General features: G+C 67.3%; 206 protein-coding genes, 1 tRNA gene, 1 pseudogene and 2 riboswitches. Of the genes and pseudogenes, 91 read left to right on the top strand and 117 right to left on the bottom strand.

Going from position 1 to position 213,893, the window contains the following annotated elements:
- Positions 1-426: 426 nt before the first annotated feature.
- Positions 427-1,638, bottom strand: a complete 1,212-nt coding sequence (gene tyrS, locus AC5P7I_RS16990) for a tyrosine--tRNA ligase (protein ID WP_014035711.1) — start codon at positions 1,636-1,638, stop codon at positions 427-429.
- A gap of 167 nt (positions 1,639-1,805) precedes the next feature.
- On the opposite strand from tyrS, the gene AC5P7I_RS16995 reads away from it, so the two are divergent.
- A complete protein-coding gene (locus AC5P7I_RS16995) occupies positions 1,806-3,278 on the top strand; it encodes a M23 family metallopeptidase (RefSeq protein ID WP_032961400.1) in 1,473 nt (490 codons plus the stop codon).
- Positions 3,279-3,344: 66 nt separating this feature from the next.
- Positions 3,345-4,472, top strand: a complete 1,128-nt coding sequence (locus AC5P7I_RS17000) for an anhydro-N-acetylmuramic acid kinase (RefSeq protein ID WP_262087972.1) — start codon at positions 3,345-3,347, stop codon at positions 4,470-4,472.
- 116 nt (positions 4,473-4,588) lie between these two features.
- Here the strand turns inward: AC5P7I_RS17000 and AC5P7I_RS17005 are convergent, their stop codons facing one another.
- The 3 genes from AC5P7I_RS17005 to AC5P7I_RS17015 all read right to left on the bottom strand — a co-directional run bounded on the left by AC5P7I_RS17005 (position 4,589) and on the right by AC5P7I_RS17015 (position 7,068).
- Positions 4,589-4,819: a hypothetical protein gene (locus tag AC5P7I_RS17005; RefSeq protein WP_014645678.1), complete on the bottom strand. Its 231-nt coding sequence runs from the start codon at positions 4,817-4,819 to the stop codon at positions 4,589-4,591.
- A 78-nt stretch (positions 4,820-4,897) separates the two neighbouring features.
- Complete coding sequence (locus AC5P7I_RS17010) at positions 4,898-6,271, bottom strand: AmpG family muropeptide MFS transporter (RefSeq protein ID WP_180835369.1); 1,374 nt, start codon at positions 6,269-6,271, stop codon at positions 4,898-4,900.
- A complete protein-coding gene (locus AC5P7I_RS17015) occupies positions 6,268-7,068 on the bottom strand; it encodes an exodeoxyribonuclease III (protein WP_049405785.1) in 801 nt (266 codons plus the stop codon). The genes AC5P7I_RS17010 and AC5P7I_RS17015 overlap by 4 nt, the downstream gene beginning before the upstream one ends.
- Positions 7,069-7,227: 159 nt before the next feature.
- Between AC5P7I_RS17015 and pyrE the strand changes: the two genes are divergently transcribed.
- From pyrE to AC5P7I_RS17055, 8 genes are all read left to right on the top strand, one after another.
- Positions 7,228-7,887 carry an orotate phosphoribosyltransferase gene (gene pyrE / locus AC5P7I_RS17020; RefSeq protein WP_014645675.1) on the top strand — a complete coding sequence of 220 codons (660 nt, stop codon included), beginning with the start codon at positions 7,228-7,230 and terminating at the stop codon, positions 7,885-7,887.
- 18 nt (positions 7,888-7,905) lie between these two features.
- Positions 7,906-8,568: a hypothetical protein gene (locus AC5P7I_RS17025; protein WP_262087971.1), complete on the top strand. Its 663-nt coding sequence runs from the start codon at positions 7,906-7,908 to the stop codon at positions 8,566-8,568.
- A 221-nt stretch (positions 8,569-8,789) separates the two neighbouring features.
- Positions 8,790-8,882 carry a potassium-transporting ATPase subunit F gene (locus AC5P7I_RS17030; RefSeq protein ID WP_005407770.1) on the top strand — a complete coding sequence of 31 codons (93 nt, stop codon included), beginning with the start codon at positions 8,790-8,792 and terminating at the stop codon, positions 8,880-8,882.
- 11 nt (positions 8,883-8,893) lie between these two features.
- Complete coding sequence (gene kdpA, locus AC5P7I_RS17035) at positions 8,894-10,603, top strand: potassium-transporting ATPase subunit KdpA (protein WP_014645673.1); 1,710 nt, start codon at positions 8,894-8,896, stop codon at positions 10,601-10,603.
- A gap of 10 nt (positions 10,604-10,613) precedes the next feature.
- A complete protein-coding gene (kdpB, locus tag AC5P7I_RS17040) occupies positions 10,614-12,671 on the top strand; it encodes a potassium-transporting ATPase subunit KdpB (RefSeq protein ID WP_014645672.1) in 2,058 nt (685 codons plus the stop codon).
- Positions 12,668-13,318, top strand: a complete 651-nt coding sequence (kdpC, locus tag AC5P7I_RS17045) for a potassium-transporting ATPase subunit KdpC (protein ID WP_014645671.1) — start codon at positions 12,668-12,670, stop codon at positions 13,316-13,318. The genes kdpB and kdpC overlap by 4 nt, the downstream gene beginning before the upstream one ends.
- 51 nt (positions 13,319-13,369) lie before the next feature.
- The gene (locus tag AC5P7I_RS17050; protein ID WP_262087970.1) at positions 13,370-16,030 is read left to right on the top strand and encodes a sensor histidine kinase KdpD; all 2,661 of its coding nucleotides are present in this window, start codon (positions 13,370-13,372) and stop codon (positions 16,028-16,030) included.
- Positions 16,011-16,724 (top strand): response regulator transcription factor, encoded by a 714-nt coding sequence (locus AC5P7I_RS17055; protein WP_032961423.1) that lies wholly within the window; start codon positions 16,011-16,013, stop codon positions 16,722-16,724. Before AC5P7I_RS17050 ends, AC5P7I_RS17055 begins: the two co-directional genes overlap by 20 nt.
- Positions 16,725-17,198: 474 nt before the next feature.
- On the opposite strand, the gene AC5P7I_RS17060 is transcribed toward AC5P7I_RS17055, so the two are convergent.
- From AC5P7I_RS17060 to coaBC, 3 genes are read right to left on the bottom strand one after another with little or no spacing between them, the layout of a single operon-like run.
- A complete protein-coding gene (locus tag AC5P7I_RS17060; protein WP_262087969.1) occupies positions 17,199-19,547 on the bottom strand; it encodes a phosphomannomutase/phosphoglucomutase in 2,349 nt (782 codons plus the stop codon).
- Between the two features lie 12 nt (positions 19,548-19,559).
- The gene (dut, locus tag AC5P7I_RS17065; RefSeq protein WP_014035700.1) at positions 19,560-20,033 is read right to left on the bottom strand and encodes a dUTP diphosphatase; all 474 of its coding nucleotides are present in this window, start codon (positions 20,031-20,033) and stop codon (positions 19,560-19,562) included.
- Positions 20,030-21,319 carry a bifunctional phosphopantothenoylcysteine decarboxylase/phosphopantothenate--cysteine ligase CoaBC gene (gene coaBC, locus AC5P7I_RS17070; RefSeq protein WP_014645667.1) on the bottom strand — a complete coding sequence of 430 codons (1,290 nt, stop codon included), beginning with the start codon at positions 21,317-21,319 and terminating at the stop codon, positions 20,030-20,032. Before coaBC ends, dut begins: the two co-directional genes overlap by 4 nt.
- A gap of 199 nt (positions 21,320-21,518) precedes the next feature.
- Between coaBC and AC5P7I_RS17075 the strand changes: the two genes are divergently transcribed.
- The 4 genes from AC5P7I_RS17075 to AC5P7I_RS17090 all read left to right on the top strand — a co-directional run bounded on the left by AC5P7I_RS17075 (position 21,519) and on the right by AC5P7I_RS17090 (position 25,639).
- The gene (locus AC5P7I_RS17075; protein ID WP_014645666.1) at positions 21,519-22,145 is read left to right on the top strand and encodes a response regulator; all 627 of its coding nucleotides are present in this window, start codon (positions 21,519-21,521) and stop codon (positions 22,143-22,145) included.
- Positions 22,146-22,215: 70 nt separating this feature from the next.
- Positions 22,216-22,920, top strand: coding sequence for a RadC family protein (gene radC / locus AC5P7I_RS17080; protein ID WP_014035697.1), 705 nt, complete (start codon positions 22,216-22,218; stop codon positions 22,918-22,920).
- 112 nt (positions 22,921-23,032) lie between these two features.
- Complete coding sequence (gene argS / locus AC5P7I_RS17085; protein WP_262087968.1) at positions 23,033-24,721, top strand: arginine--tRNA ligase; 1,689 nt, start codon at positions 23,033-23,035, stop codon at positions 24,719-24,721.
- Positions 24,722-24,742: 21 nt separating this feature from the next.
- Positions 24,743-25,639 carry an SPOR domain-containing protein gene (locus AC5P7I_RS17090; RefSeq protein ID WP_032961433.1) on the top strand — a complete coding sequence of 299 codons (897 nt, stop codon included), beginning with the start codon at positions 24,743-24,745 and terminating at the stop codon, positions 25,637-25,639.
- An 88-nt stretch (positions 25,640-25,727) separates the two neighbouring features.
- Here the strand turns inward: AC5P7I_RS17090 and AC5P7I_RS17095 are convergent, their stop codons facing one another.
- Positions 25,728-26,480, bottom strand: coding sequence for an SDR family NAD(P)-dependent oxidoreductase (locus tag AC5P7I_RS17095; RefSeq protein ID WP_014035694.1), 753 nt, complete (start codon positions 26,478-26,480; stop codon positions 25,728-25,730).
- A 160-nt stretch (positions 26,481-26,640) separates the two neighbouring features.
- Between AC5P7I_RS17095 and AC5P7I_RS17100 the strand changes: the two genes are divergently transcribed.
- A complete protein-coding gene (locus tag AC5P7I_RS17100; RefSeq protein ID WP_014645662.1) occupies positions 26,641-27,108 on the top strand; it encodes a YehS family protein in 468 nt (155 codons plus the stop codon).
- On the opposite strand, the gene AC5P7I_RS17105 is transcribed toward AC5P7I_RS17100, so the two are convergent.
- The gene (locus tag AC5P7I_RS17105) at positions 27,077-27,964 is read right to left on the bottom strand and encodes a LysR family transcriptional regulator (protein ID WP_014645661.1); all 888 of its coding nucleotides are present in this window, start codon (positions 27,962-27,964) and stop codon (positions 27,077-27,079) included. The two genes, AC5P7I_RS17100 and AC5P7I_RS17105, sit on opposite strands and share 32 nt — an antisense overlap.
- Positions 27,965-28,107: 143 nt before the next feature.
- Between AC5P7I_RS17105 and AC5P7I_RS17110 the strand changes: the two genes are divergently transcribed.
- Entirely contained in the window at positions 28,108-29,256 is a 1,149-nt protein-coding gene (locus tag AC5P7I_RS17110; RefSeq protein ID WP_329768298.1) for an MFS transporter, read from the top strand.
- Here AC5P7I_RS17110 and AC5P7I_RS17115 read toward each other — a convergent pair.
- On the bottom strand, positions 29,253-29,957 hold the full coding sequence (locus tag AC5P7I_RS17115) for a TorF family putative porin (protein WP_262087967.1): 705 nt from the start codon (positions 29,955-29,957) through the stop codon (positions 29,253-29,255). The genes AC5P7I_RS17110 and AC5P7I_RS17115 overlap by 4 nt on opposite strands.
- A 178-nt stretch (positions 29,958-30,135) precedes the next feature.
- Between AC5P7I_RS17115 and AC5P7I_RS17120 the strand changes: the two genes are divergently transcribed.
- On the top strand, positions 30,136-30,525 hold the full coding sequence (locus tag AC5P7I_RS17120) for a DUF6165 family protein (RefSeq protein WP_164077655.1): 390 nt from the start codon (positions 30,136-30,138) through the stop codon (positions 30,523-30,525).
- 6 nt (positions 30,526-30,531) lie between these two features.
- Here AC5P7I_RS17120 and AC5P7I_RS17125 read toward each other — a convergent pair whose 3' ends face one another.
- Positions 30,532-31,215: a response regulator transcription factor gene (locus AC5P7I_RS17125; protein ID WP_032961444.1), complete on the bottom strand. Its 684-nt coding sequence runs from the start codon at positions 31,213-31,215 to the stop codon at positions 30,532-30,534.
- 198 nt (positions 31,216-31,413) lie between these two features.
- Positions 31,414-31,986, bottom strand: a complete 573-nt coding sequence (locus tag AC5P7I_RS17130) for an OmpO family porin (protein ID WP_014645657.1) — start codon at positions 31,984-31,986, stop codon at positions 31,414-31,416.
- A 210-nt stretch (positions 31,987-32,196) separates the two neighbouring features.
- On the opposite strand from AC5P7I_RS17130, the gene AC5P7I_RS17135 reads away from it, so the two are divergent.
- Both AC5P7I_RS17135 and AC5P7I_RS17140 read left to right on the top strand, forming a co-directional pair.
- Positions 32,197-34,596, top strand: coding sequence for a S9 family peptidase (locus AC5P7I_RS17135; protein ID WP_262087966.1), 2,400 nt, complete (start codon positions 32,197-32,199; stop codon positions 34,594-34,596).
- A gap of 91 nt (positions 34,597-34,687) precedes the next feature.
- Positions 34,688-35,047 carry a DUF1428 domain-containing protein gene (locus tag AC5P7I_RS17140; protein WP_014645655.1) on the top strand — a complete coding sequence of 120 codons (360 nt, stop codon included), beginning with the start codon at positions 34,688-34,690 and terminating at the stop codon, positions 35,045-35,047.
- 15 nt (positions 35,048-35,062) lie between these two features.
- On the opposite strand, the gene AC5P7I_RS17145 is transcribed toward AC5P7I_RS17140, so the two are convergent.
- The gene (locus AC5P7I_RS17145; protein ID WP_014645654.1) at positions 35,063-35,749 is read right to left on the bottom strand and encodes a hypothetical protein; all 687 of its coding nucleotides are present in this window, start codon (positions 35,747-35,749) and stop codon (positions 35,063-35,065) included.
- Between the two features lie 107 nt (positions 35,750-35,856).
- Entirely contained in the window at positions 35,857-36,723 is an 867-nt protein-coding gene (locus AC5P7I_RS17150) for a histone (RefSeq protein ID WP_262087965.1), read from the bottom strand.
- Between the two features lie 490 nt (positions 36,724-37,213).
- Between AC5P7I_RS17150 and AC5P7I_RS17155 the strand changes: the two genes are divergently transcribed.
- The 10 genes from AC5P7I_RS17155 to AC5P7I_RS17200 all read left to right on the top strand — a co-directional run bounded on the left by AC5P7I_RS17155 (position 37,214) and on the right by AC5P7I_RS17200 (position 45,719).
- The gene (locus AC5P7I_RS17155) at positions 37,214-38,647 is read left to right on the top strand and encodes a Do family serine endopeptidase (protein ID WP_014645652.1); all 1,434 of its coding nucleotides are present in this window, start codon (positions 37,214-37,216) and stop codon (positions 38,645-38,647) included.
- Between the two features lie 101 nt (positions 38,648-38,748).
- Positions 38,749-39,114 (top strand): hypothetical protein, encoded by a 366-nt coding sequence (locus tag AC5P7I_RS17160; protein WP_004153835.1) that lies wholly within the window; start codon positions 38,749-38,751, stop codon positions 39,112-39,114.
- 8 nt (positions 39,115-39,122) lie between these two features.
- On the top strand, positions 39,123-39,593 hold the full coding sequence (locus AC5P7I_RS17165; protein ID WP_014645651.1) for a phage holin family protein: 471 nt from the start codon (positions 39,123-39,125) through the stop codon (positions 39,591-39,593).
- Positions 39,590-40,045: a protein sip-5 gene (locus AC5P7I_RS17170; protein WP_262087964.1), complete on the top strand. Its 456-nt coding sequence runs from the start codon at positions 39,590-39,592 to the stop codon at positions 40,043-40,045. Before AC5P7I_RS17165 ends, AC5P7I_RS17170 begins: the two co-directional genes overlap by 4 nt.
- Before the next feature lie 67 nt (positions 40,046-40,112).
- Positions 40,113-41,222, top strand: coding sequence for an AI-2E family transporter (locus tag AC5P7I_RS17175; protein WP_425604942.1), 1,110 nt, complete (start codon positions 40,113-40,115; stop codon positions 41,220-41,222).
- A gap of 91 nt (positions 41,223-41,313) precedes the next feature.
- Positions 41,314-41,781, top strand: coding sequence for a hypothetical protein (locus AC5P7I_RS17180; RefSeq protein ID WP_032961458.1), 468 nt, complete (start codon positions 41,314-41,316; stop codon positions 41,779-41,781).
- 74 nt (positions 41,782-41,855) lie between these two features.
- Complete coding sequence (locus AC5P7I_RS17185) at positions 41,856-42,575, top strand: HAD family hydrolase (protein WP_049441851.1); 720 nt, start codon at positions 41,856-41,858, stop codon at positions 42,573-42,575.
- A 3-nt stretch (positions 42,576-42,578) separates the two neighbouring features.
- Positions 42,579-43,946 (top strand): leucyl aminopeptidase family protein, encoded by a 1,368-nt coding sequence (locus AC5P7I_RS17190; RefSeq protein WP_142235566.1) that lies wholly within the window; start codon positions 42,579-42,581, stop codon positions 43,944-43,946.
- Between the two features lie 136 nt (positions 43,947-44,082).
- Positions 44,083-45,186: a catalase family peroxidase gene (locus AC5P7I_RS17195; RefSeq protein WP_262087963.1), complete on the top strand. Its 1,104-nt coding sequence runs from the start codon at positions 44,083-44,085 to the stop codon at positions 45,184-45,186.
- A complete protein-coding gene (locus AC5P7I_RS17200) occupies positions 45,183-45,719 on the top strand; it encodes a cytochrome b (protein ID WP_049441850.1) in 537 nt (178 codons plus the stop codon). The genes AC5P7I_RS17195 and AC5P7I_RS17200 overlap by 4 nt, the downstream gene beginning before the upstream one ends.
- Positions 45,720-46,252: 533 nt before the next feature.
- Here the strand turns inward: AC5P7I_RS17200 and AC5P7I_RS17205 are convergent.
- Genes AC5P7I_RS17205 through AC5P7I_RS17215 form a run of 3 tightly spaced genes read right to left on the bottom strand, consistent with a single transcriptional unit; the run spans position 46,253 to position 48,200 of the window.
- Entirely contained in the window at positions 46,253-46,855 is a 603-nt protein-coding gene (locus AC5P7I_RS17205; protein ID WP_014645643.1) for a response regulator transcription factor, read from the bottom strand.
- Positions 46,852-48,075, bottom strand: coding sequence for a histidine kinase (locus AC5P7I_RS17210; protein WP_164077834.1), 1,224 nt, complete (start codon positions 48,073-48,075; stop codon positions 46,852-46,854). Before AC5P7I_RS17210 ends, AC5P7I_RS17205 begins: the two co-directional genes overlap by 4 nt.
- A complete protein-coding gene (locus AC5P7I_RS17215) occupies positions 48,072-48,200 on the bottom strand; it encodes a hypothetical protein (RefSeq protein WP_257473236.1) in 129 nt (42 codons plus the stop codon). Before AC5P7I_RS17215 ends, AC5P7I_RS17210 begins: the two co-directional genes overlap by 4 nt.
- Before the next feature lie 202 nt (positions 48,201-48,402).
- Between AC5P7I_RS17215 and AC5P7I_RS17220 the strand changes: the two genes are divergently transcribed.
- From AC5P7I_RS17220 to AC5P7I_RS17235, 4 genes are all read left to right on the top strand, one after another.
- Entirely contained in the window at positions 48,403-49,650 is a 1,248-nt protein-coding gene (locus AC5P7I_RS17220; RefSeq protein ID WP_164077833.1) for an efflux RND transporter periplasmic adaptor subunit, read from the top strand.
- 102 nt (positions 49,651-49,752) lie between these two features.
- Complete coding sequence (locus tag AC5P7I_RS17225; protein ID WP_004137569.1) at positions 49,753-50,442, top strand: ABC transporter ATP-binding protein; 690 nt, start codon at positions 49,753-49,755, stop codon at positions 50,440-50,442.
- A 14-nt stretch (positions 50,443-50,456) separates the two neighbouring features.
- Positions 50,457-51,614 (top strand): ABC transporter permease, encoded by a 1,158-nt coding sequence (locus tag AC5P7I_RS17230; protein WP_014035671.1) that lies wholly within the window; start codon positions 50,457-50,459, stop codon positions 51,612-51,614.
- Between the two features lie 13 nt (positions 51,615-51,627).
- Positions 51,628-52,950 (top strand): ABC transporter permease, encoded by a 1,323-nt coding sequence (locus AC5P7I_RS17235; protein ID WP_032956233.1) that lies wholly within the window; start codon positions 51,628-51,630, stop codon positions 52,948-52,950.
- A gap of 96 nt (positions 52,951-53,046) precedes the next feature.
- On the opposite strand, the gene AC5P7I_RS17240 is transcribed toward AC5P7I_RS17235, so the two are convergent.
- Positions 53,047-53,325 carry a YrhB domain-containing protein gene (locus AC5P7I_RS17240; protein WP_019661820.1) on the bottom strand — a complete coding sequence of 93 codons (279 nt, stop codon included), beginning with the start codon at positions 53,323-53,325 and terminating at the stop codon, positions 53,047-53,049.
- Between the two features lie 358 nt (positions 53,326-53,683).
- Between AC5P7I_RS17240 and AC5P7I_RS17245 the strand changes: the two genes are divergently transcribed.
- A complete protein-coding gene (locus tag AC5P7I_RS17245; protein WP_262087962.1) occupies positions 53,684-56,509 on the top strand; it encodes a TonB-dependent receptor in 2,826 nt (941 codons plus the stop codon).
- Between the two features lie 207 nt (positions 56,510-56,716).
- Here AC5P7I_RS17245 and rarD read toward each other — a convergent pair whose 3' ends face one another.
- Both rarD and yedA read right to left on the bottom strand, forming a co-directional pair.
- A complete protein-coding gene (gene rarD, locus AC5P7I_RS17250; RefSeq protein ID WP_014645638.1) occupies positions 56,717-57,613 on the bottom strand; it encodes an EamA family transporter RarD in 897 nt (298 codons plus the stop codon).
- Positions 57,610-58,515, bottom strand: a complete 906-nt coding sequence (gene yedA / locus AC5P7I_RS17255) for a drug/metabolite exporter YedA (RefSeq protein WP_262087961.1) — start codon at positions 58,513-58,515, stop codon at positions 57,610-57,612. Before yedA ends, rarD begins: the two co-directional genes overlap by 4 nt.
- A 223-nt stretch (positions 58,516-58,738) precedes the next feature.
- On the opposite strand from yedA, the gene AC5P7I_RS17260 reads away from it, so the two are divergent.
- Together AC5P7I_RS17260 and AC5P7I_RS17265 are read left to right on the top strand one after the other, a co-directional pair.
- Positions 58,739-60,073, top strand: coding sequence for an MFS transporter (locus AC5P7I_RS17260; RefSeq protein ID WP_262087960.1), 1,335 nt, complete (start codon positions 58,739-58,741; stop codon positions 60,071-60,073).
- 67 nt (positions 60,074-60,140) lie between these two features.
- Positions 60,141-60,437: a hypothetical protein gene (locus AC5P7I_RS17265; RefSeq protein WP_014645635.1), complete on the top strand. Its 297-nt coding sequence runs from the start codon at positions 60,141-60,143 to the stop codon at positions 60,435-60,437.
- Between the two features lie 166 nt (positions 60,438-60,603).
- Here AC5P7I_RS17265 and AC5P7I_RS17270 read toward each other — a convergent pair whose 3' ends face one another.
- From AC5P7I_RS17270 to AC5P7I_RS17285, 4 genes are all read right to left on the bottom strand, one after another.
- A complete protein-coding gene (locus AC5P7I_RS17270) occupies positions 60,604-62,256 on the bottom strand; it encodes a M28 family metallopeptidase (RefSeq protein ID WP_262087974.1) in 1,653 nt (550 codons plus the stop codon).
- A 105-nt stretch (positions 62,257-62,361) separates the two neighbouring features.
- Entirely contained in the window at positions 62,362-63,294 is a 933-nt protein-coding gene (locus tag AC5P7I_RS17275; RefSeq protein WP_164077831.1) for an MBL fold metallo-hydrolase, read from the bottom strand.
- Between the two features lie 204 nt (positions 63,295-63,498).
- Complete coding sequence (locus tag AC5P7I_RS17280; protein ID WP_032956243.1) at positions 63,499-63,795, bottom strand: hypothetical protein; 297 nt, start codon at positions 63,793-63,795, stop codon at positions 63,499-63,501.
- A gap of 203 nt (positions 63,796-63,998) precedes the next feature.
- Positions 63,999-65,294 carry a tryptophan--tRNA ligase gene (locus AC5P7I_RS17285; protein ID WP_014645631.1) on the bottom strand — a complete coding sequence of 432 codons (1,296 nt, stop codon included), beginning with the start codon at positions 65,292-65,294 and terminating at the stop codon, positions 63,999-64,001.
- Between the two features lie 108 nt (positions 65,295-65,402).
- Between AC5P7I_RS17285 and AC5P7I_RS17290 the strand changes: the two genes are divergently transcribed.
- On the top strand, positions 65,403-66,209 hold the full coding sequence (locus AC5P7I_RS17290) for a hypothetical protein (RefSeq protein WP_262087959.1): 807 nt from the start codon (positions 65,403-65,405) through the stop codon (positions 66,207-66,209).
- A gap of 73 nt (positions 66,210-66,282) precedes the next feature.
- Here the strand turns inward: AC5P7I_RS17290 and AC5P7I_RS17295 are convergent, their stop codons facing one another.
- From AC5P7I_RS17295 to rocF, 3 genes are all read right to left on the bottom strand, one after another.
- The gene (locus AC5P7I_RS17295; RefSeq protein ID WP_004153772.1) at positions 66,283-66,504 is read right to left on the bottom strand and encodes a CsbD family protein; all 222 of its coding nucleotides are present in this window, start codon (positions 66,502-66,504) and stop codon (positions 66,283-66,285) included.
- Positions 66,505-66,707: 203 nt separating this feature from the next.
- Positions 66,708-66,845: an entericidin A/B family lipoprotein gene (locus AC5P7I_RS17300; RefSeq protein WP_014035659.1), complete on the bottom strand. Its 138-nt coding sequence runs from the start codon at positions 66,843-66,845 to the stop codon at positions 66,708-66,710.
- A gap of 160 nt (positions 66,846-67,005) precedes the next feature.
- Positions 67,006-67,926 (bottom strand): arginase, encoded by a 921-nt coding sequence (gene rocF, locus AC5P7I_RS17305; RefSeq protein ID WP_032956249.1) that lies wholly within the window; start codon positions 67,924-67,926, stop codon positions 67,006-67,008.
- 274 nt (positions 67,927-68,200) lie between these two features.
- Between rocF and AC5P7I_RS17310 the strand changes: the two genes are divergently transcribed.
- A complete protein-coding gene (locus tag AC5P7I_RS17310) occupies positions 68,201-68,650 on the top strand; it encodes a hypothetical protein (protein WP_046428110.1) in 450 nt (149 codons plus the stop codon).
- A 122-nt stretch (positions 68,651-68,772) separates the two neighbouring features.
- Here the strand turns inward: AC5P7I_RS17310 and AC5P7I_RS17315 are convergent, their stop codons facing one another.
- A complete protein-coding gene (locus tag AC5P7I_RS17315; protein ID WP_134808434.1) occupies positions 68,773-69,717 on the bottom strand; it encodes an ankyrin repeat domain-containing protein in 945 nt (314 codons plus the stop codon).
- Between the two features lie 58 nt (positions 69,718-69,775).
- Positions 69,776-70,138, bottom strand: coding sequence for a DUF3011 domain-containing protein (locus AC5P7I_RS17320; protein WP_080342703.1), 363 nt, complete (start codon positions 70,136-70,138; stop codon positions 69,776-69,778).
- On the opposite strand from AC5P7I_RS17320, the gene AC5P7I_RS17325 reads away from it, so the two are divergent.
- The gene (locus tag AC5P7I_RS17325) at positions 70,083-70,796 is read left to right on the top strand and encodes a DUF5677 domain-containing protein (protein ID WP_262087958.1); all 714 of its coding nucleotides are present in this window, start codon (positions 70,083-70,085) and stop codon (positions 70,794-70,796) included. The genes AC5P7I_RS17320 and AC5P7I_RS17325 overlap by 56 nt on opposite strands.
- Positions 70,797-70,901: 105 nt before the next feature.
- Here the strand turns inward: AC5P7I_RS17325 and AC5P7I_RS17330 are convergent, their stop codons facing one another.
- The 6 genes from AC5P7I_RS17330 to birA all read right to left on the bottom strand — a co-directional run bounded on the left by AC5P7I_RS17330 (position 70,902) and on the right by birA (position 74,706).
- Positions 70,902-71,216: a HigA family addiction module antitoxin gene (locus AC5P7I_RS17330; RefSeq protein WP_046428102.1), complete on the bottom strand. Its 315-nt coding sequence runs from the start codon at positions 71,214-71,216 to the stop codon at positions 70,902-70,904.
- A 176-nt stretch (positions 71,217-71,392) separates the two neighbouring features.
- Positions 71,393-71,671, bottom strand: a complete 279-nt coding sequence (locus tag AC5P7I_RS17335; RefSeq protein WP_046428099.1) for a type II toxin-antitoxin system RelE/ParE family toxin — start codon at positions 71,669-71,671, stop codon at positions 71,393-71,395.
- A 361-nt stretch (positions 71,672-72,032) separates the two neighbouring features.
- Positions 72,033-72,108 (bottom strand) — tRNA-Thr (locus tag AC5P7I_RS17340).
- Between the two features lie 40 nt (positions 72,109-72,148).
- The gene (locus AC5P7I_RS17345) at positions 72,149-73,003 is read right to left on the bottom strand and encodes an SPOR domain-containing protein (RefSeq protein WP_262087957.1); all 855 of its coding nucleotides are present in this window, start codon (positions 73,001-73,003) and stop codon (positions 72,149-72,151) included.
- Positions 73,004-73,012: 9 nt separating this feature from the next.
- On the bottom strand, positions 73,013-73,744 hold the full coding sequence (locus AC5P7I_RS17350; protein WP_032956260.1) for a type III pantothenate kinase: 732 nt from the start codon (positions 73,742-73,744) through the stop codon (positions 73,013-73,015).
- Positions 73,741-74,706 (bottom strand): bifunctional biotin--[acetyl-CoA-carboxylase] ligase/biotin operon repressor BirA, encoded by a 966-nt coding sequence (gene birA, locus AC5P7I_RS17355; protein WP_032956289.1) that lies wholly within the window; start codon positions 74,704-74,706, stop codon positions 73,741-73,743. Before birA ends, AC5P7I_RS17350 begins: the two co-directional genes overlap by 4 nt.
- Before the next feature lie 144 nt (positions 74,707-74,850).
- Between birA and AC5P7I_RS17360 the strand changes: the two genes are divergently transcribed.
- Positions 74,851-75,135 carry a hypothetical protein gene (locus AC5P7I_RS17360; protein ID WP_046428091.1) on the top strand — a complete coding sequence of 95 codons (285 nt, stop codon included), beginning with the start codon at positions 74,851-74,853 and terminating at the stop codon, positions 75,133-75,135.
- Positions 75,102-75,893 (top strand): M90 family metallopeptidase, encoded by a 792-nt coding sequence (locus AC5P7I_RS17365; RefSeq protein ID WP_262087956.1) that lies wholly within the window; start codon positions 75,102-75,104, stop codon positions 75,891-75,893. Before AC5P7I_RS17360 ends, AC5P7I_RS17365 begins: the two co-directional genes overlap by 34 nt.
- Positions 75,894-75,978: 85 nt before the next feature.
- Here AC5P7I_RS17365 and AC5P7I_RS17370 read toward each other — a convergent pair whose 3' ends face one another.
- From AC5P7I_RS17370 to AC5P7I_RS17505, 28 genes and pseudogenes are all read right to left on the bottom strand, one after another.
- The gene (locus AC5P7I_RS17370; protein WP_014645620.1) at positions 75,979-77,403 is read right to left on the bottom strand and encodes an ATP-binding protein; all 1,425 of its coding nucleotides are present in this window, start codon (positions 77,401-77,403) and stop codon (positions 75,979-75,981) included.
- Between the two features lie 25 nt (positions 77,404-77,428).
- The gene (locus tag AC5P7I_RS17375) at positions 77,429-78,112 is read right to left on the bottom strand and encodes a response regulator transcription factor (protein WP_004136763.1); all 684 of its coding nucleotides are present in this window, start codon (positions 78,110-78,112) and stop codon (positions 77,429-77,431) included.
- 73 nt (positions 78,113-78,185) lie between these two features.
- Complete coding sequence (locus AC5P7I_RS17380; RefSeq protein ID WP_014645619.1) at positions 78,186-78,560, bottom strand: hypothetical protein; 375 nt, start codon at positions 78,558-78,560, stop codon at positions 78,186-78,188.
- Between the two features lie 213 nt (positions 78,561-78,773).
- Positions 78,774-79,805 (bottom strand): tRNA dihydrouridine(20/20a) synthase DusA, encoded by a 1,032-nt coding sequence (gene dusA, locus AC5P7I_RS17385; protein WP_075076393.1) that lies wholly within the window; start codon positions 79,803-79,805, stop codon positions 78,774-78,776.
- Positions 79,806-79,899: 94 nt separating this feature from the next.
- On the bottom strand, positions 79,900-82,314 hold the full coding sequence (locus AC5P7I_RS17390) for a peptidoglycan-binding protein (protein WP_262087955.1): 2,415 nt from the start codon (positions 82,312-82,314) through the stop codon (positions 79,900-79,902).
- A gap of 25 nt (positions 82,315-82,339) precedes the next feature.
- Positions 82,340-82,951: a lysozyme inhibitor LprI family protein gene (locus tag AC5P7I_RS17395; RefSeq protein ID WP_262087954.1), complete on the bottom strand. Its 612-nt coding sequence runs from the start codon at positions 82,949-82,951 to the stop codon at positions 82,340-82,342.
- A gap of 349 nt (positions 82,952-83,300) precedes the next feature.
- Entirely contained in the window at positions 83,301-84,176 is an 876-nt protein-coding gene (locus tag AC5P7I_RS17400) for a lysozyme inhibitor LprI family protein (protein ID WP_262087953.1), read from the bottom strand.
- Positions 84,177-84,332: 156 nt separating this feature from the next.
- Positions 84,333-85,112: pseudogene (locus AC5P7I_RS17405) on the bottom strand (SulP family inorganic anion transporter); the annotation flags it as partial.
- Between the two features lie 129 nt (positions 85,113-85,241).
- Complete coding sequence (locus AC5P7I_RS17410; RefSeq protein ID WP_262087951.1) at positions 85,242-85,952, bottom strand: hypothetical protein; 711 nt, start codon at positions 85,950-85,952, stop codon at positions 85,242-85,244.
- Positions 85,952-86,269: a hypothetical protein gene (locus AC5P7I_RS17415; RefSeq protein WP_041862969.1), complete on the bottom strand. Its 318-nt coding sequence runs from the start codon at positions 86,267-86,269 to the stop codon at positions 85,952-85,954. Before AC5P7I_RS17415 ends, AC5P7I_RS17410 begins: the two co-directional genes overlap by 1 nt.
- Positions 86,269-89,757 carry a TipJ family phage tail tip protein gene (locus AC5P7I_RS17420; RefSeq protein ID WP_262087950.1) on the bottom strand — a complete coding sequence of 1,163 codons (3,489 nt, stop codon included), beginning with the start codon at positions 89,755-89,757 and terminating at the stop codon, positions 86,269-86,271. The genes AC5P7I_RS17415 and AC5P7I_RS17420 overlap by 1 nt, the downstream gene beginning before the upstream one ends.
- Positions 89,754-90,356 carry a tail assembly protein gene (locus AC5P7I_RS17425; protein ID WP_049441827.1) on the bottom strand — a complete coding sequence of 201 codons (603 nt, stop codon included), beginning with the start codon at positions 90,354-90,356 and terminating at the stop codon, positions 89,754-89,756. Before AC5P7I_RS17425 ends, AC5P7I_RS17420 begins: the two co-directional genes overlap by 4 nt.
- Positions 90,349-91,089 carry a C40 family peptidase gene (locus AC5P7I_RS17430; protein WP_262087949.1) on the bottom strand — a complete coding sequence of 247 codons (741 nt, stop codon included), beginning with the start codon at positions 91,087-91,089 and terminating at the stop codon, positions 90,349-90,351. Before AC5P7I_RS17430 ends, AC5P7I_RS17425 begins: the two co-directional genes overlap by 8 nt.
- 62 nt (positions 91,090-91,151) lie before the next feature.
- Positions 91,152-91,847 carry a phage minor tail protein L gene (locus tag AC5P7I_RS17435; RefSeq protein WP_014645608.1) on the bottom strand — a complete coding sequence of 232 codons (696 nt, stop codon included), beginning with the start codon at positions 91,845-91,847 and terminating at the stop codon, positions 91,152-91,154.
- 152 nt (positions 91,848-91,999) lie between these two features.
- Positions 92,000-93,136, bottom strand: a complete 1,137-nt coding sequence (locus AC5P7I_RS17440) for a hypothetical protein (protein ID WP_262087948.1) — start codon at positions 93,134-93,136, stop codon at positions 92,000-92,002.
- A gap of 40 nt (positions 93,137-93,176) precedes the next feature.
- Entirely contained in the window at positions 93,177-94,316 is a 1,140-nt protein-coding gene (locus tag AC5P7I_RS17445; protein WP_046428063.1) for a hypothetical protein, read from the bottom strand.
- 12 nt (positions 94,317-94,328) lie between these two features.
- The gene (locus AC5P7I_RS17450) at positions 94,329-94,781 is read right to left on the bottom strand and encodes a hypothetical protein (protein ID WP_262087947.1); all 453 of its coding nucleotides are present in this window, start codon (positions 94,779-94,781) and stop codon (positions 94,329-94,331) included.
- A gap of 1 nt (position 94,782) precedes the next feature.
- The gene (locus AC5P7I_RS17455; RefSeq protein WP_262087946.1) at positions 94,783-95,904 is read right to left on the bottom strand and encodes a hypothetical protein; all 1,122 of its coding nucleotides are present in this window, start codon (positions 95,902-95,904) and stop codon (positions 94,783-94,785) included.
- Positions 95,905-95,935: 31 nt separating this feature from the next.
- A complete protein-coding gene (locus AC5P7I_RS17460; protein ID WP_262087945.1) occupies positions 95,936-97,087 on the bottom strand; it encodes a hypothetical protein in 1,152 nt (383 codons plus the stop codon).
- Between the two features lie 117 nt (positions 97,088-97,204).
- Positions 97,205-98,377 (bottom strand): hypothetical protein, encoded by a 1,173-nt coding sequence (locus tag AC5P7I_RS17465; RefSeq protein ID WP_262087944.1) that lies wholly within the window; start codon positions 98,375-98,377, stop codon positions 97,205-97,207.
- Positions 98,378-98,379: 2 nt separating this feature from the next.
- The gene (locus AC5P7I_RS17470) at positions 98,380-98,709 is read right to left on the bottom strand and encodes a phage tail protein (protein WP_049441818.1); all 330 of its coding nucleotides are present in this window, start codon (positions 98,707-98,709) and stop codon (positions 98,380-98,382) included.
- Positions 98,706-99,983: a phage tail tape measure protein gene (locus AC5P7I_RS17475; protein WP_262219483.1), complete on the bottom strand. Its 1,278-nt coding sequence runs from the start codon at positions 99,981-99,983 to the stop codon at positions 98,706-98,708. The genes AC5P7I_RS17470 and AC5P7I_RS17475 overlap by 4 nt, the downstream gene beginning before the upstream one ends.
- Positions 99,984-100,145: 162 nt before the next feature.
- Complete coding sequence (locus tag AC5P7I_RS17480) at positions 100,146-100,445, bottom strand: DUF1799 domain-containing protein (RefSeq protein WP_227863846.1); 300 nt, start codon at positions 100,443-100,445, stop codon at positions 100,146-100,148.
- Positions 100,446-100,453: 8 nt separating this feature from the next.
- The gene (locus tag AC5P7I_RS17485) at positions 100,454-100,762 is read right to left on the bottom strand and encodes a phage tail assembly chaperone (protein WP_014645599.1); all 309 of its coding nucleotides are present in this window, start codon (positions 100,760-100,762) and stop codon (positions 100,454-100,456) included.
- Positions 100,762-101,421, bottom strand: coding sequence for a phage tail protein (locus AC5P7I_RS17490; protein WP_014645598.1), 660 nt, complete (start codon positions 101,419-101,421; stop codon positions 100,762-100,764). Before AC5P7I_RS17490 ends, AC5P7I_RS17485 begins: the two co-directional genes overlap by 1 nt.
- A gap of 71 nt (positions 101,422-101,492) precedes the next feature.
- On the bottom strand, positions 101,493-101,849 hold the full coding sequence (gene gp17, locus AC5P7I_RS17495) for a DUF3168 domain-containing protein (protein ID WP_262087943.1): 357 nt from the start codon (positions 101,847-101,849) through the stop codon (positions 101,493-101,495).
- Positions 101,850-101,872: 23 nt separating this feature from the next.
- Positions 101,873-102,223 carry a head-tail adaptor protein gene (locus AC5P7I_RS17500; RefSeq protein ID WP_049441813.1) on the bottom strand — a complete coding sequence of 117 codons (351 nt, stop codon included), beginning with the start codon at positions 102,221-102,223 and terminating at the stop codon, positions 101,873-101,875.
- Positions 102,220-102,732, bottom strand: coding sequence for a head-tail connector protein (locus AC5P7I_RS17505; protein ID WP_495222170.1), 513 nt, complete (start codon positions 102,730-102,732; stop codon positions 102,220-102,222). Before AC5P7I_RS17505 ends, AC5P7I_RS17500 begins: the two co-directional genes overlap by 4 nt.
- Before the next feature lie 378 nt (positions 102,733-103,110).
- On the opposite strand from AC5P7I_RS17505, the gene AC5P7I_RS17510 reads away from it, so the two are divergent.
- Entirely contained in the window at positions 103,111-104,067 is a 957-nt protein-coding gene (locus AC5P7I_RS17510; protein WP_014645594.1) for a cation diffusion facilitator family transporter, read from the top strand.
- Positions 104,068-104,178: 111 nt separating this feature from the next.
- Positions 104,179-104,604, top strand: a complete 426-nt coding sequence (locus tag AC5P7I_RS17515; protein WP_004153735.1) for an organic hydroperoxide resistance protein — start codon at positions 104,179-104,181, stop codon at positions 104,602-104,604.
- Positions 104,605-104,823: 219 nt separating this feature from the next.
- Here AC5P7I_RS17515 and mmsB read toward each other — a convergent pair whose 3' ends face one another.
- The 5 genes from mmsB to AC5P7I_RS17540 are packed head-to-tail and all read right to left on the bottom strand — an operon-like array spanning position 104,824 to position 110,363.
- Positions 104,824-105,714, bottom strand: a complete 891-nt coding sequence (gene mmsB, locus AC5P7I_RS17520; RefSeq protein ID WP_164077532.1) for a 3-hydroxyisobutyrate dehydrogenase — start codon at positions 105,712-105,714, stop codon at positions 104,824-104,826.
- Positions 105,711-106,886 (bottom strand): enoyl-CoA hydratase/isomerase family protein, encoded by a 1,176-nt coding sequence (locus tag AC5P7I_RS17525; protein ID WP_164077533.1) that lies wholly within the window; start codon positions 106,884-106,886, stop codon positions 105,711-105,713. The genes mmsB and AC5P7I_RS17525 overlap by 4 nt, the downstream gene beginning before the upstream one ends.
- A complete protein-coding gene (locus AC5P7I_RS17530) occupies positions 106,883-107,680 on the bottom strand; it encodes an enoyl-CoA hydratase (RefSeq protein ID WP_262087941.1) in 798 nt (265 codons plus the stop codon). The genes AC5P7I_RS17525 and AC5P7I_RS17530 overlap by 4 nt, the downstream gene beginning before the upstream one ends.
- Positions 107,677-108,843 (bottom strand): acyl-CoA dehydrogenase family protein, encoded by a 1,167-nt coding sequence (locus AC5P7I_RS17535; protein WP_164077535.1) that lies wholly within the window; start codon positions 108,841-108,843, stop codon positions 107,677-107,679. The genes AC5P7I_RS17530 and AC5P7I_RS17535 overlap by 4 nt, the downstream gene beginning before the upstream one ends.
- 14 nt (positions 108,844-108,857) lie before the next feature.
- The gene (locus AC5P7I_RS17540) at positions 108,858-110,363 is read right to left on the bottom strand and encodes a CoA-acylating methylmalonate-semialdehyde dehydrogenase (RefSeq protein ID WP_014645591.1); all 1,506 of its coding nucleotides are present in this window, start codon (positions 110,361-110,363) and stop codon (positions 108,858-108,860) included.
- Positions 110,364-110,478: 115 nt separating this feature from the next.
- Between AC5P7I_RS17540 and AC5P7I_RS17545 the strand changes: the two genes are divergently transcribed.
- On the top strand, positions 110,479-111,846 hold the full coding sequence (locus AC5P7I_RS17545) for a helix-turn-helix domain-containing protein (protein WP_014645590.1): 1,368 nt from the start codon (positions 110,479-110,481) through the stop codon (positions 111,844-111,846).
- Positions 111,847-111,980: 134 nt separating this feature from the next.
- Here the strand turns inward: AC5P7I_RS17545 and AC5P7I_RS17550 are convergent, their stop codons facing one another.
- A complete protein-coding gene (locus AC5P7I_RS17550; RefSeq protein ID WP_262087940.1) occupies positions 111,981-113,873 on the bottom strand; it encodes a patatin-like phospholipase family protein in 1,893 nt (630 codons plus the stop codon).
- A 193-nt stretch (positions 113,874-114,066) separates the two neighbouring features.
- Here AC5P7I_RS17550 and AC5P7I_RS17555 point away from each other — a divergent pair, with 193 nt between their 5' ends.
- From AC5P7I_RS17555 to pncA, 4 genes are all read left to right on the top strand, one after another.
- On the top strand, positions 114,067-115,116 hold the full coding sequence (locus AC5P7I_RS17555; protein ID WP_014645588.1) for a bifunctional nicotinamide-nucleotide adenylyltransferase/Nudix hydroxylase: 1,050 nt from the start codon (positions 114,067-114,069) through the stop codon (positions 115,114-115,116).
- Positions 115,117-115,180: 64 nt separating this feature from the next.
- On the top strand, positions 115,181-116,590 hold the full coding sequence (locus AC5P7I_RS17560) for a nicotinate phosphoribosyltransferase (RefSeq protein ID WP_262087939.1): 1,410 nt from the start codon (positions 115,181-115,183) through the stop codon (positions 116,588-116,590).
- A gap of 133 nt (positions 116,591-116,723) precedes the next feature.
- Positions 116,724-116,953: riboswitch (cobalamin riboswitch) on the top strand.
- A gap of 161 nt (positions 116,954-117,114) precedes the next feature.
- A complete protein-coding gene (locus AC5P7I_RS17565; protein ID WP_425604943.1) occupies positions 117,115-117,801 on the top strand; it encodes an epoxyqueuosine reductase QueH in 687 nt (228 codons plus the stop codon).
- 55 nt (positions 117,802-117,856) lie between these two features.
- Entirely contained in the window at positions 117,857-118,483 is a 627-nt protein-coding gene (gene pncA, locus AC5P7I_RS17570) for a bifunctional nicotinamidase/pyrazinamidase (RefSeq protein WP_014645585.1), read from the top strand.
- Between the two features lie 132 nt (positions 118,484-118,615).
- On the opposite strand, the gene purU is transcribed toward pncA, so the two are convergent.
- Positions 118,616-119,467: a formyltetrahydrofolate deformylase gene (gene purU, locus AC5P7I_RS17575; protein WP_134808417.1), complete on the bottom strand. Its 852-nt coding sequence runs from the start codon at positions 119,465-119,467 to the stop codon at positions 118,616-118,618.
- 114 nt (positions 119,468-119,581) lie between these two features.
- Here purU and AC5P7I_RS17580 point away from each other — a divergent pair, with 114 nt between their 5' ends.
- Entirely contained in the window at positions 119,582-120,493 is a 912-nt protein-coding gene (locus AC5P7I_RS17580) for a LysR family transcriptional regulator (RefSeq protein ID WP_262087938.1), read from the top strand.
- Positions 120,494-120,496: 3 nt separating this feature from the next.
- Here the strand turns inward: AC5P7I_RS17580 and AC5P7I_RS17585 are convergent, their stop codons facing one another.
- The 3 genes from AC5P7I_RS17585 to AC5P7I_RS17595 form a co-directional block, all read right to left on the bottom strand.
- A complete protein-coding gene (locus AC5P7I_RS17585) occupies positions 120,497-121,597 on the bottom strand; it encodes an NADH:flavin oxidoreductase/NADH oxidase (RefSeq protein ID WP_014645582.1) in 1,101 nt (366 codons plus the stop codon).
- 140 nt (positions 121,598-121,737) lie between these two features.
- Positions 121,738-122,544 carry an NAD-dependent protein deacetylase gene (locus AC5P7I_RS17590; RefSeq protein WP_262087937.1) on the bottom strand — a complete coding sequence of 269 codons (807 nt, stop codon included), beginning with the start codon at positions 122,542-122,544 and terminating at the stop codon, positions 121,738-121,740.
- Positions 122,545-122,600: 56 nt separating this feature from the next.
- The gene (locus AC5P7I_RS17595) at positions 122,601-123,002 is read right to left on the bottom strand and encodes an acyl-CoA thioesterase (RefSeq protein ID WP_004153688.1); all 402 of its coding nucleotides are present in this window, start codon (positions 123,000-123,002) and stop codon (positions 122,601-122,603) included.
- Between the two features lie 152 nt (positions 123,003-123,154).
- Between AC5P7I_RS17595 and AC5P7I_RS17600 the strand changes: the two genes are divergently transcribed.
- Positions 123,155-123,790, top strand: a complete 636-nt coding sequence (locus AC5P7I_RS17600) for a LysE family translocator (RefSeq protein WP_032956621.1) — start codon at positions 123,155-123,157, stop codon at positions 123,788-123,790.
- A 123-nt stretch (positions 123,791-123,913) separates the two neighbouring features.
- Here the strand turns inward: AC5P7I_RS17600 and AC5P7I_RS17605 are convergent, their stop codons facing one another.
- Positions 123,914-124,933 carry a ribonucleotide-diphosphate reductase subunit beta gene (locus tag AC5P7I_RS17605; RefSeq protein WP_005420683.1) on the bottom strand — a complete coding sequence of 340 codons (1,020 nt, stop codon included), beginning with the start codon at positions 124,931-124,933 and terminating at the stop codon, positions 123,914-123,916.
- 144 nt (positions 124,934-125,077) lie between these two features.
- On the bottom strand, positions 125,078-127,480 hold the full coding sequence (locus AC5P7I_RS17610) for a ribonucleoside-diphosphate reductase subunit alpha (protein ID WP_032956619.1): 2,403 nt from the start codon (positions 127,478-127,480) through the stop codon (positions 125,078-125,080).
- A gap of 554 nt (positions 127,481-128,034) precedes the next feature.
- Between AC5P7I_RS17610 and AC5P7I_RS17615 the strand changes: the two genes are divergently transcribed.
- The gene (locus AC5P7I_RS17615; RefSeq protein WP_032956617.1) at positions 128,035-128,871 is read left to right on the top strand and encodes a DUF2884 family protein; all 837 of its coding nucleotides are present in this window, start codon (positions 128,035-128,037) and stop codon (positions 128,869-128,871) included.
- Between the two features lie 100 nt (positions 128,872-128,971).
- Here the strand turns inward: AC5P7I_RS17615 and zapE are convergent, their stop codons facing one another.
- Both zapE and AC5P7I_RS17625 read right to left on the bottom strand, forming a co-directional pair.
- Positions 128,972-130,072 (bottom strand): cell division protein ZapE, encoded by a 1,101-nt coding sequence (gene zapE, locus AC5P7I_RS17620; protein WP_197606770.1) that lies wholly within the window; start codon positions 130,070-130,072, stop codon positions 128,972-128,974.
- Positions 130,069-130,740 (bottom strand): alpha/beta hydrolase, encoded by a 672-nt coding sequence (locus AC5P7I_RS17625; RefSeq protein ID WP_014645576.1) that lies wholly within the window; start codon positions 130,738-130,740, stop codon positions 130,069-130,071. Before AC5P7I_RS17625 ends, zapE begins: the two co-directional genes overlap by 4 nt.
- A gap of 43 nt (positions 130,741-130,783) precedes the next feature.
- On the opposite strand from AC5P7I_RS17625, the gene AC5P7I_RS17630 reads away from it, so the two are divergent.
- Positions 130,784-131,641, top strand: a complete 858-nt coding sequence (locus AC5P7I_RS17630; protein ID WP_046428023.1) for a membrane protein — start codon at positions 130,784-130,786, stop codon at positions 131,639-131,641.
- 122 nt (positions 131,642-131,763) lie between these two features.
- Here the strand turns inward: AC5P7I_RS17630 and AC5P7I_RS17635 are convergent, their stop codons facing one another.
- The 3 genes from AC5P7I_RS17635 to AC5P7I_RS17645 all read right to left on the bottom strand — a co-directional run bounded on the left by AC5P7I_RS17635 (position 131,764) and on the right by AC5P7I_RS17645 (position 134,762).
- Positions 131,764-133,209 (bottom strand): ExeM/NucH family extracellular endonuclease, encoded by a 1,446-nt coding sequence (locus AC5P7I_RS17635; RefSeq protein WP_049441793.1) that lies wholly within the window; start codon positions 133,207-133,209, stop codon positions 131,764-131,766.
- Between the two features lie 208 nt (positions 133,210-133,417).
- Positions 133,418-133,936 (bottom strand): c-type cytochrome, encoded by a 519-nt coding sequence (locus AC5P7I_RS17640; RefSeq protein WP_014035592.1) that lies wholly within the window; start codon positions 133,934-133,936, stop codon positions 133,418-133,420.
- 208 nt (positions 133,937-134,144) lie between these two features.
- Positions 134,145-134,762, bottom strand: a complete 618-nt coding sequence (locus AC5P7I_RS17645; RefSeq protein ID WP_014645572.1) for a TetR/AcrR family transcriptional regulator — start codon at positions 134,760-134,762, stop codon at positions 134,145-134,147.
- Between the two features lie 159 nt (positions 134,763-134,921).
- Between AC5P7I_RS17645 and AC5P7I_RS17650 the strand changes: the two genes are divergently transcribed.
- From AC5P7I_RS17650 to AC5P7I_RS17660, 3 genes are read left to right on the top strand one after another with little or no spacing between them, the layout of a single operon-like run.
- On the top strand, positions 134,922-136,085 hold the full coding sequence (locus AC5P7I_RS17650; protein ID WP_014645571.1) for an isovaleryl-CoA dehydrogenase: 1,164 nt from the start codon (positions 134,922-134,924) through the stop codon (positions 136,083-136,085).
- Between the two features lie 10 nt (positions 136,086-136,095).
- A complete protein-coding gene (locus AC5P7I_RS17655; RefSeq protein ID WP_262087936.1) occupies positions 136,096-137,706 on the top strand; it encodes a carboxyl transferase domain-containing protein in 1,611 nt (536 codons plus the stop codon).
- Positions 137,707-137,714: 8 nt separating this feature from the next.
- The gene (locus AC5P7I_RS17660; RefSeq protein WP_425604812.1) at positions 137,715-139,730 is read left to right on the top strand and encodes an acetyl/propionyl/methylcrotonyl-CoA carboxylase subunit alpha; all 2,016 of its coding nucleotides are present in this window, start codon (positions 137,715-137,717) and stop codon (positions 139,728-139,730) included.
- 19 nt (positions 139,731-139,749) lie between these two features.
- Here the strand turns inward: AC5P7I_RS17660 and AC5P7I_RS17665 are convergent, their stop codons facing one another.
- Positions 139,750-140,916, bottom strand: coding sequence for a putative peptide maturation dehydrogenase (locus tag AC5P7I_RS17665; RefSeq protein WP_262087935.1), 1,167 nt, complete (start codon positions 140,914-140,916; stop codon positions 139,750-139,752).
- 138 nt (positions 140,917-141,054) lie between these two features.
- Between AC5P7I_RS17665 and AC5P7I_RS17670 the strand changes: the two genes are divergently transcribed.
- Entirely contained in the window at positions 141,055-141,348 is a 294-nt protein-coding gene (locus AC5P7I_RS17670) for an NHLP-related RiPP peptide (protein WP_014645567.1), read from the top strand.
- 7 nt (positions 141,349-141,355) lie between these two features.
- On the opposite strand, the gene AC5P7I_RS17675 is transcribed toward AC5P7I_RS17670, so the two are convergent.
- The 4 genes from AC5P7I_RS17675 to aceB all read right to left on the bottom strand — a co-directional run bounded on the left by AC5P7I_RS17675 (position 141,356) and on the right by aceB (position 148,320).
- Positions 141,356-143,845 (bottom strand): putative peptide modification system cyclase, encoded by a 2,490-nt coding sequence (locus AC5P7I_RS17675; protein ID WP_495222171.1) that lies wholly within the window; start codon positions 143,843-143,845, stop codon positions 141,356-141,358.
- 13 nt (positions 143,846-143,858) lie between these two features.
- Positions 143,859-144,899 (bottom strand): GGDEF domain-containing protein, encoded by a 1,041-nt coding sequence (locus AC5P7I_RS17680; protein WP_041862962.1) that lies wholly within the window; start codon positions 144,897-144,899, stop codon positions 143,859-143,861.
- Positions 144,900-145,331: 432 nt separating this feature from the next.
- A complete protein-coding gene (gene aceA, locus AC5P7I_RS17685; RefSeq protein WP_019337654.1) occupies positions 145,332-146,633 on the bottom strand; it encodes an isocitrate lyase in 1,302 nt (433 codons plus the stop codon).
- Positions 146,634-146,697: 64 nt separating this feature from the next.
- Positions 146,698-148,320: a malate synthase A gene (gene aceB / locus AC5P7I_RS17690; protein WP_075076692.1), complete on the bottom strand. Its 1,623-nt coding sequence runs from the start codon at positions 148,318-148,320 to the stop codon at positions 146,698-146,700.
- 110 nt (positions 148,321-148,430) lie between these two features.
- Here aceB and AC5P7I_RS17695 point away from each other — a divergent pair, with 110 nt between their 5' ends.
- Together AC5P7I_RS17695 and AC5P7I_RS17700 are read left to right on the top strand one after the other, a co-directional pair.
- Entirely contained in the window at positions 148,431-149,399 is a 969-nt protein-coding gene (locus AC5P7I_RS17695) for a LysR family transcriptional regulator (RefSeq protein WP_046427979.1), read from the top strand.
- Between the two features lie 155 nt (positions 149,400-149,554).
- Positions 149,555-150,463, top strand: coding sequence for a LysR family transcriptional regulator (locus tag AC5P7I_RS17700; RefSeq protein WP_014645561.1), 909 nt, complete (start codon positions 149,555-149,557; stop codon positions 150,461-150,463).
- A gap of 118 nt (positions 150,464-150,581) precedes the next feature.
- On the opposite strand, the gene AC5P7I_RS17705 is transcribed toward AC5P7I_RS17700, so the two are convergent.
- Positions 150,582-151,838, bottom strand: coding sequence for an MFS transporter (locus AC5P7I_RS17705; RefSeq protein WP_262087933.1), 1,257 nt, complete (start codon positions 151,836-151,838; stop codon positions 150,582-150,584).
- Positions 151,839-151,961: 123 nt separating this feature from the next.
- Positions 151,962-152,588, bottom strand: a complete 627-nt coding sequence (gene lepB, locus AC5P7I_RS17710; protein ID WP_014645559.1) for a signal peptidase I — start codon at positions 152,586-152,588, stop codon at positions 151,962-151,964.
- Between the two features lie 275 nt (positions 152,589-152,863).
- Between lepB and AC5P7I_RS17715 the strand changes: the two genes are divergently transcribed.
- Positions 152,864-153,265 carry a hypothetical protein gene (locus AC5P7I_RS17715; protein WP_262087932.1) on the top strand — a complete coding sequence of 134 codons (402 nt, stop codon included), beginning with the start codon at positions 152,864-152,866 and terminating at the stop codon, positions 153,263-153,265.
- A gap of 3 nt (positions 153,266-153,268) precedes the next feature.
- Positions 153,269-153,715, top strand: a complete 447-nt coding sequence (locus AC5P7I_RS17720) for a 3-dehydroquinate dehydratase (protein WP_100450891.1) — start codon at positions 153,269-153,271, stop codon at positions 153,713-153,715.
- A 146-nt stretch (positions 153,716-153,861) separates the two neighbouring features.
- Here the strand turns inward: AC5P7I_RS17720 and dcp are convergent, their stop codons facing one another.
- The 3 genes from dcp to arfB all read right to left on the bottom strand — a co-directional run bounded on the left by dcp (position 153,862) and on the right by arfB (position 157,167).
- Positions 153,862-156,018, bottom strand: coding sequence for a peptidyl-dipeptidase Dcp (dcp, locus tag AC5P7I_RS17725; RefSeq protein WP_049405170.1), 2,157 nt, complete (start codon positions 156,016-156,018; stop codon positions 153,862-153,864).
- 110 nt (positions 156,019-156,128) lie between these two features.
- Positions 156,129-156,731, bottom strand: a complete 603-nt coding sequence (locus tag AC5P7I_RS17730; RefSeq protein ID WP_014645556.1) for a lysophospholipid acyltransferase family protein — start codon at positions 156,729-156,731, stop codon at positions 156,129-156,131.
- Between the two features lie 4 nt (positions 156,732-156,735).
- On the bottom strand, positions 156,736-157,167 hold the full coding sequence (arfB, locus tag AC5P7I_RS17735) for an alternative ribosome rescue aminoacyl-tRNA hydrolase ArfB (RefSeq protein ID WP_005420755.1): 432 nt from the start codon (positions 157,165-157,167) through the stop codon (positions 156,736-156,738).
- A 113-nt stretch (positions 157,168-157,280) separates the two neighbouring features.
- Here arfB and AC5P7I_RS17740 point away from each other — a divergent pair, with 113 nt between their 5' ends.
- Complete coding sequence (locus AC5P7I_RS17740) at positions 157,281-157,829, top strand: DUF2059 domain-containing protein (protein ID WP_401730180.1); 549 nt, start codon at positions 157,281-157,283, stop codon at positions 157,827-157,829.
- A gap of 70 nt (positions 157,830-157,899) precedes the next feature.
- On the opposite strand, the gene AC5P7I_RS17745 is transcribed toward AC5P7I_RS17740, so the two are convergent.
- The gene (locus tag AC5P7I_RS17745) at positions 157,900-158,643 is read right to left on the bottom strand and encodes a pseudouridine synthase (protein WP_014645554.1); all 744 of its coding nucleotides are present in this window, start codon (positions 158,641-158,643) and stop codon (positions 157,900-157,902) included.
- An 85-nt stretch (positions 158,644-158,728) separates the two neighbouring features.
- A complete protein-coding gene (locus AC5P7I_RS17750) occupies positions 158,729-159,316 on the bottom strand; it encodes an O-methyltransferase (protein ID WP_262087931.1) in 588 nt (195 codons plus the stop codon).
- A gap of 166 nt (positions 159,317-159,482) precedes the next feature.
- On the opposite strand from AC5P7I_RS17750, the gene AC5P7I_RS17755 reads away from it, so the two are divergent.
- From AC5P7I_RS17755 to AC5P7I_RS17770, 4 genes are read left to right on the top strand one after another with little or no spacing between them, the layout of a single operon-like run.
- Positions 159,483-160,094, top strand: coding sequence for a PIG-L deacetylase family protein (locus AC5P7I_RS17755; protein ID WP_014645552.1), 612 nt, complete (start codon positions 159,483-159,485; stop codon positions 160,092-160,094).
- Positions 160,094-161,233 carry a glycosyltransferase family 2 protein gene (locus AC5P7I_RS17760; protein WP_014645551.1) on the top strand — a complete coding sequence of 380 codons (1,140 nt, stop codon included), beginning with the start codon at positions 160,094-160,096 and terminating at the stop codon, positions 161,231-161,233. Before AC5P7I_RS17755 ends, AC5P7I_RS17760 begins: the two co-directional genes overlap by 1 nt.
- The gene (locus AC5P7I_RS17765) at positions 161,220-161,825 is read left to right on the top strand and encodes an LbetaH domain-containing protein (protein WP_032962223.1); all 606 of its coding nucleotides are present in this window, start codon (positions 161,220-161,222) and stop codon (positions 161,823-161,825) included. Before AC5P7I_RS17760 ends, AC5P7I_RS17765 begins: the two co-directional genes overlap by 14 nt.
- Positions 161,826-161,829: 4 nt before the next feature.
- On the top strand, positions 161,830-162,615 hold the full coding sequence (locus AC5P7I_RS17770) for a YaiO family outer membrane beta-barrel protein (RefSeq protein WP_262087930.1): 786 nt from the start codon (positions 161,830-161,832) through the stop codon (positions 162,613-162,615).
- A 52-nt stretch (positions 162,616-162,667) separates the two neighbouring features.
- Here the strand turns inward: AC5P7I_RS17770 and ubiB are convergent, their stop codons facing one another.
- Both ubiB and AC5P7I_RS17780 read right to left on the bottom strand, forming a co-directional pair.
- A complete protein-coding gene (gene ubiB / locus AC5P7I_RS17775; RefSeq protein ID WP_014645548.1) occupies positions 162,668-164,323 on the bottom strand; it encodes a ubiquinone biosynthesis regulatory protein kinase UbiB in 1,656 nt (551 codons plus the stop codon).
- On the bottom strand, positions 164,320-164,955 hold the full coding sequence (locus AC5P7I_RS17780) for a ubiquinone biosynthesis accessory factor UbiJ (protein ID WP_005420772.1): 636 nt from the start codon (positions 164,953-164,955) through the stop codon (positions 164,320-164,322). The genes ubiB and AC5P7I_RS17780 overlap by 4 nt, the downstream gene beginning before the upstream one ends.
- 336 nt (positions 164,956-165,291) lie before the next feature.
- On the opposite strand from AC5P7I_RS17780, the gene ddlA reads away from it, so the two are divergent.
- Complete coding sequence (gene ddlA, locus AC5P7I_RS17785) at positions 165,292-166,386, top strand: D-alanine--D-alanine ligase (protein WP_262087929.1); 1,095 nt, start codon at positions 165,292-165,294, stop codon at positions 166,384-166,386.
- A gap of 76 nt (positions 166,387-166,462) precedes the next feature.
- On the opposite strand, the gene AC5P7I_RS17790 is transcribed toward ddlA, so the two are convergent.
- The 3 genes from AC5P7I_RS17790 to oleC all read right to left on the bottom strand — a co-directional run bounded on the left by AC5P7I_RS17790 (position 166,463) and on the right by oleC (position 169,347).
- Positions 166,463-166,618 carry a DUF1328 domain-containing protein gene (locus tag AC5P7I_RS17790; RefSeq protein WP_005407633.1) on the bottom strand — a complete coding sequence of 52 codons (156 nt, stop codon included), beginning with the start codon at positions 166,616-166,618 and terminating at the stop codon, positions 166,463-166,465.
- 81 nt (positions 166,619-166,699) lie between these two features.
- Positions 166,700-167,692 carry a 2-alkyl-3-oxoalkanoate reductase gene (gene oleD, locus AC5P7I_RS17795; protein ID WP_014645546.1) on the bottom strand — a complete coding sequence of 331 codons (993 nt, stop codon included), beginning with the start codon at positions 167,690-167,692 and terminating at the stop codon, positions 166,700-166,702.
- Positions 167,689-169,347, bottom strand: coding sequence for an olefin beta-lactone synthetase (gene oleC / locus AC5P7I_RS17800; RefSeq protein ID WP_262087928.1), 1,659 nt, complete (start codon positions 169,345-169,347; stop codon positions 167,689-167,691). The genes oleD and oleC overlap by 4 nt, the downstream gene beginning before the upstream one ends.
- Before the next feature lie 104 nt (positions 169,348-169,451).
- On the opposite strand from oleC, the gene AC5P7I_RS17805 reads away from it, so the two are divergent.
- Positions 169,452-169,883, top strand: a complete 432-nt coding sequence (locus AC5P7I_RS17805) for a YkgJ family cysteine cluster protein (RefSeq protein ID WP_029380125.1) — start codon at positions 169,452-169,454, stop codon at positions 169,881-169,883.
- A 68-nt stretch (positions 169,884-169,951) separates the two neighbouring features.
- On the opposite strand, the gene AC5P7I_RS17810 is transcribed toward AC5P7I_RS17805, so the two are convergent.
- The 4 genes from AC5P7I_RS17810 to AC5P7I_RS17825 form a co-directional block, all read right to left on the bottom strand.
- Complete coding sequence (locus AC5P7I_RS17810) at positions 169,952-170,842, bottom strand: alpha/beta fold hydrolase (protein ID WP_014645544.1); 891 nt, start codon at positions 170,840-170,842, stop codon at positions 169,952-169,954.
- Between the two features lie 140 nt (positions 170,843-170,982).
- Positions 170,983-171,999, bottom strand: a complete 1,017-nt coding sequence (locus AC5P7I_RS17815) for a 3-oxoacyl-ACP synthase III (protein ID WP_014035559.1) — start codon at positions 171,997-171,999, stop codon at positions 170,983-170,985.
- 103 nt (positions 172,000-172,102) lie between these two features.
- Positions 172,103-172,420: a DUF4156 domain-containing protein gene (locus AC5P7I_RS17820; RefSeq protein ID WP_005407628.1), complete on the bottom strand. Its 318-nt coding sequence runs from the start codon at positions 172,418-172,420 to the stop codon at positions 172,103-172,105.
- Positions 172,421-172,634: 214 nt separating this feature from the next.
- A complete protein-coding gene (locus tag AC5P7I_RS17825; RefSeq protein ID WP_262087927.1) occupies positions 172,635-175,484 on the bottom strand; it encodes a M16 family metallopeptidase in 2,850 nt (949 codons plus the stop codon).
- 416 nt (positions 175,485-175,900) lie between these two features.
- On the opposite strand from AC5P7I_RS17825, the gene AC5P7I_RS17830 reads away from it, so the two are divergent.
- Complete coding sequence (locus AC5P7I_RS17830; RefSeq protein ID WP_005407626.1) at positions 175,901-176,377, top strand: XAC0231 family protein; 477 nt, start codon at positions 175,901-175,903, stop codon at positions 176,375-176,377.
- A 69-nt stretch (positions 176,378-176,446) separates the two neighbouring features.
- Positions 176,447-176,926 (top strand): tRNA (cytidine(34)-2'-O)-methyltransferase, encoded by a 480-nt coding sequence (locus AC5P7I_RS17835; RefSeq protein WP_049441773.1) that lies wholly within the window; start codon positions 176,447-176,449, stop codon positions 176,924-176,926.
- A gap of 202 nt (positions 176,927-177,128) precedes the next feature.
- On the opposite strand, the gene AC5P7I_RS17840 is transcribed toward AC5P7I_RS17835, so the two are convergent.
- Positions 177,129-178,292, bottom strand: a complete 1,164-nt coding sequence (locus tag AC5P7I_RS17840; RefSeq protein ID WP_032962241.1) for an acyl-CoA dehydrogenase family protein — start codon at positions 178,290-178,292, stop codon at positions 177,129-177,131.
- A 257-nt stretch (positions 178,293-178,549) separates the two neighbouring features.
- On the opposite strand from AC5P7I_RS17840, the gene AC5P7I_RS17845 reads away from it, so the two are divergent.
- Both AC5P7I_RS17845 and AC5P7I_RS17850 read left to right on the top strand, forming a co-directional pair.
- Complete coding sequence (locus AC5P7I_RS17845; RefSeq protein ID WP_262087926.1) at positions 178,550-180,226, top strand: electron transfer flavoprotein-ubiquinone oxidoreductase; 1,677 nt, start codon at positions 178,550-178,552, stop codon at positions 180,224-180,226.
- A gap of 65 nt (positions 180,227-180,291) precedes the next feature.
- Entirely contained in the window at positions 180,292-180,693 is a 402-nt protein-coding gene (locus AC5P7I_RS17850; RefSeq protein ID WP_014645538.1) for a c-type cytochrome, read from the top strand.
- On the opposite strand, the gene AC5P7I_RS17855 is transcribed toward AC5P7I_RS17850, so the two are convergent.
- A complete protein-coding gene (locus AC5P7I_RS17855) occupies positions 180,687-184,286 on the bottom strand; it encodes an ATP-binding protein (protein ID WP_262087925.1) in 3,600 nt (1,199 codons plus the stop codon). The genes AC5P7I_RS17850 and AC5P7I_RS17855 overlap by 7 nt on opposite strands.
- A gap of 75 nt (positions 184,287-184,361) precedes the next feature.
- Here AC5P7I_RS17855 and AC5P7I_RS17860 point away from each other — a divergent pair, with 75 nt between their 5' ends.
- The 7 genes from AC5P7I_RS17860 (at position 184,362) to pnuC (ending at position 193,181) form a co-directional block, all read left to right on the top strand.
- Positions 184,362-185,000, top strand: coding sequence for a response regulator (locus AC5P7I_RS17860; protein WP_014035550.1), 639 nt, complete (start codon positions 184,362-184,364; stop codon positions 184,998-185,000).
- Positions 185,001-185,376: 376 nt separating this feature from the next.
- Positions 185,377-186,147, top strand: a complete 771-nt coding sequence (locus AC5P7I_RS17865) for a hypothetical protein (protein WP_262087924.1) — start codon at positions 185,377-185,379, stop codon at positions 186,145-186,147.
- 112 nt (positions 186,148-186,259) lie between these two features.
- Positions 186,260-188,248 (top strand): peptidoglycan-binding protein, encoded by a 1,989-nt coding sequence (locus AC5P7I_RS17870; RefSeq protein ID WP_032959398.1) that lies wholly within the window; start codon positions 186,260-186,262, stop codon positions 188,246-188,248.
- A 247-nt stretch (positions 188,249-188,495) separates the two neighbouring features.
- Positions 188,496-188,903 (top strand): glycine zipper 2TM domain-containing protein, encoded by a 408-nt coding sequence (locus AC5P7I_RS17875; protein ID WP_014645533.1) that lies wholly within the window; start codon positions 188,496-188,498, stop codon positions 188,901-188,903.
- A gap of 121 nt (positions 188,904-189,024) precedes the next feature.
- A complete protein-coding gene (locus tag AC5P7I_RS17880) occupies positions 189,025-190,149 on the top strand; it encodes a phosphotransferase enzyme family protein (RefSeq protein WP_262087923.1) in 1,125 nt (374 codons plus the stop codon).
- A gap of 98 nt (positions 190,150-190,247) precedes the next feature.
- Positions 190,248-190,343: riboswitch (TPP riboswitch) on the top strand.
- A 70-nt stretch (positions 190,344-190,413) separates the two neighbouring features.
- Entirely contained in the window at positions 190,414-192,603 is a 2,190-nt protein-coding gene (locus AC5P7I_RS17885; RefSeq protein ID WP_262087922.1) for a TonB-dependent receptor, read from the top strand.
- An 8-nt stretch (positions 192,604-192,611) separates the two neighbouring features.
- Positions 192,612-193,181: a nicotinamide riboside transporter PnuC gene (gene pnuC, locus AC5P7I_RS17890; RefSeq protein WP_046427881.1), complete on the top strand. Its 570-nt coding sequence runs from the start codon at positions 192,612-192,614 to the stop codon at positions 193,179-193,181.
- Positions 193,182-193,285: 104 nt separating this feature from the next.
- Here the strand turns inward: pnuC and AC5P7I_RS17895 are convergent, their stop codons facing one another.
- From AC5P7I_RS17895 to AC5P7I_RS17915, 5 genes are all read right to left on the bottom strand, one after another.
- Complete coding sequence (locus tag AC5P7I_RS17895) at positions 193,286-193,702, bottom strand: hypothetical protein (protein ID WP_262087921.1); 417 nt, start codon at positions 193,700-193,702, stop codon at positions 193,286-193,288.
- 86 nt (positions 193,703-193,788) lie between these two features.
- Entirely contained in the window at positions 193,789-194,763 is a 975-nt protein-coding gene (locus AC5P7I_RS17900) for a Dyp-type peroxidase (RefSeq protein WP_262087920.1), read from the bottom strand.
- Positions 194,764-194,886: 123 nt separating this feature from the next.
- Positions 194,887-195,255 (bottom strand): VOC family protein, encoded by a 369-nt coding sequence (locus AC5P7I_RS17905; protein ID WP_032959386.1) that lies wholly within the window; start codon positions 195,253-195,255, stop codon positions 194,887-194,889.
- 68 nt (positions 195,256-195,323) lie between these two features.
- Positions 195,324-196,091, bottom strand: coding sequence for a helix-turn-helix transcriptional regulator (locus AC5P7I_RS17910; RefSeq protein ID WP_142235518.1), 768 nt, complete (start codon positions 196,089-196,091; stop codon positions 195,324-195,326).
- Positions 196,092-196,214: 123 nt separating this feature from the next.
- Positions 196,215-196,790: an OmpO family porin gene (locus AC5P7I_RS17915; protein WP_005411880.1), complete on the bottom strand. Its 576-nt coding sequence runs from the start codon at positions 196,788-196,790 to the stop codon at positions 196,215-196,217.
- 161 nt (positions 196,791-196,951) lie between these two features.
- Between AC5P7I_RS17915 and AC5P7I_RS17920 the strand changes: the two genes are divergently transcribed.
- The 4 genes from AC5P7I_RS17920 to AC5P7I_RS17935 all read left to right on the top strand — a co-directional run bounded on the left by AC5P7I_RS17920 (position 196,952) and on the right by AC5P7I_RS17935 (position 199,824).
- The gene (locus AC5P7I_RS17920; protein ID WP_075076526.1) at positions 196,952-197,956 is read left to right on the top strand and encodes a DUF2268 domain-containing putative Zn-dependent protease; all 1,005 of its coding nucleotides are present in this window, start codon (positions 196,952-196,954) and stop codon (positions 197,954-197,956) included.
- Positions 197,957-198,167: 211 nt separating this feature from the next.
- Positions 198,168-198,440, top strand: a complete 273-nt coding sequence (locus tag AC5P7I_RS17925; RefSeq protein ID WP_010487149.1) for a hypothetical protein — start codon at positions 198,168-198,170, stop codon at positions 198,438-198,440.
- 167 nt (positions 198,441-198,607) lie between these two features.
- The gene (locus AC5P7I_RS17930; RefSeq protein WP_014645514.1) at positions 198,608-199,294 is read left to right on the top strand and encodes a L,D-transpeptidase; all 687 of its coding nucleotides are present in this window, start codon (positions 198,608-198,610) and stop codon (positions 199,292-199,294) included.
- Positions 199,295-199,491: 197 nt separating this feature from the next.
- Positions 199,492-199,824 (top strand): hypothetical protein, encoded by a 333-nt coding sequence (locus AC5P7I_RS17935; protein WP_227864434.1) that lies wholly within the window; start codon positions 199,492-199,494, stop codon positions 199,822-199,824.
- Here the strand turns inward: AC5P7I_RS17935 and arsH are convergent.
- Positions 199,798-200,580 carry an arsenical resistance protein ArsH gene (gene arsH / locus AC5P7I_RS17940; protein ID WP_262087919.1) on the bottom strand — a complete coding sequence of 261 codons (783 nt, stop codon included), beginning with the start codon at positions 200,578-200,580 and terminating at the stop codon, positions 199,798-199,800. The two genes, AC5P7I_RS17935 and arsH, sit on opposite strands and share 27 nt — an antisense overlap.
- Positions 200,581-200,597: 17 nt before the next feature.
- Here arsH and AC5P7I_RS17945 point away from each other — a divergent pair, with 17 nt between their 5' ends.
- The 4 genes from AC5P7I_RS17945 to AC5P7I_RS17960 all read left to right on the top strand — a co-directional run bounded on the left by AC5P7I_RS17945 (position 200,598) and on the right by AC5P7I_RS17960 (position 203,374).
- The gene (locus AC5P7I_RS17945; RefSeq protein ID WP_014645511.1) at positions 200,598-200,927 is read left to right on the top strand and encodes an ArsR/SmtB family transcription factor; all 330 of its coding nucleotides are present in this window, start codon (positions 200,598-200,600) and stop codon (positions 200,925-200,927) included.
- Between the two features lie 37 nt (positions 200,928-200,964).
- Positions 200,965-201,468 carry an arsenate reductase ArsC gene (locus AC5P7I_RS17950; RefSeq protein WP_075076524.1) on the top strand — a complete coding sequence of 168 codons (504 nt, stop codon included), beginning with the start codon at positions 200,965-200,967 and terminating at the stop codon, positions 201,466-201,468.
- 13 nt (positions 201,469-201,481) lie between these two features.
- A complete protein-coding gene (arsB, locus tag AC5P7I_RS17955; protein ID WP_046427852.1) occupies positions 201,482-202,513 on the top strand; it encodes an ACR3 family arsenite efflux transporter in 1,032 nt (343 codons plus the stop codon).
- A 486-nt stretch (positions 202,514-202,999) separates the two neighbouring features.
- Complete coding sequence (locus AC5P7I_RS17960) at positions 203,000-203,374, top strand: hypothetical protein (RefSeq protein WP_049441737.1); 375 nt, start codon at positions 203,000-203,002, stop codon at positions 203,372-203,374.
- Between the two features lie 13 nt (positions 203,375-203,387).
- Here AC5P7I_RS17960 and AC5P7I_RS17965 read toward each other — a convergent pair whose 3' ends face one another.
- Positions 203,388-204,053 carry an inhibitor of vertebrate lysozyme family protein gene (locus AC5P7I_RS17965; protein WP_262087918.1) on the bottom strand — a complete coding sequence of 222 codons (666 nt, stop codon included), beginning with the start codon at positions 204,051-204,053 and terminating at the stop codon, positions 203,388-203,390.
- A 114-nt stretch (positions 204,054-204,167) separates the two neighbouring features.
- Here AC5P7I_RS17965 and AC5P7I_RS17970 point away from each other — a divergent pair, with 114 nt between their 5' ends.
- Positions 204,168-204,644, top strand: coding sequence for a DUF4440 domain-containing protein (locus tag AC5P7I_RS17970; RefSeq protein WP_262087917.1), 477 nt, complete (start codon positions 204,168-204,170; stop codon positions 204,642-204,644).
- A gap of 125 nt (positions 204,645-204,769) precedes the next feature.
- On the opposite strand, the gene AC5P7I_RS17975 is transcribed toward AC5P7I_RS17970, so the two are convergent.
- From AC5P7I_RS17975 to AC5P7I_RS17995, 5 genes are all read right to left on the bottom strand, one after another.
- A complete protein-coding gene (locus tag AC5P7I_RS17975) occupies positions 204,770-205,795 on the bottom strand; it encodes an NAD(P)H-dependent glycerol-3-phosphate dehydrogenase (RefSeq protein ID WP_032959354.1) in 1,026 nt (341 codons plus the stop codon).
- A 20-nt stretch (positions 205,796-205,815) separates the two neighbouring features.
- A complete protein-coding gene (gene secB / locus AC5P7I_RS17980) occupies positions 205,816-206,334 on the bottom strand; it encodes a protein-export chaperone SecB (RefSeq protein WP_005407596.1) in 519 nt (172 codons plus the stop codon).
- Positions 206,335-206,433: 99 nt separating this feature from the next.
- Positions 206,434-206,871: a rhodanese-like domain-containing protein gene (locus tag AC5P7I_RS17985; protein WP_014645505.1), complete on the bottom strand. Its 438-nt coding sequence runs from the start codon at positions 206,869-206,871 to the stop codon at positions 206,434-206,436.
- A 57-nt stretch (positions 206,872-206,928) separates the two neighbouring features.
- Entirely contained in the window at positions 206,929-207,354 is a 426-nt protein-coding gene (locus AC5P7I_RS17990; RefSeq protein ID WP_014035526.1) for a hypothetical protein, read from the bottom strand.
- A gap of 32 nt (positions 207,355-207,386) precedes the next feature.
- Positions 207,387-207,854 (bottom strand): YiiD C-terminal domain-containing protein, encoded by a 468-nt coding sequence (locus AC5P7I_RS17995; RefSeq protein WP_005407593.1) that lies wholly within the window; start codon positions 207,852-207,854, stop codon positions 207,387-207,389.
- Between the two features lie 35 nt (positions 207,855-207,889).
- On the opposite strand from AC5P7I_RS17995, the gene AC5P7I_RS18000 reads away from it, so the two are divergent.
- The 3 genes from AC5P7I_RS18000 (at position 207,890) to AC5P7I_RS18010 (ending at position 211,083) form a co-directional block, all read left to right on the top strand.
- Positions 207,890-208,699, top strand: coding sequence for a uroporphyrinogen-III synthase (locus AC5P7I_RS18000; protein WP_262087916.1), 810 nt, complete (start codon positions 207,890-207,892; stop codon positions 208,697-208,699).
- Between the two features lie 104 nt (positions 208,700-208,803).
- Positions 208,804-209,781, top strand: coding sequence for a uroporphyrinogen-III C-methyltransferase (locus AC5P7I_RS18005; RefSeq protein WP_032959352.1), 978 nt, complete (start codon positions 208,804-208,806; stop codon positions 209,779-209,781).
- 6 nt (positions 209,782-209,787) lie between these two features.
- Entirely contained in the window at positions 209,788-211,083 is a 1,296-nt protein-coding gene (locus AC5P7I_RS18010) for a heme biosynthesis HemY N-terminal domain-containing protein (RefSeq protein WP_262087915.1), read from the top strand.
- 226 nt (positions 211,084-211,309) lie between these two features.
- On the opposite strand, the gene AC5P7I_RS18015 is transcribed toward AC5P7I_RS18010, so the two are convergent.
- Entirely contained in the window at positions 211,310-212,605 is a 1,296-nt protein-coding gene (locus tag AC5P7I_RS18015) for an acetyl-CoA C-acetyltransferase (RefSeq protein ID WP_087786464.1), read from the bottom strand.
- A gap of 93 nt (positions 212,606-212,698) precedes the next feature.
- Here AC5P7I_RS18015 and AC5P7I_RS18020 point away from each other — a divergent pair, with 93 nt between their 5' ends.
- A complete protein-coding gene (locus tag AC5P7I_RS18020) occupies positions 212,699-213,586 on the top strand; it encodes a hypothetical protein (protein WP_041862938.1) in 888 nt (295 codons plus the stop codon).
- A gap of 65 nt (positions 213,587-213,651) precedes the next feature.
- Here AC5P7I_RS18020 and AC5P7I_RS18025 read toward each other — a convergent pair.
- Positions 213,652-213,893: hypothetical protein (locus tag AC5P7I_RS18025; protein WP_495222172.1), on the bottom strand; the 242-nt coding region annotated here is incomplete at its 5' end.

Here is a 213,893-nt window from a genome sequence, read left to right on the forward strand (position 1 = left end):
AAACGTCTGCAAGATGGACAATCATCCTTCCTGCAGGCGCCTTCACAAGATACCTGCGCATACTTTCAAAGATCCGGGGAAGTGGCCTCAGCGCCGTTCCCGTGTGCTGCGAAGTTTCCTTCGTAGCGAGCCGCCCATTATGCCAGACTTTTTCAGTCCGTCAACACCTTCGTTCGATCATCTCGTTCGGCGGTGGCGGGCACCCTGATGTCGCTGAAGCCCCTTGGTGGCGACCCCTGCGACGGGGGAGGAGAAGTATGGCCCCATCCACATCATTTGTGAAGGGGGTGTGGCGATTTTTTTCACCGGATGTTGCATCTGTTCATCCGTCGCGCTGCGGTAGAAACCCGCGAAGCGCAGCCAAGCGTAGGCTTGGCTCTACAAGAGCATAAGGAAGGGCCGGCTGGCGCCGGCCCTTCCCTGCTGTCAGGCAGTGACCAGGCGCACGCGGGCGAAAGTACGCTTGCCGACCTGCAGCAGGCCTTCGAAGCCCGGCTGCAGCACCTGCTGGCCATCTTCGACCACTTCACCGTCGACCTTGACCGCGCGCTCCTTGAGCTTGCGATTGGCTTCAGAGTTGCTCGGGGTCAGGCCGGCCGCCGTCAGCAGCGCAGCGATACGCAGTCCTTCGGCCGGAATCGCCACGTCCTGCAGCGGCAGCTGGGTAATGTCACCCTGCCCGGTCACCGCTGCTTCCCAGCCTGCAATGGCCTGCTCGGCCGCGGCGGCGTCGTGGAAACGGGTCGCCAGTTCACGCGCCAGGCGCAGCTTGACCACACGCGGGTTCAAGCCGCCATTGGCCACCTGCTCGCGCAGCTGCACGGCTTCGGCCTGGCTGATGTCGAAGGACAGCAGTTCGATCCAGCGCCACATCAGGGTGTCGTCCACCTTCATGGTCTTGGTGACGATGTCGATGGCCGGCTCGCTGATACCAATGTAGTTGCCCAGCGACTTGGACATCTTGTTGACGCCGTCCAGGCCTTCCAGCAGCGGCATGGTCAGCACCACCTGCGGCTTCTGGCCGTGGTGTTCCTGCAGGCCACGGCCCATCAGCAGGTTGAACTTCTGGTCGGTACCGCCCAGTTCGACGTCGGCCTCCAGGGCCACCGAATCGTAGCCCTGCACCAGCGGGTACAGGAACTCGTGGATGGCGATGGACTGCTGGGCGGCATAGCGCTTGGCGAAGTCGTCGCGCTCGAGCATGCGCGCCACGGTGTGCTGGCCGGCCAGGCGGATCATGTCGGCCGCGCCCATCTTGCCGAACCACTCCGAGTTGAAGCGGACTTCGGTACGGCTGCGGTCGAGCACCTTGAACACCTGTTCCTCGTAGGTACGGGCGTTGGCGAGCACGTCATCGCGGCTGAGCGGTTTGCGGGTCAGGCTCTTGCCGGACGGGTCGCCGATCATGCCGGTGAAGTCGCCGATCAGGAAAATGACCTGGTGGCCCAGGTCCTGGAACTGGCGCATCTTGTTCAGCAGCACCGTATGGCCCAGGTGCAGGTCGGGCGCGGTGGGGTCGAAGCCGGCCTTGATCCGCAGCGGACGGCCTTCCTGCAGGCGCGCACGCAGATCCTCGAGCTTGAGGATCTCGTCGGCACCACGGCCGATCAGGGCAAGGGCTTCTTCAATCGAGGACACGTGACTACTCCCGGCAACGCCGATTCTTGTGTGGGGTGTTAAAGCGAAGTTAACCCGATTGGCTTCACAAAAGCCAATGGGCACAAGGGTTTGACGCGGTTTTCTGAGGTGTCTATGGTAACCGGCGATCAGGCCCGCACTCCCAGGCCGCCAGGAAAAAACTGCCGATGCACAATTCCGAACAAGGGCGCGCACGCAAGCAGCGCTTCCAGGAACGCCTCCACGTCCTGCACGACAACACCCTGCATCGGAAGCTCAGGCAACATCTTCCCGCCGCCTTCAATGAGCGCTGGACCCGCCGCCATTGGATGCATGCCAGCCTGTTTGCGACCATCGGCGCCCTGGTGGCGACGATCGTCCCCGGTTTCTCGCACACCATCGATGCCCCCTACGCCGACAGCCACACCAGCCTGGCGCTGCCGTTGCCGCCGCTGACCATGGCCCGCCAGCAGCAGGTGCCGGGTGACAGCTGGCAGGTGCTGCGCGTGCAGCGTGGCCAGACCCTGAGCGACCTGTTCGACAAGGCTGGCATTCCGGCCACCACCCTGCACCGGGTGCTGGACCACCCCGGCGCGCGTGAGGCGTTGACCAAGCTGCGCCCGGGTGCCGAGATCGCCTTCGACATGCCGCTGTCCGGCGACCTGCGCAGCATCCGTTTCGACCGCGATGCCGACAACCGCGTGGAACTGAGCCTGGCCGGCGATGACATCAAGGAGAAAGTGACCAAGCGCGAGTCCTCCACGCGCACCGTGGTCACCAGCGGCGAGATCACCAGTTCGCTGTATGCCGCGGCCCGACGGGCCGGGCTGTCGCCGTCGGCAATCGCGACGATGACCGACGACATCTTCAAGTACGACATCGACTTCTCCAAGGACCTGCAGCCGGGCGACCGCTTCAGCGTGGTGATGGATGAAACCTGGCGCGAAGGCGAGAAGGTGGACACCAGCAAGATCCTGGCGGCGACCTTCACCACCGGTGGCAAGACCTATTCCGGCTTCCGCTTCGACCGCAACGGCAAGTCCGAGTACTACGACATCAACGGCCGTTCGCTGAAGAAGAGCTTCATCCGCATGCCGATCCCGTTCGCGCGGCTGAGTTCGACCTTCGGCGCGCGCAAGCACCCGGTGCTGGGCAAGATGCGCATGCACAAGGGCGTGGACTACGCCGCGCGCACCGGCACTCCGATCATGGCCGCGGGCGATGCCCGCGTGCAGTTCGCCGGCGTGCAGCGCGGCTACGGCAACGTGGTGATCCTCGACCATGGCCGCGGCCACACCACCCTGTACGGCCACATGTCGCGCTTTGCGAACATCAGGACCGGCCAGCGCGTGGCCCAGGGCACGGTGATCGGCTATGTCGGCTCGACCGGCCTGGCGACCGGCCCGCACCTGCACTACGAATTCCGCGTCAACGGCGAGCACCGCAACCCGCTGACCGTGACCATGCCGCCGCCGGAACCGCTGAAGGGCGCCGAGCTGGTCGCCTTCCGCGCGCAGACCGCGCCGGCGATGGCGCGCATCCAGGGCATGGAGAAGCTGATCTACGCCGACGCCAGCCCGGCACCGACCAGCCGCGACGAGGCTGCGCCCGAGGTGGCCAGCGCCAAGGACAAGCAGGCGACCGGCCGCAAGCGCGGCTGAGCGTCTTGCGTTGACGAAGAAGGACGCGGCAGCCCAAGCTTGCCGCGTCCTTTTTTTATGCCTGCCATGAACACGACTGCCGACGCTGACGCCCCCCTGTACCTTGGCCTGATGTCGGGCACCAGCGCCGATGGCATCGATGCCGCGCTGGTGCAGTTCCCCGCCGGCGATGGCTGCCGCTTCGTGCACGGCCTGACCGCCCGCTGGGAGCCGGTGCTGCGCGCGCGGCTGGTGGCGCTGGGCGAAGGTGGCCCGCTGGAGTCGCTGGAGGAACTGGGCGAACTGGACGCGCGGATCGCGATCAACTTCGCCGGGGCCGCCAATCAACTGCTGGCCGAGGCCGGCGTGGACCGCAGCCAGGTGCGCGCGATCGGCTCGCACGGCCAGACCGTGCGCCACCGCCCGCTGGCCGACCCGGCGTTCACCGTGCAGCTGGGCGACGGCAACCGCATTGCCGAACTGACCGGGATCACGACGGTATCCGACTTCCGCCGCCGCGACGTGGCGGCCGGGGGCCACGGTGCGCCGCTGATGCCGGCCTTCCACCTGGGCATGCTGGGCACCGCCGACGAAGACCGCGCGGTGCTCAACCTGGGCGGCATCGCCAACCTGACCCTGATCCCGCGCGAAGGCGCGGTGCGTGGCTTCGATACCGGCCCGGCCAATGCGCTGATGGACGCCTGGTGCCAGCGCCATACCGGCCGCACCTTCGATGCCGATGGCGCTTACGCTGCCAGTGGCACGTTGGACGAGGGCCTGCTGGCCGGCTGGCGCTCGGACCCGTGGTTCGCGCTGCCGCCGCCGAAGAGCACCGGGCGCGAACAGTTTCACCTGTCCTGGGCCGAAGCCCACATGGGGGAAGGCGAGTACGCCGCTGCCGATGTGCAGGCCACCCTGCTGGAGCTGACCGTGGCGACCGTGGCCGATGCGTTGCTGGCGCAGCAGCCGCAGACCCGGCGCCTGCTGGTCTGTGGCGGCGGTGTGCGCAACCGGCAGCTGATGAAGCGGCTGGCGGCGCGGCTGCCGGAGGTGCAGGTTGAGTCCAGCGCGGTGCATGGGCTGGACCCGGAGTACGTGGAGGCGATGGGTTTCGCCTGGCTGGCGCAGCGGACGATGGACGGGCTGGCGGGCAACCTGCCGAGCGTGACCGGGGCAACGGGCCCGCGGATCCTGGGGGCGATCCACCTGGCGTGAGGTGGGCCGTCCGCGCAGGTGAGGCGCCGTTGTAGAGCCGAGCCCTGCTCGGCTTAGCGCGGGCCGGGCCGGGCCGGGCCAAGAGCAGCCGAGCATGGCTCGGCTCTACAAAGGCGCTAATCGAAGCCCTGCCCTGCCGGCAGGGCCTGCAGGGCGGCAATCGCGGCGGAGAGGGCGTCCACTTCGGGATCGCCGAAGCCGGAGCGGACCTCCAGTTCACTGCTGAACAGCCCCTGCTCCAGCAAGGCGGCGCAGGTCTGTTCGTGGGTCCAGCCGCGGGCGACCGCGACCCGTCGGATGCGTTCCAGCAGCAGCGGGTCCAGGTCCCGCAGCACAACGTCGGCCATGCTCACTTCCCCGTTCGCAAGGCACCGCCCCCTCGGCGCGTCGGGGGCGATGATCCCGCAGTCCGGGCGGGCAGGCAATCAGGTCGAGCTGGCGGCCTGGCGACGACGCTGCTGCAGGATCAGCAGGGCGCACAGGATCACCACCGGGATCGCCACCAGCGCGGTACCGACGAAGAACAGCGCGTAGCCTTCCAGCAGCGTCCGGCCTTGTGCGAGCGCCTGTACCGACCACCCTGAGAGCCCCTTGAGCGCCTTGCCGGGCATCGCGTAGAACGAGCTCAGCAGCGCGTACTGGGTTGCCGTGTATCCGATGCTGGTCAGGCTCGACATATAGGCGATCAGCGCCGTACCGGCGAAACCGCTGGCGAAGTTGTCGATGGCCATGGCCACGGCGAAATGGGTTGTGTCCGGGCCGGAATAGGCCAGCCAGGCAAACGCCAGGTTGGAGGCCGGCCCCAGCACGGCGCCCACCATCAGCGCCGCCAGCACGCCCCAGCGCACCGAAACCAGGCCCGCCGCAGCAATGCCGACGAAGGTCGCGACCAGGCCCACCGAGCCACGCACGGCGCCCACGGTGTCCTCGTCCAGGCCGAGATCGACATAGAAGGGGTTGGCCATCGGCCCCATGACGAAGTCGGCCATGCGATAGATGCTGATGGCCACCAGGATCAGGATCGCGCCGCTGCGGTGTTCGCGGACGAAGGCGATGAACGGCCCGGCCACGGCGTCGAACAGACCGCGTGGCGTCCACAGCGAGGTCGCCTGTGCCTGCACGGCAGCCACTTCCCGCGCGGGTTCGCGGGCCATGAGCACGGCCACCACGCCAAGCGCCATCAGCACGGCCATGATCTCGTAGGAGACCTGCCAGCCGACACGGGCCGCGATGATCAGGATCAGCGCATCGGTGACCAGCAAGGCAGTGCGGTAGCCCAGCGCCGAGGATGAGGTCAGCAGGCCGAGCTGCTCGCTGTTGTCAGCGCTTTCGATGCGCCAGGCATCGATGACGATGTCCTGGGTGGCCGAAGCAAACGCCACGATCACGGCCATCACGCCGAATACGACGATGTGCTGCCAGTCGACACCCAGGAACTGGATCTGGCCGCCCTTGGGCTGGACCAGTGCCATGCCGACCAGCCCCACCACCACGACCAGCTGCGACAGCAGCATCCAGCCGCGGCGGCGGCCGAAACGACCGAACAGAGGCACGTCGGTCTTGTCGACGATCGGCGCCCACAGGAACTTCATGGTGTAGGCCAGCCCGACCCATGACAAGAAACCGATCGTGCTCAGCTCGATGCCTTCCTTGCGCATCCAGAAGCCAAGCGTGTTGCCCACCAGATAGATGGGCAGGCCCGAACTGAAACCGAGCAGCAGCATCGCCAGCACCTTGCGCTGGCTCAGGTTGGACAACACCTGCTGCCACGGTCGGCGCGGCGTGGCGGCCTCGGTCACAGGTCGTAGTCCACGGTGAACGGGGCGTGGTCGGAGAAGCGCTCGTCGCGGTAGATCGAGCAGCTGCGCAGTCGGTCACGCAGGCCCGGGGTGATGAACTGGTAGTCGATGCGCCAACCGACATTGTTGGCACGGGCCGCGCCACGGTTGCTCCACCAGGTGTAGTCCTCGCCGGTGGGGTTGAGCAGGCGATAGGCGTCGGCCCAACCACGGCCGGCGGCGACATCGGTGGCCTGGCCGTGGTCGGCGCACAGCGCGTTGAGCCAGTCGCGCTCCTCCGGCAGGCAGCCGGAGTTCTTCTGGTTGGACTTCCAATTCTTGATGTCCAGCGCCGAACGCACGATGTTCCAGTCACCGCACAGCACGTAGTCGCGGCCGCTGCGCGCCCACGCTTCGAGGATCGGCCGCAGCCATTCCATCACTTCGAACTTGAAGCCCTGGCGCAGGTCGCCCGAGCTGCCCGACGGGATATAGAAGGAGACCACGCTGAGATTGCCGTAGCGCGCCTCGATGTAGCGGCCTTCGTCGTCGAACGGCGCCCAGCCCAGCGAGGTGATGACCTGGTCCGGTTCGCGCTTGCTGTAGATCGCCACGCCGCTGTAGCCCTTCTTGGTGATGGCATCGCGATAGAAGCAGTGGTGGCCGTCCGGACGGAACATCGGGTCGGTCAGCTGGTCTTCCTGGGCCTTGGTTTCCTGGATGCACAGGACGTCGGCGTCCTGGGCACGGAACCAGTCGAGGAAGCCCTTGGTCGCGGCGGAACGGATGCCATTGGCGTTGAAACTGATGATGCGCATGCGGGGGACCTGCGGCGGGAAACCGGGCAAGCATACCGGTTGCCCGCAGGGCTGCGCAGTCCGCCAGGCCGGGCCTGGACGGCTTCATGGCGCTGGACGAGCGCGAAACGCCCAGCTGGATTAGGATTTGTGCTCCAAATGAAGATGAATCGAGTTTTGATGAGCGACCACCGCCACCGTTTCCTGCAGCTGGCCCTGACTGCCGACGCCCTGCGCTTCGGCCAGTTCACCCTCAAGTCCGGCCGGCTGAGCCCCTATTTCTTCAACGCCGGTCGTTTCGACTCCGGTTCGCTGCTGTCGCAGCTCGGCGCCTGCTACGCCGATGCCATCGATGCCACCGGGATCAAGTACGACGTGGTGTTCGGCCCGGCCTACAAGGGCATTCCGCTGGCCACCGCGATGGCCTGCGAGCTGGCCCAGCGTGGCCGCGACCTGCCGCTGTCGTTCAACCGCAAGGAAGCCAAGGACCATGGTGAAGGCGGCCAGCTGATCGGCGCCGACATGAATGGCAAGCGCGTGCTGATCGTCGATGACGTGATCACCGCCGGTACCGCGATCCGCGAAGCGCTGGGCATCATCCGCGCTGCCGGCGGCACCCCGGCCGGCATCGTGGTGGCACTGGACCGCCAGGAGATCGCCTCGGAAGCCGACCGTCGCTCGGCGGCACAGTCGGTGGCCGAAGAAGCCGGCATTCCGGTGATCGCCGTGGCATCGCTGGCCGATCTGCTTGATTTCGCCTCCGGCAACCCGGAACTTGTCGGTTACCGGCAGCCGCTGGAAGCCTACCGGGCCCAGTACGGCGTCCGTTCGATCCGCTGACCGACCAGGGGAAAGGTCATGTCCCGAGTTCCTGCTGTTCTCTTTGCCGGCCTGCTGCTGGCCGTGCTGTTCACCGTGCCGGCGCAGTCGCGCGACGGCGGCAAGGTGGAAAAGAAGCTGTACTGCTGGAACGAGGGCAAGGAGCGGATCTGCAGTGATTCGCTGCCGGCCGATGCGGTCAATCACGCCCGCGAGGAGTTCAACGCGAAGAGCGGCCTGCGCAATGCGCAGGTCCAGCGCGCGTTGACCGACGAGGAGCGCGCCGCAGCCAGCACCGTGGCACAGCAGCAGCAGCTGGACCTGATGGCCGAGCAGACCCGCCAGCGCACCGAACAGGCGATGCTGTCCACCTATGGCAGCGAGGACGACCTGCGCCGGGTGTTCGCCGAACGCCAGGAAGTGCTGGACAACAACCTGAAGACCGCCGAGTACAACGTCACCAGCCTGCGCGAATCGCTGGTGGCGCTGCTGTCGGCCGCCGGTGACCGCGAACTGGCCGGTGGCAAGGTGGCCGACAAGCAGGCCGAGGCGATCCGCCAGCGGCACGTGCAACTGCAGTCGCAGCAACGCCTGCAGGCCGGATTCCTGCAGCAGCAGCAGGCGCTGAAGGCCGAGATCGACAGCACGCTGCAGCGCTATCGCGAGCTGAAGGGCGTGGCGCAGGCGAGCCAGGCGCCGTGATTCGCCTGTAGCGTCGGGCCCACGCTCGACTCCGCGTGACCTTGGGAAAGGGCAGCCGAGCATGGGCTCGGCTCTACAGCAGGCGGCGCGTGGTTACGGGTTGGCCCACGGAATTTATGCACTCTTTACGCGTCGGCCCGGTCCGGCGCGTAGTGCGTTTATGGGCGGCAGGACGACGATGACGGCCTGAGGTGGAGGGGTTCCACCAGGTCGCTATTGAAATGTCCCCCTGGCTGTCTTTGTTGTGTGGCGTGCTGGTGCTGGTCGCCGCCGCCTATCTTCTCTATGTCGTGCTGCGGCCCGAATCGTTCTAACGGAGCCGGCCATGACTGAGATGCTTGTCATTCTTGCCGCCAGCCTGCTGCTGGCGTGGCCGCTGGGCCTGTACCTGGCCCGCGTGATGCGCGGCACGCCGATGAAGGTCGACGTGCTGTTCAACTGGATCGAAAAGCCGTTGTACAAGGTGTTCGGCGTCGATCCCTCGCGCGCGATGTCCTGGCGCGGCTACGTGCTGGCCTTCGTGCTGAGCAACGTGGTGGTCGCTGTGTTGACCCAGGCGGTGTTCATGACCCAGGCCTGGTTGCCACTGAACCCGGACCAGATCCCGAACATGCGCTGGGACACCGCGCTGCACACGATGATCTCGTTCCTGACCAACACCAACCAGCAGCACTATTCGGGCCAGGCGCAGCTGTCCTACCTCTCGCAGATGACCGGCATCACCGGCCTGCAGGTGGTGACGCCGATGATGGGCCTGGCGCTGGCGGTGGCGACGCTGCGCGCGTTGTTCTCGCGTGCGCCGCAGGCTGCGGCGGCCACCGGTGCCGGCGATGACCGCCAGGTGGCGGTAGGCAACTACTACGTGGACGTGGTGCGCCTGTGCGTGCGTTTCCTGTTGCCGCTGTGCCTGGTGTGGACCCTGCTGCTGACCAGCCAGGGTGTGCCGTCGACGATGGCCGGTGGCCCGCAGGCCACGCCGATCGATGCCAGCGCCGGCATGACCGGACAGAAGCTGCCGCTGGGCCCGGTGGCGGCGATGGTCGCGGCCAAGCAGCTTGGCGCCAACGGTGGCGGCTGGTACGGCCCGAACAGCAGCTTCCCGCTGGAGAACCCGACCCCGCTGTCGAACGCGCTGGAAATCGTCGGCATCCTGCTGGTGCCGATGGCGGTGATCTTCATGATCGGCGCGTTCACCGGCCGGCGTCGCTTCGGCGCCCTGGTGTTCAGCTGCATGCTGGGCATGTCGCTGCTTTCCACCGGCGCGATGATGTGGAGCGAAGGGCATAGCGCCAGCGCCGCCACCCCGCTGCTGATGGAAGGCAAGGAGGTGCGCTTCGGCGCCGACGGCACGGCGCTGTGGGCGGCGGTGACTACCCAGGTCTCCAATGGCTCGGTGAACGGCATGCACGATTCGCTGGCGCCGCTGAGCGGTGGCATCGCGATGGTCAACATGCTGGTCAGCGCGATCTGGGGCGGCATCGGCTGTGGCCTGCAGCAGTTCATCGTCTATCTGCTGCTGGGTGTGTTCCTGGCCGGGTTGATGACCGGGCGCACGCCGGAACTGTTCGGCCGCAAGCTGGAGACGCCCCAGGTGCGCCTGCTGGCCCTGCTGGTGCTGCTGCAGCCGATCACCCTGCTGGTGTTCACTGCGATCACCCTGGCCGTGCCCGGCCTGGCCGGCACCTCCAACCCCGGCTTCCATGGCATCAGCCAGGTGTTCTACGAGTATGTCTCGGCCTACGCCAACAACGGTTCGGGCTTCGAAGGACTGGGTGACGCCACGCTGTGGTGGAACCTGAGCTGCTCGCTGGTACTGCTGCTGGGCCGCTTCCCGCTGCTGATCATTCCGCTGGTGGTGGCCGCACAGCTGGCCGCCAAGCGCCAGGCGCCGGAGTCTGCCGGCAGCCTGCAGATCGAAACCCCGACCTTCGCCCTGACCCTGGTCTCGGTGATCGTCATCCTGACCGTGCTGCAGTTCATGCCGGCGCTGGTACTCGGCCCGATCGCCGATCACCTGAGCCTGGGACTGCGCTGAGGACACCCTGATGAGTACCCAAGCAAGTTCAACCCGTAGTACCCATGCACCGCGCCCTGCCCTGCTTGATGGCGCCGGCCTGCGCCGTGCGCTGGTCGAAGCGGTGCGCAAGCTGGCGCCGATGCATCTGGTGCGCAGCCCGGTGATGGCGGTGGTGATGGCCGGCACGATTGTCGCCGCGATCGTCACCCTGACCGGCAATGCACCGCTGGGCTTCGGCCTGGCGGTAACCGCCATCCTGCTGGTGACCGTGCTGTTCGGCAATTTCGCCGAGGCAGTGGCCGAAGCGCGTGGCCGTGGCCAGGCCGCCTCGCTGCGCCGTGCCCGCCAGGACCTGGTGGCGCGCCGGCTGGCGGCGCCGCAGCCGGGCGCAGCCGAAGCCCAGGTGCCGGCCGCCGAGCTGCGCCCGGGCGACCATGTGATCGTCAGTGCCGGTGAGCTGGTGCCGGCCGATGGCGAGATCGTGCAGGGCCTGGCCACCATCAACGAAGCGGCAGTGACCGGCGAATCGGCACCGGTGCTGCGCGAGGCTGGTACCGACCGTTCCGGTGTGATCGGTGGCACCAAGGTGCTGTCCGACCAGATCATCGTGCGGGTGACCGCCGAGCCGGGCCACAGCTTCCTGGACCGCATGATCGCGCTGGTGGAAGGTGCCAATCGCCAGAAGACCCCCAACGAGATCGCGCTGACCCTGCTGCTGGCGGCGATGACGCTGACCTTCCTGGTGGTGGTGGCCACGTTGCCGGCGATCGGCGCGGCCGTGGGCGTGCAGGTCGATCCACTGCTGCTGATCGCACTGCTGGTGTGCCTGATCCCGACCACCATCGGCGGCCTGCTGCCGGCCATCGGCATCGCCGGCATGAACCGTGCGCTGGCTGCCAACGTGCTGGCCAAGTCGGGCAAGGCGGTGGAAGTGGCCGGCGACGTCGACGTGCTGCTGCTGGACAAGACCGGCACCATCACCTACGGCGACCGCCAGGCCAGCCACTTCCATCCGCTGGCCGGCATCGACGCCAGCCAGCTGCGCGAGGCGGCACTGCTGTCCTCGCTGGCCGACCCGACCCCGGAAGGCAAGTCGATCGTGCGCCTGGCGCGCGAACAGGGCTGCGCCACCGCCGAGCCGGACCGTGCCGACTACCTGGCGTTCAGTGCCCAGACCCGGATGTCCGGCGTCGATCTGGAGCATGGGCGGCAGATCCGCAAGGGCGCTGCCGATGCGATCCGCACCCACGTGCAGGCGCTCGGCGGCAGCGTGCCGGCTGAACTGGCCGGCCGCGTCGAGCAGGTCGCGCGCAATGGCGCCACCCCGCTGGTGGTGGCCGAGGGCCGCCACGTGCTGGGCGTGATCGAGCTGTCGGACGTGGTCAAGCACGGCATGCGCGAGAAGTTCGCACAGCTGCGGGCGATGGGCATCCGCACGGTGATGATCACCGGCGACAACCCGCTGACCGCTGCCGCCATCGCCGCCGAAGCGGGCGTTGATGACTACATCGCCGAGGCCCGTCCGGAAGACAAGCTGGCACGCATCCGCCAGGAACAGGCCGGTGGCCGCCTGGTGGCGATGGTGGGCGATGGCACCAACGATGCTCCCGCGCTGGCCCAGGCCGACATCGGCCTGGCGATGAACTCCGGCACGCAGGCGGCGAAGGAGGCCGGCAACATGGTCGACCTCGATTCAGACCCGGCCAAGCTGCTGGCGGTCGTGGAAGTGGGCAAGCAGCAGCTGATCACCCGCGGTGCGCTGACCACCTTCTCGCTGGCCAACGACGTGTCCAAGTACTTCGCGATCCTGCCGGCGCTGTTTGCCGCTGCGGTTCCGGCCATGGCCGCACTGAACGTGATGCAGCTGTCGAGCCCACGCAACGCGGTGCTGGCGGCGCTGATCTTCAACGCGCTGGTGATTCCCGCGCTGATCCCGCTCGCCCTGCGTGGCGTGCGCTTCCGTCCGGCCACGGCCACCGCGCTGCTGCGCCGGAACATGCTGGTGTACGGCCTCGGCGGCGTGCTGTTGCCGTTCGCGGCGATCAAGCTGATCGACCTCTTCCTTGTCCTGGTATTCGGCGCATGAACCGTTCTGCTTCCACCTCCACCACCCTGCCCCGCGAACCGAAGGCCGAAGCCCGCGTGGCCAGCCTGCAGGACGGCGCCGGCTGGCGCCCGGCGATCGGCCTGGGCCTGGCTACCCTGCTGCTGGCCGGCGCAGTCTACGCCGGCATCGCCACCGGTTTCGCCGGCCTGGCCTACCCCACCCAGGCCGAGGGCAGCCTGCTGCGCGATGGCAACGGCCAGGTGCGCGGCTCGGCCTGGCTGTCGCAGCCGTTCACCGGTGATGGCTACTTCCAGGCACGGCCGTCGGCGGCCAACTACGACCCGATGGCCGCGGCCGGTTCCAACCTGGCGCGCAGCAACCCGGCGCTGGCCGAGCGTGTTGCCGCCAGCACGGCGGCGGTGGCCGCGCGCGAAGGTGTCGCCCCGGCGCAGGTGCCGGCCGACCTGGTCACCCAGTCCGGCGGCGGGCTGGATCCGCAGCTGTCGCCGGCGGCGGCGCAGCTGCAGGTGGCACGCGTGGCACGTGCCCGCGGCCTGCCGGTGGAGCGCGTGCAGGCCTTGGTGCAGGCACATACTGAAGGGCGCCAGTGGGGCGTGTTCGGCCAGCCGCGGGTGAACGTGGTGACGCTGAACTTCGCGCTGGACCATGCGGCCAAGGCGCCGTGATGCCGGCCTGCATCGGCTGCGCGCACAATGGCGGCCATGACAGCGGCCCCCATGACTGATGCGCGTACCCGCCAGGCCGATGCCCTGGTGGAAGGCCTGCAACGCGAAGCCGGTGGCAAGCTGACCGTGTTCCTCGGCGCTGCGCCGGGTGTGGGCAAGACCTACACCATGCTGACCCGTGCCCAGGAGCAGCTGCGCCGCGGCGTGGACCTGGTGGTCGGGCTGGTGGAAACCCATGGCCGCGCCGAAACCCAGGCCCTGCTGGAAGGTCTGCCGCAGCTGCCGTTGAAGGACGTGGCCTATCACGGCCACGCGCTGCAGGAGATGGACCTGGATGCCGTGCTGGCACGGCATCCAGCGCTGGTGCTGGTGGACGAACTGGCCCATCGCAATGCGCCCGGCAGCCGCCATGAGCGGCGCTGGCAGGATGTGATGGAGCTGCTCGACGCCGGCATCGACGTCTGGACCACGGTCAACATCCAGCATCTGGAAAGCCTCAACGACGTGGTGATGCGCATCACCGGCGTGCGGGTCAGCGAGACCGTGCCCGATGGCGTGCTCGATCGCCTGCACGACATCGTGCTGGTCGATCTGCCGCCGCGCGAACTGATCGCGCGCCTGCAGCAGGGCAAGGTCTATGTGCCCGAACAGGCCGCGCAGGCGCTGCAGGCGTTCTTCTCGCCGGCCAACCTGACCGCCCTGCGTGAGCTGGCGATGCAGGAAGCCGCCGACCGCGTCGACAGCAGCCTGCGTGAAACCCGCGCCGCACGGGGCGAAGGCAACCTGCCGCTGCGGCGCGGCGTGCTGGTGGCCATCGATGGCGGCGGCCAGAGCGAGTACCTGGTGCGGGTGGCGCGCCGCATCGCCGAGCGCCGCGACGCACCGTGGACGGTGGTGACCGTGCAGGGCCGGCGCCAGGACGAGGCCACGCGGCGCGAGATCGATGCGGCCTTCGCCCTGGCACGGCGCCTGGGTGGCGACGCCGAACTGCTGCACGGATCGAGCATCGCCGATACCCTGCTGGACCATGCAGCGCACAACGGCGTATCGACCCTGGTGCTGGGGCGCACCCGTGAGCGCCCGCTGGCGCGGATGTTCAACCGAACCCTGACCCAGCAGCTGATCCAGCGCGGGGCGCACTACGAGATCACCATCATCAGCACGCCGCAGGCCCGGGCGCGCTCGCGCCGCGAGGGTCTGCTGCCACCGATGCGCGGCATCAGCTACGAGCCGGTACAGGCACTGATCGCCACCGCGCTGGCCTGTGCGGTGGCTTGGCTGGCCGAACGCTGGGTCGGCATGGCCGACCTGTCGATGGTATTCATCGTGGCAGTGGTGCTGGTGGCGGCGCGCACGCGTGCCAGCGTGGCGGTGATGGCGGCGATCCTGTGCTTCCTGGCCTACAACTTCCTGTTCATCGCGCCCCGCTTCACCTTCGCCATCGGTGCGCGCCAGGGCGTGATCACCGTGTTCCTGTTCCTGGCCGCCGCCTTGGTGGCCGGACGGCTGGCCTCGCGCCTGCGCATGCAGGTCATTGCGCTGCGTGCGGCCAATCGCCATGCACGTGCACGCCAGCAGCTGGGCCGTCAGCTGGCCAGCGCCGCTGGCAACGGCGAGGTGGCACAGGCAGGTCGGCATGCCTTGGAGCAGGCGATGGATGTGCCGGCGTGGCTGCGGATCGGCGCGGACACTGCCGCCGGTGGCCGCAGCCAACCCGGCGATACCGACCTGGCTGCCGCCGACTGGGCGCTGCGCCACGGCCAGCCCAGCGGCCGCTTCACCGACACCCTGGCCGGTGCGCAGTGGTGGTTCCTGCCATTGCTGGATGGCGAAGATCGCGCGATCGGCGTGGCCGGCCTGTACCTGCCCGGCGCACAGGCACGCCTGCTGCCCGAACAGCGGCAGCTTGCCGAAGCGATGGTCGATGACATCGCGCAGGCCGCACTGCGTACCCGGCTGGTGGCCGAACTGGAACAGGCGCATGTCAGCAACGAGACCGAGCGGTTGCGCTCGGCCCTGCTCTCTTCGGTGTCGCACGACCTGCGCTCTCCACTGGCGGCGATGATCGGTTCGGCCGACAGCCTGGCCAGTTACGGCGCGGCGATGGACACGGCCGATCGCCGTGCCCTGCTGGACACCATCCTGGTCGAAGGCGAGCGGCTGGACCGCTACATCCAGAACCTGCTGGACATGACCCGCCTTGGCCACGAAGGTCTGAAGATCAACCGTGACTGGATCGGCGTGGACGAACTGATCGGCTCGGCCGCACGGCGCCTGCAGCGCTACCAGCCCAAGGTGCGGCTGGAGCTGGACATTCCGTCCACGCTGGCGCCGATCTGGGTACACCCGGCGCTGGTCGAACAGGCCGTGTTCAACGTGATGGAGAACGCGGCCAAGTTCTCGCCGCCCGACGCCGCCGTGCAGGTGCAGGCGCGCGAACTGGACGGCCAGCTGCGCATCGACGTGATCGATGCCGGCCCCGGCATTCCCGACGACGAGCGCGCGCGCATCTTCGACATGTTCTACAGCGTCGAGCGCGGCGACCGCGGCCGCCACGGCACCGGCCTGGGCCTGACCATCTGCCAGGGCATGATCGGCGCACATGGCGGCAGCGTGCAGGCGCTGCCCGGACGCGACGGTCGCGGTACCCTGATCCGCATCACCCTGCCCCTGCTCAAGCCAGCCTCCCACGATGAGCCCGACCCCGATTGATGCCAGCGTGCCGGCCGCGCGCGTGCTGGTGATCGATGATGAAACCCAGATCCGCCGGTTCCTGGACATCAGCCTGCGCGCGCAGGGCTACCAGGTGCGACAGGCCGCCACCGGCCAGGAAGGCCTGCAGCTGGCCGCCAGCGAGGACATGGACCTGGTGATCCTGGATATCGGCCTGCCGGACATGGAAGGCCACGAGGTACTTGAACAGCTGCGGCAGTGGAGCCAGGTGCCGGTGATCATGCTGACCGTGCGCGCCGGCGAAGCCGAGAAGGTGCGCGCACTGGATACCGGCGCCAACGACTACGTGACCAAGCCGTTCGGCACGCAGGAACTGATGGCACGGGTGCGGGCGCTGCTGCGCACGCGCAGCGTACCCAGTGATGGCACGCCACCGGTGTTCGACGACGGCCACCTGCGCGTGGACCTGGTGCGCCGCGAAGTCGCCCTGCAGGGTGAACCGGTGGCGTTGACCCGCAAGGAATACGCGTTGCTGTCGCTGCTGCTGCGCAATGCCGGGCGGGTGGTGACACAGCCGCAGATCCTGCAGGAGATCTGGGGGCCGACCCACCAGCACGATACCCATTACCTGCGCATCCTGGTCGGCAAGCTGCGGCACAAGCTGGGCGATTCGGCGCTGGATTCACGCTACCTGTTCACCGAACCGGGCGTGGGCTTGCGATTCAAGGGGTGAGGGTGTGCCGAACAACGGTCGGCACCCACCAAAGCAAATTCGGAAGAGCATCCACGCATGGCGTGGATCTCTGCTGTGTCGACCAAGGTCGACACCTACCAGGAGCAGTTCATGCGGTTCGGACAGATCGCGGAAATCTGTCGAAGGCGGGGTGGGTCCGGTTGCGGGGGCGTGAGCCGCATGGGCCCGAGGTATGCCTCGGGCGGGTTGGGCAGGACGCCCAACCCCGGTCTTGCCATGTGCGCACGACTGCGCACACGAGCAAGCGGCGACCGAGCTTACATGGGTGAGGGCGCTTTGCTTGCGAAGCACTGCTTCGCAAGCGCCCGAACGCCCAGCCGCCACCGGCTGGGCCGGGCCCCGGAGGGGGACTTGCAGCGTCCCCCGTAACCGGACCCACCCCGCATCCCACGGATAGCCGGCCTTTGACGTTGACGTTGATTCGGCGGGTGCCGGGCGCCGCCCGGCCCCACCTCAGAACCCCAGCGGGGTGTCGCCCAGCACCGGCTGCAGCTGGCTGCGGAACAAGACCTTGATGCGCTCGAGTGCGGCCTCGTCGTTGCCTTCGAACCGCAGCACCAGCACCGGCGTGGTGTTGGAGGCGCGCACCAGGCCCCAGCCATCGGCGAAGTCCACGCGCAGGCCATCGATGGTCGACAGGCGGCCCCCCACATACGGGTTGTCCGGCGACTGCGCCGCCGCCACCAGCATCGCCACCAACGCATGCGGCGTCCCGTCGGCCACCGCTACCTTCAGCTCCGGCGTGGCGACCATCTCCGGCAGTTCGCCCAGTACTTCGTCCGGGGTTTCCTCGCGCTGGGCCAGGATCTCCAGCAGGCGCGCAGCGGCGTACAGGCCGTCGTCGAAACCGAACCAGCGTTCCTTGAAGAAGAAGTGGCCGCTCATCTCACCAGCCAGCTCGGCATCGGTCTCGCGCATCTTCGCCTTCATCAGCGAATGCCCGGTCTTCCACATCAGCGGGCTGCCACCGTTGCGCAGCACATGGTCGGACAGCTTGCCGGTGCACTTGACGTCGTAGATCACCATCGCGCCCGGATTGCGCATCAGCACGTCGGCAGCGAACAGCATCAGCAGGCGGTCGGCATAGATGATCCTGCCTTCGCCGGTGACCACGCCCAACCGGTCGCCGTCGCCATCGAAGGCTACGCCGAGGTCGGCGCCGAAGCGCTTGACCGTCTGCACCAGGTCTTCCAGGTTGGCCGGCTCGCTCGGGTCGGGATGATGGTTGGGGAAGGTGCCATCGACATCGCAGTACAGCGGAATGACGTCGGCGCCGATTGCTTCCAGCAGCTGCGGGGCCAGTGCGCCGGCCACGCCATTGCCGGCATCGGCCACGACCTTCAGCGGACGGTCCAGCTGCACGTCATCGGCGATGCGCTGGATGTAGTCGGCACTGACATCGCGCTGCTGGTAGTCACCCGGCTCGGCGGACTGCACCAGGCGGCCCTCGACGATGCGCTGGTAGAGGTCGGTGATCGCATCGCCGGACAGCGTCTCGCCGCCGATCACCACCTTGAAGCCGTTGTACTCGGGCGGGTTGTGGCTGCCGGTGACCGCCACGCAGGTGCCGGTACGCAGATGGAAGGCGGCGTAGTACACGAGCGGGGTCGGCGCCAGGCCGATATCGATCACCGCGCAGCCGGCACGGCGCAGGCCCTCGGCCAGCCCGGCCGTCAGCTCGGGTCCGGACAGGCGGCCATCGCGCCCGATCACCACCTCGCGCAGGCCCTGCTCCAGTGCCACGGTGCCGATGGCCTGGCCGATCAGCGCCGCGGTCTTGGGTGTCAGTTCGCTGCCCACCACGCCGCGGATGTCATAGGCGCGGAAGATGCCGGCGGCCAGCTCTTCGGCAGGCACCGGCGGTGGCGGCGGTGGCGTGGCATCGCCACTGCCGGTCACGGCGGCCACCGGTGGCGGCGCCTGCTGCAGGCTCTCGCTCAGGGTCGGGCCATGGTCGGCCTCGGACGCGGCGGCGCGGCGCGGCAACGGCAGCGACTTCGGCAGCCGGTCGCGCCCCACCACCAGCAGCACGGCAATGAACGCCAGCAGCAACGCCACAATGGCGCTGGCCAGCGCGCCCAGGCCGAGCGGACCGGCCTCGACATTCGGCACCGACGCGACCAGCCGCAACGGCGTGCCTGCAACCGGGCGCGCCAGCGCTTCCGCACTTTCGGCCAGGCTCGGGTCGCCCTGGGTGACCAGATCGAATGCTCCCTGGCGCAGGCCGAGGAAACCGGCGGACGGCGCGCTGACCTGGTCGAGCGGCGACGTCAGCCGCAGCAGCGGTTGGCGGACATAGATGACGGCCGGCCCCAGGCTGCCCAGCTGCACCGGCGCGGCCAGGCCCAGGCGGTTGCCGCCGCCGTCGCGGACCACGCGCAGGCTTGGCCTGGCCTCGGCCAGCGCCGCTTCCAGCAGCGCCAGGCGGGAATACCCGAAGGTGGCCGGATCAGCATAGGCGTTGGCCAGATCGGCCGCCAGCACCTCGACCTGCTCGACTCCGGTCCAGCTCTCGCGAACGGCCAGCGCCGCCGCAGCGGCGTCGCCGGCCTGCAGCGCCTGCTGCACGCGATCGTTCTTCAACTGCTGCTGCAGCTGCTGCAACTGGCCCGCAGCAGCCTGCTGCAGGCCCTGCACGGCCTGGTCACGCGCCTCTTCCAGCGCCTGCCCGTTGGCCTCCTGCCGCCATTGCTGCACCGCGCTCCATCCGAACCAGCCGGCCAACAGGATCAACAGCACCCCCAGTAGAGGTGCACTGCGACCCAACGACCGTCCCCGCTGTCCTTCCCCGATGCCGCTCATCGATGTCCCCTGTCAACGCACCCCGGTATGGCCGAATCCACCCGCGCCCCGCACGCTGTCGGTGAAAGTATCCACTACCTGCAGGCTGACGCGGGCGATCGGAACCACCACCAGCTGCGCGATGCGATCGCCCGGCTCGATGGTGAAGGCCTCGCGGCCACGGTTCCAGACGCTGATCAGCAGCGGCCCCTGGTAGTCGGCATCGATCAGGCCGGTGCCGTTGCCCAGCACGATGCCATGCCGATGGCCCAGCCCGGAACGCGGCAGGATCACCGCGCACAGGTTCGGGTCGGCAATATGGATGGCCAGGCCGCTGGGCACCAGCGCGGTGTCGCCCGGCTGCAGGGTCAGCGCGGTATCCAGCGCCGCGCGCAGGTCCATGCCGGCACTGGCCTCGGTGGCATAGGCCGGCAGCGGCCAGCTGTCGCCGAAGCGCGGATCGAGCAGCTTGACCTGCAGCGGGTGGGAAGTGGATGCCTGGGTCATGCCTGGAGTCTCCGCGCGATCAGCGCCAGCAGTTGTTCGGCCAGCTCGCGCTTGGAAGTGGCCGGGAATACCTGTTCGCCGTCCTGCCAGAAGGCCGTGGCGGCATTGTTGTCGCTCTCGAAACCGCCGCCACTGATGCCGACCTGGTTGGCGATCACCAGGTCCAGGCGCTTGTCGACCAGTTTGCCGCGCGCGTATTTCTCCACGTCGTGGGTCTCGGCGGCGAAGCCGACCACCAGCTTCAGCGACTGCGTCTGTGCAGCGACTTCGGCGAGGATGTCCGGCGTGCGCACCAGTTCGATCACCAGCGACTGGCTGTCGGCGGTCTTCTTCAGCTTCTGCGCGGCGACCTGGCGCGGCGTGTAGTCGGACACCGCGGCGGCACCGATATAGATGTCGGCGGGCAGCGACTTCAGTACGGCATCGCGCATCTGCGCGGCCGAGCGCACGTCGATACGCTGCACGCCCGGCGGCGTCGGCAGCTGTACCGGACCGCTGACCAGCACCACCTGCGCGCCCAGCGCGGCAGCAGCGGCGGCCAGGGCAAAGCCCATCTTGCCGCTGCTGCGGTTGCCGACGTAACGCACCGGATCGATGTCTTCGTAGGTCGGGCCGGCACTGATCAGCAGGCGCAGCCCCTGCAGGGCACGGGTTTCCGGCGCGGCAACCGTCGCAGCGGCGCCGCCATTGGCGGCCAGCGCGGCCACGATGTCGCCGGGTTCGGCCAGCCGGCCGGGACCGGATTCACCTTCGGCCAGCGGGCCATCGACCGGGCCGATCACCTGCGCACCACGCTGGCGCAGCAGGGCGATGTTGGCCTGGGTGGCCGGATGCAGCCACATGCGATGGTTCATCGCCGGGCAGATCGTCAGCGGTGCGGTGCTGGCCAGGCACAGGGTGCTGACCAGGTCATCGGCATGGCCCTGGGCCAGCCGGGCCAGCAGATCGGCGGTTCCCGGCGCGACCACGATGCGGTCCGCCCAGCGGGCCAGCTCGATGTGGCCCATGGCCTGTTCGGCGGCGCTGTCCCACAGCGTGGTGCGGGTCGGCTGCCCGGACAGGGCCTGGAAACTGAGGGGGGTGACGAACTGCTGGGCGCCGGCGGTCATCGCCACCTGCACCTGGGCGCCCGCATCACGCAGGCGTCGCACCAGTTCCAGGGCCTTGTAGGCCGCGATCCCGCCTCCGACGCACAACAGCAGTTTCTGGCCTTCCAGCGCGCGGCCGGGCGCGGGGGAAGCGTTGGGGGAGTCAGCCACCTGGAATTCCTGTGCAAACGAGGGCATTAGCTTACCCGATGGTCGGTAATGTCCCGGTGCACAGCGCACATAGCGGGCAGCTATCAGCAGATGGGACTTGCACCACAGCGCTTCCGGGGTTCACGACACTGCGATTCGGAACTTTCCTATACCTGTAGGCCGGCCACGTTTGCAGAATCGTCAGTGGCCGCCGCAGGTGTGCCGCTTCGCTTTTCGAGGATTCCGCGTGCACCCGCGCATCATCATCGCCGACGACCATCCCGTCGTCCTGCACGGCATCCGCATCGTGCTGCAGACCCACCTGATGGAGGTCGTCGGCAGCGCGCGTGACGGCGCCGAGCTGCTGCAGCTGGTCGAGCACCACGGCTGCGACGCGGTGCTGACCGACCTCTCCATGCCGGGCACCGGCCCGGATGGCCCGGAACTGATCGCTGAACTGCGCGCACGCCACCCGCGCATGCCCGTGGTGGTGCTTACCGGCGCCCGCCACCCCGGCCTGCTCGATGGCCTGCTGCGTGAGGGTGTCAGCGGCCTGGTCGACAAGTGCGCCGATTTCGGCGAGTTGCCGCAGGCCCTGAACGCGGCCATGGCAGGGCAGGTGTTCGTCTCGCAGCAGCTGCGCCACCACCTGCAGGCGCGCGACCTGATGTTCGCGCGCGAACCGGCGGCGCTGTCCGCCCGCGAACAGGAAGTGCTGGACCTGTTGGCCGCCGGGCTGAAAGTGAACGCCATCGCCGTCCACTGCGGCCGCAGCCCCAAGACGATCAGCCGGCAGAAGGCCGAGGCCAAGCGCAAGCTGGGGCTGCAGAACAACCAGGAGCTGTTCGCCTACCTGCAGTCGCGACGCGACTGAGGCAACGGCCGACCCGGGCATGCGTCCTGCCCTGATGGGCCGCATCGCCCCCACTGGCGATGATGCAGGCATGCCCATCCACGACTGGCCCGAACAGGAACGTCCCCGCGAGAAGCTGATCGCACGCGGCCCCGCCACGCTGTCCGACGCAGAACTGCTGGCACTGTTCCTCGGCTCCGGCTTCGGTGGACGCGATGCGGTGCAGACCGCGCGCGACCTGCTGCAGGCGCACGGTCCCCTGCGTGTGCTGCTGGACCGCCCGGCCCGCGAGCTGGCCCGGTTGCCGGGGCTGGGCCCTGCTCGAAGCTGTGCACTGGCCGCCGGGCTGGAACTGGCCCACCGCTATCTGGCGGCCGAACTTCAGCAGGGCGAGGCCGTCGGCAACAACCCCGCTGCGGTCGGCCGCTATCTGCAGCACCGCCTGCGCGGCCAGGCCCGCGAGATCTTCATGGCGCTGTTCCTGGACAACCGCCACCGCCTGATCGCCTGCGAAGAACTGTTCCAGGGCACCATCAATGCCGCCCCGGTCTATCCCCGCGAGGTGGTGCGTCGAGCCCTGCTGCACAATGCGGCAGCGGTGATCCTCAGCCACAATCACCCTTCCGGCGACCCCGAGCCCTCCGGCGCCGATACCCGCATCACCGATGAACTGCAGCAGGCGCTGGCACTGGTGGACGTGCGCCTGCTCGACCACTTCGTGGTCGGCGAGGGCCGCCCCGTTTCATTTGCTGAACGGGGCCTGCTGTCCCCGCCCCAGCCGCGCCTGTTCGGCTGAACGGCCCTGGTCAGGGCCGGGCGGGCGCCCCGCAGGCATGTCCTGGTCAGCGTGGGCGCGGGCATCTGCGCTAAAATGGGCGATTCCGCCGCTCATTCTCACAGCAGGCCTCGTGAAAAATCTCCTCCGCGCCCTGATCAGCCAAGGCATCGAAGCCTTGCGCGCCAATGGCACCCTGCCCGCCGACTCCCTGCCGCCGGACTTCGTGGTCGAGCGCCCGAAGACCCGTGACCACGGCGACTTCGCCACCAACGCCGCGATGCTGCTGGCCAAGGCCGCGCGCAGCAATCCGCGCGCACTGGCACAGGCACTGGTCGAGGCGCTGCCGCGCAGCGAGGACGTCAGCAAGGTCGAGATCGCCGGCCCCGGCTTCATCAACTTCCATCTGGCCCCGGCCGCGTACCAGCGCGAAACCGCCTCAGTCATCAAGGAAGCCCACGACTACGGCCGCAACCTGTCCGGCAATGGCCGCACGGTGGGCGTGGAGTATGTGTCGGCCAACCCGACCGGCCCGCTGCATGTCGGCCATGGCCGCGCAGCGGCGATCGGCGACTGCGTGGCCCGCGTGCTCGATGCCAACGGCTGGAACGCCAAGCGCGAGTTCTACTACAACGACGCTGGCGTGCAGATCGAGAACCTGGCGCTGTCCACCCAGGCGCGGATCAAGGGCATCGCACCCGATCAGGACGGCTGGCCGGAAGGCGGCTACCGCGGTGAGTACATCGCCGATGTCGCCCGCGCCTACATGGCCGGTGCCAGCGTCGACCTGGAAGGCAGCACCGTGGTCGGCGCCAAGGACCCGGACGACATGCAGGCAATCCGCCGCTTCGCCGTGGCCTACCTGCGCAACGAGCAGAACCTGGACCTGGCCGCGTTCGGTGTCGACTTCGACATCTACTTCCTGGAAAGCTCGCTGTACGCCGACGGCAAGGTTGCCGAAGCGGTGGCCAAGCTGCAGGCGTCCGGCCACACCTATGAGGAAGGCGGCGCGCTGTGGCTGCGCAGCACCGACTTCGGTGACGACAAGGACCGCGTGATGCGCAAGTCCGACGGCACCTTCACCTACTTCGTGCCGGACGTGGCCTACCACCTGTCCAAGTGGCAGCGCGGCTACGAGCGCGCGATCACCGAACTGGGCGCCGACCATCACGGCTCGCTGGCGCGCGTGCGCGCCGGCCTGCAGGCGATGGAAGTGGGCATCCCGCAGGGCTGGCCGGAATACGTGCTGCACCAGATGGTCACGGTCATGCGCGGCGGCGAGGAAGTGAAGCTGTCCAAGCGTGCCGGCAGCTACTTCACCCTGCGCGACCTGATCGAAGAAGCCGGCCGCGATGCCACCCGTTGGTTCCTGATCGCGCGCAAGCCCGATTCGCAGCTGACCTTCGACATCGACCTGGCGCGCCAGCAGAGCAACGACAATCCGGTGTTCTACGTGCAGTACGCGCACGCCCGTGTCTGCAGCCTGCTGCGCCAGGCGCAGGAAAAGGGCCTGGTGTACGAGCAGGGCCATGGCCTGGCCAACCTTGGCCATCTGGCCGACGATGCCTCGCTGCTGTTGATGAACGAGATCTCGCGCTATCCGGAAGTGGTGGAAGCGGCCGGCGTGGCGCTGGAGCCGCACCTGGTGGCGCAGTACCTGCGTGAATTGGCGCATGCCTTCCACACGTGGTATCACGGGACGCCGGTGCTGGTGGAAGACGCCGCCGATCGCAACGCCAAGCTGACCCTGGCCTGCGCGGCGCGCCAGGTGCTGGCCAACGGCCTTGAACTCCTGGGCGTGAGCGCCCCGGAAAAAATGTAAGCATCAGGAGACGCAGTACACATGGCAGCACGACGCGGCAAAACCCAGGCACGACGCAACAGCAGCAGCCAGGGCACACCCGGATGGGTGTGGCTGGTGGCCGGTGTGGCGATCGCCGCCGTGGTGTTCCTGGCGGCGCCGAACCTGTTCAAGGGCGAAGGCGACGGCTTCCTGCGCGCCGGTCCGCAGCCGAACCCGAACGCGCAGCCGGCCCCGGTTGCTGATGCAGACAGCGATGTCGGCAGCCAGCCAGCCGCGCAGCCGGCCACGCCGAAGCCGGCCGAACCGGAGAAGCCCGCGGCGACGCAGTACGACTTCTACACCCTGCTGCCGGGCAAGGAAGTGGAAATGTCCGACGCCGAACTGGCCGCCAGCGCGCGTGCCGAGGACCAGCGCCGGGCCAAGGCCGAAGCGTCGCGCGCGCAGGCCGCGCTGGAGGGCAAGCCGGTGCCGCCGGCGAGCACGGCCACGCCGGCACCGACCGCAACGGCCAGCGTCGCCAGCACCGCACCGGTGACCGCGAGCAACCGTCCGCTGCCGGCACCGCTGAGCGAGCGCCCGGCCGCGGCAACGCCGCCGGCCAGCACCGCACCGGCGTCGACCAGCACGGCCGCCGCCCCCGCGCCGCGCGCGGAAGCCGCGCCCACCGCGCCGGCGACCACTGCCGCACCGGCGCCCGCCGACAACGCCCGCTACATCCTGCAGGCAGGTGCCTTCGGTGCGTCCGGCGACGCCGAAGCCACCAAGGCCAAGCTGGCCATGATGGGCCTGGCGGCACGCGTGGAGTCGGCGCAGATCAACGGCAAGACCGTGTATCGCGTGCGCATGGGGCCGTACGGCAGCGCCGGCGAACTGTCTGAAGCGAAGCAGAAGCTGGATGGCACCGGCCTGCAGGCGATGGCCATCAAGGCGCAGTGACGTTCTGCGGGACTGCATCGAAAGCCGGGCATTGCCCGGCTTTTTTTGTTTCTGCCGAGTCGAGCATGGCTCGACTCCACACACGGCGTCAGCCCTCGCGGGCGACCTGGAACCCGGCGAAGGACTGGCTGACCGGCATCAGCTCCAGGCGATTGATGTTCAGGTGCGGTGGCAGCGTGGCCACCCAGAAGATCTGTTCGGCGATGTCTTCGGCGGTCATCGGATTGGCACCGCTGTACAGCTTGTCCGATGCATTCTGGTCGCCATGGGTGCGGACCACGGTGAACTCGGTCTCGGCCATGCCCGGCTCGATCGTGGTCACGCGCACGCCGGTGCCGTGCAGGTCCGAACGCAGGCCCAGCGAGAACTGGCTGACGAAGGCCTTGGTGCCACCGTAGGCGTTGCCACCCGGGTACGGGTAGACGCCGGCCACCGACGAGATGTTGATGATCGCACCCTTGCGCTCCACCAGCTGCGGCAACAGGCGGTGGGTCAGGGTGACCAGCGCGGTGATGTTGGTGTCGATCATCGTGGTCCAGTCCGACAGCCTGGCGCTCTGTGCCGGTGCGGTGCCCTGCGCCAGACCGGCGTTGTTGACCAGCAGGTCGATCTCGCCGAAGGCCGGCGGCAGCGCCAGCAGGGCCGCCTCCATCGCCACCGGATCGCGGATGTCGAAGGCGGCGGCGTGCACCACGTCCTTGCCATAGCGCTCGACCAGCGGTTGCAGGCGTTCGCCGCGGCGGCCGGTGGCGATCACTTTCCAGCCGGCCTGGGCGAAGCGGTGGACGGCGGCGGCGCCGAAGCCGGACGTGGCGCCGGTAATCAGGACAGTGCGGGTCATCAGGCAACTCCAGGGGGAAAACCAGATCTCCATTCTGGCACCGTCCGGCAGCACCCGTGTTGCCGGATCGGCCGGATCCGGGGTCAGATCCCTTTGCGGAGCAAAGGGATCTGACCCCGGCGGCGACCCCACGTGCCGGGGTGACCGGTACAATTGCGCCATGATCAACAATGATGTCCTGCGCAGCGTGCGCTACTCCCTGGACCTGGGTGACCAGCACGTGGTCACCCTGTGCCAGATGGCCGACCCGGCCTTCGCCGTGGATACCGAGCAGGTGAAGGCCTGGCTGCGCCGCGAGGACGAAGCCGGTTTCGAGGCGATGAACGACAGCGCACTGGCGCACTTCCTCGATGGCCTGATCGTGCACCTGCGCGGTCGCGACGAGAGCCAGCCGCAGCGTGCGGTGGAAACGCGCATCGACAACAACCTGGTGCTGAAGAAGCTGCGCGTGGCCTTCCAGCTGCGCGACGTGGACCTGATGGAGATCTTCGCCAGCGCCGGCTTCAACGTGTCCAAGTCGGAAGTCGGTGCGTTGTTCCGCCAGCCCGGGCACACCAACTACCGGCGCTGCCTGGACCAGATGCTGCGCAACTTCCTCAAGGGCCTGAGCCTGCGCCTGCGCGGCTGAGCACGGCCTCGACGAAGGCGCGCGCGGCCGGCGTCGGCAGCCGCTGCCAGACCAGGTGTACGCGCCGGGTCGGGGTCGGCTGCAGTGGAATCTGAACCACGCCCTGGAAACCTTCGGCGATCAACGCCGGCACGATGCCGACCGCCAATCCGTGGCGGACGAAGCGCTCGACCAGTTCCATCAGGTTGACCTCGAAACGCACCGTGTGCGGCAGGCCAGCGGCGGCGAAGGCATCGTCGGTCTGCCGGCGCGCACCGGTACCGCGCGGGAAGTCGACCAGCGCTTCATCCTGCAGTGCGGTCAATGGCAGCCGCGTGCGCCCGGCGAGCCGGTGCGACGGCGCCAGTACCGCTACCAGATCCTCCTCCTGCAGCACCTGGTGGCAGACGCCATCCAGCGCTGCCGACGGCGCCAGGCCGACCAGTGCCACATCCAGCGCGCGCGACTGCACCTGTGCGATCAGGTCTTCGCTCTTGTCCACGCGCAGCTGGAACTCCACCTGTGGGTGCACCCGCTGGAAGGCCGCCAGCATCGCCACGACGTCGATGTCGGTCAGCGAAGAAATCTGCCCGATGGCCAGCAGGCCACGCACTTCGCCACTGACGGCGGCCACGTCGGCGCGCAGGTGGCGCAGGCTGGCCAGCACCTGGCGTGCGTGCACCAGCAACGCCTCGCCGGCGGCGGTAGCCCGCACCTGGCGTGGCAGGCGCTCGAACAGCGTGGCACCCAGTTCCTGTTCCAGGTGGGCGATCTGGTGGCTGAGCGCGGACTGCACCACGTGGCAGCGCTCGGCGGCACGGGTGAAATTGCCCTCCTCGGCCAGGGCGACGGCAAACTCGAGCTGCTTGAGGTTCATCCAGCTATCTTGTTTTCAGATGACAAGGATGATGATGATTCATTTCCATCATGACCGCAGCAGGCGGACACTGTGCACCCCGCTTCCTGGAACACCGCGTGAGCCCGTCCCTTCCCCCTCTGCACCGCTGGCAGGTGCTGCTGATGTCGGTCGCCACCGGCGTGGCCGTGGCCAGCAACTACTATGCGCAACCGCTGCTGCACACCATCGCAGATGCCTTCGGCGTGCCGTTCGGCCAGGTCGGCATGGTGGTTACCGCAGCACAGCTGAGCTATGCCGCCGGACTGATCCTGCTGGTGCCACTGGGTGACCTGTTCGAGCGCCGCCGCTTGATCGTGGTGATGAGCCTGCTGTCGGCCGGTGGCCTGGTGATCAGTGCCTGCGCGCCGTCGCTGGCCTGGCTGCTGGTCGGGACCGCGATCACCGGTCTGTTTTCGGTGGTGGCACAGGTGCTGGTGCCGTTCGCGGCCACGCTGGCCGCGCCGGAACATCGTGGCCGCGTGGTCGGCACGCTGATGAGTGGCCTGCTGCTGGGCATCCTGCTGGCGCGTACCGTGGCCGGCCTGCTGTCCAGCCTGGGTGACTGGCGCCTGGTGTATGCCATCGCTGCCGGCACCCTGGTGCTGACCGCACTGGCATTGCAGCGCGGCCTGCCGCGATTCCACCACAGCGCCGGCCTGGGCTATTTCGCCTTGCTGCGCTCGATCGGCGTGCTGTTCGTGCAGGAGCCGGTGCTGCGCCAGCGCACCCTGCTGGGTGCCTGCAGCTTTGCCATGTTCGCGATTTTCTGGACCCCGCTCGCGTTCCTGCTGGCGCAGCCACCGTACGCCTACAGCGATGCCACCATCGGCCTGTTCGGGCTGGTCGGTGCAGCCGGCACGCTGGCGGCCGGCCTGGCCGGGCGCATGTCCGACCGCGGCCAGACCGGACGCGCCACTGCCATCGCGCTGGTGCTGTTGCTGCTGTCGTGGCTGCCACTGGGGCTGTCGGCCCACTCGCTGCTGGCGCTGCTGATCGGCGTGGTGGTGCTGGACCTGGCCGCACAGCTGCTGCACGTCAGCAACCAGAACCTGATCTATGCGCTGCAGCCCGCGGCGCGCAACCGCCTCAATGCCGGCTACATGACCGGCTACTTCATCGGCGGCTCGCTGGGTTCGCTGCTGTCGGCGCAGGTCTACCAGCGCTACGGTTGGACCGGCGTCTGCGTGGCCGGTGCCGCCGTGGCCGTGCTGGCCCTGCTGCTGTGGCTGCCCGGCGCGCTGCGCGCGCGCCAGGCGGCATCGTCGAACTAGAAGCTGCCCTGCAGCGCCAGCTCCCAGCGTCCACCGGCATTGCCCGGGAACAGTCGCTTGGCCGCGCTGTCGGTGTCATGCACGGTGGCGCGCAGCTCCCATGCCGGAGTCAGCGTGGCAATGGCACTGAGCTGGCCATGCAGGTAATCCGGGCCCTGCGCGGTGGCCAGCCAGTACTGGCCCACCGCTGCTTCCAGGCGGACGCGTTCGTGCAGCGGCACACGCACGCCCAGCTGGGCATAGGTTCCGCGATGGCCACCGGCCAACGCATCGTTGGAATGCGCGACCTGCAGCCAGGCGCGCTGCTTCCAGGTCACGGTGGTGTTGAGTTCGGTCCAGTCCAGCGCACGACCGGTACCCGGATACACATAGCGGGTCAGGTTCGCATCCAGCGTCCAGTCCGGTGCCAGCGCGCCGGACCAGCCCGCCACCAGGTCGAACTCGCTGCGCGCGCCATTGTCCGGCTTGAACGAGACGTTGGACCCCCACACGCTGGCGTACCAGCCCGATGGGATCGAGATCTTCGCGCCGGCTTGCACCGCCGGGTCACCATCGCTCTGCGAGCTGCCGCGCCACACGTAGTCACTGGTCAAGGCCGCACTGCCACTGACCTGCACCTGCACCTGTGCCTGCGCGCTGCCCATGCCAAGCAGCCCTGCCAGGGCGGCCACCACCGCCGCCATCATCCCCTTGCTGTTCACTGCACTGTGTTCCTCGTCGAAGGCGGTCACGCCGCCGGGACGGCAGTGTCCAGCGCGTGGCCGTAACGGATCGAGGGTGCGGCCCGGGCCGCGGCGCAAATTCGGCGTAAATCCCGTGGATCGGGGCCATGCGCCAGCGGCGCGGTATCATGGCGCCCTGTTTCCAGGAACCAACCGCGTGGACGCCATCCTGACCCCGGTATCGATCGGCGAGCTGATCGACAAGATCACCATTCTCCAGATCAAGGCCGAGCGCATCGACGATGCCGCCAAGCTGACCAACGTGCGCACCGAGCTGGACGGCCTGCTGCCCCTGTTGCAGCAGCAGCTGCAGGCACAGCCGGCCCTGGCCGCGCTGCAGCAGCAGTTGAAGGCGATCAACGAGCGTATGTGGGACATCCAGGACCAGCTGCGCGACAAGGAAGCGGCCCAGGTGTTCGATGATGCATTCATCCAGCTGGCACGCGGTGTCTATGGCACCAATGGCGAGCGCGTGCAGGTGAAGAACGAGATCAACCGCGTGGCCGGTTCTGCACTGGTGGAAGAGAAGCAGTACCAGGGCGAGTAACGCCGCTCATCCGCATTCCAGCAGGTGGCGGAAGCGGAACAGGTCACCGTCCCCGCGGATGCCGAGCTTGCGGTAGGCCGAGGTTTTCTGCGAGCTGATCGTGCTGGCTGAACGCCCCGATCGCAGGGCCATTTCGCTGGTGCTGACCCCTTTCAGCACCAGCCCGAGCACTTCCCGTTCGCGCTGGCTCAACGGCACCAGTGCCGGGGCCGGCATTCTGCGTGCACGCGTGCCCGGCAGGTTCAGTTCCGCGCGCAGCTCCGGTGGCACGAAGCGCCCTCCCCGGGCGACCACATCAATGGCACGCAGCAACACGTCCGGTGGCGTCGACTTGGACAGGAAGCCGCGCGCACCGGCACGCATCGCGGTGGCCACCGTGCTGGCATTGCAGTGTGCCGAGAGCACCAGCACCGGCAGTGCCGGCCAGCGCTGCGACAGCACGTGCAACAGGGCCAACCCATCGCCCAGGTCGCCCATGGGCAACGCATCGATCAGCAGCAGGTCGACACACGTCGGGCTGCGCTCCAGCAGGTGCAGCAGGTGCGCCTCGCTGGACAGGCTCACCCGTACCTGCACACCCGCGTGCTGGCGCAGCAGCACTTCCACGCCCAACCGCAGTACCGGGTGCGGGTCCAGCAGCGCCAGGCGTCGTGGCCGATCAGGCAGCAGAGGCGGGAGGGTCAGCGGCATTGCGGCATGTCCAGGCAACATGGGACATCCAACGTAGGTCGGTGCCCGCAGCGGCGGAATCCAATTCCTTGCAATGGCTGGCCCGCGCATTCCGCCAGTCAGACAGCATTCCGGTTTGCCACGGCGCAAACGCAACAGGCCCGGCAAATGCCGGGCCTGTTGGGGCGTCTCCAGCGCGCAATCGCGCCGAGGCAGCAATTACCAGCTGAAGCGCGGGCCGACGGTGTATTCCTTGTCGCCGTGGCGGTTCATCTTCAGCTCGCCGTTCAGGCCCCAGTTCTGGTTCAGCTTGACCTGACCACCCAGGCGGCCGTACCACTGGCCATCCGGATTGACGCCGTGCTTCTTGGCGTAGTCTTCGTAACCGACCATGCCGTAGACCTCGGCGTGGGCGCCGAAGGCAGTGCGGATACCGGCTTCAGCGCTGTAGCCGTTGAAGTCCAGACCGTGCTTGCGGTCGAACTTCTGGTAGGCAACGCGGGCAACGAAGTCGGTGCTCGGAGCGATTTCAACGTTGTAGCCGGCACCGACCTTCCACTGGTCAACCTTCAGGTTGGTGTGGTCGATTTCCTGGCGGCTGTATTCGCCGAAGGCGTGGAAGTTCGGCAGGAAGCCGTAGGAACCCTTCACGCCCCAGCCGTCGGCCTTGATGCCTTCAACGTCGGTCTTGGCGTAGTCGGCTTCGGCGTAGTTGTAGGACAGGTTCTCAGCAGCCGAAGCGGTGAACGGCAGGGCAGCGGCCAGGGCCAGAGCAATCAGCGAATTCTTCATGGGGGTACACCTTTACATTCTTATGGTGTGCAGCAGCGCCAGGGCGCCATCGCATCGGGAATGTAAATTCTCCGTTATTCGCCACAACGCTCCCTGAAAACAGCGGTCTTCGCATTGCTGAATTTTTTGGCTTGATTCAGGCTGCGTCTGGCATACGCGCGCGGCGCGCGTGCATTCGAATTCCGCTGACCCTTGCAACAGGAGGTTGCCTTGCACGTACCTGCCCCGCTGCGGTTCCGGTTCTGCGCCGCCGTCCTCGCCTTCATCGGCGTGCTTTCCACAGCATCGGCTCGGCCGTTGCAGCCCTCCGATTACCAGCGCGCCGAGCGCGTGCACGACAGCCACCTGCGCGGTGCGCTGCGCAATGCCTCGCTCCTGCCGAACTGGCTGGCCGATGGCCGCTTCTGGTACGAACGCGAAGACGGCCAGGGCCGGCGCGAGGGCGTGCTGGTCGATCCGGCGCAGGCCTCCCGGCAGATCCTGTTCGATCGCGCTGCGCTGGACAGCGCTGCGGGGGCCCTGGGGGTGAACGGGCAACGGTTGCGGTTGGTCAATGTGCAGGTGCTGGCCGATGGCCTGCGCCTGCGCTTCAGCGGTGAAGCCGGCATCGACTGCCAGTGGCCACGTTGGCAGTGCCTGCGGACGCAGGGCGCCATGCCTGCTGCCGATGCACTGCCCGCACCCGACGGCGAGGCCTGGCTGCAGGTGCGCGACCACAATCTATGGCTGCAGCAACGCCGACAGGCACCGCGGGCGCTGACCACCGGCGGTGTCGCCGGCCATGGCTATGGTGTATTGCCCGATTTCACCCTGCGCGGTATTCCACGCAGCCAGGGCCGGATGCCGGCGCGGCCGTTCGCCGTCGGCTGGTCGCCCGATGGACGCTATGTTGCCGGCGTCCGCTACGACGAACGTGCGCTGCGGGACTACCCCTATCTGGAAAGCACCCCGGCCGGCGGCGCGCGGCCCCGCGTGCACACGGTGAAACTGGGATTGCTGGGCGATGCACAGCAGGTGCGTGACAGCCTGTACATCGTCGATGTGCGCAGCGGCCGGCAGCAGGACATCACCCTGCCCGAGGGCTGGAACACCCTCAGCGAGGCCGGCGTGCTGGGCTGGGACGGCCACCGGCTGTATGCCGCGATCGCGCACTTCGGCGCGCCGCGACGACTGCGCCTGGTGGAGATCGATGCCGGCAGCGGTGCGCTGCGCACCGTGCTGGAAGAAGCCGGCGACGCGCGCCTGCAGCTCAGCCTGTATTCCTACAACCGTGCCTCGGTTGCGATCCTGCCCGGCCAGGACACCGCCGTGTGGTTCTCGCAGCGTGATGGCTGGGGCCATCTGTACCGGGTGCGCCTGTCCGACGGCAAGGTGATGCGCCAGCTCACCCGCGGCCGGTGGGCGGTGCGTGACCTGCTCGGGGTGGACAGCGCAGGCGCTTGGGCATACTTCAGTGCTGGAGGTGTCGAGGGCGGCGATCCCTACGTACGTGGCCTGTACCGGGTAGCACTGCACGGTGGGCCGGTGCAGCGCCTGGCCGCCGATGGCAGCGACCACCTGGCCGATGCGGGCACCGGCATGCTGTTCGGCGGACGCGCGCCGCAGGCGCTGTCGCCCGGCGGCAGCTATCTGGTGGATACCGTGTCCAGCCTCGCGCAGCCGCCGCGCACGGTGCTGCGCGCCAGCGATGGCAGCGAAGTGATGGTGCTGGAGGCTGCGGATGCGCAGGCGATCATCGCTGCTGGCTGGCGGCCGCCGCGGCGCGAACGGCTGCTGGCCGCCGACGGGCGCACGCCGATCTTCGCCACCGTCTACCTGCCCCGCGACTATCGCGATGACGGCAGCTTCCCGGTGATCGACGCGATGTACGGCGGTGCCTTCATCAGCAATGCGCCGGTGACCTATGCCGAAGCGGTTTCGGCGCAGAACCCGGTATCGCGCGCCAGCCTGGCCGAGCTCGGCTTCGTGGTGGTCAGCATCGATGCCCGCGGCACCGGCGGCCGCGACAAGGCATTCCATGACAGCAGCTTCCTGCACGGCGCCGATGTGCAGCTCGATGACCATGTGGCCGCGCTGCGCCAGCTGGGCGAACGCTACCGGGGCATCGACCTGCAGCGGGTCGGCATCTACGGGCATTCGTTCGGTGGTTACAGCGCGGCGCGTGCACTGCTGCGCCACCCGGCGTTCTACAAGGTGGCTGTGGCCTCGGCCGGCAGCCACAATTTCCAGGGCATGTACGGCGGCGCCCTGCACGGCATGGACCGGCTGTTCGGTGGCGTGGTGCCAGCTACAGCCATGGCCGATGGCGTGCCGGCCCCCTTTGCCGGGCTCGACAATGCGGCACTGGCCGGCAACCTGCGCGGGCATCTGCTGCTGGTCTATGGCGAACTGGACGAGAACGCGCCACCGGCGCTGACCCTGCAGCTGGCCGCGGCCCTGAACAAGGCCCAGCGTAGTTACGACCTGCTGTACCTGGCCCGGCAGGACCACGAACTGTTCCGCAACGACGCCACCTACACGCACCGCATGTGGGACTACTTCGTGCGCCACCTGGCCGGCCAGCAGCCACCGGATACGGTGCTGGCCCCGCTCCCGGGTGGCCCGGGCTGAACAGGCGCACGCGGGATGTCGATTCCCTACGCGCTGGTTCGTCGTGTACCTGAAGGCCGTGCATGTGGCACGGTCCACCCGGAGGCAGGCAATGAGCTACATCGACGGTTTCGTCCTGGCGGTGCCCACCGCCAACAAGGAGAAGTTCCTCGCCCATGCACGCACAGGGGATCCCGTTTTCATCGAGTACGGCGCGCTGCGCGTGGTCGAGTGCTGGGGCGATGACGTGCCGCACGGCAAGACCACCGACTTCTTCGGCGCGGTGAAAGCCACGCCGGATGAGACGGTGGTGTTTTCCTGGATCGAATGGCCGGACAAGCCGACCCGCGACGCCGGCATGAAGAAGATGATGGAGGACCCGCGGTTTGATCCAACGAAGAATCCGATGCCGTTCGACGGCGCGCGGATGATCTACGGCGGCTTCGTGCCGCTCTACGAGCTGACGCGCTGAACCCGGCGGACGTGCTCAGCGCGCGTCCGTTTCATCGCTGGCAGCAGCATGGCCGGCGCCCAGTGCGGCGCCGGCACCGAGGCCCATGCCGCCCATGCCGGCGCCCATTCCACCACCACCGCCACCGCCTGCACGGCCGCCCTTGGCATCGCCGTCGTTACGGCCCTTGCCGCCACCACTGGCAACGGGCCGGGTCGGCCCCTGCGGTGGAATCTGCAGATCGGCCGGAATCGGGGCCAGATCCAGCGCTTCGCGCACGAAGTCGCGCAGCGAGACCACCAGTTCGTGGGTATGCACCGGCCGCCCCTGTGCCAGTTCGTTGGCGGCACGCGTGGCCAGCCGCACCTGTTCGTCGGTGCCCAGCAGCAGGATGTCCGACAGCGCGGCCTCGACCGCATCGCGGATGCGCCGCGCACGGTCCGAGCGCGGCTCGGCGATGCCGTCGGCATCTTCGCGCTGGCGCAGGTCGCGACGATGGCTGGGATCCACGCCCAGCTCGCCGGTGAACGAACCGCCCAGGGTCTTGTAGGCGGCCATCAGCGTGCGCAGCCGTTCGTTGATCTGCCGGTTCTCGCGCTCGCGGCGCTGCTGCAGGGTCTGCATCACCAGCAGGCGGATGCCGACGCCGAGCAGGGTGATCAGGACCAGGCCGGCCAACGTGGACAGCACGCCCTGCCAGGAACTGAAGTCGATACCGCGCATGGTCGGGGCTCCGGCGGGAAGAACCTGCATCTTGCCCCAGGTAGCGCCCCAGAAACGCGAAAGGCCCTACCACCCGGTGGGTGGCAGGGCCTTCGGTCACGGCGCGATTACTTGCGCTTGGCGACCTTGCGCACGGCCTTCTTGGCCGGAGCCTTCTTGGCGGCGACCTTCTTCAGCGGCGCAGCCTTCCTGGCGACCGTCTTGCGGGTGGCGGCAACCTTCCTGCCCACCGCCTTCTTGGCGACGGCGGTCTTCTTGGCGACGGCGGCCTTCTTGCCAACAGCCTTCTTGGCGACGGCAGCCTTCTTGCCGACAACCTTCTTGGCGGCCGCGGTCTTCTTGGTGGCGACCTTCTTGGTGGCGGCAACCTTCTTGCCGACAACCTTCTTCGCAGCCACGGCCTTCTTGCCGGCGACCTTCTTGGCGGCGACGGTCTTCTTGGCCACAGCCTTCTTGGCGGTGGCGACCTTCTTGCCGACCACCTTCTTGGCGGCCGCGGTCTTCTTGGCAACGGTCTTCTTCGCGACGGCGGCCTTCTTGGTGGCGGCCTTCTTCACGGTGGCGACCTTCTTGCCGGCAGCCTTGGTGGTCTTCTTGGCGGCAGCGGCCTTCTTGGTCACAGCCTTGCCTGCAGCGGCCTTCTTCTTGGCCACTTCCTTCTTCAGGGCAGCGGCTTCGGCCTTGGCGTTCTTCTTGGCCGCTTCCAGCTTCTTCTTGGCATTGGCAACGGTCTTGCCGACCGACTTGGCGGCCTTGTCGGCCTTCTTGGCAACGGTCTTCTCGACCTTGGCCACGGCCTTCTTGGCCTTGGCAACGCGGGTACCGGCCGCCTTGGTGGCGCGCTTGACGGTCTTCTTGACCGACTTCACGGCGTCTTCGGCGGCGTGGGCGATGGTCTCGCCAACGTTGGTGGCGGCTTCTTTGACGTTCTCGACGGCGTCGGTCACGACCGACACACCATTACCGTTGCTCATGTTGCCCTCCTGGGGGCCTTAAGTATCAAAACGGGGCGATGCTATACCGACATTGACGATCGTGGAACGGGGCACGCGCCCGCAATCGCATCTGATGCGACGGCCATGGTGTAGCCCACCACTGCCGCAGAAGCGGCGGGTTCACAGGAAACCCCTTTTTTTAAGGACTACGCCACAGCAAGCGCGTGGTCGAAGATGGCCGTTGCGTGCCGTTGCACGGACGCGGCATCCGATGCGTGCTGTGGCGCATTGCGGCACCCGGTTGCGCGGAACTGCGCAGGTATCGGTCTGTGTCGGCGCCCCCGGCGATCGTCTTCGGTGGTGCAGGCGTCGCCTGTGCGGTGTCGCCACAGCCATGCTTTCAGCCTCCTCACTCGCCTTTCGCGGCCTGCGGTTTTCATGGCGCATTTATCCAGATCGCGACACACTCATTCAGCTTGTTTTACCGTAGGGCCGAACCGCCCCCACCCACGCCAGCGAACCGACAACCATGCGACCGCTTCCCACCCTGCTTACGCTCGCAATCGCCGCCGCCTTCGGTGGCTTCGTTGCCACCGGCATCAATGCCCACCTGGACAACCGTGCCGATGCAGCACCGCTGCCAGCGGTGCTGCCGACCACCGCCGCGTTGCCGGCCGCGGTGGCCGGACAGGCGGTGCCTTCGCTGGCGCCGATGCTGGAAAAGGCGATGCCGGCCGTGGTCAGCGTCAACACCAAGCAGGTGGTGCGCGTGCGCAACCCGTTCTTCAACGACCCGTTCTTCCGCCGCCTATTCCCGGATATCCCGCAGGAGCGCATCAACGAATCGCTGGGCTCGGGCGTGATCATCGACGCCAAGGAAGGCCTGGTGCTGACCAACCACCATGTCATCGACAACGCCGATGACGTGCAGGTGACACTGGCCGACGGGCGCACGGTGAAGGCCGAGTTCCTCGGTTCGGACCGCGATACCGACATCGCGCTGATCCGCATCCCGGCGCAGAACCTGACCGACATCAAGCTCGGCAACAGCGACCAGCTGCGGGTCGGTGACTTCGTGGTGGCCATCGGCAACCCGTTCGGCTTCAGCCAGACGGTCACCTCGGGCATCGTCTCGGCGGTGGGCCGCAGCGGCATCCGTGGCCTGGGCTACCAGAACTTCATCCAGACCGATGCGTCGATCAACCCGGGCAATTCCGGTGGCGCCCTGGTCGACCTGCAGGGCCAGCTGGTCGGCATCAATACCGCCAGCTTCAACCCGCAGGGCAGCATGGCCGGCAACATCGGCCTGGGCCTGGCGATTCCGTCCAACCTGGCGCGCAGCGTGGTCGACCAGCTGGTCAAGCACGGCGTGGTGGTACGCGGCACGCTGGGCGTGGAGAGCCAGAACCTGACCGCGCAGATCGCCCAGGGGCTGGGCCTGGGCGAAACGCGCGGTGCGCTGATCACCCGCGTGCTGGCCGGTTCGGCGGCCGCCGCGGCCGGGTTGAAGCCGGGCGACGTGGTGGTCTCGGCCAACGGCCAACGCGTGGACAGCGCCGAAGCCCTGCACAACGTGGAAGGCCTGGCTGCGGTCGGCAGCCCGATGACGCTGGACGTACGCCGCGAAGGCAAGCCCGTGCAGATCAAGGCCACGCTGAAGGAACAGGCGCGTGCGGTCACCGGCGAGAGCCTGGACCCGCGGTTGACCGGTGCCACCTTCGTCGACCTGCCCGAGTCGCTGCGACAGTCGGGTGTCGGCGGCGTGCTGGTCAGCGAGGTCAAGCGTGGCAGCCGCGCGGCCAGCAACGGCCTGCAGCAGGGCGACATCATCACCGACGCCACCGTGGGTGAATTCGCCGACCTGGCCAGCTGGCGCGCCAACTTCCAGCAGCGCCCGCCGACCCTGGTGGTGCGCGTGCTGCGCAACAATGGCCAGCAGCAGGGCCAGCTCGTGATGCGCTGATCGCCCTGCCGTAACACCCCCTATACCCCGGCAATGCTATTGCTGTCAGTCCAGGTCGGCACCGCCGACACCCGTTCCCCCATCGCAACAGGAGTGATTCGATGAGCCCCACCAATACCGAGAACCTGAAGGAACACCTGGGTGAAGCCGGTTCCCACCTGAAGCAGGCCGCCACGGCCGCCGGCGGTGCGATCAAGGGCGCAACCGGTGCCGCGACCGACGAGCTGCGCATCGGCAAGGCCAACGTCAAGGCCGAACTGTCCGACAGCGCACTGTCTGGTCTGGCCGCCGCCGAATTCGGTGGTGCCGCTGCCAAGGAACAGGTTGACGCGTTGATGGACAAGGGCAAGGACCTGATCGACAGCGCCGCCGAGTTGATCCGTGAGCGTCCGCTGGCTTCGTTCGGCGTCGCCTTCGCTGCCGGCTGGATCATCGCCAAGCTGGCCCGCGGCAGCAGCGACAAGTAAGCCGCGGCGTGAGCGAAGACAACGCGCAAGCCCCTGATCCGGCGGCCACCCCGCCGCTGGATGAGAGCATCCGCCAGGTCGGCGCGGCCGGTCGTGCCGCCGCCGATTCGGCCAAGCACACCGTGCGCTCGCTGCGCCGGCTGGCCTCGGCCGACTTCGCCCTGGCCCGCAGCGCCTTCGGCCGTGCGCTGGCCTGGGCCGGCGTGGCGATCGTATTTGGTGCCTCGGCCTGGCTGCTGATGGCGGCCACCCTCATCGCCCTGCTGCAGAGCTGGGGCCTTAGCTGGCTGCAGGCGCTGCTGATCACCTCGCTGCTGAGCCTGGCCGTCACCGGCTACGCGATCTGGCGGGTGTCCTACTTCTTCCACCACACCGGCATGCATGCCACCCGGCGCCAGCTGTCACGCCTGGGCCTGTTCGACGAGCCCAGCGAAGACGACCCCGATGCCGGCGTGCAGCTGCCCGAGGGCAAGCCATGAGGTTCGGCGCGCTGCAGCGGCGGGTGAAACGCTGCGAACAGGTGGTGACCGTGCGCCTGGGCGAGACCCAGGACCACTGGTCCACGCTCAGCGACGTCTGGCGAAAGGGCTGGTCGCCGTTGCGCATCGTGGTGGTCGGCCTGGCCGGTGGCTTCATCGCCGGCAAGCTGGAAGTGCCCGGCAAGGTCAACGGTGCGCGCTGGCTGCAGATGGTCGGTTCGGTCTCGAACCTGTTCGCCAGTGCCCAGGCGGCGTTCGCCACGGCGATGGCCGCACAGGCTGCAGCGACCGCCGATGACGCGGCCGAAGAAGCCGACGATGCCAGCGAACAGGCACAGGCGGTGGCCTCCGCCGCCAACGCACGGCCGGCACCTGCCCCCCGCCCGGAACCCGAACCGGAACCGCGCGAACCGCGCCCGGCCGAAGCCGCCACCGAGCTGTCCGAACGTTGATCCACGCACTCCGCCGCGCCGATCGCGGCCGGCGGATAATGCGCTCCCCTTCCCGGTTGGTGCGTCGATGAGCGAGTCCCTCCTGTCCCCGTCACCAACCGATCCGCAGGGTGCGGAGGCGCCGCTGCCGCCCCCGTCGCGTCCACGCGGGCCGATGTCGCTGGTGGTCCTGGCCACCCTGGCGGTGGGCTACACGCTGTGGGCCGCGCAGGACATCATCCTGCCGGTGCTGCTGGCGATGTTCTTCGCACTGGTCGGCAACCCGATCCTGCGCCTGCTGCAGAAGCTGTGGATTCCGCGCGCGCTGGGCGCACTGCTGATCCTCGGCGCCGGGCTGGGCGTGACCGGTTCGCTGGCGGTGCAGTTGATCGGTCCGGCGATGGAATGGGCGCAGGAAGCACCACAGCAGCTGCGCAAGGTGGCCCGGCAGGTGCAGGACCTGACCAAGCCGGTGCAGCAGGCCAACCAGGCGGCGGAAAACTTCGCCCGCGTGGCCGGCGGTGACAGCAACCACAAGGTGCAGGTGATCCGCACCCAGCTGGACGATCCATACCGCATGCTGACCCGTGCACCGCGCCTGGCCGCGTCGGTGCTGGCGGTGGTGCTGCTGACCCTGTTCTTCATGATCTACGGGCAGAGCCTGCAGCGCGCAGCGATCGCCCTGTTCCCGAACCGCCAGCAGCAGCGGTTCACCACCGACATCCTGCGTTCGATCGAACGGGAGGTCTCGCGTTACGTGCTGACCATCAGCGTCATCAACACCCTGGTCGGGCTGGTGTTCGCCGGCGTGCTGATGCTGCTCGGCATCGGCCTGCAGGAAGCACTGCTGTGGGGCACGGTGGCTGCACTACTGAACTTCGCCCCGTACGTGGGCCCGCTGATCGGCGTGGCATTGATGCTGTTGATGGGCTTCGTCGAGTTCCGCGACCCGCTGCAGGCCCTGCTGCCGGCCGCCGCCTACCTGGGCCTGCACACCCTGGAAGGGCAGATGGTGACCCCGATCGTGCTGGGCCGGCGCATGAAGCTGTCGCCGCTGGTGCTGATCCTGGCGCTGATGGTGTTCGGCTGGGCCTGGGGCATGATCGGGCTGCTGCTGGCAGTGCCGCTGCTGGTGTGCATCAAGCTGGTGCTGGCACGCCTGGATGGCATGCAGGGCTGGGCACGCCTGCTGGAGTGACGGCATCAACAACGGATGGACGCAGGTGGCGGAACCAGAAACAGGGACGAAGTGGCAGACTATGGCGCCCTACCCGGATGGATCCGCTCGTATGAACTCTCTCGCCACGCGTTGCCTTGCCTTGGCCTGCATTGCCGCTCCCGCGTTCGCCGCGACGCCGCCGACTGCCGATCAGGCGCGCACCCAGCTTGCTGAGGCGGTTACCTGCAAGCGGCACCTCACGCCCATGCAGTTCGACGCCATGGCCCGGATGCTGGCACCGGCCCCGGCAAGGGCGCAGGACGGCGAATCCAGCGGCGAGTTCCGGCTGACCACGCCCTTGATGGTGCTGGGCCAGCCCGTGAACCGGCTGCAGTCCTATGACGGCGACAGCGGCGAGGATGGCATCGACAGTTTCACCGCGTACTTCAGCTCGGCCAGTGTGGAACAGGTCGCGGCACTGGCGAAGATGTCCGACCCGGTAGCAGGCACCTACACGAAGGAAGTTGGGCGGCACAACCTGGACGTGCAGCAGTTCGACGGCCAGACCACCATCGCCTGCTCGTACAACCTGCGCTGACCCGGCCCAGCCACAGTGCCCACCCGCCCGCCGCGTCGCATGAAAGCCCGCGCGGGCAGGGGTAGAATGGCGAGGTGAATTTCCCCGTCCAAGCCATCACCCTCGACCTTGACGACACGCTGTGGCCGTTCGCTCCGATCGGCGCCCGCATCGAACAGGTCCTGCACGCCTGGATGTGCGAACACAGCCCCGCTACCGCCGCGATGTATCCGGTGGAGGCGATGCGCGAACTGCGCGAGCGGCTGTACCACGCCCATCCGCACCTCCACCACGACCTGAGTGCGCTGCGCCGGCTGACCCTGCACGAAGCACTGCACACCAGCGGTGCCAGCCTCGATCTGCTGGAGCCTGCGTATGAAGTGTTCTACGCCGCGCGCAACCAGGTGGAGTGCTATCCCGATGCGATCGACGCGCTGGCGCGCATTGCCGCACGGGTACCGGTGGCGGCGCTGAGCAACGGCAACGCCGACCTGGAGCGGATCGGCCTGGCCCATCATTTCGCCTTCCAGCTGGGTTCGCGCGAACACGGCGCGGCCAAGCCCGAAGCCAGCATCTTCCATGCCGCGTGCACCCGCCTGGGTGTGGCACCGGCACAGGTGCTGCACGTCGGCGACCATGCCGACATGGACGTGGCCGGGGCGATTGCCGCCGGCCTGCGCGGCTGCTGGATCAACCGCGACGCAGCCACCTGGACCCATCCGCAGCTGCAGCCGGACCTGCAGTTCGACACCCTTACCGGCCTGGCCGACTGGTTGGATGCCAACCTCGACGCCGCCGCACCCCGGAGTACCTGACGCATGAGCGAGATCACTGGTTTCACCGCCGACACCGCTGCGGCGCTGCCGTTGTACGTGCTGGACCGCGAGCAGTTCGCCGCCTGGAAGGACAGCCAGCCGGCTGCCACGCAGGCGTGGCTGGCATCGCAGGGCTTCAACGCCGGCGCCCACAGCGTGGCACTGCTGCCGGGCGCCGATGGCCTGGCCGGTGCCGTGATGGGCGTGGGTGATCGTGCCGATGCCTACAGCTATGCGCATGCGCCGCACGCGCTGCCGGAAGGCAGCGTCTGGCAGCTGGCCAATGAACTGCCGGCCGCCGAACGGGCGCTGCTGCAGCTGGGCTGGGGCCTGGGCAGCTACCGCTTTGACCGCTACCGCAAGCGCAACCGCGCACCGGCCCAGCTGGTAGCGGCGCCATCCGGCGAGGTGGCCGACCTGATCGCCGCCAGCCTGCGCGTGCGCGACTGGGTCAACACCCCGACCGAAGACATGGGCCCGCAGCAGCTGGAAGACGCCGCGCGCGCGCTGGCCGATGCACATGGTGCGCAGGTCGAGGCGATTACCGGCGACGAACTGCTGAAGCAGAATTTCCCGGCCATCCACGCCGTGGGCCGCGCTTCGCATCGTGCGCCGCGCCTGGTCGTGCTGCGCTGGGGCAGGGAAACCGACCCGGCGCTGGTGCTGGTGGGCAAGGGCGTGTGCTTCGATACCGGCGGGCTGGACATCAAGCCGGCCGACGGCATGCGCAACATGAAGAAGGACATGGGCGGCGCCGCGCACGCACTGGCCCTGGCCGGCCTGGTGATGGCACGTGGGCTGCCGGTGCGGCTGACCCTGCTGGTGCCGGCGGTGGAAAACGCGATCGGTCCGGATGCCTTCCGCCCGGGCGAAGTGATCGCCACCCGCAAGGGCCTGAGCGTGGAGATCGACAACACCGATGCCGAAGGCCGCGTGATCCTGTGCGATGCGCTGACCTTCGCCGGTGAGCAGAAGCCGGACCTGGTGCTGGACTTCGCCACCCTCACCGGTGCCGCGCGCATCGCACTGGGCCCGGACCTGCCGGCACTGTTCAGCAACGACGACACGGTGGCCCAGCAGTGGCTGCAGGCCGGTGACGCGACCCGCGACCCGGTCTGGCGCATGCCACTGTGGCGCCCCTACCTGCGCTACCTGAGCAGCGGCATCGCCGACCTGGCCAACGCCGGTTCGCGCATGGCCGGCTCGGTGACCGCCGCGCTGTACCTGGAACGCTTCCTGGAAGACGGCCAGCGCTGGGCGCACCTGGATGTGTATGCCTGGAACGACGGCGAGCGCCCGGGCCGTCCGGCCGGTGGCGAAGCGCTGGCGCTGCGCTCGGCGTGGGCGATGCTGAAGCAGCGCTACAGCTGATCGGGTGGGTGCCGACCGTTGGTCGGCACCCCGTCCCCGGAAAATCTGACGAAAAATTGAATTTCGGCCCCGGCCGGGTTCTGCGAGGATGTGTGGGTCGACCACCCACACGCTCCGTGAAGGCAGGACTCCGACCATGTCGCTCTTCCGCTACACCCGCGCTGGCCAGACGCCGGGCGCGCCACGCAAGCATTCACCCCTGCTCTGGATCGCACTGATCGCACTCATTCTGGGTGCGGTCGCGCTGGCCTTTGCCTGGCTGGCCGGCTGGATGGGCGACCGCCTCACCGCGCAGCGCTTCACCGACACCATCGAGGCCACCGGCCCGGCCCATCCGGGCTTCCGTCGTGCGCACAGCAAGGGCATCTGCGTGAGCGGCTGGTTCGAACCCAGCGCGCAGGCGCCCACCCTGTCCAGCGCACGGGTGTTCTCGCAGCGCCGCGTGCCGGTGATGGGCCGGTTGTCGATCGGCGGCGGCGACCCCTACGGCGCCGACAACACTGCACGCGTGCGCAGCCTCGCGGTGCAGATGGTCAGCGATGATGGCCAGGAATGGCGCATGGCGATGAACAGCTTCCCGTTCTTCGCCGTGCCCAGCGCCGAGGCGTTCTACGAGCAGACCCGCGCCTCCATTCCCGACCCGGCCACCGGCAAGCCCGATCCGCAGAAGATGGCCGCGGTGCTGGCCAAATACCCCAGTGCGCAGGCTTTCCAGCAGTGGGCCAAGACCGCGCCGTGGACCAGCAGCTGGGCCGACACCACCTTCAACAGCGTCAACAGCTTCTGGTTCACCAATGCGCAGGGCCAGAAGCGCGCGGTGCGCTGGCGCTGGCAGCCGCAGGCGCCGGTGGTGGAGATGGATGCGGAAACCCGCAAGCAGGCCAGCGTCGATTTCCTCAGCCAGGAACTGCAGCAGCGCCTGGCCAGCGGCCCGGTGCGCTGGAACCTGGTCGTGACCACCGCCGAGCCTGGCGATGCCATCGATGATCCGTCGGTACCGTGGCCCGAATCGCGTGACCAGGTGGTGGCCGGCGTACTCAGCCTGGACCGCATGCAGTCGCAGGAACAGGGCGCCTGCGGGCAGATCAATTTCGATCCGCTGATCCTGCCCAGCGGCGTGCGTGGCAGTGACGATCCGATCCTGGCGGCCCGCTCGGCCGTGTATTCGCAGTCCTTCAACCGCCGCGAACGCGAGCGCGCCACCGGCAACGTCGAGCAACGGAAGGAGGCCGCACGATGAGCACCGGCAACGGCCACTTCAACCTGCTGGCGCGGGTGCTGCACTGGTCCATGGCGCTGATGATCGTCGCCATGCTGTTCATTGGCGTGACCATGGTCGCCTCGCTGCACTTGCGGCCGATGCTGATCGACCTGCACCGCCCATTGGGCATCACTATCGGCGTACTGGTGTTGCTGCGCCTGTACAACCGGCTGCGTCATCGCCCACCGCCGCTGCCGGCGGATCTTCCTGTGTGGCAGGTGATGGCGGCCAAGGCCTCGCACTGGATGCTGTACGCGCTGATGCTGGCGATGCCGCTGATCGGCTGGGCGATGCTGTCGGCCGGCGGTTACCCGATCGTGCTGTGGGGCGGCCTGCACCTGCCGCCGATCGTGCCGCATACCCCGGCGCTGTATGCCGCGTTGCGCAATGCGCACAGCCTGCTGGCCTACGTGCTGTTCGCAACGGTGCTGATGCACGTGGGTGCGGCGCTGTTCCACCTGTGGGTGCGGCGTGACGGGGTGTTCCAGGCGATGGCGCGCGGGAAGAATTGAAAGGATTCGCCGGGCGTTCCCGGCGGATTGTTTCCGCGACCGCGGGGGGTGTCACTTTCTTTGCGCGCAAAGAAAGTAGCCAAAGAAACGCTCCGCCGGCCGCGAGCCGGCGTGCTTCGCACGCCGGTGCCCTGCGCTCCTCGGTCCGTCGAGGGACGGCGCGGGAACTCGCTGCGCTCAGACACCCGCGCCTCTTCGCCCTCGCCGGTCCTGCGGTGCTCGGCTCGCTCAAGGCGGACTGGAAGGTCAAGATCAACAGCAAGAGCATCCACGCATGGCGTGGATCTACCGGGTGCAGATTTTGCCTTTGACGTTGGGTCCGCCTTGAGCGAGCCGAGCATCGCAGGGGAATCAGGGGGCGCAGAGGCGCCGGTGTCTGAGCGCAGCGAGTTCGGCGCCGTCCCCTGATTCGCCGAGAAGCGCAGGGAACCGTCGCGTAGCGACGGCTCGCGCTCTGGCGGCGTGTTTCTTTGGTTACTTTCTTTGCACGAGCAAAGAAAGTGACACGTCTCCGCAGGCGCGGAAATGATCCGCTACAACCACCCCTTCTGCCGCGCCAGCCGGTACGCCTCGATCCGGTTGGCCACGCCCAGCTTGCCGATGCACTCGGACAGGTAATTGCGCACCGTACCGTGCGACAACCCCAGCTGCTCGGCGATCTCGCTGGCGGTGCGGCCCTCGCCCGCCAGCCGCAGTACGCGGCGCTCGCGGTCGGTCAGCGGATCGGCCTGCGACCACGCATCCAGTGCCAGCTGCGGGTCGATCGCGCGGATGCCCTGTTTCACCTTGCGCAGGGCATCGGCCAGGTTCTCGGCCGGTGCATCCTTCAGCAGGTAGCCCAGCACGCCGGCTTCCAGCGCGCGGCGCAGGAAGCCGGCGCGGGCGAAGGTGGTCACGATCACCACCTTGATCGGCAGCTCGTGGCGCGCGATGCGCTGGGCAAGCTCGAGCCCGGACAGGCCGGGCATCTCGATGTCGGTGACCAGGATGTCCGGTTGCAGCTGCTGCAGCATCCGCCACGCGGTTTCGCCATCGGCGGCGCTGCCCAGCACCTCGATATCCGGCTCCAGGCCCAGCAACGCCGATAGTGCACCGCGCACCATCGCCTGATCCTCGGCCAGCAGGATGCGGATCATGCGGCACCGTCCTGTGCCAGCGACGGCGGCGCTCCCGGCGGCAACGGTGTGGTCGCGGCAGCCAGTGGCACGCGCACGGTCAGTCGCGTGCCCTCACCCTTTGCGGACTGTACCTGCAGGCTGCCCCCCAGGGCGGCCACGCGTTCGCGCATGCCGCTCAGCCCGTTGCCCTCGGCCTGCACGCCGCCACGGCCATCGTCGCGGATCTGCATCGCCAGCATGCGTCCCTCCAGCATGAACTCCACCCGTGCCTGTGTCGCCTGTGCATGGCGCACGATATTGGTTGCGGCCTCGCGCAGCACCAGCGCCAGCCCGCGTTCGACATCCACCGGCATCGCCGGTGGTGGTGCGTATTGAAGGTGGACCTGCTGGCATTCCAGCAGCAGCCGCGCCGATGCCAGCTCACCGGCCAGGTCGCTGGCGCGGATGCCGGTAACCGCGCTGCGCACCTGTGCCAGCGCTTCGCGGGCGATGGCCTCGGCCTCGCCGATCTCCAGCCGCGCGCGCGCGTCGCCGCGGTCGTGCAGCTTGCGCGCCAGCTCCAGCTTCAATGTGATCAGCGACAGGGTGTGGCCGAGCAGGTCATGCAGGTCGCGGCCGATGCGTTCGCGCTCGGCAGTGGCCGCCAGCCGCCGCACCTCGTCCTGCGACAGCTGCAGTGCCGCATCCTTCTGCTGGTTGAGCGCTTCCACGTTCACGACCAGCCCCACGATGTAGGACACGGCCGGGATCCAGACCAGGCTCTGCCACGGGTACTGGAACAGCAGCGCGAGGCTGCAGAACAGAAGGTTCAGGCCAGTGAGCTGCAGCAGATACTGCCACCAGCCACCGCACCCGCTCACCCGCAGCAGCACGCAGCCGAACACGAAGTAGGTCAGCCCGGACGGATACCAGGGCAGCAGCACCAGCGACATCGCGATCAGGCCCAGCGCATAGCGCGGAGCGTGATGGCGCGGCGCCACCATCACCTTGGCGTACAGCAGCAGGAACACCGGGTAGCTGGCCAGCGTCAGCAGCAGCCAGCGCAGGGTGAAGCCGTGGCCAAGCAAGGGCGTCAGGAAGATCCACACCGACCACAGCAGGTGGACTGCCTCGCTCCAGGGCGATTTTCCCCGGCGCAGCGTATCGGCCACCGCCGAGTCCGGCGCGGGGCGCAGCAGCGAGGCAAGCCATGTCGACGGCACGGGCGGTTCCAGGCGGGGACGATCGCCGCCGATCATGCCAGTTCAGCCGCCTGCGCGCAGGCGCCACCACCGGCCGGGCGGCACCGGCGCAACCGAGCGCGGATCACGGTACGCTTGGCGGCGCGGCTGTGGCGGGCCAGCGACGGGGTGATCGGATCCATGGGCGGTACCGGTAGCGGGGACGTTGCCATCCTGTGCCGCCGTGGTCACGTTTCGCAGTTGCCGCCGTCAGTGTCATCGGGTGACAGCTGTCACTGCCGTCATCGCTGTGCCTGCCTGCATGCTGTGCCGCACGCTCCACCGCCGGAACCGCCGCCGTCCGCCCTTCCGGCCACACCCGCCCAAACGCCTGTGATGGAACGAATGAACGCTTCTGCCGAGCTGTTGAAGGAACTCCGTATCGACCGCAAATCGCCGCCGCCCGCCTCCGGCGGCAGTGGCGGTGGCCGCCGCTGGCTGTGGATCGCGATCATCGTGGTCGTGTTGTTGCTGGCCGCTGTCGGCTTCGCCCTGTTCGGGCGTACGCCGGCAGTGGACGTGGAAACCGCCCCCGCCGTGGCCATCCAGCAGGGCAGCGCCAGCAGTTCGGTGCTCGATGCCAGTGGCTACGTGGTCGCCCGGCGCATGGCCACGGTATCGGCCAAGATCACCGGCAAGGTGCGCGAGGTGATGATCGAGGAAGGCATGCGCGTGGAACAGGGCCAGATCATGGCCACCCTGGACCCGATCGATGCCGACGCGCAGCGCAGCCTGTATGCCTCGCAGCTGCAGGCCGCACGCAGCCAGGTGGCCGGGCTGGAAGCGCAGCAGAGGCAGGCGGCCGCTGAAGCCAGCCGCCTGCAGGCGCTGGTCGGCCAGCAGCTGGTGTCGCGCTCGCAGTACGACCAGGCGGTGGCCCAGCGTGACAGCCTGCGTGCACAGCTGGACACCGCACAGCGCAACGTCAGGGTGGCCAACGACCAGCTGGCCATCGCCGATCTGGGCGTGGACAACAACATCGTGCGCGCGCCGTTCTCCGGCGTGGTCACTGCCAAGGCCGCGCAGCCCGGCGAAATCGTCTCGCCGCTGTCGGCGGGCGGTGGGTTCACCCGTACCGGCATCGGCACCATCGTCGACATGGACTCGCTGGAGATCGAAGTCGAGGTCGGCGAGGCCTTCATCGGCCGCGTGCAGCCGAAGATGCCGGTCGAAGCCACGCTCAACGCCTATCCGGAGTGGAAGATTCCGGGCGAGGTGATCGCCATCATCCCCACCGCCGACCGCGGCAAGGCCACGGTGAAGGTGCGCGTGGCGCTGAAGGTGAAGGACCCGCGCATCGTGCCGGAGATGGGCGTGCGCGTCAGCTTCCTGGAACAGGCGCAGCCGCAGGCGGCCGCCAAACCGCAGGGCGTGCGCGTGCCGGCGGGCGCCGTGGTCCAGCGCGAGGGCGCCTCGGTTGCCTTCGTGCTGGGTGACGAAAGCCGCGTGCAGCAGCGCACGGTCGAGGCCGGCCAGGCGATGGGCAAGGACCGCCAGATCCTCAAGGGCGTGAGCGCAGGTGAATCGGTGGTGCTGAACCCGCCGGACAGCCTGCGCGATGGCGCCAAGGTGCAACAGAAACAAGCGCAGTAGCGGCCTGGCGCCCACGGGCGCCGCCGGCAGCACCGCTCGACGCACGCCTGCGGCCCCTGCCGTGGCGCTTCCCCGTTTCCCGCCTTCCGTGGAGAACCACCCATGTCGACCCTGGTTTCACTGCGCAACATCACCAAGACCTACCAGCGTGGCCCCGAGAAAGTGCAGGTGCTGCACGGCATCGACCTGGACATCGCCAGCGGCGACTTCGTCGCGCTGATGGGCCCGTCCGGCTCGGGCAAGACCACCCTGCTCAACCTGATCGGCGGCCTGGACAACCCCAGCGGCGGCGAGATCAGCATCGAGGGCGAGCGCATCGACCAGATGAGCGGCGGCCAGCTGTCGACCTGGCGCAGCCACCACGTCGGCTTCGTGTTCCAGTTCTACAACCTGATGCCGATGCTGACCGCGCAGAAGAACGTGGAACTGCCGCTGCTGCTGACCCACCTCAATGCGGCGCAGCGCCGCCGCAACGCCGAGATCGCGCTGACCCTGGTCGGCCTGGCCGACCGCCGCAGCCACCGCCCGAATGAACTGTCCGGCGGCCAGCAGCAGCGCGTGGCAATCGCCCGGGCGATCGTCTCCGACCCGACCTTCCTGATCTGCGACGAACCGACCGGCGACCTCGACCGCCAGTCCGCCGAGGAGATCCTCGGCCTGCTGCAGCAGCTCAACCGGGAGCATGGCAAGACCATCATCATGGTCACCCATGACCCGAAGGCCGCCGAGTACGCCACGCACACGGTGCACCTGGACAAGGGCGAGCTGGCCGACGCGCCGCTGGCCCACTGACGGAGGCCACGGCGATGAAATACTTCTCGTTGGTGTGGGCGCAGCTGTTCCGCAGCCGTACCCGCACGTTGCTGACCCTGCTCTCCGTGGTGGCCGCGTTCCTGCTGTTCGGCATGCTCGATTCGGTGCGCGTGGCATTCACCTCCGGCGGCAGCGTGGAAGGCGCCAACCGCCTGGTGGTCGCATCGCGGCTGTCGATCACCCAGTCGCTGCCGATCCGCCTGGAGGCCCAGGTGCGGCAGGTGGCCGGCGTGCGCGACGTGGCCTATGGCATGTGGTTCGGCGGCATCTACCAGGACCCGAAGAACTTCTTCCCGAACTTCTCGGTGTCCCCCAACTACTTCGATGTCTACCGCGAGCTGCAGATCGACCCGGCACAGCTGGAAGACTGGAAGCAGACCCGTACCGGCGCCATCGTCGGCGAAACCCTGGCCAAGCAGTTCGGCTGGAAGATCGGCGACACCATCCCGCTGCAGGCCACGATCTTCCCGCGTGGCGGCAGCAACGACTGGCCGCTGGTGCTCAAGGGCATCTACCGTTCCAAGGACCGTGCGCTGGCCGCCAACGAAGAACGCCAGTTGATGATGAACTGGAAGTACTTCGATGAATCCAACGACTACATCAAGAACCAGGTGAGCTGGTACACGGTAACGCTGGACAACCCGGACCACTCTTCGCGGGTGGCGCAGGCGATCGACGCGATCTCGGCCAACTCCGACCACGAGACCAAGACCCAGACCGAATCGGCGTTCCAGCAGGCCTTCGTCAAGCAGTTCGCGGATATCGGCATGATCGTCACCTCGATCATGGGCGCGGTGTTCTTCACCCTGCTGCTGTTGACCGGCAACACCATGGCGCAGGCCGTGCGCGAGCGCGTGCCGGAGCTGGCCACGCTGAAAACGCTGGGCTTCAAGGACAGCACCGTGCTGACCCTGGTGATGGTGGAATCGGTGCTGCTGATCGGCCTGGGCGGCCTGATCGGCATGGGCCTGGCCGCGCTGATCCTGCCGGCCATCGGCCCGAAGAGCATGGGCATGCTGCCGCCGCACGTGCCGACGCCAACCTGGCTGATGGGGCTGGGCCTGATCGTGGTGATCGGCATCATCGTCGGCCTGTTGCCGGCGCTGCGTGCCAAGCGCCTGAAGATCGTCGACGCACTGGCCGGTCGCTGAGGAGAACACAGACATGTTCAAGAGCAAACTCAAGAAGTGGCTGGGCAACGGCGTGACGGTGCTGCTGCTGGCGGTCGGCCTGGTGCTGTGGATCAGCCTGCCGTGGACCGGCGTGCTGGCCGTGACCGTGCTGGTGGCCCTGTGGCTTCTGCTGACCCGCGGGGGGCGACTGGCGCTGGCCGCCACCCGTATCGGCGTGGCCAGCCTGCCGCAGCGCTGGGGCGCGTCCTCGGTGATCGTGGTCGGCATCGCCGGCGTGGTCGGCGTGCTCGTGGCAATGCTGGCGATGGGCGAAGGCTTCCAGGCCACGCTCAACAACACCGGCGATGACACCACTGCCATCGTGCTGCGCGGTGGCTCGCAGGCCGAGACCAACTCGGTGATCACCCGCGAGCAGGTACCGATGCTGTCCACCCTGCCCGGCATCAGCCGCGATGCGCAGGGCCGGCCGCTGCTGTCGCCGGAGCTGTCGCAGGTGGTCAACCTGGTGTCGAAGTCCGATGGCACCGACGTCAACGCGCAGTTCCGCGGCGTGGGCCCGCAGGCGTGGGCGGTGCATGACAAGGTCAGGATCGTCGAGGGCCGCAAGTTCGCCACTGGCCTGCGCGAGATCGTGGTCGGCCAGGGCGCCAAGGGCCAGTTCCGCGACATGGAGGTGGGCAGGACACTGACCCTGGGCAACCAGACCTGGACCGTGGTGGGTGTGTTCGCCACCGGCGATGCGCATGATTCGGAACTGTGGACCGACGCCGATACGCTGGCCACCACCTACCAGCGCAGCGCCTGGCAGTCGATCAGCGTGCGCACCGAGGGCAAGGCAGGCTTCGATCAGTTCAAGGCCGCCGTCGCCGCCGACCCGCGCCTGAAACTGGACGTGGAAACCACCCGCGTGTACTACAGCAAGCAGGGCGGCGGGCTGACCAAGTTGATCGACATCCTTGGCAAGGTGATCGGCACGATCATGGCGGTCGGTGCGGTGTTTGGCGCGCTCAACACCATGTATGCGGCCGTCGCCACGCGCGCCCGCGAAATCGCCACCATGCGTGCGATCGGCTTCCGCGGCCTGCCGGTGGTGACGGCAGTGATGCTGGAGACGATGCTGCTGGCGCTGCTCGGTGGCCTGCTCGGCTGTGCGGTGGCGTGGCTGCTGTTCAATGGCTACAGCGTGTCCACCATCGGCAGCAACTTCAGCGCAGTGGTGTTCAAGTTCCATGTGTCGCCGGAACTGCTGTGGACCGGCCTGAAATGGGCACTGGGCATCGGCCTGGTCGGCGGCCTGTTCCCGGCACTGCGCGCGGCACGTTTGCCGATCACCACGGCGCTGCGCGAAACCTGAGCATCGCGCAGCGGTGGACTGCGCATCACGCAAGGGGACGGAGCGAAGGCTCCGTCCCTTTCACGTTGCCGAACTCAGAAATCCGCCGCCGCAGCATCAGACGGCGGGGCCGCGCGCGGCCAGATGCTGGCGAAGGACCTCCTCGGGCGGATACGCCGTGCCCAGCGCGTGCTGCTCGCCTGTGTGCCGGTCGACGAAGATCGGCCCATTGCCGGCCAATGCATCCGAGATTTCGCCGGATTGCAGGTAGCGCAGCGACTGGAAGCAGAACAGCCAGCCTTCGACCACTTCGTGCTCATGCGTGATGGCAACCGGCTCATCGTCGCTGGCAAGTGCAGCCTCCACGCGACGGCGTGCTTCTTCAAGCTGGATCATTCCTTCGTCTCCTGCCTTCGATGACAAGGCGAAGAGCATTTCATGCGGGCACGTGCATCACAACGCCTGCGCGCCTGCATACAAGCGCGTACTGCGACGCGTTGTCGCAACCACTCAAGCGTGCCAGCTTCGTGCCGCTATCGATGCCTCTGCCCATCGCAAACGCAGCGCGCGTGACGCTGCGCACAGCGCATCTGTGGATTGTTGGTTGCGATTCATTTTCGCGCACGTCCAGCGGCGCCGAGACAAACAGTTACGAATGGAAACATTCTAGAATCGCGCCCCCCACGTTGGTTTGCAGCACCCCACGCGCCCATAGAACGGGCGCTTGTTTTTACCGAAACACGAGATTTCACGGATGTCCCTGAAAACCAATCCGCTGCGCAACGCGATCGTCATCGCGCTGGCCGCCAGCTGCACCACCCCCGCCTTCGCACAGAGCACCAGCGATACCCCGACCAACCTCGACCGCATCGAAATCACCGGCTCGCGCATCCGCCAGGCCAGTGTCGAAACCGCACAGCCGGTGGTCGCGCTCAACCGCGCCGAGATCGAGAAGAAGGGCTACGTCAACGTCGCTGACATCCTGCAGGACATTCCTGCCGCCGGTGCGCCGAGCATGAGCCGCGCCTCGTCGCTGACCTCCTCGCGCGACTTCGGCGGCATGTACGTCAGCCTGCGCAACCTGGGCCCGGAACGCAGCCTGGTGCTCATCGACGGCCGCCGCATGGGCATCAGCGCCGGCGGTTACTCCGACCTGGCCTCGATCCCGTCGTCCATCGTCGAGCGCGTGGAAGTGCTGACCGACGGCGCCTCCGCGCTGTACGGCTCCGATGCCATCGCCGGCGTGGTCAACATCATCACCCGCAAGAATTTCGATGGTGGCGAAGCCAGCGTCTATGTCGGCCAGTACGGCCAGGGTGACGGCCAGAAGCGCGCCTACAGCGCGACCTTCGGCAAGACCTTCGAGCGCGGCTGGTTCAGCGTGGGCGCCGAGCGCACCAAGGAAGATGAGGTGCTGGGCAAGGACCGCGAGTTCAGCCGTTACACCAACGGCCCGCGCCACCCCAACGATGGCCTCAATGGCAATACCCCGTGGGGCTACGTCACCGTCGGTGGCAAGAACCTGACGGTGGGCCCGGGCGGCGACCCGGGCAAGGCCGGCAACTTCCATGCGCCGGACCCGGCTGATGGTGCCAACACCAAGTCGAACATGAGCCTGCTGACCGGCCTGGAACGCACCTCGGTGTTCGCCAACGGTGGCTTCTCGATCACCGACAACCTGCGCATCGTCGCCGACGCGTTGTACAGCAAGCGCGAGTCGACCAAGCACCTGGCCGGTTACCCGTACTCGGTCAGCGCCGCGCAGGCCCGCAATGGCAGCCGTGCCGCCCTGTCCAAGGACAGCGCGTTCAACCTGTGGGGCCAGGATGCGCTGTTCGCGCACCGTACCGAGGAACTGCCGCGCGGCACCGAGAACAACCTGGAAACCAAGCGCGCCAGCATTGGTCTGGAAGGCAGCTTCGAAACCGGTTCGCGGTACTGGGACTGGAACGTCAGCTACATGTACAACCGCAACGAAGGCGAGCGCATCGGTACCGGCAGCATGTACCAGCCGCACGTCAACCTGGCCGTCGGCCCGTCCTTCATGGACGGCAACGTGGCCCGCTGCGGTGCGCCGGGCGCGGTGATCGCCGGCTGCGTGCCGTGGAACCCGGCCGCCCCGATGGGTTACACCGGACCCGGCTCGCTGAGCAACCAGGACGTGCAGGACTACCTGTTCACCCGCTTCGTCGACAAGATGCAGAGCACCACCAAGGTCGCCAGCGGCAACATCTCCGGCTCGCTGTTCACCCTGCCGGCCGGCGACATCCTGGCCGCGATGGGCTTCGAGCACCGCAGCGAAGAAGCCGGCTACACTCCGGACACGATGGTGCAGAAGGGCGAGATCGCCGGCACCAGCGGCCAGCCGACCCGCGGCAACTACTCGCTCAACGAGGTCTACCTGGAACTGCAGGTGCCGCTGCTGGCCGACCTGCCGTTCGCCCGCGAACTGTCGCTGGACATGGCCGGCCGCTACTCGGACTACAACAACTTCGGTTCGACCACCAACAGCAAGTTCGGCCTGAAGTGGAAGCCGATCGACAGCCTGCTGGTGCGCGCCACCTACGGCACCGGCTTCCGTGCGCCGACCGTGGATGACCTGTACGGCGGCACCGTCAGCAGCCGCGACTCGTTCACCGATCCGTGCGATACCTCCTTCGGTACCGCCGCCACCAGCCCGACCGTCGCTGCCCGCTGCCAGGCGCTGAAGGTGCCGGCCAACTTCCGCCAGCTCAACAGCGATGGCAGCGTGGCCACCAAGCCCGGCCAGCAGGCCACCACCGATTTCAGCTCGGGCTCCAACCCGGGCCTGAAGCCGGAAACCGCCAAGACCTGGACCGTCGGCCTGGTCTACAGCCCGGACTTCGTGCAGGGCCTGGACGTCAGCCTGGACTGGTGGAAGATCCGCATCGACAACGCCATCGTCGGTGAGTCGGCCACCAACATCCTGGAACAGTGCTACGTGCAGGGTTCGGATGCCGCCTGCGGCCGCTTCACCCGTGGCAGCAACGGCCAGGTCAACTCGCTGGACCGCTCGCTGGTCAACGCGGGCTACCGCGAAACCGCCGGCTATGACATCAACGTGCGCTACCGCCTGCCGGAAACCGCGTTCGGCAAGTTCGCCGTCAACTGGAACACCACCTACACCGACTACCTGGAGCAGCGCAACGACAGCGCCGCCACCACCCCGGTGGAACAGCGTACCGGTTGGGCCGGCGACTTCCGCGTGCGCTCCACCTTCAACCTGGATTGGCAGTACGGCGACCTCGGCATCGGCTGGACCGCGCGCTACTACTCCAGCATGAAGGAGAAGTGCTCGTACATGGATGAGTGCAACATGCCGGGCTTCAACTCGTCGTACACCAGCGCGTCGCCGACCAACAAGGTGGGCTCCAACACCTTCCACGACCTGCAGGTGCGTTACAGCCTGCCGTGGGATGGCACCGTGTCGCTGGGCGTGAACAACGTGTTCAACCACCAGGGTCCGATCATGTACAGCCAGCCGAACAGCAGCTTCACCTACTACGGTGGCTTCGACATCGGCCGCTTCATGTACATGAAGTACCAGCAGCGCTTCTAAGCCTGCAACCGCCTTCCCGCCACGGCCATCCCTCTCTCCTGGCCGTGGACGGAAGCAGAACGGCGCCCCTCGGGGCGCCGTTCTTTTTTGGGTGGAAGCGGGTCGGATCCCTTCGCCCTGCGAAGGGCTCTGACCCCACGCGACGGATAGAACAGGGTCAGAGCCCTCCGCGTTGCGGAGGGATCCGACCCCGCAGCCCCGCCGGCGCTAGCGCTTGGCGCGCATCGTGCGGATGTTGTCGCCGACGAACAGGATCAGGCCGGCCCAGATCGCGGCAAAACCGATCGCCTTGGCGGTATCGAACGCTTCGTGGAAGAAGAACACGCCCAGCAGCAGCTGCAGGCTCGGTGCGATGTACTGCAGGATGCCGACCAGCGACAGCGGAATGCGCTTCACGCCGTAGGCAAAGCCGATCAGCGGTACGGCGGTGACTGCGCCACCGAAGATCAGCAGCAGGTCGTTGCGCCAGCCCCAGCCATGGAAGAACGCACCGCCATGGCCGTTTTCCGCCCAGATCGCGAAGGCCAGCGCCGGCAGGAACAGGTACATGCTTTCCACGCCCAGGCCGGCCACCGGGTCGACCGAGACCAGCTTGCGCAACAGCCCATACAGGCCGAACGAACAAGCCAGGCCGAGCGCGATCCACGGCGGTGTGCCGGCGTCGATGGTCAGCCAGGCCACGCCCACCGCCGCCATCGCCACCGCCACCCATTGCAGGCGGCGCAGGCGTTCCTTCAGCACCAGCACGCCCAGCAGCACGTTCACCAGCGGGTTGATGAAGTAGCCCAGGCTGGTCTCGATGACATGACCGGCGTTGACCGCCCAGATGTACAGGCCCCAGTTGAAGGCGATGGTCAGGCTCGACACCAGCAGGATCGGCAGCGCGCGCGGCTGCGCGGCGATCTTCTGCCACCAGCCCAGGCGCGAGCTGATCAGCAGCCAGCCCAGCACCAGCACGGTGCTCCAGATGATGCGGTGGGCGATGATCTGGAACGAAGGCACCTCGTTGAGCAGGTGCCAGTACACCGGCACCAGGCCCCAGATCACGAAGGTGGACGCGGTGACCAGCAGGCCCCGGCGTTGTTCTTTCTCGTCCATGCTCATCTCTTTCGCGTCCTTGCCATCGTCAGTACCACCACACCCAGGAGAATCACCGCCATCGCCAGCAGGTCGCGCCAGCCGAAGCGCTCACCGTTGAGCAGCGCGCCGAGCAGCACCGCGATCACCGGGTTGACGTACGCATAGCTGCCGGCCAGCGCCGGACGCACGTTCTGCAGCAGCCACACGTAGGCAGTAAACGCGACGATGGAGCCGAACACGCACAGGTACGCCATCGCCAGCAGGCCACCGGTATCGGGCAGCGTGCTCGGGCGCTCGCCGACCGCCAGGCCGATCAGCACCAGCAGCACGCCACCGCAGATCATCTGCCCGGCCGCGGTCATGAACGGGCCCGGCAGGTCCAGCCCGCGTGCCCACACCGAACCGAAGGCCCAGCCGATCGGCGCGATCAGCAGCAGCACCAGCCCGGTCGGCGAGGCGGTCAGGCTGCTGCCGGCATTGAGCCAGACCACACCGAGGAAGCCGATGGCGATGCCCAGCCACTCACCGCGGCTGGCATGCTGCCCGCGCAGCGCCGAGAACAGCGCCATCCACAGCGGCACCGAGGCCACCGCGGTGGCGGCCAGGCCCGAGGACACCTCACGCTCGGCCAGCACCACCATGCCGTTGCCCAGCACCAGCATGGTCACGCCCATGATGACCAAGTTGCGCCATTGCCGCAGGGTCGGGTTCGGCAGCTTCCAGAACAGGCGCAGCGCCAGGAACATCAGGCCGCCGGCAATGATGAAGCGGCTGCCGGAGACCATCGTCAGCGGCAGTGCGCCGCCGTGCAGGGCCTTGGCGATGCCCAGGTAGGTCGAGCCCCAGACCACATAGACCAGCAGCAGTGCCAGCGCGACAAGGCCACCCCGGGAGGCAGCCGCAGACGAAGAGGGGGGAGCCGACATGACACACCAGGGAGCCGGGGGAAGGCGGATTCTAGGACGTTTTGAGTATGGTCCGGGACCCCATGCGGTGGCACGCTGTCATCCATCCATGCACCCTGCTCTGGTCTGCTACCCCGTGTTGACGGTCGATGCAGTACCAAGAGGGCTGCCCGGCCGCGCCGCCCCAAGGCCGGGCGCCGTTTTCCCTGCGCACGGACGCGCCGCATCGAGGATTCCCACCCAGATGAGCACCACGCCCCAACCTGCTGTCCCCGCGAACGACCGCGCCGCCCTGCGGCGGTCGATCTCCAACACCCTCAAAGGCTCCGCCGGCAATCTGGTGGAGTGGTACGACGTCTACGTGTACTCGGTGTTCGCCGTGTACTTCGAATCGCAGTTCTTCTCGCCCGACGACAAGAACTCCACGATGTACGTGTGGGCGATCTTCGCCGCGACCTTCCTGATGCGCCCGATCGGCGCCTGGTTCTTCGGCCGCTTCGCCGACCGCCATGGCCGCCGCCTGGCGCTGACCGTCTCGGTCACGTTGATGGCGCTGTGCTCGTTCCTGATCGCCATCACCCCCACCGCCGCCAGCATCGGCATCTGGGCCGCGGTCATCCTGCTGTTCGCACGGCTGCTGCAGGGCTTCGCCACCGGTGGCGAGTACGGCGCCAGCGCCACCTACATGTCCGAAGCCGCCATTCCCGGCCGCCGCGGCTTCCTGTCGTCCTTCCACTACGTCACCCTGGTTGGCGGCCACGTGCTGGCCCAGCTGACCCTGCTGCTGATGCTGACCTTCTGGGGCAAGCCGGAAATCTCCGAGTGGGGCTGGCGCATCGCCTTCGGCATCGGCGGCATCGCCGCGGTGGTGGTGTTCTGGCTGCGCCGTGGCATGGACGAGTCGCTGTCGGAGTCGTCCATCGAGGCCGCGCGCGAGGGCAAGGCGCAGAAGTCCGGTTCGATGTACGAGCTGTTCGTGCACCAGTGGCGACCGCTGCTGCTGTGCTTCCTGATCACCGCCGGCGGCACCGTGGCCTTCTACACCTACTCGGTGAACGGCCCGAAGATGATCCAGAGCGCCTTCGCTGGCAACGATCCGATGACCGGCACCCTGATCAACCTGGGCGTGCTGGCCTTCCTGATGGTGCTGCAGCCGGTCGGTGGCTGGCTGTCGGACATCATCGGCCGCAAGACCCTGCTGGTGTTCTTCGGCGTCGGCGGCGTGCTGTACAGCTGGTACCTGATCACCCAGCTGCCGCACCAGCATGACGCCACCCTGGCCTTCCTGACCCTGGCCATGGCGTTCGTCATCCTCACCGGCTACACCTCCATCAACGCGGTGGTAAAGGCCGAACTGTTCCCCACCCATGTGCGTGCACTGGGCGTGGGCCTGGGCTATGCGCTGGCCAACTCGCTGTTCGGCGGCACCGCCCCGCTGCTGTACCAGGGCGCGCTGAAGACCGGCCACGTCGATTGGTTCGCCCTCTACGTGACTGCCACGATCGCGGTATCGTTGGTGGTCTATGTGTTCTTCCTCACCAACAAGGGCCCGAACTGGCTCGACGGCACCCGCAAGTAAGCGCGTTGCCCTGATCGCGGCCACCGGTGCAATGCCGGTGGCCGCTGCGTCTCCCGCTCCTCCACTGATGTGGATCGCGGTGACGCTGGCCGCAGCCACGGCACTGGCCTGGCTGCTGCGCCGCCCCAGCGCACAGGCCGCATGGCCACGCATCGGTTTCGGGATCGCCCTGCTGCTGTTCTGCGCCGCACTGGCGCTGCAGCTGGCAGTGGACCTGGGCAGCGGCCACAGCTCGCTGCAACTGCGCCTGCATCGCGGCGTCAACGGCGGATCGCTGGTCGGCCTGCGCACGATGGTGGCGTGCTATCTGGCAGCGCTCGCCGCCAGCGGCTGGGGCGCGTGGAAGCTGCTGCGCCGGCGCTGACGAACACCCGGTCGTGCCGCCCGCTGGCCGACACCTCCACATTCTTTCGGTCGTGCCGGCCGCTGGCCGGCAACTCAACATTCCTTTGGTAGTGCCGGCCGCTGGCCGACAACCTCATGAACCTCCGGAAAGAGCAGGCAGTTGCCGGCCAGCGGCCGGCACTACCTCAGCGGCGGGCCGCTTCGCTCTTGTCGCGCGCGCCGCGGAACTCCGATTCCTTTTCCCACGTCGGCCAGCGGCGGCTGTTGGCCAGCTCCGCGCCCAGATCGTAGACCAGCAGGGTATCGGCAGCGTGGCCGCTCGGGTCCCAGCGCGGCGTCCAGGCATCGCAGGCCTGGTGGTAGCAATCGGCGAAGTACTTCTCGCGCAGCGCGCGGCCGGCTTCAACCCCACCGTCCAGCTTGTCCAGGCCCGGGCCGATGGTGATTGCCGGCACGCCCAGGCGGGCGAAGGCGAAGTGGTCAGCGCGGTAGAAGAAGCCCGCTTCCAGGTTCGGGTCCGGGCTGTAGCTGCGGCCGCGGGCCTTGGCCACGCGTTCCAGGTCGCCTTCCAGCGAGACCCGGCCTTTGCCCCACGACGCGATGTCGCGGGTCGGGCCATCCGGGCTGAACATTTCGATGTTCAGCACCGCGGCGGTCTTGTCCAGCGGCGCCAGCGGGTGCGCGGCGTAGTAGCTGGCGCCCAGCAGGCCCTTCTCTTCGGCGGTCAGCGCCACGAAGTACAGCGTGCGCTGCGGCTGCGGGCCGGCGGCGAACACCCGGCCCAGTTCCAGCACCGTGGCCACGCCGGTGGCGTTGTCGATCGCACCGCGGCGGATGCGGTCCCCCTTGGCGTCGGGCTGGCCGATGCCGAACGCATCCCAGTGCGCGGAGAAGATCACCGCCTCGTCGCCATGCTCGCCACCGGGCAGCTTGGCCACCACGTTGCGGGTCACCACCTGCTCGCGCTTCAGCGCGAAGTCCACGCTCAGCTTGGCGTTGTCCAGTGCCACAGGACGGAAGTCGGCGCGCATCGCCTTGCGCTTCTCGGCATCGAAGTCGAGGCCGGCGTCGGCGAAAATCGCCTCGGCCAGCTCGCGCTGCATCCAGCCACGCAGCGGCGTGTGCTGCGCCATCGCCTCGTCCTGGCCGCGCTCGATGTCGAACAGCGGCGATGTGCCCGAGCTCTTCACCGTGGCCCAGCCGTAGGCGGCCGGCGCGGTCTCGTGCACGATCAGCACGCCTTCGGCACCACGGCGTGCGGCTTCCTCGAACTTGTAGGTCCAGCGGCCGTAGTAGGTCACCGCCTTGCCGTCAAACGCGCCCGGCGCATCGGCCTCGAAATCAGCATCGTTGATCAGCACCACGGCGATCTTGCCGTGCAGGTCCACGTCCTTGTAGTCGTTCCACTGGCGTTCCGGCGCATCGATGCCATAGCCGACGAACACCAGCGGTGCATCCCTGATCTGCACGCGCTTGCGCGGCTGCAGGCTCTGCAGGGTCACGTCCACGCCATTGGCCAGCGCACGCTTGCCCTGCTTCAGCGACAGGCTGGCCTTGGCCGGGCCGTCCAGCTGCGCGCGCACCAACGGGACCGGCTGCACCCAGCTGCCATCCACGCCGCCGGGCTGCAGGCCGTAGCTGCGGAACTGCTCGATCAGGTACTGCACCGTGCGCTCTTCACCCTCGGTGGCCGGCGCGCGGCCCTCGAATTCATCCGACGCCAGAACGCGCACATGGCGCGACAGCGCCTGCGGATCGATGCCGCCACCCGGCAGGTCGTTGGCCGCATGGGCAAGGCCACCGACGAACAGGCAGGACGACAGCAGCAACACGCGCATCGGATTCACGGCAGTACCACGGCTAGCTTGGAAGTCACCAGAGTGTAACGTGGTCGTGACATCACGGCGCGGCTTGGGCTCGCGTCATCCACGCAGGGCGTGGATCTACCTGCTGATGCGATCCAGCCAGCAGGCCAGGCCCTGTGCGTTGAGCTCGATATCCATCGCCAGCACGGTGGTCACTGCCGCATCGTCCAGCGCACAGCCATGCAGCTGTGCACGTTCCAGATACAGCGCCTGCAACGCGGCCAACAGGCAACGATGGCGGTCCGGTCGACCGTCGCACTGGCGGCCGATGGCGGCCATCGCATCGATCTGCTCGAACAGGTCGCCGGCCAGTTTCTCCACCTGTTCCACACGACCGTAGTGGGTCAGGTACATCGCCTGCGGGCCGTAGCCCAGCATGCGCTGGATCGAGGCCTTCATCGCCTCCGGGTCGAACTGCACCGGCGAGGAGGTCGGGAAGATGAAAGCGCCCTGCACGCTGTCCAGCTCGCGGTAGGAGATACCGAAGGTATCGCCGGTGAACCAGCTGCGGCTGCGCGCATCCCATACGCAATAGTGGTGCAGCGCGTGACCCGGCGTGTGCAGCAGCACCAGCTCGCGGCCGGCCAGATCGATGCGGTGGCCGTCTTCGGCCACCACCACGCGCGACTCCGGAATCGCCTCGATGCGGCCATAGCTGCGCGCGATCTCTTCGGCGCCATACACCGCCGTGGCACCGGCGATCAGCCGGGTCGGGTCGATCATGTGCGGCGCACCGCGCGGGTGCAGCACCGCCTTTGCGTTGGGCAGCTGCTGCATCAGCAGGCCGGCGCCGCCGGCGTGGTCCAAGTGCACGTGCGTGAGCAGCAACCAGTCCACCGCTTCCACGCCCAGGCCGGCATCCGCCAGCGCCTGCAGCATCGCCGGCACCGACAGGCCGGTGCCGCAGTCGACAAACGCGGCGCGGCCGTTTTCAACGATCAGGTAAGCCGCGTCGAAGTCCGGGCGCTGGAAGCCGGTATCGATGGTGTGGATGCTGGGGTCGGCGGTCATCGGCACGCACCTGGCAGGATCGGGAACAGACGCCCATGGTAGGCGCGCAGGCGGCCCGGGTTCGATGCGGCTTTGGTCGGAGTCCAGATTCCGTAGAGCCGAGCCCATGCTCGGCTGCCTTTCTGCCAGACATCAGCCGAGCATGGGCTCGGCTCTACAGAGGGCGCGTGCAGTCGAGCATGGCTCGACTCTACAAAGGCGGGGTTACCGGTCCAGCCAGCGCGGTCGCAGCAGCAACGCCAGCACCAGCACCGCCAGGAACGCGCCGTAGGCGTACAGCACCGCCAGCACCTGCGGCCAGATCGGGCCGGCGCCGGGTTGCACCACGCCGATGCGGTAGCCCCACAGCATCGACACAATGCTCAGCGCGAACGCCAATACCAGGGTGGTGCCATCGAACAGGCGCCGCCGCGCGGTACGCGGCTGGCGCGGGAACAGCCAGTACAGGCTGCCCAGCAGCAGGAACCAGGGCAGGAACAGCAGCAGCGACAACCAGGCCATCGCAGACTCCATGTCATCGCGCCGGCGGCGCGCGGACATCATGCCATGGGTGCTGTGCCACGGTCGTGCCGGCGGGGGCGTCCCTGTAGAGCCGAGCCCATGCTCGGCTGCGTTGCTACCCAGCCGAGCACGGGCTCGGCTCTACAGGGGCGGAGCAAAGTCGAGCATGGCTCGACTCTACAAAGGGCAGGCAGGCCCGGCGATCAGGCCGCTTCGCGCAGCACGGCCAGCGCGGCCAGCACGGCGTCCACCTCGGCGTCCAGCTTGAACAGCTCGCTCTGCAGTTGGTCGCCCTGCTCGGCCTGCTTGATCACGGCAATCAGCTGGCCGGCATCACGCGGCGAATCGAAGCCTTCGCTCTGGATCAGCAGCGTGCCGTCGCCGGCGGTCAGCTTGAAGTAGAACCGGCCGTCCTTCTCGCGGTACTGCTTGAACTGCGGCGGCGCCACGCGGGCCACGCCGGCATCTTCGCTGGCGATGTTGCCCGCCGTGGACAGGTCGCGCAGGCCCACGGCGTGGCGCAGTTCTTCCAGCAGCGGTGCCGCCAACTGCTCGCGCAGCTGCTGCCCACGGCGCTTGAGCAGCGCTTCGATCTTCTCCGGCTCGGCCATCAGCGCGTTGTAGCGCTCGCGCAGCGGCGACAGTTCACTGTCGATGCGCTCGAACAGCTGCTGCTTGGCGTCGCCCCAGCTGATGCCGGCAGCGAACGCCTTGGCGAACTCTGCGGTCTGTTCCGGCGTGGCGAACGCCTGGTACATCTGGAACAGCGCCGAGCCTTCGGTGTCCTTCGGCTCACCCGGTGCGCGCGAGTCGGTCAGGATCGAGAACACCAGCTTCTTCAGCTCCTCGCGCGGCACGAACAGCGGAATGGTGTTGTGGTAGCTCTTGCTCATCTTGCGGCCATCCAGGCCGGCCAGCGTCGCCACCTGCTCATCGATCACCACGTCCGGCAGCGGGAAGTACTCCTTGCCGTACACGTGGTTGAAGCGCTGGGCGAAATCGCGCGCCATCTCGATGTGCTGGATCTGGTCACGGCCCACCGGCACCTGGTTGGCCTTGAAGATCAGGATGTCGGCGGCCATCAGCACCGGGTACATGAACAGGCCGGCGCTGACGCCTGCGTCCTCGTCCACGCCTTCCTCGCGGTTCTTGTCCACTGCCGCCTTGTAGGCGTGCGCCCGGTTGAGGATGCCCTTGCTGGCGATGGCGGTCAGGAACCACATCAGCTCGGTGGTCTCGCGGATGTCGCTCTGGCGGTAGAACCACACATGCTCCGGGTCCAGGCCGCAGGCCAGCCAGCTGGCCGCGATCTCCAGGGTCGCGCGCTGGGTGCGCTGCGGGTCCTGCGACTTGATCAGGCTGTGCAGGTCGGCCAGGAAGAAGAAGCTCTCGATCCCCGGCGCGCGACTGGCCGCGATGGCCGGACGGATGGCGCCAACGTAGTTGCCCAGGTGGGGCGTGCCGGAGGGGGTGATGCCGGTAAGGACTCGGGTCGTCATGACTGCGTGGGGTAACCTTCGATGAACGGGGCCAGTTTACCTTGCACGCCACCAACCCCGTCAGGGCCTGCGGCGCGTTCATTCACCCAACCCCGCTGGAGACGCCCGATGAAACGCCTGCTGCCCCTGCTGCTGATCCTGCCCCTGGCCGGCTTCCGCCCGGCGCCGCCTCCGCCACCGGCCTACGAAGGCGGCCCGGTGCGCATGACCCTGGTCGACCGCGACCGTGGCACCGAATTGCGCAGCTACCCCGCCGAGGGCCAGCGCTGGGTGGCCGGCGAGCGCGGCCACCGCTACGCCGTGCGCCTGTACAACGACAGCCCGCGCCGGGTGCTGGTGGTGCTGTCGGTGGACGGCGTCAACGCCATCTCCGGCGAGGATGCCGATCCCTCGCAGACCGGCTACGTGCTCAACCCCGGCCAGCGCGCCGACATCACCGGCTGGCGCAAGAGCCAGGACGAAGTGGCGCAGTTCGTGTTCAGCAGCCCCAGCGGCAGCTATGCCAGCCGCACCGGCCGCCCGGACAACATCGGCGTTGTGGGCGTGGCGGTGTTCGAAGAGGCACGTCGCTGGCGCCCCGAGCCGATCCTGCGCCGTGGCCTGCCGCTGCCGGCCCCGGCGGCCGAAGCGGCGGCCGATGCCAGTGCCAGTGCCAATGCCAGCCGCATCGAAGGCTACGCCAGCAAGTCGCAGGCCCCAGCGCTGGGTACCGGCCACGGTGCGCGCGAGCAGTCCTCGGTGCGCGATACCGACTTCGAGCGCGCCAGCCGCAGCCCCGCACAGGTATTGCAGCTGCGCTACGACAGCGCCCGCAACCTGCGTGCGCGCGGCATCCTGGTGGATTCGCCCTCGCGCCTGCCGCGCGAACCGCAGGCGTTCCCCAACCGCTACGTGCCGGACCCGCCGACGCGCTGATCGTCCCGCGCAGACAACACGACGCCCGCAACCTCACGGTGCGGGCGTCGTGTTGTGGGGGAAACCGAAGCGCTTACTTGTAGTCCGGGTAGTCCTTGCTCACCGCGTCCTGGAACTCGCGCACTTCCTTCTCCGCACGGTCCTTGGCCCAGCCATAACGTTCCTGCAGGCGACCGGCCAGATACTCGGCATTACCTTCGGCAACATCGAAGTCGTCGTTGGTCAGATCGCCCCACTTGGCCTGGGCCTTGCCCTTCAGCTGCGACCACTTGCCGGAAATGATGTCTTTGTTCATTGCTGGGAGTCCTTGGTTGCAACGGCGTTCTTACCGTGGCTCCAGCTTCGCGCAGCGGCTGTTGAGTACCGGTCAACCGGCAATGAAATACATGCTCACCTGCTTGAATGGTTCACTCCGCTTCGACGGCCATGCGGCAAACAGCGCGCACAAAAAAGGCCGGGAAGATTCCCGGCCTTTTCGCTTTCCAATCCGCGCCGGGCTCACTTGCCCTTGGCGGCGTCCTCAACTTTTTCACCGGCCTTCTGCACGTCCTTGCCGGCACCGGCAACGGTATTGCAACCGGCCAGCAGGGCCACCGAGAACATCGACAACAGCATCAGGGCAACTACGCGCTTCATGGGCTTCTCCTTGGGTTCGCCGCTACACCGCTTCATTCGCGGATGGGGTTCTGTCGCTCGGCGGGAGGGCACACTGCCACCGCCGCCGCGTGAAGTGCAATCTGGCGGCAGCGGCGTGGAGCGGGTGTGAACGGATCGGCGATCCGTTCAGGCCAGGCCCTCAGTCGCGCATCAGGGTGGACTTGCCGAACAGGCTTTCGACCAGGTCCACGGCCAGTTCGGCGGTGGCATTCTGCTTGTCCAGCAAGGGGTTGAGCTCGACGATGTCCAGCGATCCCATGCGCCCGGTGTCGGCGATCATCTCCATCACCAGCTGCGCCTCGCGGTAGTTCACCCCACCCGGCACCGTGGTGCCCACGCCCGGCGCGATGCTCGGGTCGAGGAAGTCCACATCGAAGCTGACATGCAGGTGAGTGTTCTCATCGATGCCGGCCAGCGCCGCCTCCACCGCGCGCTTCATGCCGTTCTCATCGATGTAGCGCATGTCGTACACATCCACCTTGTGGGTCTTGATCAGGCGCTTCTCCTCAGGGTCCACCGAGCGGATGCCGATCTGGTGCATCTGCGCCGGGGTGATCGCCGGTGCGCTGCCGCCCAGGTGGGTCAGCGCCTCCGGGCCGAGGCCGCACAGGCAGGCCACCGGCATGCCGTGGATGTTGCCCGACGGGGTGACATCGCTGGTGTTGAAATCCGAGTGCGCATCCAGCCACAGCACGCGCAGGGTCTTGCCCTGCTCGCGGCACCAGCGCGCGACGGCGGTGATCGAACCGATCCCCAGGCAGTGGTCGCCGCCGAGCATGATGGGCATGCGGCCGGCCTGCAGCTCGGCGTAGCTGGCTTCCATCAGTGCATGGTTCCACGCCACCACTTCATCCAGATGGCGGTAGCCTTCCACCGGCGCGGTCCACGGGTTGCGCGGGCCATCCAGATTGCCCACGTCACGCACGTCCACACCACGCGCTTCCAGCGCCTCCGGCAGGCCCGCCACGCGCAGCGCCTCCGGCCCCAGCCGTGCACCGCGATGGCCCGCACCGACGTCGGTGGGAACGCCAATCAGGGATACGGAGATGGGATGGGCCATGGGTGCCTCCTGCGGTGGGGAAAAAGAAGCACAGTCTAGCCAGAGCTGTGTGACACCACTCGCGGCGGTGCAGCAGGGCAATGCCCGGATCGCCGCGAGCACAAAGGCGCCCCCGTCAGGCATTCCAGCGCTGAGCGGTCGGAAACCCGCCCTTCCTTGATCCACTTCACACCCGAGTCGGCATCGCCTCTTACCCACGGCGGTCCTTGTGTCCACCCTGCGTCGGCACCCGGACGGTGCGGCTTCATTTCCCCAACCCTGGAGAACGACGCACATGAAACATGCACTCAATGGATTTGCGGTACTGGCAATTGCCCTGGGCGGACTGTTTCCGGCAGCTGCCAATGCCTCCTCGCAACGCATCACGCATACGGTGACCACCGACGCGTATCCCATGCAGACTGCCAGCGCACGCCAGGTGCTCGACTGGGTGGCGCAGCGGGTAAAGCCGTCTTTCGCCCCACAGGGCTACGGCAACGTACAGGTGGAACGGCGTGCGTTCTCCGTAGGGCGCGCGTCTGCACGCGCGGATGAATCGATTCCGGGAAAGCTACCGGAGCAGGGCATTCCCGGTGAAATCTACCGGGTGGAAAACCTGCTTCCCGACGGCTCCCTGCAGACGTGGGAATTCACCTGGGTGGAACCCTCGTCCGGCCATGGCGGCGGCTGGGATGTCACCGGCTACACCTACAAGAAGGGAAATGACCCGGTAAACCAGCAGTAACGGGACGGGGGCAATGTTTGCCGCATTGCCCCTTTAGACTCCCGGCCGACGGCGGTCATGTCGGCCTGCGACGGCCTTTACGGCGGCGGAAAATTGGTGACCGACCGTTTGGCGGGCCGCGCTTAGAGGATCGCCGACGACCACTTTTCAACTCGGAACGGGCGCCTTTTCAACACGTCGATACGCCACTGTCCACTCACGCGTCTGAGTACGAACAAGTGCTCGTAACGCAAGGAACTCGACTTCTGAGGATCGTCGCGTACCAGCACTTCCGCCTTCGAGATCCCAAGCCTCGCAACTGATACCAGTAGGTCATCCGGCACATACCGTCGGGGGCTGCCGACTGAAATTCCAGTCGAGTACACACGTTGGCGGTCGGTGCACCAGGCTGTCAAAATATCCGCTTTCTCCTGCTGGAAGCCGGAGCTTCGCAGAAGGTTGCCACCGGACCGGGAATCCTTGTAGCCACGCGTTTCCCATTCGTAATAGGCCAACAAATAGCCACGCACCACTGAGGCGGGTTCACCTTCGGCGTCTGGTTCGGGCCACTCAAGCGCCGGCGCCTCTATCAACGGCGGCGGCAACTGCGCCCCCGCCAACTTCAAACGCGCCACTACGTCTTCGTGCTTGCGGGCATCAGCCATTGCCAGTGCGTTTGTCCCCTCGAAGTTCAACGGTGCGACGGTAGCTCCGCTATCCAGCAACAGTTCGACCATCGCGAGATGGCCGCCCGAAGACGCCAACATCAGCGGCGTGTACCTCGATTCCGGCGAAGCAGCATCCAGCAATGCACCGCGAGCAATCAGCACACGTCCGATTTCCGTATCGCCTGCGTTGGCAGCCCAACCCAGCGCGGTGTAACCCAGTGCAGTGCAGGCGTGCTGGATGTTGGCGCCACGATCCAGTAACCGCTCCACCGAGTCAGCCTTCCCGGCGATCACAGCCGATAGCAGCGGGGTGCGCCCCGTGCCTTTGTGCTGCCACTCGATATCGGCACCCTCATCCAGCAGCGCGTCGATTCGGGCGAGATCCTGCTTCTCAGCTGCTTTGGCCAGAAGATGGGACATATAGGTGCCACCAGACGGGTGTATGGGCGGTCACCATAAGGCCGCTGGCGCGATGAACTCAACCGCCGCGGCGACGAACCGGCGTCAGGCTCTGCACCTGGCCGTTGTTGCGCATCATGCACAGGAAGCGGCCATCGGGATAATCGATGATCAGTTCCTGGTAATCGCTGCCCACCGGCATCCGGGTCACCAGCGTGCCCTGCGCGCCCTTGCGCATATTGCAGGAGCCCAGCGCGGTATCACCCGCCGGCGCGCTGTACGCCACTTTGGACACATTGCGGAACACCGCCCGGCACCCGCCGTTCACCCATACCGAGTGCCGCGACAGGCCCCAGTTCCCGGCCACCCAGGCGATGGTTGCGGAGATGCGCGCTCCACTTGATGCCCCTGGACGACCGCAATGCGCCCTATTCCTGTCTATCGCAGAGCAGTTTGAGGCGACGGTCCTGCTGGCTCAGGCCGGATTGACTACTCATGCCGGCGTTCATGTCCGCTCTATGTTGGAAGCGCTGGCTGACGTGTACCAGCTTGCTTCCAAGAGCGATCACGTGCGGCGAATGCGCTACGAGCAGGCTCATGGCGAGAAGAAGCTCTACGACCGGATGCTAGCCACCGACCTGCTGGAGCCGCACGACCGGGCGATGCTGGAGGCGCGCTTGGCTGAGTGCTTGACGCGCTATCAGCCTTTGCATGAAGAGTTCCGCAGGGGTAAGCCTTCCCAGGCCGATCACTTCATCGCAGCAGGGCTGCCGGAACTGATTGGGCCATACACGATGCTATGCAGCTTCACCCACAGCGATCTGACTGCGTTGGCGCTCCGGCACCAAGGCGAGCGCGGGCTGATCCTTCGCGCGCCCGTAGCATACGACGTGTTGTTCCTCGTCCTCTCGCTCGCCACCTACTCGCTGGTCCATGCTGCACGTGCACTCGAAGCGGTGGTCTACCTATCCGAAGGGAGCTACGACCTTCACATGGCGAGGCTGGAAGCGCTACCGGACGAACTCATGGTTCTCAGGCCCGAATTGCCGGAGGCCGACCAGGCAAACGAAAGCCGCCCGGAGGCGGCTGGTGCACAGTGAAGTGCGGGCAACAGCCGCGCAACAAAAAGCCCCCGCCGTGAGGCAGGGGCTTTGGTCGCTACAGAAGGCAAGGAAGGGTAACCTTCCTTCTACCGAGGTTTGGGCTTATGCCGCCCGAGGGGTGATTTCGTCGATCACATCGGCCAACTCAGCACTGGTCGTCACCAGGTCGTAGTTGGCCTGCAGGTTAAGCCACACCTCGGCCGAGGTGCCAAAGTAGCGCCCAAGGCGCAAAGCGGTATCGGCAGTTACGCCGCGACGCCCTGCGATAATGTCGGAAACGCGGGCCGGGGTAACGTTAATTTCATGGGCCAGAGCGCGGGCGGACATACCCAGCGGGGCTAGAAACTCGACGGACAGGATCTCTCCCGGGTGAATTGCGGGGAGCGCGGTGGCGGTTTTCGCGTTGGCGCGTGTCATGGACTTGATAGTTTCGCCGCACGTTGCGTGCGCGGCGCCTCCTATTTGAGTGTGAATGCTTACGGAATGTTCCAATTGTGTGAAGCTGAAATTCGATTCTTAAATGAGACTCTACGTGATGGACTGAGGGTCTTACTTGGGAGGCCCGCGCCGGTGTTAGCCGGCGCTCACTCTCCTTAGTGGTAATCGGTGACTTCTACATCGTAGGCGTCACCATCCTTCCATTTGAAACAGATGCGGTACTGGTTGTTGATGCGGATGCTGTGCTGCCCAGCTCGGTCGCCTTTCAGCGCTTCCAATCGGTTGCCGGGCGGTGACTTCAAATCTTGTAACGTCACCGCAGCATTCAGGTACACCAGTTTGATCTGAATCTGCCTCTCGATACCTGCCAGAGGTTTGACCTTCTTACCGCTGGCTATTCGTTCGGTATCCTTACTTCCATACGTTTTTATCACCGGCGCCTCCTTTACTCGTAGCGACAGGCGTATCGTATACCGATACACGGTACACTGCAACCCCCCCCCCCCTCTGGACAAAAACACACCTCCCAGGCAGATGCCCATTGAGGTGGACCAGCAGCCCTTAAGCTGCGGCGCCCAGGTCGAAGGGGTTGAAGCGGATCACCTCATCGCCCAGCCATTCGTTAAGCGCGGTCAGCCGCGTCTGCAGGGGTGACAGTTCCATTGCAGTCCACACGGTCGCCGCCTCGCGGATCGAGCCCCGGTAATTTTCCCGGTAGACGTAAAAAGGCCAGCGCCCCGCGCTGGCCTTTTCTATTGAAACCCCTATTTTCAAGGCGTTTCGGCGCTTCCCATGTGGTGCCGCTTATCCGAATCGAACGGATGACCTACTGTTTACAAGACAGTTGCTCTACCAACTGAGCTAAAGCGGCATGGGTGGTGCACCGGCGGCAGCGCCGCGGTCCGGGGATTCTAGCGCAACCGCGTGCAGTCCAGCGACCGGCTCTGTGCCGCCCCGCTGCGCTGCTGGGCCTGGGCCGGCTGCGTGCCCGCCGCCAGCTGTCCTTCCAGCCACCATTGGCCGGCGTCGCCGCTGGCCACCAGGCGCGGCTGGAAGCCGGCGGCCTGCACCGCTGCCATGCGGCGCTCGGCGCCTTCGTGATTGCGGTACTGGCCCAGCGCCACGGCGTTGGCCTCCTCCCCCTGGCTGATGATGTAGTAGTCGCTCAGGCCGGCGGCGACGATACGTTTCACGGTGGCCTGCGCTTCATCACGGTTGGCGGCGGCCGGCAGCATCACCCGGTAACGGGCGCTGCCGCTGGCAGCGGGCTGTTCGCGCAGGCGCGCCTGGCTGAGCAGCGCGCCGGCCTTGCCTTGCGCAGTGGTCGCGGCGGCGCGGTCGGCGAACGGACCCAGCGCGACGCAGCGCGGCGGCTCGGCGGCCGCGGGCGGGGTTACGGGCTTTTCCGGTGCCGGAACGGGTGCAGGCGGTGTTGCCGGCTTGGCGGCGGCAGCAACCGGCGCAGCGTCAGCCGTCTGCGGCTTGGGAATTTCCGGCTTGGCCGGCACGGCCGGCGCGGGTGCGGGCGTCGCAGCCACTGCGGTCTTCGCGGCCGGTTCGCGCTCCATCAGCGGTGCGGTCGGGGCGGCGGCGGTGGCCTCGGCTGCGGCATTGGCATCCGCGCCACCGGGCACCCAGCGCAGCTCGGCGACGCCAGCCGGTTGCGGTGCAGGCGCAGGCGGCTGCGGTGCATCGCGCAGCAGCCACCAGCAGGCGACGCCAAGATTGAGAACGGCCAGTACGACGATCAGGGCACGGGTCAGCATGCGCGGATACTAGCCTGCGGGCTGGTGCACCGCCCAGCGGGCGAGTCCATCCAGCACCAGCGAGGGGTGGTAGTCGGCACCCGGCAGCAACGGCATCAGTGCCGGTGCGCCGCCACCGTGCACCAGCAGCGAGGGCGCTACGCCCAGCAGCGCGTGCGCCTGCTGCGCACTGCGTTCAATCAGCGCCACCGCGGCGCCATCGCAACCGGAGGCCAACGCATCGGCGGTGTCGTTGGCGAACTCGCTGTAGTCGCCGCCAGTGGCCGGCAGCTGCACCGCACGGGCGTGCAATGCCTCGCGCATGGTGGTGGGCGATGCGGAAATGCGGCCACCGTGGTGCTGGCCGTCGGCGTCAAGCAGGTCAATCGTCAGTGCGGTGCCCACGCCGACCACCAGCACCGGGCGCTGCGCCTTGGCTGCGGCCAGCAGGGCCAGGAAGCGGTCGACGCCGAACTTTTCCGGCTTGGCATAGGCAATGCGGACGCCGGCGCATTCGGCGCTGGTTCGCACCACATGCACATGCTCGAAGCGGCGCTGCAGCTGGTCCAGCATGGCGCTGGTCAGCGACGGTGCGGCCACGCTGGCCACGAACGCGGTGCGGCCGCTGGGCAGGCTGTGCGGTGGCTGCCCGGCCATGCCTTCGGCACCATGCGCCCAGGCCTGCACGTCACCGGCACGGTCACCCTGCAACGGCGCGAACTTGAAGCGCGAGTTGCCGAGGTCGAACAACCAATCGCTCATGCTGCCCTCACGCTGACTTCGCCGGCGTGCAGCAGACGCTCACGGCCATCGATGCGCACGCGCAACGCGCCGTCATCGGCCAGGCCGAGTGCGGTGCCATGCTGCCACTGCCCATCCAGTTCCACCCGCACCTCGCGGCCGGCCAGCATGTCGAAGGCGGCGTAGCGCGGCAGGAACGGAGCAAGACCTTCACGATCGAATTCCTCCAGCGCCGGCAGCAGGCGCGCCAGCACGGCGGCAACAACCACGTTTCGATCCACTGGCTTGCCAGCCAGCGTGTCCAGGTCCACCCACGGCTGGCTGATCTGCTCGGCGAACGACGGCGGCATGTGCGTGTTGATGCCGATGCCGATCACCGCGCGCGCCGGGCCGGCGTATTCGCCACCGCCTTCTGCGAGCAGGCCAACCAGCTTGCGGCCATCGACCAGCAGGTCGTTCGGCCACTTCAGTTGCGCCTGGGTGTAGCCCAGATCGTGCAGCGCTTCGGCCACGGCGACGCCGGCCACCAGGCTCAGGCCGGCCAGGCGGCCGAGGCCTCCGGAGAACAGCCGCAGCACCGACAGGTAGACATGGGCGGCCAGCGGCGAGGCCCAGGTACGGCCACGACGACCGCGGCCACCGGTCTGGCGTTCGGCCAGCAGCACGCTGACCCCGCGCTGGGGCGCGCTGCACCGCAGCAATTCAGCGTTGGTGGAGTCCACCGTCCAGGCCACCTGCAGGTCGTGCAGCAGCGGCAGGACCCCGGCCGGCAGGCCACCACGGATCGCCGCCGGGTCCAGCAGGTCAACCGGGCGGGTCAGGCCATAGCCCTCGCCGGCACGGCCCTCGACATCCACACCGGCGGCCCTAAGCCCTTGAATACGCTTCCAAATAGCCGCACGGGTCTGGCCCAGCTCACGGGCCAGGGCGTCGCCGGACAGGCGACCGGCAGCGAGTTTGGCCAGCAATTGGCGATCGTCCACGGCAGCTTCCACGAAGTCAGGCAGGAATTATGCGGGAAAGCCGCCAGCGACGCCCGCCACGCTGGGTTCCGCGGGGGCTTCCAACGGGGCGCCGGGTTCGGGCTAGAATCGGGAACTCACCCTCCCTTAACGTGGATGTCGTCAATGCGCCGTTATGCCCATTGCCTGATCCTGCTGATGATGCCCTTCGCGGCGTCTGCGACGGCAGCGCTGGACGACAGCCGCGGCGCCTGCGTGTCCTCCAACGGTGATGCCGCCTCGCAGCGCGCGCCGACCGCGACTGCCTCGGCTGCGACCACCAAGCCGACACCGGTACGCCCTGCGGCCAGCAGTGCCACCAGCACCGGGGGCGGCGGCAGCGACGATGACGTGCTGCAGCGCATCCGTGCGCCGAAGTGGCACAGCTACCTGCCGGGAATGTTCCGCTGATCAAGTCGTTGCTGCAGTGGCTGCGGCCTACGCCGCGGCCGATCGACGATGCACTGTGGGAACACGCCTGCCGCCGCGCGGCCTGGCTGCACGGACTGGACGATGAACGCCGCGCGCGCCTGCGCGTACTGGCCACGCGCTTCCTGCACGAGAAGACCATCACCCCGATCGGTGAGCTGCAGCTGCAGGCCGGTGACGGCGTGCTGCTGGCCGCGCTGTGCTGCCTGCCGCTGCTGGCGTTCGGTGAGGTGGGGCTGGAGGGCTGGTCGCAGCTGATCGTCTACCCCGATGCCTTCCGCGTGCACCGCAGCCACATGGATGCGGCTGGCGTGCTGCACGAGTGGGATGACGAGCTGATCGGCGAGTCGTGGGACAGCGGTCCGTTGATCCTGTCCTGGGCCGATGTGCAGGCCGACCTGGCGGCGCCGCACGAGGGCTACTGCGTGGCGGTGCACGAGATGGTGCACAAGCTGGATGCGCTCGATGGTGCGATGGACGGTACGCCGCCGCTGCCGCGCGAATGGCAGCGCGAGTGGGCGGGCACGTTCCAGCGCGCCTACGACGCGTTCTGTGCGCAGGTGGACGCAGGCGAAGAGACGCTGATCGATCCGTATGCGGCCGAGGCGCCGGAAGAGTTCTTCGCGGTGGCCAGCGAGTACCACTTCTCGGCACCGGATCTGCTGCAGCAGGCGTTGCCGGAGGTGGCGGCGCAGCTGCGACGGTTCTACGGCGAGCCGCCCAGGATCGCAGTGCGGTAGTGCCGGCCGCTGGCCGGCAACCCCATGATCTTCGATGGCATTGCTTGGTTGCCAGCCAGCGGCCAGCACTACCGATCAACGAGGCTTACGGCCCTGGCGGCAGGCGCACTTCGAAGCGGGCGCCGCCCAGTTCGGCCGAACGGCCCACGGTCAGTTCGCCGCGGTAATCCTTGATCAGGTCCTGCACGATCGACAGGCCGATGCCGTGGCCCTGCACGCGCTCGTCGCCACGCACGCCACGCTGCAGCACCTTGCCGATGTCGTCCGGGGCAATGCCCGGGCCGTCGTCATCCACCGCCAGCAGCAGGCCGGCGCGGCGCGCGTTCGGGGCCGGCAGCGGCTGCGCGGTCAGCAGCACGCGGCGGTTGGCCCACTTGAAGGCGTTCTCCAGCAGGTTGCCGAGCAGTTCCTGCAGGTCGCCCGGTTCGCCGTGGAAGCGTGCGGCCGGATCGATATCGAATTCGCACAGCACGCCCTTGGAAGCGTAGACCTTTTCCAGCCCACGCACGATTTCCTCGGCATTGGACTCGATCGGCAGCGGCGCGGAGAACAGCTTGTGGCCCGAGGAGGCCGCGCGCGCCAGCTGGTACGAAACCAGGTTGTTCATGCGCTGCAACTGCACGTCCAGTTCTTCGCGCAGCGCGCCGTCGCCGGCACCGCTGTCCATCTGCGTGCGCAACACGGCAATCGGCGTTTTCAGGCTGTGCGCCAGGTCGGCCAGGGTGTTGCGCTGGCGCTCGAGGTTCTCGCGCTCGCTTTCGATGAAGGCGTTGATGCTGTCGGTCAGCGGTTCCAGCTCGCGCGGGTGGCGCTCGCTCATGCGCTCGGTCTCGCCGCGCTGCACCTTGGTCAGCTCGGTGATCACCCGGCGCAACGGGCGCAGGCTCCACTGCAGGATGACGGTCTGCAGCAGCAGCAGGATCAGGCCGATGCCGCCCAGGTAGAACCAGACGCGGCCACGGAACACGCGCAGCTGGGCACCCAGCGCGCGCGAGTCTTCCATCACATAGATGGTGTACGGGAATTCGGTGGCGGGGTCGGCATCGGCGCCCCACACCAGGCCGAGGCCGTAGCGGTACACCGAGCCTTGGCTGCCGTCGATCTGGATCATCGGCAGCGGGCCTTCGAACACCTCCTGGCGCGGTGCCAGCAGGCCGCCGCCGACGGTGGGCAGCATCGGGCCTTCAGCGGACATCGAATTGCCCTTGCCGTGCGGCATCACTACCTGCAGGTACAGGCCACTGCCGGGCACGTCGAAGCGGGAATCCGGCGGCTGCTCGCGGATGTACAGCGAGCGGTCGCGGGTGAAGTCGATGCCGGCCGCGTAGGAGGTGGCGTAGTTCTTCAGGCGCTCACGCAGGTTCGCCTTCGCCGTATCGGCGAAGGCGGCGTCGAGCGCGTAACCGGCCAGGGCCAGGAACGCCACCAGGCCCACGGACGCGGCGAGCATCTGGCGCGCCTGCAGTGAGCGCGGCCGCCAGCGTCGGAAGAACCACAGACGGCCGGACATCGTGTTATCGCCAGGGTGAGCCGGCTCAGCCCTCGTTGCGCGGGATCGCGAAACGGTAGCCGCGACCGCGTACGGTCTCGATCGGCTTCAGTTCGCCATCCGGGTCCAGCTTCTTGCGCAGGCGGCCGATGAACACTTCCAGCACGTTCGAGTCGCGGTCGAAGTCCTGCTGGTAGATGTGCTCGGTGAGGTCGGCCTTGGAGACCAGTTCACCGGCATGCATCATCAGGTACTCCAGCACCTTGTACTCGTAGCTGGTCAGGTCGACATTGCTGCCGGCCACGCTGACGGTCTGGGCGGCGAGGTCCAATGCGACCGGGCCGCATTCCAGGGTCGGCTTGCTCCAGCCGGCGGCGCGGCGCAGCAACGCGTTGACGCGGGCCAGCAGCTCTTCGACGTGGAACGGCTTGACCAGGTAATCGTCGGCACCCTGCTTCAGGCCCTCGACCTTGTCCTGCCAGCTCGAACGCGCGGTCAGGATCAGCACCGGGAACTTCTTGCCTTCATCACGCAGGGCCTTGATCAGCTCCATGCCCGACATCTTGGGCAGGCCGAGGTCGATGATGCCGACATCGAACGGAACTTCGCGCCCCATGTAGAGGCCTTCCTCGCCGTCCTGCGCAGCATCGACGGCAAAGCCTTCGCGCTTGAGCCGGGCTGCCAGGGTCTCACGCAGCGGGGCTTCGTCTTCGACCAGAAGGATACGCATGAACTCTCCCTAGTGTCCTGGGTGTGGCCCGGAGGCCTGTGGGGTACGGGTTGATAGCGACAACTATCCCTGTTCAGGGGTTATCGCCGCGTAGTGATGACATATCCGACCGCGGCGTGCGCGGCTGTGAACGCGACGGGGCGGGGTCGTCCATGTAGCGGACCCGGCCCCGGTCGTCCATGTACTTCACCCGGTTGATATCACGACCATCGAACGGCACGCGCTCGGCACCGAGGATGTGACCACCCGTGGTGCGCTGCACGCGGCGCACGGCATCGGACAGCGAACGCTCGTCGCCACGGTTGCCGCGCTCGCCCCGCTCCATCATCTCCGCACGCCCCTGCTCACCCCGCGGCGGCTGCTGTGCCAGCGCCGACGACAGCGGCACGGCCGACAGGACCACGCAGGTGGCCAGGGCAATGCGGCGATGGAAGGGAGCGGAAGACATCGATGCGATCCTAGCCGAGCACGGCGATTCGTTCAAAAGTCGTAAATCCGGATGCCGGGTTCGGGGCCCGGCGCTTTACAAATCCTTTGCAAATTCTTGGTTTGGGGCAGTGAATCCGGTCTGAACTTTTCCGGCCGCGGCCCCGCGATGTTCAGCTAGGTGAACATTCGGAACGAATCGCCGCGCCTTGTCAAGTCAGGAATGTGACAGCGGTCACGCTGCGGCGCGATCAGCGTCGCGTTCGGTCGCGGCAAGCGCCTGCTCGACCAGGCTCCAATCGGCGCCCGGGCGGTGTGCGCCCTCGCTCAGCACCTGGCGGAATGCGCGGCCACCGGGCTGGCCATGGAACAGGCCGAGCAGGTGGCGGGTGATGTGCTTCAGCGCTAGGCCTTCGCCCAAGCGCGCTTCCACGTAGGGGCGCAGCGCGCGCAGCAGGTCGCCGCGGGCCTGCAGCGGGGCGCCGGTCTGCAGCGCCTCCAGCTGATGCAGCAGGTAGGGATCGTGGTAGGCCGCGCGGCCCAGCATCACGCCATCGACGTGCGCGGCCTGCGCCTGCACCGCCTCGACGCTGGCCAGGCCGCCGTTGAGCACCACCGGCAGCGCCGGGCGCTCCTGCTTCAGCCGGTAGGCCCAGTCGTACTTCAGCGGCGGAACCTCGCGGTTCTCCTTCGGCGACAGGCCCTTCAGCCACGCGTTGCGCGCGTGCACCACCACCATCGCGGCACCTGCGGCGACCTGGCGGTCGACGAAGGCGGCGAACACGTCGTAGTCGTTGTCCTCGTCCACGCCCAGGCGGCACTTCACCGTCACCGGGATCTCGACGGCATCGACCATCGCCGCCACGCACTCGGCCACGAGCATCGGCTCGCGCATCAGGCAGGCGCCGAAGCGCCCGGCCTGCACGCGGTCGGACGGGCAGCCGCAGTTGAGGTTGACCTCGTCGTAGCCCCAGTCGGCAGCGATGCGCGCAGCCTGCGCCAGCAGCGCGGGATCGCTGCCCCCCAGCTGCAGCGCCAGCGGCTGTTCGCTGCGGTCGAAGCCGAGCAGGCGCTCGCGATCGCCGTGGATGACCGCGTTGGCGTGCACCATTTCCGTGTACAGGCGCACACCCGGTGCCAGCACGCGATGGAACACGCGGCAATGGCGATCGGTCCAGTCCATCATGGGGGCAACGGACAGGCGCAGGGAATCGGCGTAACGGGCGGTGGCGGACGGCATCGGGGTGTTGATCGCGGAGACTGGCATTGCCAGTGAGATCAATAGTTTACACCGGACGGCTGAATGGCGGCGGGTGGCTCCGGGGCTGGCCGCTCGACCGGCCCCGGGGACACCGCGCGGCTTACAACCCGCGGTTGCGAACCTGTTCCTGCTGCTGTTCCTGCGCACGCTGGTTGAACTGACTGTCCAGCGCTTCGCTCTGCCGGCTGCTGGCCTCGACCGAGTGCGACACCGCCTGCTGGCGGTCGACGAAGGTCCGCTGCGCTGCCGGGTCACCCAGCTCGCCCTGCACCGCGAACAGGCCGGTGCCGTCCGGGCGGGCCACGACATGGTCGATCTGGCGCATGCCGGACACCTTGCTTTCGTAGGCCAGCTGGCCAGCCGCTCGTTCGGCTTCCTGCGAGTTGGCGAACAGCGGCTTCAGGCCGGCCTGGGCGCGCTGCTGTTCGAGCGCCTGCAGCTTCTCCAAAGCCTGGCCGAAGCGCGCGTTGTCGGCATGCCCGGCGTCTCGCATGCTGGCCGGCGCTGCAGGTTCGGCCTGGGCCGGTGCCGCCGGCGCGATACCGGCCTTCACCGCGTTGGGCGCATCCACCTGCGCCAGGGTCCTGCGGCCGGCCTTGCCATCGTCGTCCAGGCCATTGTTGGCCTGGAACTGCTTGACCGCTGCAAAGGTGTCCTTGCCATACACGCCATCGGCGTGCAGCGGCTTGCCGTCGGCCCCGGCGTAGCCCAGCGCCGCCAGCTTGCCCTGCAGGGCCTTGACCTCATCGCCGCGCTCGCCCTGCTTCAGCACGCCATCGGCCATCGGCGCCTGCTGTGCACTGCGTGCGGCCTGCGCGGCCTCGGGGCCCTGCGCGTGGACCTTGCCGCCCAGGGTGATGCGGTCGTTGAGCATGTCACCCAGGAACCTGCGGTACTGATCGGGCTCGAGCTCGATATGCGCGTGCACGGCGCCCGGGGTACCGGCATCGGACTGGCGGATCAACGGCGCACCGTACTCGACGAAATCACCGGTCTTGTAGGGGGTGGTTCCACGCGCACCGTGCAGCACCTGCCCGACCAGTTCACGCTGCGGATGCCCGGCCGGATGGCTCCAGATGCTGATCGAATTCCACTTGTCATTGTTGACCTGGACATACCCGGCGACCGGATTGGGAATCATCACCTCCCGGTCGCCGCGCGCATTGCTCAGGATCAGATCCTTGTGCACCAGCGGGATGCCGTTGCGATCACCGCGGGTCCGTACCGTTTCCAGTTCGCCCTCGACCATGGCCGACGGGCGGTCAGCCTTGGCGGCATTGCCGGTGCGCACGGCCTCGGCGTTGGTGTTGGGGTGATGGATCTTCAGTTCGCGATAGGCATCCTCGCCACTGGTGCCATGGCGCAGTGTGCGGTTGCTGCTGCCGTTGCCAAAGGGTTCGACCACGACGATGCGCTGGCCACCGGGCGCGGCGGCGGCATCGGCTTCCCGCGCAGTCGCGGGTGCGGGTGCCGCAGCAGGAGTGACCGGTGCAGGCGTGGCCGGTGCCACAGGCTGCGCCGGCGTGTGCTCGCGTACCGCCGTATCCAGGGCCTGCAGGGTCTGCCGGCCGGCCTTGCCATCGACGGTCAGCCCATGCGCCTGCTGGAACTCGCGCACTGCATGCTCGGTATTGGCACCGTAGTGGCTATCGGCTGTCAGCGGTTGCCCGTTGCGACCGCTATGGCCGGCCTGGATCAGCTTGGCCTGCAGGGCCTGGACCTCGGTACCGCGCTCGCCGGGTGCCAGCACGCCGTCGGCCATCGCCGATGCCGCCGCACGCTGGCCGCGCTGGCCGCGCTGGCCGGGCTCAGGTTCACCGAACACCTGCTGGTAATCCTTGCCCCGGTAAGCCTCGGGGTTGTGGTTGACCTGGTCGTAGCGCGCCAGCCCGACCAGTGCGGTCTTCTCGGTGAGCGCACGATCACGCAGCGAATCCCACAGGGTGGGCGAGCTCTGGAAGTGCACCTGCACATTGGCGTGCTTGTAGTCCTGCACCGCGCGGACGATCTGCTCGTCACTCAGCTCAGTCAGCTTGAAGTCTTCGCCATAGGCCTGCTGCAGGCCCTTCTGGAACACCGACCGGGTCATGCCGCGGTACTGCACCGAGGTACTCCACAGCGCATCCTGCACGGCCGCACCACGGCCGGAGAGATCGATGCCCACATCCTTCAGGCGGCCCATCTGCACGTCGTAGTACTTGTGCTGGATGAAGTCGTGCTGGTCCCTGGCAAACCCTGCGGGATCGGCGGCCGCCACTTCCTTCCAGCGTTCGGTGAAGGCCGGGGTTCCTGCCTGCAGGCCGTTGAAGCGGTTGCCATAGCGCGAGGCGGCGACGTACTCATCCACGCCGCCAACGTTGGTGGCGTACTGGTAACTGCCATACGACACGCCGCCATGGTCGCCCCTGCCGGTGGAAACGTGGCCGGGGCCGCGACCTCCGGTTTCGAAATGCGCCGACGTCTGGCCGCGATGCCAGTTGTCCATTGCCTGCTTTGCCTGGGTCACAACATCCATTTTCCTGCACTCCTTTGCGGGGGAATTACTTCGAGGTCAGTGCCTGCAGCACGTCGGCACGGTTGGCGGTGCGATTGATCCGGCAGGACTGCGCGTCCAGCATCTGCCCCTGCCCGTCTTCGGCAGGGTTCCAGCTGCAGTAGCGATTGGTATCGGACATGTAGGCGGCCTGCTCGTCCATCAGCCTGTCCTTGTCCTTGCCATCGGGACCGTCGACGATCTTCATGAAGGCCTGCTCGAGTCGCTGCTCCTGCCAGGCAAGCTCGTCATCACCACACGCCTGCAGTGCCGGTGTCTCGCCGCCGCTGGATTTCACGCATGTGGCGTACTGCGGCCGCAGCGTGGCTTTGTTGTAGGAATCATCCGGGCGCTGCGGCGGCATGTCCTGGTCATCGGCATCGGCCGCTGTCGTGGCAGGTGCGGCGCGTGCAGGCTCTGCAGTGGCGGGCGGCGATGCAGTGGCAGGCGGCGATGCAGTGGCAGGCGCGGCGGCCGCGGGGGCAACTGCCGTATCCGCCTCCGGGCTCTTGGCCTGGCATGCTGCCAGGCTGAGGCCCAGGGCCAGCGCAAGCGCGATGGCCCCGGCCCTGCCGAACGTTTCGCGGGGGGCCGCTGGAAGGTGGTTTGTTCCCTGCATTGCTTGCATCTCCTTGGCATCCAGGCGCGGGGCCCGTCAACGCGGGGCCGTCCATCGGCCCCATCGGGAATTGCATGCTACGCCAGCGTGGATTTCAGATGCCTGACTGGATTCAGAATGTGTGCACCTTGTCCCAACTGCATTCTGCACGGCGCAACGTCCTCGCGATCGCGTTCGCGAATTCGTATGTTGAGGTCGCTCACATGATGCCCAATGCTCACGAATCTCAACGAAACTGTCGTTTCAAGAACATCTTGAAGGCTTGACCGCAGTCAATTCCGCTGCCCTGCCAGCAGACGGGCTTTCGGATCGGCGTCGAGGCCCCCTGCAATGCCGGCATCGAGGCTCATCATCGCGCCAACACGCCCTTCTGCAGTTCCACCGCTCGGTTGGCGTAACGATTGATGAGGCACGACTGTGCATCCAACGCCGGGCCCACGCTGTCAGTGGCCTGGCTGCAGTGTTTGTCCGTGTCTGCAGCCCAGTTGGCCTGCTCGTCCATCCAGCGGTCCTTGGCCGGGCCGTCGGGGCCGTCCATCAGTCGCGCGACCAGTGCTTCCAGCAGCGCCTTGTGGTGGGCGAGCTCGGCCGTATCGCAGGCTTCCAGCTGGTCGTCCATGCCGCGGGCGTCCTGCACGCAACGGGTGTATTCCGGACGCGGCGCTGCCTGGGTATACGAGGTATCCGGCGGCGCGCTCTGCGCCAGCAGCTGGTCGGCACGGTTGGCGACACGGTACAGGCGGCATTCCTGCGTGCCCTGCAGCTGCTGCACGGTGCCGTTGGGGACATCGCGGCAATAACGGTCTGTATCGCTACGCCAGCTCGCCTGGGTGGCTTGGAATGCAGACCGAGCAGCGGCGTCGAGCCCGGCCAGCGCCTTGCTGGCCGCCGCTTCGAGGCGCGCTTCCTGGTAGGCGAGTTCGTCCTTGCCGCAGGCCTGGAGCTTGCCTGCATCTTCCACCCCATCCACACACCAGCCATAGGCGGGGCGCAGGCGACCCTCGGTATAGGACGCATCCGGGTAGTGGGGGGAATCTGCCGATGCCGGGCCGGAAGGGGCTGTCGGCGATGCCGCAGCAATCGACGCGGGAGCCGCCGTTTCGGTCGATGCCTGGGAAGAAGGCGCCTGGCATGCGGTGAGCGCCAGGCACAGGGCCAGCACCTTCCAATACCCACGGCCGACGCCGACCCGTTCGCTGCGCCCAAGCGCGCCCAATGCCTGCATTGCCGGTTTCTCCCTTGCGTGTCGCCAGCGGGTGCCGGCAAAGAGGGGCCGTCCATCGACCCCCATCACGCCGGCAATGCTACGACAGCGCCGGTTTCAACTGCCTGACTGGATTCAGAATGCGTGCACGCCGTCTCAGACGCGGACGCTGGAACCTCAGTGCCCGCCTCCGCGCCCGCCTACCTGTTCGATCAACGTCTGGCTAGCCGCATTCAGGCCCACCACCGTCACCCCCGCCCCATGCGCGGCCAGCTTTTCCTGCGCGCGTTCCAGCGCGGCCACCGCCGTCAGATCCCACAGATGGGCATCACGCAGGTCGATCTGCACCTTCGGCGCCACATGCTGGTAGTCGAACGCGGCGCCCAGCTGGCCGGCGGACGCGAAGAACACCTGCCCGCGTACGCGGTAGACCTGCGTGTCTGCGACATCCTCGCGCTGCACATCCAGCATGCGGCCAACCTTGCGCGCGAAGAACAGCGCCGACAACAGCACGCCACTGAGCACGCCCTTGGCCAGGTCGTGGGTGGCCACGGTGACCACCACGGTCAGCAGCATCACGGCCGAGGAACTGCGCGGATGCGTGCGCAGGTCGCGCAGCGAGCGCCAGCTGAAGGTGCCGATGCTGAGCATGATCATCACCGCCACCAGAGCGGCCATCGGGATCTGCCGCACCAGGTCGCTGCCGTACACCACCAGCACCAGCAGCAGCACGCCGGCCACCAGGCAGGACAGGCGGCCACGGCCACCGGACGTCACGTTGATGACCGACTGGCCGATCATCGCGCAGCCGGCCATGCCGCCGAGGAAACCTGTGACCGTATTCGCCACGCCCTGGCCGACGCATTCGCGGTTGCGCTCGCTGGGCGTCTCGGTGATGTCCTCGACGATCTGCAGGGTCATCATCGATTCGAGCAGGCCGACCATCCTGAGCCGGGCGGGCCGGCTGCCGATGTGCGGCAAGGGTCAGGGTGGCGTGATCACTGCAGTGCGTCGTCGAGGAGCGTAGGAGGGGCGCAGTCTAGGCCCTGGCGGCTCAAATGGCCGCCTGCACGGGCCTGATTCAGGCTAGTAGGTGTGTGCGGCAATCAGGAAGTTCGGCAACTGCCCCGTGAAACTCTGGTAGGACGCGCCGCTCAACGAACGTTGACGGTTCTCTCTACGCCTGCAGTAGTTCAATCGCACCTGCGAAGCATTTGGAGTATTGATGTACGGCTGATAGCGCATGTTGCCGCGAATGGTCGGGCCACTTCCGTAGTAGGCGTAGATGTCATGGCACAGTCCAATGTCGGACATCAGATAGGCGAGATTCTCACCAGGACCGTTGAACAGTGGCCCTTGCCTCACATTTTCGGTGGACATCTCGGTAAAGCCTGGAACACTTCCACCCGATTTATCGACCAAACCAGCGATGCGCAGTGGACGGTTTGACATATCCCACTGGATGGATCCGTCGGCGTTGTAGACCTGCATGCCTGTGCTTCCACTGTTGACCGCCCGCCCCCATGCCCACCACTCGAAGCTGGTGGTCCCTTGCCCCATGCTCCAGTAAAAGCCATTCAGCGCTGACATCACCTGTGCGGATCCGCCATTGCAGCGGATGAACACCAGGTACGGCACGCTCTGTGCGGGAAGGCTTACAAACCCGCTCGCGCCATAGGCGGACGTATTGGTTGCAATGGACTGCGTGCCCTTGGCTATCGAAAAGAAGACGAAGGAATGTGCGTTCACAAGAACCGGAACGCCGCTGTCATTGGTGACTTCAAGACCAACAGACATCAGAAGACTCCGTAGTAGATGGAAGCAGTCGGGTTGGCAATCGGCGAGAACGTGAACTGCATCCGCAATGTATTGCCGCCGTCGACAAACGACATGTACCCCAGCGCAGGCGCGGAAAACTGATTGCCATTCTGGTCCTGCCAACTGTCGGAGCCAGGGCTGGGCAGGATGGCAAATGGCTCACCCAGGCCGGCCAGGCCCACACTGCTGGACGAGCTCCCAACGACCGAGAGAGTGCCCATGATCTTGCCGGCACGATCATTGGTGTCGAACCACATCTGCCCGTCCGGGCCGAATATCTGCATACCTGTTGCCATTACCAGATCCCCATGCGGACGCGGACGCGGCCGTTGCTGTCGTAAACGTGGATGACACTGTCATTGATGGTCAGGCGGCCGCCGTTCTCGGGGCCGTTCATCGTCAACGTGCCGTTCTTGTCGAGCCTCCATCGTGGTTGCCCGCCGGCACCCACCGCATTGGACTGGATCACATCGCCGATCATGGCGTTCTGGATCCAGCCGTTGCCGATCAGTGCCTGGCTGATGAAGGTCTGCCCGCCCTGCACCACGAAGGGCGCACTGACCTGCCCGCTGTTGGTGTTGATCAGCGCGAAGCGATCAGCCTGCATCAGGATCTGGCTCTGATAGCTGCCATCTGGCTGCTGCTCCACGCCCAGACCCATGCCGGCCATGTAGATCTGCCCGGCACTGGTGATCTGCGCCTTGACCGTATAGGTCGCGCTGACCTTGCCATCCAGGTTGACCACGGCCTGCGAGACCTGCTGGACCGCGGCGCTGACGCCCTCGATCTTGCCTGGAACACCTTCGATGGACGCTTCGACCGTGTCCACGCGCTTGGCCAGTGCCGCGTCCTTCTCGGCCATCACGCTGTAGACGGTGATGGCGCCGGCGCTGACATCGTTCTCGCCGACGTTGTAGTCCTCCTCGCCGGCACTGTGGTCGCTGACCTGGGCGAACAGGCCATCGACCTTCTGCCCCTGCGCGGCCACCTTGCCATCGACGTCGGTCACGTCCATTTCCAGCTGATCGACACGGCCGACGATGGCGCCCGCCTCGGCGATGGCGTCGCCGATGTTCTTCCAGTGGCTGCCCGGCGGTGTTTCATTGCCTGCGGCAGTGCCCTGCCAGCTCCAGATCCGCCCGTCGTGGATGACGGTCTGCCCTGGGCTGTAGGTTGCCTCGGCATCCCAGACCAGCGGCAGCACTTGGGTGACGCGCTCGATCTTGCCCTTCAGCTGTTGGCCCAGCGCGCTTTCGTTGATGCGGCCGGCGAAGTAGGCGTCGTAGTCATCCGGGTTGCTGCTGGACTCACCCATCACCCCGGCTTGCGCCGGATACCACGGGCCGATGTTGCCACTTCGATCCACCAGCCGTCCCCAGAACCAGAAGCGCGCGCCAGCGGCCAGGCCGTTCATCTGGTGCTGGGCCTGCGGGTAGGCGAAGTCGCCCAGCTTGATCGCGCTCTCGCGATTGGGGCCAGTGCTGTACCAGAGTTCGGTCCGTTCGGTATCGGTTGCACCTGCGGGGAAGCCCCAGGACAGTGCGATGCCGAAGGGGCGGGCAGTGCTGGTCAACGATGCCAGCGAGGGGGGCGGCGTCGTCTTGCCTTCAATGGTGGTGAGCATGCTGAGCGTCGGCTGCGACACCGCGCCCAGCGCATTGACCGCGCGTACGCGGGCCAGATACTCGCCTGCGTAGACGCCCCGCACTTCCAGGCTCTGCGTCCCGACGCGACCAGCGCGGACCCAGTTGAGATCGCCACGGCGCCATTCCACGTCATAACCGATCGCCTTGTCCGCAGCATCCCACTCGATCGTGAGCACGGAGGTAGCGATGCCCTGGTCGACCACCACATGCGAGGCCATCCGCACGTTGGCCGGTGCCGGCTGCACGCTGGGCGGGATGATGCTGATCGGCGGCTGCTCCAGGCGCGTGCCGTCGTCGATGGCGGCGTACTTGCCCGGCACGTGCTTGAGCGCGGTGATCTGATAGGTCAGGTCCTCGCCTTCGCTGATCGACAGCACGCGATAGTGCTGCAGGGCCAGCTCCGGCGATTCCAATGCCCAGACCGACTGCGCCACCGGCACCGCCGACCACGGCGCGCTGACGGTCACCGTCTCGCCGTCCACCGACAGCACCGTGCGTGCTTCGGTCTGCCCGCTGGGCAGGGTGGCTCGCAGGGTGTCACCGGCCGCGATCTGTTCCGGCATGCAGTCCAGCACCAGGCTGCGCGTGCCCGCACTACGGATGCGGCCCGCATTGCGGCGGCCGGCGCGGTTCGGGTCGGCCACCTGGATCACATCACCGGGCATGCAGCCCAGCGCATCCAGGCCCACCGAGAAGCTGATCGTCTCGGTTTCCAGCATCTCGGTATGCAGGATGTGGTTGCCCACGCGCTGCGCCTGCGAACGCGAGTGGCAGCCCACCGCCGTCACTTCGGTCTGGTTGATGCCGTAGCGGGCCACACCGGGCAGGTGCTGCACCACTTCGACCTTCTGCCGGCCGAAGTCGTCCGGATCGATCCACGACACCAGGGCCACCGTGTGCCGCGCCGTGCGGCTGCTGCCGGCATAGTGGAAGCGCCCTTCGATGACGTTGGCCTGGCTGTAGGTCAGCACCGGGTCCTTGGGCATGTCGGCCGAGGCCATCACTTGCCCCGCCGCATAGAAGCTGATGCCGCGGAACATGGTGGCGATGTCCTGCAGCACGCGGTAGGCCTCGGCGCGGGTCTGCAGATACAGGCTGCAGGTGAAGCGCGGCTCCTTGCCGCCCTGGCCATCGCTGACCAGTTCATCGCAGTAGCGCGCGATCTGGTACAGCCGCCACTTGTCCACCCAGTCCAGCGGAACACGATGGCCCAGGCCGAAGCGATCGTTGGTGACGATGTCGAAGAACACCCAGGCCGGATTGTTGGTCCAGCCACTCTTGAAGGTACCGTCCCACACACCGCTGTAGAGACGGCTGAGCGGATCGTAGTTGGAGGGGATGCGTACGATGCGGCCCCACAGCTGGTAGGACCGGGTGGGAATGTTCTGGAACTGGCTGGCATCAACCTGCACCGCCGCCAGCGCACAGTTCGGATAGCGCAGCTTGGCATCGATGATCTCGGTCATCGACAGCACGTTGACGGTATCGGCGATGGTGCTGCTGTTGGCGTTGGCGGTCAGCCGGCGGATGCGCACCTGCCACTGGCTGCCGGCAGGCAGATCGATGCGGCGGCTGCGCTCGTACTGGCTGGTGGTCTTGCCGCTGAAGGCATCGGTCAGCACTGTGCTGAACGGGCCGCCGTCGGTGGACAGATCCACCGCGTACATGATCCGGTAGCCTTCAGTGTCGCCGTTCTCGGTGTTGGTCTTCTGCAACGCCGGCACCGCAAAGCGGATACGGACGGCTGACAGATCGGCACCCGATACGGTGCGCACCACCGGCGCATCGCTGCGCAGCTCGACGTTGACCCCGACTTCGTTCTCGATGGAGGGGAAGCCGCTGATGTGGTCCTGGTCCTGGGTGCCGGAACGCGTCTGCACGTCCACGCCGGAGAAGTTCAGCGTGCCGTCCGGATTCTCGATCGGCACCTGGTCCAGGTAGATCGACTGCTTGCCGGCGACCAGGCCACGGATCTCGCCCTCGCTGGCGAGGTCGATGATGCGGGCCACCGCCATCGAGTGCAGGCTGTCGGCGGTTTCGACCGGGGTTCGGGCGTTGCTCGCGCCCTTCTTGGCACCCGCCAGCACTGGCGTGGCTGCGCCACGCGTGCGCGGCGTGGGATGAGTGGTCTGATTCAAAACTGGTCCTCCGCCAGGATGCCGCCGCTGATCACGGCCGAGCCGATGAACATGCCCTTGGTGTCATGGCCGCCATAGGCGACCGGCACGGGGTTGCCTTGCGCCTGCGTGTTGACGGTGCCGTTCATGCTGTAGCTGGGCGCGTTTTCGGGTGTGTCTTTGGCACCCAGCCCTTTTGGCTGGGGGGAGAGCATCTGGGCGACGCCACCGACCACCATGCCCACACCCATCTGGATGAATCCGGTACCGGATCCACCGGCCGCAATGTTCATGTAGACGCCAACAACAATCAAAACAACGCCCATGATCGTCTGCAGAATGCCTCCCCGCTTGCTGCCCACCAGCACCGGCGCAATACGGATGTCATCCTGTCCCGGCGGGTCGTGCAGCTGATCCCGCGACAGGTTCTGCCGCCCGTTGAACACGGCAAACTCCATGCCCTTGGCCTTTGCGCCCATCAGGTACTGCTGGAATCCTGGCAGCATCGTGCACAGCGCATGCACCGCCTCGGCCGGGCTGTTCACCGCCAGCCGGAACCTGCGCCCAAAGCGCGCACCCAGCTTGCCGTACAGGCGGATCGTACGAAGACGGTCAGTCATGGCGCACCTCGCGATGGCGGACGATGCAACGGGTGCGCTCGGCCCACATGCCGCCGTACGGCACGGTCTCGGACAGGCGCCCATGCAGGTGATGCAGCATCTGACCGTCGCCGAGGTAGATGCCCGCGTGGTTGGTGACCGGCGAACGGATCTGCATCAGGATCATGTCGCCCCGCTGCGGCTCGCCCTCGATCAGGTCGAAGCCCTCGGCGTGCAGCCGTTCAAGGCTGTACAGGTCCTGGCCGTGGTTCCACCAGTCGTCCTGGCGTTCGTACTCGGACAGCGGGATGCCCAGTTCGCGTGCGTGGAAATCGCGGACCAGGCTGTAGCAGTCCAGCACACCGTGGGCGAACTGGCGACCGACCAACGGTGCCATGTAGCCAGTGGGATGCAGGGTCTGCAGATCACCGCACAGCGGTGCCTCGCCTGTTACCTGGCCGACGCTGACGATGTGCCAGGTCAGCCCGCTGCGCTCGCACATGACCCGATCGGCGTCGGACGGCGTTGCGGCGGCATCGGGATGGCTGTGCACCAGGGCCAGCACCTCGCCCTTGTCCTCGGCCACGGCATAGTCCTCAGCGGGCAGGCGGAAATGCTCGCTGGGCGTGGCGGCCACGTTGCGGCAGGGAAGATAGCGTTCGTGGCCTTCAATGGCCACGATCAGCCCGCAGCATTCGCGCGGGTACTCGGCCACGGCGTGCGCCTGGATGGCCTGCAGGGTTGTCGGTTGCATGTTTCACCCATGAAAAAGGCCCGCGCGGGCGGGCCTGGAAAGTGGAATCGGGAGGGGATCGATCAGGAGCGCAACAGGCCCGCGGCGGGGAAGCCGCCATAGGGCAGCGGCTTGTCCTGGCCGAAGCGCAGCTTGCAGCTGCGTACCCGACCGCCGCACTGGTCACGCGCCGGATCATCGGTGGCGACGTCGTCGCTGTCGGCCACCGCTGGACCGTTGTAGCCGCAGTACGCGCCGCGATAACCGCCACGCACCAGCCAGCCACACATGCCGGCGATGATCTGCCTGCCCGGCAGCTGCTGCCCATTGAGATCGATCGCGGTGGTCAGCTCGAATTCGACCATCTGCTTGTCCTCACCGATCTTGCGCTCGATGAACCAGACTTCATCAGGGAAGTGCTCGCCAGGATCCGCGCTGGGATTGCCTTCCTCGAAGTTGGCGGCATCCAGGTACTTGGCCAGTGTCTGCCGGCGGATGATGCGGGCACCGACCAGGTCATCGAACAACAGGCACATGGCGGTGATGCGGCCATCGATGTTGCTTACGCGCAGGCGTGGGTTCGGCGGCTGGTCGCTGGTGCGCTCGAAGCCGCTGGCCTCGATCGGCCAGGGGCCATATTCCTGGCCCTGCCACCAGATGAGGCCACTCTGCAGGTGCGCGTGGAAGAAGAGCTTGTCGGCGCCGAAACTGCTGGCGTCGAGTTCATAGACGGTGATGCGGCCACCCGGCTCAAGCTGCTGGGCATCGGCGGTGATCATGGGGTGTTCTCCTGTGCGGCATTGGGAAGAGGGGGTGGTACGGGGTACCGTTCCTGGCCGCACGGTACGATGACGTGGTGGCCTGGGCGCAGCGAGGCAGTGGTGGTGAAGCAGGCGTGCTTTGGCGCCTGCGGAGCAGGGGTTGTCATGGCTCAGAGCTCCGCATCGGCCTGGACCAGCACCTGCGAGGTGGTCGACCACACCACCACCGCGCCCCAGAGCTGCATGTTGTTCGGCATCGAGGCGATGACTGCCGCGTCAACCGTGGACTGCCAGCTGGGCGCTCCGCCGTCGAAGTTGACCAGGTTGCCGGCATTGCCGAAGCCCACCAGGTTCAGCGCGGTGGACGGCGAGGAGATTCTGGGCGCTGAGCGTTTGCGCACCTTGAACGGGATGCACGCACGCGTGTCGCCGTTGGCGGTGTAGGTGATGCCGATGATCCGGTTTACATCCACCGTCTCGTAGTAGCGCTGGCACAACAGCAGCTCCAGTGCTTCGGACCGGCGGTCGAAGTCGGTGGCGGTATCGCCTTCTTCGATCTGCACTTCGGCCAGTTGCACGCTGCCGCTCTTCTGCCCGGCGGCGAACGCGCGGCCGCCGAAATCGGCACCTGCGTCCAGCCAGAAGCCCAGTTGCAGGTAGCTGTCCGGGCCCAGCGTCTTGCCGGCAAGACCGGGAACTTCCACGGTGACCTGGTGCCATCGCCACAGCGTATCGAGCACGACCGAGGCGCCGATGCTGTCGCGCGCGGTAGACCCACCCGTTCCGTAGGACTGCTGCAACTCCACGCCGATGCGGAAGTCGTCCACCGAGGCGCGCGCCTTGAAACTGATCGTGACGGTGCGCCCGGCCAGTGTCCGGACATCCTCGATGCGCTGTTGGACCAGCGCCATGTTGCCGGCACCGGCAACGCTCTGCACCTCCAGCCGAAGCAGGTGGCACGACCCAGCCAGCAGGCGCCCTCCCTGGCCGCCGCCTGGAGGCACATCCTCGCGTGAGGCAGCCACCCTGGTGCCGATGGCATTGATCGCCCAGCGGTCAGCGATGTAGCGAGAGCCCGTGGATGCAGGGAACGCTGCACCGCGCTGCCAGAACCGGAAGTCGCCGTTGATGAGCGGGTTCCTTCCGGCCATGCGGCCTTCCAGATGCATGAGCGCCGATTGCGCGTCGTCCAGACCAGCGTAGATCTCGGCGAAGTTGTCGTTGATCTTGGTGAATGCCGGCCGCTGGGTCTCACCTCGTTTGCCGTTGGGCTGGACGGTGTCCAGGTCGATGATTCTTCGTGTCATGTGCAGTCCTCGCTGCGTGCGCCGGTGTTGACGGCCAGGGTCAGATCTCGGCGTCAGCCGCCCAGTTGCCGCCCACCAGATAGGCATAGAACGGCGTCAGGCCAGAACCGAAATCAAGCTGAAGCGTGAATCCATCGGGACGAAGGAACAGCGGGACAGCCATTCCGCGTGACCACCCGTTGCCGTTGAACAACGACCAGTAGCCGAGGGCCGGCGCCACTTCACTGTTGGAGTAGAGCGTGAGTGCGGGCACAGTGCGTTTGGCGACCTTGAAGGAGATCTGCTCACTGCGCGCCAGGCCTGCCTGGAACGCGGCGGCGACGCCCTGCGGTGACGGCATGCCAAGCTGCGGTGCCTGTTCCAGCGGGAAGCTCTTCTCGTAGTACCGCTGGCACAGCATCAACTCGGTTGCGTCATCACGCATGTCGTAGTCGGTAGGTGTCGCCCCCTTCTCCAACTGCATGCAGGTCAGCGAAAAGGACCCAGACTGGCCGACAAGCTGTCCGCCATAACCACCGGGTGTCGCAAAGTCGACGATGACGTGCAGCTTGCTGTTGGCTCCCACGGTCTTGCCAGCAATGGATGGCAACTCGACGGTGAAGTACCTGAGCGCGGCCGCGGTGCCGATCTCCTGGACGCCTGCCCGGACCGTCACATCCGGAGACCCATTGGTACCAAACGTCTGGATGAAGCGAACGCCGATGCGGCAGCCCGGCGTCGCGGCCCATGCCTGCATGCTCAGCGTCACGGTACTTCCCGCCAGCGTCTGCACGCCTTCCACCGGCTGGGTGACGAACGCCTCGGTCGCGGCCGTCGATCCGGTGAGATCGCAGTTCATGAATCCCGTGACCCCGAATGCCGGGGCATCGAAGCTGCGGCGTGACACCGCGACCTGCCCCGCCCCGGTGCATACCACCTGGAAGCGATCGGCAACATACACCGCCAGAGGCGACACCACAGTGCGGCTGCTGCCCCGTTGCCAGAACCTGAAGTCACCGTTGATCAGCCGGTTCCGGCCGTTCTGCCTGCGCCGGAGATCCTGCACCGTGGTTTCGAGTTCATCCAGATCCGTGTAGAGATCGGCGAAGTTCTCATTGACCTTGGTGAAGGCCGGCCGTTGCGTCTCACCCCGCTTTCCGTTCGGCTGCACGGTATCAAGGTCGATTGTGCGTCGTGCCATGCGTCGTCCTCCTCAGCCGCCGAGGATTTCCGGCGCCTGCTCGGCAGGCCAGCCGAATGCATCCGGCTGCGGCAGTTGCGCCTGGACCTGCCGCCAGTCCGGCGCGGTCTCCTCGGCGGTGGACTCAATAGTCTCCAGTGCGAGGTTGACCCCGTCGCGCCAGGCGATCATGGCGATGGCGTCCTGCGCGTAGCGCGGCACCGCACTGCCTACGTAGCTGCAGCAACTCTCGATGCTGTCATAGCCGCGATCGCGGGCACACTGGGCCATCCACTCCCACGCCTTTCCGCGGATGAAGCGATGGAACTGCGCCGAGCCGGGTGCGAACAGCGGCGGTACCGGCTCCGGCACATTGCCTGCCGTACACCAGGCTTCATAGTCATTCCACAGACGGTGGCCACGTGGAATGAAGGCGCCGGTCTGCAGGCACTTGATGGTGTCGATCTCTTCGGTCAGTTGATACATGTCATAGCTCCGCGTCGGCGGTCCAATGGAAGGAGGAGCCCCAGTTGCCTGCGGCGGATTGGTAATTGACCTGTGCGCCGGACTGGCCGGCATATACGATGGACGTCACCGTGCCGATGCCGCCGCTTGCGCCGGATATGCGCCCTGCCTGCCCGTTCACATCGCTGTAGACCGTGTAGGCTGGGATGGCCCGCTTGGGGACGCGACACCGGATATGCGAGGTGCTGCCAACGCCGACGCTGCGGTCGTAGAACTGGTTGTCGCGTCCGATGCCATCGGCCGTGCCAGGCGGCACATCCAGGTTGTAGCTCTTCTCGTAGTAGCGCTGGCACAGCTGCAGCTCGTGGGCCAGCGGGCGCAGGTCGAATGCCGTTGCCCTGTCGCCGCGCTCCAGCTGCATCATCGCAAGGCAGAACTCTCCGCTCTGACCGGAGATGACACCGCCATAGGCATCGGCGCACAGATCCACCACCAGCCACAGGAAATCGCTGTCGGCATTGCTGCCCAGCGTCTTCCCCTTCACCGATGGCAGTCGCGCACTGAGCTGGAAATAGGTCCAGGACGCGGCGGTGACCGCCACGGTTCCCAGCTCTACGCTGACCGCGGCGGACGGCGAACCACCGGTGCCAAAGTGCTGGATGAGACGAACACCGATGCGTTTTCCTGGCGGGCCATAGGCGAAGCCGGAAACCACCACTTCGCCGTCGGACAGCGTGGCGACCCCTTCGACCTTCTGTGCGACATAGGCGCTGCTGCCTGCACTGACCTTGGAGACAACGCTGTTGAGGAAACGGCGCGATTCCGGCGCGGCTCCGCCGGCAGGAAGATTGGCCCCGCGATTTGCGGTATGCGTGCAGCTCAGCGCTGCCACGGTCCAACGATCGGCCACATAGATCTCGCCGCCTTGGGTGGTGCCAGTGGTGGCCCGCTGCCAGAAATCGAAGTTGCCGTTGATCAGGCGGTTCCTGCCTGGAGCCGCGCTCTGCAATGCGCTTTCCAGCGAATCCAGCGCGCCATACACTTCGGCGAAGTTGTCGTTGATCTTGGTAAACGCCGGGCGCTGGGTTTCGCCCCGCATTCCGTTCGGCTGAACGGAATCGAGGTCGATGATTTTTCTCGTCATTGCTGTCGTCCTGTTCCCTGCGGGCGCCCCATCAAAGCTCGGCGTCGGCCCACCAATGCCACCAGCCGCCCCAGCGGCCTGGATTGTTGGTCCAGCTGACTTCGTACCCGGAAGGCGAGGCGTAGTTGACCAGGCAGGGCACGCGGGAGATGTTGTCTTCCGCGATGTGTCCATCCTGCTGGATGTTGTCGGCCGAGATGATCATCACGTAGGGATGGGCACGCTTTGCCGTCTGGAATCGCACGCTCTGGTAATGCGCCATTCCCGGTGAGTTGATCGAGAATGCCTCGCGCCCTTCGTTGTGCGCCGTGTTGGGCACGATGTCGAGGTTGTAGCTCTTCTCGTAGTAGCGCTGGCACAACGCCAGTTCCACACCTGGCGGCCGCCAGTCGAAGCATGTCGCTGCGCGGCCCGATTCGACCTGGAACTGGGTAAAGCCGAACGAGCCGTTCTGTGCCACCAGCTCGCCCTTCTGACCAGCACCGCACAGGTCGAACACTACGTAGAGGTGGTCGTTGCCGTTGCTGCCGAGCACCTTTCCCCGGGTACTCGGCAACGTCACCGTGATGCTGTGACGTTTGGCGGTGGTGCCCAGTGTGAGCACACCGGCTTCCAGCACCACCTGCGGCGAGGGTGAGCCGCCGGTTCCGAAATCCTGGATGACACGCACGCCCACACTGCGACCGGGCGCATCAGAGTTCGCCCATACCGAGATCGTGATGTCTCCGCTTGCACTGCGGACACCCTCGATCTTCTGCCCCATCCAGGCGCCACTTCTGGCGATGGCCTCGGATACGGTGCAGACCAGAATCGACCGTGTATCTTCCGGAAATCCGGCCTGCCCGTCGTACGCCACCCGCTGTACGTCGTGGTTGCAGACCAGCGCCGAGTTCGTGAAACGGTCGGCGAAGAACACTTCCGCGCCCAGCGTCCCCGACCCAGTGCCGACACGACCAGATGTACGGCGTTGCCAGAACTGCAGGGCGCCATTGATGAGCAGATTCCTGCCTGGAACGCGCTCGGTGATGGCATTCGCCACGATTTCCGGGATCTTCGCGACCTCGGTCAACGCGTCGTAGACCTCGGCGAAATTCTCGTTGATCTTGGTAAACGCCGGGCGCTGTGTTTCACCCCGCTTTCCGTTCGGTTGAACGGAATCGAGGTCGATGATCTTTCTTGCCATTGTTGGCTCCTTGGACGAGGTGAATCGGCGGCGTCCGCTCGGGGTCTGAGTACTTTCATTCCGTCAATGGGCGGATCTCACGGCTTTCCGCCCGATCCCGCAGACGCATGAGTGCACTCAGAGTTCGGCATCGGCGGTGTAGTGGCCTGCCAGTAGAACAGAGCCGCTTACCAGGAAGCCCGCACCGCCTACGTCAGCCATGAACGCCTGGCTCGTTGCCATGACTACGTTAGTCAGCGTTCCCGCGCGCCATGTTCCGCCCGCGGCGTCGTAGTACCTCCAGAAGCTCGGCGATCCGATGTCACCACCTTCTCCGCCTGCATGGAACAGCAGCTTTGGCGTGCTGCGCATCGTGCCTTTGAACTCTGCAACAACCCGGCAGGTACCACTGTTGAAGGCCACGGCGTTCCGATGGACGGCGGAGCTGCTCTTGCTGTTGGGAACCTCTGTAACAGGAAAGGACTTCTGGTAGTAGCGCTGGCACAGCGCAAGCTCGTGGGCCGGTGATCTCCACTCGAAGCGGGTCGCCCGTGCGCCGGCTTCCCATTGCATTTCACCGAAGTACAACTGGCCTGCCTGCGCGCCGAGCCCTCCTGTGCGCGCGTTGAAGTCGCTGCCTGCTGAGAGCCATACCGCACAGATGACCGAATCATCGCCACTGCCAAGCGTCTTACCGTAGATGGAAGGAAGACTGACGGTCTTGCTGATCCGGTTCAGGCCCTGTGCGAGCGTGAAAACTTCCGGCTGGATCGCCGTGACAGTGGGGCTTCCGCCCGTTCCGAAGCGCTGCAGGAACTCGACTGCGATCTTTCTGCCTGCGGTGCCTGCGTTGTAGACCAGGAACGATAGCGTGCTCTCCGATGCGGCAAAGGTCCGCACACTTTCCACACGCTGCTCGAACAGGAAATGGTGTCCGGCGGCGTTGTGATTCCCGTTGCAATTGGCGGCCAACGTAAACAGGCTTCTCGGGAAGTTCGAATCGCCCGGGGCAACGGGTGATTTGAATATGACTGCTCCGTCCATCCCTCCCTGCTGTGCAAAGAATCTGTCTGCACAGTAGGCAGCGGCGGCGGTGAAGTTGTCCCCACGCTGCCAGAGCTCGAAATTCCCATTGATCAAACGGTTCTTTCCCGAGACTGAGTCTGCGATGGCACCAGGGATTCCCTCCAGCGCCAACGCAACATCCTGAAAGTTCTGGTTGATCTTGGTGAAGGCCGGCCGCTGGGTCTCCCCACGCTTTCCGTTGGGCTGGATGGTATCCAGGTCGATCCGTTGAAGATCCATGCTCATGCCTACGCGTGGAAGGTCTGCTCGAAGGTGGCGGTGATGGTCGATACCTGGCCGCCGAGATGGCTGTCGGTGTAGGAATCACACATGTACAGCCCCTGCCCCAGTGGCCCTTTCCACAGGAAGCTGCGGCCGGCATGACCATCCAGGAAGGTCACGATCTCGTTGATCGTTTTGCGGTTGCCGACGAACTGCAGCTGGTAACTGCGTGAAGTGGCGTTCAGGCCATCGGCAGCGGCCTGCGCATAGCCATCTCCGAACTTCGCGCGCTTCACGGCGGCGGTGGTGGTTCCAGTACTCTGGCTGGTTGCCGGCCAGGTGAAGGTGTCGGTCATTGCATGGCACTCCTGCTGAGCACACCACCTGCCTTCAGGTCACGACTCTGCAGCTCGCGGTACTTGCGTTCCACGAACTGGCCGATCTCGTTGCCGAACTGCTGCAGCATGCTTTCGTTGGTGGTGACTTCCTTGCCACCGTTGTTGTCGATGCGGATGCTGACTCCCACTCCGCCGCCACCGCCGCCACCGTGCGCGGCCACACCCAGGCGGCCGTCCGGCCCGCGCCGCAGCGGCATGATCGCTTCCGGTCCCGCTTCGCCGAACACGCCGGCGCCCTTGGCGAAGGCGAACAGCTGCGGAGTGTTGTAGACACCGCCGGAATAGGCCGACAGGCTCGGCGACTGGTAGACGCCACCGTTGGCGTTGGCCTCCACCCCCGTGCCATATCCGAACAGGCCCGCGATCTTTTTGACGCCCCAGACGATTGCCTGTTGGATGGCGATCATCTTTAGATCGGCGATGATCGACTTGGCCAGATCCTTGTAGTTGGACTTGCCCGTCTTCACGAAGCTCTGCAGTGCCGCCTCTGCGCCGGTGAACGCTTTGGAAAAGGCATCCTGGGTGGACTTGGCGGAGTTCTCGGTCTTTTCCATGTACTCGCCGAGCGCGCTGCCGAAGCCCTTGCGGAACCCCGAAAGTCCTGTGGTGCCCTTGGTGTCCTTGGCGTCCTTGGTTTCGCCCGCCTTGGCATCACCGGCCTTGGCGTCCTTGGCAGTCGCCACGCCTGCAGCCACCGCCGCCGCGTCCGTCGCTGCATCCTTGGGCGTCAGGTCGACCCCCATCAAGCCGGCGATCTTCCTCGCCCCCCAGACCAGTGCCTGCTGTGCGGCGATCATCTTGAGGTCGGACAGGATGGACTGGGCCAGTTCCTTGTACTTGGACTTGCCGGTGGTCACGAAGCTCCTCAACGCTTCGTCGGCGCCGGTGAATGCTTTGTCGAAGGCTTTCTTGGCAGCCGTGGCGGTGTTTTCGGTCTTGCCGATATAGTCGCCGAGCGCGCCGCCCAGGCCCTTGCGGATGCCTGCCAGGCCCTTGTCGTCCTGTTGGGCCTTCTCTTCCTTCTTTGCAGCCTTGCCGGCGTCCGCGCCCGCTGCGGTTGTTCCTGCCTTCGCCGCCGCCTGCAGCTGCGTGTTCAGGGCGGTCAGCTGCGTGGACAGTGCGGTGACCAATGATGCGCTGGTGGTCAGCACGGCATTGAAGGCCTGCTGCACCGTGTTGATCTTCTCCAGCTGCCGCTGGAACTCCTGTGTGGTGCCGGTCATCTCGGTCATGCCGCGCCTTGCTGCCTGCATGGCCGTTTCCAATGCGTTGCTGGCCTCCACGGTGGTCCGTGTGCTGCCAGGCGATGTAGTGCTCATTGAGTGTTCCTCGGGAGAGTCGGCTCCGCTTCGGCGGAGCCGGGATCGGCCATCGGCATTGCCGCGATGGCCGGCTCATTCCTGTTGCATCTGCTCCAAGGCAGCGCGTTCGATGATGCGGATGGCCGCCATCACCTCGTCATGCTGGTCGCCGTCGAGCGCTTCGCGCTCCAGCTCCCGGTAGACCACGTTGTAATCCAGCCCGATCGGGCCACCTGCGCCGACGCGCCACTGGGTGGCAACCCGCGAAAAAAGTTCGATGGGAAGCACGCACTCCGGCCACAGCTCGACCTGCGGTGGTGGAAAGTGCTTTGCCTTCAATCCAAGCTTCATCAGCTCGGACTCGGTGGGGGCCCGCCAGTACAGGGCCCCCACCGCCTCGATCAGTTTCCCTTGCGTGCGACCTGCAGGGCCTGGGTGTAGCCACCGATGATGGCGCCATCCAGGCCGGCCTGCTGCTGCAGCGCCAGCTCGACGCCGGCGGTGTCCAGCGCCACATCGGCATCCCAGTCCACCACGATGTCCAGGATGGCCTGGGCCACGCTCAACGTGTCATCGCCCAGACGCTCCAGCAGGCTGGCGTAGTCGGCTACCGACAGGTGCCGGTAGGTCAGGTTGAGCTTCTGCTCGCGGCCGTGACCGACGATGGTCAGGGTGCTCTTGAAGCTCTCCGGCGCCTTGACCTGGAACATCAGGCGCCCTCGACCAGGATGGAGTCTGCCAGCGCGGTGAAGGTCGCGGTGGTGCCCATCGGGGTGTTGGCGGCCATGGTCGGGTCGCCGTTGTAGCTCAGGTAGCCGTACCAGTACAGCACGTCGCCGCCGACCAGCTTGGCCCGCAGGATCACCGGCTCGCCCTTGGCGTCAGCGTTCTTCAGTGCCGAATACCACGGCTTCTTCGGATCGTAGAACAGCGGCAGGGTGATGGTCTTGGCGTTCTTGAAGGTCGGCATCTGAACCTGGCGACCGGTCGGGTCTTCGAGCAGCGTGCCGCTCCAGTACTGCTGCTCGCCACCGGCGGTGGTCGGGTCGCCCTGCTGGTCCAGGTCGACGAAGGCGCCCGCCTTGCGCAGTACACCGGCACCGCTGGTACCGGGGAACAGCACGGTATCGGTGGTGTCGATGCCCAGCAGTTCAACGCTGCCGGTGGCTTCAGCACCGGCGCGGGTGGCGCGGTTGTTCAGGGCCGGCCAGCCCGGCAGTTCAATGACCACCACATCGCCGGTGTCGACGCTGTTGGCGGCAACGCTGGCCAGCGCCGGCGCAGCCTTGGAGATCGCGCTGGTAGCGATCGCGGTGGAGACGACCGGTGCGAAGCCGAACTGGGTGCCCTTGGGAAGCTTGAGTGCCATGGTGTATTTCCTCGTTGGATAAAAAAAAGCCCGGCGAATGCCGGGCTGGGGTGTTGCACGGGTGATGCGGTTTACGGGTCGACGTACCACAGGCCGAAATCGAACCGCGCGCCGTACTTGTGCAGCATCGGCTCATGCACGGCAATTGCAGCGCCGAACGATTCGGCGGTCGGCAATCCTGCGCATACCTGATCCTCGATGTTGCGGATCAGGGTGTTGGCCTGGGCGCGGCTGTCTGCCCAGACGGTCAGCTGCACGCGAGCGTGCTTCTGTTCGGGAATGGAACCTTCGTTGAACCACACGGACTGTCCACCCATCTGCTGGTAGACGGCACACGGATAGATGACCGGTTCCGGCGGAAGGTCGGGATACAGCCGGCCCTGCAGCAGCGGGGCCAGCAGCGCGTGCAGCTGTGCTTCGTAACTCATCGCGGTGTCCTGGTTGGCGTCGCTCAGGCGATGCCTGAAGACTGTTCGGTGAGCAGCACCGTGGTCTGGCGCCGGCTGAAGTCGGGCGCAACGCCGGTGATGTTGAAAACACGACCGTCATGCACGATGCGCATGCCGGCCTGGATGCCTGCCTGTCGTGCGGCTGCCAATCGGACATGGAAGCGCTGGCGCCGGATCGTTGCCGGCAGGCGGCTTTCCAGCGTCAGCCGCTGCACGCTGTCTGCGCGGTCGGCGATGATGGCGGCCCACAGTTCTGCCACCGGCTGCCAGGCGTCCAGCGGCTGCCCCCACGCATCGAGCTGGCCGTCCTGGCGCTCGATGCGGATGCGGCGATTGAAGTGGCCGGCGTTCATGGCGTTGCTGCCGATCGGTACGGATCAAGCAGCGCGGCCACGCCGAACGGCAGCTCCAGTGCGATGGCAGCGGCGCCTGCCGGTGCATCGAACGTCTGCGCAGAGACGACCACGGCTTCGCGATAGGCGTACAGGTGGCCCAGCAACAGGCGCACCGCTGCACGGGTGCTGTCGTTGACCGGCATGCCCTGCAGCAGGCGCGCACTGCGCGCGGTCGCCACGGCCAGGCGGCGATCGGCCACATCACGCATGGCCTTGGCCTTGGCCGCGTTGGTCTCGGCATTGGCGGCGGCAACCGCGGCTTCATGCCCGGTCACCGCCGCCGCCATGTCCTGCGGCAGCTGGTCCAGCGCCTGGTCCAGCGCGGCCTGGTCGGCGTACAGCTCGCGGCCCAGATAGGCCGCGGCTGCATCGCTGGCTGCGGCCAGCAGGTCACCCAGGATGGCGTCGTCAAAATCGCCGTCGATACGGCAGTGCGCGCGGCACTGCTCAAGGGTCAGCAGGGGCATCGAATCCTCCTTCGTTGATGGATGTGGAGTGCCCCGATCCTGCGCGCACGGCGGCGCCCCACGCGATCACCAGGACGGCGCGGGAAAGGCAGGATCGGGGCGGAAAACAGAACGGCTGCGACGGGGACGTCAGGGCCGGTGGCGGTGACCTCGCAGCGCGCGACGGCGCAAACGAAAGAAGCCCCCGGGGTCACCGGAGGCTTCTATGTCATCGTGGTACAAACGATACGCTTCGGGTGTGCACCCGTCAATCCGCAAACGGTTACCAGTCTGGTGACTTTTCCAGGCGCTGTGCGGGCGTGGTCATGGCGACGTGCCGCAGGCTGGATAGAATGGCAACGCGCTGCTTCCGCAGCCCATTTCCCGCTGGATTCCCGCATGCCTGCCAACACCGAACGCTTCTTCGATGCGCGTACCGAACAAGGCGTGCTGCGCCTGTCCATCGCAGGCTCATTGCTGCTGGCTGCCGCTGCGGTGGTATTTGGTCTTCTGGCCAATTCCTCGCTGATCATCTTCGATGGCATCTACGGCTTGATCGATGTGGTGATGACCTGGCTGTCACTGCTGGTCGCGCGTCTGATCGCACTGTCCACCAGCACCGACGCGCTGCAGTCGCGGCTCAACCAGCGCTTCACCATGGGCTTCTGGCACCTGGAGCCCATCGTGCTGGGGGTGAGCGGCACGCTGATGATCGGCGCGGCACTGTATGCGCTGGTCAATGCGGTGGATGCGCTGATGTCCGGCGGCCGCCACATCGCACTCGGCCCAGCCATCGCCTTCGCCGGGTTGTCGATCATCGGCGAAGGTGCGCTGGCCTGGTTCGTGCTGCGCGCCAACCGCCGCATCGGTTCGGAGTTCATCGCGCTGGACGCGAAGAACTGGGTGATCGCCGCCAGCATGTCGGCCTGCTACCTGCTGGCCTTCCTTGGCGGCGTACTGGTGCGCGGCACCTCGCTGGCCTGGGTCGGGCCGTACATCGACCCGGCCATCCTTGCCTTCGTCTGCGTGCTGGTGATGATCGCCCCGCTCGGGACGGTGCGCCGGGCGCTGGCCGGCATCCTGCTGGTCACCCCGCCGGAACTGCAGGCGCACGTGGACGCGGTGGCACGCGCGATCGTGGCCAAGCATGGCTTCGTCGAGCATCGCAGCTACGTCGCCCAGGTGGGGCGTGGCGAGCAGATCGAGTTGTTCTTCGTGGTACGCGAGGACGACCCGCCGCGGCCCCTGCTGGAATGGGACCAGCTGCGCGACGAGATCGGCGATGCGCTGGGCGAGGCCTCGCCGGACCGCTGGCTGACCATCATGTTCACCACCGACCGCGAGTGGACGATCTAGGCCAACAGGACGATCAATCAAGTTTTTCGTACGGACTGCAACCCAACGTACGCAGAAACCGGGCAAAGTAGGCTCCATAGCAGTACCCACCCACTGACCAGGAGCATCCCGATGTCCATCGAAAAGGTTCTGTATACCGCCCAGGCCACCTCCACCGGCGGCCGTGAAGGCCGTTCCGTCTCGTCCGACAACGTGCTGGACATCCAGCTGTCGACCCCGCGCGAGCTGGGTGGTGCCGGCGGCCCGGGCACCAACCCGGAACAGCTGTTCGCCGCTGGCTACTCGGCCTGCTTCCTGGGCGCGCTGAAGTTCGTGGCCGGCCAGGCCAAGGTCGCGCTGCCGGCCGACACCACCGTCACCGGCAAGGTCGGCATCGGCCAGATCCCGACCGGCTTCGGCATCGAGGCCGAGCTGACCATCAACGTGCCGGGCGTGCCGCGCGAGCAGGTGGAAGAACTGGTGCAGAAGGCGCACATCGTGTGCCCGTACTCCAACGCCACCCGCGGCAACATTGATGTAACGCTGATCGTTGCCTGATGCGGCGCCGGGGTCGGATCCCTTTGCCACCGGCAAAGGGCTCTGACCCCATCCCAGGCCCGCACGGCTATATGGGGTCAGAGCCCTTTCGCGTTGCGAAAGGGATCCGACCCCCAAAAAAATGGGCGGATGCCGGTCGAAACCGAACATCCGCCCATCCCACCTCCGTTGTCCCGCACGGGGGCATGAGGTTGCCGGCCAGCGGCCGGCACTACCAGGTCACTTCTCGCTCGTGATGAGCTGCACGACGCTGGAGAAATCCAGCTTGCCGCGGCCGGCCTGGTGGTTCATCGAGTAGAGATTGCGGGCCACTTCGCCCAGCGGAATCGAAGCGCCGACACTCATCGCCGCTTCCACCGCCAGGCCCATGTCCTTCAGCATCAGATCACTGCCGAAACCGCCGCTGTAGCCACGCGAGGCCGGCGCATTCTCCAGCACGCCCGGCCACGGGTTGCACACTTCGGTGGCCCAGCTGCGGCCGGTGCTGACCGCCATCATCTGCGACAGCACCTTGGGGTCCAGCCCGTGCGCCACGCCCAGTGCGATGGCTTCACCGGTCACCGCCATGATCACGCCCAGCGCCATGTTGTTGCACAGCTTGGCGACCTGGCCAGCGCCGCTGGCGCCAACGTGGAAGATGTTCTTGCCCATCGCCTGCAGCACCGGGCGTGCGCGTTCCAGCGCGTCTTCCTCGCCGCCGACGATGAAGGTCAGGGTGCCGGCCTGGGCGCCGGCGGTACCGCCGGACACCGGCGCGTCGATCATCTGCAGGCCACGCGCGGCGGCCGCTTCCGAGACCTTGCGGGCACTGGCCGGGGCGATCGTGCTGCAGTCGATGACCAGTGCACCGGCCGGGATCGCGGCAAGAATGCCGGCGTCGCCCAGGTACACGCCTTCGACATGACGGCTGGCCGGCAGCATCGAGATCACCACTTCGGCATCGGCCAGGGTGTCGCGCGCCGACGATGCAGCGCTGGCGCCGGCGTCGACAGCGGCCTGCACCGCGGCCGGAACCAGATCGAACACGCGCACGCTGTGGCCGTTCTTGACCAGATTGGCGGCCATCGGGCCACCCATGTTGCCCAACCCGATGAATGCAATGCGGCTCATGCAAGGCTCCTTTCAACAAGGGGAGTGCCCAGGTCGGCCAGCGGATGCGCGGCGTCGGCCCAGGGGGAAGCGAAGAAGGTGTCTGCCCACGCGCCGGTGGCCTCGGCCAGGGTGGCCGGGTTCCACTGCGGATTGCGGTCCTTGTCGACCAGCAGCGCGCGGATGCCTTCGGCGAAATCACCATGGGCGGCGCAATGCAGGGCGACGATGTACTCCAGGCGATAGATCGCGGCCAGGTCCTGGCCGGCACTGCGGCGCTGCAGTTCGTACGCCAACCGTGCCGAACCCGGTGCACCGGCAGCAAGGGTCTTCTGAGCCGCCTGCAACCAGGCGTCGTCGGTCTGCAGGCCGGCAATGCGCGCCACGATGGCTTCAAGGTCATCGCCTTCGCACAACGCATCGACCTGCGCCGCGTGGGCCAGCAGTGGACCGGTGGCGGCATCGCTGGCATGCGACTGCAGCAGATGGGTCAGGCGTTCGTGGTTGTGTGCGGTGTCATTGGACCAGGCCACCTGCAGCAGCGCATCGAACACCGCGCTGCGGCGTTCTTCGGCCACGTGCACGTCGGCCAGGCCGGCGTAGATGGCATCGCCCGGGTTGAGCAGTGCGCCGGTCAGGGCCAGGAACAGGCCACCCTTGCCCGGCACGCGCGGCAGCAGCCAACTGCCACCGACATCAGGGAACAGGCCGACGGTGATTTCCGGGAAGGCCAGCTTGGAGCGTTCGCTGACCACACGGTGGCTGGCGCCGGACATCAGGCCGATGCCGCCGCCCATCACGATGCCGTGGCCCCAGCACAGGATCGGCTTGGTGTAGGTGTGGATGAGGTAATCGACGCGGTATTCGACGTCGAAGAACTCGGCGGCATAGGCGTTCTGGCGGATGTCGCTGTGGCCGGCCTCACGGAAGGCGACCATGGCCTTGTACAGGCTGTGCAGGTCGCCACCAGCACAGAACGCCTTTTCGCCGGCGCCCTGCAGCACCACCATGGCGATGCCATCGTCGTCGGCCCAGGCGTTGAGCTGCTTCAGCAGCAGGTGCGCCATCGGCAGCGAGAAACCGTTGAGCGTACGCGGCGCATTGAGCGTGGCGATGCCGATGCGCGTGCCGTTGCCGGCCACGCGCTCTTCGAACAGCACCGGTGCGTCGTCGGCAGCGGTATCCGTGCTCATGCGTTCTTCCACTGCGCGGGGCGCTTTTCCAGGAAGGCGGTCACGCCCTCGACCTGGTCGGCGGTGTCGAACAGGTCGACGAAGGCTTCGCGCTCGGCCACCAGCGCCGAGGCGTGGGTGCCGGTGCGGGTGGACTGCACCAGGGTCTTGCAGGCGGCGATGCTGGTCGGGCTCTGCTTGCCGGCCTTCTTCGCCCATTCCAGCGCCAGCGCCTTGGCTTCGCCCTTGCCGACCTTTTCTTCGGCCAGGCCAATGCGCAGCGCGGTCTCGGCATTGATGCGCTCACCCAGCAGGATCATGCGCTTGGCCCAGCCCTCGCCGACCAGGCGTGGCAGGTTCTGGGTACCGCCGGCACACGGCAGCAGGCCGACGGTGGCCTCCGGCAGCGCGACCTGGGCATGGTCATCAATGATGCGCAGGTCGCAGGCCAGCGCGCACTCCAGGCCACCGCCCATGGCGTAGCCGTTGATCGCGGCGATCGACACGCCACGGAAACCGGACAGCGCTTCGAAGGCTTCACCGAAGCGGCGCGCGGCCTCACGTGCAGCGGTCTTGTCGCCGGAGGCGAACTGGTTGAGGTCGGCACCGGCGGAGAAAAATTTCTCGCCGTCACCGGTGATCACCAGCGCGTAGATGTCGCGGTCTGCGTTGAGCGCGCCGACCAGGTCGCGCAGCGCCGACAGGCTGTGCACGGTCCAGGTATGCGCCGGCGGGTTGTTCAGGGTGACCACGGCGGTGTGGCCATCCACCTCCACCTTCAGGCCCACGTGCTCCTGGGTACGCCAATCCTTCATCGCAGTTCCTCTTCGGTGTTGAGCAGGTGACGGGCAACAATCACCCGCATGATCTCGTTGGTGCCTTCCAGGATCTGGTGCACGCGGCAGTCACGCAGCAGGCGCTCGATCGGGTATTCGCGGATGTAGCCGTAGCCCCCGTGGATCTGCAGCGCTTCATTGCAGACGTTGAAACCGGCATCGGTGGCGAAGCGCTTGGCCATCGCGCACCACACGTTGGCATCGCTGGCACCGGCATCGAGCTTGCGTGCGGCGGTGTGCACCATCTGCCGTGCAGCCACCAGCTGGGTGACCATGTCGGCCAGCTTGAACTGCAGCGCCTGGAACTCGGCCAGCGCCTTGCCGAACTGGCGGCGCTCGCCCATGTAGCGGCGCGCAGCATCCAGTGCACCCTGTGCGGCACCCAGCGAGCAGGCGGCGATGTTGATGCGGCCGCCGTCCAGCCCCTTCATCGCCAGCTTGAAGCCGCCGCCTTCCTCTCCCAGAAGGTGGCTGACCGGCACGCGGACGTTCTCGAAGGTGATGCCACGGGTGGGCTGGCTGTTCCAGCCCATCTTCTCTTCCTTGCGGCCGAAGCTGATGCCCGGCAGGTCCGCCGGCACCGCAATGGCGCTGACACCGCCGGCACCGGCACCGCCGGTACGCGCCATCACCACCAGCAGCTCGGTGGCACCGGCGCCGGAAATGAAGGCCTTGGAGCCGTTCAGCACGTAGAAGTCGCCATCGCGCACGGCGGTGGTCTTCAGCGAGGCCGCATCGGAACCGGCGCCCGGTTCGGTCAGGCAGTACGAGGCCAGCTTGTTGCCCGAGGACAGATCGGTGCCCCACGCATCGCGCAGGGCTGGCTGGCCCCACCTGGACACCATCCACGAGGCCATGTTGTGGATGCTGATGTACGCCGCGGTCGACGGATCGACGTTGGCGAGCTCCTCGATGACGACGGCGGCGTCCAGTCGGCTCAGGCCGCTGCCGCCCACTTCCGGGTCCATGTACAGACCGCAGAAGCCCAACTCACCGGCCTTGGCGATCGCCTCGCGCGGAAAGATGCCCTCCGCATCCCATCGCGCGGCGTGCGGCGCCAGTTCAGCCTGTGCGAAGTCGCGCGCCGCCTCGCGGTACGCCTGCTGCGCTTCTTCCAGTTCCGTCGTCATCGAGTGGCTCATGGCTGCTCCTGCCGTTACTTCAGGCTGATCGTGGTGTTGACGCCGTGGCTCAGCGTCTCGTCATCGAACCAGCGCGCGGTGACCGTCTTGGTCTGGGTGTAGAACAGCACCACCTGCTTGCCATACGGGCCCAGGTCACCCAGCTTGGAGGCGCGCGAACCGGTGAACGAGAACAGCGGCACCGGCACCGGGATCGGCACGTTGATGCCGACCTGGCCGACGTCGATGTCTTCCTGGAACTTGCGCGCGGCAGCGCCGGACTGGGTGAACAGTGCGGTGCCGTTGCCGTTCGGGTTGCTGTTGACCATCGCGATGGCCTCTTCCAGCGTTTCCGCTTCGAGGATGACCAGCACCGGCCCGAAGATTTCTTCCTGGTAGATGCGCATGTCGGTGGTGACACCGGCAAAGATGGTCGGGCCAACGAAGTTGCCCTTCTCGAAGCCATCGACCTGCGGCTTGCGGCCATCGAGCACCAGCTTGGCGCCCTGCTCCACGCCCGAGGCGATCAGGCCTTCCACGCGCTCGCGGGCGCTGCAGGAGATGACCGGACCGACGTCGGTACCGGACACGGTGCCGGCGCTGACCTTCAGGGTCTGGGCCTTGGCCACCAGGTCCTGCACCCAGTTGCGCGCTTCACCGACCAGCACCAGCGTGGAAGCCGCCATGCAGCGCTGGCCAGCGGCACCGAAGGCGGCACCGACCATTGCGTTGAGGGTCTGTTCCTTGTTGGCGTCCGGCAGCACCACGGCGTGGTTCTTGGCGCCCATCATGCATTGCACGCGCTTGCCGGCCAGCGAGGCGCGGTTGTAGACGTGGGTGCCGACGCGGGTGGACCCGACGAACGACACGGCCTTGATGTCCGGGTGGTCGCAGATCGCGTTGACCACTTCCTCGCCGCCGTGGACGACGTTCAGCACGCCCTTCGGAATGCCGGCTTCCAGGGCAAGCTCGACCAGGCGCATGGTGACCATCGGGTCCTGCTCGGACGGCTTGAGGATGAAGGTGTTGCCCGTTGCAATCGCCATCGGGAACATCCACAGCGGGATCATCGCCGGGAAATTGAACGGGGTGATGCCAGCGCACACGCCCAGCGGCTGCATAATCGTGTAGGTGTCCACGCCATTGGCCACGTTGTTGGCCAGCTCGCCCAGCTGCAGGTTGCCGATGGCGGCGGCGTGCTCGACCACTTCCAGGCCGCGGAACACATCACCTTCGGCGTCCGGCAGGGTCTTGCCCTGTTCGGCGGTGAGGATGTGGGCCAGCTCACTCATGTTTTCGCGGATCAGCTGCTGGTACTTCAGGAAGATGCGCGCGCGGGTGCCGATCGGGGTCTTGCGCCAGGTCTTGAAGGCTTCCTTGGCGGCGGCGACGGCGGCGTCCACTTCGCCGGTGGTGGCGAACGGCACCTGGGCCAGCACGTCCTGGGTGGCCGGATTGATCACGTCCTGCCAGTGGGAAGTGGCCGATTCAACGAACTGGCCATCGATCAGCATGCGGATACGGGGCGCTGCAACAGTCATGACGACAATCCCACAGGGTGCGAAAGATGCTTGGCATTATTCACAGCACCCGGCTCGATTTCCGGGCTGAATCCGCTTAATCTGGCCAACGCGCCCCACGATTCCTGTTAATTCTGTGAATTATTCAGCTCCCCAGCGGCAACTCGGCCTGCGCCTGCTGCGGCTGCGCGAGCAGCGCGGCTACAGCCAGGCCGATCTGGCGCGTGCGCTGGGGCTGTCGGCCAGCTACCTGAACCAGATCGAGCGCAACAAGCGCCCACTGACACCGGCGGTGCAGAAGAAGCTGGGAGAGGTGCTGGGCGACGTTTCCTCGCTGTTCGATGACGATGAGCCCGCCGCCCTGCAGGAGGCGCTGGGCGAAACCCTGCGCGACCTGGGCCTGGCCGAGGTCAGCGCGACCGAACTGCGCGCCCTGGCCGGCAACCTGCCGCAGGTCAGCCGCGCGCTGTTGGACCTGCACCGTCGTCACCTGGCGCTGCGCGAGCACGCGGCCGCACTGGAGTTCCAGCTGGGCGAGCCCGGCGCCGGCAGCACCCTGCCCGCCGGTGACCAGGTGCGCGAGTTCTTCAACCGCATGCATAACCACATTCCCGAGCTGGACGAGCTGGCCGAGCAGCTGTTCGCCGAATGGGGGCTGTCGCCCGGGCATGTGGCACCGCGGCTGCGCCAGCTGCTGGCCGACCGCCATGGCGTGCTGGTGGAAGTGGCCGCACTGCAGGCCGGGCGCGAAAAGCGGCACTACGATGCCGGTGCGCGGCGGCTGTGGCTGCCCGATTATCTGGAGCCCGGACAGCAGGCGTTCCAGATGGCGGCCGAGCTGGCCCTGCACGGCTACCTGCCGCAGATCGATGCGGTGGTGGCGCGCGCCGGGTTCACCGATGAGGCACGCATCGCGCAGGCGCGGATCGGTCTCTCCAACTATTTCGCCGGTGCGCTGGTGATGCCGTACATGCGCTTCCTGCGTGCAGCCGAAACCAGCAGCTACGACATCGAACTGCTGGCGCACCAGTTCGGCGTCGGCTTCGAAGCGGTCTGCCACCGGCTGAGCACGCTGGCACGGCGCAGCGCGCCCGGCCTGCCGTTCTTCTTCATTCGCGTGGATCGGGCGGGCAACGTCTCAAAGCGCCATTCGGCCACCGATTTCCACTTCTCGCAGGTGGGTGGATCGTGCCCGCTGTGGATCGTCTACGAGGCATTCAACCAGCCCGGTCGCATCCTCACCCAGACCGCGCGCATGCCCGATGGGCGCCGCCATTTCTGGCTGGCGCGGCAGGTCAGCAGTGGCCCGGTCGGCCATGGCCAACCGCGCAAGACCTTCGCGGTGGCGCTGGGCTGCGACCTGCAGCATGCCGAACGCCTGGTGTATTCACTGGGGCTGGATGTGCAGAGCCCGGGCAATTCGGTATCGATCGGCCCGGGGTGCCGGGTGTGCCCGCGCGAGGACTGCATGCAGCGCGCGTTCGCGCAGTTGCCGGGGCGATAGGGCGGGTTTGGCAGGGCCGCGCCCTGCACCCGTGGTAGCGCCGGCCGCTGGCCGGCAAGAGCAGCAACCACTGCGGGGTCAGATCCGTTTTCCTGCGGAAACGGATCTGACCCCGATTCGACCGCAGGACCGGCTCAGTAGATCGGGGTCACCTTCATCTGCGGCAGCGGACGCGGTGCGCCGTCGGTAAGGTCCGGGCCGAGGTCCTCCCAGGTGCGGCCCTGCTCGACCATCAAGCCCCACAACTGCTGCGAGGCCAGCCGTTTGTCTTCCGAGCCCAGCTTGTACGACGGTGGCGTCGGCTGACCGCTGGCGACCATCGCGTACGCCGCGCGGTAGGCCAGCACCTGCTGCGCCGGATCATCGGTGCGCGCCACTTCCAGCGTGTAGCGCTGGTAGGCCGAGGCCAGGTTGCGCCAGCGGATCCAGTAGTGGTTCTCGAACGAGAACGAACAGAAGCGAGCACCGGCCAGGCTGCCCTTGTCGGCGATGCGGGTCAGCACGTCCTGCGGCATGTCCAGGTTCATGCCACCCTCGTCGCCCTGCAGGCTGACGTGCACGATGCGGTCGCGGTAGCCCGGTGCGCGCGCCTGCAGCAGGTCGCGCCAGTTCTGCATGGTCGCCACCACCGCGAACAGGAAACGACCCAACTCGGCTGCGGCCAGTGGCGTGGCGATGGACTGGTAATGCCGTTGCCAGCCGTGGCGGTTTTCGGTGGGCAGGAACACCGCATGTTCCAGCGCCTGGCGGCCGCCGCTGCCCTGGCTCACCGCTTCGGCGTGCTGTGGATAGACCAGGTTGATGGCGAAGGTCGGCCAGCGCGGCAGGGCGGCGTCGAACAGATGGATCGGGAAGTTGCTGCTGATGCCGCCATCGGAGAACCAGCAGATGCGGAAGGCGGTGATCACCGGGCCGCAGGTCTGCCCGGCACTGGTCAGCCCTTCCATGCTGTCGGCAACGTTGTGCTCCTGGTCGGCCGCAGCGGCGGTCGGTTCGCAGCGTCGTTCGCGGCGTGAGGGTTCATGCAGCGGCACCGCGCTGATCAGCAGCGGGAAGCTCAGGCTCATGCGCGTGGCCACCAGCACCGGCAGCTTCGGGCCCTGCGGCAGGTGGTAATACTGCCGCCCGTCCACCTCCAGCGGCGGGCCGGCCTGGCTCACCAGCCACTGCACCACGCTGGCAGGAAACAGCTGTTCGAACTCCTCGCGCAGGAACCAGAACTGCGCGCCGCCCAGTGGCAGCGTGCGCGGCTCGTTGTGCGATACGCAGGTGGTGATCATCTGAAGGCTGATCGCATGCGGGCTGTCAGGCTCACCGGCGTAGCGCGGCGCATCGTGCAGGTCGGCGAAGGTCAACGGTGCATCCAGCGGCTTGCCGGACAGCTGCTGCAGGCATTCATGCAACCACTCGGTCAGCGCCGGCCTGCGTGGATCGCGGCTGAGGCCGCTGCACAGGCCCAGCAGGTTGCGACGCGCCACCCGCGCGACCCGCAGCGCGGCACCGGCCACACCCGCACCGTAGGCGCACAGCAGTGATGGCAGCAGCGTGGCGGCCACGCCGCTCCAGCCACCGCCCCACCAGCCCAGGCCGAGCAGCAGCGCCAGCGACACCAGCACTTCCAGCGGCGCGATCTCGAATACCGCAACGGCCAGGCACAGCAGTTTGTGCGGCAGGCGGGCATTGCCGGTCAGCACCACCAGCAGCCGATAGGCCGCGCGCGCGCCGCGCGCCGGCTGGAACAGGCTGTAGATGAAGCCGCGCCGGGACAGCTGTGCCGACACCGCCGACAGCCCGCCATAGCCTGCATCGCCGGGCAGCTGCTCGCCGGCCTGCTGGCGGCGATCGCCGCAGGCCGCTGCAGCCGCCACCGCTGCCGCAATGGCGCCGGCTGAAGTGCCGCCGATGCTCTTGAAGCGATACTCGCGGGCCAGCGCCAGTACCGCATTGGGGTACACGATGCCGCTGGTGATGCCGCCTTTCATGACCAGATCGCAGTACTTGTCCGCCACTGTCTTGCCCCCGAGCATGCCGTCCGCCGCGTGGGTTGCAGTATGGCGCAGGGGCTTCTCAGGGCCTGAGAACAACGGCGCAGTCCGCGCACGCAATGCGCCGTTCAGCAGAAAGCACGGCTGCAGGCTTGACCCGCCCCGCCATCGGCGTAGCATCTGCAGCAAGCCAAGGGACAGACCCGCGGCTGCCACAACGACATGAGGGATTCTCATGGAATTCGACTATCTCGTCTTCATCGGGCGATTCGAGCCCTTCCACAACGGCCACGCCGCCGTTGCCCGCCTGGCCCTGAGCCGGGCCCGCAAGCTGATCTTCCTGGTCGGCTCTGCCGATACCCCCCGCAGCCTCCGCAATCCCTGGACCGTGGCCGAACGCGCCGTGATGATCCAGGCGGCCCTCGACGGCCACACCGACCGTCTGCTGATCCGCCCGCTGCGTGACCACCTGTACAACGAAGCACAGTGGATCGCCAACGTGCAGCGCCAGGTGGCTGACGCCCTGCGCAACGACGGTGCCGCCGCCGATGCCAGGGTGGGCCTGATCGGCATGGACAAGGATGCGTCCAGCTACTACCTGCGCGAGTTCCCGCAGTGGCCGCTGGTGGACGTGCAGCACACCGCCACCCTGTCGGCCACCGAGCTGCGGCGCTACCTGTTCGAGGCCGGCGACGTCGACTTCCACGGCGCGCTGCTGATGCTGCGTGGCAATGTGCCGGCGCCGGTGTACGACATGCTCGAAGCGTTCCGCAAAAGCGCGCCTGCGTATGGCCAGCTGGTGGCCGAGTACCGCTTCATCGAACAGTACAAGGCCGCCTGGAAGGATGCGCCCTACGCGCCCACCTTCGTCACCACCGATGCGGTGGTGGTGCATTCGGGCCACGTGCTGCTGGTGCGTCGCCGCTCGGAACCCGGCAAGGGGCTGTGGGCATTGCCCGGCGGCTTCGTCGGCCAGGAACAGAGCCTGCTCGACAGCTGCCTGCGCGAACTGCGCGAGGAAACCCGCCTGAAGATTCCGTTGCCGGTGTTGAAGGGGTCGCTGAAGGGCCAGCAGGTGTTCGACCACCCGGACCGCAGCCAGCGTGGCCGCACCATCACCCACGGTTTCCACTTCGAGTTTCCGGCCGGCGAGCTGCCGCCGGTGCGCGGCGGCGACGATGCCGACAAGGCACGCTGGATACCGGTGAGTGAGGCCCTGGACATGGGCCCGCAGCTGTTCGAAGACCACCTGCACATCCTGGAGTACTTCCTCGGCCGCGGCTGACCGGCCCCGCTTTCCCACTGGCGGATAGACCGCCGGTGCCACCCGACGCGAAGGAGCTTCCGTCATGCACTACCTCGATAATCTTCTCCTCAACACCGACAGCTACAAGGCCAGCCATTGGCTGCAGTACCCGCCGGGTACCGATGCCACGTTCTTCTACGTCGAATCACGTGGCGGCCTGCACGATCGCACGGTGTTCTTCGGCCTGCAGGCGATCCTCAAGGACGCGCTGGCACGGCCGGTCACCCACGCCGACATCGACGACGCTGCTGCGGTATTCGCCGCGCATGGCGAACCGTTCAACGAGGCCGGCTGGCGCGATATCGTCGACCGGCTTGGCGGCCACCTGCCGGTGCGCATCCGCGCCGTTCCCGAGGGCAGCGTGGTGCCCACCCACCAGGCGCTGATGACCATCGAATCGACCGATCCGGCCGCGTTCTGGGTGCCGTCGTACCTGGAAACGCTGCTGCTGCGCGTGTGGTACCCGGTCACCGTGGCCACCATCAGCTGGCACGCACGGCAGACCATTGCCGCGTTCCTGCAGCAGACCAGCGACGACCCGCAGGGGCAGCTGCCGTTCAAGCTGCATGACTTCGGCGCGCGCGGTGTCTCGAGCCTGGAATCGGCCGCGCTGGGCGGTGCCGCGCACCTGGTCAACTTCCTCGGCACCGATACCGTATCGGCCCTGTGCCTGGCGCGCGCGCACTACCACGCGCCGATGGCCGGCTATTCGATTCCCGCCGCCGAGCACAGCACCATCACCAGCTGGGGCCGCGAGCGCGAGGTGGACGCCTACCGCAACATGCTGCGCCAGTTCGGCACGCCCGGTGCGATCGTGGCGGTGGTATCGGACAGCTATGACATCTACCGCGCCATCAGCGAGCACTGGGGTACCACCCTGCGCGATGAAGTGATCGCCTCGGGCGCCACCCTGGTCATCCGCCCGGACTCGGGGGACCCGGTGGAGGTGGTGGCCGAAAGCCTGCGCCGGCTGGATGAAGCGTTCGGCCACAGCCTCAACGGCAAGGGCTACCGCGTGCTCAACCACGTGCGGGTGATCCAGGGCGATGGCATCAACCCGGATACCATCCGGGCGATCCTGCAGCGCATCACCAACGACGGCTACGCCGTCGACAACGTGGCCTTCGGCATGGGCGGTGCGCTGCTGCAGCGGCTGGACCGCGATACGCAGAAGTTCGCGCTGAAGTGTTCGGCCGCACGGGTCGAGGGTGAGTGGATCGACGTCTACAAGGACCCGGTTACCGACGCCGGCAAGGCCAGCAAGCGTGGCCGCATGCGCCTGCTGCGCCGCCTGGACGATGGCAGCCTGCACACGGTGCCGCTGCCGGCCAACGGCGACGACACCCTGCCGGACGGCTTCGAGGACGCAATGGTGACCGTGTGGGAGAACGGCCGCCTGCTGCACGACCAGCGGCTGGACGACATCCGCACGCGGGCGGCCGTGGGGCATTGAAGGTGCATCCCGACCGGGGTCAGAGCCCGCTGCGTGGCAGCGGGATCCGACCCCTTCCTTCCGCTGGGGTCGGATCCCGTTGCAGCGTAGCGGGTTCTGACCCCTGCGCTCTTGACCGGCGCCACCAACAGGTCCACCTTGCACACGCCGAAGGTATCCCTCCCATCGCTGCGGCGCGGGGAGGGATTTAAACGGGAATCCGGTGAAGGCGCCTCGCGCGTCCATTCCGGAGCTGCCCCGCAGCGGTGAATGGAAACGAATCCTGCCAACAGCACTGGGCTCGCGCCTGGGAAGCGGCGGGTAGTAGGTGGGCTGCGGCCCGTGTCCATCAGCCCGAATACCGGCCCCGGCCGGGGGACACGACCGTCCCCTGACTCGACCTGGAATCTCCGCGGGGAGGTTGCCGGGGCCGTCGTCGTCCTGCGCGTGCAGGCGGTGTGGCCGCGCGCGTCCTGTTCACGGTATCCGGCCAGACCCGTTCACCCACGCGCTGATGCATGGGCCACCGCCGTTGCCGGCGGTCCATGCGGTACCTGACGATGACCGAGCTCCAACGCCCCACCCTGACCCTGCCCGCCGACGGCAAGCGCCTGCTGCTGCATTCGTGCTGCGCGCCCTGTTCCGGCGAAGTGATGGAGGCGATCACCGCCTCCGGGATCGACTACGCGATCTTCTTCTACAACCCCAACATCCACCCGGTGAAGGAGTACGAGCTGCGCAAGCAGGAGAACATCCGCTTCGCCGAGCAGCACGGCATTCCCTTCATCGACTGCGACTACGACACCGACAACTGGTTCAGCCGTGCACGCGGCATGGAAAACGAGCCTGAACGCGGCATCCGCTGCACGATGTGCTTCGACATGCGTTTCGAGCGCACCGCGCTGTATGCGCACGAGCACGGCTACGACACCATCAGTTCGTCGCTGGGCATCTCGCGCTGGAAGAACATGGCGCAGATCAACGACTGCGGGATCCGTGCGGCGTCGCGCTATGAAGGCCTGCAGTACTGGGACTACAACTGGCGCAAGGGCGGCGGCGCCAGCCGCATGATCGAGATCAGCAAGCGCGAGCAGTTCTACCAGCAGGAATACTGCGGCTGCGTGTACTCGCTGCGCGATGCCAACCGCCATCGCCGCGAGAATGGCCGCGAGCGGATCAGGATCGGCCTGCTGTACTACGGGCGGGACGCTGGGACGCCACAGGACGATTGACGTGCAGGCATGGGGCGGCCACGCTGGTCGCCCCTTCTGTTGTAGCGGAACTGCCATGACCGCCCTGCCCGCCGATGTCGCCCTGCTGGTGATCGACCTGCAGCCGGACTTCATGCCCGGTGGCGCCTTGGCCTGCGACCAGGGCGATGCGCTGGTGGCACCGATCGCCGATCTGCTGGCGCAGCGCCGCTACCGCACCGTGGTGGCAACACAGGACTGGCACCCGGCCGACCATGCCTCGTTCGCCAGCCAGCACCCCGGCCAACGCCCGTTCGAGACCATCCTGCTGCACGCGCAGCCGCAGACCCTGTGGCCGGACCACTGCGTGCAGGGCAGCGCCGGTGCCGCGCTGCACCCGGGCGTGGACTGGACCGTGGCCGACCTGATCCTGCGCAAGGGCACGCGCCAACAGGTGGATTCGTACAGCGCCTTCCGCGAGAACCATGGCCCCGATGGCGAGCGCCCGGCCACCGGCCTGGCCGGCTGGCTGCACGAGCGCCGCATCCGCGAAGTGCACGTGTGCGGCCTGGCCCGCGACTACTGCGTGCTGTGGAGCGCGCAGGATGCGGTGAAGTCCGGCTTCCGGGTGAAGTTCCTGTGGGACCTGACCCGACCGGTGACCGAAGCCAACGACGCGATGGTGCGCGATGCGCTGGGCAAGGCGGGAATCGCGACCGCCTGACCCACAACGGTAGTGCCGGCCGCTGGCCGGCAACCTCGGGATCCATGCAGTTGCCGGCCAGCGGCCGGCACTACCGGATAGCACCCTTGGTAGCGCCGGGCCATGCCCGGCGGACCTGGAAGGGGCAGCACGTTACCGGAACACCACCGTGCGATGCCCGTTGAGCAGGATGCGGTGCTCCACATGGCGGCGCACGGCGCGTGCCAGCACCAGCGATTCGGTATCGCTGCCCAGCCGCACCAGCTCGCGCGGCGCCATGGCGTGATCCACGCGGGCCACGTCCTGTTCGATGATCGGTCCTTCGTCCAGATCCTCGGTGACGTAGTGCGCGGTGGCGCCGATGATCTTGACCCCGCGCGCGTGTGCCTGGTGGTACGGCTGCGCGCCCTTGAAGCTGGGCAGGAAGCTGTGGTGGATGTTGATCGCACGCCCGGCCAGCGCGCGGCACAGCGCGGGTGACAGGATCTGCATGTAGCGTGCCAGCACCACCAGGTCGATGCGCTCGCGCTCGACCAGGTCGATGATCTGCTGCTCCTGCACCGCACGCGTATCGGCGGTCACCGGCAGGTGGTGGAACGGTACCTGGTAGGACGCGGCCAATGGCGCGAAGTCGGCGTGGTTGGAGGCCACCGCGGCAATGTCGACCTTCAGCTGGCCGCTGTGGGCGCGGAACAGCAGGTCGTTGAGGCAGTGCCCCTGCTTGCTGACCAGCACCAGCAGGCGTGCCCGGCGGCGGCCATCATGCAGCTGCCAGTCCATGCCGAAGCCTTCGGCAAGCGTGGCCATCGCGGCGTGCACGGTCTCTAGCGGTAGGCCGGCGTCACGGTCGAAATGCACGCGCAGGAAGAAGCGGCCGCTTTCCTCATCGCCGAACTGCTGGGCGTCGAGGATGTTGCAGCCGTGGTCGAACAGCAGGCCGGACACGCGATAGACGATGCCGGTACGGTCGGGGCAGGACAGGGTGAGGATGGAATCGGGGCGCATCGCCACAGTGTAGGGCAGCTTCCTGCCCAGCAGCCGGATGATCACCGATGCAACCGAACCGCTTGGTTCAGTCCCAAGCGATACTTGGCCATCACCGTGGCAAGCTGGTCGGTCATGAACCTGTTGCAACTGATCCGCAGCTTCACCCGCACCGCAGAGACCGGCAGCATTGCCGCCGCGGCCCGCATCCTTGGCATCAGCGCCACCGCAGTCGGCCAGAACATCAACCGGCTGGAAGCGCATCTGGGCGTACGGCTGCTGAACCGGAGTACGCGCCAGCTGGCGCTCAGCGAGGCCGGCGCGCTGTACCTGGCGCAGGTCCGCCACATCGAGGCCGACCTGGCGCGCGCGCAGACGATGGTCACCTCCGGTGATATCGAACCGGCCGGGCCGCTGCGCATCGCCAGCAGCAGCGCGTTCGGCCGCCACGTGCTGGCCCCGTTGCTGCCGTCACTGCAGCAACGCTACCCGCAGCTGCAGCTGGAACTGCGGCTGACCGACCGCGCCGTGCAGCATGGTCCAGAGGCGGTGGATGCCAGCATCCGCATCGGCGCGCAGCTGGAAGACGGCGTGGTCGCACGGCAGCTGGCACGCGTACCGTTCGTGTTCTGCGCCTCGCCGGCCTACCTGAAGGCCCATGGCACCCCGCAGGAACCATCGGATCTGGGCAGCCATCGCGGGCTGCTGCACCGCTTCCCCACCGATGGCCGGCCGTTGCGCTGGGGCCTGCTGAAGGACGGCCAGCGTGTGGACGCCGTGCTACCGCCGAGCATGGTCTGCGATGACATCGATGCGCTGGCGTCGCTGGCGGCGGCCGGTGCCGGCATCACGCGATTGGCTGCGTTCGTGGCCGAGCCCTACCTGCGCGATGGACGCCTGCAGGCCGTGTTCGGCGCCGACAGCACGTGGCGTCCGGAGCCGATGGAGGTCTATTTCTGCGTCAGCGATCGCCGCGACTTCACCGCCAAGATCCGCGCGCTGTTCGAGCACCTGCAGGCCGGCATGGCGCCGGCCTGGCGGGTGTGACCCTCAGCGCGCCTTGAACACGCCGCGCGCATCGCGCGGCTCGCAGCGCAGGTACTGCGGCGCCGGTTCCACGCTGTCGCGCAATGCGGCGGCGGCATGCCACGGCCAGCGCGGGTCGTAGAGGATGCCGCGCGCCAGGGCCACGGCATCGGCGTGGCGATGGCGCAGGATCGATTCGGCCTGCTCCGGTTCGGTGATCATGCCCACGGCGATCACCGGCATGCGCACCTTGGCCTTGATCGCCGCCGCGAACGGCACCTGGTAGCCCGGACCGACGGTGATCTTCTGGCGCTCGTCTAGGCCGCCACTGGAGACATGCAGGAAATTGCAGCCGCGCGCGTCCAGCACCTGGGCCAGCGCTTCGCTCTGCACCAGATCCCAGCCGCCCTCGACCCAGTCGCTGGCGGAAATGCGCACGCCCACGGCGACCTTGTCGGACACCGCCGCGCGTACCGCGTCGAACACTTCCACCAGCAGGCGCAGGCGGTTCGGCAGCGACCCACCGTAGCCATCGGTGCGGCGGTTGCTCAGCGGCGACAGGAACTGGTGCAGCAGGTAACCGTGCGCGGCATGCAGCTCGATCAGCTCGAAGCCCAGGCGCTCGGCGCGCACCGCACTGGCAGCGAAGGCGGCGATGACCTCGGCGATGCCGGCTTCGTCCAGTTCCTGCGGTGCCGGATCGGCGGCATGGAACGGCAGCGGCGACGGCGCCACGGTGGCCCAGCCACGCGCATCGCCGGCCGGCAACTGGCCACCCCCGTCCCACGGACGGGCGGTGGATGCCTTGCGGCCGGCATGGCCCAGCTGGATGCCCAGCGGCATCGGCGACCAGCGGCGGACGCTGGCCAGCACCTGTGCCAGCGCGGCCTCGGTGCCGTCATCCCACAGGCCCAGGTCGGCCCAGCTGATGCGGCCGCGCGGCTCGACCGCGGTGGCTTCCAGGATCAACAGGCCGGCGCCGGACTGCGCCAGGTTGCCCAGGTGCATGGCGTGCCAGTCGCTGGCGCGGCCGTCTTCGGCGGAGTACTGGCACATCGGCGCGATGACGATGCGGTTGGACAGGGTCAGGGGGCCGAACGAGATCGGCGAAAACAGCTGGCTCAAGGGGGTGATGAACGACGTAGGGGGTGCGTATTGCACCGCTGCGCGGCTTCTGGATCAACCGTCTGGATGGATCGCTGTTTCGCAGCCGATCATGCCGCCGAGCGCCGACAGCCCCTTGTAGAGCCGAGCCGACGCTCGGCTCAGCCCGCCACCCAACCGGACAAGGCTTCAGCGCAGTCCCGCTCATCCTTGAACAACAGCAGGTCGTCGGCACGGGTGCGGCCGCGGTTCAGCGCCGCCACCGGCAACCCTGCCTTCGCCGCCGCCTGCACGAAGCGGAAGCCGGAATAGACCATCAGTGACGAGCCCACCACCAGCACCGCATCGGCCTGCTGCAGATGATCGTGCACCGCCGCCACCCGCTCGCGCGGCACGTTCTCGCCGAAGAACACCACGTCCGGCTTCAGCACGCCGCCGCAGTGCGGGCAATCGGGCACCACGAATGTGGAGAAATCGGTCTCCAGGTCGGCATCACCGTCGGGGGCGATGCCGGCCTCCAGCGCGTCCCAGCCGGGATTGGCGTCCAGCAGCCGCTGCTGGAAATCCTCGCGGCCACTGCGGCGCTCGCAGCCCATGCAGCGCACCAGATCCAGGCGGCCATGCAGGTCGATCACGTTGCGGCTGCCGGCGCGCTGGTGCAGGCCGTCCACGTTCTGGGTCAACAGCACCTGCAGCTTGCCGCGGCTTTCCAGGGCGGCCAGGGCCTGGTGGCTGCCGTTGGGCCGGGCCAGGCCGAAGCGCGGCCAGCCCAGCAGGCTGCGCGCCCAGTAACGCTGGCGGGTGGTCGCCTCGCCCATGAAGGCCTGGTAGGTCACCGGCGGCGTGCGTTTCCACTGGCCGTCGGCGTCCCGGTAATCGGGTATGCCCGAGGCGGTGCTGCAACCCGCGCCGGTCAGCACGAACAGGCGCTCGGCGCGGTCGATGAAGTCGGTCAGTGGCGGGGTCATGGCTGCCAGATGGGGGCGCCGCAGCGCCCTCGCAAGCACCGGTTCAGCCGCTGGTCTCAGGCGGCCGGCAGCGGCGGCACCGCGATCGGGTGGCCTTCCTCGTCCAGCGCGATCATCACGAAGTGGCCGCGGGTGCACAGCTTGCGCTCGCCGCTGTGCAGGTCCTCGGCGACCAGTTCCACCTCGACCTTCATCGAGCTGCGGCCGACTTCGACGATGCGGCCGATGGTTTCCACCATCTGGCCGATGCGGATCGGCAGCTTGAAGTCGACCTGGTCGCTGCGCGCGGTCACCACGGTGCGGCGCGAATAGCGGGCGGCGGCCAGGAACGCGGCCTTGTCCATCCATGCCAATGCCTGGCCACCGAACAGGGTGCCCAGGTGGTTGGTGTGGTTGGGGAAGACGATTTCAGCCATGCGCACTTCGGTGGGCGGCACGGTCTCGGGGATCGGGGTCATGGGGGTGCTTCGGTGTGGGGTGCTGCGGATTCTAAGCGACCGGCGTGATGGCCATCGGCATGCACGTGCAACGGTCACCCGGCAGCGGTGCCTGCGCAGGCCGCGCCTGCGGCAGGCGTTACACTGCGCCACGCCCACTGCCAGGACTGCCCATGCCCGCCACTTCCGACCTGCTGGCCTTTGCGCTGGTTTCGCTGGCCATGGTGCTCACGCCCGGGCCGAACATGATCTACGTCATCTCGCGCTCGATCTGCCAGGGGCCGATGGCTGGCCTGATCTCGCTGGGCGGGGTGGCGCTGGGCTTTGTGTTCTACATGCTGTGTGCGGCACTGGGTATCACCGCCCTGCTGATGACCGTGCCGTTCGCCTACGACGCGCTGCGCATCGGCGGCGCGCTGTACCTGCTGTACCTGGCCTGGCAGGCGCTCAGGCCCGGCGGCCGTTCGCCGTTCGCGGTGCGCGACCTGCCGCAGGACAGCCCGCGCAAGCTGTTCACGATGGGCTTCCTGACCAATCTGCTGAACCCGAAGGTGGCGGTGATGTACCTGTCGCTGCTGCCGCAGTTCCTGCACCCGGACGGCGAAGGCAGCGTGCTGATGCAGTCGATCGTGCTGGGCTCCACCCAGATCCTGGTCAGCGTCAGCGTGAACGGCATGATCGCGCTGACCGCCGGCAGCATCGCCGGCTTCCTGGCCGCGCGCCCCACCTGGCAGATGGTGCAGCGCTGGCTGATGGGCACGGTGCTGGCCGGGCTGGCGGTGCGCATGGCGGTGGAAGGGCGGCGCTGATTGTAGAGTCGAGCCATGCTCGACTTTCTTGCGAACAGCAGTCGAGCATGGCTCGACGCTACGGAAACAAGAAACCCCGGCATTGGCCGGGGTTCTTCGTTGCGACAGGCCTGGCCGGTTCGATCAGAAGTTCATGTCGAAGGCGACTTCGCCCTGAACGCCGACCTGGTAGGCCGAGACGCGGCGTTCGAAGAAGTTGGTCAGCTCCTGCACGTCCTGCAGTTCCATGAACGGCAGCGGGTTGCGCACGTTGTACTTCTTTTCCATGCCCAGCTTGGCGAAGTGCTGGTCGGCGCAGTGCTGCAGGTACTGGCGCATGTCGCGGGTCGAGATGCCGGCCACGCCACCGGACAGCACGTCCTCGGCGAACTGCACTTCGCATTCGATGGCTTCGGCCAGCATGTCGTAGACCTGCTGCTTCATCTCGTCGTCGAACAGGTCCGGCTCTTCCTCACGCACCACGCGCACCGACTCGAACGCAAACTCCATGTGCGCGCTCTCGTCGCGGAACACCCAGTTGGTGCCCGAGGCCAGGCCCGGCAGCAGGCCGCGCGAACGGAAGTAGTACACGTAGGCGAACGCAGCGAAGAAGAACAGGCCTTCGATGCAGGCGGCAAAGCAGATCTGGTTGAGCAGGAACTGGCGGCGCTGTTCGCGGGTCTCGATGCGGGTCAGGTCCTGGATCGAGTCGATCCACTTGAAGCAGAAATCGGCCTTCTTCTTGATCGAGTCGATGTTCTCCACCGCCGAGAACGCCTTGGCGCGCTCTTCCGGATCCGGCAGGTAGTTGTCCAGCAGGGTCAGGTAGAACTGCACGTGCAGTGCTTCCTCATACAGCTGGCGCGACAGGTACATGCGCGCTTCGGGCGCATTCAAGTGCTGGTACAGGTTCAGCACCAGGTTGTTGGACACGATCGAATCGCCGGTGGCGAAGAACGCGACCAGGCGGTGGATCAGGTGGCGCTCACCCGGCGACATCTTGCTGTGCAGGTCGGTGATGTCGATCTGGAAGTTGATCTCTTCCACCGTCCAGGTGTTCTTGATCGCATTCCGGTACATGTCATAGAACTGCGGGTAGCGCATCGGGCGCAGGGTCAGTTCAAAACCGGGATCGAGCAGCATCTGCTTGGGCTTGTCGGCCATGGGTGTTTCCTTGAATTCCTGGGTGAGCCGCCGGGCGTGGCCCGGCGCTACCGTGGGTGTTTTTCCGCAGCCGAGCATGGCTCGGCTCTACAGGTGCGAGGTGTTCGAGTGCCGACCAACGGTCGGCACCCACCGCGCGGTGTCTTACTGGCAGGCCTCGCAGGCTTCCGGGTTTTCCAGCGAGCAGGCGATGGCTTCGTCCGGGCTGAACACCTTGGCCGGGGCCGCAGCGCTGACCGTGGTCTTGGCGATCTTGGTGGCCGGGCGCGAACGCAGGTAGTAGGTGGTCTTGATGCCCTGCTTCCAGGCGTACATGTACATGGAGGACATCGCGCCGATGTTCGGGCTTTCCATGAACAGGTTGAGCGAGGCCGACTGGTCGATGAAGGCGCCACGTTCGGCGGCCATGTCGATCAGCGAACGCATCGGCAGTTCCCACGCGGTGCGATAGACCTCGCGCAGCGTTTCCGGGATCTGTGGCAGACCCGCGATGGAGCCTTCGGCCAGCTTGATGGCATCGCGCATTTCCGGCGTCCACAGGCCCAGCTTCTTCAGCTCGTTCACCAGGTAACGGTTGACCTGCAGGAAGTCACCGGACAGGGTCTCGCGCTTGAACAGGTTGGACACCTGCGGCTCGACGCACTCGTAGCAGCCGGCGATCGAGGCGATGGTCGCGGTCGGGGCGATCGCGATCATCAGCGAGTTGCGCAGGCCGTGTTCCTTGATGCGGGCGCGCAGGGCATCCCAGCGCGCGGTGTCTTCCGGCACCACGTTCCAGGCGTCGAACTGCAGTTCGCCACCGGCGGCACGGGTGTCGTTGAACGACGGGTGCTTGCCACGTTCCTGGGCCAGCTCGCAGGAGGTTTCCAGCGCGTGGAAATAGATCGCTTCGGCAATCTTCTTCGACAGGGCGCGGGCTTCGGCGCTGTCGAACGGCAGGCGCTTGCGGAAGAACACGTCCTGCAGGCCCATGCAGCCCAGGCCGACCGGACGCCAGCGCAGGTTGGCGCGGCGGGCGGTTTCGATCGGGTAGAAGTTCAGGTCGATGACGCGGTCGAGCTGGCGCACGGCCAGGCGAACGGTCTCGGCCAGCTTCTCGAAGTCGAACTCGTTGTGCTCGTCGAAGTGGTTGCCCAGGTTGATCGAACCCAGGTTGCACACGGCGGTTTCATCGTTGGAAGTGACTTCCAGGATTTCGGTGCACAGGTTGGACAGGTGGATCACGTTGCCCGGACGCAGGGTCTGGTTGCTGGCGCGGTTGCACTTGTCCTTGAAGGTCATCCAGCCGTTGCCGGTCTCGGCCAGGGTACGCATCATGCGGGCATACAGCTTGCGCGCGGAGATGGTGCGGTTGGCCTTGCCCTGGGCTTCGGCCTGCAGGTAGGCCTGCTCGAAGGCTTCGCCGAACAGGTCGGTGAACTCCGGCACGACGCGCGGATCGAACAGCGACCATTCCTGGTCGGCTTCGACGCGCTTCATGAACAGGTCCGGCACCCAGTTGGCCAGGTTCAGGTTGTGCGCACGACGGGCTTCGTCACCGGTGTTGTCGCGCAGCTCGAGGAAGTCCTCGATGTCGGCGTGCCAGGTTTCCAGGTACACGCAGGCCGCGCCCTTGCGCTTGCCGCCCTGGTTCACTGCGGCCACCGACGAATCCATGGTCTTCAGCCACGGCACGATGCCGTTGGAATGGCCATTGGTCGACTTGATCAGCGAACCACGCGAACGCACGCGGGTGTAGCTGACGCCGATGCCGCCGGAGAACTTCGACAGCTGGGCGATGTCGCCGTACTTGGAATAGATCGATTCCAGCGAGTCCTGCGGCGAGTCCAGCAGGAAGCACGAGGACAGCTGCTCGTGGGTGGTGCCGGAATTGAACAGGGTCGGGCTGGACGGCAGGTAGTCCAGGTTGCCCATGCGCTTGTACAGCGCCAGGGTCTCGGACACGTCCTCGCTCAGCGCGCTGGCGATGCGCAGGAAGAACTGCTGCGGGGTCTCGATCACCTTGCGGGTGTGCGGGTGGCGCAGCAGGTAACGGTCGTACAGGGTACGCAGGCCGAAGTAATCGAAGTTCAGGTCCAGCGAGATGTCGATGGCATCGTTGAGCTTGCGTGCGTTGGTCTGCACGAAGTTCAGCAGGCGGTCGTTGATCAGGCCGACTTCATGGCCACGGCTGACCGACTGCGAGAAGGCGTAGATTTCCTGGCCCGAGACTTCCTTGGCGATGTAGTTGGCCAGCAGGCGCGCGGCGAGGCGGCCGTACTCGGGCTCTTCACCGATCAGCAGGGCGGCGGTGCGGATGGACAGTTCGTCCAGCTCGCGGGTGGTGGCACCGTTGTACAGGCCGGAAATGGTGCGGGTGGCCACGCGCATCGGATCCACGGCGTGCAGGCCTTCGGAGGAACGCTGCACCGCACGCACGATCTTGTTCAGGTCCACCAGTTCGGTGGTCCCATTGCGCTTGGTCACACTCATCGCGTTGGCCGTCGGCGGCGACGTCAACAGGAATTCGCTTTCCTTCTCGATGGTGGCGCTGGATTCGGTGCTCACGGCGTGTGTCCTCTTGGCGTGATTTGGGGGTGCTCGATGCATCGGGTGACGCGGCCCGGGACATGACAGCCCAGGATGGCAGGACGGCGTCGCAGGGGATGAGACCCTGCGCCTGCCACTGCCGTTGACGATCGCGGATGGGTACCCCGGGGCGACCCCTGGAATGGGGGTTGCTGCGACCGACGGCCACAAGATAGTGGGGGTAATGGGGTCCGTCAACGCCAAATGTAGTGAAATTCGGCAATCCCTTGCGCCGCAAGGATCGTGCCATCGGCGCCCTGATCAGACGCTTCAGACCTGCCGGAACGGGCTGCGCAGTCAAGTCCGAAAGGCGTCATTGCGGTGGCACAACGCACCGCGAAAACGGAACAATGACAGCTTCACATGACAGTGATGAAACTGGCTAGGGACAACCCTGTGGATAGGTGGTGGGCAGCCGGTGGGAAAGCCGGTATGGCCGGACGAATCGCCATCGCGCAGTGACTTTCGGCGGGTGACGGCGCCTGCCGAAAGCGGGATGCTGGGGTCCTGCAATGACCGGAAAGGATTCCACCATGCGCCTGTCAGCACCCGCCTTGGCCCTGCTGGCTGCTGTGGTCACCGTACCTGCAATTGCCGCTGACACCCCGAAGCTGCGCGCGGACCAGTGCGGTATCCACACCGACTATGACGTGCTGGTGGACAGCGGTGGCATCTGGCTGCGGCATGGCCCGCAGGCACCGCACGAGGTGGTGTTCCACGATGGCGTGCTGAGCCTGGACGACACGGTCGTGCCGGTCAGCGAGGCCGACGCGGCCCGCCTTCGGCAGATGGAGGCCGGGGCACGGCAGCTGATGCCGGCCGCCACGGCGCTGGCCCATGAAGTGAGCGGACTGAGCTTCGACGTGCTCGACGGGGTCTATGAAAGCCTCACCGGTACCGCCAACAGCCGCAAGGTCCGGCGCCTGCGCCGGCAGGCCGATGACTGGATCGGCGGCACGCTGGGCAAGGGCTACTGGGAACAGGCTGTGTTCGGGCCAGGCTTCGAGGCCAAGGTGCAGGACATGGCCGAGTCGCTGTCCGCCTCCATCGCCCGCAGCATGCTGTGGCAGATCTTCACCGGACGCAGCGATGCGATGGAGGCACGCGCCGACCGTCTGGACGCGCAGATGGAACAGCAGCTGGAAGGCCGCGCCGAACGCATCGAGGCCCAAGCACAGTCGCTGTGCCCGCTGGTGCAGTCGCTGGCCGACACTCATGACGCGCTGGAAGTGCGCTACCAAGGCCAACCGCTGCGGCTGCTGGAGCGTAGCGAGAGCGTTCGGGTGGAGCACGGCGATGGCTCGGGCCTGCAGGTGTCGGCCGGGCCGGATGAGCGGCCGCGTGGGAATGCGGTGGCGCCTTCCCGATAGCTGCGCGGCGCTGCTGTAGAGCCGAGCCCATGCTCGGCTCCCTTTCGGCACATCATCCAGAAGCAGCCGAGCGTGGGCTCGGCTCTACAGTAAACCGCCCTCACGCCCGGTGCGGGGTACCCAGGTACTCGGCGCTCTGCATCTCGATCAGGCGCGAGGCGGTGCGTTCGAACGCGCCCTGCAGGCGCTGGCCGGTGTACAGCTCGATCGGCGAAGTGCTGGCGGTGCAGACCAGGTTGACGTGGCGGTCGTACAGCTCGTCGATCAGGTTGACGAAGCGGCGCGCGGCATCCTCATTCAAGCGGTCGAAGGCGGGAATGCCGCCCAGCAGCACCGTGTTGAACTCGTGCGCGATCTCGATGTAATCCGAGGGCCCGCGCGGGCCTTCGCACAGCGCGGCGAAATCGAACCAGGCAATGCTCTTGCCACGGCCGCGTACCGGAATCTTGCGGCCCTCGATCTCGATGTTGCCGGCCTTGGCCGGCTGGCCGCCACTCAACTCGTTCCAGCGCGTGGCCAGCCACTGATCGCTGTCGGCCGCCAGCGGTGCGCGGTATACCGGCGAGCGGGTCAGCGCGCGCATCCGGTAATCCTCGGTACCTTCGGCGTACAGCTCCACGCAGAAGCGCTGCAGCAGGCCGATGGCCGGCAGGAAGCTCTCGCGCTGCAGGCCGTTGAGGTACAGGTTCTCCACTGCGGTGTTGGAGGTGGTGACCAGGGTCACGCCCTCGGCGAACAGGCGCTCGAGCAGCCGCGCCAGCAGCATCGCATCGCCGATGTCGGTGACGAAGAACTCGTCCAGCACCAGCACGCGCAGGTTGCTGCGCCATTCCTGGGCGATCTTCGCCAGCGGGTCGCTCTGGCCCTGGTGCTCGCGCAGGCGCTCATGGACGCTGCGCATGAAGCGGTGGAAATGGGTGCGGTACTTCTGCTTGATCGGCAGCCCGTCGTAGAACAGGTCGACCAGAAAGGTCTTGCCACGGCCGACGCCGCCCCAGAAGTACAGGCCCTTGATCGGCTCGGGCTTCTTCCAGAACGAAGACAGGCGGTCCAGCCAGCCATCCTCTGCACTGTCCAGCAGGCCCAGGTGGATGCGGTCCAGCTCGGCCAGCGCCGCATGCTGGGCCGGATCGTTCTGCCAGTCGCCACGGGCAACCCCTTCCGCATACCGCTGCGACGGGGTCAGCTCGGGTGCACTCATGCCGCCGCGCCCAGCCAGTGCTTGACGCCGTGGGTCAGCGCGCCGCGCAGGTCGATCAGCTTGCGGTGGAAGAAGTGGCTGGTCTCGGGCATGCGTACCAGCTCATGCGGGGCGTCCAGCGTGTCCAGCCACTGGTAGACGGCCTGCGGGTCGACGATCTCGTCCTGCTCGCCCTGGATCACCAGCCAGCGCGCCGGCGGCGCGATGCCGTCGAAATCCCAGCGACCGGCCGGCGGCGCGATCGAGATCAGCGCTTCCGGCTGCAGCGTGGCGGCGGCCTTCAGCGACACGAACGCGCCGAAGCTGAAACCGGCCAGCCACAGGCGGTCGTCCGGGCGCTGGCTGCGCACCCAGGCCGCGACGGCTTTCAGGTCATCCTGCTCGCCCACGCCGCCATCGAAGGTGCCAGCCGAACCACCCACGCTGCGGAAGTTGAAGCGCACCGTGGCGATGCCCAGCTCGCGCAGGGTGGAGGCGGTCATGGTGACCACCTTGTTGTGCAGGGTGCCACCTTCGGTGGACAGCGGATGGCAGACGATGGCCACGATCGGCTGCACCGGCACATCGGCCTTGGGCAGGTCGACGACCACTTCCAGCGGGCCGGCCGGGCCGTCCAGTTCGAGGCAGGCGGTTTCGCCGGGGGCGACGGGGAACAAGGGCTTGTGCATGGCACCATGATACCGTCCCCCGCCCCTGCCCTGTGCCCGCCCCATGCTCTATCTGTCACTGGCCGTGATCTGCAGTGTGCTGGTTTCGGTGTTGTTGAAGGTGGCCGCACGCCGCCAGCTGGATGTTGCGCAGATGGTCACCTGGAACTATCTGGTGGCGGCAACGCTCACCGCCGTGGTGCTGCAGCCACCGCTGGATGCGCTGCGCGCGCCGCATGCGCCGTGGCTGTCACTGCTGGCGCTGGCGGTGGTGCTGCCCTCGATCTTCCTGGTACTGGGCCGCGCGGTGGCGGTGGCCGGCATCGTCCGCAGCGACGTGGCGCAGCGGCTGTCGTTGCTGCTTTCCCTGGCCGCCGCCTTCCTGTGCTTCGGCCAGACCGCAACGCCCTGGAAACTGGCCGGCCTGGGCTTGGGCCTGCTGGCGATGGTGGCCATCAGCCTGCGCCCGCGCGGCCCGGCGGTGGCGTCCTCACCCGGCGGCTGGGGCTGGCTGCTGGGCGTATGGGCCGGATTCGCAGTGGTGGACGTGCTGCTCAAGCAGGTGGCGCTGTCCGGCACGCCGTCGATGGCGGCGGTGCTGGCCAGTTTCAGCGTCGCCTTCGTGCTGATGCTGGCAATGCAGCTGTGGCGGCATGTCAGTGGCCGCAGCCGACTGGCCTGGCGCAACCTCGGCGCGGGTGCACTGCTGGGCCTGCTCAATGGCGGCAACATCCTGTTCTATGTGCATGCGCACCAGGCGATGCCAGAGAGCCCGGCCACCGTGTTCGCCGGCATGAACATCGGCGTGGTGGTGCTGGGCGCGCTGGTAGGCATGTTCGTCTTCGGCGAGGCCACCACGAAGTGGAACCGCGCGGGACTGGCGCTGGCGGTGCTGGCGATCGGGATGATCGCCTGGGGGTGAGCGATACCCGGGGTCGGATCCCATTCCCACGGAATGGGCTCTGACCCCTACGCCTCAGACCCCGCGATGCCTTGAGTCAGAGCCCATTCCGTGGGAATGGGATCCGACCCCGGCCTGGCGCGTTACTTGTCGAAGCCCAGCAGCAGCGGGTCGTGGTCGGAGCTGCGCCACGGGCCCTGCACGTTGCGGCCCTGGTAGCCGCTGGCGTCCTGCTCGTCGGCGTTGCTGTGCCATTCGGCGGCACCGCGCAGGCGCCTGGCCATGCCCGGGTTCAGCAGCGCGTGGTCGAGGCGGCCGGTGTAGCCGTTGTAGACGTAGCTGTAGGGATGCTCGACCTTGGCAACCTTGAACGCGTCCTGCCAGCCCAGGTCATGCAGGGCGCGGATCGGGTCTTCCATCGCGTAGGCATTGAAGTCACCCAGCAGCACCGCGTCCCTGGCGCCGGTACCGGTCGGATCGGTCTGCAGCCAGGCGTGCAGCTGCTGCGCCGACGTCACACGGGTGGCGTTCCAGCAGCCCTGATTGTCGTTGCGATCGGCGTCGGCACCGGCCGCGTCACGGCAACCCTTCGATTTGAAATGGTTGGCAACCACCACGAACGGCGCCCCCTGCTTGCCCTGGAAGGCCTGCGCCAACGGTACGCGGCTGTGCTCGACGAACGGGCCGCCGGTCAGCGTGGCCGGCTTGCCGACCGGCTGCAGGCGCGTGCTTCGGTAGATGATCCCGACCCGGATCGGGTTGTCGCCGGGGCCGTTGCCGGCGTCGACGAAGCGCCAGTCGCCCTGCGCGCCGCGGTCGCGGTTGAGCGCATCGACCAGTTCGGCGATGGCCGACTGCGGGCCGTAGCCGTCGTTCTCCAGTTCCATCAGCGCAGCGACATCGGCGCCCAGCGCATTGACCGTGGTGACCAGCTTGGCGAGCTGCGCCTTGTGCTCGTCCAGCGTGCGCGCGCCGCGCAGCGTCGGGAAGCCACCGCCCTGGCCGTCACCATTGAAGAAATTCTCCAGGTTGAAGGCGGCCACGTGCAGGCTTCCCGGCACCGTGGGTACTGCCGGGCGCTTCAGTTCCGGCAGCTTCAGCGCGCCTTCGACCTGCAGGCGCGGATGGCCCTGCGCGTCCACGCGCACGATGCCCTCCACATTGCGCAGTTGCATGCCGGTGCGCAGCACCGGGTTGCCCGGCAGGTAGGGCACGCTGGCGGGGTCGCGGGCATCGCTGCCATCCTCCAGCACCAGGCGGCGGCGCTGGTTGTCGGCCATCACCTGCTCATAGCCCGCAGTGCCCGGCGCGGCCACTTCGGTCGGCTGCCAGAGGCGGCCATCGAACGCCACCGTGAGCTGGCCGAAGTGCTGCAGGCCATCGGTACCGGCCAGGGTAAGCGGCGCGGCGATGCGCACGCGCTGCCCATCCAGCGCGCGCCAGTCGGCCGGCGCAGCGGTCAGCACCACAGTGGCGCTGCCGCGCGCGACGGAGGGCGGCGCGACCGGCGTGGCCTGCGGCTGGGCCTGGGCAAAGGCGCCGGCCGGCAGCAGCAGGGACAGGGCAAGGGCGAGGGAACGGCGGCGCATCAACGGGCGACTCCATGGAAGAGGCGCACAGACTAACCCTGAAATGCGAAACCCCGCCTGCGCAGCGGGGGCATATGAGCGATCAGGCCTCGGTGGGCAAAGCCGGGGGATCGTAGAGCCGAGCCCATGCTCGGCTGTACCTGGCCACACCGCGCGGAGAGCAGCCGAGCGCGGGCTCGGCTCTACAGGAAGCGGCGCGTTGCGGCGGTTACTTCAGGTTGCCCAGCATCCAGTCCACGGTAGCGTGGATCTGTTCTTCGGTCAGCGCCGGGTTGCCGCCCTTGGGCGGCATGATCCCGCCGTCGGGGCCGGTATAGCCCTCGATGGCGTGCTTGTAGAGGGTGTCCTTGCCCTGCGCGATGCGCTTGTCCCAATGCGAATGGTCCAGCGTCGGCGCCATGCCCACGCCATTGGTGTGGCAGGCGGTGCACAGGTTGTCGAAGATCACCTTGCCATCCTTGGTGCCGCCGTAGGCCACCTGCGACGCCGCCTTGGCCAGCGCGGCGGCCTTGGCCGCGGCCTGCGCGGCGGCGCCGGTGCTGCCGGCATAGACCGCGCCGGTGGGCGAAATGCGCTGTTCGGTGCGCTTGGCCGCAGTGGGCGACACCTCGGGCGGAATCCGGGTGTGGATGTAGGCGGCAAGGAGGATGAGGCCGAGGGTGATGGTCGCCAGCAGCGCGATCACCATGGAGAAGCGTTTCAGGAACTCCAGATCGTAATTCCGCACTCTTCGTTACCCCTGGCTGATAGTCGTTGGACCACGGCTGAGCGACTGCGTGATGGACCGAGTATAGAACGCGCCTTGCGTGCGACAACAGGCGTCACTGCTGGTGCGGCGCAACATGCCGGGGGCTGGGGTCGGGGATGGGGTCAGATCCCTTTTGCGGCGCAAAAGGGATCTGACCCCAGCAACAGAAGCCGGCCAGCGGCCGGCGCTACCGGATTACCGGGGCACCGATCGCGCGCAGGCAGAAGCTGCAGATCGCATCCACCAGCGCGTCTTCGTCGCGGTGCGCTTCGCGGCTGGGCGCGGTCGGACCGACCATCGCTTCGGTGAAGGCGCCGACCAGGCACGCGGCGGCCACATGCGCGTCCTGCGCCGGCAGCTCACCGGCGGCCACGCCTTCCTCCACCAGCCGCAGGAACACGTCGCCGAACGCGCGACGTCCGCGCATGCGCTCGGCCTCCACGTCCGGATCGACCGGTTCGACGATGAAGGCGTGCGCCAGCCCCGGCCCGGCCAGGGCGCGGCGGACGAAGGCGGTGATTGCCAGCCGCAGGCGCTCGCTGGCCACCTCCGGACCGCTGGCGATGCGCTCCATGATCGCGACCTCGTGGGCCACCGCGGCGTTGAGCACCTCCACGAACAGCTCGGCCTTGGACGGGAAGTGGCGATAGATCAGGCCGGTGGACACCCCCGCCTGGGTCGCCACGGCGGTCACCGGGGCGTTGCGCCAGCCGCCGGTGGCGACCAGCTCGCGGGTGGCCAGCAGGATCCGTTCACGGGCGCCCGCCAGGCGTTCTTCCATCAATGCAGAGCGTTTATAGGCCATGTTCTGATTCTAGTTTCAATTTTTGAATTCGTATTCACTTCTTATCCGAACCCCGCTACGCTGGGGCCATCGCCCGTGCGGGTGGCGGTCCTGCCGACCGCCGCCCGCTCCCCCGCCGGGTGCGTCCATTCCCTGCCATCCCGCCGTGGAGCCACCACAATGCACGTGCCATCCCTGAACTTCGATCTTGGCGAAGACATCGACCTGCTGCGCCAGAGCGTGGCCCATTTTGCCGCCGCCGAGGTCGCACCGCTGGCCGCCGAGGCTGATGCCAGCAACCAGTTCCCGCTGGCCCTGTGGCCGAAGCTGGGCGAACAGGGCCTGCTCGGCCTCACCGTGGAAGAAGAATACGGTGGTACCGGCATGGGCTACCTGGCCCACGTGGTGGCGATGGAAGAAATCTCGCGCGCCTCCGGCGGCATCGGCCTGTCCTATGGCGCGCACTCCAACCTGTGCGTGAACCAGCTGCGCAAGAACGGCAACGAAGAACAGAAGCAGCGCTTCCTGCCCGGCCTGTGCAACGGCAGCCTGGTCGGCGCGCTGGCGATGAGCGAACCGGGTGCCGGTTCGGATGTGGTGTCGATGAAGCTGCGCGCCGACAAGCGCGGCGACCGCTACGTGCTCAACGGCAACAAGATGTGGATCACCAACGGCCCGGATGCCGACGTGCTGGTGGTCTACGCCAAGACCGACATGGAGGCCGGTGCCAAGGGCATCACCGCGTTCCTGGTTGAGAAGGGCATGAAGGGCTTCTCCACCGCGCAGAAGCTGGACAAGCTCGGCATGCGCTCCTCGCCCACCTGCGAGCTGGTGTTCCAGGACTGCGAGATTCCCGAAGAGAACGTGCTGGGCCAGGTCGGCGGTGGCGTGCGCGTACTGATGTCCGGCCTGGACTACGAGCGCGTGGTGCTGTCCGGTGGCCCGCTGGGCCTGATGGCCGCGGCCATGGACGTGGTCATGCCCTATGTGCACGAGCGCCACCAGTTCGGCGAACCGATCGGCAGCTTCCAGCTGATCCAGGCCAAGATCGCCGACATGTACGTGGGCCTGGGTGCCTGCCGCGCGTATGTCTATGCCGTGGCGCGCGCCTGCGACCAGGGCCGCACCACCCGCCAGGACGCCGCCGGTGCGATCCTGTACGCCGCCGAGAAGGCCACCTGGCTGACCGGCCAGGCGATCCAGATCCTCGGCGGCAACGGCTACATCAACGAATACCCGACCGGCCGCTTGTGGCGCGACGCCAAGCTGTATGAAATCGGCGCCGGCACCTCGGAGATCCGCCGCATGCTGATCGGCCGCGAACTGTTCCAGCGCACCCTGTAAGGCCGCCGCGATGACCGTCCTGAACAGCCAGCTGCAACCGGGCAGCGAAACGTTTGAAAGCAACCGCGCGGCCATGCAGGCCGTGGTCGACGACCTGCATGCCACCCTCGCGCGCACCGCGCTGGGTGGCAGTGAGGCGGCACGCGCCAAGCACACCGCGCGCGGCAAGCTGCTGGTGCGCGACCGCATCGACGCCCTGCTCGACCCCGGCAGCGCCTTCCTGGAAATCGCGCCGTTGGCCGCGCACGGCATGTATGAAGACGCCGTGCCCGCCGCGGGCGTGGTGGCCGGCATCGGCCGGGTGAGCGGCGTGGAATGCGTGATCGTGGCCAACGACGCCACGGTCAAGGGCGGCACCTACTACCCGATGACGGTGAAGAAGCACCTGCGCGCGCAGGAGATCGCCGAGCAGAACCACCTGCCGTGCATCTACCTGGTCGATTCCGGTGGCGCGTTCCTGCCGCTGCAGGACGAAGTCTTCCCCGACCGCGACCATTTCGGCCGCATCTTCTACAACCAGGCCAACCTGTCGGCGCAGGGCATTCCGCAGATCGCCTGCGTGATGGGCAGCTGCACCGCCGGTGGCGCCTATGTGCCGGCGATGAGCGACGAGACCGTGATCGTGCGCGAGCAGGGCACGATCTTCCTCGGCGGCCCGCCGCTGGTGAAGGCGGCCACCGGTGAAGTGGTCACGGCCGAGGAACTGGGTGGCGCCGACGTGCACACCCGCATCTCCGGCGTGGCCGACCACATGGCCGACAACGATCTGCAGGCACTGGCACGGGTGCGCGCGATCATCGCCCAGCTCAACTGGCGCAAGCCGGCACCGGCGATGGCGGTGCGGGCCCCTGAAGCACCATTGCTGCCGGCCCATGAGCTGTATGGCGTGATCCCGGCCGATACGCGCAAGCCCTACGACGTTCGCGAAGTGATCGCGCGGCTGGTGGATGGCTCGCGCTTCGACGAGTTCAAGCCGCGCTACGGCGCAACGCTGGTGACCGGTTTCGCCCATCTGAACGGCTACCCGATCGGCATCATCGCCAACAATGGGATCCTGTTCTCCGAGTCGGCCCTGAAGGGCGCGCACTTCATCGAGCTGTGCACCCAGCGCAACATCCCGCTGGTGTTCCTGCAGAACATCACCGGCTTCATGGTCGGCCGCAAGTACGAACAGGGCGGCATCGCCAAGGACGGCGCCAAGCTGGTGATGGCGGTGGCCTGTGCCAAGGTGCCCAAGTTCACCGTGGTGATCGGCGGCTCGTTCGGTGCCGGCAACTACGGCATGTGCGGCCGTGCGTACTCGCCGAACTTCCTGTGGATGTGGCCGAACGCGCGCATCGGCGTGATGGGCGGCGAGCAGGCCGCCAGTGTGCTGGCCACGGTCAAGCGCGATGGCATTGAAGCCAAGGGCGGCCAGTGGCCGGCGGCGGAAGAGGATGCCTTCAAGGCACCGATCCGCGACCAGTTCGAACAGCAGGGCCACCCGTACTACGCCAGCGCGCGCCTGTGGGACGACGGCGTGATCGATCCGGCCGACACCCGCCAGGTGCTGGCGCTGGCGCTGTCGGCCAGCCTCAACGCCGCCCCGCAGCAGACGCGCTTCGGCGTGTTCCGCATGTGACCCGTGCCATGACCGAGCACGCTCCTATGAAGCACGTTGCCATGTTCAGCAAAGTCCTGATCGCCAACCGCGGCGAGATCGCCTGCCGCGTCATCGCCACCTGCCGCCGCCTCGGCATCGCCACCGTGGCGGTGTATTCCGATGCCGACCGCAACGCACGCCATGTGCGCCTGGCCGACGAAGCCGTCCACATCGGCCCGGCCGCCGCACGCGAGAGCTACCTGCGTGGCGATGCCCTGCTTGACGCCGCGCGCGCTACCGGCGCACAGGCCATCCACCCCGGTTACGGCTTCCTGTCCGAGAATGCCGACTTCGCCGATGCCTGCGCCGCCGCCGGCATCACCTTCATCGGGCCACCGCCCAGCGCGATCCGAGCGATGGGTGACAAGAGCGCGGCCAAGGCGCTGATGGCCAAGGCCGGTGTGCCGCTGACGCCGGGTTACCACGGTGACCAGCAGGCGCCGGACTTCCTGCGCGCGCAGGCCGATGGCATCGGCTACCCGGTGCTGATCAAGGCCAGCGCCGGTGGCGGTGGCAAGGGCATGCGCAAGGTCGAACGCAGCGAGGACTTCGTCGATGCGCTGGCCAGCTGCCAGCGCGAGGCGGCCTCGGCGTTCGGCAACGACCACGTGCTGGTCGAGAAGTACGTCGAGCGCCCGCGCCATATCGAGATCCAGGTGTTCGGCGACAGCCACGGTGAGGCGGTCTACCTGTTCGAGCGCGACTGCTCGGTGCAGCGCCGCCACCAGAAGGTGCTGGAAGAAGCACCCGCGCCGGGCATGAGCCCCGAACGTCGTGCTGCAATGGGCAAGGCCGCGGTCGATGCCGCACGCGCAGTGGGCTATGAGGGGGCGGGCACGGTGGAATTCATCGCCGGCCCGGACGGCGATTTCTACTTCATGGAAATGAACACCCGCCTGCAGGTCGAGCACCCGGTCACCGAATACATCACCGGCACCGACCTGGTGGAGTGGCAGCTGCGCGTGGCTTCGGGCCAACCGCTGCCGCTGCGCCAGGACCAGCTGGCCATCCATGGCCACGCGATCGAAGCGCGGCTGTACGCCGAGGATGCCGACCGTGGCTTCCTGCCCTCCACCGGCACCCTGCGCCGCCTGCGCCTGCCGGCAGCGTCGGCCAACGTGCGCGTCGATACCGGCGTGGAGGAAGGTGACAGCATCACCCCGTACTACGATCCGATGATCGCCAAGCTGATCGTCTGGGACGTGGACCGCGACGCCGCGCTGCGCCGCATGAGCCAGGCCCTGGCCGACTGCCAGGTGGTGGGCGTGACCACCAACGCCGGCTTCCTGCGCCGCCTGGTGAATACCGATTCGTTCGCGCACGCCAGGCTGGATACGGCGCTGATCGAACGCGAACAGGCGGCATTGAGTGCCGTGGGCGACGCGGGTGCGGACCTGTGGCTGCTGGCCGCCGTGGCCGCGGTGGCAAGCACGGCGCCCGCCAGCACCGACGTGCGCGATCCGCATTCGCCGTGGCGGTCACAGGATGGCTGGCGCCTCGGTGCGTCCGCGCCGCGCGTAGTGCCGCTGCAGCAGGGCGAACGCAAGCACACGCTGAAGGTGTGGGCGCAGGCCGATGGCTGGCGCGTGCAGTGCGATGACGCTGCACCGGTGCGGGTGATCGGCACGGCCGATGTGCACGGACTGACGGTGCAGCTGGGCGAGCGCCGCGGGTCGCTGCAGCTGCTGCGCGACGGTAACCAGCTGTACCTGTTCGGCGCCGACGGCCAGCACCGCTTCACCCTGCATGATCCAGTGGGTGAATCGGACCACGCCGTGGCCGACGCCGGCAGCCTGCTGGCACCCATGCCGGGCAGGATCGTGGCCACGCTGGTCGCGGCCGGTACCGAGGTCAAGCGCGGCACGCCGCTGGTGGTGCTGGAAGCGATGAAGATGGAGCACACCCTGCAGGCACCGGCCGATGGCACGGTGAAGGGTTACCGTGCCAAGGCCGGCGACCAGGTCGGCGACGGCGCGGTGCTGGTGGACTTCGAGGCGACCTGATCGCCGGGGCGGCGGCCGCTCAGCGGTCGTCGCCCGTCGCCACCCGCCCGGCCGGATCGAATTCGGCCGTGTCCAGCGTGGCACTGCGCCAGCCCAGGCCACAGATGGCCATCGCGCTCTGGCCGATGCCATCGAACCCAAAAGCACGATCGACATCGGCATCGTTGATCGCCGCTGTCACGAATGCTGCCAGCCCGCGCTCGGTGGCGCACAGGTACAGCAACTGCGAAATGTGGCCCACGTCCAGCGTCACCGCACGGTGCGCCTTGGCATGGTTGCGATACTTCCAGAAGCAGCGGTCATAACGCGGTGCCAGTACCAGCAGCGCTGGCGCATCGGCGAACCACGCCTGCCCGGACAGCATCCGCCTCGCCATCGCAGGCAACGCCTGCGGCGGTGGCGAGGGTAGCGGCAGCACGGCGTGCTGCACCGGATGATAGTGGTACAAGCCCGGCGCCAGTCCTTCCACGTTCTGCACCAGCAGGAAGCCCTCGGTGGGATGCAGGCCGCCACCGGAAGGCACGTTCTTCTTCAGGAACTCGGTATCGCGCTCGACCTTCTGCACCGCGTGCGCCATCAGCGTACGCTGCAGCACCTGGGCCAGCAGCGGCAGCGACAACGCGCGCTGCGGGTCGAAATTGCGGCAGGTGGTGCGACGCGCCAGCAGTGCATCGAACGCGGCCTCTTCGCTGCGCGGCAGCGGCTGGTAGTCGCCCTGCATGGGCTGCACCACCGGCGGTGGCGGCCCCAGGCGCTGGCGCAGGCCGGCCGCGGTGTCCAACCCCTGCCGGCGCATGTCCTCCACGCTGTCCACGGCCTGCCAGCGCGCATGGCGATGGGCCAGCGCAGCCAATGGCCACCACTGGCTGCGCCGCAGCGCCTCGTCGCGCATCTGGTGCCCCACCTCGCTCGGTGGGTCGGTCAACAGCAGGCCCTGCTCGACCAGGCGGGCCAGCATGGCCGGGCAGGCATCGGCGGGCGGTTCGCTCCAGCGGTGCGCGCTGAGCCCGCCCAGCAGCTGGCGCTCCTCGGCGTCCACCGGCAGTGGCTGGTCCAGGTGGGCGGCCAGCGCCACCCAGCTGATCTGGCTGTCCATCTCGGCGTGGCCGGCCAGCATCGCACGCAGGTCCAGGGTGACCGCCTCGCGAGGCTCGAACATCAGGCTGGCGCAGCGGCGCAGGCGCATCGGTTTCCTTCCTTGTGCCGCACAGCCGGCATAGCAGCAACGACCGCAGCGCGGCCAACTTTAGCGACGTGCACAGCGCGGCCCTCAATGGCAGGCTGTCGCGGCCGATAGGAGTAGCTCCACCTACGGACAATCCCCATGAGCCATCCCCGTCTTTCCGCCGCCGACGCCAGCACCCTGCTGGACCACCTGATCGGCAGCGAAGCGTTCCGCAGCCACTTCACCGCTTCGCCGGCCAAGGCCCTGGCCTCGATCGGGCTGGACGGTGCCGTTGGCGAAAACGACTGCATGAAGATCGGCACCCTGGCCTCGGTCGAGGAGCTGAGCCGCACCCGTGATTCGCTGCATGCGTACCTGAGTACCTCGACCGCCTCGATGACCGTGGTGTTCTGCTTCGAAGCCGACCGCATCGACGAGCGCGTCAACGCCTGAGTCCGCATCAGCGCGACACTCGCACCGACGTCGCCTCGGTGGCGATGTCGTGCACATTCAGGGGTTGCCAGACCTGCATGGACGCCACCTCGGCAATGGCCTGGCCGTGGTGCAGGGCCAGCCAGGCCTGCTCGCGACGCACGCCGGCAGTGTCCTGCTCGGCACGCAGTGCCTGCAGCAGCACAACGTGGGCCTGCACAGGTTCGCTGCCATCAAAGGTGGGCTCGAGCAGATGGCGTGCCGCCCGCGGACGCTGTTGCGCCAGTTCGGCCATCGCCAACACAACCCGACGCCACTTGCCCACCACAGGGCTGCGCTGCCGCTCCAGCAGTTCGCCATGGTCGCGCAGCCACTCTGCGGCCAGCGCATGCTGGCCCTGGCGCTGGGCCAGATAAGTCAGGGCCAGCAGCTGCAGGCTGCGGCTGCCCACGGCGGAGTCGTCGTTGTTCCGCAGCAGCGGCCGCAGCACGGCGGCAATGGATTCAAGCTCCTTCGCATCGCCGGCCGTGCACAGCGTGGTCACGGTGGCGTGCTGCAGGCGTTGATGGATCTGGTAGTCGATCAGATCCGGTGCTGGACCGTCCGCAGCAATCGCGGCATGCAAACTGCTGCAATCACGCTGCTCCGCAGCCACCAGCAGGTGGGCCCGCAGGCGCATGCGCTGTTGCAGGTCGTCCCCCCGCGGCAACCGCATCAACAGCTGCTGCGCCTGTGCATCCAGGCCCTGCGCAACCAGCACGTCCACATCCAGGTCGTCGGCCTCGTCATTGCCGCGCAACATCCGTGCCTGGCGCAAGGTGCGCATTGCCTGCTGCGGCTGGCCGAGGCCCAGCTGTGCCCGCGCCAGATGGATGGTCGGATACAGCCGCAACGGGTCCTGAGGCACCGTCGCAGCGCGCGCATAGGGCTCGGCCTCGGTGAAGCGATTGTCCTGCAGCAACCCCCAGGAGGTATTGGACAGCCCAGCAAACGAATCCGGATAGATCTTGGCCAGTGCACGCCACTGTTCCAGCGGCCAGCCACCGGGTTCCAGTTCGGCCTGCCAGCCCTTCAGGTACAGGCGCTCACGCGCGGGCAGGCGCTGCTGCTGGGCCAGCGCGTGCTCCAGCGCGTCACGCGCGTCCGCGACCTGCGCGGTGCGCGCATGCAGCTTGGCCACGCCCATGTAGGCCAGGGCAAAACCGGGATCGATGTCGATCGCGGCCTGGTAGAGGTTGCGGGCTTCTTCGAAGCGACGCTGACCCAGTGCGCTCTCGGCCAGCGCGAACGCGCGCAGTGCGCGCAGGTCCTGGGTCGAGGCGCGCGGCAGCGGCAGGGATTGCTCCAGGCTGGCCACCGACTCGCCCAGTCCGCGACGCAGGCGACCGACCACGTCGTCCACGGCGAACACCATCTGGTCGGATCGATCGGCGGTGGCGGTGAAGGTCTGGATCACCTGGCCACTGCCCGGTGCGGCAACATCGATGGCCAGCTCGTAGCCACCGATCTTCTGCCGCACGGTCGGCAGCAGCACCGCGCGCGCGCCCTCCCGCACCGCCACATCGACCGCGGTATCGCGGTTGAGCCGGGTATCGCCCGAGAGCCGCGCCATTTCCAGGCTTTCGCGGATCTTGCCTTCCGACAGCACGTTCACGTAGCGCGACTGTTCCAGCGCGATCCGGATCGCGTGCCGCATCGAGTCATCGAAGATCGGATCGCCGGTGAGGTTGTCGACATCGCCAAGCACCACCCAGTCACGTTCGGCGAAGGCAATGGCCGGCTCCGACCGCAGCAGCAGCCAGCCGCCCAGCACGGCCGCGGCAAGGATCAGGCCTTCGGCGGCCAGCACCAGCGGTTGCCGCCACAGCGGCAGGTCGCGGCGCGCCTTGGCGTTGGCGCGCGGCATGCGCAGCGGCGCCGAACCGATCTCGCCCACTTCGATCACTTCCTGCACCACCGGCACGCCCTTGAAGCGCCAGCGCCCGTGCGATTTCCACAGCAGGCGCGTGCCACGCTCGCCCAGTGCATCGGTGGCACGGCGGGTCAGCGATTCGGCCACCGCCGACAGCAGGATCTGGCCGGGGCGGGCCAGCATCATCAGGCGCGCCGCCATCGGCTTGGCCAGGCCTTCCACCTCCATCGACTTGGCACCGGCACGGACCGCCTCGGCACTGTTCTCCCAGGTCAGCACGTCGCCCACGTGCAGGCCGGCGCGCGCGCGCAGTTCAATCGCGCGCTGCTGGCCCAGCGCGTGCAGTTCGCGCTGGTAGTCCAAGGCGGAGCCCAGTGCGTCGACGGCGCGCTCGAACAGCATGAACAAGCCATCGGAGCGATCGATCAGCTGGCCGTTCCAGCGCTGCTGCAGCACCAGTACCAGGCGATCGTGTTCCTGGAACAGGCTTGCCGCCGCCACATCGCCGATCCGCTCGACCAGCTGCAGCGAATCACACAGATCGGTGAACAGCAGGGCGCGCAGCTGTGGGCTATGCGGGGCTGACGTTCCGTTGTCGCCATTCATCGCCTGCCTCTCCCTATTGGCCGTCCGGATCATCCGCCCAGCGCAGGCAGTTGCCGCCATCGCGCTTGGCCTGGTACAGCGCACGATCCGCGCAGGCATACCACTCGCTCCAGCCTGCCTCCGGCGCCAGCAGGCAGGCGCCGATGCTGACCAGGCTCACATGCGGCGTGCCATGGCTGCGCTCGAGCAGGCCATGCACCGCACTGATGATGAACTCGGCCGCGTGCTGCGCGATCTCGCGGTTGCCACGGCGCAGGATCAGGCAGAACTCATCGCCACCAAGCCGGCAGGCCAGGTCCTGCTCGCCGGCCATCGAGCGCAGGATGTTGCCCATGCTCTGCAGCACGCGGTCGCCGGCCTGGTGGCCGTGGCGGTCGTTGATCTGCTTGAAGCGGTCGCAATCGATCAGCAGCAGCGCCTGCGGCGGCCCCTCGGCCCGCTCGCGGCACTCCTGCAGGTACAGGGTGAGGCCTCGGCGGTTGTGCAGCCCGGTCAGTTCATCGGTACGCACCAGCTCACGGGTGTGGGTCAACTGATGGGTAGTGATGTACAGATTGTCCAGCGCGGTTTCCAGATCGTGGTTGCGCCGGCGCAGCTGTGCGATCAGTGCCTGTTCGTTGGCCAGCACGCGCATGATCGTACGGCGCAGGAAATAGGCCACCAGGCCGGGATCGGATTCGACCAGCCGATGGAAATCGGCCGGGCCCAGCTCCAGCACATCGCAGTCGACCAGCGCGCGCGCACTGGCGCTGCGCAGGTGGTCGCCGACCAGCAGGCCCAGTTCTCCGAAGAACTCGTGCTGCCCGAGCGTCTTGATCACCAGGTCCTCGCCGAAGTCCAGTTCGATCTGGCCTTCGAGGATCACATACATGCGCTCGCCGCGGTGGCCACGCTGGAACAGCCACTGTCCGGCACGGAGCTTGCATGCGCGGGCGAATCTGGCGAACAATGCCACCTCGGCATCGGACAACAGAGCGTGCACGATCTCGGCCATCGCCACCCGGGCGATACCTGTCGTCACATCACTGTTCTCGGCCGCACCCCTGCCGGTCATTCCCTGCACCCGCCGCCAGCGTCCCCTGGTGAGCCGCGGAGCATAGCACCGCTTTAAAGTGTGCGCCCTATCTCATTTTGACCCTTCTGCCGATCTTGATTGATGTGAAGATCGGTGATGGCCCGTTCTGGTCACGGGTGTCCGGGCAAAACTCCTGCTGGATCAATCCGATGCCGGGTTTCACAGGGTTTCGGCCAAGTTGCCGGCACCGGGGTGCGCCTGATTGACGCTCCGCGCGTGCTGCGCCCTTGCATCGATACAACAACGCCGGCTGGTCCCCCGACCGGCCGGCGTTGTCTGGCCCTTCCCTGGCCACCCTGATCACCCGGAGCCCGGTAGTGCCGGCCGCTGGCCGGCAACTGCATGGGCTTCGGAAACATCGATGGGTTGCCGGCCAGCGGCCGGCACCACCGGATCACGCGGCGCGCCGCATCACGCCGCGCGTTCGCTGCGCCCGCCATGGAACTGTTCTTCCTCGGTCGAGCCGGTCAGCGCGGTGGTCGACGACTGGCCCTGCTGGATCGCCTGGGTCACCGCATCGAAGTAGCCGGTACCGACCTCGCGCTGGTGCTTGACCGCAGTGAAGCCGCGCTCGGCCGCTTCGAACTCGGCTTCCTGCAACTCGACGAACGCGCTCATCTGGCGGCGTGCGTAGCCGTGGGCCAGATTGAACATGCCGTAGTTCAACGCATGGAACCCGGCCAGGGTGATGAACTGGAACTTGTAGCCGTAGCTGCCCAGTTCGCGCTGGAACTTCGCAATGGTGGCGTCGTCCAGGTTCTTCTTCCAGTTGAAGCTGGGCGAGCAGTTGTAGGCCAGCAGCTTGCCCGGGAACTTCGCATGGATCGCCTCGGCGAACCTGCGTGCGAATTCCAGGTCCGGCTTGCCGGTCTCGCACCACACCAGGTCGGCGTAGGGCGCGTAGGCCAGGCCACGGCTGATCGCCTGGTCCAGGCCGTTGCGGGTCTTGTAGAAGCCTTCGACGGTGCGCTCGCCGGTGGTGAACGGCTTGTCGTTGCCGTCGATGTCGCTGGTCAGCAGATCAGCCGCTTCGGCATCGGTGCGCGCCACCAGCAGGGTCGGCACACCCAGCACATCGGCGGCCAGCCGCGCGGCATTGAGCTTCTCGATCGCCTCGCGGGTCGGCACCAGCACCTTGCCGCCCATGTGCCCGCACTTCTTCACCGACGCCAGCTGGTCTTCGAAATGCACGCCGGCGGCACCGGCCTCGATCATCGCCTTCATCAGCTCGAACGCATTGAGCACGCCGCCGAAACCGGCCTCCGCATCGGCGACGATCGGCTGCAGGAAGTCGATGTCGTCCTTGCCTTCGGCGTGGTGCAGCTGGTCGGCGCGCAGCAGCGTGTTGTTGATGCGCTTGACCACTGCCGGCACCGAATCGGCCGGGTACAGCGACTGGTCCGGATACATCTGCCCGGCCAGGTTGGCGTCGGCCGCCACCTGCCAACCGGACAGGTAGATCGCCTTCAGGCCCGCCTTGACCTGCTGCATGGCCTGGTTGCCGGTCAATGCACCCAGCGCGTTGACGAACTCGCGCTCATGCAGCGATGCCCACAGCTTCTCCGCACCCAGGCGGGCCAGCGAATGCTCGATGTGGACGGTGCCGCGCAGGCGCACCACGTCGGCGGCACTGTAGTTGCGCTGGATGCCTTCCCAGCGCGGGTTGGTATCCCAGTCGTGCTGGATCTGTTCGGCAGTGGGCAGCTTGCTCATGTCTTTCTCCAGTTCGGTTCGTGCGTGCAGCGGGGAGGGAAACGCCGGGAATCGCGGGCGGCGATCAGTCGATGCGCGCGTAGGCCGGCAGGGTCAGGAAATCGGTCAGTTCGTCGCTGCGGCTCAGTTCGCCGAGCAGGGCGATGGCCTCGCCGATGCGTGCGCCACCGGGCAGCGTGGCGGTGTCACCCAGCCGTGCCGGCAGCTGTGCCAGCGTGGCATCCAGCAGTGCCAGGTCGATGGCGGTGCCATCGTCCAGCTGCTGGCCCGGCGTATGCAGCCACTGCCACAACTGGCTGCGGCTGATCTCGGCGGTGGCCGCGTCCTCCATCAGGTGGTGGATCGGCACGCAGCCGTTGCCATCCAGCCATGCCGCCAGGTAGCGCACGCAGACTTCCACGTTGCCTTCGAAGCCGGCGCGGGTGATGGTGCCGGGCGGCCGTGCGATCAGTTCGTCGCGGCCGACGCACACATCCTGGCGCAGCACGCTGTGCTGGTTCGCACCGGGCATGTGTTCGTCGAAGATCGCCATCGCCACCGGAATCAGCGCCGGATGCGCGACCCAGGTGCCGTCGTGGCCGGCGGTCACTTCGCGCAGCTTGTCAGCGCGCACGCGGGCCATCGCCTGTTCGTTGGCGGCGGCATCGTTGTTGATCGGAATCTGCGCGGCCATGCCACCCATCGCATGTGCACCACGGCGATGGCAGGTCTGGATCAGCAGTTCCGAATAGGCCTTCAGGAACGGCTGGGTCATGGTCACCTGGCCGCGCTCGGGCAGCACGCGGTCGGCGTGGCGCCGGAAGGTCTTCAGGTACGAGAAGATGTAGTCCCAGCGCCCACAGTTCAGGCCGACGATGCGGTCACGCAGCGCGTGCAGGATCTCATCCATCTCGAACACCGCCGGCAGCGTTTCGATCAGCACGGTTACCTTGATCTGGCCGTGCGGCAGGCCGAGCATGCCTTCGATGTGCGACAGCGCGGTTTCCCACAGCGCCGCCTCTTCCATGCTCTGCAGCTTGGGCAGGTAGAAGTACGGGCCGCGGTCCTTCGCCTGCAGGGTGCGGGCGTTGTGGAAGGCGAACACCGCCGCGTCGAACAGGCCGCCGGCGATGAACTGGCCATCGATGCGCACGTGCTTTTCGTCCAGGTGCCAGCCACGTGGCCGCACGATCAGCACCGCCTGCTCGTCATGCGGGCGCAGCGTGTAGTGCTTGCCATTGGGGGCGGTGTAGTCGAGATCGCCACGCACCGCGGCGGCCAGCGACTGCTGCCCGGCCAGCAGGTTGCGCCAGGTCGGCGAGGTCGAATCCTCGAAGTCGGCCATGAACACCTTGGCGCCGGAGTTCAGCGCGTTGATGACCATCTTCGGATCGGTCGGGCCGGTGATCTCGACGCGGCGGTCCTGCAGCGCGGCCGGCAGCGGCGCAACGCGCCAGTCGCCGCTACGGATCGCAGCGGTGTCCTCGCGGAAGTCCGGCAGGCCGCCCTCGTCGAAGAACGCCTGGCGCTCGCGGCGCGCCTGCAGCCGTGCCTGCCGGCCCGGTTCCACCGCACGGTGCAGCGACACCAGCAGGGCCAGCAGCGGCGCCGGCAGCACGGTGTCCTGGCCGGCCACGCGGGTCGCCAGGGCGATGCCGGGGGTAGCCTTGCTGGCAGGGGTGGGAACAGCGGAAGCGACGGCGGACATGGGGCGACTCCAGCGGTGGGGGAACGTCTCCACGGTGCCGCTGGGCCGGAGTATTTGGCAAAACAGTTTTTGCAATGTTCGACATAAGTTGTGCTAATACTCGTGACACGATGAGCACACGCACCCCGCCAAGTCCGCGTTTTTCCTACAAATCCGACCGGCTGAAGCCATTGCGTGCGTTCTGCCAGACGGTGCGCCTGGGCTCGGTCTCACGGGCGGCTGAGGCACTTTTCGTCAGCCAGCCGGCCATCAGCCTGCAGTTGCAGGCCCTGGAACGGGAACTGGGGGTGCCGTTGTTCGAGCGCAGTGGGCGCCGCCTGGTACCCAGCCGCGAGGGCCAGCTGCTGTACGAGATGGCGCAGCCGCTGGTGGAGAACCTGGACGGGCTGGAGGCGCGCTTCCGCGACAAGGTGCGCGGCCTGGATGCGGGCGAGCTGAACATCGCCGCCAACAGCTCGACGATCCTGTACCTGCTGCCGAAGATCGTCGAGCGCTTCCGCCTGCACCACCCGGACGTGCGCCTGACCCTGCACAACGCGATCAGCGCCGATGGCACCGACCTGCTGCGCGAGGACGCCGCCGACCTGGCGATCGGTTCGATGACCGATGTACCGGCCGACCTGACCTACGCCCCGGCCTACCGCTTCGAGCAGGTACTGATCGCGCCGCACGACCATCCGCTGGCCAGTGGCGGCGAGCTGGAGCTGGCCGACATCGCGCGCTATCCGCTGGTGCTGCCGCCGAAGCGGCAGATCACCTACCGGCTGGTTGACCAGGTATTCCAGCGCCACCGCATCGCCTACACCGTGGCACTGGAAGTGGGCGGCTGGGAGGTGATCAAGCAGTACGTGGCGATGGGCATGGGCATTTCCATCGTGCCGGCGCTGTGCCTGAACGAGGCCGACCGCGAGCGGTTGGCGGCGCGGTCGATGAAGCGCTGGTTCCCCGAGCGCAGTTACGGGGTGATCGTGCGCCGGGGCAAGGCGCTGTCGGCGCAGGCGCGCGCGTTCATCGAGCTGATCCAGCCGGAGTTGTTCAGTCCGCGCGATTACGACCAGAGCGGGCATTCGGAGCGGTGAGGGGTGTTCGGCAGGGCTGCGCCCTGCACCTGCTGAAGCCAAAGCAACAGCAAAAGCCTGCTATCCGTAGATGGCGGGTGACCGGGGTCAGATCCGTTTTCCGCAGGAAAACGGATCTGACCCCATTTGTGGCTGGCGATGCATAGACTGGGCGCATGTCCATCGAACTCCGCCACCTGCGTTACTTCCTCGCCGTTGCCGATACGCTGCACTTCGGCCAGGCGGCGGAGCGGCTGGGCATGTCGCAACCGCCGCTCAGCCAGCAGATCCGCCAGCTGGAAGACCTGATCGGGGCGCGCCTGTTCGTGCGCAGCCATCGTCGTGTGCAGCTGACGCCTGCGGGTGAGCTGCTGCAGGAGCGCGCACGGGCCATCGTGCAGCAGGTGGAAACCGCGGTGGACGAGGTACAGCGCGCGCAGCGCGGCGAGCAGGGCGAACTGCGTATCGGCCTGACCCGGGCCACGCCGCTGTCGCCGCAGATTCCGCGTTCGATCCTGCGCTACCGCCAGCAGTACCCACAGGTGCGGCTGCAGCTGAGCGAGATGAACACGCTGCAGCAGATCGATGCGCTGCTCGACGGTTCACTGGACGTGGGCATCATCCGCAAGCGCGCATTGCCGCCGGAGCTGGTGGCGCACAGCCTGTTCGTCGATCCACTGGCGTTGATCGTGCATGCCGACCACCCTGCCCTGCGCAGGCTGTCGAAGCAGGGCACGTTGTCGCTACGCGACTTCGCGCAGGAGCCGTTCGTGGCATTTCGCCGCAGCGCGGGCGCGGGCATCCATGACCACATGATCGCGCTGTGCGCGGCCGCCGGGTTCACGCCGCGCATCGTGCAGGAAGCCGGTGAGGCATCGACATTGATCAGTCTTGCGGCTGCAGGCCTGGGTGCGGCGATCCTGCCCTCGTCCTGCGATCACATCCGCGTGGAAGGCGCGCGCTTCGTGGCGCTGGCCGATGCCGGTGCGCATTCGGAGGTGCAGCTGGCATGGCACCGCGAGGGGGTGACGCCGCTGATCCGAAACTTCGCCGGGCTGTTGCGCGGGGCGTTCGCCGAAGGGTGAAGTGCCACCCACCTAGGTTTGGTAGACGCCAACCTTGGTTGGCTGCCGTGCCAGAGCGCCGACCAAGGTCGGCATCTACCAGAGCAACGCCGCGCCCGTGCGGAACGCGAGGCTGGCGTCAGGCCGTGACCGGCTGCGGCGCGCGCTGCTGCAGCGCCCAGACGATGCCGCCCCCGATCAGGGTCAGCACGGCAGCGAACGCGCACACGCCCAGCCAGTCCCAGGCCGCGTAGGCCAGGCCACCCACCCCGCCCAGCACGCTGGAGCCCAGGTAGTAGGCGAACAGGTACAGCGCCGACGCTTCCGCGCGCATCGTACCGGCACGGCTGCCGACCCAGCTGCTGGCCACCGAGTGGCCACCGAAGAAGCCGAAGGTCACCAGCGCGATGCCCAGGGCCATCGTGCTCAGCCACGGCATCGCCAGCAGCACGATGCCGGCGCCGATCAGCGCGAACGAGATCGACAGGATGCGGCCGCGCCCGTACCGCGTAGCCTGCTGGCCCATCCACGCCGAACTGAAGGTGCCCACCAGGTACACGCTGAAGATCAGCCCGACCACGGTCTGGCTGAGGTGGTACGGCGGCGCCAGCAAGTGATAGCCCAGGTAGTTGTAGAGGGTGACGAACACGCCCATCAGCACGAACGAGGTGGCGAACAGCCACGGCAGGCCCCGGTCGGCGAACAGCGTGCGCCAGCGCGACGGCAACTCGCGCAGGCCATCGCGTCGCGCGCTGAAATGGCGCGACGGCGGCAGCTGCAGCCACAGCAGCACGGTGCTGGCCACGGCGATGATCGAGACCACGCCGATGCCCCAGCGCCAGCCCCAGTGATCGGCGATGATGCCGGCCAGCAGGCGCCCGCTCATGCCACCGATGGCGTTGCCGCCGATGTACAGGCCCATCGCCAGGCCCAGCGCGCGGCTGTCCATCTCCTCGACCAGGTAGGTCATCGCCACTGCCGGCACGCCGCTCAGCGCCAGGCCAAGCAGGGTGCGCAGCACCAGCAGCGTGGTCCAGTCGTCCACCAGCGCCGTGCTCAGCGACAGCATGGCCGACGCCAACAGCGCAACGATCATCAACGGGCGACGGCCGACCGCATCGGACAGCAGGCCGGCCAACAGCATCGCCACCGCCAGCGTGCCGGTGGTCAGCGACAACGACATCGCGCTGCCTGCGGCGGACACGCCGAAGTGGCGGCTGAACTCGGGCAGCAGCGGCTGCACGGTGTACAGCAGGCCGAAGGTGGAGAAGCCGGCCAGGAACAGTGCCAGCGCGGTGCGGCGGAAGGCCGGCGTGCCCTGCTGGATGCGGGTCTCGGCGATGGGATCGACAGTGGGGGGGCGGCGCTCGACGGCCGCCGCGGTTTCGCCATTCATGGGATCGAAGGGCCGGTGGGGCGGCCGGGCATGGGAGGGAACGGGCCTCAGACTAGGCCTGTCGATCCAGTCGATCCATAACCTGATAAGTCAGGATTGATACCCAAGAAGTATCAATTCAGCTTACAGGCGCTGCCACTCGAAACCGTCGCCGCGGCGGTAGTACACCGCCACCGCACGGCCGTAGACCTTGTCGGCGTCGACGAAGCCGAAGAAGCGGCCGTCGAAGCTGTTGCCGCGGTGGTCACCCAGCACCAGCACCTTGCCGGCCGGCACCACCAGATCGGCGATGTCCGGACCGCCGCCCATGTCCAGGTCGAGGCGGGCACGGCGCTCGCCGAAGGCTTCCACGTCCTGCAGATCGGCGATCTGCAGCGGCTGGCCGTTGATGCTCAGATGGCCCTCGCGCATCTGCACGTGGTCACCGGCCACCGCCGCCACGCGCTTGATCAGGCGGGTGCCGTCGGCCGGTGAATCGAACACCGCCACTTCACCGCGCTGCGGGACGCCGGTGGCCATCAGTTCCTTGCCGGTGAACGGCAGGCGCAGGCCGTAGGCGCGCATGTCCACCACCACCCGGTCGCCCGGCTGCAGGGTCGGCTGCATCGAGCCACTCGGCACCACGTAGTGGTTGGCGAGGGTATCGCGGGCGGCGGCGAGCAGGCCGAGCATCACCAGCAGCGGCAATGCTTCCTTCTTCAGCCAGACCAGCGCGCGTTCGGACAAGGGAGGACGGGCAGCAGCATCCATGACAGGCTCCGGGTAGGTGGTAGCTGCATCAGACCACATCCAGGCGGGAGAGGTTCCCGCGACGCGATCCGGTAGAGCCGAGCCCACGCTCGGCTTGTTCCTTGCAGCGTCGAGGTTGCCCGACTGGGGCGCAGAGCGGCCGAGCGCAGGCTCGGCTCTACAGGAAGGGTTACGCAGGTTTTACGCGCGGGACCGGCCGCGGGCATCGCACCTTTACGGGCGGCACGCGCATCGTGTGCCCACCGCGCCGCAGGGCGCATTCCGCAAGGTGTTGTATGACCCTCCTGGTGATCCGCCACGCCTCTTCGTCGGCACCGCGTCCCCAACTGCCGACGCAGCTGGCCGGCCATCGCGTGCTGTGCAGCGACTGCGCCAGCCTGTCCGAGGTACGCCAGTGCCTGTGCCAGCCGCAGGCGCGCTCGGCCGACTGGGTACTGCTGGATGTCGGTAACGCTGACGAGGCGCAATGGCAGGCCGAAGGTGGCGCGCTGCAGGCGGCGCTGGAACGGCTGCCGGCGCAGTACATCGAACTGCAGGCCCCCAGCGAGCCAGGGCTGGATGCGCGCCTGCGCCTGCAGCACGGTCCCGCCGCCGTGGTGGTCGACCAGCGCAGCCAGCAGGCCGGCTACCCGTTGTCGCTGGCCATTGTCGGCCGCCGCCTGGCACAGGAGGGCTGAGCCATGTCGATCTTCATCATCCGTGGCCCGGAAGCGGCCGGCGCCCTGATCCGCACCGCGATGCCGCTGCCGGCACCGGTCCTGAAGTCACTGGTGCATCGTGCGATCGACGCCGGCACCAGCGTGGCGATCCGTGCCTGTGGTTCGGAACAGGAACTGCTGGACGCCCTGCGCGTGGCCGACCACAGCCGCGGCGAGGTGACCCTGCTCGACCCGGGCGCGTGTGCCAACAGCTTGCGCCTGCAGCGCCTGCTGCCGTACCTGCACAACGCCTATGTGGAAGTGCATGACGACGGCGCAGTGGCCGAGCCGTGCCTGCCGGCTGGTGTCGGCCAGCGCCTGGGCATCGCCGCCGGCTACGGCGCGCAGAGCTACGTGCTGGCGCTGGACATCGCACTGGATCATCTGGGATTGGGCGAGCAGGCCAACCGGGTGCACGTGGGAACGTAACGCTGTTTGTAGAGCCGAGCCCATGCTCGGCTGCCTTTCCAGGAACCATCAGCCGAGCGTGGGCTCGGCTCTACAGAAGAACGTCGAGCATGGCTCGACGCTACAGAAAGAAAAACGGCGGGGTTGCCCCCGCCGTTTTCGCTTTCTTACTTCAACCCGCGGAACTTCAGCAGCGGTTCCACCGACGGGTCCTTGCCACGGAAATCGCGGTACAGGGTCGACAGTTCCACGCTGTTGCCGCGCGAGAGGATCTTGTCGCGGAACTCCTGGCCATTGGCCGCGGTCAGGCCACCGTGCTCGGTGAACCACTGGTAGGCGTCATGGTCGAGCACTTCGGCCCAGAAGTAGGCGTAGTAGCCGGCCGAGTAACCGCCACCCCAGATATGGTCGAAGTAGGTGGTGCGGTAGCGCGGCGGCACCTGCGGCAGGTCGACCTTGAACTTCTTCAGCGCGCTGGCTTCAAAGGCGCCGACATCCTGCAGCGGCGCGTCGGCCTTCTGCGTGTGCCAGGCCAGGTCCAGCAGCGCCGCCGACAGGTACTCGGTCGTCGCGTAGCCCTGGTTGAAGCTGCGTGCCTTGAGGATCTTGTCGACCAGCTCCTGCGGCATCGCCTCGCCGGTCTTGTAGTGCTTGGCGTAGTTGGCGAACACCTTCGGGTCCAGCGCCCAGTGCTCGTTGAACTGCGACGGGAACTCGACGAAGTCGCGCGAGGTCGCGGTGCCGGCGATCGACGGGTACTTCACGTTCGAGAACATGCCGTGCAGCGCATGGCCGAACTCATGGAACATGGTGGTGACGTCGTCGAAGCTGATCAGCGCAGGCTGGCCGGCGGCCGGCTTGGTGAAGTTGCAGACGTTGTAGACCACCGGCTTGGCACCGGTCAGGCCGTCCTGTTCGACGAACACGTCCATCCAGGCGCCACCGGACTTGCTGTCACGCTTGAAGTAGTCGGTGTAGAACAGCGCCAGCGAGGTGCCGTCCTTGTCGAACACTTCGTACACCTTCATGTCCGGGTTGTAGGTCGGAATGTCGGTGCGCGGCTTGAAGGTGATGCCGTACAGCTGGGTGGCGGCGTAGAAGACGCCGTTCTGCAGCACGTTGTCCAGTTCGAAGTACGGCTTGATCTGCGACTCGTCCAGATCGTACTTGGCCTTGCGCACCTGCTCGGCGTAGAAGTCCCAGTCCGAAGCGGCGACCTGGAATCCACCCTTCTGCGCGTCGATGACCTTCTGGATCTCACCGGCTTCGGCGCGTGCCTTGGCGGTGGCGGCCGGCACGGTGTCGGTCAGCAGCTTGAGCGCGGCAGCCGGGGTCTTGGCCATCTGGTCGCCCAGCTGGTAGTCGGCGAAGGTGTCAAAGCCGAGCAGCTTGGCCTTCTGCGCACGCAGCTGGGCCAGGCGCTGCACGGTCTGCCGGGTGTCGTTGGCATCGCCGCGCTCGGCGCGGGTTTCCGAGGCCTTCAGCACGGCGGCGCGCTGGTCGCGGTCGCTCAGCGAGCCGAGCACCGGCTGCTGGGTGGTGTTCTGCAGCGGCAGCAGGAACTTGCCATCCAGCTTGCGGTCCTTGGCGGCGGCGGCAGCGTTGTTGATAGCGCCCTCGTCCAGGCCGGCCAGCTTGGCCTTGTCGTCAACGACAACGGCCGCAGCAGCGGTGGCGGCCACCAGGCGGGTGTGGAACTGGGTGGAGAGCGTGGTCTCTTCCACGTTGAGCTTGCGCAGGCTCGCCTTGTCGGCGTCGGACAGCTGCGCACCGGCGCGCACCAGGCCATCGTAGTAGTGCTCGACCAGGCGCTTCTGCACCGGGTCCAGCTCCAGCGTGTCACGCTGGTCGTACAGCGACTTCACGCGCGCGAACAGCTTCGGATCGAGGTTGATCTCGTCCTGGTGCGCGGCCAGCTTCGGCGCCACTTCTTCCTGGATCTTCTGGCGTGCGTCGTTGGTATCGGCCTGGACCAGGCCGAAGAAGATGCGCGACACGCGGGTCAGGGTCTCGCCGCTGCGCTCCATCGCCACGATGGTGTTGTCGAAGGTGGCCGGCTCGCTGCTGTCGGCGATCCTGCGCACGTCGGCCAGGTGCTGGCGCATGCCTTCTTCGAACGCCGGCAGGTAGTCGCTGTCCTTGATCTTGTCGAACGGCGGTGCCTGGAACGGCAGCGTGCTCGCGCTCAGCAGCGGATTGGTGGAGGCTTCGGCCGGCTGCTGGGCCGGGGTCTTCTGGGCATCGGACACGGGGGTGGACTCCTTGCCGGAACAGGCCGCCAGCGCCAGGCTGATGGCGGCGGCCAGGACTACGGTACGCGACATGTAAAACGCTCCTTGGGCAGACGGTATGGATACCAGCCCTCCACCCTACTCCTGTCGCGCTCGCCCGGCATGTGCCGGACGTGGCGTCTATGCGGCGGCCTGCAACCGGCTCAGACCGTGCCGCGGGTCTTGCCGATCCAGGGCCGGTAGAACTCGCGGATGGCAGCCATGTCGGCCACATCGTCGCCGCTCGGGGTGAACAGCGGACCGATGCCGATGGTCTTTTCCGGATAGTGGAAATACGCGGTCAGGATCGGTACGTCAGCCATCCGGGCAATCTTCAGGAAGCCGGCCTTCCAGTCCTTCACGGCCTTGCGGGTGCCCTCGGGCGTGATGGCGAACCACATCTTCTCGTTGTTGCGCAGCAGGTCCACGGCCTGGCCGACGGTGCCCTGCGGCGAGCTGCGATCGAGCGGGATCACGCCCAGCTTGTGCAGCAGCGGGCCCAGCGGCCACCAGAACAGCGAGGCCTTGCCCAGCACCTTCACCTTCATGCCCAGCGCGATCTTGGCCGCCATGCCCCACAGCCCGTCCCAGTTGGACGAATGCGGGGCGATGATGAAGACCAGCCTGGGGATGTCCGGCAGGGTGCCGGTCACCTTCCAGCCGCCCATGCGCAGGGTGCAGCGCGCCAGCCAGCGCAGGAAGGCGTTGGGTTTGACCTGTGGCATCTGCGGCGGCACGGCCGGCAGCAACGAAGTCGGGTTGTTCAAGCAATCACTCCCAGTCACGTGATGAGCGCCCGCGCTTGATCTGCGCGCGCCCGCGTTTGGCGTCCAGACGACGCAGTTTCGACCCGAGGGTCGGCTTGGTGGCCTTGCGCGGTTTGGGCACGCTCAGCCCGGCCTGGATGAAGGCCGCCAGCCGCTCGCGCGCATCCTCGCGATTGCGATCCTGGGTGCGGAAACGTTGCGCGTCGATGACCAGCACGCCTTCGCCGGTCATGCGCCGGTCACGCCGCGCCAGCAGGCGCGCGCGCAACGGTTCGGGCAACGAGGGCGAGTTGGCCACGTCGAAACGCAGTTCCACCGCGGTGGACACCTTGTTGACGTTCTGGCCGCCGGCGCCACTGGCGCGCACGAACCGCTCGACGATCTCGCCGTCGGGGATTTCAAGCTGCGCGCTGATGGTGACCGGTCCACTGCCCATCCGCGCATTGTAGCGGCAGGCAGGTGGTGAAGTACGCCATCGCGCCCCGTATGCCGCCGATCAGGCACCGAACACGCCGCCTTCGCCTGGGCTGCGGGTATGCTGGCGGTCCCATGTACCGCAGGAAGCCCCGCATGACCCGCTCCACACCCGCCCTGCCGTCCCTGCTGCGCCGCGCCGCCCTGCTGCTGGCGCTGGCCGTGGCCAGCGTTCCGGCCCTGGCCGCCCCGCCGACCGACGGCGACATCAACCGCCTGCTGTCGGCCTCGCGCGCGCAGAGCATGATCGACACCATGGTGCCGCAGATCGAAGCCATGCAGCAGCAGCAGTTCCAGCAGGTGGCCGCGCAGCGCCAGCTCACCGCCCAGCAGCAGGAACAGCTGAAGCGGATCCAGGCCCGGACCAGCCAGACCCTGCGCCAGGCGATGTCGTGGCAACAGCTGCGGCCCATGTACGTGGACCTGTACAAGAAGACCTTCAGCAAGGAAGACGTGCTGGCAATGGCCGAGTTCTACGAGAGCGCGGCCGGCCAGAGCCTGCTGGACAAGACCCCGGCGCTGATGCAGAACGTGATGGTGGCGATCCAGGCGCGCATGCAGCCGCTGTTCGCGGATCTGCAGAAGGACCTGGAAGCGATCGTCAACGAGCCGGAAAAGAAATAACGGGGTGCGCCGGGCCACGCCCGGCCGCTGGCTGTAGAGCCGAGCCCACGCTCGGCTTACCGCAGCAGCATCAGGCGTCGTCCACCTGCCAGCCGAACAGGTCCAGCGCCTTCTGGAACTCGCGATCCAGCGGCGCACTGACATCCACGCTGCCACCGTCCGGGTGCGGGAAGCGCAGGCGCTCGGCGTGCAGCAGCATGCGGTGCACGCCCTGCATGCGGAAGATGCGGTTGTGGCGGCCATCGCCGTGGCTGGTGTCGCCGATCATGTGGTGCGACAGGTGCTTGAGGTGCCGGCGGATCTGCCGGAAGCGCCCGGTCTGCGGCTGGCAGCGCAGCAGCGCGTAGCGCGAACTGCTGAACTCACCCACCGGCACCGACAGCTCGCCGGTGGCCAGGCGCTGGAAGTCGGTGACCGCCGGCTTCTTCACCGGCTTGCCCGGCCCGCCGTCCAGGTCATGGTCCACCCGCCAGGACAGCTCGGCCGGCCAGCCCCGGCAGACCGTCAGGTAGTCCTTGGCCACTTCACCCCCCATCAACGCCTTGCCCAGCGCACTGGCGGTCTCGCGGTCGAAGGCCAGCAGCAGGCAGCCGCTGGTGGCCCGGTCCAGGCGGTGCACGAGGAAGATCGGGCGGCCCAGCTGCTCGCGCAGGCGGTCGGCCAGGAAATCATCTTCGCCACGGGCCAGCTTGCTGTCGTGGACCATCAGCCCGGCGGGCTTGTTGACCACGGCCAGGCGCTCGTCCAGGTGCAGCAGCTGCAGGGGCGCGGTTTCGGTCTCGACCGCGGCGAGGGTGTCAGGTTCGGTGCTCACCGCAGGATTATACGGGCGCCCTGATCGGCGTCAGATCCCTTTTCCTGCGGAAAAGGGATCTGACCCCGGGTTGGTGGCGCGGCGGTCAAGGGTTGCGCACGGCCAGAAGCTCGCCGTTGCCCACCGGCACCAGGCTGGTGCCGAAGTCCGGATCGGCATCCAGCAACGCGCGCAACGGTTCCATCTGCGCGGCGTGCGAGGTGGCGTTGTCCACCACCAGCAGGCCGCCCCGCCGCAGCACACGGCGCAGCTGCGGCCACCAGCCGGCGTACTGTTCGCGGTCCGAATCGAGGAACAGCAGGTCAATGCTGGCATCGGCGGCCTGTGCCAGCCACTGCCCGGCATCGCCGTGGACCAGCGTGATGCGATCGGCAAGGCCACTGCGCGCGAAGGTGTCACGCGCCATCGCCACCTTGTCCGCGGCGTATTCCAGTGTGGTCACGTGGCCGTCGATGGCGGCTGCGGCTTCGGCAATCCACAGCGTGGAATAACCGTTGGAGGTGCCGATCTCCAGCACCCGGCGCGCATTGCCGAAACGCACCAGCACCGACAGGAATTCACCGGTGTCCGGCGTGATGTTGAGCATGCGCCGGGCGCGCTCGGTTTCATGCGCGTCGTTTTCAGCACCGAAGCGTGCCAGTTCGTTCTTCAATTCCGAAAGCTGCATCGTCATTGCTTCTTTCATTTGCCACAGCAAGGGTGAGCATTGTGGCCTGTCCGGCCACATTTCGTACTTGTCTTAAGCCTGTACTCCGATGGGGTTGCGATAGTTCCCGCCTTCTTCACGCGGGATGGTCCACCGGCCCGCGGCCCTCATTGGTTTCCGCAAGGACACGGCCATGGTTCTCGACATTCTGGCAATCGGCGCCCACCCCGACGACATCGAACTCGGTTGCGGCGGCAGCCTGGCCAAGCTGGCCCGCGACGGTGCACGCATCCATGCGCTGGTGCTCAGCCGTGGTGGCCGTGGCTGCCATGCCGGCATCGACCGCAGCGACGAATCCCACCGCGCGTTGCGCCGCCTGGGTGTGACCGAGGTGATCCAGCAGGATTTCCCGGATACGCGCTTTCCTGCCTGCCGCAACGACATCGTCGCGGTGATCGAGCAGGCCTGCGCGCAGATCGCACCGCATCGCGTCTACACGATGTGCGGCGAAGACCACCACCAGGACCATCGCACCGTCCATGAAGCGTCAATCATCGCCTGCCGCAGCATCCCGCAGATCCTCTGCTACGAGAGCCCCAGCACCCTGCCGCAGTTCGCACCGCAGGTGTTCGAGGACATCAGCGCACAACTGGACCTGAAGATCCATGCGTTGCGCGAGCATGCCAGCCAGGGCGATCGCCATTACATGCAGGAGGACCACCTGCGCTGCCACGCGCAGTTCCGCGGCCAGCAGATCGGCATCGGCCCCAGTGAGGGCTTCGTGCCCTACCGGCTGGTGCTGTGATGAAAACGCTGCTGTTCCTGGCCATGTGTGCCTTCATCCTGGTGCGTGTGTGCGTGCAGGCCTCGCGTCGCCCCAGCACGCGCCTGTACAGCATCGATGCGATCGTGCCGGCCTACAACGAAGCCCCCTGTCTGGAGCGCTCATTGACCGGCCTGCTGCAGAACCCCTACGTGGCACGGGTGATCTGCGTGAATGACGGTTCCACCGACAACACCGCCCAGGTACTCGATGCGCTGCAGGCGCGCTGGCCCGGGCGCCTCGTGGCCGTGCACCAGGCCAACACCGGCAAGGGCGGCGCGCTGATGCATGGCCTGCGGCACGCCACCGCCGAGCAGGTGTTCCTGACCGACGCCGACACCCACATCGATCCGCGCGGCCATGGCCTGGGCCACCTGCTGGACGAGATCGAGCGCGGTGCCGATGCGGTCGGTGGCGTACCCTCGTCCAGCCTGCAGGGTGCCGGCTTCCTGCCGCATGTGCGCGCCAGCCTGAAGCTGCCGATGATCGTCATCAAGCGCAGCTTCCAGCAATGGCTGGGCGGCGCACCGTTCATCGTCTCCGGCTCGTGTGGCCTGTTCCGCACCTCGGTGCTGCGCAAGGTCGGTTTCTCCGACCGTACCCGCGTCGAAGACCTGGACATGTCCTGGTCGCTGGTCGCGCAGGGCTACCGTGTCCGCCAGAGCGTGCGCTGCGTGGTCTACCCGCAGGAATGCAACACGCTGGTGGAGGAATGGCGGCGCTGGCGACGCTGGATCGTCGGCTATGCGGTATGCATGCGCCTGCATCGCGGCCTGCTGCTGACCCGCTTCGGCGTGTTCAGCATCCTGCCGATGATGCTGCTTGCCCTTGCCGGCATCGTGCTGACGCTGCAGGTCTGGTTCGGTGCGGCCCAGCTGCATGGGCCGGGTGGCCTCGCCCTGTCGGTGATGCCGTTGTTCTGGATCGGCATCGTCATGTTGCTGGCGGTGATCAGTGCGATCCACCACCGCCGCGCGTCGCTGGTCCCTGCCGCCGCGTTCTCGATGCTGTACGTGCTGCTCGCCTATGCGATCTGGCTGATGCATGGCGTGGCCGGGCTGTTTACCGGCCGCGAGCCGGCACGCGACAAGCCGACCAGGTATCCGCATGTGGTGGAATGACCTCGCCGCCATGGCCGACGCGCTATCGACGCTGCCACCCCACGTCGATTCCAGCGCCCAGGTTTCGCCGCGTGCGATCGTGCGGGGCGAGGTACGGATCGGCGCTGGCAGCCGCATCTGCGACGGCGCCCAGCTGCACGGGCCGGTATCGATCGGCCGCGACTGCCTGATCGGCAACAACGCACTGCTGCGCGGTCCGCTGCACATCGGTGACGGTGTGCGCATCGGCTTTGCCAGTGAACTGAAGAACGCACTGATCGGCGACGGCGCCTGCATCGGCCCGCAGTGCTTCATCGCCGACAGCCGCGTCGACGCCCGTGCCTACCTGGGCGCGCTGGTGCGTACCAGCAACCATCGCCTGGATGGCGCAACGGTCACCGTCCACATCGGCGACACCGTCATCGACAGCCAGCGCGACAAGCTCGGCGCCTGGATCGGCGAAGGTGCCGCGCTGGGCGTCGGCGTGATCATCCTGCCCGGTCGCATCGTCGCCCCGGGCAGCCAGTTCGGCCCGCGCATCACCGTGGAACGAAACCTGCCGCCCGGTCGCTACCGGCTGCTGCAGTCGCTGCATTCCCAACCCCTGGAGTAACCCCATGCGATTGATCATCCGTGGCGCACTGCCGTGCGCCCTGCTGCTGGCTGTGTCCAGCGCCCATGCCGGCATCGACCGGGTCTCGGTGCAGCTGGATCATGCCGACTACACCGATGGCTTTGGCAAGCGCGACGTACAGACCGTGGATGTGGCCGGTCGCAGCGGTGACAGCCGCTGGCATCTGGGCCTGGCCCATGGTGAACGCGACTACGGCAGCAAACGCTTCAGCGGCAATCGGGTGCAGGGCTCCCTGCACCAGCGCTGGAGTCCACGCTTTTCGACCCGCACCGCCTTCACCGCCTCCAACGATGACCCGGTATTCGTCAACCGCCAGCTCAACCAGGACTTCCAGTGGAAGGTGGCACCGCAGACCGTGCTGAGCGTGGGCGGCAAGTACGCCCAGTACCATGCCGGCGCATACGTGAGTGGCTGGTCGGTAGGTGCCTCGCACTACTTCCCGCGCGTGACCACCTCACTGCGCCACGAGCGGCATCGCCAGTCCAATGGGCCCGACGGCCATGGCACCACGCTGTCACTGCGCCTGAAGGATGCGCAGGGCGGTGGTTCGACCCAGCTGTGGCTGGGCAGCGGTACGTCCGGCTACACCGCCGATTCCGATCCGCTGCTGCTGCGCGAACACGATGCACGTCGTGCCTTCCTGCGCCGCAGCCAGCCGCTGGGGGAGCATCTGGTGCTGGACATGGGCATTGGCAAGACCTGGCACAGGACGCGCCTGGACCGCTTCCAGAGCGTGCAGTCGCACCTGGGCCTGGGCTACCACTGGTAGAGCCGTGGCTGGTCGGCGGCGCGTGACGCCGCCGACCCTCGATCAACAGGCTTCAGCGCCACCACGCGCGCGCCAGCGCCAGCGCTCCGACGGCACCGGACACCCAGCTCCACATCGGCAGGTCGCCCCAGTACCAGCCTGGCGGCTGCAGCACGTACACCAGTGCGGCGATGGCCAGCAGGCCGACGCCGGTGATCGCACCGACCGCGCGTTTCTGCAGGCGCTGCACGCTGGCATCGAGCGCGACCAGATCGCGCGAGCGCATCGCCAGCTCATGGCGGCCCTCCACCTGCTGGGTCAGCCAGGCGTGCACCAGGCGCGGCATGTCCGGCGCGTGGGTCATGATTTCCGGCAAGCGCTTGCCGATCTCGCGCACGACCCGACGCGGGCTGTAGCGCTCGCGCAGGATCTTCGCCAGCACCGGCTTGGCCACCGCCCAGATGTCGATCTGCGGATCCAGCTGGCGCCCGACACCTTCGATGTTCAGCAGGGTCTTCTGCAGCAGGATCAGCTGCGGCTGCAGGGTCAGCTGGTAGCGCTGCGCCACGCGGAACAGCTTCATCAGCACTTCGGCCAGCGAGATCTGCGACAGCGGGCGGGTGAAGTACGGCTCGCACACCGAACGCACGGCCGCTTCCAGATCATCGATGCGCACGTTGTCCGGCATCCAGCGCGCCTGCACGTGCAGTTCGGCGATGCGGCGATAATCGCGGTTGAAGATGGCCATGAAGTTCTCGGCCAGGTAGTACTGATCTTCCTGCGACAGCTGGCCCATGATGCCGAAGTCCAGCGCGATGAAGCGCGGGTTGGCGCGACGCGACGGATCGGTATCGACCCAGATGTTGCCGGCGTGCGCATCGGCATGGAAGAAGTTGTCGCGGAACACCTGGGTGTAGAACACCCGCACGCCCTTGGCGGCCAGCGCCTTGCGGTCGATGCCGGCCTTGTCCAGTGCAGCGATGTCATCGGACGGAATGCCCCACACGCGCTCCAGGGTCAGCGCGCGCTCGGCGGTGTGGCTCCAGATCACTTCCGGCACGTACAGGTCGTCGCTGTTTTCCCAGAAGCGGCGCAGCACGCTGGCATTGGCGCCTTCGCGCTGCAGGTCCAGCTCAGCGGCCAGGGTGTTCTCGACTTCGGCCACCACTTCGCGCGGACGGATCTTGTCGGCACGCGGATGGGTACGCTCGACCAGGGCGGCCAGCGAGTTGAGCAGGGCGATGTCGGCGTCGATCTGCTTCTCGATGCCCGGGCGCAGCACCTTGACCACCACCTGGCGGCCATCGGCCAGCGTGGCCGCATGCACCTGTGCGATCGAGGCCGAGGCCAGCGGTTCGGTATCGAAGCTGGCGAATGCCTCGCTGACCGGCAGGCCGAGTGCTTCCTCGACGATGCGGCGCGCGGTATCGCCGTCGAACGGCTTGACCCGGTCCTGCAGCAGGGTCAGTTCGTTGGCCACGTCCGGCGGCACCAGGTCGCGGCGGGTGGACAGGATCTGGCCGAACTTGACGAAGATCGGGCCGAGATCCTGCAGCGCCAGGCGCAGGCGCGCACCGCGCGACTGTACAGCGATGTCGGCCGAAGCACGCGGCACGAACGGTTTGGCCAGGCGCAGCCAGCGCTCAGCCGGCGTGCCGTGCAGCAGGTCGTCCAGGCGGTAGCGCAGGATCACCCGGCCGATGCGGCTTGCCCGCAGCACGGCCTTCATGCGGCACCCCGCAGGCGCTGGACGCGCGCGCCAAGGCGCTCGACGTCATCACGCAGTACGTCCACATCATCGTGGAAGGCATCCAGTTCGGCGCGCGGTACCACGTCGCGCGATTCCTCGGTGATGAACTCGGCAGCGCTGTGGGCCAGATCGATCGCACCCTGGCGCGCGTGCTGCAGGGCGCTGCGCAGGGTGTTGGCCACCTGCACGCCCAGTACCTCGCCGAACACGCTGACGAACGGCTGCTGCCAGTCTGGATCGAAGCCCTTGGCCAGCTGCTGCAGGCGTCGCGCCAGTTCAGCGTCACCGGCCACGCGTACACGGCCCTTGTTATTGGACTCGCCGCGCCGTGCGTTGGCCAGCAGCGGCAGCTGCGCCAGCACGCCGGCCAGGCTGCTGCGCACGGCCAGGTCGGCTTCCTGCGCATCCACCGGGCCCACCCGCAGCTGGTCGCCGTCGACGCTGATGCGCATCGCCAGCGACGGCGCTTCCAGGGTCAGGTCGATGTGCCGGCCATCGAGGCTGGCCAGTGCATGGCGGGTATCCGGATCCAGCGCCAGCGCGCGGTTCAGGGCGATCTGCAGGGCGCGGCCAGCGACCGGCTTGAGGGACTTGAGCAGGGAAAGAGCCATGTGCGCATTCTACCTGCGTGGGTGGGGGGCTTGCGCCGGGCTGCCGCCCGGCACCCGCGGTAGTGCCGGCCGCTGGCCGGCAACCTCAACCTCAAAAGCTGGCGATCCGTGGGATGGCGGGGTGGGGTCCCGTTGCTGCGCAACGGGCTCTGACCCCAATGCTGATGGGATCTCGCGTTGGTAGATGCCGACCTTGGTCGGCGCTGGATGTCAGGGGGCCAACCATGGTTGGCCGCTACCCGAGCCGGCAGCCCGGTGATTCATCTGTGCCTCACCTGGGTGGCTATGGAAGGTTCATGCTGTACGGCCACGCAACGCACAGGACATCGCATTCCCATGGCACGGACCCGGGTCGGCATCATCTTCGGGGGCAAATCCTCCGAGCACGAGGTTTCACTGCAGTCGGCGAAGAACATCCTCGATGCGCTTGATCGCGAGCCCTTCGAGCCGGTGCTGATCGGCATCGACAAGCAGGGCCAGTGGCATCTGAACCAGCCGGACACCTTCCTGATCAACGCCGATGATCCGTCGCGCATCGCGCTGCATCGCTCGGGCCAGTCGCTGGCGGTGCGCCCGGGTGCGGAACAGGCACAGCTGCAGCCGTCCGATCCGGCCAGCGCGCTGGGCCAGATCGATGTGGTGCTGCCGATCGTGCATGGGCCGCTGGGCGAGGACGGTGCGCTGCAGGGCCTGCTGCGCATGGCCAACCTGCCCTTCGTCGGCTCGCCGGTACTGGGTTCGGCAGTGGCGATGGACAAGGACGTGACCAAGCGCCTGCTGCGCGACGCTGGCCTGCAGGTGGCACCGTGGTTGTGCATCCGTCGCCACCAGGCGGCAACGGTCGATGTCGATGCGGTGATCGCGCAGCTCGGCCTGCCGCTGTTCGTGAAGCCGGCCAACCAGGGTTCGTCGGTGGGCGTGAGCAAGGTCAAGGACGCAGCGGGCTTCGCCGAGGCACTGGCATTGGCGCTGCGCTACGACCACAAGGTGCTGGTGGAGTCGGCGGTGGTCGGCCGCGAGATCGAGTGCGCGGTACTGGGCAACGCGCACCCGCAGGCCAGCCTGTGCGGCGAGGTGGTGGTGCACGACGAGTTCTACGCCTACGACACCAAGTACATCAACGAAACTGGCGCCGAGGTGGTGGTACCTGCGGATATCGATGCCGCAACCCAGGCGCGCATCCAGCAGATCGCACTGCAGGCCTACCAGGCGCTGGAGTGTGCCGGCATGGCGCGCGTGGACGTATTCCTTACTGCCGGCGGCGGGATCGTCATCAACGAGGTCAACACGCTGCCGGGCTTCACCCGCATCAGCATGTACCCGAAATTGTGGGGTGCCAGCGGAGTCGATTACACGACGTTGATTACGCGCCTGATCGAACTGGCACTGGAGCGTCACGAAGCCGATCGCGGATTGCACAGCGCCGCGTAGCGTTGTGATCGCCCGCAGAGCCGAGCATGGCTCGACTCTGCGGAAAGCGATGCCGGCCAGCGGCCGGCACTACCGGCTAGCCGCGCTTGCGGAACATCGAGATCACCGCAAGGATCAGGAACACCACGAACAGGATCCAGGCGATGTTCGTTGCGGCGCCGGCAATACCGGAAAAGCCCAGAACGGCGGCGATGATGGCGATGACAAAGAAAATGATGGCGTAATGCAGCATGGCGCTCCTCGCGGGTGGTCGAGCCTTGGATGGCGTGGGTCCATCCTCCCGATCCTGCGGTGTGCAACCAGTGACGGCGATCTATGCAGCAGATGAAGCCTTCAGCCTGCGCAGCCCTTCTTCGATGCTGACCTGCGGCACATAGCCGAAATCGCGGCGGGCCGGCTCCATGCTGTACCAGTGCGGCGTGCACAGCTGCTCGGCCAGGAAGCGGGTGAGCGGCGGCTCGCCACGCAGGCGCAGCAGCGGCCACAGCCGTTCGCAGACCGCGCCGATGCGATAGGCGGTCTTGAAACTGATCGCCTTGTCCACCGTCGGCGCGCCAACAGCGGCCAGCAGCCGGTTGACCAGTTCGCGCATGGGCAGCGGTTCGCCGTTGGAAATGAAGTAGGCCTTGCCCGCACACGCGGCACCCGGCGCCAATGCCTCGAAAGCGAGGAAATGCGCGAGCGCGGCGTTGTCGATGTAGGTGGTATCGACCTTGTTGTTGCCGTCGCCGACCAAGCGCAGGCGGCCCTGACGTGCACGCTCGGCCAGGCGTGGCACCAGCTGCTGGTCACCCGGGCCCCAGATCAGGCGCGGGCGCAGTGCCACCGTCGCCAGCGATACATCGTTGGCGGCCAGCACGCGCTGTTCGGCGATCGCCTTGGTCGCCGCATACGGTGCCTGGAAGTCCTCGCCGTACGGCACCTCGTCAGCCCCCAGGCCTTCCACCGGATGCGTGGCGCGGTGGGTCACGCTGGGCGTTGAGGTGTAGACCAGCCGGTTGATGCCGTGCGCGCGGCATGCCGCAATGACATTGTCGGTGCCGACCACGTTGGCCTGGTGGTAGCTGTCATAGCTGCCCCAGGCGCCGGCCTTGGCGCCATTGTGGAACACCGCATCGACGCCGGCCACCGCGTGCAGCACTGCCTGCGCATCGGCCAGATCGCCGCGGATCTGGCCCACGCCCATGGCCTGCAGTTCCGGGTAGTGGCTGCGGTTGAACGCAAGCACCTGGTGGCCACGTTCGACCAGCCCGCGGCACAGCGCCTGGCCAAGGAAACCACCACCACCGGTGACCAGGATCTTCATGCGCGCTTCTCCAGTTCGGCGCTGGCCCAGACGGCGAGCTTCTCGCGGCCGATCTTGGCGTTGTGACGGATATCGACGGGGAACGCGGGATGCACCAGGAAGTGCTGCACGCCGGCCTCAGGCGTGCGCGCTGCGGCATGCGCACGCAGCGCTTCCTGCAGCGCCGGGCTGTCGCTCTGGCCACGCTGCAGTTCCACGCACAGCACCGGTACCTGCGCACCCGCCGGGCCAACGCCGACCAGTGCCGTGCGTGCCACGCCGGGCACGGTATTGAACACCGGCTCGACCTGTTCGGTGTACAGCGGCCCTTGTGCGGTTTCCACGCGATGGGTCTTGCGCCCGCAGAACCACAGCCGGCCCTGCGCATCGAAGTAGCCCACGTCACCCATGCGATGGACGATGCGGGTGCTGCCATCGGCCAGCGTCTCGCGGATCTTCGCTGCGGCCGTGGCCTGCGGGCGGTTGAAGTAGCTGTCGGTGGCGGTCGGGCCAGCCACCGTGATTTCTCCCACTTCGCCAACCGCCAGCACGCGCGCCTGCGACCAGTCGGCCAGCGGGGCGTCGTCGATGGCGATGATGCGCACCTCGTTGGGGGCCACCACGCTGCCCACGCAGGTGCCGGCGCCGGCCTCGGTGGCCGCGCGGGTACGCTCCAGCTCACGCCCCTCGACCACCGCCACCGGCAGGCACTCGGTGGCGCCGTACGGGGTCCAGAACTGCGCATCGGCGGGCAGCAGGCTGCGGATGGTGGCGACCACGTCCGGCGGCACCGGCGCACCGGCCGAGGTCACCCGGGTCACCGTCGGCAACGGCCGGCCATGCCGGGCCAGCACCCGCATCAATGCCGGCGAGCCGAACAGCTGGGTCACGCCGAAGCGCTGGATGGCATCGTGCAGGCGTGCCGGATCGGCCTGCGCCGGCCGGGTCGGGTCCATGTCCGGGATCACCGAGGTCAGGCCCAGCGCCGGGTCGAACAAGGCAAAGGGCGGGAAGGTCGGCAGGTCCACGCCGCCCGCTTCCATGCCGAACGCGCTGCCCAGCAGCTGGATCTGGCCCACGAAGTGGCGGTGGCGGTAGACCACGCCCTTGGGCACACCGGTGGAGCCGCTGGTGAACAGGATCGCCGCCATGTCCTCGCCATCGGTGTCGGCCAGCATCGCCCCGCCCTTGGCGCCGGCGCGCTCCAGCGCGGCCAGGCTGGTACCGCCCCAGCCGAGGCGGCGGCCAACGGTGACCAGGCGGGTCGCCGACGGCGCCCAGCGCAGCGCCAGCCGCGCCACGTGCGCCAACGGAATGCCGATGAAGGCCTGCGGCTGCGCCTCGTCCAGGCACTGTTTCAGCGCGCGCTTGTCGATGCCCGGATCGACCAGCACCGGCACCGCGCCCAGCTTGAACAACGCGAACATCAGCAGGAAGAACTCCGGCGACGGCCGCACCATCACCACCGTGCGCACTCCACGGCCGATCCCATAGCCGGCCAGGCCGGCGGCCATGGCATCACTGCGGGCGTCCAACTGGCGGTAATCCAGGGTGACATCGTAGGTGGCCATGCCGTTGCCGGCGCCCCGGCGGCCCGGGCAGCGGATGGCGATCTGGTCAGGGCGTTCACGCGCCAGTTCAGGCAGGCGCGCGGCAATGTTGCAGGGTCGGTTCATCCGTTCATTGTCGCCGCTTACGGAATTTCTTGCGCGGCGGCCCACTTCGTGGAAAATCCGCACCCTCGTTCCTGATTCCGACTGCCGCCCGAGGCGGCTTGCCCATGCAACATCCCTGCATGACCTGCGGCGCCTGCTGCACCCAATACCGCGTGGCCTTCCACTGGATGGAATCGGACGAGGTCACCCCCGGCGGCGTGCCGCACCAGCTGACCGAGGTGCTGGACCCGCACCGCCTGTGCATGCGCGGCACCCACTCCAAGCCGGTGCGCTGCGTGGCGCTGGACGCGCAGATCGGCGTGTACTCACGCTGCACCATCCACCCCAACCGGCCCAGCGTGTGCCGTGAGGTGGATGCATCGTGGGAGTACGGCAAGGCCAGCCCGCAGTGCGACAAGGCACGCATCGCCTACGGCCTGGACCCGCTGACGCTGGCCGACTGGCGCTGGCGCGATGACGCCGACAATGACGACGATCACCCGGACGACAACGGCAACAGCCCGTCCTCACCGCCGCAGGCACCGGTCGCGGCGTAGTAGTGCCGGCCGCTGGCCGGCAACCTCATGAACCCTTCGGGTGTGCCGACCAACGGTCGGCACACCGATCAGATCGGGTTCTTGTCCAGAAAAGCGCGGATCTCCGGCACCAGCACTTCGTGCTTGTCTTCCAGCACGTAGTGCCCGGCGTCCTCGAAGGCATGCACCTGGGCCTGCGGCAACGCGGCCTGGAAGCCCTTCAGGAAGTGGTGGTCGAACACGAAGTCGCGCAGGCCCCAGCCGAGGAAGGCCGGTCGGTCGGCGAACGACGGCAGCGCCTTGCCGGCCCGCTCCAGCAGCGACCAGGCCTTGTCGGCCGGCGACAGCGGGATGTCCTGCATGAAACGGATGGTGCTGATGCGGTTGGCCCAGCTGTTGTACGGCGACACGTAGGCGCGGCGCACGTCGGCCGGCATCTTCCGCTCCACGCCCAGCCACGAGGCACCGGACGAGAACGCGTTGAAGCTGCGGATGATCCACTCGCCGATCTTCCAGTGGCGGCCCAGCGCGATCTGCCACGGCATCGTCTTCGCCGCCGGCATCGGGAACGCGGCGGTATTGAGCACCACCAGGCGCTTGACCTGGTCGTGGTGCGACAGCGCCCAGCCGAAACCGATCATGCCGCCCCAGTCGTGCACCGCCAGGGTCACCGGGCCGGTGATGCCCAGGTGCTTCAGCAGCGCATCGAGGTCGTCAACGCGCGACTGCAGCGTGTACTCGTAGCGGCTGTCATCGGGCTTGTCCGACAGGCCCATGCCGATGTGGTCCGGCACGATGCAGCGGTATGTGTCCGACAGGCCGGCCACCAGCGTGCGCCAGTAATAGCTCCACGACGGGTTGCCATGCACCATCACCACCACTTCGCCATCGCGCGGGCCTTCGTCGAGATAGTTCATCGACAGGCCGGGGCGAACCTCGAAGCGCTGCGGGTGGGCGGGGTAACCGGGAAGATCGCGCATGCGGAGCACCTAGGGAGAGTCGCGGCGCAATGTGGAGCCGAACCGATGCTCGGCTGCTCTCCGGTCCGCTGCGGAAGAGCCGCGCTGCGCGCGTGAGCCGAGCATGGCTCGGCTCTACAGGAGGTCGGGCAGCGGGCTGCTTACCAGACCACTTCAGCCATCGAGCAGTTCAGGCCGGAACCAATGCCCAGAAGTGCAATGCGATCGCCCTTCTTCAGCTTGCCCAGCTGCTTGAGCTTGCTCAGCACGATCGGCACCGAGGCCGGGCCGATGTTGCCGTGCTCGCCGAAGATGGTCATGACCTTCTTCGGGTCGATGCCGAAGTTCTTGATGAACGCAGCGGTGTGCGGCTGGCTGACCTGGTGGATCACGAACTGGTCCAGCTCTTCCACGGCCCAGCCCAAGGCGATCTTGGCGGCGGTGAAGGTCTTCTGGGCCAGCTTGATGCCTTCGATCAGCAGCAGGCGGGTATCGGTGACCATGCGGTCCAGATTGCCCAGGCACAGCTGGTTCCACTCGGTGGCCGAACGGGTCACGCCACCCTTGTAGCGGGGTGCATCCGGCACCAGTTCCGAGCGCGCCATCACCATCGCGGCGGCGCCCGAACCGGTGGTCAGGGCGGCCAGCTCGTTGCGGAAGTCGTCGGCGGTGACGTCCGGGGCGGTCATGCGCTCCAGGGTCTTCTCGTACACCAGGTTGGCGGTCTCGCCATCCACCACCAGCGCGTAGTCGATGTCGCCACGCTCGATCATGCGCGCCGCGATATCCATGCCGTTGATGAAGGCCAGGCAGGCATTGGCGACGTCGAAGGTCATGCACTCGTCGCTGACGCCGAGGTTGCCCGACACGATCGAGGCGGTGGACGGCTCCAGGTAGTCGCGGCTGACCGAGGTGTTGACCAGCAGGCCGACCTGCGTCGCATCGATGCCTGCGTCTTCCAGCGCCTTGCGGCCGGCCATGGTGGCGGCATCGGACGCCAGCACGCCGTTGTCCCACAGGCGGCGGGCATGGATGCCGGCGATATCGCCGAGCACGTCGGTGCGGATACCGAGGCGATCCAACGTCGGCTGCAGCCGCTCGTTGATTTCCTTGGTCGTCAGCGTATGCGGCGCATCAACGTGTGCCAGGCCGGCGATCGAGACATTCTTGAAGAGCATCGAGGTTAGCGCCAAGGCTCAGGCAAAAGGGGGCGCTATTCTATAACCCCCGGGGCCTTCACCGCATCTTTACGAATTCAGGCTTGGCCGTATGGTGAAGCGTTCAGCGCGGCGGGCACTGGAACGCGGCGAACCGCTGGCTGCCATCGGCGGGCGCGGCGGCGGCCTGTACGGCGTTGGCGCCGGCACTCGGGGCCTCGTTGCGGGCCAGGGTTTCCAGCTCTTCCTGCACGCGCAGCGGGTTGCGGTTGTAGAAGCCGACCTTGCTCTTCACGGTGACCACCACCTCGCCCTTGGCGATGCAGCCGGCCGGAACCGGACCTGCCGGCAACACGCGGGTCGCCTTGCCGGCCGGTTCGATCGGCACCCAGGTACAGGCAGTGACGGTGAGCAGCAGAGAGGAAAGCAGCAGAACGCGCATGGGCAGATCCTGGAAGGGTATGGGGCGATTCTGCCTGAACAGCCTGAATCGGGGGTAGCCGGGGCCGGGGTCAGAGCCTCCTGCGGGGGATCCGACCCCAGGTCGGCGGAGGGGTCGGATCCCCCGCAGGGGGCTCCGACCCCTTAAGGGGTTGCCGGCCAGCGGCCGGCACTACCGGGGGAGCCGGCCCGCCACAGGCGGGCCGGGTCGTGCCTTATTTCTTGACCGGGTTGCCCTCGGCGTCGATCACCGTCACCTCGCCCAGGTTCAGCGCGCGTACGGCCGCTTCGGTCTGCTTGAGGTCACCCACCACCACCCAGGTCAGGGCCTGCGGCTTGATCTCGGCAGCGGCCTGCTGCACCTGCGCCGGGGTCATCGCTTCGATCTCGGCCTTGCGACGCAGCACATAGTCGTCCGGGCGCTTGAACTGCACGATCGAACCGATGGTCGCGGCCACGGCACTGGCGGTCTCGTAGGCACCGGGCAGGCTGAGGGTCTGGATGTTGCGGATGCGGTTGACTTCGGCAGCGGTGGCCGGCTTGCTGCCGTCGGCGAATGCGGCGATCTCCTTGCGCATTTCCGCCAGTGCCGGGCCGGTCTTGTCGATCTGCACCGGCGCACTGGCCATCCACGGGCGCTGGCCCACCGAACTGGTCGCGCTGCTGCGCGCGCCGTACGACCAGTGCTTGTCCTCGCGCAGGTTCATGTTCAGGCGCGAGGTGAAGTCGCCGCCGATCACGCCGTTGGCAATGTCGAAGCGGGTCGAACTGGCGGCGCTGGACGGCGCCACCACCTGGCCGGCGAACAGGTTGGCCTGCACCGCACCCGGCTGGTCGATCAGGAACACGCGCGGGCCCTTCGGCAGCGCGACATCGGTGGCCGCCTTCACCTGCGGCGCCTCGCCGGTCGCCTTCCAGTCACCCAGCTGCCTGTCCAGCAGCGGCACGATCTCGGCCAGGGTGGTGTCACCGACCACGATCAGGGTGCCGTTCTGCGGGCGCAGCCAGTCGTGGTGGAAATCAACCAGATCTTCGCGGGTCAGGCCGTTGATCGCCGCCTCGTCGCCGCTGCCGGTGAACGGGATGGCGTACGGGTGGCCCTTGCCGTACAGCAGCGGCGGCAGCACGCGCATGGCCACTGCACCCGGGTTCACCTTCTCCTGCTGGATGCCGGCGATCCAGGTCGCCTTGACCCGGTCGATCTCGCCCTGCTCGAAACGCGGTTCGCGCAGCAGGTCGCGGTACAGCGCCAGCGACGGTGCCAGGTTTTCCTTCAGCGCCGACAGGTCCACGCTCATCGAGTCCAGGCCGGCCGAGGCATCCAGGCTGGCGCCCAGTGCGTCGGCGGCGTCGGCGAAGGCCAGCGAACCGAGCTTGCCGGCGCCTTCGGTCATCAGGCTCATGGTGAAGTTGGCGGTGCCGGGCTTGCGGCCCTGGTCGGCGCTGAAGCCGCCCGGGAACTGGTAGCTGAACTGCACCACCGGAATCTCGTGGCGTTCGGCCAGGATCACCTGGGTGCCGTTCTTCAGCGTGGCGCGCTGCAGTGCCGGGAACTTCAGCTGCGGGAACTCGCGGGTCTGCGGCACGCCGGCCTTGCGGTCCACCTGTTCCGGCAGGGTGCTGTACTTCGGGTCCACCGCCGGCACGGTGAACGGCTTCGGCGTCTGGCTCGGTTCTTCCGTCAGCGCCACGCGCTCACCCGGTGCGATCACCAGGGTGTGGCTGCCCTTGTCCAGCCACTGTGCGCCCAGGCGGCTCAGATCGGCGGCACTGGCCTTCTCGATGTTGGCCAGCGAGGTGCGGAAGCAACCCGGGTCGCCGGTGAACACCGCGCACTCGGCCAGCGCATCGGCCTTGCCGCCGAAGCCACCGATGCGCTCGATGCCACGGATGAAGCCGGCACGGGCGCCGGTCTTGGCGCGCTCCAGCTCGGCCGCGGTCGGGCCCTGCTTGATCAGGCGGTCCAGTTCCTCGTCGATGATCTTCTCGACCTTGGCCGGGTCCTGGCCCTGCTTGACGGTCGCCACGATCACGAAGTTGGAGCCCAGCTGCGAGGTCGACAGGCCCGAGCCGATGCTGTCCACCAGCTTGTCCTGGTGCTGCAGGCGCTGGCTCAGGCGTGAGGACTTGGCGCCGCCCAGCACTTCGGAGAACAGCTGCAACTGGTCGATGTCGGCGGTGCCGACCTGCGGCACGTTCCAGGCGCGGTAGATGCGCGCCTGCGGCACCTTGTCGGTCATCGTCTCGCGGGTATCGGCACTGCGCTTGGCCACGTTCACCGCCGGCTGCGCCATGGTCGGGCCAGCGGGGATGCTGCCGAAGTACCTGGCGACCTTCTCCTTGGCGGTGGCCAGATCGATGTCGCCGGCCAGCACCAGCACCGCGTTGTTCGGGCCATACCAGGTGCGGAACCAGGTCTTCACGTCATCCAGCGAGGCCGCGTTGAGATCGTTCATCGAGCCGATCACGCCGTGGTGGTACGGGTGGCCAACCGGATACAGCGCCTTGTTGATCTGGTCCCAGGCCTGGCCGTAGGGCTGGTTCTCGCCCTGGCGCTTCTCGTTCTGCACCACGCCGCGCTGCTCGTCCAGCGCAGCCTGGTCGATCGCACCGACCAGATGGCCCATGCGGTCCGACTCCATCCACAGCGCCATGTCCAGCGCGGTGGTCGGCACGTTCTCGAAGTAGTTGGTGCGGTCGGTGTTGGTGGTGCCGTTCTGGTTGGTGGCACCGACCTGCTTGAACGGTTCGAAGAATTCGCCGTCGTGGTTCTCGCTGCCCTGGAACATCAGGTGCTCGAACAGGTGCGCGAAGCCGGTGCGGCCGGCCGGCTCATCCTTGCTGCCCACGTGGTACCAGACGTTGACCGCGACGATCGGCGCCTTGCGATCGGTATGCACGATCACGCGCAGGCCGTTGGGCAGGGTGAACTGCTCGTACGGGATATCGACCTTGGCCGGTGCCGCCGGCCTGGCGGCAAGCGCGGAGGTGGGCGCAAGCGTGCCCAGGGCGGTGCTGAGGGCGACGGCCAGCAATGCGGCGCGCGGGCGAAGGGCGAGAGACATATCCGGATCCTTGGTCACATAGGTGAATCCCGATCCTAGCCTGCGCAGGCAACGGCAGGAATCGGTCGCCAGTCACTGGGGGTGTTTGCCCTGAAGGCCATCCGGCCCGGCCCCAGCCGGCGGGCGTGAACCGTCACATGTGCCGGCTGAAGGCGTCCGGACAGTGTCCGCGGCATATCGAATGGACAGGTGTCCGCCCACCGGACACTTTTCGATTGATAAAAAACCCTTGTAAATCAATGAATAAAAGTTGGCACGGGGATTGCTTGGTACTTCCTGCGCCAGGAAGGGCTTCAGACTCAAGCTGACTGAAGACTGAACAAATGCAGGAAATCGAAAATTCTTCTTGCATCCCCAGAATTGGTGTACTACCTTACTACCACACCACTGATCACCAACACTAAACAGGCCCCGTCATGAACGCCAAGACCATTGCCATCGCCATCGCCCTGATCGCCGGCACCGCGGTTGTTTCGTCGGTGCAGGCCTCTGAATCCATCAAGACCCTGTCCACCGTGCAGGTTCGCCCGGCCGCCGACCAGCTGGCCCAGCAGGCCTGGGAACAGGCCAGCGGCATCCCGACCCTGGCCACCGTGGAAGTGCGCCCGAGCGCCGACCAGCTGGCCGAGCGCAGCGGCTACGTCGCCGCCCCGGTCGCCGCCGCGATGCCGATCACCACCCTGGCCTCGGTGGAAGTGCGCCCGAGCCTGGAACAGCGCGTCGCCCTGGCCGCCGAACTGGAAGCCCAGCGCTACGCCGCCACCCTGGCTGCCGCTGCCACCAGCGTCGCCAACCAGGTGATCGTCAACCTGCCGGCCCTGCAGGTGCGTCCGAGCGCTGCAGACCTGCAGGCCCTGGCCACCGAAACCGCCCAGGTCCTGCTGCGCCCGTAAGCGGTGCCGCCCTGCCCAGCGCAGGGCGTGCGCCGTAGAGGCGGCCGCCGTCGCAGGTACACTGCGCCGATGAATGCCGCGCCCCCGTTCCACGTAATCCTGTTCCAACCGGAAATCCCGCCCAACACGGGCAATGTGATCCGGCTCTGCGCCAACACCGGCGCGCAGCTGCACCTGGTCGAGCCGCTCGGCTTCGCACTGGAAGACAAGCAGCTCAAGCGCGCCGGCCTGGACTACCACGAGTACTCGCGCCTGCAGGTGCACCCCGACCTGGACACCGCGCTGGCGCGGATCGCACCGAAGCGGTTGTTCGCCCTGAGTACGCGTGCCAGCGTCCGCTACGACAGCGTGGCGTTCGAAGATGGCGATGCCTTCCTGTTCGGCCCGGAAAGCCGTGGCCTGCCGCAGGACGTGCTCGATGCGCTGCCGGATGGCCGCCGCCTGCGCCTGCCGATGCGGCCGGGCAACCGCAGCCTCAATCTTTCCAACACCGTTGCCGTGGTGATGTACGAGGCGTGGCGGCAGCACGGGTTTGCCGGCGGCGCGTAAACCGCCTCAGGTGGGTGCGAAGCACTGCTGATGGGTGTGACCTGCTTCTGGTGGGTGCGGACCTTGGTCCGCACAAATGCCTGGTCGCGCGCTGAAGGAATGTGCCAACCAAGGTTGGCACCTACCAAAGACAGGTCAAGGCGGCTGCAGAAACTTCTGGAAAGATGTGCCAACCAAGGTTGGCACCCACCGGAACCAGGTTTCAGAACGCGTTGATGCCGGTCAGTTCGCGGCCGATCACCAGCTGGTGCACGGTCTCGGTGCCTTCATAGGTGATCACCGATTCCAGGTTCAGTGCATGCCGGATCGCCACGTGTTCGGTGGTGATGCCGGCCCCACCCAGCAGATCGCGACATTCGCGGGCGATGTCGATCGCCATGCGGCAGTTGTTCCATTTGGCCAGGCTGACCTGCTGCGGCTGCAGCTGCCCGGCTTCCTTCAGGCGGCCCAGCTGCAGCGCCAGCAGCTGCGCGGTGGTGATGCGGCGGGCCATTTCCGCCAGCTTGATCTGCGCGCTCTGGGTGGCGGCCAGCGGGCGGCCGAACAGCACGCGCTCCTTGGCGTAGCCCAGCGCTTCATCCAGGCAGGCGATGGCCGCGCCGATCGGGCCCCAGCTGATGCCGTAGCGGGCCTGGGTCAGGCAGCCCAGCGGCCCCTTCAGGCCCTTCACGTTCGGCAGGCGGTGGCTGTCGGGCACGCGCACGTCATCGAAGAACAGCGCGCCGGTCAGCGACGCGCGCAGGCTCATCTTGTGCTTGATCTCCTGCGTGGTGAAGCCGGCCATGCCCTTCTCCAGCACGAAGCCCTGGATGCCGTCCTCGGTCTGCGCCCAGACGATGGCCAAGTCGGCCACCGGGCCGCTGGTGATCCACATCTTGCTGCCGCTGATGCGCCAGTCGCTGCCGTCGCGCACCGCGCGGGTCTTCATGCTGGCCGGATCGGAACCGCCGTGCGCCTCGGTCAGGCCGAAACAGCCGATCAGTTCGCCGCGTGCCATCGCCGGCAGCCACTGTTGGCGCTGTTCCTCGCTGCCGTAAGCGTAGATCGGGTACATGCACAGCGAGCTCTGCACCGAGACGAAGCTGCGCAGGCCCGAATCGCCGCGCTCCAGCTCCTGGCAGATCAAGCCATAGCTGACCGCACCCAGATCACCGCCGCCGTATTCGGCCGGCAGGGTGGCGCCCAGCAGGCCCAGCGAGGCGATCTCCGGCACCAGTTCAGAGGGGAAACGGGCCTGGTCGAAGGCATCGCCGATGATCGGCAGCACGCGCTCGTTGGTGAAGCGGGCGACGCTCTCCTGCACCGCGCGCTCTTCCTCATTGAGCAGGGAACGGACATCGAACAGATCGTACGGATGCAAAGCCATGGCACTCACGCGCAGTCAGGACCCGGCCATTGTCGGTCATCCGGGCAGAGCGTGCCGACCAGGGTCGGCACCCACCCGGGCCGCAGCCTTACGCTGCACCGCAGCAATCGTGACGTGAACATCGGCGATCTAGCTCGATCACGCGCGGCCCGGTACCCTGACACATTCAAACAACCGTTTCGCTCGTGGCTGCACGCGCGATTCCCAGGCACCGCCGGTGGCCCCGATGCCGGCCCTACCCACGAGTCATGCAATCGATGAGCGCTGAAGCCAACGCCCTGCCCCCGCGTGAAGTAATGGAATTCGACGTGGTGATCGTCGGCGCCGGCCCCGCCGGCCTGGCCACCGCGATCCGCCTGCGCCAGCGCGCGATCGAGGCCGGCCGCGAGTTGTCGGTGTGCGTGCTGGAGAAGGGGTCCGAACCAGGCGCGCACGTGCTGTCTGGTGCGGTGATGGATCCGCGCGCGCTGACCGAGCTGTTCCCGGACTGGGCCGAGCGCGGCGCACCGCTGAAGCAGAAGGTCACCCGTGACGAATTCCTGTTCCTCAGCGAAACCGGCGCGCGCAGCACGCCCAACGCGCTGCTGCCGGAGTGCTTCCACAACGAAGGCAACTACATCATCAGCCTGGGCGAAGTGACCCGCTGGCTGGCGCAGCAGGCCGAGGCGCTGGAAGTGGCGATCTTCCCCGGCTTCGCCGCAGCCGAGGTGCTGTACGGCGACAACGGTGAAGTGATCGGCGTGGCCACCGGCGACATGGGTATCGAGAAGGATGGCAGCATCGGCCCGGCGTTCGAGCGCGGCATGGCGCTGCAGGCGAAATACACGATCTTCGCCGAAGGCGCGCGCGGCCATCTCGGCCGCCAGTTGATCGCGCGTTACACGCTGGACGAAGGCAAGGACCCGCAGGCCTACGGCATCGGCATCAAGGAGCTGTGGCAGATCGACCCGTCCCGGCATGAGCCGGGTCTGGTGGTTCACGCCGCCGGCTGGCCGCTGGACAGCGACACCTACGGCGGCGCGTTCCTGTACCACGCCGACGGCGGCAAGGTCGCCATCGGCTACGTGGTCGGCCTGGACTACAGGAACCCGTGGCTGAGCCCATTCGAAGAGTTCCAGCGCTTCAAGACCCATCCGTCCATCCGCAAGCATCTGGAAGGCGGTACCCGCATCGGTTACGGCGCGCGTGCGATCACCGCCGGTGGCCTGCTGTCGCTGCCGAAGACGGTGTTCCCGGGCGGTGCACTGGTCGGCTGCGAGGCCGGCTACCTCAACGCCAGCCGCATCAAGGGCAGCCATGCCGCGATCAAGACCGGCATGCTGTGCGCCGACGCCGCGTTCGACGCGCTGGCCGCCGACCGCCAGCACGATGAACTGAGCGCCTACCCGAAGGCGTTCGAAGCCAGCTGGCTGTTCACCGAACTGCAGCAGGCCAAGAACTTCAAGCAGTGGTTCAAGAAGGGCCAGACCGTGGCCACGCTGATGACCGGCGTCGAGCAGTGGCTGCTGCCGAAGCTGGGCGTGCGCAACCCGCCGTGGACCCTGCACCGCACGCAGCCGGATCATGCCTGCCTGGAACCGGCCGCCAAGCACACCCGCATCGCCTACCCGAAGCCGGATGGGGTGCTGACCTTCGACCGCCTCAGCTCGGTGTTCCTGAGCAGCACCAACCACGACGAGAACCAGCCCAGCCACCTGACGCTGAAGGACCCCAGCATTCCGGTGAAGCTGAACCTGGCCGAGTACGCAGGCCCGGAAGCCCGCTATTGCCCGGCCGGTGTGTACGAGTTCGTTGGCGAAGCCGACAACGCGCGCCTGCAGATCAACGCGCAGAACTGCGTGCACTGCAAGACCTGCGACATCAAGGATCCGACCCAGAACATCGTCTGGGTGACCCCGCAGGGCGGCGGCGGCCCGAACTACTCGGGCATGTGATCGCCCCGGGCTGCGACCGTGTGTCGCAGCCCGACCGCTCCACCGCACCGCTATCCTGCCCACCCATGCGTGCCTGCCGCCTGCTCACCGCCGTTGCCGTGGCCCTGCTTGCCACGGCCTGCCAGCGCCCGCCCGCGGTGCCGGCCACGCCCGAACAGGCCCGGCAGCAGGCCATGCAGCGCGCGTTCGAACTGTGTGCCGGCTGCCACACCGTGCAGCCCGGTGGCATCCACCGCTTCGGACCCAACCTGCACGGCGTGATCGGCCGCCGCGCCGGCAGCCTGCCCGACTATGGGTATTCCGACGGCATGCGCCGCGCCGACATCACCTGGACCGCACAGACGCTGGATACCTTCCTGCAGTCACCCACGCACCTGGTGCCGGGCACCCGCATGTACAACGCCTTCCCCAGCGCAGAACGCCGCGCCCTGGTGATCGCCTACCTGCAGCAGCAGTCGGCTCAGTGAGCCAGGCGCTGCAGTTGTTGCTGCAGCCGCGCCACGAACGTTGTTACGGTGGCGAACAACGGCGCCGTATCGGCCTCTGCCGCATCCTGCAGGCGCTCGACCAGCGCATTGGCCTGCTGGGCCAGTGCCGTGGCCCCGATCGCCCCGAGCCCGCCGGCCTGGCGATGCAGGTGCAGCGCCGCAGCCTGGCGGTCGCCAGCCTGCACGGCGCGCTGCACGGCGGCCAGGTCACCCTCGCTGGCCTGCAACAGGCTGTCGCGCAGCTGCTCGGCCACCACGCGCGAGCCGAAGCGCTGCTGCAGGGTGGCCAGATCAGGCAATGCTTCACCGTCGTCGGCGGCAACCTCCGGCACCGGCACCTCGAACGACTGGCCCTGGGCCTGCGGCAGCCAGCGCAGCAGCGCCGCACGCAGCGTGGCCAGCGACAGCGGCTTGGCCAGTACCTCGTCCATGCCGGCCTCGCGGCAGCGGCGCGCATCGTCGTCCAGCACGCTGGCGGTCAGCGCCAGCACCGTCAGCCGCGGCTGGCCGGTACGGCCCTCGCGTTCGCGCAGCAGGCGGGTGAAGCCAAATCCATCGAGTACCGGCATGCGGCAGTCGGTGATCACCAGGTCGAAGCTCTCCGACGACAGGCGATCCAGCGCCTGCTGGCCATCGCCCAGCAGCACATGGGGCACGCCCAGCTGCTGCAGCCGCCACGCCATCATCGCCTGGTTGGTCGGGTGGTCCTCGATCACCAGCACCCGCGCCTGGCGCAGCGCGGCGGGCAGCAGCGCGGACTGGTCCTGCTCGGCCAGCAGTGCCGCCGCGTCCTCGCTGCCGGCCTCCACCAGCGATACCCGCACTTCGGCGCGGGTTCCTTCGCCCAGCGTGCTGTGCAGGGTCAATTCGCCCTGCATCATCTGCACCAGTCGCTGGCAGATGCTCAAGCCCAGGCCAGTGCCGCCGTGGTCACGCTGGATGTAGGCACCGGCCTGCGTAAAGGGCGCGAACAGGTGCTGCAGTTGTTCCGGTGCGATGCCGATGCCGGTGTCGGTAACGCTCAGGCACAGCGGTTGCACGCCGTCTTCGCTGGTCGGCCCCAGCACCTCCAGCTGCAGGCGCACCTCGCCCTGTGCGGTGAACTTGATGGCATTGCTGAGCAGGTTGAACACGATCTGGCGCAGCCGCACGCCGTCCACTTCGTGGGCCGGCGCCAGCTCGGGATCGATCTGCACGTGCAGCGCCAGGCCACGCGCGCTGGCCTGGGCCGACAGCAGGCGGCACACGCTCTCCAGCAGGGGCCGCAGCGGTTGCGGCACCGGTTCCAGGCGCAACGCCCCTGCTTCCAGCCGCGAGTAATCGAGGATGTCATCGAGGATCTGCCGCAGCATCTGGGCCGAATCCTCGATAACGCCGAGGATGCGCTGCTGTTCGCTGTCCAGCGGTGAGTGCGCCAGCACCTCCAGCATCCCCAGCACGCCACTCATCGGCGTGCGGATCTCATGGCTCATCGTGGCCAGGAAGCGCGATTTGGCCTCGGCGGCCTGCTCGGCGTCCGCCTTCGCCGCCGCCAGGGCATCGGCCTGCATCCGCGCTTCGCTCACGTCCACCCAGTAACCGCTCCAGATCACCGCGCCCTCTTCGGCGGCATAGGGGTGGGCCTGGCTGCGCACCCAGCGCACGCCCTCCCCATCGCTGCGCAGGCGGAACTCCAGGATCAATGGGGCGAACTGGCGCGCGGCCTGCTCGATGGAGTGCAGGATGTGCGCGCGGTCCTCTTCCTCGATGCGTTCCAGCAACACCCTCGCATCCTGTTCGGCCTGCTGCCGTGTAATGCCGAACAACGCAGGCAGGTCACCGGCGATGAACGGGAAGCTGAGCGCGCCATCGGCGCCGCGACGCGCCTGATAGACCACTGCAGGCAGGTTGTCGGTCACCTCGGCCAGACGCTGCTCCAGCTGGCGACGTCCTGCCACCTCGCGGCGCAGCCGCCAATGGCCGACGCCATGTACCAGCAGCGCGGTCAGCAGCACCAGCAGCACCGGCACGCCCCACCGCAGCACCTTGTTCCAGTCGACACCGTTGCGGTACTCCACCCCCAGCCAGGCATTGCGCAGGGCCTCGCGCTTGCGTGGGGTCATCTGCAGCAGCAGGCGATCGAAGGTGGTAGCCAGTGCCGCGTGGCGGCGGTCCACAGCCAGCACCAGCTGGTCGTTGAAGCCGGCCGGTGCCGCCACCTGCAGCCGCCCCGGGAAACGGCTGCGCAGCAGGTGATCGACCACGGCAAGGTTGCCGATGTACGCATCGGCGTCGCCAGCGAGCAGGCGCTGCAGCGACTGTTCGGCGCTGCGTGCAGCGATGATCCGCGCCTGCGGTGCCTGCTGCAGCACGTAGCCGCGCACACGCTCCGGGTCGGACAGCAGCACGCGCTTGCCCTGCAGGTCAGCCAGGCCCAGTAGCGACTCGCCATCGCTCCTGACCACAATCACGTTCGGCACGCTGATGAAGGGCTGGCTGAACACCCAGTCCGGGCCCAGGTACCGTGAATCGACAGGAATGCCCATCACCGCCTGCAGCTCACCGCGGCGGGCCTTCTCGCGCACCTCGTACCAGTCGTGGCTGTCCTCGACCTGCAGGTTGGCACCGGCCTGCATCAGGCGCTGCAGGTATTCGCTGGCCAGCCCGCTGGGCCGGCCATCCTCGCCGGTGAACGACAGTGGCGCGGCATTCGGGGCGAAACCGATCTTCAACGGCTGCTCCAGCACGCGCTTCTCGGCCTGGCTCAGCGCCAGCTGCGCCGATGCCGACCAGTGCGGCGGTGGCAGCCATCGTTGTGCGAGGGCATCACGCTGGGCCTGGCTGGTGGCCGCCAGCGCCAGGTCCAGGGCTTCAGCCAGGGGTTGCTTGCTGTTGGGAATGCCGAAGTGCAGCCGTTCAGGGGGCAGGTCGCTGGGCCGCAACAGCGCCACGCCCTGCAGGCGCCGGCTGGCAATCAGCTCGGTGGCGACAAAGGCATTGCCGATGTAGACGTCGGCCTTGTCGTCTCTGACCATCTGCAATGCGCTCAACGTGTCGTTTACGACAAGCTGGCGGGCACGCGGGAATCGGGCGCGCACCTGCGGACCGGTCAGGAAATCCTGCTCGATCACCACCCGCAGACCCTCCAGGTCGGGCATGTCGGAGGCACGCAGGTCGTCCGGCCGGCCCACCAGGGCCAGCGGCGCTTCGCTGTAGGCCGCGGTATAGACCATGCAGCGGGTGCGGTCGGCACTGAGGCCGACATTCATCACCACGTCGATCTCGCCACGACATGCCGCATCCAGCACGGATGTCCAGTCCGGATAGCGGCGCGCCTCGACCTTCATGCCGAGCTGGCGTGCAAGATGCGACAGGTAGTCCGGTCCCAGACCGACCTGCTGGCCGTCACGGAGGGACTCGAAGGGCGGCCAACCGCTGTCATACTGCCCGACAACGATGGTCGGATGCGCCACCAGGTATTCGCGCTGCAACGGGCTGAGCGGCAGCAGCCCAGGGGCCGGCTGTGCCTGGGCCACGGGCAGGGCCAGCACCGCCAGCAGCAGGAGCAGCCCGCGAACAGCCCACCTACGCATCTGCGTCGATCTCCTAGAATCCTGCCAGGGACCGCGATGGTCGCGGCCCGGCGTGCCCGATGGCCATACTAGAGCATGAGCTTGCGCATCATCATCGCAGACGATCACCCGGTGGTCCGCATCGGTACCCGCGCCGTCATCGAGTCGAGCGGCGTGGGCCGCGTAGTCGGCGAGGCCGACAGCGCGCAGGCGCTGATGACCCTGCTCGCCAACCAGCCCTGTGACCTGCTGGTCACCGACTACTCCATGCCGGGCAGCCCGCAGGCCGATGGCTTCGCCATGATCGGCATGATCCGCCGCCGGCATCCGGACCTGCCGGTGCTGATGCTCAGCGTCTCCAGCAACCTGGCGATCCTGCGCATGGTGCTCGACAGTGGCGTGCTCGGTCTGGTCGACAAGAGTTCGTCAATGGACGAGCTGCCGCAGGCCATCCAGTCGGTGTACCGCGGCCAGCCCTACATCAGCCGCAGCCTGCGCGAGCGGGTGGACGCGGCCGGCAGCTGGCGCATGCGCGAGGGCGACGGCAAGCCGTTGTCACCACGCGAAGTGGAGGTGCTGCGACTGCTCGGCACCGGCATGACGGTGAAGGAGATTTCGCTGCAGCTGCACAAGAGCGTCAGCACCATCAGCCGGCAGAAGGGCGACGCCATGCTCAAGCTGGGGCTGAAGGGCGACGCCGAATTGTTCGACTACCTGCGTGACGGCAAGATCTGAGACGCACTTCACATCACAGACCCGGCTGCCGCCCCCCCTCTTTGACGGCCTGCGGATCTGTGCCAAGATGGGCAGGCATGAGTTCTCAATGCGAGGTCGAAGGAATCGACCGGCTCATGTCCTCGCTCCCGTCCGTGGTGGATGGGGTGCGGCTTCCTGCCGGCCGTCTGGCCCGGCAACGCTGACCATGGAGAGGCGCATGCAGTCCCCCCCCGAGCTACGTTGGACCCTGCCGTTGCGGCCCCTGCGCGCATTCGCGGCATGCCTGCTCGTCTCTCTTTCCGCTGCCGCCTGCAGCGCCGCCGATCCGGCCCCCTCGTCCTCCCAGCCTGCGCCTGCGCAGGCTGCCAAAGCGCCCCGACAGGATGTTGCCCCGATGCAGAACCCCTCCCCCGATGCCGCCGTCACCCCGCCCGACGCGCCGACCGTGATGTATTTCATCTACCAGGTGGATGGCGACGGTGCGACGTCCTATGAAGTCCAGAACGGCAGCGTGGCGACCTTCTGGTTCGGCCACCGCTTCACCCTGGACGGCACCACCTACTACACCGGTTTTTCCTGGGACACCCGCGAGCACTACGGCAAGCCGGGCGAACAGCAGCCGGCCGGCCCCGACGACCGCGCCAATCTGGCCGAGGCCACCTTCGTACTGGCCGGCGGCGACGCGAAGAAGCCGTGGAAGTTCCGCGGCCAGGAATGGACCATCGGTGCGCTCGGCGCCTACGACAAGGCTGACGACGTCGATACCCGGCGCAAGCCGATCGAACACCACACCGCCGACGGCCGCCTGCTGCTGGCAGTACCGACCAGCAGCTTCGACCGCGGCATCAACAGCAGCGGTTACGCCCTGCTGCTGTTCAACCCCAAGCGCAGCGAGGACGACCTGGACAGCAAGGTCTGGCGCTACGTCGGCTCGGTGCGCACCGGCGAAGACAACAGCGCGGCCTGCGACGACGGCAACGTGATGCCGTGCACCGACAGCGATGGCGAACTGGCCTTCGTGGCCGATGGCAACGGCCTGCCGCAGCTGACCGTGACCTTCAAGGGCACCACCATCGAAGCCCCGGGCAAGACCCGCGCGCTGGGTGCCGGCGACACCGTGCACTACCGCTTCGACAGCAAGGCCCAGCAGTACATCGCGCCCTGATTTCCATCCGCCGCAGGCGGGTTACCTGTTGACCGACATGTTCTTGACTCACGGATGAGTCCGGTTGGCGATTCGCGGCATCGGCCGCTCCATCAACCCCGAGGAAAACGTCATGGCACAGCATGACTACAGCAAAAAGGAAGTCCTGGACATCGTCGAGCAGGTCGCCCGGCAGAAGGGCATCCCGGTCGATGACTTCATGCGCTTCGCGCACATCGAGACCGGCGGCACCTTCAACGAGCGCGCCCACAACACCTCGACCGGCGCCAAAGGCCTGTTCCAGTTCGTGCCCGGCTCGGCCCGCCAATACCACCTGACCGGCCACGAATTCGACCCGACCCGCAACACCGAAGCCGCCGCGCAGATGTACCAGGACAACCTGGGCTCGATGGCGCGCCGCAATGAGCGCACCGGCCACCCGTACCTGTCCGGCGGCGACACGCCGACCGGCCTGGACCTGTACCTGGCCCACCAGCAGGGCAGCGCCGGCTATGGCTCGGTGCAGACCGCGATCGCCACCGGCACCTTCGGCGTGGTCCGCAACGGCCATGGCGAAGAGATCAACATGCGCCGCAACGTGCTCAACCAGATCGGGTCCGATGCCAAGGCGCTGACCGGCCACACCCTGGCCGAAATGCGTGGCATGAACGACGGCGACCTGGCGCGGACCTTCTCCAGCTACTACATCCACAAGTACGCAGCGATCAGCATCCCGGAAAAGCACATCACGCCGCAGACCGTGGCACCGGGCCAGGCCCAGGCTCCAGGCACACCTGCGCAGACCGCCGCAGTGGGTGCCGCTGCGGCCACGCTGGCGGCGACCGCAACGGCTCCTGCTGCGCCGAAGCCGGGCATCGAACTGCACGCCGCGTACGACGCTGGCGTGAAGTACGACGATGTGAAGTACGCCATCAACATCCCGGGCCACGCGCTGTACGTGCCGGGCAAGACCGGCAAGAACGTGGACCAGGGCTACATCGATTGCTCCGGCTGGGTCGGCACCCTGCAGAACCGGACCATGGACGAGATCAACCAGAAGGCCGGGCACGCTGTCTTCAGCAAGGCCGACCGCATCGACCTGGGCAACCTCGGTTCCGGCGGCATCGTGCACAAGGCCGTCGAACAGTCCGGCGTGCTGCTCGAGCGCGACGCCATCCTCAAGCCCGGTGCGCTGAAGGAAGGCATGGTCATCGGCCTGGATACGGCCAGGACCCGCCACGAGCACTGGAATGGCATCGACCACATCGTGATGGTGGTGCGCGACCCGAACACCGACAAGCTGCTGATCAGCCAGTCCACCGGCAGCAAGGGCGTGCACACCATGCCGGTGGAGGATTACCTCAAGCAGGTGAAGGACCACCCGCACTGGAAGCTGTTCGCGTCGGACCCGTTGTCCAAGGCGCGCGACCTGCTGGAAAGCCGCACCCAATCGCATGAGCAGACCCAGGGCAAGCCTGCGGCCGAACACAAGGCCGCTGCCGCCCCGCACGCCGAGCTGTACAAGCCGGGCGCGCACAGCGAGGGCGTGCGCAAGGTGCAGGAGCAGCTGGGCCACCTCGGCTATGCCGGGGCCGACGGCAAGCCGCTGGCCGAGGACGGCCGCTTCGGCCGCAATACCGAAGCGGCGGTACGCCAGCTGCAGAAGGACAACGGGCTGGTTGCCGACGGCATCGTCGGTGCGAAGACGCTGGATGCGATCAAGGAGGCCCGCGAGCGCCCGCTGCTGAACGACGAGCGGCACCCGCGCAATCCGATGTACCTGCAGGCCACCGAAGGCCTGGAGCGGATGCCGGCGGGCACCTTCAAGGACCGCCACGCGCTGGAAAGCGCCGCAGCGGCCCTGACCAGGGAGGCGCATGCCGCCGGCCTGCAGCGCATCGACGCGGTGGTGCCCAGCCCGAACGGTGAGCGCCTGTTCGCCGTGCAGGGCACGGTCGGTGACCCGGCGGCCAGCCGCGTTGCGGTGGAAACCCGCACCGCCAGCGAGCAGAGCATGGCGCTCAGCAGCGGCGCGGTGCAGGGCGCGCCGAACGTGCTGCACCAGCAGCAGGACGCGCAGCAGGAACAGACCCGCCAGGCGCAGAAGGCCATGGGCGTCTGAGCCCGCAGCGCCTTGCAGACCGGGAGGGGCCGCGCCATGCGCGGCCCTTTCCCTTTCTGCCAGCTGAGCGGTAAAAGCCACTTTCAGCCTTGCTTCATGCCGCCTGACGCTAGATGAATGCGCAAGCCGCCCGGTAGGCCAGGCAATGTTCCGGCAATGTCGGAACGCCAGCGTGGTCTCCACGGCAGCCGGGGCGCCCCGCGCCCTCCCTGCCCAGCGTGGCATGCACCTCACAGGAGAACCGAACATGCTCAGTACTTCCACACTCAGCTTCCGTGGTCTGGCGATGGCCCTGGCACTGGTTGCCGGTGTCGCCGTGGTCAGCGATGCCAGCGCGATGTCGAGGAAGGACAAGCGCACCCTGGTCGGCGCCGTGGTCGGTGGCGTGGCCGGCAACCTGCTGTCCAACGGCGACCCTGCGGCCACCGTCGGCGGTGCCGTGGCCGGCGGCGCGATCGGCAACCTGACCACCTCCGACCGCCGCGACCGCCGTTACTACGACAATCGCCGTTACGACGACCGCTACGATCGCCGTTACGACCGTGGCTACTACCGCAGTGGCTACTACGACCGTGGCGATGACCGCCGCTGGCAGCGTGAGCGCTACTACGACAACCGCTACTACCACGACCGCGGCCGCCATCGCGGCTGGTAAGCAGCGCCGACATACCGATGACGCGGAGACGGGCGGGTCGATGACCCGCCCGTTTGCGTTGGCCACGCGCATGGCGTTGAATGCGCAGCCTTGGATGTGACTTTCCCGATCGGACTGTGGCATGACGTCTTCCTCCCACCGCGTGCAGGGCCTCAACAACGACGAGGTCGCTGCCGACTGGCCACCGATCAGCGCGGCGGACATCGCGTGGCTGAGTACGCGTTACCCGCAGCTGGGCGGGCACAGCCAACCGCGCTGGCACAGCCCGCGGCCGCTGTCTGCCGCCGCCATCGTCGACGGCACGCGCGGCGCGGTGTTCATCAAGCGCCACCACCACAGCGTGCGCAGCGCGACCTGTCTGGAAGAAGAACACCACTTCATCGCCCATCTCGCCGCCGCCGGCGTGCCAGTGGTGCAGGTGCTGCCGGCCACCGATGGCCACACTGCGGTCGAACACGGCGAATGGACGTTTGAACTGCACGATGTCGGCGTGGGCGACGACCTGTATCGCGACGCGGTGTCGTGGTCGCTGTTGACCGATGTCGCGCAGGCCCGCGAAGCAGGGCGCACGCTCGCACAGCTGCACCGTGCCGCCGCCAGCTACCACGCGCCCCAGCGCAGCACCCATCTGCTGGTGGCGCGCGACGACCTGATCCGTGCCGACGATCCGATCGCCGCCATCAAGGCAGGACTGGATGAACGTCCCGGGCTGGCACGCTATCTCGCGCGCATTCCATGGGAAGCACAGCTGCAGCGCGACGTGCTGCCGTGGCACGCCGGCCTGGCCGAGCGCCTGCGCGCCGAGCCCCGGCTGTGGGCGCACAACGACTGGCATGTCTCCAACCTGCTGTGGCGCAACGGCGAGGTCAGCACCGTGCTGGATTTCGGCCTGGCGTCGCCCACCAGCGCGCTGTTCGACCTCGCCACCGCGATCGAGCGCAACGCAGTGGCGTGGCTGGAACTGGAGCGCGGCATGGAGGCAGTGCGCATCGATATCGCGCTGGCCCTGCTCGACGGCTACCGCGAGGTGCTGCCGTTGTCGGCGGCACGCGTGCACCTGCTGGCCGACCTGCTGCCAATGGTCCATTTCGACTTCGCACTGTCCGAAGTGGAGTACTTCGAAGGTGTCACCCGCTCAACCGCGAATGCCGACGTGGCCTGGCAGCCCTTCATGCTGGGCCATCCGGCGTGGTTCCACAGCGCGCCGGGACGGGCACTGCTGCAGGCCCTGCACGCCGTCGCGTGATCCGGTTGACGCAGCGTTGCGGTCAGATCCCTTTCCGCAGGAAAGGGATCTGACCCCGGCTGGCGCTCGCAAATCCGTACCATTTGTAGTGAAATGGTCACCTGAAGCGGGGGTGCCTGGATCTGCCAGGCTGAGAGAGTCCCTTGGAACCTGATCCGGTTTGCACCGGCGTAGGGAGCTTTGAGCCGCAGCCACACCCCCATCATGGGCCGGTGCACCTGCGCGCCGTCGCTTCGTCTCCCTTGTTGTCCGAAGACGAACCGAATGAACCGCTGCCTGCGCCCCACCCTGCTCTCACTCGCCCTCTGCGCCGCGCTGCCGCTGCATGCCAGCGAGGCCGAGGCCACCACCGATGCGGCTGCCACTGGTGCCGAACGCTCGCCGACCGAACTGGCGGCGGTGCGCGTGGAGGCCGGCAAGCCGAAGGCCGATACCTCGCGCGTGAATGCCTTCGGCGGCGGTTCGTGGAAGGACACGCCGGCTTCGGTGAACGTGCTCGAGCGCGACTATCTCGAACGTCGCCAGGTACGTTCGCTGTCCGAGCTGGCCAGCAACGATGCCTCGCTGGGTGATGCGTATGCACCTGTGGGCTACTACCAGAACATCGCCATCCGCGGCTTCGCGCTGGACGCCGCCACCGGCTACCGCTTCAACGGGCTGTCCATCGCCGGCGAGCAACGCCTGGCGCTGGAGAACGTGCAGTCGGTCGAGATCCTCAAGGGTGAAGCCGGCCTGGCGGCAGGGGTGATGGCGCCGGGCGGGATCATCAACTACATCGGCAAGCGCCCGGCTGAAGTACGCACCGCCACGCTCGGCACCGATTCGGAAGGCTCACGCTACGTCGCCGTCGATGTCGGCCACTGGATCACCCCGCGTTTCGGCCTGCGCCTGAATGCCGCATGGGACTCCAGCAATTCCTACGTCGCGCACGCCGATGGCCGCCGCAACTTCTACTCGCTGGCCGCCGACTGGCTGATCGGCGAGCGCGGCAAGCTGGAAGTGGATGCCAACTACCAGACCAGCTCGCAGCGCTCGGTGTCCGGCTACCAGCTGCTGGGCGCGCGTGACCTGCCGCGCGGTGTCGACCGCGAGCACCTGCTCGGCTACCAGCCGTGGCAGCGCCCGGTGGATATCGCCAGCACCAACATCACCGCGCTGCATACCTACGACTTCAACGATGCCTGGCAGTCGCGCGTCTCGGTCGGCCACAGCCGCTCGGTGATCGATGACAACGTCGCCTTCGCCTACGGTTGCTACTACGCCGTGCAGTGCGCCGATGGCAGCGTGCCAGGCAACTACTTCGCACCCAACGGCGACTACGATGTCTACGACTACCGCAGCCCGGACGACACCCGCCGCAACCAGCAGGCCCGTGCCGAGCTGCGTGGCCGCTTCGAGACCGGCAGCGTCGGCCATCAGCTGACCCTCGGTGCCGACTACTTCCGCCGCACCGTGGACAAGCGCCCGAGCGTCAACGAGTACGTCGGCACCAGCAACATCCACGACCCGCAGGTGCCCGTGTTCGAGCCGTCGCCGAAGATGCCCGGCCCCTCCGCACGACGCCTGGACAGCCGCCAGACCGCGTTCTTCGCGCTGGACCGGATGAGCTTTGGCGATGACTGGCAGTGGTTGGCCGGTGGCCGCTTCGTGCGCCTGGACGAGCGTGCCTACGACAAGCGTGGCGTTCCGCAGCGGCACAGCCGCCTGTCGCGGTTCCTGCCGCAGACCGCGGTGGTGTGGAAGGCCACCGATCAGCTCAACGCCTATGCCAGCTACGTGCGCGGCATTTCGCTGGGCCAGGAAGCGCCGTTCTGGACCAGCAATGCCGACACTTTCCTGCCGTCGGTGCAGTCACGGCAGCTGGAAGCAGGCGTGAAGTACGTGCCGGTCGAGGCGCTGACGCTGGGTGCAGCGGTGTTCCGCATCTCGCAGCCGTACCAGTACGCCAGGCCCGACAGCAGCGACGTCGGCTACACCTTCGTCGAGGAAGGCACGCAGACCCACACCGGCCTGGAGCTGACCGCCAACGGCCAGCTGACCGACGCACTGCAGATCGTGGCCAGCGCCAGCGTGCTGCAGGCGCGCGCGCGCGACACCGGCACGCCGGCCTATGAAGGCCATCAGCTGGTGAACGTGCCGAAGGTACGCGCCAGCGTGCACATGGCCTACGCGCTGCCGTTCGTGCAGGGCCTGGACGTGACCGGTGGCTGGCGCTATGCCGGTGCCAACGTGGCACGCGCCGACGGTGGCGTGCGCGCGCCGGACTACTCGGTGTTCGATGCCGGCCTGCGCTTCCAGCATCGCCTGCACGAACGCGCGGTGACCTGGAACCTGTCGGTGGACAACGTATTCAACCGCTTCTACTGGCGCGATACCGGCAGCAGCGGCGGTGACTACTACCTGTTCCCCGGTGCACCGCGACAGGCCCGCCTGTCGGTGACGTTCGCGCTGTGAGCGGCGTGATGCTCGAGTGGACCGCCGCGCTGTGCAGCATCCTCGGCGTCTGGCTGATGGCCAGGCGCCGGCTGTCGGCATGGCCGGTGGGCCTGCTGTCGGTGGCGCTGTATGGCCTGGTGTTCGCCGAGGCCAAGCTGTACTCGGACACCCTGCTGCAGGTCGCCTTCGGTGGCTTCCTGGTCTATGGCTGGCTCAACTGGCGGCAGCACGCCGCCGATGAGGGCAGCATCCGCATCGTGCCACTGGCACGCGGCACGCTGCTGCGCGACCTGGCCTTCGGCCTGTGCGGTGGCGTGGCGCTGGGTGCGGCCATGCACACCTTCACCGATGCCGCGCTGCCCTGGCTGGACGCGATGCTGACCGCGCTGAGCCTGGTCGGCCAGTGGTGGCAGGCACGCCGCCACGTGGCCTGCTGGTGGGTGTGGATCGCGGTGGACGTGGTCTATGTGGGTGCGTACCTGTTCAAGTCGCTGCACGTGACCGCGGCACTGTACGTGTTCTTCCTCGGCCTGGCCGTGTTCGGCCTGCGCGCATGGAGCGCCGCCGCGCGCGAGCCACAGGTGGCAACGCGATAGAGCCACGCCATGCGTGGCCGGGCTACCGGTAGTCGCCAACCTGGGTTGGCGCGCCTGCCGACCAAGGTCGGCATCTACCCACCACATCCACGCATGGCATGGATTTACTTCGGCTCCAGCAACAGGCCCAATCGCAGCGGTTGGCGCATGTCGGCCGGCGGTGCCGCCTGCAACGGCGCGGCCTGCAGCGTCGCGCGCAGGTCGGCGTCGACCTGGGCATCGCCCAGGCTGTCGAATTCCAGTTTCGAAATACGGCCATCCGCCGCGATCCACACGCTCACCGGTAGCGGCGTCGGCGTGTCAGCGTGTGCCTGCAGCCATTCCAGCACGCGCTGTGCCTGCGGATCGTGCTCCTGCTGCAGGCGCTGCTGCAGCTGGCCTCCCACGGAGGCGGCGTAGGCCATCCAGTGCGCAGGGGCTTCCTGCGCGGAAACGCTGGCACTCCCCAGTGCCAACGCGCCGAACACCGCAGCCAGACGCCGCCACCAGCGGCGTAGGCCGGTCCTGTTTGCTGACACCATCGCCTGCCTCCTGCACTCCCATCCAGCGCGCCATGGTCGGCGCCATAGATGACAGGCGGATGGCGGCCGGTGATGGCCCGGCGCGATCACTCGCCCAGGTCGGCCAGCACCTTGCGCGAGGGTGCGAAGAAGGTCACGCCGGTGGTGGCGGTGGAGAAATCAAGGATGCGGTCATGCAGCGGTGCGGGATTGCCGATGAACATGCGCTCGAGCATCTTCTCGATCACCCACAGGCGGCGGGTGTAACCAATGAAGTAGGTGCCGTACTCGCCACGGCCCGGGTTGGCGAACGGCATGTTGTCGCGCAGGATCTCGTGCTCGCCGTCGGCGTCTTCGATGGTGCACAGGGTCTTGTGCGACTTCTGCGCATCCGCCGGCGCGTCATCCAGCTCGATGTTGTCGTGCTTGGTGCGTCCGATGATGGCTTCCTGCGCCTCGGTCTTCTGCGCGCGCCACGCATCGAGGTTGTGCAGGTACTTCTGCACCACCACGTAACTGCCGCCGGCATGTTCCGGGTCTTCCCCACCCACGATCGTGGCTTCCGGCAGCGACAGCCCCTCCGGGTTGGCGGTGCCATCGACGAAGTCGAGCAGGTCGCGGCCATCGAAATAGCGGAAGCCGGCCACGTCATCGACCGCTTCGACCGCATCGCCGAAGGCCATCAGCAGGTTGCGCTCGAAGGCCACGATCAGGTCCATGGTGCGTGCGCGGATGTGGTACAGCAGGTCACCGGGCGTGGACACGGCGGTGTGGGTCGCGCCCTTGATCTCGCGGAACGGTGCCAGCTCGCGTGGCGGCGTGGAGCCTACCAGCGGCTGCCACACGCGATGGCCGATGGCCACGTTGCAGGTAAACGTGCGCTCGATCTCGCGGATGGCGGTGTTCTTGATCAGATCATCGGTGCTGGCCAGCACCTCGCGCGCCTTGGCGATCGACGCCTCGTCATCCTTCACCCTCAGCACCAGGAACGCCGCCGAATGGGTGAGCGGCGCAGTGATCTGCTGCGGCTCGTTGTCGAGCGTGTGGTTGAGGGCGGTGATCGGTGCGGGCTGGGAGTTCACGGCGGTTCCTGCTGGCTTGAGGCGGACGCATCGCGTGTGGCGATGTGCGGGCGATCATAGCGGAACCGCCTGACCGGGGACGGAGCGGTTCTCGTTCCGTCCACCGGCGAAGGTACGAAGACCTCAGTCCACATCACTCCAGACCGCCAGTTCGTAGCCATCCAGATCGCGGAAGTGGAAGCGGCGGCCCCCGGGGAAGGCGAACACCGCCTGCACCACTTCGCCACCGGCGGCGACCACGCGCTGCTGTGCGTCGGCCAGGTCCGCGCAGTACAGGATCACCAGCGGTCCTCCGTGAGCACGCAACGGCGCGTCAGACACGAAGCCGCCCTTCAGCCGGCCATCGTCGAACTCGGTGTAGGACGGACCATAGTCGGTGAACTGCCAGCCGAACACCTCGCCGTAGAAGCGTTTGCTGCGGGCGATGTCGGCGACGTTGAATTCGATGTTGTCGATGCGGCGTTCGGCTTCGTGGGTAGCTTCGTGGCTCATGAGGTTGCTCCGTGATTGGAACCCCAGCTTCGGTCAGCGCGGCACGGCGGTCTTGAACAAAACGGCCATCATTGTCCCCACTCCAGGCGCAGCTCGCTGGCGGTCATGCCAGTCAGCTCGCGCGCCTCGCGGCTGAGATGGGCCTGGTCGGCATAGCCGGCATCAGCGGCCAGCATCGCCAACGAATGCTGTGGCAGCGCGCGACTCTGGCGCAGGAAACGTTGCAGCCGCAGGATCCGCTCCAGCGTCTTGGCGCCGTAGCCGAACTGCGACTGGCTGAAACGCCGCAGGCTGCGCGGGCTCAGGCCCAACTGCGCCGCCAGCGTATCCAGCGTGGCATTACCCGCGGCGAGCGCTTGGAACAGGACATGGGCGCGCTGCGCCGGCGTATCGAGCGCGGCCGCACCCATGTGCTGTTGCAGGCAGTGCGCCATCCGCAGCAGGCGCTGTGCAGGCGCGGTGTCGCCGATGGAGGCCGCCGCCTTGTTCGCCCACGCGCCCTTCAGATCAGCCAGTGGCACGGCCTGGCCGATGATCCCGGCCAAAGGCAGGCCCAGCGCGGCCAATGCCTGGCCGGGGCGGAAGCGTGCGCCCAGCACCTGCGCACCGGGTGCCAGCGCCGGGTGCGCGGCCACACGGTCCGGGCCGACGACGAACAGCGCACCGTCGCGCCAGAGGATATCCACGCAGCCATCGGGCAATACGGTGATGTGCCCATCGGCATCGGCAGGAAGCTGGCTCTGCCACAGCTGGCCAAAGTGGCCGCGCAGCGGCGCAGGCGTCAGATGTTCCTGGTAGGTCGTGCCGGTGCCTGCAAGAGAGGAAGGGTCGCCCATGCCGCATTGTGGCGCCACGGGGCCCATAAAAGTGAAGCCCGGCGCGAGGCCGGGCTTCGGTTGGCGTGTGGGAGAGAGAGAGAGTCACACTCCAGCACAACACGCACTAACGACAGGCGTTTGTTACCAGGTGAAGCGCGGGCCCACGAACCACTCGCGGTCGCCGGCCTTGGCCAGCTTCACTTCGCCACTCAGGCCCCAGTTCTGGTTGAACTTGGCGGTGGCGCCGACGCGGCCGTAGAACTCGCCGTCCGGGTTGATGCCGTGCTTCTTGGTGTAGTCCTCGTAGCCGGCCATCACGTAGCCTTCCACGTACGGGTTGAACGCGGTGCGCACGCCGACTTCGGTCGAATAGCCGTTGAAGTCCAGGCCATGCTTCATATCGAACTTCTGGTACGCAACGCGGGCCACCAGGTCGGTGTTCGGTGCGATGCCGTAGTTGTAGCCGGCACCGATGCGCCACTGGTCGACGTCATTCTTGAACTTGTCGGTCTCCTGCGCGCTGTAGTCGCCGAAGATGTGGAAGTTCGGGTGCACCGCCACGGAACCCTTCACCTTCCAGCCATCGGCGTCGCCGCCCTTGGCATCGGTGTTCACGTAGCCGCCTTCAACGTAGTTGTACGACAGGCCGTCGGTTGCCGATGCAGCGAACGGCAGGGCAGCCAGGAGACCCAGGGCGAGCAGCGAATTCTTGTTCATCGGGACACACCTTTAATTATTTTGGTTTCGTCGGCCGCCTCCCGGGAGGGGGAGAGAGAGGAGGCGGTCGACAGGTGTGAATTATCCGTTAGGGGGTCTAATCGACCCTGAATATTGAACTGACTGGTGTATAAATAAGGCTGGCGTTCAGGGAACTCCACATGCAGCACGCGTCCGTCGCATCACTGCTGTTTCCGCCCCATGCGCGCCGCGCGGTGCGGGTGCTGCTGCTCGTCGCCCTTCCGATGATGCAGCTGCCAGCCAACGCGGCCGAGCGCGCCCAACCTTCTGCACGCATCGTGGTACAGACAGACGATGTCACGCGTTTCTTCAGCGTGCTGGATGCCACTGGAGGAAAACCAAGTGCCGAAGACCTGCAGCGCGGCTATCTGGACACCGGCACGGAGGCATTGCGCAGCTTCACCGACAGCCGCATCGGATCAATGGAGCGTTTGGCCAGGGCCATCCAGGACAAGCCGGCGTTGTTCGCCAGGGCGCGGACCTGTGCAGCGGCATTGCCGGCGATCCGCGCGCGGGTTGCCGACGCACTCGATCGGTTGGGCACGCTGCTCCCCACTGCACGTTTTCCTCCGGTCACCGTGCTGGTCGGGCGGGGTAACAGCGGCGGCGTCACCACCGAAGATGGTGTGGTGATCGGACTGGAAGCACTGTGCAACGCCGACTGGATGCAGCCTGACGTCGGCGATCGTTTCGTGCACCTGATCGCCCATGAGTACGTGCACGTGCAACAGCCCGGTGCGAGCGTCGATGTCGCGCAGCCCACCCTGCTCTATCAGACGTTGCTTGAAGGCGGCGCCGAGTACGTGGGTGAACTGATCTCGGGGCAACCGGCCAACGCGCATCTGCGTCGCTGGGCCCAGGGCCGCGAATGTGCGCTGGAGCGCGCGTTCGTACAGGACAGTGGGGGCACCGATCTTTCGAAGTGGCTGTACAACGGCCCCGGCGATGAAGCACGACGTGGAGATCTCGGATACTGGGTCGGCTACCGCATCGCGCGCAGCTATGTTTCCCGCGCGCCAGACAGGACCAGGGCCATCGCCACGCTGCTGGATGTGCGGCCCGACACCGCCGCGACCGTGTTCGAGGCGAGTGGATGGACGCCTGCCTGCACTGCTGCCAAAGGCATGGAAACGCAAGTGCTGTGAGAGCCGCTTCATACTGATGAATTGGCGACCTTGAACAGGCACAAGGCACGCCGCCGACGTAGATCAGCTCGCCTGATCCCGCTTGTTAATGTTGGGTCAGAGGCCGGCTTCACAGTGCTTCCACGTATTCAAATTCCAGCTGAAAGCGCTTGGTAGCGGCGGGAACAAACGCCGCTATATTCCAGCTTCCCCAGACGAAGGAGGGAGTGCAATGAACCTGAACCCGCAACACATGAAGACGGCCCGCGCACTTGCTGTAGCGCTCATCGCCACCGTAAGCCTTGGCGCCTGCGCGTCATACAAGAACGAGTTTGCAACCATCAACTCGCGTCTCGATCAGCTCGACGTCAAGGTGCAGGGCGCTGCGCAGAGCGCGGAGTCCGCCAACCAGTCCGCACAGCAGGCCAATCAGCGCCTGGACCAGATCGAAGGTCGCGTGCAGCAGCTTGAAAGGGCACCTGCCGGCCGCAAGCCGCGCGGGTAATCGCTCCCTCACCTTTTGAATTGATCCACCTCTGTATCGGGTGTATCGGGGACCCAGTGGCCTTCGCCGGCCACTGGCATCCTTCCACCCACGATTGCATTGCAAGGAGCCGTCCCATTCGTACTTCCCCCTCCCCTGCACGCCGCGCCCTCCATGCCTCCCTGGCCATGGCACTGGCCGTTGCGTGCAGCGGCGTAGCCAACGCCAGGGACAAGGACGCACCTGCACCATCGGTCGCCGCCGTTGATGAACTTCCGCCCGACCAGAGCGTGTCCGAGACAGTGATCGAGCTGGCCGGCTGGGTGGTCGCCAGCAAGGACAACCAGGGCTATCCGTTTGCGGTCATGGACAAGGCGGCGGCGCAGGTTCTGGTCTTCGGCGGTGACGGCAAGCTGCGCGGCGCCGCACCGGCGCTGTTTGGGTCGGCGATCGGCGACCATTCCGCACCGGGCGTCGCCAAGCTCGCACTGAGCGCGATTCCCGGCCACGACCGCACCACGCCTGCCGGCCGCTTCATTGGCGGTTACGGCCCGTCCGACGATGCCGGACGCGTGCTGTGGGTGGACTACGATTCCGCCGTGTCGATGCACCCGCTGCCGCCGGGCAGCCCGAAGGAAAAGCGCGCCGAGCGGTTGGCATCGCCCTCGCCGGACGACAACCGCGTCACCCACGGCTGCATCAATGTCTCGCCCGCGTTCTACGAGCAGATCGTGCAGTCCACGTTCGAGAAGGGCGGTGTGTTCTACATCCTGCCGGACAAGGATTCGATCGCGAAGACGTTCCCGGAGTTCGCGCAGAGCCGTGCCGTCACAGATGGCAACCAAAAGAAGACCGCACAGCACGCTGGCGAGTAGTGCGTTTGTGCGTCCGCCCTGGGCGTTGTGGGCACATGCCCGGGCCATGCCCGCCCGCCGGGCGGCTGCGATGCACAGTCTGCTCATGGAGAGTCGCCTGCGTGTGAGGCGTGGTGCCCCCGAGGCCCGGCACGCTGGCATACTGCGCCCGTAGACGATCCTGCGAGGCAATGTCTGCCTCGTCCATGAGGCCGCCGGTGGACCCACTCTTCCAGTTTCTGCTGAGCACGATGGGAGGCGTATTCGTCTTCCTGTTCTTCGTGGCGCGCGACTACCTGCGTGGATTGGGGTGGCTGCTCGGTTCCTGGGATCCGAACATGGGGCACGCGACCGAAGATGCGCTCATTTCGAAGGCCAATCGCAGCGCCTTGCTGATTGCGGCGGTGCTTCTGGCGTGGGCCTTCATGGGCCCTTCTCCCTACCGCCGCAACTGGGAAATCGAAGTAATGGGCATCGGCACCGGCATGTTGCTGGCCTATGTGGTGATCATCCGCCTTGCAGCTTCAAGGGTGAAGAGGCTGCTTGGGTGAGCGTGCCTCACATCGGCACCAATGAGGATCAGGAAGCCGTAGCCTCTGCAGCCCGCGCCAATGCCGCGGCGTGCGCGTCGCCTTCCGCTCGCTGTAACGGTCTACCAGGTAGTCCGACCGGCCCCGCGTCAGCAGCGTGAACTTCACCAGCTCTTCCATCACATCCACCACCCGATCGTAGTACGGCGAGGGCTTCATCCGGCCGTCGTCATCGAATTCCTGCCAGGCCTTGGCCACCGACGACTGGTTGGGGATGGTCAGCATGCGCATCCAACGACCAAGCACGCGCAACGCGTTGACCGTGTTGAACGACTGCGAGCCGCCGCTCACCTGCATCACCGCCAGCGTCCTGCCCTGCGTGGGCCGCACACTGCCATCTTCCAGCGGCAACCAGTCGATCTGGTTCTTGAACACGCCGGTGACCGTGCCATGCCGCTCGGGGCTGACCCATACCTGGCCTTCCGACCACTGCGACCATTCGCGCAGTCGCTGCACTTCAGGGTGGTGCGGGTCCACGCTGTCCAGCATCGGCAGCGCATGCGGGTCGAACACCCGGGTTTCGCACCCCAGATGGCGCAGCAGTCGCTCGGCTTCCAGCGCCAGCTTGCGGCTGAACGACTGGGGCCGCAGCGAGCCGTAGAGCAGGAGGATGCGCGGCGGCCCCAGATCCGCCGCGGCGAGCTGGTGATGATTGGGCTGGGGCAATGACGATTCCACCAGGTTGGGCAGGTCCAGGCTTGTGATTGGCTCATTCATTCGATTATTCTAGAAATATGGAAACATCGAATGCAATCTCCGCCCTGACCGCCCTCGGTCATGCCACCCGCCTGGCTGCCTTCCGCCTGCTGGTGGAGGCCGGCCCGGCAGGGCGCATGGCGGGCGACATCGCTACGGCCCTGCAGGTGCCCCCAGCCACGCTCAGCTTCCACCTGAAGGAGCTGGTGCAGGCCGGGCTGGTGGAGAGCGAGAACCAGGGCCGCAACGTCTGCTATCGGGCCAACTTCGATGCCATGAACGGCTTGATCGAGTACCTCACGCACAACTGTTGCGCGGGCTCACCCAGCAACCAGTGCGTCCCCGCCGAACCCGCCTGCAAGTGCTGATACCGCACACGACCCACCCCATCGAAGCGATTACCACATGACCCGCAATGTCCTGTTCCTCTGCACCGGCAACAGCGCGCGCAGCGTGCTGGCTGAAGCCACCCTGCGCGCCTGGGGCGGCGATCGCTTCAGGGCATTCAGTGCGGGCAGCCAGCCCACCGGCCAGGTCAATCCGTTCGCGCTGGCACAACTGCATGCCGAAGGAATGCCCGTTGAAGGGCTGCGCAGCAAATCATGGGACGAGTTCGTGGATGCAGCGCCCATGGACCTGGTCATCACCGTGTGTGATGCGGCCGCTGCCGAAGCTTGCCCAGTGGTGTTCGGTGACTTCATCCGCAGCCATTGGGGCCTGCCCGATCCGGCCGCCGTGGCAGGCAGCGATGCCGACAAGGCCGCAGCCTTCGCGCTGGCCCATGCCATCGTGAAAACCCGCCTGCGTGCGCTGCTCGCACTGCCCGAATCGGTGTGGTCCGAACGCGAAGCGCTGCAGCACGCGCTGGACCAGATCGGCCAGCTGTTGCCGACCGACGGCGCGCAGTGACGGTGCCACTGCCATGGGTCTGTTCGAGCGACACCTGACGCTGTGGGTTGTGCTGTGCATTGCGATGGGCACGCTGCTGGGCCACGTCCTGCCCGGTGCCTTCGCGGTGCTGGCGTCCGCCGAAGTGGCCAAGGTCAATCTGCCGGTTGCGGTGCTGATCTGGCTGATGATCATCCCGATGCTGCTGAAGGTCGACTTCCGCGCGATGCGCCAGTTGCAGCAACACTGGAAGGGCATCGGGGTAACACTGTTCATCAACTGGGCCGTGAAGCCGTTCTCGATGGCGCTGCTGGGCTGGCTGTTCCTGCGCCATGCCTTCGCCGACTGGTTGCCCGCAGCACAGATCGACAGCTACATCGCCGGGCTGATCCTGCTGGCAGCCGCACCCTGCACCGCCATGGTGTTCGTGTGGAGCAACCTGTGCCGCGGTGATGCCAACTTCACCCTGAGCCAGGTGGCGTTGAACGACGCGATCATGGTGGTTGCCTACGCGCCGGTGGTTGCACTGCTGCTCGGCCTGTCAGCGATCACCGTACCGTGGGATACGCTGTTGCTGTCCGTTGGTCTCTACATCGTGGTGCCGGTGCTGGCTGCTGCACTGCTGCGGCACTGGATCCTTTTGCGCAGCGGCGAGGCGGGCCTGCAACTCACGCTTCGAAGGTTGGGGCCGCTGTCCCTGTCCGCGCTGCTGCTGACGCTGGTGGTGCTGTTCGGGTTCCAGGGCCAGCAGATCGTGAAGCAACCGCTGGTAATCGCGCTGATTGCCGTGCCGATCCTGATCCAGGTCTATTTCACCTCGGGCCTGGCCTACCTGCTCAACCGTCGGCTGGGCGTGGCACATTGCGTGGCCGGCCCGTCAGCGCTTATTGGTGCCAGCAACTTCTTCGAACTGGCGGTGGCGACTGCGGTGGGACTGTTCGGCGTGCATTCCGGGGCGGCGCTGGCGACGGTGGTGGGCGTGCTGATCGAGGTGCCGGTCATGCTGTCCGTGGTGCGGATCGTCAACCGTACTCAGGCCTGGTACGAAAGACCCCAAGAGCGCTGACAACCAGAGTGGGGCGAGTTCGATTTACGTTCTTCGCTCCGCACTGTCGTCATCGGCTTGGTGGGGTACCCATATCCCTGTCAACAAGTTCGAACCATGTCGCATATTCCCCATGCTGCTACGGCCGTTGCGGCGCCTGCGTCTGCGACGACTTAACAGCATGCAAGAATGCTGAAAGCGTCTTTGATCGAACGCTGTTTGCAACTCGTCTGATTGGCGTTTCGCAGCGACGGCGGTACAGATGGCGTGCCACCGGAAAAAGGTGGCCGGGCCTCGAAAACCCGTGGCAATGCGTACGTTGTATGCGCCTGCCCGTCGGCGTCACCCAGTGTGGCGCCGGCGGGCAATTCGTCTGCCGACTATGGCGGGCGGAGCGTGGAGGCCTTGTGCCTGCCGGCCTTGTACGCACTGTCCCGGTTTTCGAGCCACGTCTCCGCCCGCCACCTTTGCGTGGCGGCTACCGTCTGTCCTGCACGGGGCACTGCCATGACATCACCGGACTTCCCACGCCTGCATCCGCATCGCTCATCCGCCACTGGCGGTGGGCCGCCAGAGCACGCGGCTGCGACCGATCCGAATGCCTTCATCGCCACGCTTCACCGCATCGGCAAAGGCGCGGCCGCCGACGGCCAGCCCTGGCCAGAGCGTCACCAGATGCCGGGCCGCTGCATGGCGCTGGCCGATGCGGACTGTGCACTGGCCGGCCAACGCGTGACGCTGGAGCTGCTGCTGGCGGCCGAGCGCGTGCGTCAGAACGGCACGGAGGCCGAGTACGTGGGCGACCGGGTGATGGAAGGGCTGATCCTGGCGTGCCTGACCATGAACGCACAGGCCAGCGCGCGCATGCAGCCGGAAGGATGAGGCGGGCACCACATCACTCGCAGAGCGCGCTGTCTTCCTTCAACGCGGCATCCTGCAGTGGCTGGCGTTGTTCAATCTGCGCACGTTGTTCCGCCGTCGGCTCGCCCAGCCACCACACACGACAGCGCGCGGTAAGACGGCCGACCATCTTCGCCTCCGTCGGCGAATACAGCATCGCCAACGCGGTGCCGGGGCAGGCGTGGGCCTGGCAGGCGGTATAGAACCACCACGGCTCGCCCTGCAGCACCAGCAGCTCACCAGGACCGCTGGGCCCGCTCAACAGGCGTTCGCGCAGCGATGGAATCTCCCTGTCAGCGGATTCGGCTGCGGCTGTGTTCTTCATCAGGGCGTTGAACGCGGCCAGCACCTTCGGGTCCTTGCGGCCGCAGTCGTCCACGGTATTGCCGCCCACCAGGGTGAAGAAATGCGTCGCCAGCGGGTTGTCCGCGCAGGTGAGTTCGCCGCCGGCACTCGGGTCTTCCGGTTCGCCTTCGTCGTCCCACACCGAGGGATCCACGCCATCTTCGATGGATGGCGCCTTCTCGCCCACCGTTGCCGTGGCCGCAGGTGCTTCTGTGGCCGGTGCTGGTGCGGCTGGTGCTGCATCGGGTGCCGGTGCCTGCCCGCAGGCGGCCAGCAATGCGACCGTCAGTGCCATCCCTGTGATTCGAATCTTCATTCCCTGTCCTTGTCTGATCTGCGCTGCATCCAGCAAATCGGCAGCCGCGTGATTCTAACCAGCACCGTGCCAGGATGCGTTCGTAGCGTCCCGTCATCGCCTGGAGCCGGACGCATGCGCCGTACACGACTCGCCAAGATCTTCTGCAGTGCCCTGCGGCTGGCATCGCCGGCAATTGCCCACGATGCAGAAAACGCGAAGCCTGCACGGCCTCTCCCGGGCGCAGCCCTGCCCGCACCGCTGGAGCGCGTACTACGCGATTACGAGCGGGCGTGGCGCTCGGCTGATGCCAGGGCATTGGCTGCGCTGCTTGCCGAGGATGGTTTTGTACTGCAGAGCAACCAGCCGCCGGTGCGCGGGCGTACTGCGATCGAGGCCGCGTATGCCGGCCAGGGCGGCAGTCCGTTGCGGCTGCGGGCGTTGGCTCACTCGGTGGAGGGCAACACGGGCTACATCATTGGTGCGTATCGCTACGGCAGCAACGAGGGGGACACCGGCAAGTTCACGCTGACGCTGAAGCGCGTGGGCGACGGGCCGTGGTTGATCTTCTCGGACATGGACAACACCAGCGCGCCGCCACGGGCGCGGTGATTGCCGCCGTCGGGCGCCGACCAAGGTTGGCAGCTACCAGAAGCGGGTTCGGCAGTAGATCCACGCCACGCGTGGATGGGTCGCGCACATAAAAAAACCCCGGCACGTGGCCGGGGTTTTTCGATTCACTTGAACAGCGTGTCCGGGTATTCCGGTTTCTGTTCCCGCGCCAGCAGTGCGCGCAGGCCTTCTTCCGGGGTCTGCTCGCCGTGCAGCACGGCACGCACGCCGTCGGAGATCGGCAGGTCGATGCCATGGCGGCGCGCCTGTCGCATCACTTCGTCGGCGGTCTGCACCGACTCGACCACCTGGCCGATTTCGCGCACGGCATCCTGCAGCGACTGGCCACGGCCCAGGGCCAGGCCCAGGCGACGGTTGCGCGACAGATCGCCGGTGCAGGTCAGCACCAGATCGCCCAGGCCGGCCAGGCCCATCAGCGTTTCCGGCTTGGCGCCGATCGCCGCAGCCAGGCGCAGCATTTCATTGAGACCGCGGGTGATCAGGCCGGCACGGGCGTTGAGGCCCAGCTGCATGCCATCGGCCACGCCGGTGGCCACCGCCAGCACGTTCTTCATCGCACCGCCCAGCTCGGCACCGACCATGTCGTCGCCGGTGTAGGCGCGGAACGCCGGGCCATGCATCGCCTCGGCCACCGTCTGCGCGAACTCGGGCACGTCGCCGTGCACGGTGATCGCGGTGGGCAGGCCCTGGGTTACTTCCTTGGCGAACGATGGCCCGGTGACGACGGCCAGCGGCACGTCCTCGCCCAGCACTTCGCGCGCCACTTCATGCAGGAAACGGCCCGAACCGGGTTCGAAGCCCTTGGTGGCCCAGGCCACGCCGGCACCGGCCGGACGCAGCGGCGCCAGCGCACGCACGGTTTCACCGAAGGCATGCGACGGGGTCACCACCAGGATCCAGGCCGCGCCTTCCACCGCCGACGCCAGGTCGGTGGTGGCACGCAGGCTGTCCGGCAGCGGGATGCCCGGCAGGTAGCGCGGGTTCTCGTGGCGCTGGTCGATGGCCTCGACCACGGCAGCGTCGCGCCCCCACAGCACGGTCGGGTGACCGTGCCGTGCGAGCAGGCTGGCCAGCGCGGTTCCCCAGGAACCGGCGCCCAGCACGGCGATCTTGTCAGCGGGAGTGCTCATCCGTGACGTCGCGGCAGGAATCAGGCGTTGCCAGCCGGCTCGGAGTCAGCCAGCGACGGTGCGTCGCCCTGCTCCTGGCGCTGGCGCAGGGTTTCTGCGTACAGGCCTTCGAAGTTGATCGGCTGCAGGAAGAACGGCGGGAAGCCGCCGGCCTGGATCAGGTCGCTGATCAGCTGGCGCACGTACGGGAACAGGATGTTCGGGCACTGGGTGCCGAGCAGCACGTCGATCGACTGCGGGTCCAGGCCGACCAGGCCGAACACGCCGGCCTGCTTCACTTCGGCCACGTAGGCGGTGCGCTCACCGGCCTGGCAGGTCAGGGTCACGGCCAGCACGACTTCGAAGGCGTTCTCACCCAGGCGCTGCACCTGCTGGTTCAGGTTCAGCTGCAGCTCCGGCTGCACCTGGTCATTGAAGATGGTCGGGGCGTTCGGCGACTCGAAGGAGACGTCCTTGACGTAGATCTTCTCGACGGTGAAAGCGGGGCCGGTGGCGGCATCGACCGGCGCAGCAGCGCCGTTGGTGATCTCTTCGGACATTTCCAGTAACTCCAATGAATGCAATGAAAACGATGGTCGAATTACTGCGATGGGGGCGGGATCAGGCCCATACAAGGCCGGATCCGCCACCTGCGGCAATCAGTTGCGGCCCTTGACCAGCGGCAGCTCGGCCTGCTGCCAGGCGGGAATGCCGCCGTCGAGCACGTAGACCTTTTCGAAGCCGGCCTTCTTCAGCGCCTTGGCGGCGGTTTCCGAGGCGTTGCCGCTGCGGCACACCAGCACCACCGGCGACTGCTTGGCGTTGGCCACCAGCTTGTGGTCCGGGCCGAAGGCACTGGCCTGGGCGTTGCGGCTGCCGGCAATGTGGCCCTTCTCGAAGTCACCGCTGGCCGACAGGTCGACCACCACCGTGCCGCCCGCGTTGATCAGCTGGGTCAGTTCGGCGGGCTTGATGCCCTTGAAGCCCCGGAACAGGCGGCGGATCTCGGTGACGATGATGGCCACGGTCAGGCCGACCAGGGCCGCGGACAGCATCGGGTTTCGGCCTGCAAAGGCCAGCAACTCTTCGTAATTCACTCAGGTCACGGGTCGATTAAGCGGGCGCCGATTGTCGCACAAGCCGGACGCGGCCCGTCACTGCCCCTTCCACAGGTCCGGCAGGCCGGCGGTCTGCCACCAGCGCTTGGCTTCCGGGTCCCAGCGCCAGCGCTCGACCACGACCACCGTGCGCTCGGCCTGGGTGTTCTGGTTGATCACCCCGATTTCGACCCGCCGCTCGACCAGTCCCCCGTCCAGTGAGGCACTGCTGCGTTCGCGGTAGGACGACACGCGCAGCTGCGCGTAACGGTTGAGCTCGAACTCGGTGGGCGGCTTTTCCTTGCGCAGCTTGGGGTCGAGGTAGCCGATGGCATCGTCCATGCTGCCCCAGCGGATGGTCGCCCCGTAGGCGATCTGGGTCTCTTCCAGCAGCTTGCGCTGCTTGCGGCTGAGGTCGTCGGCCGAGGCCACGGCACTGGCCAGCAGCAGGGAACAGATCAGGAACTGGATCAGGCGGCGCATCAGTGGTTTCCCCAGAACATCAGCCTGCCATCCTACCCTTTGGCGAAGGCAACGAAGCGACCGCTGAATTCGGCGGCGGGCTTGCCATCGGCGCCGGGCTGGGTGGCGATGATGCTGATGCGGGCCTTGCGGCGCTGCCGGAAGGTGTTCAGGAAGGCATCCCAGCCGGTGGCCTCGGCCGCTTCGGCGTGGGCGTGCAGGTCTTCGTAGACCGGGGCCAGGTAGCGCAGGTTGCTGTCGGCCACGTAGACCTCGGCATCGTGGCCGGCCAGGCGCAGGCGCAGGCTGACCAGCGCCCAGCCGGACAGGGTCAGCACCGAGGCCAGGCTGCCACCGAAGGCGTTGCCCTTGTCGTTGACGTTGGCGGCCAGCGGCGCGGTGATGCGCAGCACGCCATCGGCATAGCCGTCGAGCTGGATCTGCATGGCGCGCACCGCCGGCATGCAGTCCAGCACGTCCTGCAGGGCGGCCAACGAGGAAGTCAGGGCATCAACGGACATCGGAGCAGCGACCACGACAACGAAGGGCCCGCATAATGCAGGCAATGGCCGACCATACGATACCCACTGGCGCCACCCGTTCCGGCGCGCGCTGGACCCTGATCTCGTTGCGCCCGCAGGGCCAGAATGTGGCGCTGCGCCGCGCCGTTGCTGGGCTGGGCGGGCATGTCCTGGCCCTGCCACCCTGGCGCCTGCAGCGCCTGAACGGCACGCCCGTGCTGCGCCAGCTGCAACGCGCGCTGAACTGTGATCGGGTGGTGTTCACCAGCCCGGCCGCCGTGACCGCGGCCGCCACCCTGCTGCCGCTGGCCGAGGCGCAGCGCAGCCCGTGGCTGACCGTCGGCGAAGGCACCGCGCGCGCATTGCGGGCACACGGCATCACCGAGGTGCATGCGCCGCAGCGGATGGACAGTGAAGGCCTGCTGGCGCTGCCGGTGCTGGCTGACGTACAGGGCCTGCGCATCGGCCTGGTGACCGCGCCCGGCGGGCGTGGCCTGATTGCCGCGCGGCTGCAGGCGGCCGGCGCCACAATCGAACGTGCCGACATCTACCAGCGTCGCCTGCTGCACCTGCCGCCCCGTGCGCTGGCTAGATTGGCGCATTCAGCGCAGCCGTGGATGCTGGCGGTGAGCAGTGGCGAAGCGCTGCAGCATTTCTGGCAGCAGCTTCCGCCGCCCTTGCAGCAGCGTCTGCAGGCGCACGCGACTGCCGTGGTGGCCAGTGATCGCCTCGGCGAACAGGCCCGGGCACTGGGCCTGCAGCATGTCGTGCGCGCGGCAGGCCCCACCAGCGCGCAGCTGGTGGCGGCCGCACACGCCACGCTCACCGTCCCGGCAGCGACCTGAACAGGGACGTGGGTCACGCTTGCCGCTGTCGTCGGCAACAGTGATGCTGTGCACAACGCGGCCTGCCGGCCCCCGACCGGCGACGTTGCCGACAAGGAAGCCCGATGAACGACACTCCGCCCGTTTCCCCGCCCCGTCGACCCGTGCGCTGGCTGCTGCCGCTGGCCGGTGTGGTCGTGCTCGGCGTGGGCGGCTATGCCGGCTGGTATGTCTGGCAACAGCAACAGAACGAACAGGCAGCGCAGGCACAGACCACGGCTGTCCAGCTGAAGGGCCTGGAGGCCACGCTGGATGCGCTGCGTCGTGACCAGCGCGCGACCAGCCAGCGCCTGCAGGACGCGGCCGCCACCAACCGCGTGCTGCGCGACGAGATGCTGGGCCTTTCCCAGCGCAGCGCATTGCTGGAAGAGAACCTGGCCAAGCTGGCCGACAGCGCCAACCAGGGCCGCCAGGCGGTACAGCGCGATGAGGCCGAACTGCTGCTGACCCAGGCCGCGCAGCGCCTGAACTACGCCGACGATGTGGAAGGCGCACGCCGGTTGTACGCCCAGGCCGCGACGGCACTGGCCGAACTGCCCGACAGTGATGGCCTGAACCTGCGCCAGGCGCTGGTGCAGGAGCGCGAGGCACTGGATGCGCTCGGCAGCGGCCCCCGCGTGCAGTCGCTGCAGCGCCTGGATGCTGTGGGCAGGGCACTGCAGGGCCTGCCTTCGCAGATCACCGGCACGACCGGCAGCAGCACCGCCAAACCCTGGTGGCAGGCAGCTCTGGCGCCGTTCGTGGACATCACCCCGAGCCGCCAGAACGGCCCGCTGACCGCCGCCGAACAGCGCAATGCCGACGACGCGCTGCAGCTGGAACTGACATTGGCACGTGCGGCAATCGAGCGCGGCGACCGCGCGGGGCGCAATACCGCATTGGACCGCGTGGAGCACTGGGCACAGCGGCGCTGGCCGGATTCACCAGCCCTGCGCGCGCAACGTGCTGAACTGAAGGCCTTGCGCGAACTGCCGCTGCAGGCCAACGACGCTGTCCTTGGCAGCACCCTGCAACAACTGCGCACCCAGACCGACCGGAGGTAAGCCCGCATGAAACCCCTGCAATCCCTGGTCGTGCTGTTGCTGGCCGTGGCCATCGGCGTGGTCGCTGCGCAATGGCTCGGCGCCGATGACCTGAACCGCTTCGGCGAAGTGACCCTGCGCTACGGCGGCTACGACTACCACAGCAACCTGCCGAAGGTGGCGCTGCTGGCAGTGATCGCGGTGCTGGTGCTATGGCTGCTGTGGAGCCTGATCGCCGCACCGTTCCGCGCCTGGGGCCGCTACCGCCGCAAACAGGGCCGGGTGCGCCTGATCGACGGCCTGCAGGCCTATGAGCACGGCCAGTGGCAGCGTGCCGAGAAACTGCTGGACGGTGCCGCCAAGGATCCGGAAGTGAGCGCGGTGGCACTGGCCAACGCCGTGCGCAGCGCGCAGGCACGTGCCGACGGCCCGGCTGGCGAGGCGCTGCTGCAGCGCCTGGGCGAAAGTGATGCCACCCTGCAGGCGCTGCTGCGCGCCGAACAGCTGCTGGCGCGCGATCTGCCGGTGGATGCGATCAACGCATTGGACGTAGCGGCGATCCAGCCGCTGCCGCCACGTGGCCTGTGGCTGCGCACCGAGGCACTGGCACAGGCCGGCCGCGCCCACGAGGCGTATGGCCAGCTGGGTGCACTGCGCCAGAGCAAGGTGCTGCCGGCCGAGGCCAGCAGTGAACTGGAAGCACGCCTGGCTGCACAGGCGCTGCTGGAAGCGGCCGACGTCAACGCACTGGCCGCGCAGTGGGAAGCCACGCCGAAGGCACTGCGACCGACTCCGGACGTGGTTGGCGCCTATGCCAGCCGCGCGGTGGCGCTGGACTGGGACGAGCCGGCGCTGCTGGCGCTGGAACAGGCCCTGGACGAGCGCTGGGATGACGAACTGGTGGCGCTGTATGGCCGTCTGCCGGCCGAGCGCCTGGCTACCCGCCAGGCCAACCTCGCACGTTGGCGCAACGTGCATGACGGCTCGGCCGCGTTGCGCTTGGCGCAGGGCCGCGTGGCCCTGGCCCAGCAGCAGTGGGAGGCCGCCGATGCGTTCCTGCACGAGGCCATCGCCGCCGGCGCCGGTGCACCGGCGTGGGAAGCGCTGGGTGAACTGTTCGCCCAGCGTGGCGAACACGCGCTGGCCGCGCAGTGCCTGGCCAATGCGCTGCGCCTGCAGCGCGGCGAGGACAGCGTGGCGCTGGTGCGCGGCGGCGAGACGCCACTGCGTGCCACGGTGGAAGAACAGCCGCTCGCGGTGCAGCCGCCGGTGTATGACGCCAACGAAGAGCGCGACGAATTCGGTAATCCGCGGTTGCCGTGACCGTTGCTGAAGTGGGCCGACCAACGGTCGGCACCCACAGGAGCAAAAAACGCCGCCCAATGGGCGGCGTTTTCATGTGCGGGACCCGTTAGTCGCCAACCCTGGTTGGCGCGTGGCCTTTCCGAGCGATGCCGTTTCACGGCCGACCAAGGTCGGCATCTACCACAGCAGATCCAGCACGCATTTCTGGTAGTCGCCAACCTTGGTTGGCGCGCGGTCGCAGCGATCAGCGTTCGACGATCGCCACCACGCCCATGCCGCCGGCGGTGCAGATCGACACCAGCGCGCGACCACCGCCGCGTTCGGCCAGCTGCTTGGCGGCGGTGGCGATGACGCGGGCGCCGGTGGCGGCGAACGGATGACCGGTGGCCAGCGACGAACCCAGCAGGTTGATCTTGTCCGGGTCGATGCGGCCCAGCGGTGCGTCCAGCCCCAGGCGGTTGCGGCAGTAATCCTCGCTCTCCCACGCACGCAGGGTGCACAGCACCTGCGCGGCGAAGGCTTCGTGGATCTCGTAGATGTCGAAGTCCTGCAGGGTCAGGCCATTACGCTTGAGCATCTCCGGCACCGCGATGGTCGGCGCCATCAGCAGGCCTTCGCCATGCACGAAGTCCACCGCAGAGACATGCGCGTCGCGCAGGTAGGCCTGCGGCTCATGGCCGTGCGCGCGCGCCCACTCTTCGCTGGCCAGCAGTACCGCAGCGGCACCGTCGGTCAGCGGGGTGGAATTGGCGGCGGTCAGCGTGCCGCGGCCGGAGACCTTGTCGAACGCCGGCTTCAGCGTGGCCAGCTTTTCCAGCGAGGTATCCGGGCGCAGGATGTTGTCACGCTCGACGCCACGGAACGGTGCGATCAGGTCGTTGAAGAAGCCACGCTCATAGGCGGCGGCCAGCTTCTTGTGCGAGGACACCGCCCACTCATCCTGCGAGTCGCGCGAGATGTTCCATTCCTTGGCCATGTCCTCGCAGTGGTCGCCCATGCTCTTGCCGGTGCGCGGCTCGGCCACGCCCGGGAACTCGGGCTTGAGCTCGGAGAACTTGAAGCCGGCGGTGAGCGCGCGGATCTTGTCGCCGGTGCTCTTGGCGCGGTTGGCGGCCAGCAGGCGCGCGCGCAGCTTCTTGCCGTAGACGATCGGCACGTCGGATGTGGTGTCCGAACCGCCACCGATGCCCGATTCGATCTGGCCCAGCGCGATCTTGTTGGCCACGGTGATGATGCTGTCCAGCGAAGTGCCGCAGGCGCGCTGCAGGGTGATGCCCGGGGTCAGCGGCGACAGGCCGGAGGACAGCGTGGCCTCACGGCCCAGGTTCCAGTCGCTGGAGTGCTTGATCACCGCACCCATCGCCACTTCGCCCAGCTGCTGGCCGTGCAGGCCGAAACGTTCGACCAGCGCGCCCAGCGTACGGACCGACATGCCGAGGTTGCCGACATCCGAATACGCGGTGTTCTGGCGGCAGAACGGAATGCGGACGCCACCGAGGATGGCGACGGGACGAGCGTTGGGCATGGAGATACCTGGCATGGATGAGGGTGTCTGCAACATGGCCTGCACGGCGGAGCAGGCATAATGGAGCCAAGTGTAGCTGCCGCCCTGTGATGGGCCAACCGTGGAACCATGAGCAAACCCGACCCCGCGATGAATGCCCTTGGCGTGCTGGCCCTGGAACTGGCCGGCGGCGAAATCCCCCGCCAGGCGGTGCTCAGCGCTGAACAGGCCGGTGAACTGGCCGAACGCGTCGGCCGTGACCTTTCCAAGCTGGTGCCGCAGGTGGCCGAGCTGGACCTGGTGTTCGCGGCCGCCCATTTCGACCCGGCCGAAGTACTGCGCCCGGGCTGGCCGATCCATCGCCGCCTGGAAGAACTGCAGATGCGTGCCCCGGGCCGCAACCAGGGCCCGCGCCTGCTGGCCTTCGGCACCGATGCCGCAGGCGATGTGCCGCTGCCGTTCCAGGCCGATGCGACCCTGGTGGGGGGCGGCCTGCGCGTGGTGCCGTTCCTGCTGACCGGCAGCGACGTGGCCACCACCAACGCGGTGGCCAATGCGCTGGAAGAAACACTGCTGGCCAACGGCATGGCGCATGCCGACACCGCGTTGATGGCACAGAACAGCTTCGGTGCCCGCATCGAACACGCGCGCTATTTCACCGTGAACGACCTGGCCGCGATGATGTCGATGCAGTACGACAACCAGGGCTTGGCGGCGCTGTGGCCGCTGATCGAGACCGCGATCATGGCGCCGGGCGAAGACGAGTGGCTCAATGCCGCGCCCGAGCCGCTGCTGCGCTATACCCATGGCGAGGCACGCATGGCGCTGTTCGATCCGGCGGGTTGGTGCGCGTACTACAACCACAGCAAGAACGATTGCGACCGCCTGCAGGGCATCTACGAGCAGTTCCTGATGCGCCAGCGGCAGATGGCCGCGGTGCTGGAAGCGCACGGCGTGCCGGTGCTGTTCGTGCACTGCGAGGCCGGCCAGGACGCGCGCGAGCTGCTGGCGCGCTGAAGGCGGGTAGTGCCGGCCGCTGGCCGGCAACGTCCGGATCTGCGATTGCCGGCCAGCGGCCGGCACTACCGATAATGAAGAACGCCGGCTTGCGCCGGCGTTTCCCGTTTCCAGCAGAAAGGGCCGCAGTGCTGTTCGTGCACTGCGAGGCCGGCCAGGACGCGCGCGAGCTGCTGGCGCGCTGAAGACGGGTAGTGCCGGCCGCTGGCCGGCAACGTCCGGATCTGCGATTGCCGGCCAGCGGCCGGCACTACCGATAATGAAGAACGCCGGCTTGCGCCGGCGTTTCCCGTTTCCAGCAGAAAGG

It is taken from the genome of Stenotrophomonas sp. YJH_SMC_138 (genome assembly GCF_059369855.1).

Excerpts from the sequence above, each read along its gene's own strand:
- AC5P7I_RS16995 (WP_032961400.1), top strand. The coding sequence starts at position 1,806 with ATGCACAATTCCGAACAAGGGCGCGCACGCAAGCAGCGCTTCCAGGAA.
- AC5P7I_RS17000 (WP_262087972.1), top strand. The coding sequence starts at position 3,345 with ATGAACACGACTGCCGACGCTGACGCCCCCCTGTACCTTGGCCTGATG.
- AC5P7I_RS17005 (WP_014645678.1), bottom strand. The coding sequence starts at position 4,819 with ATGGCCGACGTTGTGCTGCGGGACCTGGACCCGCTGCTGCTGGAACGC.
- AC5P7I_RS17015 (WP_049405785.1), bottom strand. The coding sequence starts at position 7,068 with ATGCGCATCATCAGTTTCAACGCCAATGGCATCCGTTCCGCCGCGACC.
- pyrE (WP_014645675.1), top strand. The coding sequence starts at position 7,228 with ATGAGCGACCACCGCCACCGTTTCCTGCAGCTGGCCCTGACTGCCGAC.
- AC5P7I_RS17025 (WP_262087971.1), top strand. The coding sequence starts at position 7,906 with ATGTCCCGAGTTCCTGCTGTTCTCTTTGCCGGCCTGCTGCTGGCCGTG.
- AC5P7I_RS17030 (WP_005407770.1), top strand. The coding sequence starts at position 8,790 with ATGTCCCCCTGGCTGTCTTTGTTGTGTGGCGTGCTGGTGCTGGTCGCC.
- kdpA (WP_014645673.1), top strand. The coding sequence starts at position 8,894 with ATGACTGAGATGCTTGTCATTCTTGCCGCCAGCCTGCTGCTGGCGTGG.
- kdpB (WP_014645672.1), top strand. The coding sequence starts at position 10,614 with ATGAGTACCCAAGCAAGTTCAACCCGTAGTACCCATGCACCGCGCCCT.
- kdpC (WP_014645671.1), top strand. The coding sequence starts at position 12,668 with ATGAACCGTTCTGCTTCCACCTCCACCACCCTGCCCCGCGAACCGAAG.
- AC5P7I_RS17050 (WP_262087970.1), top strand. The coding sequence starts at position 13,370 with ATGACTGATGCGCGTACCCGCCAGGCCGATGCCCTGGTGGAAGGCCTG.
- AC5P7I_RS17055 (WP_032961423.1), top strand. The coding sequence starts at position 16,011 with ATGAGCCCGACCCCGATTGATGCCAGCGTGCCGGCCGCGCGCGTGCTG.
- AC5P7I_RS17060 (WP_262087969.1), bottom strand. The coding sequence starts at position 19,547 with ATGAGCGGCATCGGGGAAGGACAGCGGGGACGGTCGTTGGGTCGCAGT.
- dut (WP_014035700.1), bottom strand. The coding sequence starts at position 20,033 with ATGACCCAGGCATCCACTTCCCACCCGCTGCAGGTCAAGCTGCTCGAT.
- coaBC (WP_014645667.1), bottom strand. The coding sequence starts at position 21,319 with ATGCCCTCGTTTGCACAGGAATTCCAGGTGGCTGACTCCCCCAACGCT.
- radC (WP_014035697.1), top strand. The coding sequence starts at position 22,216 with ATGCCCATCCACGACTGGCCCGAACAGGAACGTCCCCGCGAGAAGCTG.
- AC5P7I_RS17090 (WP_032961433.1), top strand. The coding sequence starts at position 24,743 with ATGGCAGCACGACGCGGCAAAACCCAGGCACGACGCAACAGCAGCAGC.
- AC5P7I_RS17095 (WP_014035694.1), bottom strand. The coding sequence starts at position 26,480 with ATGACCCGCACTGTCCTGATTACCGGCGCCACGTCCGGCTTCGGCGCC.
- AC5P7I_RS17100 (WP_014645662.1), top strand. The coding sequence starts at position 26,641 with ATGATCAACAATGATGTCCTGCGCAGCGTGCGCTACTCCCTGGACCTG.
- AC5P7I_RS17105 (WP_014645661.1), bottom strand. The coding sequence starts at position 27,964 with ATGAACCTCAAGCAGCTCGAGTTTGCCGTCGCCCTGGCCGAGGAGGGC.
- AC5P7I_RS17110 (WP_329768298.1), top strand. The coding sequence starts at position 28,108 with ATGTCGGTCGCCACCGGCGTGGCCGTGGCCAGCAACTACTATGCGCAA.
- AC5P7I_RS17125 (WP_032961444.1), bottom strand. The coding sequence starts at position 31,215 with ATGCCGCTGACCCTCCCGCCTCTGCTGCCTGATCGGCCACGACGCCTG.
- AC5P7I_RS17130 (WP_014645657.1), bottom strand. The coding sequence starts at position 31,986 with ATGAAGAATTCGCTGATTGCTCTGGCCCTGGCCGCTGCCCTGCCGTTC.
- AC5P7I_RS17140 (WP_014645655.1), top strand. The coding sequence starts at position 34,688 with ATGAGCTACATCGACGGTTTCGTCCTGGCGGTGCCCACCGCCAACAAG.
- AC5P7I_RS17145 (WP_014645654.1), bottom strand. The coding sequence starts at position 35,749 with ATGCGCGGTATCGACTTCAGTTCCTGGCAGGGCGTGCTGTCCACGTTG.
- AC5P7I_RS17150 (WP_262087965.1), bottom strand. The coding sequence starts at position 36,723 with ATGAGCAACGGTAATGGTGTGTCGGTCGTGACCGACGCCGTCGAGAAC.
- AC5P7I_RS17155 (WP_014645652.1), top strand. The coding sequence starts at position 37,214 with ATGCGACCGCTTCCCACCCTGCTTACGCTCGCAATCGCCGCCGCCTTC.
- AC5P7I_RS17160 (WP_004153835.1), top strand. The coding sequence starts at position 38,749 with ATGAGCCCCACCAATACCGAGAACCTGAAGGAACACCTGGGTGAAGCC.
- AC5P7I_RS17170 (WP_262087964.1), top strand. The coding sequence starts at position 39,590 with ATGAGGTTCGGCGCGCTGCAGCGGCGGGTGAAACGCTGCGAACAGGTG.
- AC5P7I_RS17175 (WP_425604942.1), top strand. The coding sequence starts at position 40,113 with ATGAGCGAGTCCCTCCTGTCCCCGTCACCAACCGATCCGCAGGGTGCG.
- AC5P7I_RS17180 (WP_032961458.1), top strand. The coding sequence starts at position 41,314 with ATGAACTCTCTCGCCACGCGTTGCCTTGCCTTGGCCTGCATTGCCGCT.
- AC5P7I_RS17190 (WP_142235566.1), top strand. The coding sequence starts at position 42,579 with ATGAGCGAGATCACTGGTTTCACCGCCGACACCGCTGCGGCGCTGCCG.
- AC5P7I_RS17195 (WP_262087963.1), top strand. The coding sequence starts at position 44,083 with ATGTCGCTCTTCCGCTACACCCGCGCTGGCCAGACGCCGGGCGCGCCA.
- AC5P7I_RS17200 (WP_049441850.1), top strand. The coding sequence starts at position 45,183 with ATGAGCACCGGCAACGGCCACTTCAACCTGCTGGCGCGGGTGCTGCAC.
- AC5P7I_RS17205 (WP_014645643.1), bottom strand. The coding sequence starts at position 46,855 with ATGATCCGCATCCTGCTGGCCGAGGATCAGGCGATGGTGCGCGGTGCA.
- AC5P7I_RS17210 (WP_164077834.1), bottom strand. The coding sequence starts at position 48,075 with ATGATCGGCGGCGATCGTCCCCGCCTGGAACCGCCCGTGCCGTCGACA.
- AC5P7I_RS17215 (WP_257473236.1), bottom strand. The coding sequence starts at position 48,200 with ATGGATCCGATCACCCCGTCGCTGGCCCGCCACAGCCGCGCCGCCAAG.
- AC5P7I_RS17220 (WP_164077833.1), top strand. The coding sequence starts at position 48,403 with ATGAACGCTTCTGCCGAGCTGTTGAAGGAACTCCGTATCGACCGCAAA.
- AC5P7I_RS17225 (WP_004137569.1), top strand. The coding sequence starts at position 49,753 with ATGTCGACCCTGGTTTCACTGCGCAACATCACCAAGACCTACCAGCGT.
- AC5P7I_RS17230 (WP_014035671.1), top strand. The coding sequence starts at position 50,457 with ATGAAATACTTCTCGTTGGTGTGGGCGCAGCTGTTCCGCAGCCGTACC.
- AC5P7I_RS17235 (WP_032956233.1), top strand. The coding sequence starts at position 51,628 with ATGTTCAAGAGCAAACTCAAGAAGTGGCTGGGCAACGGCGTGACGGTG.
- AC5P7I_RS17240 (WP_019661820.1), bottom strand. The coding sequence starts at position 53,325 with ATGATCCAGCTTGAAGAAGCACGCCGTCGCGTGGAGGCTGCACTTGCC.
- AC5P7I_RS17245 (WP_262087962.1), top strand. The coding sequence starts at position 53,684 with ATGTCCCTGAAAACCAATCCGCTGCGCAACGCGATCGTCATCGCGCTG.
- rarD (WP_014645638.1), bottom strand. The coding sequence starts at position 57,613 with ATGAGCATGGACGAGAAAGAACAACGCCGGGGCCTGCTGGTCACCGCG.
- yedA (WP_262087961.1), bottom strand. The coding sequence starts at position 58,515 with ATGTCGGCTCCCCCCTCTTCGTCTGCGGCTGCCTCCCGGGGTGGCCTT.
- AC5P7I_RS17260 (WP_262087960.1), top strand. The coding sequence starts at position 58,739 with ATGAGCACCACGCCCCAACCTGCTGTCCCCGCGAACGACCGCGCCGCC.
- AC5P7I_RS17265 (WP_014645635.1), top strand. The coding sequence starts at position 60,141 with ATGTGGATCGCGGTGACGCTGGCCGCAGCCACGGCACTGGCCTGGCTG.
- AC5P7I_RS17270 (WP_262087974.1), bottom strand. The coding sequence starts at position 62,256 with ATGCGCGTGTTGCTGCTGTCGTCCTGCCTGTTCGTCGGTGGCCTTGCC.
- AC5P7I_RS17275 (WP_164077831.1), bottom strand. The coding sequence starts at position 63,294 with ATGACCGCCGACCCCAGCATCCACACCATCGATACCGGCTTCCAGCGC.
- AC5P7I_RS17280 (WP_032956243.1), bottom strand. The coding sequence starts at position 63,795 with ATGGCCTGGTTGTCGCTGCTGCTGTTCCTGCCCTGGTTCCTGCTGCTG.
- AC5P7I_RS17285 (WP_014645631.1), bottom strand. The coding sequence starts at position 65,294 with ATGACGACCCGAGTCCTTACCGGCATCACCCCCTCCGGCACGCCCCAC.
- AC5P7I_RS17290 (WP_262087959.1), top strand. The coding sequence starts at position 65,403 with ATGAAACGCCTGCTGCCCCTGCTGCTGATCCTGCCCCTGGCCGGCTTC.
- AC5P7I_RS17295 (WP_004153772.1), bottom strand. The coding sequence starts at position 66,504 with ATGAACAAAGACATCATTTCCGGCAAGTGGTCGCAGCTGAAGGGCAAG.
- AC5P7I_RS17300 (WP_014035659.1), bottom strand. The coding sequence starts at position 66,845 with ATGAAGCGCGTAGTTGCCCTGATGCTGTTGTCGATGTTCTCGGTGGCC.
- rocF (WP_032956249.1), bottom strand. The coding sequence starts at position 67,926 with ATGGCCCATCCCATCTCCGTATCCCTGATTGGCGTTCCCACCGACGTC.
- AC5P7I_RS17310 (WP_046428110.1), top strand. The coding sequence starts at position 68,201 with ATGAAACATGCACTCAATGGATTTGCGGTACTGGCAATTGCCCTGGGC.
- AC5P7I_RS17315 (WP_134808434.1), bottom strand. The coding sequence starts at position 69,717 with ATGTCCCATCTTCTGGCCAAAGCAGCTGAGAAGCAGGATCTCGCCCGA.
- AC5P7I_RS17325 (WP_262087958.1), top strand. The coding sequence starts at position 70,083 with ATGCGCGCTCCACTTGATGCCCCTGGACGACCGCAATGCGCCCTATTC.
- AC5P7I_RS17330 (WP_046428102.1), bottom strand. The coding sequence starts at position 71,216 with ATGACACGCGCCAACGCGAAAACCGCCACCGCGCTCCCCGCAATTCAC.
- AC5P7I_RS17345 (WP_262087957.1), bottom strand. The coding sequence starts at position 73,003 with ATGCTGACCCGTGCCCTGATCGTCGTACTGGCCGTTCTCAATCTTGGC.
- AC5P7I_RS17350 (WP_032956260.1), bottom strand. The coding sequence starts at position 73,744 with ATGAGCGATTGGTTGTTCGACCTCGGCAACTCGCGCTTCAAGTTCGCG.
- AC5P7I_RS17360 (WP_046428091.1), top strand. The coding sequence starts at position 74,851 with ATGCGCCGTTATGCCCATTGCCTGATCCTGCTGATGATGCCCTTCGCG.
- AC5P7I_RS17370 (WP_014645620.1), bottom strand. The coding sequence starts at position 77,403 with ATGTCCGGCCGTCTGTGGTTCTTCCGACGCTGGCGGCCGCGCTCACTG.
- AC5P7I_RS17375 (WP_004136763.1), bottom strand. The coding sequence starts at position 78,112 with ATGCGTATCCTTCTGGTCGAAGACGAAGCCCCGCTGCGTGAGACCCTG.
- AC5P7I_RS17380 (WP_014645619.1), bottom strand. The coding sequence starts at position 78,560 with ATGTCTTCCGCTCCCTTCCATCGCCGCATTGCCCTGGCCACCTGCGTG.
- dusA (WP_075076393.1), bottom strand. The coding sequence starts at position 79,805 with ATGCCAGTCTCCGCGATCAACACCCCGATGCCGTCCGCCACCGCCCGT.
- AC5P7I_RS17390 (WP_262087955.1), bottom strand. The coding sequence starts at position 82,314 with ATGGATGTTGTGACCCAGGCAAAGCAGGCAATGGACAACTGGCATCGC.
- AC5P7I_RS17395 (WP_262087954.1), bottom strand. The coding sequence starts at position 82,951 with ATGCAGGGAACAAACCACCTTCCAGCGGCCCCCCGCGAAACGTTCGGC.
- AC5P7I_RS17400 (WP_262087953.1), bottom strand. The coding sequence starts at position 84,176 with ATGCAGGCATTGGGCGCGCTTGGGCGCAGCGAACGGGTCGGCGTCGGC.
- AC5P7I_RS17410 (WP_262087951.1), bottom strand. The coding sequence starts at position 85,952 with ATGTCTGTTGGTCTTGAAGTCACCAATGACAGCGGCGTTCCGGTTCTT.
- AC5P7I_RS17415 (WP_041862969.1), bottom strand. The coding sequence starts at position 86,269 with ATGGCAACAGGTATGCAGATATTCGGCCCGGACGGGCAGATGTGGTTC.
- AC5P7I_RS17425 (WP_049441827.1), bottom strand. The coding sequence starts at position 90,356 with ATGACTGACCGTCTTCGTACGATCCGCCTGTACGGCAAGCTGGGTGCG.
- AC5P7I_RS17430 (WP_262087949.1), bottom strand. The coding sequence starts at position 91,089 with ATGCAACCGACAACCCTGCAGGCCATCCAGGCGCACGCCGTGGCCGAG.
- AC5P7I_RS17435 (WP_014645608.1), bottom strand. The coding sequence starts at position 91,847 with ATGATCACCGCCGATGCCCAGCAGCTTGAGCCGGGTGGCCGCATCACC.
- AC5P7I_RS17440 (WP_262087948.1), bottom strand. The coding sequence starts at position 93,136 with ATGACACGAAGAATCATCGACCTGGACACCGTCCAGCCCAACGGCAAA.
- AC5P7I_RS17445 (WP_046428063.1), bottom strand. The coding sequence starts at position 94,316 with ATGGCACGACGCACAATCGACCTTGATACCGTGCAGCCGAACGGAAAG.
- AC5P7I_RS17450 (WP_262087947.1), bottom strand. The coding sequence starts at position 94,781 with ATGTATCAACTGACCGAAGAGATCGACACCATCAAGTGCCTGCAGACC.
- AC5P7I_RS17455 (WP_262087946.1), bottom strand. The coding sequence starts at position 95,904 with ATGACGAGAAAAATCATCGACCTCGATTCCGTTCAGCCGAACGGAATG.
- AC5P7I_RS17460 (WP_262087945.1), bottom strand. The coding sequence starts at position 97,087 with ATGGCAAGAAAGATCATCGACCTCGATTCCGTTCAACCGAACGGAAAG.
- AC5P7I_RS17465 (WP_262087944.1), bottom strand. The coding sequence starts at position 98,377 with ATGAGCATGGATCTTCAACGGATCGACCTGGATACCATCCAGCCCAAC.
- AC5P7I_RS17470 (WP_049441818.1), bottom strand. The coding sequence starts at position 98,709 with ATGACCGACACCTTCACCTGGCCGGCAACCAGCCAGAGTACTGGAACC.
- AC5P7I_RS17475 (WP_262219483.1), bottom strand. The coding sequence starts at position 99,983 with ATGACCGAGATGACCGGCACCACACAGGAGTTCCAGCGGCAGCTGGAG.
- AC5P7I_RS17485 (WP_014645599.1), bottom strand. The coding sequence starts at position 100,762 with ATGTTCCAGGTCAAGGCGCCGGAGAGCTTCAAGAGCACCCTGACCATC.
- AC5P7I_RS17490 (WP_014645598.1), bottom strand. The coding sequence starts at position 101,421 with ATGGCACTCAAGCTTCCCAAGGGCACCCAGTTCGGCTTCGCACCGGTC.
- gp17 (WP_262087943.1), bottom strand. The coding sequence starts at position 101,849 with ATGAGTTACGAAGCACAGCTGCACGCGCTGCTGGCCCCGCTGCTGCAG.
- AC5P7I_RS17500 (WP_049441813.1), bottom strand. The coding sequence starts at position 102,223 with ATGAACGCCGGCCACTTCAATCGCCGCATCCGCATCGAGCGCCAGGAC.
- AC5P7I_RS17505 (WP_495222170.1), bottom strand. The coding sequence starts at position 102,732 with ATGCCCCTGCTGACCCTTGAGCAGTGCCGCGCGCACTGCCGTATCGAC.
- AC5P7I_RS17510 (WP_014645594.1), top strand. The coding sequence starts at position 103,111 with ATGCCTGCCAACACCGAACGCTTCTTCGATGCGCGTACCGAACAAGGC.
- AC5P7I_RS17515 (WP_004153735.1), top strand. The coding sequence starts at position 104,179 with ATGTCCATCGAAAAGGTTCTGTATACCGCCCAGGCCACCTCCACCGGC.
- mmsB (WP_164077532.1), bottom strand. The coding sequence starts at position 105,714 with ATGAGCCGCATTGCATTCATCGGGTTGGGCAACATGGGTGGCCCGATG.
- AC5P7I_RS17525 (WP_164077533.1), bottom strand. The coding sequence starts at position 106,886 with ATGAGCACGGATACCGCTGCCGACGACGCACCGGTGCTGTTCGAAGAG.
- AC5P7I_RS17530 (WP_262087941.1), bottom strand. The coding sequence starts at position 107,680 with ATGAAGGATTGGCGTACCCAGGAGCACGTGGGCCTGAAGGTGGAGGTG.
- AC5P7I_RS17535 (WP_164077535.1), bottom strand. The coding sequence starts at position 108,843 with ATGAGCCACTCGATGACGACGGAACTGGAAGAAGCGCAGCAGGCGTAC.
- AC5P7I_RS17540 (WP_014645591.1), bottom strand. The coding sequence starts at position 110,363 with ATGACTGTTGCAGCGCCCCGTATCCGCATGCTGATCGATGGCCAGTTC.
- AC5P7I_RS17550 (WP_262087940.1), bottom strand. The coding sequence starts at position 113,873 with ATGCTCGGGGGCAAGACAGTGGCGGACAAGTACTGCGATCTGGTCATG.
- AC5P7I_RS17555 (WP_014645588.1), top strand. The coding sequence starts at position 114,067 with ATGGAATTCGACTATCTCGTCTTCATCGGGCGATTCGAGCCCTTCCAC.
- AC5P7I_RS17560 (WP_262087939.1), top strand. The coding sequence starts at position 115,181 with ATGCACTACCTCGATAATCTTCTCCTCAACACCGACAGCTACAAGGCC.
- AC5P7I_RS17565 (WP_425604943.1), top strand. The coding sequence starts at position 117,115 with ATGCGGTACCTGACGATGACCGAGCTCCAACGCCCCACCCTGACCCTG.
- pncA (WP_014645585.1), top strand. The coding sequence starts at position 117,857 with ATGACCGCCCTGCCCGCCGATGTCGCCCTGCTGGTGATCGACCTGCAG.
- purU (WP_134808417.1), bottom strand. The coding sequence starts at position 119,467 with ATGCGCCCCGATTCCATCCTCACCCTGTCCTGCCCCGACCGTACCGGC.
- AC5P7I_RS17580 (WP_262087938.1), top strand. The coding sequence starts at position 119,582 with ATGAACCTGTTGCAACTGATCCGCAGCTTCACCCGCACCGCAGAGACC.
- AC5P7I_RS17590 (WP_262087937.1), bottom strand. The coding sequence starts at position 122,544 with ATGACCCCGCCACTGACCGACTTCATCGACCGCGCCGAGCGCCTGTTC.
- AC5P7I_RS17595 (WP_004153688.1), bottom strand. The coding sequence starts at position 123,002 with ATGACCCCGATCCCCGAGACCGTGCCGCCCACCGAAGTGCGCATGGCT.
- AC5P7I_RS17600 (WP_032956621.1), top strand. The coding sequence starts at position 123,155 with ATGCCCGCCACTTCCGACCTGCTGGCCTTTGCGCTGGTTTCGCTGGCC.
- AC5P7I_RS17605 (WP_005420683.1), bottom strand. The coding sequence starts at position 124,933 with ATGGCCGACAAGCCCAAGCAGATGCTGCTCGATCCCGGTTTTGAACTG.
- AC5P7I_RS17615 (WP_032956617.1), top strand. The coding sequence starts at position 128,035 with ATGCGCCTGTCAGCACCCGCCTTGGCCCTGCTGGCTGCTGTGGTCACC.
- zapE (WP_197606770.1), bottom strand. The coding sequence starts at position 130,072 with ATGAGTGCACCCGAGCTGACCCCGTCGCAGCGGTATGCGGAAGGGGTT.
- AC5P7I_RS17625 (WP_014645576.1), bottom strand. The coding sequence starts at position 130,740 with ATGCACAAGCCCTTGTTCCCCGTCGCCCCCGGCGAAACCGCCTGCCTC.
- AC5P7I_RS17630 (WP_046428023.1), top strand. The coding sequence starts at position 130,784 with ATGCTCTATCTGTCACTGGCCGTGATCTGCAGTGTGCTGGTTTCGGTG.
- AC5P7I_RS17635 (WP_049441793.1), bottom strand. The coding sequence starts at position 133,209 with ATGCGCCGCCGTTCCCTCGCCCTTGCCCTGTCCCTGCTGCTGCCGGCC.
- AC5P7I_RS17645 (WP_014645572.1), bottom strand. The coding sequence starts at position 134,762 with ATGGCCTATAAACGCTCTGCATTGATGGAAGAACGCCTGGCGGGCGCC.
- AC5P7I_RS17650 (WP_014645571.1), top strand. The coding sequence starts at position 134,922 with ATGCACGTGCCATCCCTGAACTTCGATCTTGGCGAAGACATCGACCTG.
- AC5P7I_RS17655 (WP_262087936.1), top strand. The coding sequence starts at position 136,096 with ATGACCGTCCTGAACAGCCAGCTGCAACCGGGCAGCGAAACGTTTGAA.
- AC5P7I_RS17660 (WP_425604812.1), top strand. The coding sequence starts at position 137,715 with ATGACCGAGCACGCTCCTATGAAGCACGTTGCCATGTTCAGCAAAGTC.
- AC5P7I_RS17665 (WP_262087935.1), bottom strand. The coding sequence starts at position 140,916 with ATGCGCCTGCGCCGCTGCGCCAGCCTGATGTTCGAGCCTCGCGAGGCG.
- AC5P7I_RS17670 (WP_014645567.1), top strand. The coding sequence starts at position 141,055 with ATGAGCCATCCCCGTCTTTCCGCCGCCGACGCCAGCACCCTGCTGGAC.
- AC5P7I_RS17675 (WP_495222171.1), bottom strand. The coding sequence starts at position 143,845 with ATGAATGGCGACAACGGAACGTCAGCCCCGCATAGCCCACAGCTGCGC.
- AC5P7I_RS17680 (WP_041862962.1), bottom strand. The coding sequence starts at position 144,899 with ATGACCGGCAGGGGTGCGGCCGAGAACAGTGATGTGACGACAGGTATC.
- aceA (WP_019337654.1), bottom strand. The coding sequence starts at position 146,633 with ATGAGCAAGCTGCCCACTGCCGAACAGATCCAGCACGACTGGGATACC.
- aceB (WP_075076692.1), bottom strand. The coding sequence starts at position 148,320 with ATGTCCGCCGTCGCTTCCGCTGTTCCCACCCCTGCCAGCAAGGCTACC.
- AC5P7I_RS17695 (WP_046427979.1), top strand. The coding sequence starts at position 148,431 with ATGAGCACACGCACCCCGCCAAGTCCGCGTTTTTCCTACAAATCCGAC.
- AC5P7I_RS17700 (WP_014645561.1), top strand. The coding sequence starts at position 149,555 with ATGTCCATCGAACTCCGCCACCTGCGTTACTTCCTCGCCGTTGCCGAT.
- AC5P7I_RS17705 (WP_262087933.1), bottom strand. The coding sequence starts at position 151,838 with ATGAATGGCGAAACCGCGGCGGCCGTCGAGCGCCGCCCCCCCACTGTC.
- lepB (WP_014645559.1), bottom strand. The coding sequence starts at position 152,588 with ATGGATGCTGCTGCCCGTCCTCCCTTGTCCGAACGCGCGCTGGTCTGG.
- AC5P7I_RS17715 (WP_262087932.1), top strand. The coding sequence starts at position 152,864 with ATGACCCTCCTGGTGATCCGCCACGCCTCTTCGTCGGCACCGCGTCCC.
- AC5P7I_RS17720 (WP_100450891.1), top strand. The coding sequence starts at position 153,269 with ATGTCGATCTTCATCATCCGTGGCCCGGAAGCGGCCGGCGCCCTGATC.
- dcp (WP_049405170.1), bottom strand. The coding sequence starts at position 156,018 with ATGTCGCGTACCGTAGTCCTGGCCGCCGCCATCAGCCTGGCGCTGGCG.
- arfB (WP_005420755.1), bottom strand. The coding sequence starts at position 157,167 with ATGGGCAGTGGACCGGTCACCATCAGCGCGCAGCTTGAAATCCCCGAC.
- AC5P7I_RS17740 (WP_401730180.1), top strand. The coding sequence starts at position 157,281 with ATGTACCGCAGGAAGCCCCGCATGACCCGCTCCACACCCGCCCTGCCG.
- AC5P7I_RS17750 (WP_262087931.1), bottom strand. The coding sequence starts at position 159,316 with ATGACGATGCAGCTTTCGGAATTGAAGAACGAACTGGCACGCTTCGGT.
- AC5P7I_RS17755 (WP_014645552.1), top strand. The coding sequence starts at position 159,483 with ATGGTTCTCGACATTCTGGCAATCGGCGCCCACCCCGACGACATCGAA.
- AC5P7I_RS17760 (WP_014645551.1), top strand. The coding sequence starts at position 160,094 with ATGAAAACGCTGCTGTTCCTGGCCATGTGTGCCTTCATCCTGGTGCGT.
- AC5P7I_RS17765 (WP_032962223.1), top strand. The coding sequence starts at position 161,220 with ATGTGGTGGAATGACCTCGCCGCCATGGCCGACGCGCTATCGACGCTG.
- AC5P7I_RS17770 (WP_262087930.1), top strand. The coding sequence starts at position 161,830 with ATGCGATTGATCATCCGTGGCGCACTGCCGTGCGCCCTGCTGCTGGCT.
- ubiB (WP_014645548.1), bottom strand. The coding sequence starts at position 164,323 with ATGAAGGCCGTGCTGCGGGCAAGCCGCATCGGCCGGGTGATCCTGCGC.
- AC5P7I_RS17780 (WP_005420772.1), bottom strand. The coding sequence starts at position 164,955 with ATGGCTCTTTCCCTGCTCAAGTCCCTCAAGCCGGTCGCTGGCCGCGCC.
- ddlA (WP_262087929.1), top strand. The coding sequence starts at position 165,292 with ATGGCACGGACCCGGGTCGGCATCATCTTCGGGGGCAAATCCTCCGAG.
- AC5P7I_RS17790 (WP_005407633.1), bottom strand. The coding sequence starts at position 166,618 with ATGCTGCATTACGCCATCATTTTCTTTGTCATCGCCATCATCGCCGCC.
- oleD (WP_014645546.1), bottom strand. The coding sequence starts at position 167,692 with ATGAAGATCCTGGTCACCGGTGGTGGTGGTTTCCTTGGCCAGGCGCTG.
- oleC (WP_262087928.1), bottom strand. The coding sequence starts at position 169,347 with ATGAACCGACCCTGCAACATTGCCGCGCGCCTGCCTGAACTGGCGCGT.
- AC5P7I_RS17805 (WP_029380125.1), top strand. The coding sequence starts at position 169,452 with ATGCAACATCCCTGCATGACCTGCGGCGCCTGCTGCACCCAATACCGC.
- AC5P7I_RS17810 (WP_014645544.1), bottom strand. The coding sequence starts at position 170,842 with ATGCGCGATCTTCCCGGTTACCCCGCCCACCCGCAGCGCTTCGAGGTT.
- AC5P7I_RS17815 (WP_014035559.1), bottom strand. The coding sequence starts at position 171,999 with ATGCTCTTCAAGAATGTCTCGATCGCCGGCCTGGCACACGTTGATGCG.
- AC5P7I_RS17820 (WP_005407628.1), bottom strand. The coding sequence starts at position 172,420 with ATGCGCGTTCTGCTGCTTTCCTCTCTGCTGCTCACCGTCACTGCCTGT.
- AC5P7I_RS17825 (WP_262087927.1), bottom strand. The coding sequence starts at position 175,484 with ATGTCTCTCGCCCTTCGCCCGCGCGCCGCATTGCTGGCCGTCGCCCTC.
- AC5P7I_RS17830 (WP_005407626.1), top strand. The coding sequence starts at position 175,901 with ATGAACGCCAAGACCATTGCCATCGCCATCGCCCTGATCGCCGGCACC.
- AC5P7I_RS17835 (WP_049441773.1), top strand. The coding sequence starts at position 176,447 with ATGAATGCCGCGCCCCCGTTCCACGTAATCCTGTTCCAACCGGAAATC.
- AC5P7I_RS17840 (WP_032962241.1), bottom strand. The coding sequence starts at position 178,292 with ATGGCTTTGCATCCGTACGATCTGTTCGATGTCCGTTCCCTGCTCAAT.
- AC5P7I_RS17845 (WP_262087926.1), top strand. The coding sequence starts at position 178,550 with ATGAGCGCTGAAGCCAACGCCCTGCCCCCGCGTGAAGTAATGGAATTC.
- AC5P7I_RS17850 (WP_014645538.1), top strand. The coding sequence starts at position 180,292 with ATGCGTGCCTGCCGCCTGCTCACCGCCGTTGCCGTGGCCCTGCTTGCC.
- AC5P7I_RS17855 (WP_262087925.1), bottom strand. The coding sequence starts at position 184,286 with ATGCGTAGGTGGGCTGTTCGCGGGCTGCTCCTGCTGCTGGCGGTGCTG.
- AC5P7I_RS17860 (WP_014035550.1), top strand. The coding sequence starts at position 184,362 with ATGAGCTTGCGCATCATCATCGCAGACGATCACCCGGTGGTCCGCATC.
- AC5P7I_RS17865 (WP_262087924.1), top strand. The coding sequence starts at position 185,377 with ATGCAGAACCCCTCCCCCGATGCCGCCGTCACCCCGCCCGACGCGCCG.
- AC5P7I_RS17870 (WP_032959398.1), top strand. The coding sequence starts at position 186,260 with ATGGCACAGCATGACTACAGCAAAAAGGAAGTCCTGGACATCGTCGAG.
- AC5P7I_RS17875 (WP_014645533.1), top strand. The coding sequence starts at position 188,496 with ATGCTCAGTACTTCCACACTCAGCTTCCGTGGTCTGGCGATGGCCCTG.
- AC5P7I_RS17880 (WP_262087923.1), top strand. The coding sequence starts at position 189,025 with ATGACGTCTTCCTCCCACCGCGTGCAGGGCCTCAACAACGACGAGGTC.
- AC5P7I_RS17885 (WP_262087922.1), top strand. The coding sequence starts at position 190,414 with ATGAACCGCTGCCTGCGCCCCACCCTGCTCTCACTCGCCCTCTGCGCC.
- pnuC (WP_046427881.1), top strand. The coding sequence starts at position 192,612 with ATGCTCGAGTGGACCGCCGCGCTGTGCAGCATCCTCGGCGTCTGGCTG.
- AC5P7I_RS17895 (WP_262087921.1), bottom strand. The coding sequence starts at position 193,702 with ATGGTGTCAGCAAACAGGACCGGCCTACGCCGCTGGTGGCGGCGTCTG.
- AC5P7I_RS17905 (WP_032959386.1), bottom strand. The coding sequence starts at position 195,255 with ATGAGCCACGAAGCTACCCACGAAGCCGAACGCCGCATCGACAACATC.
- AC5P7I_RS17910 (WP_142235518.1), bottom strand. The coding sequence starts at position 196,091 with ATGGGCGACCCTTCCTCTCTTGCAGGCACCGGCACGACCTACCAGGAA.
- AC5P7I_RS17915 (WP_005411880.1), bottom strand. The coding sequence starts at position 196,790 with ATGAACAAGAATTCGCTGCTCGCCCTGGGTCTCCTGGCTGCCCTGCCG.
- AC5P7I_RS17920 (WP_075076526.1), top strand. The coding sequence starts at position 196,952 with ATGCAGCACGCGTCCGTCGCATCACTGCTGTTTCCGCCCCATGCGCGC.
- AC5P7I_RS17925 (WP_010487149.1), top strand. The coding sequence starts at position 198,168 with ATGAACCTGAACCCGCAACACATGAAGACGGCCCGCGCACTTGCTGTA.
- AC5P7I_RS17930 (WP_014645514.1), top strand. The coding sequence starts at position 198,608 with ATGGCACTGGCCGTTGCGTGCAGCGGCGTAGCCAACGCCAGGGACAAG.
- arsH (WP_262087919.1), bottom strand. The coding sequence starts at position 200,580 with ATGAATGAGCCAATCACAAGCCTGGACCTGCCCAACCTGGTGGAATCG.
- AC5P7I_RS17945 (WP_014645511.1), top strand. The coding sequence starts at position 200,598 with ATGGAAACATCGAATGCAATCTCCGCCCTGACCGCCCTCGGTCATGCC.
- AC5P7I_RS17950 (WP_075076524.1), top strand. The coding sequence starts at position 200,965 with ATGACCCGCAATGTCCTGTTCCTCTGCACCGGCAACAGCGCGCGCAGC.
- arsB (WP_046427852.1), top strand. The coding sequence starts at position 201,482 with ATGGGTCTGTTCGAGCGACACCTGACGCTGTGGGTTGTGCTGTGCATT.
- AC5P7I_RS17960 (WP_049441737.1), top strand. The coding sequence starts at position 203,000 with ATGACATCACCGGACTTCCCACGCCTGCATCCGCATCGCTCATCCGCC.
- AC5P7I_RS17965 (WP_262087918.1), bottom strand. The coding sequence starts at position 204,053 with ATGAAGATTCGAATCACAGGGATGGCACTGACGGTCGCATTGCTGGCC.
- AC5P7I_RS17970 (WP_262087917.1), top strand. The coding sequence starts at position 204,168 with ATGCGCCGTACACGACTCGCCAAGATCTTCTGCAGTGCCCTGCGGCTG.
- AC5P7I_RS17975 (WP_032959354.1), bottom strand. The coding sequence starts at position 205,795 with ATGAGCACTCCCGCTGACAAGATCGCCGTGCTGGGCGCCGGTTCCTGG.
- secB (WP_005407596.1), bottom strand. The coding sequence starts at position 206,334 with ATGTCCGAAGAGATCACCAACGGCGCTGCTGCGCCGGTCGATGCCGCC.
- AC5P7I_RS17990 (WP_014035526.1), bottom strand. The coding sequence starts at position 207,354 with ATGCGCCGCCTGATCCAGTTCCTGATCTGTTCCCTGCTGCTGGCCAGT.
- AC5P7I_RS17995 (WP_005407593.1), bottom strand. The coding sequence starts at position 207,854 with ATGTCCGTTGATGCCCTGACTTCCTCGTTGGCCGCCCTGCAGGACGTG.
- AC5P7I_RS18000 (WP_262087916.1), top strand. The coding sequence starts at position 207,890 with ATGCAGGCAATGGCCGACCATACGATACCCACTGGCGCCACCCGTTCC.
- AC5P7I_RS18005 (WP_032959352.1), top strand. The coding sequence starts at position 208,804 with ATGAACGACACTCCGCCCGTTTCCCCGCCCCGTCGACCCGTGCGCTGG.
- AC5P7I_RS18010 (WP_262087915.1), top strand. The coding sequence starts at position 209,788 with ATGAAACCCCTGCAATCCCTGGTCGTGCTGTTGCTGGCCGTGGCCATC.
- AC5P7I_RS18015 (WP_087786464.1), bottom strand. The coding sequence starts at position 212,605 with ATGCCAGGTATCTCCATGCCCAACGCTCGTCCCGTCGCCATCCTCGGT.
- AC5P7I_RS18020 (WP_041862938.1), top strand. The coding sequence starts at position 212,699 with ATGAGCAAACCCGACCCCGCGATGAATGCCCTTGGCGTGCTGGCCCTG.